This is a genomic window from Salinicoccus sp. ID82-1 (assembly GCF_021991715.1).
In the GTDB taxonomy this organism is placed as follows: domain Bacteria; phylum Bacillota; class Bacilli; order Staphylococcales; family Salinicoccaceae; genus Salinicoccus; species Salinicoccus cyprini.
On record NZ_JAGFLY010000001.1, the window covers coordinates 346,029 to 576,714 of the forward strand.

At 47.6% G+C, this 230,686-nt stretch carries 251 protein-coding genes, 1 other RNA gene, 1 pseudogene, 3 riboswitches and 1 other annotated feature (2 of these 257 only partly in view); of the genes and pseudogenes, 197 read left to right on the forward strand and 56 right to left on the reverse strand.

The features are described from left to right. The 4 genes in view from mutL to hfq are tightly spaced (at most 11 nt apart) and all read left to right on the forward strand, a layout consistent with a single transcriptional unit that may run on beyond the window. On the forward strand, nt 1–1,585 hold the 3' portion of the coding sequence (gene mutL, locus J4760_RS01705; protein WP_237604569.1) for a DNA mismatch repair endonuclease MutL. It extends 308 nt beyond the left edge of the window; 1,585 of the gene's 1,893 nt are visible here — the last part of the coding sequence; its start codon lies off the left edge, out of view; its stop codon occupies nt 1,583–1,585. Between the two features lie 11 nt (nt 1,586–1,596). After that, nucleotides 1,597–2,472, forward strand: coding sequence for an alpha/beta fold hydrolase (locus J4760_RS01710; protein WP_237604570.1), 876 nt, complete (start codon nt 1,597–1,599; stop codon nt 2,470–2,472). After that, the gene (gene miaA / locus J4760_RS01715; RefSeq protein ID WP_145285504.1) at nt 2,465–3,406 is read left to right on the forward strand and encodes a tRNA (adenosine(37)-N6)-dimethylallyltransferase MiaA; all 942 of its coding nucleotides are present in this window, start codon (nt 2,465–2,467) and stop codon (nt 3,404–3,406) included. The genes J4760_RS01710 and miaA overlap by 8 nt, the downstream gene beginning before the upstream one ends. Continuing rightward, nucleotides 3,399–3,593, forward strand: coding sequence for an RNA chaperone Hfq (gene hfq, locus J4760_RS01720; RefSeq protein WP_145285506.1), 195 nt, complete (start codon nt 3,399–3,401; stop codon nt 3,591–3,593). Before miaA ends, hfq begins: the two co-directional genes overlap by 8 nt. A gap of 31 nt (nt 3,594–3,624) precedes the next feature. Here hfq and J4760_RS01725 read toward each other — a convergent pair whose 3' ends face one another. After that, nucleotides 3,625–4,110 carry a glutathione peroxidase gene (locus J4760_RS01725; RefSeq protein WP_145285509.1) on the reverse strand — a complete coding sequence of 162 codons (486 nt, stop codon included), beginning with the start codon at nt 4,108–4,110 and terminating at the stop codon, nt 3,625–3,627. A gap of 137 nt (nt 4,111–4,247) precedes the next feature. Here J4760_RS01725 and hflX point away from each other — a divergent pair, with 137 nt between their 5' ends. From hflX to J4760_RS01740, 3 genes are read left to right on the forward strand one after another with little or no spacing between them, the layout of a single operon-like run. Beyond that, nucleotides 4,248–5,486, forward strand: coding sequence for a GTPase HflX (hflX, locus tag J4760_RS01730; RefSeq protein WP_237604571.1), 1,239 nt, complete (start codon nt 4,248–4,250; stop codon nt 5,484–5,486). A 4-nt stretch (nt 5,487–5,490) separates the two neighbouring features. Further along, nucleotides 5,491–6,741 carry a methionine gamma-lyase family protein gene (locus J4760_RS01735; protein ID WP_255695218.1) on the forward strand — a complete coding sequence of 417 codons (1,251 nt, stop codon included), beginning with the start codon at nt 5,491–5,493 and terminating at the stop codon, nt 6,739–6,741. Nucleotides 6,742–6,778: 37 nt separating this feature from the next. Next, nucleotides 6,779–6,967 (forward strand): hypothetical protein, encoded by a 189-nt coding sequence (locus J4760_RS01740; protein ID WP_237604572.1) that lies wholly within the window; start codon nt 6,779–6,781, stop codon nt 6,965–6,967. 49 nt (nt 6,968–7,016) lie between these two features. On the opposite strand, the gene J4760_RS01745 is transcribed toward J4760_RS01740, so the two are convergent. From J4760_RS01745 to J4760_RS01755, 3 genes are all read right to left on the reverse strand, one after another. Then, a complete protein-coding gene (locus J4760_RS01745; RefSeq protein WP_145285525.1) occupies nt 7,017–8,324 on the reverse strand; it encodes a nucleobase:cation symporter-2 family protein in 1,308 nt (435 codons plus the stop codon). Then, a complete protein-coding gene (locus J4760_RS01750; RefSeq protein WP_237604573.1) occupies nt 8,324–8,908 on the reverse strand; it encodes a xanthine phosphoribosyltransferase in 585 nt (194 codons plus the stop codon). The genes J4760_RS01745 and J4760_RS01750 overlap by 1 nt, the downstream gene beginning before the upstream one ends. Before the next feature lie 79 nt (nt 8,909–8,987). Then, nucleotides 8,988–9,089: riboswitch (purine riboswitch) on the reverse strand. Nucleotides 9,090–9,189: 100 nt separating this feature from the next. Then, nucleotides 9,190–10,926: an ABC transporter ATP-binding protein gene (locus tag J4760_RS01755; protein WP_483314034.1), complete on the reverse strand. Its 1,737-nt coding sequence runs from the start codon at nt 10,924–10,926 to the stop codon at nt 9,190–9,192. A 154-nt stretch (nt 10,927–11,080) separates the two neighbouring features. Here J4760_RS01755 and J4760_RS01760 point away from each other — a divergent pair, with 154 nt between their 5' ends. Continuing rightward, nucleotides 11,081–13,126 (forward strand): copper-translocating P-type ATPase, encoded by a 2,046-nt coding sequence (locus tag J4760_RS01760; protein WP_237604575.1) that lies wholly within the window; start codon nt 11,081–11,083, stop codon nt 13,124–13,126. Between the two features lie 112 nt (nt 13,127–13,238). On the opposite strand, the gene J4760_RS01765 is transcribed toward J4760_RS01760, so the two are convergent. Further along, nucleotides 13,239–14,105 (reverse strand): 2-dehydropantoate 2-reductase N-terminal domain-containing protein, encoded by an 867-nt coding sequence (locus J4760_RS01765; protein ID WP_237604576.1) that lies wholly within the window; start codon nt 14,103–14,105, stop codon nt 13,239–13,241. A gap of 91 nt (nt 14,106–14,196) precedes the next feature. On the opposite strand from J4760_RS01765, the gene panB reads away from it, so the two are divergent. Genes panB through J4760_RS01785 form a run of 4 tightly spaced genes read left to right on the forward strand, consistent with a single transcriptional unit; the run spans nt 14,197 to nt 17,281 of the window. Next, entirely contained in the window at nt 14,197–15,003 is an 807-nt protein-coding gene (panB, locus tag J4760_RS01770) for a 3-methyl-2-oxobutanoate hydroxymethyltransferase (RefSeq protein ID WP_237604577.1), read from the forward strand. Beyond that, on the forward strand, nt 15,000–15,866 hold the full coding sequence (gene panC / locus J4760_RS01775) for a pantoate--beta-alanine ligase (RefSeq protein ID WP_237604578.1): 867 nt from the start codon (nt 15,000–15,002) through the stop codon (nt 15,864–15,866). The genes panB and panC overlap by 4 nt, the downstream gene beginning before the upstream one ends. Further along, on the forward strand, nt 15,841–16,242 hold the full coding sequence (gene panD / locus J4760_RS01780) for an aspartate 1-decarboxylase (protein WP_237604579.1): 402 nt from the start codon (nt 15,841–15,843) through the stop codon (nt 16,240–16,242). The genes panC and panD overlap by 26 nt, the downstream gene beginning before the upstream one ends. A 49-nt stretch (nt 16,243–16,291) precedes the next feature. After that, on the forward strand, nt 16,292–17,281 hold the full coding sequence (locus J4760_RS01785; protein ID WP_237604580.1) for a CAP domain-containing protein: 990 nt from the start codon (nt 16,292–16,294) through the stop codon (nt 17,279–17,281). A 326-nt stretch (nt 17,282–17,607) separates the two neighbouring features. On the opposite strand, the gene lexA is transcribed toward J4760_RS01785, so the two are convergent. Further along, a complete protein-coding gene (gene lexA / locus J4760_RS01790) occupies nt 17,608–18,222 on the reverse strand; it encodes a transcriptional repressor LexA (RefSeq protein ID WP_145285558.1) in 615 nt (204 codons plus the stop codon). A gap of 139 nt (nt 18,223–18,361) precedes the next feature. Between lexA and J4760_RS01795 the strand changes: the two genes are divergently transcribed. From J4760_RS01795 to J4760_RS01815, 5 genes are all read left to right on the forward strand, one after another. Next, nucleotides 18,362–18,610, forward strand: a complete 249-nt coding sequence (locus J4760_RS01795) for a hypothetical protein (RefSeq protein ID WP_237604581.1) — start codon at nt 18,362–18,364, stop codon at nt 18,608–18,610. Nucleotides 18,611–18,682: 72 nt separating this feature from the next. Further along, nucleotides 18,683–18,919, forward strand: coding sequence for a DUF896 domain-containing protein (locus J4760_RS01800; protein WP_237604582.1), 237 nt, complete (start codon nt 18,683–18,685; stop codon nt 18,917–18,919). A 13-nt stretch (nt 18,920–18,932) separates the two neighbouring features. Then, on the forward strand, nt 18,933–20,918 hold the full coding sequence (gene tkt / locus J4760_RS01805; RefSeq protein WP_145285566.1) for a transketolase: 1,986 nt from the start codon (nt 18,933–18,935) through the stop codon (nt 20,916–20,918). A gap of 66 nt (nt 20,919–20,984) precedes the next feature. Beyond that, the gene (locus J4760_RS01810; protein ID WP_145285569.1) at nt 20,985–21,245 is read left to right on the forward strand and encodes a YneF family protein; all 261 of its coding nucleotides are present in this window, start codon (nt 20,985–20,987) and stop codon (nt 21,243–21,245) included. A gap of 324 nt (nt 21,246–21,569) precedes the next feature. Further along, nucleotides 21,570–23,279, forward strand: coding sequence for a glutathione ABC transporter substrate-binding protein (locus J4760_RS01815; protein ID WP_237604583.1), 1,710 nt, complete (start codon nt 21,570–21,572; stop codon nt 23,277–23,279). A gap of 60 nt (nt 23,280–23,339) precedes the next feature. Here the strand turns inward: J4760_RS01815 and J4760_RS01820 are convergent, their stop codons facing one another. Beyond that, nucleotides 23,340–23,579 (reverse strand): hypothetical protein, encoded by a 240-nt coding sequence (locus J4760_RS01820; protein WP_145285574.1) that lies wholly within the window; start codon nt 23,577–23,579, stop codon nt 23,340–23,342. Nucleotides 23,580–23,754: 175 nt separating this feature from the next. Here J4760_RS01820 and J4760_RS01825 point away from each other — a divergent pair, with 175 nt between their 5' ends. The 4 genes from J4760_RS01825 to J4760_RS01840 all read left to right on the forward strand — a co-directional run bounded on the left by J4760_RS01825 (nt 23,755) and on the right by J4760_RS01840 (nt 28,585). After that, nucleotides 23,755–25,530, forward strand: a complete 1,776-nt coding sequence (locus J4760_RS01825) for an ABC transporter transmembrane domain-containing protein (RefSeq protein WP_237604584.1) — start codon at nt 23,755–23,757, stop codon at nt 25,528–25,530. Beyond that, nucleotides 25,531–27,303, forward strand: a complete 1,773-nt coding sequence (locus tag J4760_RS01830; protein ID WP_237604585.1) for an ABC transporter ATP-binding protein — start codon at nt 25,531–25,533, stop codon at nt 27,301–27,303. It begins immediately after the preceding gene. An 89-nt stretch (nt 27,304–27,392) separates the two neighbouring features. After that, a complete protein-coding gene (locus J4760_RS01835; protein WP_237604586.1) occupies nt 27,393–28,097 on the forward strand; it encodes a cytochrome c biogenesis CcdA family protein in 705 nt (234 codons plus the stop codon). A 2-nt stretch (nt 28,098–28,099) separates the two neighbouring features. Continuing rightward, a complete protein-coding gene (locus J4760_RS01840; RefSeq protein ID WP_237604587.1) occupies nt 28,100–28,585 on the forward strand; it encodes a CcdC family protein in 486 nt (161 codons plus the stop codon). Here the strand turns inward: J4760_RS01840 and J4760_RS01845 are convergent. Further along, nucleotides 28,577–29,071 (reverse strand): DUF2621 family protein, encoded by a 495-nt coding sequence (locus J4760_RS01845; protein WP_145285585.1) that lies wholly within the window; start codon nt 29,069–29,071, stop codon nt 28,577–28,579. The two genes, J4760_RS01840 and J4760_RS01845, sit on opposite strands and share 9 nt — an antisense overlap. A gap of 90 nt (nt 29,072–29,161) precedes the next feature. Here J4760_RS01845 and J4760_RS01850 point away from each other — a divergent pair, with 90 nt between their 5' ends. The 7 genes from J4760_RS01850 to J4760_RS01880 all read left to right on the forward strand — a co-directional run bounded on the left by J4760_RS01850 (nt 29,162) and on the right by J4760_RS01880 (nt 36,066). Next, on the forward strand, nt 29,162–29,362 hold the full coding sequence (locus J4760_RS01850; RefSeq protein ID WP_145285588.1) for a DUF1659 domain-containing protein: 201 nt from the start codon (nt 29,162–29,164) through the stop codon (nt 29,360–29,362). 21 nt (nt 29,363–29,383) lie between these two features. Further along, nucleotides 29,384–29,596 (forward strand): DUF2922 domain-containing protein, encoded by a 213-nt coding sequence (locus tag J4760_RS01855; RefSeq protein WP_237604588.1) that lies wholly within the window; start codon nt 29,384–29,386, stop codon nt 29,594–29,596. A 1-nt stretch (nt 29,597) separates the two neighbouring features. Then, nucleotides 29,598–29,717 carry a YvrJ family protein gene (locus tag J4760_RS01860; RefSeq protein ID WP_145285594.1) on the forward strand — a complete coding sequence of 40 codons (120 nt, stop codon included), beginning with the start codon at nt 29,598–29,600 and terminating at the stop codon, nt 29,715–29,717. A 68-nt stretch (nt 29,718–29,785) separates the two neighbouring features. After that, nucleotides 29,786–30,910, forward strand: coding sequence for an exonuclease SbcCD subunit D (locus J4760_RS01865; protein ID WP_237604589.1), 1,125 nt, complete (start codon nt 29,786–29,788; stop codon nt 30,908–30,910). Beyond that, entirely contained in the window at nt 30,891–33,902 is a 3,012-nt protein-coding gene (locus J4760_RS01870; RefSeq protein ID WP_237604590.1) for an AAA family ATPase, read from the forward strand. The genes J4760_RS01865 and J4760_RS01870 overlap by 20 nt, the downstream gene beginning before the upstream one ends. A gap of 33 nt (nt 33,903–33,935) precedes the next feature. Continuing rightward, the gene (locus J4760_RS01875; RefSeq protein WP_237604591.1) at nt 33,936–35,330 is read left to right on the forward strand and encodes an MDR family MFS transporter; all 1,395 of its coding nucleotides are present in this window, start codon (nt 33,936–33,938) and stop codon (nt 35,328–35,330) included. A 199-nt stretch (nt 35,331–35,529) separates the two neighbouring features. Next, nucleotides 35,530–36,066, forward strand: a complete 537-nt coding sequence (locus J4760_RS01880) for an SCO family protein (RefSeq protein WP_237604592.1) — start codon at nt 35,530–35,532, stop codon at nt 36,064–36,066. Nucleotides 36,067–36,206: 140 nt separating this feature from the next. Here the strand turns inward: J4760_RS01880 and J4760_RS01885 are convergent, their stop codons facing one another. Further along, nucleotides 36,207–37,289 carry an AI-2E family transporter gene (locus J4760_RS01885; RefSeq protein ID WP_237604593.1) on the reverse strand — a complete coding sequence of 361 codons (1,083 nt, stop codon included), beginning with the start codon at nt 37,287–37,289 and terminating at the stop codon, nt 36,207–36,209. Nucleotides 37,290–37,507: 218 nt separating this feature from the next. Between J4760_RS01885 and J4760_RS01890 the strand changes: the two genes are divergently transcribed. From J4760_RS01890 to J4760_RS01925, 8 genes are all read left to right on the forward strand, one after another. Continuing rightward, a complete protein-coding gene (locus J4760_RS01890; RefSeq protein ID WP_237605033.1) occupies nt 37,508–38,695 on the forward strand; it encodes a Bcr/CflA family efflux MFS transporter in 1,188 nt (395 codons plus the stop codon). A 155-nt stretch (nt 38,696–38,850) separates the two neighbouring features. Next, nucleotides 38,851–39,744: a cation diffusion facilitator family transporter gene (locus J4760_RS01895; RefSeq protein WP_145285613.1), complete on the forward strand. Its 894-nt coding sequence runs from the start codon at nt 38,851–38,853 to the stop codon at nt 39,742–39,744. A gap of 18 nt (nt 39,745–39,762) precedes the next feature. After that, nucleotides 39,763–40,704 carry a nucleoside hydrolase gene (locus J4760_RS01900; protein ID WP_145285616.1) on the forward strand — a complete coding sequence of 314 codons (942 nt, stop codon included), beginning with the start codon at nt 39,763–39,765 and terminating at the stop codon, nt 40,702–40,704. Between the two features lies 1 nt (nt 40,705). Next, nucleotides 40,706–41,581 (forward strand): ribokinase, encoded by an 876-nt coding sequence (rbsK, locus tag J4760_RS01905; protein ID WP_145285619.1) that lies wholly within the window; start codon nt 40,706–40,708, stop codon nt 41,579–41,581. A gap of 142 nt (nt 41,582–41,723) precedes the next feature. Continuing rightward, nucleotides 41,724–41,996: an AbrB/MazE/SpoVT family DNA-binding domain-containing protein gene (locus tag J4760_RS01910; RefSeq protein WP_237604594.1), complete on the forward strand. Its 273-nt coding sequence runs from the start codon at nt 41,724–41,726 to the stop codon at nt 41,994–41,996. A gap of 75 nt (nt 41,997–42,071) precedes the next feature. Then, nucleotides 42,072–42,422: a type II toxin-antitoxin system PemK/MazF family toxin gene (locus J4760_RS01915; RefSeq protein WP_237604595.1), complete on the forward strand. Its 351-nt coding sequence runs from the start codon at nt 42,072–42,074 to the stop codon at nt 42,420–42,422. A gap of 191 nt (nt 42,423–42,613) precedes the next feature. Continuing rightward, nucleotides 42,614–43,828: a multidrug effflux MFS transporter gene (locus J4760_RS01920; RefSeq protein ID WP_370637540.1), complete on the forward strand. Its 1,215-nt coding sequence runs from the start codon at nt 42,614–42,616 to the stop codon at nt 43,826–43,828. A 38-nt stretch (nt 43,829–43,866) separates the two neighbouring features. Next, complete coding sequence (locus tag J4760_RS01925; protein WP_237604597.1) at nt 43,867–44,484, forward strand: LysE/ArgO family amino acid transporter; 618 nt, start codon at nt 43,867–43,869, stop codon at nt 44,482–44,484. Nucleotides 44,485–44,763: 279 nt separating this feature from the next. On the opposite strand, the gene J4760_RS01930 is transcribed toward J4760_RS01925, so the two are convergent. Then, nucleotides 44,764–44,931 (reverse strand): hypothetical protein, encoded by a 168-nt coding sequence (locus J4760_RS01930; protein ID WP_237604598.1) that lies wholly within the window; start codon nt 44,929–44,931, stop codon nt 44,764–44,766. A 178-nt stretch (nt 44,932–45,109) separates the two neighbouring features. Between J4760_RS01930 and J4760_RS01935 the strand changes: the two genes are divergently transcribed. Beyond that, nucleotides 45,110–45,430, forward strand: a complete 321-nt coding sequence (locus J4760_RS01935) for an antibiotic biosynthesis monooxygenase (RefSeq protein ID WP_237604599.1) — start codon at nt 45,110–45,112, stop codon at nt 45,428–45,430. 100 nt (nt 45,431–45,530) lie between these two features. Here J4760_RS01935 and J4760_RS01940 read toward each other — a convergent pair whose 3' ends face one another. The 5 genes from J4760_RS01940 to J4760_RS01960 form a co-directional block, all read right to left on the reverse strand. Beyond that, the gene (locus J4760_RS01940; protein ID WP_237604600.1) at nt 45,531–46,370 is read right to left on the reverse strand and encodes an aldo/keto reductase; all 840 of its coding nucleotides are present in this window, start codon (nt 46,368–46,370) and stop codon (nt 45,531–45,533) included. 13 nt (nt 46,371–46,383) lie between these two features. Beyond that, on the reverse strand, nt 46,384–47,169 hold the full coding sequence (locus J4760_RS01945) for an SDR family NAD(P)-dependent oxidoreductase (protein ID WP_237604601.1): 786 nt from the start codon (nt 47,167–47,169) through the stop codon (nt 46,384–46,386). Nucleotides 47,170–47,336: 167 nt separating this feature from the next. Beyond that, the gene (locus J4760_RS01950) at nt 47,337–47,846 is read right to left on the reverse strand and encodes a GNAT family N-acetyltransferase (protein WP_237604602.1); all 510 of its coding nucleotides are present in this window, start codon (nt 47,844–47,846) and stop codon (nt 47,337–47,339) included. A gap of 59 nt (nt 47,847–47,905) precedes the next feature. Continuing rightward, nucleotides 47,906–48,109, reverse strand: a complete 204-nt coding sequence (locus J4760_RS01955) for a hypothetical protein (RefSeq protein WP_237604603.1) — start codon at nt 48,107–48,109, stop codon at nt 47,906–47,908. 256 nt (nt 48,110–48,365) lie between these two features. Further along, entirely contained in the window at nt 48,366–48,863 is a 498-nt protein-coding gene (locus tag J4760_RS01960; RefSeq protein WP_237604604.1) for a GNAT family N-acetyltransferase, read from the reverse strand. Nucleotides 48,864–48,989: 126 nt separating this feature from the next. Between J4760_RS01960 and J4760_RS01965 the strand changes: the two genes are divergently transcribed. Both J4760_RS01965 and J4760_RS01970 read left to right on the forward strand, forming a co-directional pair. Next, the gene (locus tag J4760_RS01965; protein WP_237604605.1) at nt 48,990–49,868 is read left to right on the forward strand and encodes an SDR family oxidoreductase; all 879 of its coding nucleotides are present in this window, start codon (nt 48,990–48,992) and stop codon (nt 49,866–49,868) included. Between the two features lie 93 nt (nt 49,869–49,961). Further along, the gene (locus J4760_RS01970) at nt 49,962–51,161 is read left to right on the forward strand and encodes an AGE family epimerase/isomerase (protein ID WP_237604606.1); all 1,200 of its coding nucleotides are present in this window, start codon (nt 49,962–49,964) and stop codon (nt 51,159–51,161) included. Between the two features lie 99 nt (nt 51,162–51,260). Here J4760_RS01970 and J4760_RS01975 read toward each other — a convergent pair whose 3' ends face one another. Continuing rightward, complete coding sequence (locus tag J4760_RS01975) at nt 51,261–53,099, reverse strand: hypothetical protein (protein WP_237604607.1); 1,839 nt, start codon at nt 53,097–53,099, stop codon at nt 51,261–51,263. Nucleotides 53,100–53,413: 314 nt separating this feature from the next. Then, nucleotides 53,414–53,833 carry a FosB/FosD family fosfomycin resistance bacillithiol transferase gene (fosB, locus tag J4760_RS01980; RefSeq protein WP_145285650.1) on the reverse strand — a complete coding sequence of 140 codons (420 nt, stop codon included), beginning with the start codon at nt 53,831–53,833 and terminating at the stop codon, nt 53,414–53,416. A gap of 113 nt (nt 53,834–53,946) precedes the next feature. Between fosB and J4760_RS01985 the strand changes: the two genes are divergently transcribed. After that, complete coding sequence (locus J4760_RS01985; protein WP_237604608.1) at nt 53,947–54,312, forward strand: hypothetical protein; 366 nt, start codon at nt 53,947–53,949, stop codon at nt 54,310–54,312. Nucleotides 54,313–54,334: 22 nt separating this feature from the next. On the opposite strand, the gene J4760_RS01990 is transcribed toward J4760_RS01985, so the two are convergent. Then, nucleotides 54,335–55,219 carry an alpha/beta fold hydrolase gene (locus J4760_RS01990; protein WP_237604609.1) on the reverse strand — a complete coding sequence of 295 codons (885 nt, stop codon included), beginning with the start codon at nt 55,217–55,219 and terminating at the stop codon, nt 54,335–54,337. A gap of 182 nt (nt 55,220–55,401) precedes the next feature. Between J4760_RS01990 and J4760_RS01995 the strand changes: the two genes are divergently transcribed. Both J4760_RS01995 and J4760_RS02000 read left to right on the forward strand, forming a co-directional pair. After that, complete coding sequence (locus J4760_RS01995) at nt 55,402–55,872, forward strand: DinB family protein (RefSeq protein WP_237604610.1); 471 nt, start codon at nt 55,402–55,404, stop codon at nt 55,870–55,872. Between the two features lie 128 nt (nt 55,873–56,000). Continuing rightward, the gene (locus J4760_RS02000) at nt 56,001–56,747 is read left to right on the forward strand and encodes an NAD-dependent epimerase/dehydratase family protein (protein WP_237604611.1); all 747 of its coding nucleotides are present in this window, start codon (nt 56,001–56,003) and stop codon (nt 56,745–56,747) included. Between the two features lie 78 nt (nt 56,748–56,825). Here the strand turns inward: J4760_RS02000 and J4760_RS02005 are convergent, their stop codons facing one another. Further along, the gene (locus tag J4760_RS02005; protein ID WP_237604612.1) at nt 56,826–57,299 is read right to left on the reverse strand and encodes a DinB family protein; all 474 of its coding nucleotides are present in this window, start codon (nt 57,297–57,299) and stop codon (nt 56,826–56,828) included. A 200-nt stretch (nt 57,300–57,499) separates the two neighbouring features. Here J4760_RS02005 and J4760_RS02010 point away from each other — a divergent pair, with 200 nt between their 5' ends. From J4760_RS02010 to J4760_RS02035, 6 genes are all read left to right on the forward strand, one after another. Then, complete coding sequence (locus J4760_RS02010; protein WP_237604613.1) at nt 57,500–57,982, forward strand: RrF2 family transcriptional regulator; 483 nt, start codon at nt 57,500–57,502, stop codon at nt 57,980–57,982. 59 nt (nt 57,983–58,041) lie between these two features. Next, nucleotides 58,042–58,275, forward strand: coding sequence for a DUF896 domain-containing protein (locus J4760_RS02015; protein WP_237604614.1), 234 nt, complete (start codon nt 58,042–58,044; stop codon nt 58,273–58,275). An 18-nt stretch (nt 58,276–58,293) separates the two neighbouring features. Next, entirely contained in the window at nt 58,294–59,286 is a 993-nt protein-coding gene (locus J4760_RS02020) for an LLM class flavin-dependent oxidoreductase (protein ID WP_237604615.1), read from the forward strand. Nucleotides 59,287–59,435: 149 nt separating this feature from the next. Continuing rightward, nucleotides 59,436–59,996, forward strand: coding sequence for a DNA-3-methyladenine glycosylase I (locus J4760_RS02025; protein WP_237604616.1), 561 nt, complete (start codon nt 59,436–59,438; stop codon nt 59,994–59,996). Between the two features lie 59 nt (nt 59,997–60,055). Further along, nucleotides 60,056–60,532: a SprT-like domain-containing protein gene (locus tag J4760_RS02030; protein WP_237604617.1), complete on the forward strand. Its 477-nt coding sequence runs from the start codon at nt 60,056–60,058 to the stop codon at nt 60,530–60,532. Nucleotides 60,533–61,053: 521 nt separating this feature from the next. Then, nucleotides 61,054–61,860, forward strand: coding sequence for an aldo/keto reductase family protein (locus tag J4760_RS02035; RefSeq protein WP_237604618.1), 807 nt, complete (start codon nt 61,054–61,056; stop codon nt 61,858–61,860). 466 nt (nt 61,861–62,326) lie between these two features. Here the strand turns inward: J4760_RS02035 and J4760_RS02040 are convergent, their stop codons facing one another. After that, complete coding sequence (locus J4760_RS02040; RefSeq protein WP_237604619.1) at nt 62,327–63,451, reverse strand: tyramine oxidase subunit B; 1,125 nt, start codon at nt 63,449–63,451, stop codon at nt 62,327–62,329. Then, nucleotides 63,451–64,794 (reverse strand): sodium/glutamate symporter, encoded by a 1,344-nt coding sequence (locus tag J4760_RS02045; protein WP_237604620.1) that lies wholly within the window; start codon nt 64,792–64,794, stop codon nt 63,451–63,453. The genes J4760_RS02040 and J4760_RS02045 overlap by 1 nt, the downstream gene beginning before the upstream one ends. Before the next feature lie 195 nt (nt 64,795–64,989). Here J4760_RS02045 and J4760_RS02050 point away from each other — a divergent pair, with 195 nt between their 5' ends. From J4760_RS02050 to J4760_RS02110, 13 genes are all read left to right on the forward strand, one after another. Then, a complete protein-coding gene (locus J4760_RS02050; RefSeq protein ID WP_237604621.1) occupies nt 64,990–65,844 on the forward strand; it encodes a MurR/RpiR family transcriptional regulator in 855 nt (284 codons plus the stop codon). A gap of 185 nt (nt 65,845–66,029) precedes the next feature. After that, nucleotides 66,030–67,367 carry a four-carbon acid sugar kinase family protein gene (locus J4760_RS02055; protein WP_237604622.1) on the forward strand — a complete coding sequence of 446 codons (1,338 nt, stop codon included), beginning with the start codon at nt 66,030–66,032 and terminating at the stop codon, nt 67,365–67,367. A 12-nt stretch (nt 67,368–67,379) separates the two neighbouring features. Continuing rightward, the gene (locus J4760_RS02060) at nt 67,380–68,000 is read left to right on the forward strand and encodes a GntR family transcriptional regulator (protein WP_237604623.1); all 621 of its coding nucleotides are present in this window, start codon (nt 67,380–67,382) and stop codon (nt 67,998–68,000) included. 15 nt (nt 68,001–68,015) lie between these two features. Continuing rightward, nucleotides 68,016–69,044, forward strand: a complete 1,029-nt coding sequence (locus J4760_RS02065; RefSeq protein WP_237604624.1) for a zinc-dependent alcohol dehydrogenase — start codon at nt 68,016–68,018, stop codon at nt 69,042–69,044. A 15-nt stretch (nt 69,045–69,059) separates the two neighbouring features. Next, nucleotides 69,060–70,052, forward strand: coding sequence for a TRAP transporter substrate-binding protein (locus J4760_RS02070; RefSeq protein WP_237604625.1), 993 nt, complete (start codon nt 69,060–69,062; stop codon nt 70,050–70,052). A gap of 11 nt (nt 70,053–70,063) precedes the next feature. Beyond that, the gene (locus tag J4760_RS02075) at nt 70,064–70,564 is read left to right on the forward strand and encodes a TRAP transporter small permease (RefSeq protein ID WP_237604626.1); all 501 of its coding nucleotides are present in this window, start codon (nt 70,064–70,066) and stop codon (nt 70,562–70,564) included. After that, nucleotides 70,561–71,841 carry a TRAP transporter large permease gene (locus J4760_RS02080; protein WP_237604627.1) on the forward strand — a complete coding sequence of 427 codons (1,281 nt, stop codon included), beginning with the start codon at nt 70,561–70,563 and terminating at the stop codon, nt 71,839–71,841. The genes J4760_RS02075 and J4760_RS02080 overlap by 4 nt, the downstream gene beginning before the upstream one ends. A 12-nt stretch (nt 71,842–71,853) precedes the next feature. Further along, nucleotides 71,854–72,507, forward strand: a complete 654-nt coding sequence (locus J4760_RS02085) for a class II aldolase/adducin family protein (RefSeq protein ID WP_237604628.1) — start codon at nt 71,854–71,856, stop codon at nt 72,505–72,507. Nucleotides 72,508–72,774: 267 nt separating this feature from the next. Beyond that, the gene (locus J4760_RS02090; RefSeq protein WP_237605034.1) at nt 72,775–73,479 is read left to right on the forward strand and encodes a prepilin peptidase; all 705 of its coding nucleotides are present in this window, start codon (nt 72,775–72,777) and stop codon (nt 73,477–73,479) included. Then, the gene (gene radC, locus J4760_RS02095; RefSeq protein WP_145285681.1) at nt 73,476–74,159 is read left to right on the forward strand and encodes a RadC family protein; all 684 of its coding nucleotides are present in this window, start codon (nt 73,476–73,478) and stop codon (nt 74,157–74,159) included. The genes J4760_RS02090 and radC overlap by 4 nt, the downstream gene beginning before the upstream one ends. Nucleotides 74,160–74,170: 11 nt before the next feature. Then, a complete protein-coding gene (locus J4760_RS02100) occupies nt 74,171–74,533 on the forward strand; it encodes a hypothetical protein (protein WP_145285684.1) in 363 nt (120 codons plus the stop codon). Nucleotides 74,534–75,019: 486 nt separating this feature from the next. Next, nucleotides 75,020–76,756 carry an ABC transporter ATP-binding protein gene (locus J4760_RS02105; protein ID WP_237604629.1) on the forward strand — a complete coding sequence of 579 codons (1,737 nt, stop codon included), beginning with the start codon at nt 75,020–75,022 and terminating at the stop codon, nt 76,754–76,756. Then, nucleotides 76,753–78,504, forward strand: a complete 1,752-nt coding sequence (locus J4760_RS02110) for an ABC transporter ATP-binding protein (protein ID WP_237604630.1) — start codon at nt 76,753–76,755, stop codon at nt 78,502–78,504. The genes J4760_RS02105 and J4760_RS02110 overlap by 4 nt, the downstream gene beginning before the upstream one ends. A 76-nt stretch (nt 78,505–78,580) precedes the next feature. On the opposite strand, the gene J4760_RS02115 is transcribed toward J4760_RS02110, so the two are convergent. Next, nucleotides 78,581–79,540 (reverse strand): GrpB family protein, encoded by a 960-nt coding sequence (locus J4760_RS02115; protein WP_237604631.1) that lies wholly within the window; start codon nt 79,538–79,540, stop codon nt 78,581–78,583. Nucleotides 79,541–79,640: 100 nt separating this feature from the next. Continuing rightward, nucleotides 79,641–80,201, reverse strand: a complete 561-nt coding sequence (locus tag J4760_RS02120; RefSeq protein WP_237604632.1) for a hypothetical protein — start codon at nt 80,199–80,201, stop codon at nt 79,641–79,643. Nucleotides 80,202–80,411: 210 nt separating this feature from the next. Further along, a riboswitch (SAM riboswitch) is annotated at nt 80,412–80,515 on the forward strand. Between the two features lie 60 nt (nt 80,516–80,575). Between J4760_RS02120 and J4760_RS02125 the strand changes: the two genes are divergently transcribed. The 24 genes from J4760_RS02125 to ssrS all read left to right on the forward strand — a co-directional run bounded on the left by J4760_RS02125 (nt 80,576) and on the right by ssrS (nt 104,676). Further along, nucleotides 80,576–81,598 carry a methionine ABC transporter ATP-binding protein gene (locus J4760_RS02125; RefSeq protein WP_237604633.1) on the forward strand — a complete coding sequence of 341 codons (1,023 nt, stop codon included), beginning with the start codon at nt 80,576–80,578 and terminating at the stop codon, nt 81,596–81,598. Further along, nucleotides 81,582–82,241, forward strand: coding sequence for a methionine ABC transporter permease (locus J4760_RS02130; protein WP_145285702.1), 660 nt, complete (start codon nt 81,582–81,584; stop codon nt 82,239–82,241). Before J4760_RS02125 ends, J4760_RS02130 begins: the two co-directional genes overlap by 17 nt. A 1-nt stretch (nt 82,242) precedes the next feature. Then, nucleotides 82,243–83,046: a MetQ/NlpA family ABC transporter substrate-binding protein gene (locus J4760_RS02135; RefSeq protein ID WP_237604634.1), complete on the forward strand. Its 804-nt coding sequence runs from the start codon at nt 82,243–82,245 to the stop codon at nt 83,044–83,046. Next, nucleotides 83,046–84,200: an aminotransferase class I/II-fold pyridoxal phosphate-dependent enzyme gene (locus J4760_RS02140; protein WP_237604635.1), complete on the forward strand. Its 1,155-nt coding sequence runs from the start codon at nt 83,046–83,048 to the stop codon at nt 84,198–84,200. Before J4760_RS02135 ends, J4760_RS02140 begins: the two co-directional genes overlap by 1 nt. 270 nt (nt 84,201–84,470) lie before the next feature. Continuing rightward, nucleotides 84,471–85,319 (forward strand): rod shape-determining protein MreC, encoded by an 849-nt coding sequence (mreC, locus tag J4760_RS02145; protein ID WP_145285710.1) that lies wholly within the window; start codon nt 84,471–84,473, stop codon nt 85,317–85,319. 1 nt (nt 85,320) lies between these two features. Further along, nucleotides 85,321–85,839 (forward strand): rod shape-determining protein MreD, encoded by a 519-nt coding sequence (gene mreD, locus J4760_RS02150; protein ID WP_237604636.1) that lies wholly within the window; start codon nt 85,321–85,323, stop codon nt 85,837–85,839. Nucleotides 85,840–85,881: 42 nt separating this feature from the next. Next, nucleotides 85,882–85,955 (forward strand) — a sequence feature (ribosomal protein L21 leader region). Between the two features lie 14 nt (nt 85,956–85,969). Then, nucleotides 85,970–86,278 carry a 50S ribosomal protein L21 gene (gene rplU, locus J4760_RS02155; protein WP_145285715.1) on the forward strand — a complete coding sequence of 103 codons (309 nt, stop codon included), beginning with the start codon at nt 85,970–85,972 and terminating at the stop codon, nt 86,276–86,278. Further along, nucleotides 86,278–86,598, forward strand: coding sequence for a ribosomal-processing cysteine protease Prp (locus J4760_RS02160; RefSeq protein WP_145285717.1), 321 nt, complete (start codon nt 86,278–86,280; stop codon nt 86,596–86,598). Before rplU ends, J4760_RS02160 begins: the two co-directional genes overlap by 1 nt. A gap of 10 nt (nt 86,599–86,608) precedes the next feature. Beyond that, nucleotides 86,609–86,893: a 50S ribosomal protein L27 gene (rpmA, locus tag J4760_RS02165; protein ID WP_145285720.1), complete on the forward strand. Its 285-nt coding sequence runs from the start codon at nt 86,609–86,611 to the stop codon at nt 86,891–86,893. 92 nt (nt 86,894–86,985) lie between these two features. Beyond that, a complete protein-coding gene (gene obgE / locus J4760_RS02170; RefSeq protein ID WP_237604637.1) occupies nt 86,986–88,266 on the forward strand; it encodes a GTPase ObgE in 1,281 nt (426 codons plus the stop codon). 10 nt (nt 88,267–88,276) lie between these two features. Next, a complete protein-coding gene (gene ruvA, locus J4760_RS02175) occupies nt 88,277–88,864 on the forward strand; it encodes a Holliday junction branch migration protein RuvA (protein WP_237604638.1) in 588 nt (195 codons plus the stop codon). 12 nt (nt 88,865–88,876) lie between these two features. Next, nucleotides 88,877–89,896, forward strand: coding sequence for a Holliday junction branch migration DNA helicase RuvB (gene ruvB, locus J4760_RS02180; RefSeq protein WP_145285730.1), 1,020 nt, complete (start codon nt 88,877–88,879; stop codon nt 89,894–89,896). Between the two features lie 2 nt (nt 89,897–89,898). After that, the gene (gene queA / locus J4760_RS02185) at nt 89,899–90,933 is read left to right on the forward strand and encodes a tRNA preQ1(34) S-adenosylmethionine ribosyltransferase-isomerase QueA (RefSeq protein WP_145285733.1); all 1,035 of its coding nucleotides are present in this window, start codon (nt 89,899–89,901) and stop codon (nt 90,931–90,933) included. Continuing rightward, nucleotides 90,934–92,079: a tRNA guanosine(34) transglycosylase Tgt gene (gene tgt / locus J4760_RS02190; RefSeq protein ID WP_145285736.1), complete on the forward strand. Its 1,146-nt coding sequence runs from the start codon at nt 90,934–90,936 to the stop codon at nt 92,077–92,079. A gap of 19 nt (nt 92,080–92,098) precedes the next feature. Beyond that, entirely contained in the window at nt 92,099–92,365 is a 267-nt protein-coding gene (gene yajC, locus J4760_RS02195) for a preprotein translocase subunit YajC (protein WP_145285738.1), read from the forward strand. 106 nt (nt 92,366–92,471) lie between these two features. Continuing rightward, nucleotides 92,472–94,751 (forward strand): protein translocase subunit SecDF, encoded by a 2,280-nt coding sequence (gene secDF / locus J4760_RS02200; RefSeq protein ID WP_237604639.1) that lies wholly within the window; start codon nt 92,472–92,474, stop codon nt 94,749–94,751. A gap of 48 nt (nt 94,752–94,799) precedes the next feature. Beyond that, entirely contained in the window at nt 94,800–97,043 is a 2,244-nt protein-coding gene (recJ, locus tag J4760_RS02205) for a single-stranded-DNA-specific exonuclease RecJ (RefSeq protein ID WP_237604640.1), read from the forward strand. Between the two features lie 14 nt (nt 97,044–97,057). Further along, a complete protein-coding gene (locus J4760_RS02210; protein ID WP_237604641.1) occupies nt 97,058–97,576 on the forward strand; it encodes an adenine phosphoribosyltransferase in 519 nt (172 codons plus the stop codon). Nucleotides 97,577–97,683: 107 nt separating this feature from the next. Next, the gene (locus J4760_RS02215) at nt 97,684–99,861 is read left to right on the forward strand and encodes a RelA/SpoT family protein (protein WP_237604642.1); all 2,178 of its coding nucleotides are present in this window, start codon (nt 97,684–97,686) and stop codon (nt 99,859–99,861) included. Between the two features lie 9 nt (nt 99,862–99,870). Next, nucleotides 99,871–100,323, forward strand: coding sequence for a D-aminoacyl-tRNA deacylase (dtd, locus tag J4760_RS02220; RefSeq protein ID WP_145285752.1), 453 nt, complete (start codon nt 99,871–99,873; stop codon nt 100,321–100,323). Next, complete coding sequence (locus J4760_RS02225) at nt 100,323–101,045, forward strand: N-acetylmuramoyl-L-alanine amidase family protein (protein WP_145285755.1); 723 nt, start codon at nt 100,323–100,325, stop codon at nt 101,043–101,045. The genes dtd and J4760_RS02225 overlap by 1 nt, the downstream gene beginning before the upstream one ends. Before the next feature lie 298 nt (nt 101,046–101,343). Further along, entirely contained in the window at nt 101,344–102,615 is a 1,272-nt protein-coding gene (hisS, locus tag J4760_RS02230) for a histidine--tRNA ligase (RefSeq protein ID WP_237604643.1), read from the forward strand. A gap of 2 nt (nt 102,616–102,617) precedes the next feature. Beyond that, nucleotides 102,618–104,375, forward strand: coding sequence for an aspartate--tRNA ligase (gene aspS, locus J4760_RS02235; protein ID WP_237604644.1), 1,758 nt, complete (start codon nt 102,618–102,620; stop codon nt 104,373–104,375). A 108-nt stretch (nt 104,376–104,483) separates the two neighbouring features. Next, nucleotides 104,484–104,676: non-coding RNA, 6S RNA (gene ssrS / locus J4760_RS02240), on the forward strand. Nucleotides 104,677–104,716: 40 nt separating this feature from the next. Here the strand turns inward: ssrS and J4760_RS02245 are convergent. Further along, nucleotides 104,717–105,985: a replication-associated recombination protein A gene (locus J4760_RS02245; RefSeq protein ID WP_145285763.1), complete on the reverse strand. Its 1,269-nt coding sequence runs from the start codon at nt 105,983–105,985 to the stop codon at nt 104,717–104,719. Nucleotides 105,986–106,066: 81 nt separating this feature from the next. On the opposite strand from J4760_RS02245, the gene J4760_RS02250 reads away from it, so the two are divergent. Further along, nucleotides 106,067–106,483: an RrF2 family transcriptional regulator gene (locus tag J4760_RS02250; RefSeq protein ID WP_145285766.1), complete on the forward strand. Its 417-nt coding sequence runs from the start codon at nt 106,067–106,069 to the stop codon at nt 106,481–106,483. A 38-nt stretch (nt 106,484–106,521) separates the two neighbouring features. On the opposite strand, the gene J4760_RS02255 is transcribed toward J4760_RS02250, so the two are convergent. Then, nucleotides 106,522–108,204, reverse strand: a complete 1,683-nt coding sequence (locus J4760_RS02255) for an ABC1 kinase family protein (RefSeq protein ID WP_237604645.1) — start codon at nt 108,202–108,204, stop codon at nt 106,522–106,524. A gap of 76 nt (nt 108,205–108,280) precedes the next feature. Continuing rightward, nucleotides 108,281–109,645, reverse strand: coding sequence for an aspartate kinase (locus J4760_RS02260; RefSeq protein WP_237604646.1), 1,365 nt, complete (start codon nt 109,643–109,645; stop codon nt 108,281–108,283). Between the two features lie 154 nt (nt 109,646–109,799). On the opposite strand from J4760_RS02260, the gene J4760_RS02265 reads away from it, so the two are divergent. Genes J4760_RS02265 through thrB form a run of 3 tightly spaced genes read left to right on the forward strand, consistent with a single transcriptional unit; the run spans nt 109,800 to nt 112,957 of the window. Beyond that, nucleotides 109,800–111,017, forward strand: coding sequence for a homoserine dehydrogenase (locus J4760_RS02265; RefSeq protein WP_237604647.1), 1,218 nt, complete (start codon nt 109,800–109,802; stop codon nt 111,015–111,017). Nucleotides 111,018–111,021: 4 nt separating this feature from the next. Further along, nucleotides 111,022–112,104 carry a threonine synthase gene (thrC, locus tag J4760_RS02270; RefSeq protein ID WP_237604648.1) on the forward strand — a complete coding sequence of 361 codons (1,083 nt, stop codon included), beginning with the start codon at nt 111,022–111,024 and terminating at the stop codon, nt 112,102–112,104. Then, a complete protein-coding gene (gene thrB / locus J4760_RS02275) occupies nt 112,082–112,957 on the forward strand; it encodes a homoserine kinase (protein WP_237604649.1) in 876 nt (291 codons plus the stop codon). The genes thrC and thrB overlap by 23 nt, the downstream gene beginning before the upstream one ends. Before the next feature lie 46 nt (nt 112,958–113,003). Here thrB and J4760_RS02280 read toward each other — a convergent pair whose 3' ends face one another. Then, on the reverse strand, nt 113,004–114,005 hold the full coding sequence (locus J4760_RS02280) for an LLM class flavin-dependent oxidoreductase (protein WP_237604650.1): 1,002 nt from the start codon (nt 114,003–114,005) through the stop codon (nt 113,004–113,006). 145 nt (nt 114,006–114,150) lie between these two features. Between J4760_RS02280 and J4760_RS02285 the strand changes: the two genes are divergently transcribed. The 24 genes from J4760_RS02285 to J4760_RS02400 all read left to right on the forward strand — a co-directional run bounded on the left by J4760_RS02285 (nt 114,151) and on the right by J4760_RS02400 (nt 135,745). After that, nucleotides 114,151–115,275 carry a cysteine desulfurase family protein gene (locus J4760_RS02285; protein WP_237604651.1) on the forward strand — a complete coding sequence of 375 codons (1,125 nt, stop codon included), beginning with the start codon at nt 114,151–114,153 and terminating at the stop codon, nt 115,273–115,275. An 18-nt stretch (nt 115,276–115,293) separates the two neighbouring features. Then, the gene (gene mnmA / locus J4760_RS02290; protein WP_145285786.1) at nt 115,294–116,400 is read left to right on the forward strand and encodes a tRNA 2-thiouridine(34) synthase MnmA; all 1,107 of its coding nucleotides are present in this window, start codon (nt 115,294–115,296) and stop codon (nt 116,398–116,400) included. Next, the gene (locus tag J4760_RS02295; protein ID WP_145285789.1) at nt 116,400–117,047 is read left to right on the forward strand and encodes a tetratricopeptide repeat protein; all 648 of its coding nucleotides are present in this window, start codon (nt 116,400–116,402) and stop codon (nt 117,045–117,047) included. The genes mnmA and J4760_RS02295 overlap by 1 nt, the downstream gene beginning before the upstream one ends. 24 nt (nt 117,048–117,071) lie before the next feature. Further along, nucleotides 117,072–119,438, forward strand: coding sequence for an SF1B family DNA helicase RecD2 (gene recD2 / locus J4760_RS02300; protein WP_237604652.1), 2,367 nt, complete (start codon nt 117,072–117,074; stop codon nt 119,436–119,438). A gap of 249 nt (nt 119,439–119,687) precedes the next feature. Continuing rightward, nucleotides 119,688–122,318 carry an alanine--tRNA ligase gene (gene alaS / locus J4760_RS02305; RefSeq protein ID WP_145285794.1) on the forward strand — a complete coding sequence of 877 codons (2,631 nt, stop codon included), beginning with the start codon at nt 119,688–119,690 and terminating at the stop codon, nt 122,316–122,318. A 55-nt stretch (nt 122,319–122,373) separates the two neighbouring features. Beyond that, nucleotides 122,374–122,637 (forward strand): IreB family regulatory phosphoprotein, encoded by a 264-nt coding sequence (locus J4760_RS02310; protein ID WP_145285797.1) that lies wholly within the window; start codon nt 122,374–122,376, stop codon nt 122,635–122,637. Beyond that, nucleotides 122,630–123,061, forward strand: coding sequence for a Holliday junction resolvase RuvX (gene ruvX, locus J4760_RS02315; RefSeq protein ID WP_145285801.1), 432 nt, complete (start codon nt 122,630–122,632; stop codon nt 123,059–123,061). Before J4760_RS02310 ends, ruvX begins: the two co-directional genes overlap by 8 nt. 3 nt (nt 123,062–123,064) lie before the next feature. Then, complete coding sequence (locus tag J4760_RS02320) at nt 123,065–123,370, forward strand: DUF1292 domain-containing protein (RefSeq protein WP_145285804.1); 306 nt, start codon at nt 123,065–123,067, stop codon at nt 123,368–123,370. A gap of 68 nt (nt 123,371–123,438) precedes the next feature. Next, nucleotides 123,439–124,572, forward strand: coding sequence for an endolytic transglycosylase MltG (gene mltG / locus J4760_RS02325; RefSeq protein ID WP_237604653.1), 1,134 nt, complete (start codon nt 123,439–123,441; stop codon nt 124,570–124,572). 112 nt (nt 124,573–124,684) lie between these two features. Continuing rightward, the gene (locus J4760_RS02330) at nt 124,685–125,326 is read left to right on the forward strand and encodes an O-methyltransferase (protein WP_237604654.1); all 642 of its coding nucleotides are present in this window, start codon (nt 124,685–124,687) and stop codon (nt 125,324–125,326) included. Beyond that, nucleotides 125,323–125,943: a uridine kinase gene (udk, locus tag J4760_RS02335; RefSeq protein WP_145285813.1), complete on the forward strand. Its 621-nt coding sequence runs from the start codon at nt 125,323–125,325 to the stop codon at nt 125,941–125,943. The genes J4760_RS02330 and udk overlap by 4 nt, the downstream gene beginning before the upstream one ends. A 39-nt stretch (nt 125,944–125,982) precedes the next feature. Then, nucleotides 125,983–126,459 (forward strand): transcription elongation factor GreA, encoded by a 477-nt coding sequence (gene greA / locus J4760_RS02340; RefSeq protein ID WP_145285816.1) that lies wholly within the window; start codon nt 125,983–125,985, stop codon nt 126,457–126,459. Then, nucleotides 126,452–127,153, forward strand: coding sequence for a 5'-methylthioadenosine/adenosylhomocysteine nucleosidase (locus J4760_RS02345; protein ID WP_237604655.1), 702 nt, complete (start codon nt 126,452–126,454; stop codon nt 127,151–127,153). The genes greA and J4760_RS02345 overlap by 8 nt, the downstream gene beginning before the upstream one ends. Nucleotides 127,154–127,345: 192 nt before the next feature. Further along, nucleotides 127,346–127,870, forward strand: coding sequence for a YqeG family HAD IIIA-type phosphatase (locus J4760_RS02350; protein ID WP_145285821.1), 525 nt, complete (start codon nt 127,346–127,348; stop codon nt 127,868–127,870). Between the two features lie 3 nt (nt 127,871–127,873). Continuing rightward, complete coding sequence (yqeH, locus tag J4760_RS02355) at nt 127,874–128,980, forward strand: ribosome biogenesis GTPase YqeH (RefSeq protein ID WP_145285824.1); 1,107 nt, start codon at nt 127,874–127,876, stop codon at nt 128,978–128,980. Then, a complete protein-coding gene (aroE, locus tag J4760_RS02360; RefSeq protein ID WP_237604656.1) occupies nt 128,980–129,789 on the forward strand; it encodes a shikimate dehydrogenase in 810 nt (269 codons plus the stop codon). Before yqeH ends, aroE begins: the two co-directional genes overlap by 1 nt. Then, entirely contained in the window at nt 129,786–130,082 is a 297-nt protein-coding gene (gene yhbY / locus J4760_RS02365; protein WP_145285829.1) for a ribosome assembly RNA-binding protein YhbY, read from the forward strand. The genes aroE and yhbY overlap by 4 nt, the downstream gene beginning before the upstream one ends. Beyond that, a complete protein-coding gene (gene nadD / locus J4760_RS02370) occupies nt 130,079–130,642 on the forward strand; it encodes a nicotinate (nicotinamide) nucleotide adenylyltransferase (RefSeq protein ID WP_145285832.1) in 564 nt (187 codons plus the stop codon). The genes yhbY and nadD overlap by 4 nt, the downstream gene beginning before the upstream one ends. Next, entirely contained in the window at nt 130,632–131,201 is a 570-nt protein-coding gene (gene yqeK / locus J4760_RS02375; protein WP_145285834.1) for a bis(5'-nucleosyl)-tetraphosphatase (symmetrical) YqeK, read from the forward strand. The genes nadD and yqeK overlap by 11 nt, the downstream gene beginning before the upstream one ends. Nucleotides 131,202–131,205: 4 nt before the next feature. After that, nucleotides 131,206–131,541 (forward strand): ribosome silencing factor, encoded by a 336-nt coding sequence (rsfS, locus tag J4760_RS02380; protein ID WP_145285837.1) that lies wholly within the window; start codon nt 131,206–131,208, stop codon nt 131,539–131,541. Continuing rightward, nucleotides 131,531–132,265 (forward strand): class I SAM-dependent DNA methyltransferase, encoded by a 735-nt coding sequence (locus J4760_RS02385; RefSeq protein ID WP_237604657.1) that lies wholly within the window; start codon nt 131,531–131,533, stop codon nt 132,263–132,265. Before rsfS ends, J4760_RS02385 begins: the two co-directional genes overlap by 11 nt. Nucleotides 132,266–132,393: 128 nt before the next feature. Then, nucleotides 132,394–133,026, forward strand: coding sequence for a helix-hairpin-helix domain-containing protein (locus tag J4760_RS02390; RefSeq protein ID WP_237604658.1), 633 nt, complete (start codon nt 132,394–132,396; stop codon nt 133,024–133,026). 17 nt (nt 133,027–133,043) lie between these two features. Then, nucleotides 133,044–133,505, forward strand: coding sequence for a ComE operon protein 2 (locus J4760_RS02395; protein ID WP_237604659.1), 462 nt, complete (start codon nt 133,044–133,046; stop codon nt 133,503–133,505). Further along, nucleotides 133,502–135,745 carry a DNA internalization-related competence protein ComEC/Rec2 gene (locus tag J4760_RS02400; RefSeq protein ID WP_237604660.1) on the forward strand — a complete coding sequence of 748 codons (2,244 nt, stop codon included), beginning with the start codon at nt 133,502–133,504 and terminating at the stop codon, nt 135,743–135,745. The genes J4760_RS02395 and J4760_RS02400 overlap by 4 nt, the downstream gene beginning before the upstream one ends. Before the next feature lie 7 nt (nt 135,746–135,752). Here J4760_RS02400 and J4760_RS02405 read toward each other — a convergent pair whose 3' ends face one another. Continuing rightward, nucleotides 135,753–135,887: a YqzM family protein gene (locus J4760_RS02405; RefSeq protein WP_237604661.1), complete on the reverse strand. Its 135-nt coding sequence runs from the start codon at nt 135,885–135,887 to the stop codon at nt 135,753–135,755. A 94-nt stretch (nt 135,888–135,981) separates the two neighbouring features. On the opposite strand from J4760_RS02405, the gene holA reads away from it, so the two are divergent. Then, on the forward strand, nt 135,982–136,944 hold the full coding sequence (gene holA / locus J4760_RS02410) for a DNA polymerase III subunit delta (RefSeq protein ID WP_237604662.1): 963 nt from the start codon (nt 135,982–135,984) through the stop codon (nt 136,942–136,944). Nucleotides 136,945–137,040: 96 nt separating this feature from the next. Here holA and rpsT read toward each other — a convergent pair whose 3' ends face one another. Next, the gene (gene rpsT, locus J4760_RS02415; protein ID WP_145285857.1) at nt 137,041–137,286 is read right to left on the reverse strand and encodes a 30S ribosomal protein S20; all 246 of its coding nucleotides are present in this window, start codon (nt 137,284–137,286) and stop codon (nt 137,041–137,043) included. A gap of 160 nt (nt 137,287–137,446) precedes the next feature. Between rpsT and lepA the strand changes: the two genes are divergently transcribed. From lepA to J4760_RS02500, 17 genes are all read left to right on the forward strand, one after another. Next, entirely contained in the window at nt 137,447–139,270 is a 1,824-nt protein-coding gene (gene lepA, locus J4760_RS02420) for a translation elongation factor 4 (protein WP_237604663.1), read from the forward strand. A 43-nt stretch (nt 139,271–139,313) separates the two neighbouring features. Continuing rightward, on the forward strand, nt 139,314–140,435 hold the full coding sequence (gene hemW, locus J4760_RS02425) for a radical SAM family heme chaperone HemW (RefSeq protein WP_237604664.1): 1,122 nt from the start codon (nt 139,314–139,316) through the stop codon (nt 140,433–140,435). 93 nt (nt 140,436–140,528) lie between these two features. After that, complete coding sequence (locus J4760_RS02430; protein WP_237604665.1) at nt 140,529–141,539, forward strand: heat-inducible transcription repressor HrcA; 1,011 nt, start codon at nt 140,529–140,531, stop codon at nt 141,537–141,539. Continuing rightward, nucleotides 141,526–142,155: a nucleotide exchange factor GrpE gene (gene grpE / locus J4760_RS02435; protein ID WP_145285870.1), complete on the forward strand. Its 630-nt coding sequence runs from the start codon at nt 141,526–141,528 to the stop codon at nt 142,153–142,155. Before J4760_RS02430 ends, grpE begins: the two co-directional genes overlap by 14 nt. Before the next feature lie 44 nt (nt 142,156–142,199). Then, nucleotides 142,200–144,023, forward strand: coding sequence for a molecular chaperone DnaK (dnaK, locus tag J4760_RS02440; protein WP_237604666.1), 1,824 nt, complete (start codon nt 142,200–142,202; stop codon nt 144,021–144,023). Nucleotides 144,024–144,117: 94 nt separating this feature from the next. Continuing rightward, a complete protein-coding gene (gene dnaJ, locus J4760_RS02445) occupies nt 144,118–145,239 on the forward strand; it encodes a molecular chaperone DnaJ (RefSeq protein WP_237604667.1) in 1,122 nt (373 codons plus the stop codon). 2 nt (nt 145,240–145,241) lie between these two features. Continuing rightward, complete coding sequence (prmA, locus tag J4760_RS02450; protein ID WP_237604668.1) at nt 145,242–146,174, forward strand: 50S ribosomal protein L11 methyltransferase; 933 nt, start codon at nt 145,242–145,244, stop codon at nt 146,172–146,174. A gap of 4 nt (nt 146,175–146,178) precedes the next feature. After that, entirely contained in the window at nt 146,179–146,919 is a 741-nt protein-coding gene (locus J4760_RS02455; protein WP_145287323.1) for an RsmE family RNA methyltransferase, read from the forward strand. A gap of 70 nt (nt 146,920–146,989) precedes the next feature. Next, entirely contained in the window at nt 146,990–148,345 is a 1,356-nt protein-coding gene (gene mtaB, locus J4760_RS02460; RefSeq protein WP_145287326.1) for a tRNA (N(6)-L-threonylcarbamoyladenosine(37)-C(2))-methylthiotransferase MtaB, read from the forward strand. Between the two features lie 67 nt (nt 148,346–148,412). Further along, the gene (deoC, locus tag J4760_RS02465) at nt 148,413–149,078 is read left to right on the forward strand and encodes a deoxyribose-phosphate aldolase (protein ID WP_145285883.1); all 666 of its coding nucleotides are present in this window, start codon (nt 148,413–148,415) and stop codon (nt 149,076–149,078) included. A gap of 101 nt (nt 149,079–149,179) precedes the next feature. Next, nucleotides 149,180–149,356 carry a 30S ribosomal protein S21 gene (gene rpsU, locus J4760_RS02470; RefSeq protein WP_017548804.1) on the forward strand — a complete coding sequence of 59 codons (177 nt, stop codon included), beginning with the start codon at nt 149,180–149,182 and terminating at the stop codon, nt 149,354–149,356. 116 nt (nt 149,357–149,472) lie between these two features. Next, nucleotides 149,473–150,156: an NfeD family protein gene (locus tag J4760_RS02475; protein ID WP_145285885.1), complete on the forward strand. Its 684-nt coding sequence runs from the start codon at nt 149,473–149,475 to the stop codon at nt 150,154–150,156. A gap of 33 nt (nt 150,157–150,189) precedes the next feature. Further along, complete coding sequence (gene floA / locus J4760_RS02480) at nt 150,190–151,179, forward strand: flotillin-like protein FloA (RefSeq protein ID WP_145287329.1); 990 nt, start codon at nt 150,190–150,192, stop codon at nt 151,177–151,179. Between the two features lie 11 nt (nt 151,180–151,190). After that, on the forward strand, nt 151,191–151,841 hold the full coding sequence (locus J4760_RS02485; protein WP_145285888.1) for a hypothetical protein: 651 nt from the start codon (nt 151,191–151,193) through the stop codon (nt 151,839–151,841). Nucleotides 151,842–151,951: 110 nt separating this feature from the next. Continuing rightward, the gene (locus J4760_RS02490; protein WP_145285891.1) at nt 151,952–152,704 is read left to right on the forward strand and encodes a DeoR/GlpR family DNA-binding transcription regulator; all 753 of its coding nucleotides are present in this window, start codon (nt 151,952–151,954) and stop codon (nt 152,702–152,704) included. After that, nucleotides 152,701–153,615 (forward strand): 1-phosphofructokinase, encoded by a 915-nt coding sequence (gene pfkB, locus J4760_RS02495; protein WP_237604669.1) that lies wholly within the window; start codon nt 152,701–152,703, stop codon nt 153,613–153,615. Before J4760_RS02490 ends, pfkB begins: the two co-directional genes overlap by 4 nt. Continuing rightward, nucleotides 153,615–155,489: a PTS fructose transporter subunit IIABC gene (locus tag J4760_RS02500; protein WP_237604670.1), complete on the forward strand. Its 1,875-nt coding sequence runs from the start codon at nt 153,615–153,617 to the stop codon at nt 155,487–155,489. Before pfkB ends, J4760_RS02500 begins: the two co-directional genes overlap by 1 nt. Nucleotides 155,490–155,557: 68 nt before the next feature. Here the strand turns inward: J4760_RS02500 and J4760_RS02505 are convergent, their stop codons facing one another. After that, nucleotides 155,558–155,749: a hypothetical protein gene (locus J4760_RS02505; RefSeq protein ID WP_145285899.1), complete on the reverse strand. Its 192-nt coding sequence runs from the start codon at nt 155,747–155,749 to the stop codon at nt 155,558–155,560. A gap of 167 nt (nt 155,750–155,916) precedes the next feature. After that, nucleotides 155,917–156,016: riboswitch (TPP riboswitch) on the forward strand. A gap of 72 nt (nt 156,017–156,088) precedes the next feature. Between J4760_RS02505 and tenA the strand changes: the two genes are divergently transcribed. The 4 genes from tenA to thiE are packed head-to-tail and all read left to right on the forward strand — an operon-like array spanning nt 156,089 to nt 158,974. After that, complete coding sequence (tenA, locus tag J4760_RS02510; RefSeq protein ID WP_237604671.1) at nt 156,089–156,772, forward strand: thiaminase II; 684 nt, start codon at nt 156,089–156,091, stop codon at nt 156,770–156,772. Next, nucleotides 156,765–157,559 carry a bifunctional hydroxymethylpyrimidine kinase/phosphomethylpyrimidine kinase gene (gene thiD / locus J4760_RS02515; protein ID WP_237604672.1) on the forward strand — a complete coding sequence of 265 codons (795 nt, stop codon included), beginning with the start codon at nt 156,765–156,767 and terminating at the stop codon, nt 157,557–157,559. The genes tenA and thiD overlap by 8 nt, the downstream gene beginning before the upstream one ends. Before the next feature lie 3 nt (nt 157,560–157,562). Beyond that, complete coding sequence (gene thiM, locus J4760_RS02520; protein ID WP_237604673.1) at nt 157,563–158,348, forward strand: hydroxyethylthiazole kinase; 786 nt, start codon at nt 157,563–157,565, stop codon at nt 158,346–158,348. Further along, nucleotides 158,345–158,974 (forward strand): thiamine phosphate synthase, encoded by a 630-nt coding sequence (thiE, locus tag J4760_RS02525; protein ID WP_237604674.1) that lies wholly within the window; start codon nt 158,345–158,347, stop codon nt 158,972–158,974. Before thiM ends, thiE begins: the two co-directional genes overlap by 4 nt. A gap of 100 nt (nt 158,975–159,074) precedes the next feature. On the opposite strand, the gene J4760_RS02530 is transcribed toward thiE, so the two are convergent. Together J4760_RS02530 and J4760_RS02535 are read right to left on the reverse strand one after the other, a co-directional pair. Then, complete coding sequence (locus tag J4760_RS02530) at nt 159,075–159,803, reverse strand: metallophosphoesterase family protein (protein WP_237604675.1); 729 nt, start codon at nt 159,801–159,803, stop codon at nt 159,075–159,077. A 134-nt stretch (nt 159,804–159,937) separates the two neighbouring features. Next, nucleotides 159,938–160,324 (reverse strand): DUF3021 family protein, encoded by a 387-nt coding sequence (locus tag J4760_RS02535; protein ID WP_255695230.1) that lies wholly within the window; start codon nt 160,322–160,324, stop codon nt 159,938–159,940. Nucleotides 160,325–160,713: 389 nt separating this feature from the next. Between J4760_RS02535 and J4760_RS13340 the strand changes: the two genes are divergently transcribed. The 6 genes and pseudogenes from J4760_RS13340 to J4760_RS02560 all read left to right on the forward strand — a co-directional run bounded on the left by J4760_RS13340 (nt 160,714) and on the right by J4760_RS02560 (nt 167,899). Continuing rightward, nucleotides 160,714–161,187, forward strand: a complete 474-nt coding sequence (locus J4760_RS13340; protein WP_483314035.1) for a tubby C-terminal domain-like protein — start codon at nt 160,714–160,716, stop codon at nt 161,185–161,187. A gap of 94 nt (nt 161,188–161,281) precedes the next feature. After that, a pseudogene (locus tag J4760_RS02540) lies at nt 161,282–162,040 on the forward strand (AAA family ATPase). Between the two features lie 417 nt (nt 162,041–162,457). Further along, the gene (locus J4760_RS02545) at nt 162,458–163,678 is read left to right on the forward strand and encodes an MFS transporter (protein ID WP_237604677.1); all 1,221 of its coding nucleotides are present in this window, start codon (nt 162,458–162,460) and stop codon (nt 163,676–163,678) included. A gap of 100 nt (nt 163,679–163,778) precedes the next feature. Continuing rightward, the gene (locus J4760_RS02550) at nt 163,779–164,111 is read left to right on the forward strand and encodes an ArsR/SmtB family transcription factor (protein WP_145285923.1); all 333 of its coding nucleotides are present in this window, start codon (nt 163,779–163,781) and stop codon (nt 164,109–164,111) included. Then, the gene (locus J4760_RS02555) at nt 164,111–166,618 is read left to right on the forward strand and encodes a heavy metal translocating P-type ATPase (protein ID WP_237604678.1); all 2,508 of its coding nucleotides are present in this window, start codon (nt 164,111–164,113) and stop codon (nt 166,616–166,618) included. The genes J4760_RS02550 and J4760_RS02555 overlap by 1 nt, the downstream gene beginning before the upstream one ends. 339 nt (nt 166,619–166,957) lie before the next feature. After that, nucleotides 166,958–167,899 (forward strand): magnesium transporter CorA family protein, encoded by a 942-nt coding sequence (locus J4760_RS02560; RefSeq protein WP_237604679.1) that lies wholly within the window; start codon nt 166,958–166,960, stop codon nt 167,897–167,899. Between the two features lie 79 nt (nt 167,900–167,978). Here the strand turns inward: J4760_RS02560 and J4760_RS02565 are convergent, their stop codons facing one another. The 4 genes from J4760_RS02565 to J4760_RS02580 form a co-directional block, all read right to left on the reverse strand. Next, entirely contained in the window at nt 167,979–168,683 is a 705-nt protein-coding gene (locus J4760_RS02565; RefSeq protein ID WP_237604680.1) for an SDR family oxidoreductase, read from the reverse strand. Nucleotides 168,684–168,835: 152 nt separating this feature from the next. Further along, the gene (locus J4760_RS02570) at nt 168,836–169,261 is read right to left on the reverse strand and encodes a GMC oxidoreductase (protein ID WP_237604681.1); all 426 of its coding nucleotides are present in this window, start codon (nt 169,259–169,261) and stop codon (nt 168,836–168,838) included. Nucleotides 169,262–169,306: 45 nt separating this feature from the next. Beyond that, on the reverse strand, nt 169,307–169,729 hold the full coding sequence (locus J4760_RS02575) for a branched-chain amino acid ABC transporter substrate-binding protein (RefSeq protein WP_237604682.1): 423 nt from the start codon (nt 169,727–169,729) through the stop codon (nt 169,307–169,309). 4 nt (nt 169,730–169,733) lie between these two features. Then, nucleotides 169,734–169,937, reverse strand: coding sequence for a helix-turn-helix transcriptional regulator (locus J4760_RS02580; protein ID WP_237605035.1), 204 nt, complete (start codon nt 169,935–169,937; stop codon nt 169,734–169,736). A 119-nt stretch (nt 169,938–170,056) separates the two neighbouring features. Here J4760_RS02580 and J4760_RS02585 point away from each other — a divergent pair, with 119 nt between their 5' ends. From J4760_RS02585 to J4760_RS02595, 3 genes are read left to right on the forward strand one after another with little or no spacing between them, the layout of a single operon-like run. Next, complete coding sequence (locus J4760_RS02585) at nt 170,057–171,070, forward strand: S66 family peptidase (protein WP_237604683.1); 1,014 nt, start codon at nt 170,057–170,059, stop codon at nt 171,068–171,070. A gap of 23 nt (nt 171,071–171,093) precedes the next feature. Beyond that, nucleotides 171,094–171,570 (forward strand): GNAT family N-acetyltransferase, encoded by a 477-nt coding sequence (locus J4760_RS02590; RefSeq protein WP_237604684.1) that lies wholly within the window; start codon nt 171,094–171,096, stop codon nt 171,568–171,570. A 36-nt stretch (nt 171,571–171,606) separates the two neighbouring features. Next, nucleotides 171,607–172,056 carry an ASCH domain-containing protein gene (locus tag J4760_RS02595; RefSeq protein WP_237604685.1) on the forward strand — a complete coding sequence of 150 codons (450 nt, stop codon included), beginning with the start codon at nt 171,607–171,609 and terminating at the stop codon, nt 172,054–172,056. 87 nt (nt 172,057–172,143) lie between these two features. Here the strand turns inward: J4760_RS02595 and J4760_RS02600 are convergent, their stop codons facing one another. The 3 genes from J4760_RS02600 to J4760_RS02610 all read right to left on the reverse strand — a co-directional run bounded on the left by J4760_RS02600 (nt 172,144) and on the right by J4760_RS02610 (nt 175,090). Beyond that, nucleotides 172,144–172,977 carry an alpha/beta fold hydrolase gene (locus J4760_RS02600; RefSeq protein ID WP_237604686.1) on the reverse strand — a complete coding sequence of 278 codons (834 nt, stop codon included), beginning with the start codon at nt 172,975–172,977 and terminating at the stop codon, nt 172,144–172,146. A 27-nt stretch (nt 172,978–173,004) separates the two neighbouring features. Next, the gene (locus J4760_RS02605; RefSeq protein ID WP_237604687.1) at nt 173,005–173,787 is read right to left on the reverse strand and encodes an alpha/beta hydrolase family protein; all 783 of its coding nucleotides are present in this window, start codon (nt 173,785–173,787) and stop codon (nt 173,005–173,007) included. A 115-nt stretch (nt 173,788–173,902) separates the two neighbouring features. Then, nucleotides 173,903–175,090 (reverse strand): cation:proton antiporter, encoded by a 1,188-nt coding sequence (locus J4760_RS02610; RefSeq protein ID WP_237604688.1) that lies wholly within the window; start codon nt 175,088–175,090, stop codon nt 173,903–173,905. 166 nt (nt 175,091–175,256) lie between these two features. Here J4760_RS02610 and J4760_RS02615 point away from each other — a divergent pair, with 166 nt between their 5' ends. After that, the gene (locus J4760_RS02615) at nt 175,257–175,466 is read left to right on the forward strand and encodes a helix-turn-helix transcriptional regulator (protein ID WP_145285940.1); all 210 of its coding nucleotides are present in this window, start codon (nt 175,257–175,259) and stop codon (nt 175,464–175,466) included. Then, nucleotides 175,463–175,861, forward strand: coding sequence for a hypothetical protein (locus J4760_RS02620; RefSeq protein WP_145285942.1), 399 nt, complete (start codon nt 175,463–175,465; stop codon nt 175,859–175,861). The genes J4760_RS02615 and J4760_RS02620 overlap by 4 nt, the downstream gene beginning before the upstream one ends. A 310-nt stretch (nt 175,862–176,171) precedes the next feature. Here the strand turns inward: J4760_RS02620 and J4760_RS02625 are convergent, their stop codons facing one another. Next, the gene (locus J4760_RS02625; protein WP_237604689.1) at nt 176,172–176,369 is read right to left on the reverse strand and encodes a hypothetical protein; all 198 of its coding nucleotides are present in this window, start codon (nt 176,367–176,369) and stop codon (nt 176,172–176,174) included. A gap of 83 nt (nt 176,370–176,452) precedes the next feature. On the opposite strand from J4760_RS02625, the gene J4760_RS02630 reads away from it, so the two are divergent. From J4760_RS02630 to J4760_RS02640, 3 genes are all read left to right on the forward strand, one after another. Beyond that, nucleotides 176,453–176,902: a GNAT family N-acetyltransferase gene (locus J4760_RS02630; RefSeq protein ID WP_237604690.1), complete on the forward strand. Its 450-nt coding sequence runs from the start codon at nt 176,453–176,455 to the stop codon at nt 176,900–176,902. Nucleotides 176,903–177,538: 636 nt separating this feature from the next. Then, the gene (locus J4760_RS02635) at nt 177,539–177,718 is read left to right on the forward strand and encodes a PspC domain-containing protein (protein ID WP_237604691.1); all 180 of its coding nucleotides are present in this window, start codon (nt 177,539–177,541) and stop codon (nt 177,716–177,718) included. A gap of 108 nt (nt 177,719–177,826) precedes the next feature. Next, nucleotides 177,827–178,474 carry an HAD hydrolase-like protein gene (locus tag J4760_RS02640; protein ID WP_237604692.1) on the forward strand — a complete coding sequence of 216 codons (648 nt, stop codon included), beginning with the start codon at nt 177,827–177,829 and terminating at the stop codon, nt 178,472–178,474. Here the strand turns inward: J4760_RS02640 and J4760_RS02645 are convergent, their stop codons facing one another. Then, nucleotides 178,475–178,903: a hypothetical protein gene (locus tag J4760_RS02645; protein WP_237604693.1), complete on the reverse strand. Its 429-nt coding sequence runs from the start codon at nt 178,901–178,903 to the stop codon at nt 178,475–178,477. Nucleotides 178,904–178,984: 81 nt separating this feature from the next. On the opposite strand from J4760_RS02645, the gene J4760_RS02650 reads away from it, so the two are divergent. Next, nucleotides 178,985–179,506 carry a GrpB family protein gene (locus J4760_RS02650; protein WP_237604694.1) on the forward strand — a complete coding sequence of 174 codons (522 nt, stop codon included), beginning with the start codon at nt 178,985–178,987 and terminating at the stop codon, nt 179,504–179,506. Nucleotides 179,507–179,587: 81 nt separating this feature from the next. On the opposite strand, the gene J4760_RS02655 is transcribed toward J4760_RS02650, so the two are convergent. Then, nucleotides 179,588–179,827, reverse strand: a complete 240-nt coding sequence (locus J4760_RS02655) for a heat shock 70 family protein (protein ID WP_237604695.1) — start codon at nt 179,825–179,827, stop codon at nt 179,588–179,590. Nucleotides 179,828–180,025: 198 nt separating this feature from the next. On the opposite strand from J4760_RS02655, the gene J4760_RS02660 reads away from it, so the two are divergent. Further along, nucleotides 180,026–180,634, forward strand: a complete 609-nt coding sequence (locus J4760_RS02660; RefSeq protein ID WP_145285965.1) for a DedA family protein — start codon at nt 180,026–180,028, stop codon at nt 180,632–180,634. A gap of 34 nt (nt 180,635–180,668) precedes the next feature. On the opposite strand, the gene J4760_RS02665 is transcribed toward J4760_RS02660, so the two are convergent. Further along, a complete protein-coding gene (locus tag J4760_RS02665; RefSeq protein ID WP_237604696.1) occupies nt 180,669–181,070 on the reverse strand; it encodes a hypothetical protein in 402 nt (133 codons plus the stop codon). Nucleotides 181,071–181,224: 154 nt separating this feature from the next. Between J4760_RS02665 and J4760_RS02670 the strand changes: the two genes are divergently transcribed. Both J4760_RS02670 and J4760_RS02675 read left to right on the forward strand, forming a co-directional pair. Next, a complete protein-coding gene (locus J4760_RS02670; RefSeq protein WP_255695234.1) occupies nt 181,225–182,148 on the forward strand; it encodes an ABC transporter ATP-binding protein in 924 nt (307 codons plus the stop codon). Then, nucleotides 182,141–183,103, forward strand: coding sequence for an ABC transporter permease (locus J4760_RS02675; protein ID WP_237604698.1), 963 nt, complete (start codon nt 182,141–182,143; stop codon nt 183,101–183,103). Before J4760_RS02670 ends, J4760_RS02675 begins: the two co-directional genes overlap by 8 nt. A 51-nt stretch (nt 183,104–183,154) precedes the next feature. Here J4760_RS02675 and J4760_RS02680 read toward each other — a convergent pair whose 3' ends face one another. Together J4760_RS02680 and J4760_RS02685 are read right to left on the reverse strand one after the other, a co-directional pair. After that, a complete protein-coding gene (locus tag J4760_RS02680; RefSeq protein ID WP_237604699.1) occupies nt 183,155–183,532 on the reverse strand; it encodes a permease in 378 nt (125 codons plus the stop codon). A 23-nt stretch (nt 183,533–183,555) separates the two neighbouring features. Next, complete coding sequence (locus J4760_RS02685) at nt 183,556–183,762, reverse strand: helix-turn-helix transcriptional regulator (protein ID WP_237604700.1); 207 nt, start codon at nt 183,760–183,762, stop codon at nt 183,556–183,558. Nucleotides 183,763–183,873: 111 nt separating this feature from the next. Between J4760_RS02685 and J4760_RS02690 the strand changes: the two genes are divergently transcribed. Further along, a complete protein-coding gene (locus J4760_RS02690) occupies nt 183,874–184,104 on the forward strand; it encodes a hypothetical protein (protein ID WP_237604701.1) in 231 nt (76 codons plus the stop codon). On the opposite strand, the gene J4760_RS02695 is transcribed toward J4760_RS02690, so the two are convergent. Continuing rightward, nucleotides 184,105–184,515 carry a hypothetical protein gene (locus tag J4760_RS02695; protein ID WP_237604702.1) on the reverse strand — a complete coding sequence of 137 codons (411 nt, stop codon included), beginning with the start codon at nt 184,513–184,515 and terminating at the stop codon, nt 184,105–184,107. 14 nt (nt 184,516–184,529) lie between these two features. Continuing rightward, complete coding sequence (locus J4760_RS02700; RefSeq protein ID WP_370637541.1) at nt 184,530–185,102, reverse strand: class I SAM-dependent methyltransferase; 573 nt, start codon at nt 185,100–185,102, stop codon at nt 184,530–184,532. 623 nt (nt 185,103–185,725) lie between these two features. On the opposite strand from J4760_RS02700, the gene J4760_RS02705 reads away from it, so the two are divergent. Beyond that, on the forward strand, nt 185,726–186,172 hold the full coding sequence (locus J4760_RS02705; RefSeq protein WP_237604704.1) for a hypothetical protein: 447 nt from the start codon (nt 185,726–185,728) through the stop codon (nt 186,170–186,172). Between the two features lie 96 nt (nt 186,173–186,268). Here J4760_RS02705 and J4760_RS02710 read toward each other — a convergent pair whose 3' ends face one another. The 3 genes from J4760_RS02710 to J4760_RS02720 are packed head-to-tail and all read right to left on the reverse strand — an operon-like array spanning nt 186,269 to nt 189,080. Further along, nucleotides 186,269–187,555 (reverse strand): TRAP transporter large permease, encoded by a 1,287-nt coding sequence (locus J4760_RS02710; protein ID WP_237604705.1) that lies wholly within the window; start codon nt 187,553–187,555, stop codon nt 186,269–186,271. After that, nucleotides 187,552–188,040: a TRAP transporter small permease gene (locus tag J4760_RS02715; RefSeq protein WP_237604706.1), complete on the reverse strand. Its 489-nt coding sequence runs from the start codon at nt 188,038–188,040 to the stop codon at nt 187,552–187,554. Before J4760_RS02715 ends, J4760_RS02710 begins: the two co-directional genes overlap by 4 nt. Nucleotides 188,041–188,075: 35 nt before the next feature. Next, on the reverse strand, nt 188,076–189,080 hold the full coding sequence (locus J4760_RS02720) for a TRAP transporter substrate-binding protein (protein WP_145285995.1): 1,005 nt from the start codon (nt 189,078–189,080) through the stop codon (nt 188,076–188,078). Nucleotides 189,081–189,254: 174 nt separating this feature from the next. On the opposite strand from J4760_RS02720, the gene J4760_RS02725 reads away from it, so the two are divergent. The 3 genes from J4760_RS02725 (at nt 189,255) to J4760_RS02735 (ending at nt 191,889) form a co-directional block, all read left to right on the forward strand. Further along, complete coding sequence (locus J4760_RS02725) at nt 189,255–189,989, forward strand: DUF429 domain-containing protein (RefSeq protein WP_237604707.1); 735 nt, start codon at nt 189,255–189,257, stop codon at nt 189,987–189,989. A gap of 250 nt (nt 189,990–190,239) precedes the next feature. After that, complete coding sequence (gene fdhA, locus J4760_RS02730) at nt 190,240–191,454, forward strand: formaldehyde dehydrogenase, glutathione-independent (protein ID WP_237604708.1); 1,215 nt, start codon at nt 190,240–190,242, stop codon at nt 191,452–191,454. An 81-nt stretch (nt 191,455–191,535) separates the two neighbouring features. After that, the gene (locus J4760_RS02735) at nt 191,536–191,889 is read left to right on the forward strand and encodes a hypothetical protein (protein ID WP_237604709.1); all 354 of its coding nucleotides are present in this window, start codon (nt 191,536–191,538) and stop codon (nt 191,887–191,889) included. Nucleotides 191,890–191,951: 62 nt separating this feature from the next. Here J4760_RS02735 and J4760_RS02740 read toward each other — a convergent pair whose 3' ends face one another. Then, nucleotides 191,952–192,443: a small multi-drug export protein gene (locus tag J4760_RS02740; protein ID WP_237604710.1), complete on the reverse strand. Its 492-nt coding sequence runs from the start codon at nt 192,441–192,443 to the stop codon at nt 191,952–191,954. A 130-nt stretch (nt 192,444–192,573) separates the two neighbouring features. On the opposite strand from J4760_RS02740, the gene J4760_RS02745 reads away from it, so the two are divergent. The 7 genes from J4760_RS02745 (at nt 192,574) to aac(6') (ending at nt 197,187) form a co-directional block, all read left to right on the forward strand. After that, nucleotides 192,574–192,846, forward strand: coding sequence for a GNAT family N-acetyltransferase (locus J4760_RS02745; protein WP_237604711.1), 273 nt, complete (start codon nt 192,574–192,576; stop codon nt 192,844–192,846). An 87-nt stretch (nt 192,847–192,933) separates the two neighbouring features. Further along, on the forward strand, nt 192,934–195,117 hold the full coding sequence (locus tag J4760_RS02750; RefSeq protein WP_237604712.1) for a DNA topoisomerase III: 2,184 nt from the start codon (nt 192,934–192,936) through the stop codon (nt 195,115–195,117). Between the two features lie 15 nt (nt 195,118–195,132). Beyond that, nucleotides 195,133–195,381, forward strand: a complete 249-nt coding sequence (locus J4760_RS02755) for a hypothetical protein (RefSeq protein ID WP_237604713.1) — start codon at nt 195,133–195,135, stop codon at nt 195,379–195,381. 126 nt (nt 195,382–195,507) lie between these two features. Further along, nucleotides 195,508–195,822 carry a TIGR04104 family putative zinc finger protein gene (locus tag J4760_RS02760; RefSeq protein ID WP_237604714.1) on the forward strand — a complete coding sequence of 105 codons (315 nt, stop codon included), beginning with the start codon at nt 195,508–195,510 and terminating at the stop codon, nt 195,820–195,822. Nucleotides 195,823–195,961: 139 nt separating this feature from the next. Continuing rightward, nucleotides 195,962–196,372: a cytidine deaminase family protein gene (locus J4760_RS02765; protein ID WP_237604715.1), complete on the forward strand. Its 411-nt coding sequence runs from the start codon at nt 195,962–195,964 to the stop codon at nt 196,370–196,372. 39 nt (nt 196,373–196,411) lie between these two features. Next, nucleotides 196,412–196,756 carry a carboxymuconolactone decarboxylase family protein gene (locus tag J4760_RS02770; RefSeq protein WP_145286022.1) on the forward strand — a complete coding sequence of 115 codons (345 nt, stop codon included), beginning with the start codon at nt 196,412–196,414 and terminating at the stop codon, nt 196,754–196,756. Beyond that, on the forward strand, nt 196,753–197,187 hold the full coding sequence (gene aac(6') / locus J4760_RS02775; protein ID WP_237604716.1) for an aminoglycoside 6'-N-acetyltransferase: 435 nt from the start codon (nt 196,753–196,755) through the stop codon (nt 197,185–197,187). Before J4760_RS02770 ends, aac(6') begins: the two co-directional genes overlap by 4 nt. Before the next feature lie 52 nt (nt 197,188–197,239). On the opposite strand, the gene J4760_RS02780 is transcribed toward aac(6'), so the two are convergent. After that, nucleotides 197,240–198,157, reverse strand: a complete 918-nt coding sequence (locus tag J4760_RS02780) for a VOC family protein (protein ID WP_237604717.1) — start codon at nt 198,155–198,157, stop codon at nt 197,240–197,242. A 176-nt stretch (nt 198,158–198,333) separates the two neighbouring features. On the opposite strand from J4760_RS02780, the gene J4760_RS02785 reads away from it, so the two are divergent. The 6 genes from J4760_RS02785 to recO are packed head-to-tail and all read left to right on the forward strand — an operon-like array spanning nt 198,334 to nt 202,188. Then, entirely contained in the window at nt 198,334–199,278 is a 945-nt protein-coding gene (locus tag J4760_RS02785; RefSeq protein ID WP_145286031.1) for a PhoH family protein, read from the forward strand. A gap of 5 nt (nt 199,279–199,283) precedes the next feature. Next, entirely contained in the window at nt 199,284–199,748 is a 465-nt protein-coding gene (gene ybeY / locus J4760_RS02790; protein ID WP_237604718.1) for an rRNA maturation RNase YbeY, read from the forward strand. Continuing rightward, nucleotides 199,749–200,093 (forward strand): diacylglycerol kinase, encoded by a 345-nt coding sequence (locus J4760_RS02795; protein WP_186365458.1) that lies wholly within the window; start codon nt 199,749–199,751, stop codon nt 200,091–200,093. It begins immediately after the preceding gene. 15 nt (nt 200,094–200,108) lie between these two features. Then, entirely contained in the window at nt 200,109–200,516 is a 408-nt protein-coding gene (gene cdd / locus J4760_RS02800; RefSeq protein ID WP_237604719.1) for a cytidine deaminase, read from the forward strand. Beyond that, nucleotides 200,516–201,421, forward strand: coding sequence for a GTPase Era (era, locus tag J4760_RS02805; protein ID WP_145286039.1), 906 nt, complete (start codon nt 200,516–200,518; stop codon nt 201,419–201,421). The genes cdd and era overlap by 1 nt, the downstream gene beginning before the upstream one ends. 8 nt (nt 201,422–201,429) lie before the next feature. Then, nucleotides 201,430–202,188, forward strand: coding sequence for a DNA repair protein RecO (gene recO / locus J4760_RS02810; RefSeq protein ID WP_237604720.1), 759 nt, complete (start codon nt 201,430–201,432; stop codon nt 202,186–202,188). Between the two features lie 60 nt (nt 202,189–202,248). On the opposite strand, the gene J4760_RS02815 is transcribed toward recO, so the two are convergent. Then, on the reverse strand, nt 202,249–203,625 hold the full coding sequence (locus J4760_RS02815; protein ID WP_145286044.1) for a glycine--tRNA ligase: 1,377 nt from the start codon (nt 203,623–203,625) through the stop codon (nt 202,249–202,251). A gap of 299 nt (nt 203,626–203,924) precedes the next feature. Between J4760_RS02815 and ccpN the strand changes: the two genes are divergently transcribed. From ccpN to J4760_RS02850, 7 genes are all read left to right on the forward strand, one after another. After that, nucleotides 203,925–204,542 (forward strand): transcriptional regulator CcpN, encoded by a 618-nt coding sequence (ccpN, locus tag J4760_RS02820; RefSeq protein WP_145286047.1) that lies wholly within the window; start codon nt 203,925–203,927, stop codon nt 204,540–204,542. 12 nt (nt 204,543–204,554) lie between these two features. Next, entirely contained in the window at nt 204,555–205,379 is an 825-nt protein-coding gene (locus tag J4760_RS02825; RefSeq protein WP_237604721.1) for a pyruvate, water dikinase regulatory protein, read from the forward strand. Between the two features lie 5 nt (nt 205,380–205,384). Next, nucleotides 205,385–207,136 (forward strand): DNA primase, encoded by a 1,752-nt coding sequence (gene dnaG / locus J4760_RS02830; protein WP_237604722.1) that lies wholly within the window; start codon nt 205,385–205,387, stop codon nt 207,134–207,136. 28 nt (nt 207,137–207,164) lie between these two features. Next, the gene (gene rpoD / locus J4760_RS02835) at nt 207,165–208,274 is read left to right on the forward strand and encodes an RNA polymerase sigma factor RpoD (RefSeq protein WP_237604723.1); all 1,110 of its coding nucleotides are present in this window, start codon (nt 207,165–207,167) and stop codon (nt 208,272–208,274) included. 113 nt (nt 208,275–208,387) lie between these two features. After that, nucleotides 208,388–208,792: a c-type cytochrome gene (locus J4760_RS02840; protein WP_237604724.1), complete on the forward strand. Its 405-nt coding sequence runs from the start codon at nt 208,388–208,390 to the stop codon at nt 208,790–208,792. 64 nt (nt 208,793–208,856) lie between these two features. Next, a complete protein-coding gene (locus J4760_RS02845) occupies nt 208,857–209,531 on the forward strand; it encodes a tRNA (adenine(22)-N(1))-methyltransferase (RefSeq protein ID WP_237604725.1) in 675 nt (224 codons plus the stop codon). Beyond that, complete coding sequence (locus J4760_RS02850) at nt 209,528–210,601, forward strand: Nif3-like dinuclear metal center hexameric protein (RefSeq protein ID WP_237604726.1); 1,074 nt, start codon at nt 209,528–209,530, stop codon at nt 210,599–210,601. Before J4760_RS02845 ends, J4760_RS02850 begins: the two co-directional genes overlap by 4 nt. A gap of 42 nt (nt 210,602–210,643) precedes the next feature. Here J4760_RS02850 and J4760_RS02855 read toward each other — a convergent pair whose 3' ends face one another. After that, on the reverse strand, nt 210,644–211,606 hold the full coding sequence (locus J4760_RS02855) for a 4-hydroxy-3-methylbut-2-enyl diphosphate reductase (protein ID WP_145286065.1): 963 nt from the start codon (nt 211,604–211,606) through the stop codon (nt 210,644–210,646). A 141-nt stretch (nt 211,607–211,747) separates the two neighbouring features. Between J4760_RS02855 and J4760_RS02860 the strand changes: the two genes are divergently transcribed. The 8 genes from J4760_RS02860 to J4760_RS02895 all read left to right on the forward strand — a co-directional run bounded on the left by J4760_RS02860 (nt 211,748) and on the right by J4760_RS02895 (nt 218,114). After that, entirely contained in the window at nt 211,748–213,061 is a 1,314-nt protein-coding gene (locus tag J4760_RS02860; protein WP_237604727.1) for a DEAD/DEAH box helicase, read from the forward strand. A 21-nt stretch (nt 213,062–213,082) separates the two neighbouring features. After that, complete coding sequence (locus J4760_RS02865) at nt 213,083–213,994, forward strand: deoxyribonuclease IV (RefSeq protein ID WP_237604728.1); 912 nt, start codon at nt 213,083–213,085, stop codon at nt 213,992–213,994. 117 nt (nt 213,995–214,111) lie between these two features. Continuing rightward, the gene (locus tag J4760_RS02870) at nt 214,112–214,909 is read left to right on the forward strand and encodes a metal ABC transporter ATP-binding protein (RefSeq protein WP_145286073.1); all 798 of its coding nucleotides are present in this window, start codon (nt 214,112–214,114) and stop codon (nt 214,907–214,909) included. Next, the gene (locus tag J4760_RS02875) at nt 214,890–215,741 is read left to right on the forward strand and encodes a metal ABC transporter permease (protein WP_237604729.1); all 852 of its coding nucleotides are present in this window, start codon (nt 214,890–214,892) and stop codon (nt 215,739–215,741) included. The genes J4760_RS02870 and J4760_RS02875 overlap by 20 nt, the downstream gene beginning before the upstream one ends. Further along, the gene (locus J4760_RS02880) at nt 215,716–216,141 is read left to right on the forward strand and encodes a Fur family transcriptional regulator (RefSeq protein WP_145286077.1); all 426 of its coding nucleotides are present in this window, start codon (nt 215,716–215,718) and stop codon (nt 216,139–216,141) included. The genes J4760_RS02875 and J4760_RS02880 overlap by 26 nt, the downstream gene beginning before the upstream one ends. 80 nt (nt 216,142–216,221) lie before the next feature. Next, entirely contained in the window at nt 216,222–216,599 is a 378-nt protein-coding gene (locus J4760_RS02885) for a GntR family transcriptional regulator (protein WP_237604730.1), read from the forward strand. Continuing rightward, nucleotides 216,596–217,468 (forward strand): ABC transporter ATP-binding protein, encoded by an 873-nt coding sequence (locus J4760_RS02890; RefSeq protein ID WP_237604731.1) that lies wholly within the window; start codon nt 216,596–216,598, stop codon nt 217,466–217,468. Before J4760_RS02885 ends, J4760_RS02890 begins: the two co-directional genes overlap by 4 nt. Beyond that, entirely contained in the window at nt 217,461–218,114 is a 654-nt protein-coding gene (locus J4760_RS02895) for a hypothetical protein (RefSeq protein WP_237604732.1), read from the forward strand. The genes J4760_RS02890 and J4760_RS02895 overlap by 8 nt, the downstream gene beginning before the upstream one ends. Nucleotides 218,115–218,160: 46 nt before the next feature. On the opposite strand, the gene ispG is transcribed toward J4760_RS02895, so the two are convergent. Beyond that, nucleotides 218,161–219,279, reverse strand: a complete 1,119-nt coding sequence (gene ispG, locus J4760_RS02900) for a flavodoxin-dependent (E)-4-hydroxy-3-methylbut-2-enyl-diphosphate synthase (RefSeq protein WP_237604733.1) — start codon at nt 219,277–219,279, stop codon at nt 218,161–218,163. A 93-nt stretch (nt 219,280–219,372) separates the two neighbouring features. Further along, a complete protein-coding gene (locus J4760_RS02905; RefSeq protein WP_237604734.1) occupies nt 219,373–220,104 on the reverse strand; it encodes a DUF1189 family protein in 732 nt (243 codons plus the stop codon). Between the two features lie 158 nt (nt 220,105–220,262). Between J4760_RS02905 and J4760_RS02910 the strand changes: the two genes are divergently transcribed. The 11 genes from J4760_RS02910 to J4760_RS02960 all read left to right on the forward strand — a co-directional run. After that, nucleotides 220,263–220,865 carry a superoxide dismutase gene (locus tag J4760_RS02910; protein ID WP_145286096.1) on the forward strand — a complete coding sequence of 201 codons (603 nt, stop codon included), beginning with the start codon at nt 220,263–220,265 and terminating at the stop codon, nt 220,863–220,865. Between the two features lie 114 nt (nt 220,866–220,979). Then, nucleotides 220,980–223,169, forward strand: coding sequence for a peptidoglycan D,D-transpeptidase FtsI family protein (locus tag J4760_RS02915; RefSeq protein WP_237604735.1), 2,190 nt, complete (start codon nt 220,980–220,982; stop codon nt 223,167–223,169). Nucleotides 223,170–223,340: 171 nt separating this feature from the next. After that, nucleotides 223,341–224,351, forward strand: coding sequence for a PstS family phosphate ABC transporter substrate-binding protein (locus J4760_RS02920; protein ID WP_237604736.1), 1,011 nt, complete (start codon nt 223,341–223,343; stop codon nt 224,349–224,351). Nucleotides 224,352–224,435: 84 nt separating this feature from the next. Then, complete coding sequence (gene pstC, locus J4760_RS02925) at nt 224,436–225,338, forward strand: phosphate ABC transporter permease subunit PstC (protein ID WP_370637542.1); 903 nt, start codon at nt 224,436–224,438, stop codon at nt 225,336–225,338. After that, nucleotides 225,339–226,217 (forward strand): phosphate ABC transporter permease PstA, encoded by an 879-nt coding sequence (gene pstA, locus J4760_RS02930; RefSeq protein ID WP_145286104.1) that lies wholly within the window; start codon nt 225,339–225,341, stop codon nt 226,215–226,217. Between the two features lie 48 nt (nt 226,218–226,265). After that, nucleotides 226,266–227,084 (forward strand): phosphate ABC transporter ATP-binding protein PstB, encoded by an 819-nt coding sequence (pstB, locus tag J4760_RS02935; protein ID WP_145286107.1) that lies wholly within the window; start codon nt 226,266–226,268, stop codon nt 227,082–227,084. Beyond that, nucleotides 227,085–227,738 (forward strand): phosphate signaling complex protein PhoU, encoded by a 654-nt coding sequence (gene phoU / locus J4760_RS02940; protein WP_237604737.1) that lies wholly within the window; start codon nt 227,085–227,087, stop codon nt 227,736–227,738. A 132-nt stretch (nt 227,739–227,870) separates the two neighbouring features. After that, a complete protein-coding gene (locus tag J4760_RS02945; RefSeq protein ID WP_237604738.1) occupies nt 227,871–228,443 on the forward strand; it encodes a 5-formyltetrahydrofolate cyclo-ligase in 573 nt (190 codons plus the stop codon). Then, nucleotides 228,436–229,851 (forward strand): rhomboid family intramembrane serine protease, encoded by a 1,416-nt coding sequence (locus J4760_RS02950; RefSeq protein ID WP_237604739.1) that lies wholly within the window; start codon nt 228,436–228,438, stop codon nt 229,849–229,851. Before J4760_RS02945 ends, J4760_RS02950 begins: the two co-directional genes overlap by 8 nt. Beyond that, on the forward strand, nt 229,838–230,032 hold the full coding sequence (locus J4760_RS02955) for a YqgQ family protein (RefSeq protein WP_237604740.1): 195 nt from the start codon (nt 229,838–229,840) through the stop codon (nt 230,030–230,032). The genes J4760_RS02950 and J4760_RS02955 overlap by 14 nt, the downstream gene beginning before the upstream one ends. A 2-nt stretch (nt 230,033–230,034) precedes the next feature. Continuing rightward, nucleotides 230,035–230,686 carry the 5' portion of an ROK family glucokinase gene (locus J4760_RS02960; protein WP_145286119.1) on the forward strand. It continues 311 nt past the right edge of the window, so 652 of the gene's 963 nt are visible here — the first part of the coding sequence; the start codon lies at nt 230,035–230,037; its stop codon lies off the right edge, out of view.

The window sequence follows — 230,686 nt, forward strand, 5'->3', positions numbered from 1 at the left end:
CGGGGCCGTGGCGAAAGTGACGGTCGAAACGAAGCACGTGGACGGCAATCCCGTATTCATCCGGTTCGAGGGCGGCAGTCTGGCCGAGCAGATTCCCGGCAAGGAACGGAAAGGGACCGATATCACCATAACAGATCTCTTCTACAACACACCGGCACGGCTCAAGTATATGCGTTCGATGCGTACGGAAAGCGGCAAGATCATCGATGTCATCCAGCGCATGGCACTGGCCTATCCGAATATCAGCTTCCGTCTTGTGCTGGATCACAGCGAGAAGGTCATGACGAAAGGCAATGGCAACCTCAAGGAAGTCATCAGCGACATCTATGGACTGAACATCGCACGGCATGCGGTGGCATTCGAAGCCCGGGATGCGGACTTTCACATCCGGGGCTTCCTGATCCGTCCGGAGATAACCCGCAGCAGCCGCAACTATCTCAACATCTCCGTCAACCGCCGGTTCATCCGGAGTTTCCGGCTGTCGCAGGCGGTCATCAACGGCTACCATACGCTGCAGCCGAAAGACAAATACCCCATTGCGATCATCGACATCACAATGGATCCGAAGCTGGTCGATGTCAACGTCCATCCGGCCAAGACAGAAGTCCGCTTTTCGAAGGAACGCGAGCTGAACCAGCTGCTTGAATCGGCAGTCCGTTCACGCATGAAGGACGAGATGCTCATCCCTGACGTCACAAGAAAAGCTCCCGTAGCGAGACAGCAGACGACGCAGGACACACTTGATTTTTCCAATGTGGAACGACAGCCTGACAAAAGAACGGAGACCGGCCGGCATCACCCCGTGACCCGAAACTTCAGCAAGACTTCGACCGACTATAGAATAGTACCGAAAAAGACGGTACTGAACGAAACACAAGAAGCAATAGGACCACCGGCAGAGCGGCATGTACAGAAACCTGCACGCGAAGCACCGCCGGCGGAAAGTCAGACAGCTCCTGACACACCTATAGAAGCTGCAGAGGAGGCGGTGGAAAAAGAAAAGCTGCCGTATCTTGAAATCGTGGGCCAGCTCCACGGCACCTATATCATTCTACAGAATGACACCGGCATGTATATGATGGACCAGCATGCCGCACAGGAGCGGATCAAATACGAATACTATTCGGAGAACATCACCAGAGGGAAGACGGACAGGGTACCGCTTCTGATCCCGTATACTTTCGAATTTCCGATGAGTGATATAATAGAAATAGATGATAGGCAAAAACGCCTCCAGTCACTCGGCTTTGATATCGAGAAGACAGGCATCAGGCAGTATGCAGTGACAGCCTATCCGAATTGGATCGATGACAGGAACCCGGAAGCGGATATCGAGGAACTGATCCATTTCGTTTCATCAAAGTCCGATTTCTCCGTCAGCCAGTACAAGGAGGAGATGGCCATCATGATGAGCTGCAAGCAGTCCATCAAGGCGAATCATTATCTGGATCGGCCGCAGATCGAAGCGCTCCTTGAGTCACTCGGATCCTGCAGATCGCCCTATACGTGCCCGCATGGCCGACCGGTCATCATCCACATGAGTACTTACGAAATCGAGCGCATGTTCAACCGCGTTATGAAGTAGGGAGGAATAAGATGAAGATCAGCGAAGAGACGATAGATAACTACGGACGCCGCATAAAAATAAAAATCTTTTCTCCGGAATCCCCTGTCTGTGCCATCCAGCTCATGCACGGTATGGCGGAACATATGGGCCGCTACAGCGAAATGATGACATGGCTTGCAATGAATGACTGCATGGCCATCATGCACGATCACCGTGGTCATGGCGAAGATGAGCAGGATCCCGGCCATTTTGACGACTTCAATCTGCTGATCGAGGATGCGCTGGCTGTCTCATCCGTCATTCCGCATGATCTGCCGAAGTTCATCCTCGGCCATTCGATGGGCTCGATCGTTGCCAGGCGACTGCTTGAGCGGGGCGTCTACGATGGCGGTATCATCGTCGGCACCGGCAGCAGGGACGCCTTCTTTGACCAGCTCTCCTCAAAGATGCTCAGCGGACTTGCCAATGCAGCACCGAGGATGAAGTCCGAAACAATCAACCGCCTTGCGTTCGCCGGCTATGATGCGTCGTTTCCGGGTACACAGAAGAATCGCTGGCTGTCGGAGGATGATGCCAAGGTGGCGCAATACAACAGGGATGACTATTGCGGATTCAAGATGAGCAACCGGGCACTTTCGGAAATTGTGCGGCATATCCGGCTCAGCACAAAGCAGGAAAATCTGAAGCGGCTCGACCGCGACGTGCCGATCCTGCTGGTCGGCGGCAAGGATGATCCGTTCTCCAGCCGCGGTAAAGATATACGCAACCTGGCACGCCTCTACCGGCACTACTCGGATAGCGTTACGGTGCAGCTCTATGATACGAGCCGTCATGAAGTGCTTTTTGAAAAAAATCGCGAACAGGTATACAACAGACTGGTGGAGTGGGTGATGAGACATGTCTGAAAAGAAGAAGCTGCTTATTCTGGTGGGACCGACCGCAATCGGAAAGTCGTCACTCGGCGTCGAAATTGCGAAGCGGTTCAACCTTGAGATCATCAGCGGAGATTCGATGCAGGTGTACCAGGGGATGGATATTGGTACAGGAAAGATTACAGAGGAAGAGATGGATGGGGTCCAGCATTATATGATCGATGTCATGCCGCCGGATACATCATTCTCGGTGCACGATTTCCAGAAGCATGTCGATGAGGTCATAGATGAATTCCATGAAGCCGGGGATGTGCCCTTCATCGTCGGAGGCACCGGACACTACATCCGTGCGCTCATCTATGGCTATGAATTCAACGATGAGGATGATGCGGAAAAGCGTGCTCTGACAGCGCGGCTCGAAAAGCTCGGTTCGACCATTCTTCACAGCCGTCTCAGGGCGATTGATCCGAAGCTTGCACAGGAGATCCACCAGAACAACCGCAAGCGGGTCATCCGTGCACTGGTCAAGCATGAACTGAGCAACCGGATCAGCAGCAGGGAAGGCCCCGGCTACACAGACGAGATGAAATATGATACATTTATAGTAGGATTGACACGTGATAGAAAAATAATGCATGAGAACATCAACAGTCGTGTCGACAAGATGTTCGAGATGGGGCTTGAAGATGAAGTGCGCGCACTGATGAGCGACAGTTCCCTGTCCAGAACGGCAAGTGCAGCCATCGGCTACAAGGAATTCCTGCCATACTTCGAGGGCAGTGCTTCCCTCGAAGAGGTGAAAGAAACCATCAAACAGCATACCAGGCAATATGCCAAACGACAACTGACTTTCTTCAGGAATCAGCTTCCCGTGAATTGGTACGATCTTGATTCAGTGAATACGGATACTATATTTGAGGATATATATCAATTCCTACACACGAAGGAGAGAAAGAAAAATGACTAATGGTGATCTGCAGGAGAAGTTTCTCAGTGAATTCAAGGAGTCGGAAGTCGAAGTGACCGTGTTTCTGGTAAATGGGTTTCAGATGCGGGGGACTGTCATAGACTTTGATAGATTTGTCATCCAGCTGCAGTCAGGCGGCAAGGATCATCTGATCTACAAGCATGCCATCAGCACGTTTACCAAATAGCACAAAGCATCCCATCTGGTGGGATGCTTTTTTAGCCTCTGAGTACTCTTAGGATGTCATCTTCAAATGTAAGCGGGGATTTTTGCGGTGGGAAGCGTTTCACGATTCTGCCTTCTCTTGAAATCAGGAATTTGGTGAAGTTCCACTTTACAGTATTGGTCAAAAGACCATTCTTGCTTTCAGTCAGATGCTTGAATAGAGGATGGATGCTATCTCCTTTGACATTCACCTTTTCCATCACATCGAATGTAACGCCATATTCCCTATTATAGTGGAACCGGGCTTCAGAAGCATCGAGCGGTTCAGAGTTCATGAAGTCGTCGGAAGGAAAGACAAGTACCCGAAGCCCTTCATCCTTGTACTTCTGATAGAGGAACTCAAGTTCGGACAGCTGGTTGCAGAATGTACACTCACTTGCAGTATTGATTATCAGAATGGCTTTGCCTTCAAAATCCCTCATATCCATTGGTATGCCGGTATCATCATGAACTTTCAGATCATATATATGCGTCTTCATGATTCGAGGCCCCTTTCTAAAACGACAAACACAAATATATCTTTCATTTAGACAAAATCTGGCTCTATTAAACACGAATCCCATAACCGATCAGCAAAACGGGTATGGAAGGCTAAAGCAGCTGAGGAGGTACGCAAATGTCAAAAACGTATAAAGGTGTCATCATTTCAGTGAATACACCGAAAAGAAAAGACGTCCAGTCCGAGGTGGAGGAGCTTCGGAGCCTGGCAGAGTCTGTGGATATCGAGATCATCGGTGTCCATATACAGAACCGGTCATCAGTGGATCCTAGATCGTATGCAGGCACTGGTTTCCTGTCGGAGACGCGGGAATCATATGGAGAGGACGAAGAGATCGACTACACGATTGTCAATGACGAGATCACTGCCAGTCAGAACCGGTCGATAGAAGCGATTATGGATACGAAGGTCATCGACCGTACCCAGGTCATTCTGGATATTTTCAGCATGAGGGCCATGTCGAAGGCCGGCCAGCTGCAGGTGGAACTGGCCCAGCTGCAGTATCTTGTGCCACGGTTGAAAGGCCAGGGTATCAACCTTTCCCGTCTCGGTGCCGGTATCGGGACGAGGGGGCCTGGTGAAACGAAGCTTGAAACCGACCGCAGGCACATCAACCAGCGGATCAAGGAGATCAGGAAGCAGCTCCAGGTTGTCGAATCCCACCGCGAGCGCTACCGTGAGAAGCGCAACCGGAACCAGGTGGTCAAAGTGTCGCTCATCGGCTATACCAATGCAGGCAAGTCCTCATTATTCAATGCCATGGCGAAAAGTGATACGTATGAACAGAACGCACTGTTTGCCACTCTGGACCCGAAAACCCGTCAGATTACACTGCCTTCCGGATTCGAATGCATCCTGTCCGACACCGTCGGCTTCATCCAGAACTTGCCGACGACCCTTGTCGAGAGCTTCAAATCGACACTGGAAGAGGCGGCAGACAGTGATTTCCTGATCCATGTCATCGACAACAGTTCGGATAACCTGCAGACGCATTATGATACGGTCAGAAATCTGATGAAGCAGCTCGACATGGAGCATATTCCATCCATCGTATTCTTCAACAAGACGGATATCGATGATACCGTCCACTACACGCCGGGTGAACCCCATGCGTATGTGAATACCGGCATGCCGCCCATGGAGCTGCTCCAGATACTTGAGGACTTCATGAAGACACATATGGAGAAATATGATGCGGAACTGCCGCTGTCACAGCCTCAGAAGATCTATGATCTGAAGCGGTATACGATTGTAGAAGAACAGACTCTGGATGACGATGCACAGACATACCGGATGACCGGCTATGAACCGCCAGGCGCATGGAGCCAAAGAATTTCAGAGAGAAACGAGGAGTAGCAGTTTGGAGACTACAGAGATAGAAGCATTGGTGGAGGCATCCATCGATGAGATTGAACCGATCATGAAAAGGAATAAAAAAATTGCACAGAAAAACTTCAATAAGGTCATGGAGGCTTTTCATGAGAATGGTGTGGCCGAGAGTGACTTCACCGGGACGACAGGCTACGGCTATGATGATACCGGCCGCGACAAGCTTGAGGAGATCTACCGTAATGTATTCAGAAGCGAGGATGCGATTGTCAGAAGTCAGATCATCTCCGGCACCCATGCGATCAGTCTCGTTCTGCTTGCCCTGCTTGAAAAGGGGGATGAACTCATCTATATCAGCGGAGAGCCGTACGATACACTCGAGAAGGTCATCGGCAACTCTCCGAGGGACATCGGCAGCCTGAAGGAAAAGGGCGTCGGCTACAAGTCAATTGATCTTGTGGATGACCAGTTTGATGAACCGGCCATCATGGCAGCCATTACACCCCAGACGAAGATGATTGCGATACAGAGATCACGCGGCTACAGCATGCGTAAATCACTCTCAATCGACGAAATGGAAACGATGATCCATAAAATAAAGGAGAAGCATCCCGATATTATCATCTTCGTCGACAACTGCTATGGCGAGTTCGTCGAGACAAGGGAACCGATCGAGGCAGGCGCCGATGTCATTGCTGGCAGCCTGATCAAAAATCCAGGCGGGGGTCTTGCACGCATGGGTGGATACATTGCCGGTAACCGTGAACTCATCACCCGCATCAGCTACCGTCTGACTGTACCAGGCATCGGCAAGGAGATGGGGGCCAGTCTGAATGCACTCCAGGATATGTACCAGGGCTTTTTCTTGGCCCCGCATGCCGTCATCGAGAGTTTGAATGGCGGTGTACTGACAAGTCATCTTCTGTCTAAGGCAGGACTCAGAACAGATCCAAGCCCTGACGCCCGACGCACCGATCTGATCCAGAGTGTATCCTTCCATACACAGGAAGAGATGATCACATTCACCCAGATGATCCAGAAGGCATCCCCTGTCAATTCCCAGTTCCTGCCCGTACCAAGTGATATTCCCGGATATGAAAACCCCGTCATCATGGCTGCAGGCACATTCATACAGGGCGCCTCACTCGAGCTCAGCGCCGACGGTCCGATACGCAGTCCTTACACCGTGTTCGTCCAGGGCGGACTCGTCTTCGAACACGTCGTCTATGCACTGACCACCGCACTCAGTGAGATGGCGGAAAAGGAAATGATTGCACTGTAGACTCCATCTAATTTCAAACACAAGGGGAGACAGAACTATGATGTATCTGGAACTGATGCTGCCGATCATTTTTCTGACAGCAATTCTGCTGTTTACGAGCCGATCTAAACTTTTCAATAGTAATGGCAGAAGCATGAAGCACTCTGATGCTGATATCTTTTTGAAGTCTATACTAGGTCTTGAGATTGCTGTTGTGGCGGTGCTGTTGATTGTAAGTAGTATGTAACGAAAAAAACCATCGTTCGATATATGAATATCGAACGATGGTTTTTTGTCTATTGTGTCATCTGTTCACTCTCAAGCGAAGTCTGCTCGACGTTTTCACTTCTCAAGTTGAACACAAGGTTCAGAACGATGGCAGTCAGACTGCCGAGGACGATGCCGCTTTCAGCGATGACGCCGAAGGTGGACGGTACGATGGCGAACAGCTCAGGAACTGCTGTGACGCCAAGTCCCATGCCGATTGAGATGGCCATGATCATCAGATTGTTCTGGTTTTCAAAATCGACTCTTGAAAGCATCTTGATACCGTATGAAATGACCATGCCGAACATTGCGAGCATTGCACCACCGAGAACTGGTGTCGGTATGACCATCGTAATCGCACCGATCTTCGGTACGAGACCGAGCAGGATCAGCATGACGCCGGCGATGTAGATGATGCGTTTATTTCTCACACCGGACAACTGGACGAGTCCGACGTTCTGGGAGTAGGTCGTGTACGGGAAGGAGTTGAACAGGCCGCCGAGAATGATGGCCATGCCTTCGGCACGGTAGCCGCGCTTCAGATCCTTCTCTTCGATCTCTTCCTCACAGATATCTCCGAGTGCAAAGTAGACGCCTGTCGCTTCAACGAGTCCGACGACGGCAACGAGCATCATCGTGACGATCGGCACCAGGTGGAATTCCGGCATGCCGAAGAAGAAGAAGTGGGGCAGGTGGAACCATGATGCGTCGCGTACTTCAGTCATGTCGACCATGCCGAAGAATGAACTCACGATGGTGACGATGACGATACCGCTCAGAATGGCGATGGACTTCAGGAAACCTTTGCCGAATCTGAATAGAATCAAAATGACAGCGAGTGTGCTGAATCCGAGTGCCAGGTTGAGGCCGGAGCCGTAGTCAGCACTGCCCTGGCCGCCTGAGATGTCATGCATCGCGACGGGAACGAGTGTAATTCCGATGATGGTGACTACAGTACCCGTTACGACTGGCGGGAAGAAGCGGATCATCTTGCTGAAGTATTTTCCAATCAGCAGTACAAACAGTCCGGTGACGAGGATGGCGCCATAGATCGATGTGATGCCATAAGTGGTGCCGATGGCGATCATCGGTCCGACAGCGGTGAACGTACAGCCGAGGACGACGGGCAGTCCGATGCCTGAGAACTGGTTCTTCCATACTTGAAGAATCGTTGCGATACCGCACATGAAAATATCGATGGCAATGAGATATGTCAGCTGGGCAGATGTGAGTCCGATGGCGGCGCCGACAATAAGTGGAACGACGACTGCGCCTGCATACATGGCGAGTACGTGCTGGAAGCCGAGTGACAGCTGTTTCGTTTTTGACATCTGCATTATGCGTTCACCCCTGACAGAAAGTTGATTTCCCCATTGGACAGGGAAGCGATGCGTGCGAGCGACTCGACATGATAGCCTCTGTCCTTGAGCTTCTGTGCACCGTCCTGGAATGATTTCTCGATGACGATGCCGATGCCTGCGACGCGTGCACCAGCAAGATGAACGATATCAGCAAGCGCGTTTGCCGCTTCGCCATTGGCGAGGAAGTCATCGATGATCAGAATGGAATCATCACTTGAGATGAACTTGTCCGCTACAGCAATCGTATTGGTTTCCTGTTTTGTATATGAATAGACTTCTGCAGTGAGCAGATTTTCATCAAGCGTCAGAGATTTCCTTTTTCTGGCGAATACGACCGGTACACCGAGCGCAAGCCCTGCCATGACAGAAGGTGCAATGCCTGAAGATTCAAGCGTCAGTATTCTCGTAATATTTTTTCCTTCGAATCTTTCCTTGAACGCCTGGCCGATTTCAACCATGAGTTCCGGATCGATCTGGTGATTTAGAAAGTGATCCACTTTCAGTACCGTGTCCGATAGTGCGACACCTTCGTTCAGTATTTTTTCCTTGAGCAACTCCATGAACAACACCCCAAAAAGTATTTTTAAAATAAAAAAACTCAAAGCACACATCAATGAGATGAGTATACTTCGAGTGTATCCACGCAAGTTACTCACCCATAGTCGGAACATTTACGGTATCCCGGTAGAAACTTGCAGGCCATATCCCTGCGATTATATGAGTGCTTTGTATTTAAGATGTACATAATCATAACATAATAAACGAACTTTTCAACACTATTTTTGTCTTAAGTTCACATTTTAGTTTAAAAGTACAATGTTTTTAGGATTTAGTTCGGGTTTCAAGTCGTCTGGTACGTGAACTGCGCATCATGAAGTGATCTATAGATGCCGCCTTCTTTGGACACCAGCTCTTCATGGGTGCCATTTTCAGAAATGCCTTCCTTTGTCACGACCATGATGCGGTCTGCATTCTTGATGGTGGCAAGACGATGGGCGATGACGAGTGTCGTCCGGCCTTCTGCCAGACGGTTCAAGGCAGTCTGGATCTGTACTTCCGTTGCCGTGTCGAGGGCGCTTGTCGCTTCATCGAGTATGAGGATCGGCGGGTTCTTCAGAAACATGCGTGCAATGGCGATGCGCTGCTTCTGGCCGCCCGATAGTTTGACCCCGCGCTCCCCGACAATTGTATCGAGGCCGTCACGGTAGCTATCTACAAGTTCCTTCAATTGTGCTTTTTCAAGTGCTGCGTATATTTCCGCATCATCTGCTTCCGGCTTGCCGTATGCCACGTTGTCCCGGAGTGAACCGGAGAACAGAAAGACATCCTGCTGGACTGTACCGATATTTTCCCTCAGTGAAGCGAGTGTGTAGTCGCGGATATCCGTCCCGTCCACCTGGATGGCCCCTTCTGTAACATCGTAGAATCTTGGCAATAGGGAACAGAGCGTAGTCTTTCCGGCCCCGCTCGGTCCGACGAACGCAACGGTTTCACCTGGTTTGATGGACAGTGAAATGCTGTTCAATACAGTCTTATCCTCATAGGCGAAGGTGACATCATCATAGACAATATGACCACGAGCGTCTTCAAGCGGCACTGCATTTTCACGATCCTGCACATCCGGCACTTCACGCATGATCTCGGTAAAATGATTGAAGCCGGCAATACCATTCGGATAGAGCTCGATCACTGCATTGATTTTCTCGAGTGGCTTGAAAAGTATGTTTGAAATGAGGATGAATGCGGCGAATTCGCCGAATGTCAATTCTCCATTCATCGTATAGTATGCACCGGCAATCAGGATGAAGACGGTTACGAGACGCATCAGCATATAGGTGGTCGATGTATTGAACGCCATGATCTTGTATGCTTTCAGCTTTGTTTTTCTGAATGACTCGTTGATTACTCTGAAGCTGTCGTATTCGCGCTTTTCATTGGCGAATGCCTGGACCAGTCGTATGCCGCCGATCTTGTCCTCGATCATATGGTTGAAGTCCGAGACACGGCCGAACAGTTCCCGGAAGGCCACCGTCATCTTCTTATTGAAGTAGATGGCAATCACCAGGATGAGTGGGACGATGATGAACGAGATGATCGCCAGTTCAGGATGGATGGCGAACATGATGCCGAAAGCACCGAGCAGTGTCATGATGGCGATGAAAAGATCTTCAGGACCATGGTGCGCCATCTCGCCGACGTTCATCAGATCATTGGTCAGCCGTGTCAGCAGCTTGCCGGTCTTGGTGTTGTCGAAGAAGCGGTAGGACAGCCGCTGGATATGTGCGTATAGGTCATTGCGTATATCCCGCTCTATGTTCGTACCGAGCATATGTCCCCAGTAGGTGACAATAAACTGCAGGAAGGTGTTGAACATATAGACCACAATCAGACCAGCAGCTGCAATAATGATCCATTGCCAGTTGCCGGAAGGCAGCAGTTCGTCTATGAACAGATTGACGATGAGTGGAAAGCCGAGCTCAAGCAGTCCGACGACGACTGCACAGAAGAAGTCTGTGAAAAATAAAAGCTTATAGGGTGCGTAGTAGGAAAAGAAACGTTTCAAATGGTGTGCCTCCAATGCTTGTAAAGTTGCGGTATGTATGAACTCCTTATCGATTATACCATGCCAGTCATAATTGCGGACTCGGTCCAAAGTTCTGTAATTCCAAATACTTGATTTTTATACCCCTTAGGGGTATTATATGGATATAGATAACATAGGGAGTGATTACATGGACGCACATCATAATCATGACAATAATGAACATGAAACTCATAACCATGAAGGTCACAACGACTCTCACGCTCACGGACATGGGGGCCATGATCATGGAGATATGGTGACGGAGTTTCGCAATAAGTTCTTCGTTGTGCTGATATTTTCGATTCCAATCGTGCTGCTCTCTCCAATGATCCAGCAGTTCATGGGTGTCGACTGGCGCTTTGATGGCGACACCTATATTGTTGCTGCCCTCTCCACATTCGTCTTCTTCTATGGCGGCTGGCCCTTCATCAAAGGTGGTTTTGATGAACTGAAGGGAAGGGAACCGGGAATGATGACGCTGATCGGTATGGCAATTTCCATCGCGTTCTTCTACAGCATGGCTGTCGTATTCGGATTTGATGGAGAAGTGATATTCTGGGAACTGGCAACGTTGGTACTGATCATGCTTCTCGGCCACTGGATCGAAATGCGTTCCATCAGCAATGCATCGAAAGCACTCGAGTCGCTTGCGTCACTGATGCCGGATAGTGCGAGCCGCATTACGAGCAGCGGTGATACTGAGGAAGTACAGGTGGACGATATAAGAGCTGGTGATCTGCTTCTGGTCAAGCCAGGGGAGAAGATGCCTCTTGACGGTAAGATTGTCAAAGGGCAATCCCAGGTTGACGAGTCCATGCTGACAGGCGAATCTGTTCCGGTAGCGAAATCTGTTAATGATGAAGTGATCGGCGGCTCAATCAATAGGGAGGGGTCTCTCACAATTGAAGTGGAAAAACTGAGGGACGAGTCCTACCTCAGCCAGGTCATCGAAATGGTCAAGGCTTCCCAGGAAACCAAATCGAAGACACAGGACATCACAAACAAAGCCGCCAAGTGGCTGTTTTATATTGCCCTCGGCGCAGGCATCACCACATTCATTGTATGGATGAGTATTGGCGCAGGCATGAACACTGCAATACAGCGCACAGTGACTGTCATGGTCATCACATGTCCTCACGCACTCGGGTTGGCGGCACCGCTTGTCATTTCGGTCTCTACAGCGCTTGCTGCAAAGTATGGGCTGCTGATACGCAAACGTCCGCAATTTGAAAAAGCCCGAAATATCGATGCGGTCATATTCGATAAGACAGGTACACTGACTGAAGGCGAATTTGGTGTGACGGATATTCAGTCATTCTCGGCACTGGATGAAGACACCATATTGAGCTACGCAGCAGCAGTAGAGAACGAATCAGAACATCCTATTGCAGCAGGCATCATCAATGAAGCCTCTGAAAGAGGACTGAAACCTGGTAGTTTAACAGATTTCAATTCCATCACTGGCGTAGGGATAGAAGGCGATGTTGATGGCAGAAGTGTCAAAGTCGTCAGTCCGGGCTATATGGATCAAAATGATATCCAATTCAATGACCACAACTTCAACAGATGGTCGGATCAGGGAAAGACTGTTGTTTTTCTGATAGTTGACGAAGCACTTGCCGGTGCCATTGCATTAACGGATAAAATCAAGGAAAGTTCCAGACAGACGATTGAGCAGCTGCATGATAGGAACATTAAAGCCATCATGCTGACCGGGGATAACCATAAGGTTGCGAACTACGTGGCGAAAGAAATCGGAATAGACGAAGTATACGCAGAAGTGCTGCCCGATCAGAAGGCGGAAAAAGTAACGGAAATTAAAAGCCGTGGACTGGTTGTTGCAATGACAGGGGACGGTATCAACGACGCACCAGCACTCGCAAAAGCGGATGTCGGTATAGCAGTAGGTGCGGGTACCGACATCGCCATGGACAGTGCAGATATTGTTCTGGTCAACAGTAATCCAAAAGATATAATGGCCATCTTCAGTTTGTCCAGACGTACTTTCAGCAAACTGGTGCAGAACCTGATCTGGGCAAGCGGCTACAATATATTTGCCATTCCGTTGGCTGCAGGTGTACTGGCACCCTGGGGCATCGTACTCAGTCCAGCTGTTGGTGCAGTGCTGATGAGCTTGAGCACTGTTATTGTCGCCATCAATGCCCAGCTGCTTCATCGGTTTGAAGTAGAGTAGTAGCGTATTGTTTTGAGATGGCTGATTTGAAACCAATATGGTAGAAGGACCTTGCCTTAGTATCGGCAAGGTCCTGTTTTTATACTTCATTTTCCTGAGTTATCTTCTATTTCTACCTCTCATACTGGTACGCCTCAAGCAGGGTGACGACCATATCAAGGACCGGGGTTTTGAGATCTCCTTTCTGCTGATGGAGGTATTTCTGTATGAAGGCATACTCGGTCCTCGCACCTGAAATGACGTCGTAGTACATGCTTGTTCCCATTTCACGGTTATAACTTCTATATACGGATAGCGCCGTATCAACAAACGCAGGATCGATGATCGTCTCCTCCTGGTTGATGATGGCTACGCCTTCTTCGAGCAGTGAACGGGTCACGCCGACGACGGATTCTAGGTCGAAAATTTTTGCGGTATTGCCGGATAGGGCAGTGAGTGAGTTGATACCAAGGTTGATCAGCAGCTTCTCGTACCGGGTACGGATAAAATTCTTTGATTTTTGTATTTCAAGTTCCGTTTCGTCATTTTGAGATAGGTCTTTCGTCAAAATATCCAGATGTATGTAGGATCTGTCTTCGACGAGCAGCCTTGCATCCTGGAAATGTTCGACCATATCCTCATGCTTCTGACCGCTGATGTAGACGACTGCCGGTACGGCAGAGTCGAAGAAATCATCGAACCCCATGCCGTTTTGGCAAAGGACGATTTCCGTATTCCCATGGCTCATTGCTTGTGTAGTACGAGACAGTGTCTCGAGTGCCGTAGCTTTGGTGGCGATAAAGATGAGGTCGAAGGGTTTTCCTTCATATGCATGGACATTCTCGATCCGGTATGGATAATGGTGCTTTTCCCCATTTTCAAGTATGGTGAAGCCTTCTTTGACCGATCTGCCGAAAAGTGTGGTATCATGATTGAGCTTTTTAAGTTCACGCGCAATGACGCTGCCGACAGCACCGATGCCGATGACTGCAATTTTCATATATATGTCTCCTTTGGGTGGATGTAGCGTTGATAAATAATATGGTAGACTAATTATAATATATAACTTCCGAATGGAAAGGGGCAGCAGCATGAAAGCGACAAGTGATTGGAAACAGATGAAAGAGAAAGGTGAGAAGATCACCATGGTCACAGCGTATGACTATCCGAGTGCGAAGCAGAGCGAGGCGGCAGGCATGGATACCATCCTGGTCGGTGACTCGCTCGGCATGACGGTGCTCGGCTATGCCAGTACGGTCCAGGTGACGATGGATGACATGATTCACCATGCCAGAGCAGTCAGACGGGGGGCGCCGGATACTTACGTCGTGGTGGACATGCCATTCGGTACGTATCATGGAAATGTGGACGACAGTGTCCAGAACGCACTCGATCTGTATCAGGCGACAGATGCCAATGCCATCAAGCTTGAAGGTGCCGGATGCATCGATATTATCCGGCGTGCAGTGGCTGCCGGTGTGCCTGTGGTTGCTCATCTTGGACTGACGCCCCAGTCGGTCGGTGTCACCGGATTCAGGATGCAGGCATCGGATGAAGCGGCTGCGATGCAGCTCATCCAGGATGCCAAGGCGGTGGAGTCGGCGGGAGCTTCCATGCTTGTGCTTGAAGCCATTCCTTCGGACCTTGCTGAAAAAGTGACCGCTGTCCTCGGGATACCGACAATCGGCATCGGCGCCGGCGTCAATGTGGACGGCCAGGTGCTGGTCTATCACGATGTGCTGCAGTACGGCACCGAACGTCTGCCGAAATTCGTCAGACCTTATGCAGATTTCAATACAGCCGGCGTGCAGGGCCTGAAGTCATATGTGGCAGCGGTCAAGGCGGGGGAATTCCCGGACGTGTCGACAACATACAAGAGGAAGGTATTTGAAGAATGATGAAAACAGCGAGTACAATAGAAGAAGTCCGCAGCATACTGAAAGAGAAGAAAGGCCAGTCGATCGCACTCGTGCCGACGATGGGCTATCTGCATGAAGGACATATGGCGCTCGTCGAGGCGGCAAGGCAGAAGGGCGATATCGTCGTGGTGAGCATATTCGTCAATCCGCTGCAGTTCGGTCCGGATGAGGATCTCGACAGCTATCCGAGAGATCTCGAGCGCGACCTTGAAATCTGCCGGATGCATGGGGTGGATGTCGTCTTCCATCCGGCAGAGACCGAGATGTATCCGAAGAAGCCTGAGCTTCTGCTGACACTTGAAACGATGGCATCCATTCTTGACGGTGTCAGAAGACCGGGACACTTCGAAGGGGTAGTGACAGTGGTGAACAAGCTGTTCAATATCATTCGTCCGGACTATGCCGTATTCGGAGAGAAGGATCGCCAGCAGCTGATGATCATCAAAAGGATGGCCGAGGACTTCAACCATGATATAGAAATCATCGGAGTACCGACGGAACGCGAATCGGATGGTCTGGCCAAAAGCAGCAGGAATGTCAACCTGTCCGATGTGGAGCGGGAGGAGGCACCGGCGATCAATGAGGCGCTCATGATGGGCCGTGATCTGATTCTTGACGGTGTCACGGATGCTGCATCAGTCAAGGAACGCATCGAAGCGCATATCATGGATCATACATCCGGCACAATCGATGACCTGCAGATCTTTACCCATCCTGATCTTAATCCTGTTCAAACCATAGAAGGTAATGCTATAATATTCATTGCTGTTAAGTTTGAGAAAACACGATTAATAGATAATGTGATGGTGATGAAAAATGATCAGAACAATGATGAACGGTAAAATACACCGTGCTGTCGTGACGGAGGCCAACCTCAACTACGTTGGCAGCATCACGATTGATCCGGTACTTCTTGAAGCAGCGAACATGCTGCCGAATGAAAAGGTGCAGATCGTCAATAATAATAATGGTGAACGTCTTGAAACATATATCATCGAAGGCGCAAGAGGCTCCGGGGAAATCTGTCTGAATGGTGCTGCTGCGAGAAGAGTGCAGGTCGGTGATGTCATCATCATCATCAGCTACGTGCAGCTGGATGAGGCGGAGCTCGCAGTTCATGAACCGAATGTGGTGCTTGTCGATGCACACAACAATATCGTCGAGCCTCAGTACTTTGAAAAAAGACAAACCGAATATACACATCAGGGAAGTAATTAGACATCTGTTTAATTACTTTTTTTGAACTTTTCAAGAAGGGGGTGGATGCATGTTCGGAAAACTTTTCTTTATCATCTTCATATATGCCGTCTCTACGTTTCTTGCACCTGTGGTGCAGTCCTATGACTTCGAGGAGGGGCTCAACCGCAGCTATCTGAATGGCTGGCTAGAGGAACACGTCTATCCGACCTATGATATGAGCGAAATCCATGAAGTGAACAGTGAACAGACCCAGGAAGTCGAAATCAATCTGGAAACCCAATATGCAGTGGAGGACCAGGAAGTGCTCGGAAGCGAGTATACAGGGGATTTTGTAGTTGAGAATGACTACGGCATGTTCAGGATGGTGCTGGTCAATGAAGGACAGGTGAGTGGTGCCTACACGAACAGCGACGATGTCTCGATCGATACGATCAACATCGAAGGCATGGATCGCGAGAGTGTCAGAAGCATATACGGGGAACCGGTCGATTCGATCAAGAAAGGATGGAAGCGGCTCAGAGTGACCAACGAGGAGTATGAGGTGTATGACCTGAAGGACAGGTATGTCTACTTCTTCTACGATCTACATGATGGGGAGAAGGTCAACGGTGTGCTGATGCTTTTGAAGGACGAGGTCCGGGCAGCCGATTCACTGTACAATCACCCTGCAGCAGAAGACAACTCAAGGATGAACCATCTTCTTGTCAATGCCACAAGATACGAGTATGGCTTCGATCCGCTTGAAGAGGACGAGCAGGCATCCGATGCAGCACTCGGCCACAGCAAGGACATGGCGGAACGGGATTATTTCAATCATGACTCGCCGGATGGGGAGACACTGAAAGACCGCATAGAAGAAGCGGACGTATCATATCGCATGGCGGGAGAGAATATAGCCATGGGGCATACATCGACCATCTTTTCGCATCACAGCCTGATGAATTCGATGGACCACCGCGTCAATACGCTGAAGCCCGAATTCACCCATATTGGTACAGGCACAGCCTATAATGCAGATGACATCCCATATTATACTGAAAACTATATATACAGATGACACCCGCGTTACGGGGTAATAGTACCCCATTATCTGCGTTTCAAAGTTCTGGCAAGGGGAATCTATAAGTAGACACCACGGGTTGTCCGGAAACAGTCATCACCTTTCCTACTACCCATCCTGATAGACCGATAGAACGAGGGGATGCAGTTGAACACTAAAGCGCAGGAAAATAAAACAAAAGATTCTACAGATATTCTGGAACAGGTAAAAATAATACTTGGTAGATAAATAATCATCAGCAATGAAACAGATTACAGGATGGAACTAGGAAAGATATAATAAAAAGGGCGCCTCTGGCGCCCTTTTAGTATGTTCAATTCTTTTTAGAAGGAGCGGAACAGTCCGACAACCTTGCCGAGTACAGTGACGCTATCCACTATGATCGGTTCCATTGATGCATTTTCAGGCTGAAGCCTGTAGTACCCGCTTTCTTTGTAGAAGCGTTTGACTGTCGCTTCGTCCTCTTCCGTCATCGCAACAATGATGTCACCATTGTGGGCGATGTTCTGCTTGCGCACGATGACACGGTCGCCATCATGGATGCCGGCTTCGATCATGCTGTCCCCGACAACATTGAGCAGGAAGATTTCACTATTGTGATTCGCGGTAAAATGTTCGGGCAGCGGGAAATACTCATCGATATTCTCAACGGCAGTGATCGGCAGACCTGCTGTAACCTTACCGAGTACCGGAACGTGGATGACCGGGCTGTACTGGTCATTTTCCTCAGTGATGATTTCAATTGCTCTCGGTTTGGTCGGATCCCGCTTTATATAACCCTTCTCCTGCAGTTTCGCAAGATGTCCGTGAACCGTAGAACTGGACTGCAGTCCGACTGCATTTCCAATTTCCCTTACACTTGGCGGATACCCTTTTTCGTGAACGGTAGACTTTATAAATTGATATATCTGCTTTTGTCTATCTGTTAGCGCCTTCATATATATACCTCCGACTCATTATATATATGATTCTATCATAATAATCAGTATGTTACAAACGTTTGTTCGTAATTCTATTGACCCGGAACAGATGTTCTGATACCATGATAGTACAAACATATGTTCCGGAGGGGATTTTATGACAATCAAAGAATTCAAGCTATTAGGTGCGATATTTGCATTTGCGCTGGTTGCCGGTCTTATTTTCATGTTCGACTCCCATAAGATAGAGAACACACATTCCAATATTGTTTATATAGACGAGTTTGAAGTGATTACGGAAGAAACACCAATGATGGCCAAAGAGGAAACGGATGTTCCGGAGGAGCAATATGCGGAACGCACACATATCGATCATATGATGGAGATGATCGGACTGATAGAATGACTGCCAAGTATGAGAATGGTCTCATACTTTTTTTTGTGTTAAATTATAAGGGAGTGGACAGGAGGTTTCAGCATGCTTGAAAAAGAAAAACTGCAGCGTATCAATGCGCTGGCTGCCAAAAAGAAAGCAGGCAGCATCAAAAAGGACGAACTGGAAGAATTGAAAGGCCTGAGGGAAGAATACTTGAAAAACTTCCGGTCATCTTTCAGAAAACAGGTCGAAAACACGAAAGTGGTCGACCCTGAAGGCAACGATGTAACACCTGAAAAGCTCAAACGTATTCAAGAAGAGAAAAAAACCAGAGACTAAAGGAGCATTTGAAATGACATTTGATAAAACGGATCAGCTTGCAATCAATACAATCAGAACACTTTCAATCGATGCGATCGAGAAAGCAAACTCCGGACACCCGGGACTCCCTATGGGTGCCGCACCAATGGCCTACACACTGTGGACCCGTCATTTGAATTTCAACCCGAACTCCATGGCATGGTTTGATCGTGACCGTTTCGTGCTGAGTGCCGGACATGGTTCCATGCTCATCTACAGTCTGCTCCACCTGAGTGGTGCGCTTGAGATGGAAGAGATCAAGAACTTCAGACAGTATGAATCGAAGACACCGGGACATCCCGAGTTCAAGCATACTGAAGGAGTGGAGATTACAACTGGGCCACTCGGACAGGGCTTTGCAATGAGTGTCGGCATGGCCATGGCGGAAAAGCATCTGGCTGCACGTTTCAATCGTGACAACTATGATGTTGTGGACCACTACACATATGTTGTGACAAGTGATGGCGACCTGATGGAAGGCGTTTCCCACGAAGCAGCTTCCCTGGCGGGCCACCTCAATCTGGATAAGCTGATTGTACTCTATGATTCCAATGACATCTCCCTCGATGGCGATCTTGACAAGAGTTTCTCCGAGGACATCAGAAAACGTTTTGAAGGCTACAACTGGCACTACATCAGAGTCGAAGATGGCAACGATACGGATGAGATAGACAAGGCGATCACAGAAGCAAAGTCATCAGACAAGCCGACGATGATCGAAGTGAAGACAATCATCGGCTATGGTGCACCGAACAAGCAGGGCAAAAGTGCTTCCCACGGCGCGCCGCTTGGTGCAGATGAACGCAAGGCAGCATTTGAATACTACGGTTTCGATCCTGAAGAGACATTCCAGGTGGATGCTTCCGTCTACGACCGTTTCAGCGAGACGATGAAGCAGAGAAGCAATGAGAAGGAAGAAGCATGGAACAAGATGATGGAAGCCTACAAGGAAGAACACAGCGATCTCTACAAGGCGCTTGATGATGCCATCAACCAGCGTCTGGCTGATGACTATGACAAGGACATGCCTTTCTATGAAGCGGGCGACTCGAAAGCGACACGTGCCACTTCAAGTGAAATGATCCAGGCACTTTCAAACAGCGTGCCGACACTCTTCGGTGGGGCTGCCGACCTTGCCAGCAGCAACAAGACGAACGTCAAGGACGAAGAGGACTTCGACCGCAGCAACTACGGCGGACGCAACGTCTGGTTCGGTGTCAGGGAATTCGGCATGGCTGCAGCACTTAACGGTATGTCAGCACATGGCGGCATCTATCCTTACGGCGGCACATTCTTTGTATTCAGCGACTACATGAAGCCGGCCATCCGACTCAGTGCATTGATGAAGCTTCCAGTCACTTATGTGCTGACACATGACTCCATTGCGGTTGGTGAAGATGGTCCGACACATGAGCCTGTCGAGCAGCTTGCCGGTCTCAGAGCGATTCCGAACCTGAATACAATCCGTCCTGCAGACGGCAATGAAACACGTGCAGCATGGAAAGTGGCCATGGAGGCGGTAGATGCACCGACTGCACTTGTACTGACACGTCAGAATGTCGAGGCACTCGATGTCCCTTATGAAACTGTGGAAGATGGAGTCAGAAAAGGCGGTTATCTCGCATTTGACAAAGGTGATGATGCCATACTTTTCGCTTCCGGCAGTGAAGTGCCATTGGCAGTCAAAGCAGCCGAACAGCTTGAAGCTCAGAATGTAAATGTCAAGGTTGCCTCTATTCCGAATATGCAGCAGTTCCTCAGACAGGATGCGGCATATATCGAAAGTGTTCTCAATACCCACATTGAAAACAGAACAGCCATCGAAATGGCTGCAAGCTTCGGCTGGCACCGCTTCGTCGGCATGAACGGTAAAATTCACGCGATCGACACCTACGGTGCCAGCGCGCCGGGCGATGTTGTAATCGAGAAGTACGGATTTACTGTCGAGCGTGTACTGGGTACAGTCCTCGATAAATAATCTGTTGAAAATCACCTGCTTTTATTGTAAACTTTATTATGGTCTACGAAGAAAGAGGTGAGCAGTTTGGATACTTGGATTTGGATAGTAATTGTTACAGTTGCGCTCATCGGTGGCATTGCGCTTGGATTCTTTTTGGCAAGAAAGTACATGATGGACTATCTTGAAAAGAACCCGCCGATCAATGAAGAAATGCTCAGAATGATGATGATGCAAATGGGACAGAAGCCTTCCCAGAAGAAGATAAACCAGATGATGTCCATGATGAACAAATCAACGACGGACACGAAATCGGCTAAAGATCGCATGAAAGCTTCAAAAAGATAAAATATAACCCTTCTGCAAATGCAGGAGGGTTTATTTTTTGTATAAACATATTTTTATGGATGCTTGTTGCCGCGGCGATTGGTCCTGTCCTGTTTCAGGAGAATGGCGACTGATAGCTGCGAACGCGAGTTAAGGGGCCAACTCGCCATCGCCGGATTCATAATGGCGAGAAAGCAAAACACAATACCGACAACCAATTCAATCAAGCCCACCTCATCAAAAAATCAAATAAACTAGACTAAAAATTTCTATTTTTTAGAATATTTATTGTATAGGAATAATCGTTCATATATACTTATACCAGATGAAAAAGGGGGCACTTGAATGAACAGAAGATTTTTCATGTTATTTTTTGTATTAGTATTCACTTTGGCACTTGCTGCCTGTACAGACGATTCGAATGTTGATGAAGCGGTGGAAGAGAACTCCAGCGAAGAAGAAACTTCCGAAAATGCAGAAGGTGAAGGGACAGGCTCTGGTGGCGACCTGACGGTCGCAATGATGGATGATGCTGTTACGCTTGATCCACATGGCAGTAACGACTCTGCATCAGCCCAGGTCAGAAGAAACATATATGAGACGCTTGTGCATCAGGAAGTGGATATGGCACTTGCACCAGGTCTTGCCGAGGAATGGAAAGCAACCGAGGATGATGTATGGAACTTCACTTTGCGCGAAGGGACGACTTTCCATAACGGTTCCGAATTTACTGCAGAAGATGTGAAAGCGACACTTGATCGTGTCAGGGATACTGCAGTGGCGTCGGAAGTGGCGTTTCTGTTCGAAATGATCTCCGACGTGGAAGTGGTCGGCGATTATGAGGTCAACCTGCATACGGAATATCCGTTTGCACCACTGCCAAGTCACCTGGCGCACAATACAGCAGGAATCATGAGCAAGGAACTCATCGATCAGGACTACCAGTCGGCACTGGACGAGGGTGGTGTCGATATGACGGTGGAGGAGTACTATGCACTGCGTGAAGAAGGCGGGTCCGATTATGAAGATATCGCAGAGCGCATTTCCGAGCATACCGGAAATGTCATCGGTTCGGAAGCGGATGGGACAAACCATCTGATGTTCGAGTCCCGTGCACCGGGAGACAATACTGTACTGCAGAAGTTTGAAGACTTCCAGGGCGGGGAACGCAACTTTGAAACAGTGACGTTCCGTGTCATTCCGGAGAATGGTGCACGCATGGCTGAACTGGAAACCGGCGGAATCCAGGTTGCCGGTGACGTCGATTCCACAAGTGCTGTAAGAGTGGAAGAGGGCGAAGATACTGAGCTTGTTGAACAGGAATCAGTAAGAATGTCCTACCTCGGCTTCAATACCGAAAAGGAACCATTTGATGATGTCAGGGTCAGACAGGCCATCTCCTATGCCATCGACCGGGATGAAATCATCTCCGGCGTTTATGATGATATGGGCATCAAGGCGGATGGACCACTTGCACCGGATGTATGGGGTCACGATGAGAACCTTGAAGGTGTCGAATATGATATGGAGCGCGCCAAGGAGCTATTGGCCGAAACAGATGTGGCAGATGGTTTTGAGACGACCATCTGGGTGGATGAAGATCCCCAGATTGTCGACACAGCCGTATACATTCAGGAAAAACTGTCCGAACTGAACATTGATGTACAGGTCGAGCAGTTCGAGTGGGGTGCCTACCTCGATCGCACAGCACAGGGAGATCATGAAATGTTCATTCTTGGATGGACGACTGTTACAGCAGATGCGGACTACGGTCTATACGCACTGTTCCATTCCAACAGCCATGGGGCGACCGGCAACCGTTCATTCTACACGAATGAAGAAGTCGACACCCTTCTGGATGAAGGACGCACAGAACCGGATGAAGATGCACGATTCGAAGCATACAGCCAGGCTCAGGAAATTCTGATTGAAGAAGCACCGGCAGCCTATCTGTTCCACACGAACTTTGCGATCGGCGTCAATTCCAGCCAGGTAAGTGGCGTTGATCTCGACCCGGTCGGCAATATCAGACTTGAGAATGTATCATTCAACTAGACAGCAATAAAAAATAGAGCCCTGGGATGATTTTGCTCATCCCAGGGCTCTATTCTGCTGCTATACTTTTTCAACAACGTAGGTGCGCTGGGCCTTGTAGCGTTTCCCGCCATCTTCTGCAGCTTGTTCGAAACACCCTTTGAACTGGTGCGTCACTTTGTATTCGCGTTCGGAATCAGTAAACAGTTCATCTTCATTTGAAGAGAGAATTGTGGCATCTGTCGTACTGATGAAGCCCTCGAGTTCCTGTGCCGTGTAGTGACTGCCCAGTTCGAGATTATTCAAATTTGAATCGGACATGAAAAAGCCTCCTATTCAGTAATGTATTTCATTTTTCCCATCAGGCAATGTAATAAACATTACTGGGACGGCCTCGGTCAATCGTACGAAATTTTAAAATCTTCTGTTGTTCATTATTTCATATTCCGAAACATATGGTAGAATTTAAAAGAATATGACAACAAGGAGGATCGCAATGAAGGTTTTTAAGAAAATGGGATGGTTTTTCAAGCGGGAATGGCGCAGCTACTCAGTTGGTGTCATCATGCTGGTGCTTGTCGCCCTCATGGAGCTGATACCGCCCCAGGTCATCGGCTGGGTCATCGACCGCATCACGCAGGAAACACTGACGGGCAATCTGCTCATGCGGTATATTCTGCTGCTGGTTGCTGTGGCTGTTCTGACATACATATTCAGATATTTCTGGCGCATCATGATCTTTGGTGCCAGCTACCGGCTTGGCAGAATACTGCGTTCAAGACTCTATCGGAAGTATTCCCAGATGAGTCCGGCATTCTACCAGAAGCGGCGGACGGGTGACCTGATGGCGCATGCGACCAATGATATCCAAGCGGTCCAGGCGACTGCGGGTGCGGGTATTCTGACGATTGCGGATTCCCTCATCACAGGGGGCGCGGTACTGGTTACAATGGCGGTCACCATCAGCCCGAAACTGACGCTGCTGGCGATGATTCCGCTGCCGTTCATGGTCATACTGACAAGCTACTATGGAAAGCTTCTGAACCGGGGCTTCAAGAAGGCCCAGGCAGCCTTCAGCATGCTCAACGACAAGACACAGGAGAGCATTTCCGGCATCAAGGTGACGAAGACGTTCGGCTATGAGCGAAGCGACCAGGCGGATTTCCGCAGAATGAGTGATGATGTGGTCGAGAAGAACCTTAAGGTGTCCAAAGTGGATGCCCTGTTCGACCCGACCATCATGACCGTCATCGGTGCGAGCTACTTCATCGCCATCTTCTACGGTGCGCAGATGGTACTGTCCGACACGATTTCGATCGGTGAACTGGTCACTTTCACTACGTACCTCGGCATGATGGTCTGGCCGCTGCTCGCACTTGGCTGGTTCTTCAATCTGGTGCAGCGGGGCAGTGCGTCCTATGACCGGATCCAGGAAATCATGGATACAGAAAACCAGGTCGGTGTGGACTATAAAATAGAAGGACAGCCTGAAGGGGACATTATATTCGATCTTGGTGCGTTCAACTTCCCGGATGATGAATCGGATGGTCTTCGCGATGTCCGCTTCGCCATCAAGAAGGGCACGACTGTCGGCATCGTCGGCAGGACGGGTTCGGGTAAAAGTGCGCTGATCCGTCTCCTGCTGCGGGAATTCGACACGGTCAATCCGGAGGACATCAAATACGGCAAACATCCTCTGCGCGACTATGAAATCAGCAATCTCAGAAGGCAGTTCGGATACGTGCCACAGGACCACTTCCTGTTCTCGACATCAATCCGTAACAACATCGCCTTCAGCAACCCGGGGATGGATGAAGCGGAGATATACCATGCGGCGAAATTGAGCCATGTCCATGAGGATATTAAAGGGTTTACGGATGGCTATGATACTGTCGTCGGTGAACGCGGCGTGTCCGTTTCCGGTGGCCAGAAGCAGCGCATCTCCATTGCGCGTGCCCTGATCATGGATCCTGAAGTGCTCATCCTGGATGATTCCCTGTCTGCCGTCGATGCAGAAACAGAGGAGCAGATTCTTGCCAATCTGCAGGATAGCCGTGCCGGCAAGACGAATATCATTACAGCACACCGTATGAGTGCTGTCAGCCATGCCGATCTGATCATCGTCATGGACAATGGCACCATCATCGAGCACGGCGATCATCACGCGCTGATGGCAAAAGGCGGCTGGTATCATGACACATACAACGCCCAGGCACTGCGTGATGCACTCGAGAGCACCCTTGATGATCTCGTTCTGAAGGAGGAAAGATAAATGGAAAACAACCAGTTCAACCTCTCTTTCAATGATCAGAAGACCGTGCTGCTGAGGCTGATGAAGTATACACTGCCTTTCAAGGGCATACTGGCAGTCGGGTTCATCATGCTGATCATCTCGACCATAGCTGGTGTCGCAACACCGTATCTGGTCAAAATCTTCATTGACGAATATCTGACACCGGGTGTATTTCCTGAATCGGAGATCATGTGGCTCGTCATCGCCTTCATTGCAGTCCAGCTGATCGGCGCCATCACGACCTATATGCAGATATACCTGTTCCAGTACCTGGCCTTCAAGGTCATCCAGCAGCTTAGGATCGATGCTTTCGACAAGATCGGCAGGCTCGGCATGCGCTATTTCGACAAGGTGCCGGGCGGCAGCGTCGTTTCACGGATCACCAATGATACGGAAGCGATAGTGGAAATGTTCATCGGTGTGCTGGCGACGGTTCTGATGGCCATCTTCATGGTCATCTCAAGTTTCATCATGATGTTCGTCCTCGATGTCAGACTGGCACTGCTTGCGCTTGTATTCATGCCGGTCATTGTCGTGGTCCTCGCTGTCTACCGCAAGTATTCGGCGAATTTCTTCTCCCATGCCCGCCAGCTGCTCAGTGATCTGAATGCCAAGCTTGCGGAATCGATTGAAGGAATGAAGATCATCCAGGTGTTCAACCAGGAGGACCGCCTGAGCCAGGAGTTCAATGAGATCAACGAAATGCATTATAAATACAATATGAAGAATGTCAGGCTCGACGGGCTTCTGCTCAGACCGGCCATCAGCATGATCTCGGTGCTGGCCATCGCACTCATCCTCGGATATTTCGGGCTGCTGAGCTTCGAATCGACGGTGACAGCAGGTGTCATCTTCGCCTTCATCCAGTACATGGAACGGTTCTTCGAGCCGCTCAGCCAGGTCAGCCAGAACCTGAACATCTTCCAGCAAGCGCTCGTCTCGGCGAGCCGTGTATTCGCACTGATGGATGACGACCGTCTCGAACCGGCACAGTCAGAAGATGCCGCCTGCCGGGTGACGGATGGCCATATCGAATTCAGAAACGTCACGTTCAGCTATGATGGCAGGACGGATGTCTTAAAGGACATCTCCTTCACAGCAAGACCCGGAGAAACCGTCGCACTTGTCGGCCATACCGGATCCGGCAAGAGTTCCATCATCAACCTGTTCATGCGGTTCTATGAGTTTTCAAAAGGTGACATTCTGGTGGATGGCCATTCCATCAAGCGGATTCCGAAGCAGGAACTGAAGGAGAAGGTCGGCCTCGTGCTGCAGGATCCGTTCATCTTCTATGGCACCATCGAGTCGAATATCCGGCTCTACCACCCGGAAATGACTTTCGAGCAGGTCAAGGCGGCGGCGGAGTTCGTCTATGCAGACAAGTTCATCTCGAAACTGCCTGGTGAATATGAACACAGGGTGATCGAGAAGGGCAGTGCCTTCTCCAGTGGAGAACGGCAGCTGCTTGCATTCGCACGCACCATGGCCATCGATCCGAAAGTGCTGATTCTGGATGAGGCAACCGCCAACATCGACTCCGAGACGGAGGAGCAGATCCAGCGTTCTCTTGAGCGGATGCGAAAAGGCCGGACGACGCTTGCCATCGCCCACCGCCTGTCGACCATCCAGGATGCCGATCAGATCCTCGTGCTGAATAAGGGCGAGATTGTCGAGCAGGGCACGCATGATTCACTGATCCGCTACGGCGGCATCTATCATAAAATGTACCAGCTTCAGAACGGACAGCAGTAAATGTCATAGAAAGTTCTAAAATAATGGAATAAAGTTCAAGTCTACCTCCATCATGTCTGTTAAAATGACATCTGAATGGAGGTATTTCTATGGGTAGCGAAGTAACTTTTCTCCTCGCATTCGGAGCCGGTGTCCTCAGTTTCGTGTCACCGTGTGTGCTCCCTGTTTTCCCAGCGTTCATCTCCTATATCACGGGAATGAGCTACAATGAAGTTGAAAGCCAGAAATTCAATTTCCGTGCAATTCTTCATACATTATTCTTTCTGATCGGCTTCAGCCTCATCTATATCGCACTCGGATTCGGTACGGCATTCTTCGGCGGCCTGCTGATCGACCATTCCAACCTGATCCGCCAGCTCGGTGCCATTCTGATCGTCATATTCGGTCTGATCGTCACAGGCGTACTGAACTTTGATTTTCTGATGAAGGACCGTAAAGTCCAGTTCAAGAACAGACCGTCAGGCTTCGTCGGATCGATTCTGATCGGCATGGCCTTCGGTGCAGGATGGACACCGTGCAACGGGCCGATCATCGGCGCCATATTCGCCATGAGTGCCACCGAGCCGAACAATGCACTGATGCTGATGGTGGTATACTGCCTCGGATTCGCAGTCCCATTCTTTACATTGAGCTTCTTCGTGTCACGGACACGGTGGATGCTGAAGTATTCGAACCGCATCATGAAAGCAGGCGGAATCGTCATGATACTGATGGGTATCCTGCTCTATTTTGATGGTCTGACACAGATCATCATCTGGCTGCAGCCGCTCTTCGGCGATTTCCAGGGGTTCTGATCATGAGTATCGAGAGCATACTGTTCACAGCCGCTTCCATCATGGCGGTGGTCATGGGCCTCGTTGCAGTTTTCGTCAGGCAGAAGGCGGCCAAACGGCCGCTGACACTGCCGAAGATCATCATTCCGCCAGTCATGATGTCGACCGGCGCACTGATGTATGTATTTCCATACTTCAGGCTGACGCCATTTGAAATCGGAGAAGCGATTGTCATGGGACTGATCTTTTCGATCGTCCTCGTAGTCACGACCCGCTATGAAGAGAAGGATGGCAGACTCTACGTCAAGCAGTCGAGGATGTTTCCGATCATCCTGATCGGCCTCCTGATACTCAGAATCATTCTGAAGGCCATACTGTCCCTGAGCATTTCACCTGGTGAGATCGGCGGCATGTTCTTCCTTCTGGCATTCGTCATGATCATCGTCTGGCGGATATCGATGTTCATCCATCTCCAGACATTCAATAAGCAGCAGATCAAGTCACTTTGATCTGCTGCTTATTTTTTCTGTCTGTTCAAATATGGAGAACTTCTGCTTTTCATCATCCGCATACTGGAAAAGATCTTCATATGGTGCATAGTCGATCTGAAGTTCATCGAGCTTCTTCTTCATGAACTTGTGATCCCTTTTCGGTGTTGCGATGATGTAGCCCTTCATGATGTGGTCGAGTGTAATATCATCTGCCCCTTCATCGAGGGCGATCTTCGAAATGCGGCCGGCAATCCGTTCCTTGGCAACATCCCTGAATATTTCAGGCACCGGCGTCACCAGTTCATTCAGCAGCTTTCTGGCTTCCTCGTTCCATAGAGGCAGCGCCCTCTCGATATAGAGGTCCTGCCAGTCGAGCTCACTGTACCCGTCCTCTTTCGGCATGCGCTTCAGAAACTTTCGGAACATGAAATAGCCGCCGATGATCAGCAGTCCAAGCATGACGAAAGTCCACAGTGCAATGAGCCACATGATTATATCGTTCATTCCCTCACCTCCCAGTCATTATAGAAAATAAAGATTCGATTGTCCATCGAATCATTTGTGACGATATATAGGATGAAGGAGGTGAGAGCCATGCTAAAGAGCACAAATGCAAAGTTCTATTTCTTTGAAGCGGATGAGAGTGGTAAGGAAAAACTCCGTTTCAGATCCGTCAGAAACCTGGATACGACATCAACAGATGAAGCCATCAATACACTGGCAAGCATCTACCAGACACTGACGAATGATGTGTATCCGATTGTCGAGAAGGAACAGACCTACGTCATCAACTAATAATGAACAGGAGGAAGAGAAATGACGAAGAAACTTGTAATTGTATTCAACACGGACCTGAGCCGTCGCTTCACATTGACCATCAGCAACCCGAAGGAAGACCTGACGGAAGCGGCACTTGTGGCTGAAGCGGATCGTCTCATCGCACTGGGTGTTCTCGCGCCGATGCAGGGTAGACCGGTATCCGTACATTCGGCGAAGATTGTCGAACAGAACGTCACAGAGATCATCTAGCATGGAATGGGTACCACTGGTCAGCGATGTTGGATTTCCGGCTGTGATCACGTTCTTCCTGCTCCATCGCATGGAGCAGAAACTGGATGACCTCATCATATCCATCAGGCAGCTGAACTGAAAAAAGCCATCCCCAAATTTACTTGGGGGTGGTTTTTCTTGTATAATCGATTCAATGAGGTGGTTTAAATGAAAATTATACATACTGGTGACTGGCATATCGGAAAACGACTCAACGGTGTCGATCTTCTGGAGGATCAGCGGCATATGCTGGACCAGATGCTCGAACATATGGATGAGGCATCTATCGACCTGGTCGTCGTGGCAGGGGATGTATTCGACCGGAGCAACCCTTCCCAGTCGGCGCTGAAGCTCGTCAACGAGTATCTCTATAAGATCAATATAGAAAAAGGCATACCGGTGCTCGCCATCAGCGGCAATCATGACAGCCGCTCACGGCTCGACTACGGCAGCTACTGGTTTGAAAAAAGCAACTATCATATGCGGACATCACTTGAAGACATAACGGCACCTGTAGTGATCGATGATCATCATTTCTATATGGTGCCCCATATGGATGTGCTCGAGGCAAAGGTGTTCTTTGATGATGACACAATCCGGTCCCATCATGATGTGTACAGACGGATTACCAAAGAGATTGCCGAAGTCATGGACAAGGATGCCTATAATGTACTGGTCGGCCATATGTTCATCTCGGACGGCAAGGCATCCGACTCCGAGCGTCCGCTGTCCATCGGACTGTCGGAAGAGGTCGGGGCGGACCTTTTCGAAGCATTCGACCTTATCATGCTCGGCCATCTGCACCATCCGTTTGCGATCACACACGAGCGCATATTCTACAGCGGGTCGCTTCTGAAGTATTCATTTTCCGAAGCGAAGCAGCCGAAAGGCTTCCGCATGGTGGACACGGACGCAGGGACGAAATGCAGGTTTATTCCGCTGCAGCAGCAGCGGGATCTCGTCCACTACCAGGGTACATTCGAAGATGTCATCAATGAAAAGGTGGCATTCCTAGACAAGTCGGCCTACTTCAAATTCGAACTGTCCGGAATGAGCCATATCAATGACCCGATGGCAAAGCTCAAGATGATCTACCCGAATGTCATGGAGCTGCGCCCGCTCGTCGAAAAGCGCGAGCATGCAGTGACAGCAGTCGATGCGCACCAATCGAGTGACCGAGAGATCTTCGAATCGTTCATCGAGAACGTGAACGGGGAACCGCTGACGGAATACCAGCGGGAAATATTCAATACTTATTTCAAAGGTGATGCAGATGAAGCCGATACAGATTAGGATGCAGTACTTCGGTCCTTTCGAGAACCAGACCATAGATTTTGATGATGTATCCGACAGCATGTTTCTGATCAGCGGTCGCACGGGGTCGGGCAAGACGATGATATTCGATGCCATCACCTATGCACTTTATGGCACACTGTCGACGAGCGACCGGGCCGAAGGATCGGTCAGAAGCCAGTTTGCGACGGACGATGACATCAGCAGCATCCGCCTGTCCTTTGAAATCAGGGGCAGAAGGTACACCATCGAGCGGACGCTGTCCTATCAGAAGGCGGGCAGAAAGACACCTGTGCCGCCGAAGGCGGTGCTCTATGATGCAGATGGGGAAGTGCTTGAAGGCAGCATCAATGGTGTGAAGTCGATGATTCTTGAAATACTCCAGCTGAATGCCGACCAGTTCAGACAGATTCTGATTCTGCCGCAGGGCGAATTCAAAAGGCTTTTGACCTCTTCAAGCGAACAGAAGCAGGAGATACTGAGGACACTGTTCCGGACCGAGCGCTTCGTCAAGTTCGAGCACAAACTGAACGAACTGAAGAAGGAGAAGCTCAAGGGCAGTGAGATGGTGGAGACGAAGATTGCCGAACGCTTCAATACCATTACTGGCGAGGAGCATCCGGAAGTGGCTGAACTGCTCGAGGTCGAATTCCCGACTTTCACTAAAAGGATGGAGACCATCGACAAGATCCAGGCGATCATTGAAAAAAGGAAGACGGAGGTCGACCAGGCACTCGGCACAAATAAGGAACGGCTCGATACGCTGAAAGGTCTGCTCAAGCAGAAGGAAGAGAACAACACTCGGATTGAAGAAGTGGAGAAGGTCAGAACCAGTCTGGCATCACTTGAAAGTGACGCCTCCCGCATCCAGTCGCTCGAAGCGGAAATAGAAAGCTATCGTGCCGTCAAGGAGATGGAATATAAACTGCGCACCGAGTCGAACGCAGAAATGCATAGATCACGGACTGAGAGTGAACTGGCAGAACTGAAAACACAGTCATCAGGCATTGAGTCAGCACTCGAAGAACTCGATAAGAAGCGGGAAGCACTGCAGGAGAAGGATGACTTCTACAGGCGGGCAGAGACGTGGCTGAATAGGACAGAGCGGTTCATGCATAATGAAGAGATGGAAAATATCAATGAGACGATTATGTCATTAAAAGCCCGCAAGTCGGAAATCAATGAAGAGAATGATGGAATTTCCATAGAACTTGAAACCATTGGAGAAAATCTCGGTTCGGATCGATGGAATCGTGAACAGTCCGAAAGGATGAACCAGGAACGCTACGTGATCGACAACGAAATATCCGCACTCGAACAGGCCATCAGTACAGAGCGTGAACTGGGTCAGTATGACGCCGAACACGCCGCTCTGACGGCTGACATCGAGGAAATCGACCGGCAGCATGCACGCATCGATTCTGAACGCCAGGCAAAGCGGGATGCACTGAAAAGTCTTTATTCTGCTGAGGATGGTGCCCATATTGAGCATCTGATCGGACATCTTGAAGTTGGTACACCATGCCCGGTATGCCAGCAGACAGTACAGACTTTGCCGAAAGCACATGCGTATTTGTCTGAAGCGGATGAGGCGGCGTTCAAGGCGTTTGAAGCGGACCTCGAGGCACTAAGTGCTGATAGAGGCAGCAAAGTCAGACGTCTCGATGTCGTCGATGCACTGCTCGATGATAAAGTACGCCAAAACATGGATGCACTGAACGCTCTGCTTGAGACGTTCAGACGGCAGCAGCTGAATCTGAAGCGGCGTATCGAGGCAGAGAAGCAGCGGTTTGAAGCGCGGCAGCAACTCGAAAGACAGCAGAGTGAACTGAACAGGAAACTGAATGACAACAGGCTTGAAGAGAATAATATTGATCACGCGCTCAGCCATGCCGAGTCGCTTCTATCGGAATTCAAGTCGCAGACAAGCTATGATGACTACAGAACATTCGCCGAAATGCATCATAAATGCCAGCGGTCACTGGAAGACTATAAGGCCCAGGTCAAAGAGAATGAACAGGGGCATCTTGAATATCGGGAGCAGAAATCACGGCTCGAGGAAAAGCAGTCCTATCTTCAGAAACAGCTGGATGAAGTCACTGGACAGCTCAGGACACTGTCACCTGAGATCGATACATTTGCAGACAGGATGAAGAGTGACCGGGAACAGATGCTCACACTGCTTGAACGTTCGGACATTCATTCCATGGAGCAGACGGTCAAGGAGCATCACAGCCAGAAGGCACTGCTTGAGACAAGACAGCATGCATTGGAGGAAACACTGGAAACAGAGTCGCTGCAGGATACCACAGGAGAGCAGAAAGAAATTGAACAGCTGACCGCACACAGTGAGACGCTGACGAATCAGAAAGCGCGGCTCGAAGCCCAGCTAGAGCATAACAGCAGGACAGAGGATGCCATCCGCAAGCTGATTGCTGATTATGAAGCGGCACTGGGTGAGATCCAGTCGCTGATCGAACTGGTCGACGCCGTATCCGGCAGGAACGAGCAGAAAGTGTCGCTCGAGCGCTATGTGCTCACATACTATCTCGACCGCATACTCGAGATAGCCAACACCAGACTGCTTGAAATGACGAACCACCGCTATGAACTGAGACGCAGCACGAACAGAAGCAACCGCAAGACAGGCCTTGATATCGAAGTGTTCGACTTCTACAACAACCGCTCCCGCCACATCACTTCACTGTCCGGCGGGGAATCGTTCCAGGCGGCACTGACGCTGGCGCTTGCGATGAATGAAGCGCTGCAGCAGGAATCCGGCGGCATCAGCCTCGACACGATGCTGATTGATGAAGGGTTCGGGACGCTCGATCCCGAGACACTCGATATGGCTGTGAATACGCTGATCGAGCTGCAGACGAGCGGCAAGATGGTCGGCATCATCTCGCATGTCGAGGAACTGAAGGAACGGATGGAGAACATCCTCGAAGTCAGTGCAGTCAACGAACGCAGTACAGCGCGTTTCAAATAAAACAATGGGGAACCATGGGGAAGTAGTGAGACGATGCAAATTAGAATGGCCTATAGGCCGAGCCAGAAGTCGGTACTGATCGCCACATTGATGATGGGATCGTTTCTTGTCCTGCTCAACCAGATGCTGCTTGTCACTGTCGTGCCGCCGATCATGGAAGCTTTCGGCATTCTATTCAGCACAGCACAGTGGCTGACGACAGGATTCTTTCTCGTCAATGGCATCATGATTCCGGTATCGGCATTCCTGATCCATAAATTCACATCCAGGCGTCTGTACTTGCTGGGTATGGCGATTTTCATTATGGGTACAGTACTTGCCGCTGTGGCACCCATCTATCCCGTGCTGCTCGGTGGCAGAATCCTGCAGGGGATTGCAGCTGGCATCATGATGCCGCTGACGCAGGTCATCCTACTGACCCAGTTTCCACTGGAGCAGCGGGGACGGGCGATGGGGTACTATGGTCTGGTCATCGGTGTGGCACCGGCAATCGGTCCACCGCTCTCCGGATACATCGTCGGCTTCTGGCCATGGCGCACACTGTTTCTGATTGTGCTGCCGCTCGTACTCGCGAACTTCATTCTGGCCTACTTTTCAATGCGCAACGTCACGCATCAGACAGACCCGAAAGTGGACATCCCTTCAATCGTGCTATCCACGCTCGGTTTCGGTGGTCTGCTCTATGGCTTCTCCGTGGCCGGCACGAGAGGGTGGGGCGACCCGCTTGTCCTCCTGTCCATCATTGCCGGCATGATCCTTGTAGCCATCTTTACCAGACGCCAGCTCGGGCTCAATCAGCCGATTCTCGAGATGAGTGTATTCAAAAACCGGTACTTCCTCATCAGCTCGCTGGTCGGCGTCATCGTCTTCACGTCCATGGTCAGTGCCAACAACATTCTGCCTGTACTCATGCAGGACATGCTCGGCTACACACCCTTTGAATCGGGACTCGCACTGCTGCCCGGGGCACTGATCATGGGTGTAACCATGCCGATCGCCGGTGTGCTGTTCGACAAGTTCGGCATACGGATTCTGACATTCCTCGGCATGGCACTCATCCTTGTCACTTCCATTCTGATGTCCTTCCTGAACCAGGAGACGACCTTCACCTATCTGGCCGTCGTCTACACCTTCAGACTGCTCGGAACGGGACTGACACTGATGCCGCTGACCACTTTTGCGATGAATGCACTGCATGACGATCTCATTCCAGACGGGACTGCCATGAACAACACGATGCGGCAGATCGGCGGTTCGATCTTCACCGCCGTCATGGTCACCATCATGACCGGAGTGGCACTGAACCTGTCTTCAGGTGCGCCATCTGTATCAGAAGAGATCACAGGTGTAAACATGTCCTTCGTCTTTTCGGCAGTGATGGCCGGCGTGGGACTGGTACTGACTTTATTCATGAAAGAGCAGAATTAACGCCTTCGATTACAAGATAGAAATAAATACGCCATACTCTTTTCACAAAATATGCCTTTTTTCTTGTTGCCCTCCAGAATTTATTTGATATAGTTAAATTCAAAGATTAATCGGAGGGTTTTGAATGAGGAAGTTAATTTCCATAGTTTTTGTTCTAGCATTGGCATTATCAGCATGTAACTCCTCCGGAGTCGAAGTCATGTCCCGTTACGGGAATACAATCGATGATTTTGAAGTGACCAATCAGAATGGAGAAACATTTACGAAGGCAGACATGGAAGGCAAAGTATGGCTGCTGGATTTCATATTCACCAATTGCGCCACCGTATGTCCGCCGATGACGGCAAATATGACTCAGGTGGTCAACACGCTTGAGGAAAAAGGTATTGAGGATTACGGCGTCATCAGCTTTTCAGTCGATCCGAAAACCGATTCACCGGAAGTGCTGACGGATTATCTTTCATACTACGATGTACCGGAATCAACAGAATGGCAGATGGTGACCGGATATGATTATGATTTCATCAGAAACTTTGCAGAAAGCAACTTCAAGACCATCGTGGCACCGCCACCAGAAGGCAGCAATCAGGTGACCCATGGCATCAGCTTCTATCTGATCGATCAGAACGGCAAGATCATCAAAGACTATTCCGGCGTCGATACCGGTGATACCGAGTTCGCTCTCGATGAAATTGTCTCCGACGTGGAGACACTCGTTGAAAATGAACCGAAATAGCACAGAATAGTACCAGATCCTGAATGCAGGGTCTGGTACTTTTATTTGGATATCAGTGAAGCCTCTGACATATCGCCGATGATACCGAAATAAAAATGGCACAGTTCGTCTGAACTGTGCCATTAATATATCTGTTTCCATCAGTAGAGATCTTCTCTTGCCCGCTGTGTGATTTCCTTCCGTTTCGAGTAGATGTTGGTCACGATGGTTTTCAATACTGCATAGAATGGAACTGCGAGTATGATGCCCCAGATTCCTGCAATATTACCGGCAGCGAGTATTATTGTGATGACTGTCAGAGGGTGGACGTTCAATGCGTTGCCCATGATGTTGGGTGTAATCAGGTTCCCTTCAATCTGCTGTGCGATGAGCATGATCAGAGCCACGTACAAAGCCATGACCGGATCTTGCACCAGGGCGACTATAATTGCAGGGACGACCGCAAGATAGGGGCCAAGAAATGGTATTACATTGGTTGCCACACCGACAAGGGCCAGCAGGATTGCATAGTCAAGTCCGATGATCAGGTAGCCGATCAGCAGCATGATACCGACACATAGACTGACAAACAGTTGTCCGACGATATAGGACTTCAGCGTTTCATCCACATCATGCAGAGTTTTACGCAGCCATGTGCGTCTTTCTCCAGTGAAGAAATGGGTGACGAACGGCGCGAACTTGTGGTGGTCGATCAGAATGTAGACCAGGAAGAAAGGGACGAGAATAAGGGTAAGTATTCCAGAGAACAGTCCCGACAGGAACGTTGCAATCCATGAGCCAACGCTGGAAGCGCGGTCGGAGAATTGTCCGGCCAGATTATTCGCCTGCTGCTGTATGGAATTCGGCAAGTGTTCACGCTGACTCAGGAGAGATCGTCCATACTCTTCAGCATTTCTGATGATTTGTGGCGCATTATTCACTAAAGAATTGATCTGACTGGAAACAATGGGTGCAATAAGGATGTAGGCCAGCCAGATGATTGCGCCCAGCATTACAAAAATAAGCAGTATGGCCGTCCATTTGGGAAATCCTTTTCTCTCCAGAAAATACAGTACAGGCCTTGTCAGATAGAAAAGTACCCCGCCAATCAGCAGCGGGAGAAAGATGGTCTGTGCAATCACAACGATTGGAGAGAATATCTCTTGAACATCAATAAACAAACGGATGATTAATAATAAGAAAATAATAGCGACAGCTGATCGAAACCAGACTTTATGTGTCATTCAAACACTCCTTCCTTCTACATTGTATACCCTGATGACCTTATGATATTTAGAGATGATAATAATTCAATGGAATTACAGTTGTCCAAGATAGGGAGGCAGAGCCGGAAAACTATCGCATTTATTTCAAGCAATAAATCTTCCTTATTGTGTCTCGAGCCCACTTGGCATAGAATGAGTTCGGAGGTGGTCATATCAATCAGATCAATCAGGATTCAATCCTACATAATCCCACCGGGAAAAAACGGCTGGGACTTGCTTTACTTCTAGGACTGCTTGCCATCATGGGGCCGCTCAATATTGATATGTATCTCCCGAGTTTTCCGGATATTGCACAGGATCTCGGCACGAGTCCATCACTAGTACAGGTCAGCCTGACGGCATGCCTGCTCGGGCTTGCTTTTGGCCAGGTTATCATAGGGCCCATCAGTGATTCGGACGGCAGGAAGAAGCCGCTGATCGTATACACATCATTATTTGTGGTGTCATCATTATTTTGTGCACTGTCACCGAATATATATGTACTGATTGCAGCGAGATTTCTACAAGGTTTCACGGCTGCAGCCGGAGTGGTGCTGTCCCGTGCTGTGGTGCGTGATGTATTCAGCGGCAGGGAGCTGTCGAAGTTCTTTTCTCTGCTGATGGTCATCAACGCGATTGCACCGATGGCTGCGCCGATTGCAGGGGGAGCGATACTGCTGCTGCCTTTTGCCAGCTGGCATACCATATTTCTGTTCCTGGCCATTCTTGGAGTGATCATTGTCATCATTGTGGGCGTGGGGCTCAAGGAGACATTGCCACCTGAGAAGCGCATTCCACGTTCAACTAAAGCATCCATCCGTACAATGGGTAGCCTGTTTACCGACCGTACATTCATCGGCTATGCAGTCATCGTCGGATTCGTTCACGGCGGCAGCTTCGCCTATGTTTCCGGCACGCCATTTGTCTATCAGGAAATCTACGGCGTCTCTCCTCAGACTTTCAGCATACTGTTTGGCATAAATGGGCTGGCCATCATCATCGGCAGTTTCATCATCGGCCGACTGGGTGGCATCATCCATGAGAAGCAGCTGCTCAAAACTGCCGTCATCACTGCAGTCTGCGCAACCTTCCTGCTGCTCATCATGACCATTATTGAAGGGCCACTGGCTGCGATTGTCATACTGATCTTCATCTATATGACGACGATGGGCATGACACTCACAAGTACGTTCACACTCGGCATGGCCCAGCAAGGCCGGCAGGCTGGCAGTGCGAGTGCGGTTCTCGGCATGCTGCCGCTATTGCTGGGTGCTGTATTTTCCCCTCTCGCAGGTATCAATGAAGCATCTGCAGTTCCAATGGGAGCAATACTGTTCGTTACTTCATCCATCGGGCTGATCGCATTTTTCAAGTTGACTGAATAGGAAATAGGAAAGGGGAAGTCGATCAGACTTCCTCTTCTTCTTTGTTCAATGTGATATTTGAAGGTCACCTTTTACTTCCACAGACGCTTTCTGTTCAATAATTTCGGGAACACTGTTAGAATGAATTGAAAACTCATATAAAAGAGGGCTGAAACATGAGCAATAGCAATAGATATAAGAAGGCACAGATTGCGACGATGATCGGCATCGGTGTCAATCTGCTGCTGGCAATATTGAAGACAGTCGGTGGGATTCTCGGCAACAGCCGGGCGCTGATTGCGGATGCGGTGCACTCTGCGTCGGACGTCGTGAGTTCGGTTGCGGTACTGGTCGGCATCCGTGCTGCGCAGAAACCGCCGGACACGGAGCATCCATACGGTCACGGGAAGTCTGAGAATGTGGCGACACTCATCGTGGCGATTCTGCTTGTCATTGTTGGCTTTGAAATCATCTATAATGCCATACTGTCAGTGCTTGAAGGAAATGTGGAAAACAATACATCGATGATTGCACTTTATATCATCATTTTCTCCATTGTAGTGAAGGAAGCTTTGTTCCAGTATAAATTCAGGTTGGGTACTAAAATAAAAAGCCCTGCGCTGATTGCGGATGCCTGGCATCACCGCTCGGACGCCATTTCATCTGTTGTCGCTCTGGTCGGTATCGGGCTGTCCCTCATCGGCGCCACTTTCGGCATTCCATATCTCGGCTATCTGGACCCGGTTGCGAGTGCCGTCATTGCATTGATCATCATGTATATGGGCTATCAGCTCGCCAAAGAAGCAGTCAGCGTCAGCCTGGAAGTTGTGCTGAATGATGAGGAGACGCGCGTGATGCGGGAGACAGTCACCAATATCGACAAGGTGAGGCAGATCGATCGTCTCATTGCACGTTCACACGGTTCCTATGTCATCATTGATATCAAAATCAGTGTAGATGCGGATATCACTGTTGAAGAAGGGCATCATATTGCGCGTATAGTCAAGCAGACACTGCTCAGCAACCACGAGGAAGTCAAAGATGTGAATGTTCACGTCAATCCATACTGATAACAGGAGATGTGTATTATGACAGCAAGAAAAGTGATTCTGGACTGTGACCCGGGGCATGATGATGCCATTTCGATCATCATTGCCGCTTCAAAAATGAGCAATCTTGAGATTCTCGGCATCACGACGGTGGCGGGAAACGTGGAAGTACAGAAGAATACAACCAATGCCCTGAAGGTCAAAGACCTGCTTGGACTCGATGTACCCGTAGTGCAGGGAGCCGAGAGGCCGCTCGTCAGGAAAAGTGAAATAGCAACGGAAATCCATGGGGATTCGGGGATGGACGGTCCAGTGCTGCCGAACCCGAAGAGCAGGGTGGACGATGGACATGCGGTCGATTTCATCGTGGAGCAGATCTTACAGTCGGAAGGAAAAGTGACGCTTGTACCGACAGGACCGCTGACAAACATTGCGCTGGCCCTGCATAAAGCGCCGGAAATAAAGCATAAGATAGAAGAGATTGTACTGATGGGCGGCGGCACGTTCGGCAACTGGACACCGGCCGCCGAATTCAACATTTATGTCGACGCTGAAGCGGCAAAGTTCGTATTCGAAAGCGGCATCCATGTCACCATGTTCGGGCTGGATGTGACTCACCAGGTCATTGCGACGAAAGACATCCAGCAGCGGCTGTCCAAAGTGGACAATCGGGTTGGAAAGTTCGTTTCCGAACTGCTCGTCTTCTTTGGGGATATGTACGAAGACCACTTCGGCTTTGAAGGGGGCCCGATCCATGACGCATGTACGACCATGTATCTGCTGAAGCCGGAACTCTTCGACTTCAAGCATGTGCATCTGGCGGTGGAGACAAAAGGCGAGTTCACTTACGGTGCAACAGCGGTGGACCTGCTTGGTGTAACAGGTAGAATCCCGAATACACACTTTGCGTATCAGGTGGATCAGGAAGCATTCTGGGATCTTTTCGAAGCAGTACTCGAATCATATGGTGAGGTGGCGTAGGATGGGAAATCCAAAGATCACTGTTATCGGCAGTATCAATATGGATCTTGTCACTGTTGCGGATGAAATGCCTGCACAGGGGGAGACCATCAGAGGAGAAAGCTTCAAAACATTGCCCGGTGGCAAAGGGGCCAACCAGGCAGTCGCTGCCGCCAGACTCGGGGCAGAAGTACATATGATCGGCAAAGTGGGGAATGATCCATTTGGATATACACTTCAGGAAAACCTTGAGTCGCAGGGTGTGGATACGCAATCTGTAATAGTGGAAGCAGGTATATCATCCGGCCTCGCCAATATCATCGTTTGTGATAACGACAACCGGATCATCATCATTGCAGGTGCGAACAATAGAGTGGACACTGAATATATCGACAGGTTCACAAAACAGATTCAAGCGAGTGATTATGTGCTCATCCAGTTCGAGATTCCCCAATCCACTATCGAATACATACTGGAACTGTGCAGCAGTCACAGTGTACCGGTCATTATCAATCCCGCACCAGCCATGAAGCTTGGGGACAAGTATTGGGAGAAAGCGGCCTATATCACTCCGAATGATCACGAGGCAGAAGCACTGTTTGGCTTTGATGGCAGTAGTCTCCCGAAATTTCATGATAAGCTCATCATTACAAATGGCGCAAAAGGCGCCATCTTCTATCAAAATGGCAAACCGGTCACCGTACCAGCACACAAAGTGGAAGTGGCGGACACGACAGGTGCCGGTGATACATTCAATGGTGCACTCGCCGTGGCCCTCGCTGAGGGCAGGACGGTGGATGAAGCGATAGCATTCGCAAACAAAGCAGCCTCACTCTCCATACAGAAGCTCGGCGCACAGAGTGGCATGCCCGAAAGAAAAGAAGTGAAGGATTACTAGGGCAATACGACTAATTCTCAGCTACCGGTCAATCTACGTCCGGTCGATCCAGGATATAAACAGGCAAGTGCCATCTATTGATAAACGTATATACATGGGATATACTTGTAGTATCATAAATATGCTCGGGGAGTTGATCAGTATGCATAAGGCAAAGATTGGTCATCGCGAAGCTAGAATCCGCCCTTGGGGCAATAGCCAAGGCGTCAGACTCACGCGTGAAGTTCTGAAAGAAGCAGGGTTCGATGAAAAAGATACGGTGCTTGAAGTGGAAGTCGAGCCCAATCGCATTTCGCTGGTTCCAAAGAACAAACTGACACCGTTTCAGAAGCTATTTGTCGGATACGACGGTGAAAAACCTGAAACAGAACCTCTTTGGGATGAAGCGGAACCAATCGGAAAAGAAGAATGGTAATCTATCTTTTAAAATGATGCGTCTGTACTCAACTTGTATTAAAAGAGTACAGACTTTATTTTTGGAGGGATGAATATGACAAAGTATTTCAAGGCCGGAGATATTATAAAAATCAATATGTCACCTGCGAAAGGACACGAGCAGCAAGGCTATCGGTCTGCAATTGTGGTCTCAGAAGAAAATGTACATAGACACACAGACCTGATCTGGGTTCTGCCGATTACGAACACGAACAAAAATTATCCAACTCATGTTGCTGTCAACGGGAGAACCAAGAACAACAAAACGACTGGTTATGTACTATGTGAAAAAATCAAAGCCATTGATCCGGCGGCCAGGAGCGCGAGGTTGACAGATGAAGCCGAAAGAGAACTGCTTGAAGACTGCAAGCGGATTATCGATGCCATTACATATATCGGACCGTAACCTTAATTTATACTACGCCTTGAATGCGCTCCAGCCTTATCATTGGAGTAATGCATATGATGACATAGTGTTTAAAGCGTGAGATATCATTTCTTGTTACAAGTACATTCAGTCTTCGGCGATTCAAATATAGTCAGCCCCATAAACCAGTGATATACTGGTTTTTATTATTGTACGGAAGAGGAGATGAAATCATGAATGTGAATCACGAAGAAAAATCCCGCAAGTTCTGGGTCATCGTCCTGCTTGGTACGCTTACAGCGATCGGACCGCTATCGATGGACATGTATCTTCCTGCATTGCCGATTGTAACCACTGACCTTGATACGACTGCCTCCTTGGCACAGCTGAGCCTGACGGCCTGTCTTATCGGACTGGCGGTTGGCCAGCTCATATTCGGTCCGCTCAGCGATATAAAGGGCAGGAAGAGACCGTTGCTGTACACATTGGCTGCCTATGCTCTCGTGTCGGTATTCTGTGCGTTTACCGATAATATTTGGGTCTTTATCTTTTTAAGATTCATCCAAGGCTTTACCGGCGCTGCAGGCATCGTTATCGCGAGGGCGGCGGCTCGTGATATGTATGCAGGCAAGGATCTGACCAAAGCATTTGCACTGTTGGCACTGGTCAATGGCGCGGCACCCATACTGGCACCGATATCCGGCGGATTCGTATTGAATTTCGGTTCCTGGCCTGTCGTTTTCCTGATCATCGGAGCCATTGGACTGCTGCTGCTTGTTGCAGTCGCATTGCTGTTCGATGAGACACTGCATCCGGAAAACCGGTCTGAAGGGGACGTCTTTGCAGTTGTAAAGACTTTCGATGTGCTGTTCAAGGACCGGACCTTCATGGCCATCGCATTCATTCAGGCACTGATCATGTCGAGTATGTTCGCCTACATAGCCGGTTCACCATTCGTGCTGCAGAACATATATGACGTTTCTCCTCAGCAGTTCTCACTCATCTTCGCTTTGAATGGAGTGGGCATCATTGTCGCTGCCCAGTTGGCAGGAAGACTGGCCGGCTCCATGGTGGAATCAAGAATTCTGCTGATTGGTGTACTCGTTTCCTTCTTCGGGAGCATTGGGCTGGTCGCAGTCATCGTATTCAACTTGCCACTGATGGTAATGATTCTTGTGCTGTTCCTCGTCGTTTCCAGTGTGGGTCTTGTATCTACTACGGCATTTTCCATGGGGATGCAGAATCAGAGAAAATCTGCGGGTAGCGCATCGGCTCTACTCGGACTGCTGCCTTTCATCGGTGGTGCGCTTGTTTCGCCGCTGGTAGGACTGGCAGGTGAACAGGTTGCCTGGCCGATGGGATTGGTCATCCTCATCTGCAGTACGGTTGCCCTGATCATTTTCAATATTGGTATCAGAGTGAAGAAAAATGGTCAGCAAATATAGTTTCATCCATTAAAGCTTGACCTGCAGGAGGCATATAGATGTTTGAAGCAATCATACACGGATTCATACTGGCACTGGGACTCATTCTCCCTCTCGGTGCACAGAATGTTTTCATATTCAACCAGGGTGCAAATCACCAGAGTTTCAGAAAGACACTGCCTGTCGTCATCACCGCAGGCCTTTGCGATACCACTCTGATTACACTGGCGGTACTCGGCGTATCCGTCATTCTGCTGTCATTTCCAACGCTGCAGCTTGTCCTTTTCATAATCGGGCTGGCGTTTCTTCTCTACATGGCCTGGTCGCTCTGGCATGAGAAGCCGGGGAATATGGATGCACATGCCACCATGGGCCCATTCAAGCAGATTAGCTTTGCATTCTCCGTTTCCATCCTGAATCCGCACGCCATCATGGATATTGTCGGTGTCATCGGAACAAGTGCCACTGCCTACAGCGGAGTTGACAAAGTCGCCTTCACACTGACGACCATATACATATCATGGATATGGTTCATCGGTCTGGCCATCGCAGGCAAAGCAGTCGGCAGAATCGATACGAGCGGTAGATATCTCGTCATGCTGAATAAAATATCGAGCATCATCATTCTGGTCGTTGCATGTATCATCGTTAAAAATATTGTGGTACTGTTCCAGTAGGAGATTGAAAAAGAATTCACACATAATTGAAAAGGGGATTCAGAAGTGCTCGATTTCATATTCAATCATGTTCTGGTCGGTTACATAGTCCTGCCCGCATTCCTCATCTTCGGTATAGTGAAATTTCATAAAGAAGGTAAGAAAGAGTACTCTCGAGCATTGCTAGGTTTCCTTGTCTTCTATATCGTTCTCAGAACCATCTTTTTTATTTTATAGTTTATGACAAAAATACCGCACACATGAACAGTCATGTGGGCGGTATTGCTATGTTGATATTTATTATAGATTATTTCTGTCTTCAAATAGCTGATTGTACTCTTCCTTCAGGCCAGTATACTTGCTGTTCAAAATGCTGATCTTTCTGAGTGTAACAAAGTTCAGAAATCCGATCAGCAGAAGCTGAACGATAATTATTCCCATCAGGCTTTTCTGTTCAATGATTCCCACGAATGCATCTCCTTTCATACTAGTATAAGTTCACGGTGCTATGTATATGTACTATTCTATCCTATTACTATATTGTTTGCAGAGTTTACTATACCTAAACCATATCAAGGGGTCTGATTGGCATTGATAAACATTATCAATTAGAATGGAGGTATCAATCAGGAATGGAGCGATGATCATGTTCATTATGCATAGAAAAATGACAGTCAAAGAAGGATTTGCCGATCAGATGGTCGAGCAGTTCAACAAGCCGGGCATCATCGAGGAGCAGGAAGGGTTTATTGATATCATTGCGATGACCAGCAAGCCGAGAAAAGGTGAGGAGACGGTGATTGCACTGGTCCGCTGGGAATCGGAGGAAAAGTGGAAGCAGTGGGAGAAGAGCGATGCCCATATTGCCGGACATAAGGCGAAACGTGGACAGGCGAAGCCGGATCACATCATCGATCAGGAAGTGACATTCTATACCGTCCAGGCTGTGAAGGAAGCACGGAACTGAATAGGCGAAGGCTACATAATAAGCAGGCGTTGAGCGCCTGCTTTTTGTATATGAAAAATGCCTGCAAAGCGGACTGGACATCCGCCTTGCAGGCATAATTCTATTTTCTTCCGTTAAAAGTAGCAGGGTCTGAACCGATACGCTGGTCCTTGTTCAAAGCGTTGATGCGCTTGACTTGTGCATCAGTCAGGCTGAAGTCGAACACATCGATATTCTCTTCGATTCTTTCAGGGGTCACGGATTTCGGGATGGTGACGAGACCATTTTCGATATTCCAGCGTATGACAACCTGAGCGGGTGTCTTGCCGACTTCTTTCGCAATCTCATTGATGGTTTCATTGTCAAGAATCTTTGCATTCATCAGTGGTGACCAGGATTCCATGATGATCTTGCGAGACTCCAGATAAAGTTTCAGGTCGTTCTGAACCAGGTGGGGGTGGTACTCGACCTGATTGATGACCGGTTTAACATCCGTTTTCTGCAACAGTCTCTCAAGGTGGGAAATATTGAAGTTGCTGACACCGATATTTTTGACCTTGTCATTGTTGAACAGGTGCTCCATCTCATGCCATGTTTCAATCATCAGTTCTTCATCGGTTCCGGGCCAGTGTATGAGGTAAAGGTCCAGATAGTCGAGATCGAGTTTCTCAAGTGAGGTGTTGTACGCTTCCTCCACATTGTCACGACCGAAATCATCAATCCACAGCTTGGAAGTGATGAACAGATCGGAACGCTCGATATCTGCATGCTTCATCCCTTCCTTGATGCCTTCACCAACGCTTTCTTCGTTACCGTATATCATTGCTGTGTCGATGCTGCGATAGCCGTTTATGATGGCGTGTGCGACGGCATCCCTGCATCCTTCTCCATCTTCTACTCTGAAGACACCAAGTCCGACTTGGGGCATTGTATTGCCATTGTGAAATTCAACTGTATTCATGGTTTTTCTCTCCTTATTCCTGAGGTTTGGCCTTCTTGGCGTGGTTCGCTGCCTTGACGGGCTCAGGTGTTTTCCTATTTTCCTCTGCCTGCTGCTTCGTTTCTTCATTTCCACAGATGACATGGTCCAGACCGTTCATAAGCGCTTCATAGCCCTGTCTGGCCACTTCTTCCTTGTCATTCTTGATGCTGTCGTCACCGAAGTAGGTGGAATCCATGCCTGCATTGTGGTGAAAGTCTGTATTCGTTGCCCCAGGCAGCATGGCGGTCACGTTGACGCCTGTATCTTTAAGTTCCTCTCTGAGCGCCTCGGCAAACATGAAGCCGAACGCTTTCGAAGGACCATAGACCGTTTCATATGGCGTAGGCAGTGTAGCAGAGAGTGAAGAGACAATCAGAATGTTACCTGCACCATTCGGTACCATATGATTGACGACCCGTTTGGCCGTATGGACAGTCCCGGAGATGTTTATATCGATGAGTTTAAGCTCTTCATCAAGATTGTTATCCATAAAAGCACCACCCAGACTAACACCGACGTTCAGTACAGCAGCATCGAGCTTACGATTTTTGGCCTCGACAAACTTCCAGAAATCCTCTACACCCTCGTAAGTGGAAGCATCCGCCTGAAGCGGGTAGGCTTCAACACCCATTTTTTCGATTTCCTTTGCAGACTCGTAGATTTTTTCACTCGAGCCGGACATCGCCACATCGTATTTATCTTTTGCAAACAGTTTTGCCAGTTCAAAACCGATGCCGGAAGTGGACCCGGTGATCATTACAAATTTATTTTCAGTCATCATAAAACTCCTTCACAAGCGATTGTTATGCAACTCAAATGGCATAGTTAGTATTACCCATTGTGAAGTAGGGATAAAGAAATAATTATATATTTGAGCAGGAGGGGGATGGTCATGAATTTTCTATAGAAAAGATATCCAGTCAGTGCATCCTATCAAAAAATAAGTTAATGATTAGATATTGAATACAAATGGACGTGTTGACCATGAAAACTTATCTTTTTCTCTAAAGCCATTCCGACTTTTTCCGCTACTTTTATAGAAGCAATGTTTCCAGGCTGAATGAGCGCAATGAGTCTTTTTTCGTTAAGAACATCAAATCCATGGTCTCTAAGGGCTATTGCTGCTTCAGTTGCATACCCCTTTCCCCAATGGGCGCGGGAAATCCAGTATCCAATTTCGACTTCCTTCCTGCCACCGACTGTTTGGGGAACCAGACCCGCATGACCAATCCGACTACCAGTTTCCTTGTCTTCCAGAATCATCAGTCCCAAGCCCTGTTCATGTTCATAGATATAATGGATTCTCTCCAGAAATTTCTTGGCATCCTCTCTGTTTCTTGTCCGACCCTCACCAATGTACCTGACCATTTCTGCATCGGTTAATAATGAAAGCAGAAAGTCAAAGTCATCATTTTTGTATCTTCGAAACTTCAATCTCTTTGATTCGATCTTCATTTCATTTTCTCCTTCCATATTCACTCAACAGAAATTTGCAACGACAGTTGCATTTACATCTATAGTCTATATGACCTGATCTCCTTTACTTTGCCGGACTTTGCAGCATTGCTGAACACGTAGACATCACAGAAATCGATTCTTGCACCGTCTGCATATGAAATCACACCATTGATTGAAGCGGATTTTCCGTGAGTGATGACCTGATAGATTTCAAGACAGTCAATGGTGCCTGTATCCTCATCATGCAGTGCAGTAATCAATGAACGTCTACCTTCTATTATTCGTTCAACTTTTAATTGATACCATACAACAGAATCATGAGCGTAAGCTTCAACAATTTCATAATTTGGCTCCAATAGAGCGGACGTAAAATCAATGACTATCTGCTTTCTCGGAGCATTGTCACACCCCTTTGGAATAATCAGTTTCATCCTATTGCTGGAACTGCTCATCTGAACCGACCTCCTGTAGAAATAGAATCTTTCATCTTATCATATGATTTTCTGCTCAAAATAATCATTTCAAAAGCTTGTAGTAGGCATTCCCATCCTTGTACTCTCCGAACGGATCTTGCGAATAGGCGGGAACCTCGCCAATGAGTTGATAGCCTTCCGACAAGTAGAGGGCATTTGCTGCACTGCCTTTTTCAGTGTCCAGCATCAGCAGCCATCTGTTTTCCTCTGTGGCCATCTTTTCTGCATGCTGCAGCAGTGCTTTTCCGACACCTTTTCGTCGGAAAACCGGGTGGGTCATCAGTTTGGCGACTTCTGCACGATGCTGTCCGTTTTCCTTGTCGCTCAGGTGCAGCTGAACAGTGCCAGCAATCTGACCGTCAAGTATGGCCACGAAGAGGCGGACATGTTCCGACAGCACACCTTCCCAGTAGCGCATTGCTGTTTCGTGGTGCATCGGGTGGAAATAGTTCATGGAAGCGCCGGAAGCGATCACTTCCTGGAATAGATGAGACAATTCCTCCTGGTCATGATGTATTTCATTAATTTCTCTGATCTGCATGTTTCATGTCTCCTTTCATCTCTATCATTATAAAGTAAAAGACTTTGAGATATAAATATCTGTTTAAGTATCTCCCCGGAGTGGTATCTAGAAGACTGACTATAAAAACTACTAGGAGGCATTCATATGAGTGAGCTTGATAAACAGACATACATGTCCGATGGCGTAGAACCTCAGACACAGGATAGGCAGCCTGGAGTGGAAAGTGAAATGACGCCTGAACCGGTATATGAACTGGAGAGCCATGTGGGTTCCGGCAAGCTGAAGGATAAGGTTGCACTGATTACCGGTGGTGATAGCGGTATCGGCAGAGCGGTGGCAATCGGTTACGCAAAAGAGGGCGCTCATGTAGCGATCGTCTATCTTGATGAACATGAAGATGCTGAAAAGACCAAGGCGCGCATTGAACAGGAAGGTGTCAATTGTACTCTGCATGCCGGTGATATCGTCGATGAGTCATTCTGCTTCAAGGTTGTGGAGGAAGTGGTTCAGAAGCACGGCAAACTGAACATCATGGTCAACAATGCTGCACGTCAGGAAGTGAAGGAGAGTGTGGTCGACATCAGTGCAGAGCAGCTGAAGCGTACATTTGACGTCAACTTCTTTGCGATGGTCCACTTCACAAAAGCGGCCATTCCACACATGCAGGCAGGCGATACGCTGATCTATACGTCTTCCATCAATGCGTATGTCGGCAATCCATCACTGGTGGACTATACATCCACTAAAGGTGCCATTGTTGCATTTGTACGTTCTGTGGCACAGGAACTCGCAAGCAAGGGCATCCGCGTAAACGGTGTGGCACCAGGTCCGATCTGGACCCCATTGATTCCAGCAACACTGCCAAAGGAAATGCAGGAGTCATTTGGTGTGTCCTCACCGCTTGGACGTCCTGGTCAGCCTGCAGATCATGTTGAACCTTATGTTCTGCTTGCATCTGAAGGCTCCGCCTATATGACTGGACAGTTCATCCACATCAATGGTGGCATGTACACATCCTCATAATCAATATCAGGACAATTAAACGTTATTCATGCCTGCAGAAGAGTGAACCACCACTTTTCTGCAGGTTTTATTTTTTCCGGGAGGGAGATTCTTATGGAACATGCAGACAACCAAGCTATAAACTTCAGGGACCAAGCCGAATTGAAAGAGCAGATATTCAAAATTCTTGATTTCTATTATCCCGCCTGCATCGATCATGACAAGGGCGGGTATATCAACGGCTTCCTCAATGACGGAACAATAAATGATACGACGACAAAGCATCTGGTCGCGACGAACCGCTATATCTATATCTTCAGCATAGGGGCGATACTCGGTGGTCCTGACTGGTGCCTTGAATCGGCGCGCCACGGCATCCGCTTCCTGAAGGCACATCACATGGATCATGATAACAATGGCTACTTCTTCGAACTCGATGGTACTGCTGTGAATGATGATCGGAAGATGGCCTACGGGCATGCCTTTACACTGCTTGCTTCAGCTATCGCGTATGAAGCGGGCATCGAGGAGGCTAAAAGTATTCTGGATAACGTCTACGAAGTGCTGGAAACATACTTCTGGGATCCGGAACATGCACTCTATAAGGATGAGTGGGATGCCGGATGGAACACGGTATCATCCTACCGCGGACAGAATCCGAATATGCACCTGTGTGAAGCCATGCTGACGGCTTACGAAGCGACCGGCGAACAGAAATATCTCGACCGTGCCTATACTCTGGCCGAGTCGGTTACACAGAAGCTGCTGGAACGCTCAGGCGGCATGATCTGGGAAAACTACACACCGGATTGGCAGCCGGACTTCGAGTTTAATAAGAACAATACAAAAGATGAATTCCGGCCATATGGTTTTGTTCCCGGCCACCAGCTCGAGTGGAGCAAGCTTCTGATGTGGCTCGATCGCCATCGTTCGGAACCATGGATGCTTGAAACTTCCGAGGATCTTTTCCATAAGGGCTGGGAATTGGGCTACGACCCAAAACATGGCGGCATTCTTTTTGCACTGTCTCCGGAAAGGGAAGTCATCGATGATGACAAGAACTACTGGGTGATGGCAGAAGCCATATCCGCCGCTTCACTTCTGGCCGCAAAGACAGACAGAACATTCTACTGGGATGTCTACGATCAGCTGTGCCAGTATTCATCAGAATACCTGATGGATCACGAACACGGTGGCTGGTACAAGCTGTTGAACAGACAGAACAAACCTTATAGCAATGTGAAGACAAAACCGCCTAAAACGGACTATCACCCGGTAGCGGCGTACTACCAGTCAATACTGGCATTCAGATAATCTTTAAATTACAGTTTCAGATGAAAATTAACGCCCTTCAACTTGAACACTTGGAAAAGTGCTCAGGCCGAAGGGCGTTTTTAAGTGCTTGAATCCATGCTAGTCCAGGTCTGCTGGATTACGGATGGAAGAGTCAGCAGAGGATTCTGCTGTTTCATGATTTCTATCATCATCCCATATGCCTTTCGGATCCATCATTGTAATATACTGCCACGCTGTGCCAGCGGCAGAAGGCCAGACGTGCAATTTATAAGGGAGCGGTGCGTAGCCTTGATTGGTATAGGCCAATCCGCCTTCCGGGTCGGCATTCTGCATGGCAAACATCGAGTCGACAAGATGACTGACGTCTTTTCCTTGTCTCATGAACAGATTGATGACCCCCCATGTCCCTTCCGTCCAGATGACGTTCGGCGCATCTGGATACCCGTCCCCATACGGTTTATAGCCGGAGAGGACAGCAGAGGTCTGATAGGACATATTATATGATTGCGGGTCATTGCTTAACGACATGGAAGCATTGTTCACTTCAAACTGGTCAATATAGGCGGTTGCCGTTTCAGATAGATCATATCTTCCTATCGCTTCGAGGAAGATGGCGCCCCATGAATTGGTGTCGAGTGCAGCCGCCGGATCACCGATTCCCTGGTTGAACCGTTGTTCCCCATGGTTCCAATGATGAGTCAAAAGCGCATTCTGAATTTCTTTTGCTGTGTGGGTATAATTTTCGTTCCCAGTAAGTTCTCCAAGGTTCCGGAAGAAGAAGTAGGCATCGATGTTGTGCTCGGTGGAATACCACCTAACGTCCGGTCCGCCCCTGATGCTTCCTGTACTTGGATCCTGCTGCGTCAGCAAGTAGTCGGCAATACGGAGTGCCAGTCCTCTATATGTGGCATCTCCGAATGTCTCTTCATATTTGATAACAGAATCTCCCACCCACGCGATTGAACCGCTTCTCTTCGTTACATCCAGCGGCCCTGTATAGATGTCATAGGAAAAGGCAAAAGAGCCATCCGCATTCTGCAACTGCGTCAGTGAAGAGAGGATCGCAGAGGCTCTGCCATAGTCTCCAGCCATGGAAAAGGCCATGACCGCCAGAGCATCGTCGTAGAGCCAGCTTCTGCTGTCGACACCTGAGATGCTCGCCGGGTCATCAATCGGTACATGATATGAGCGAATCAACTGATACTTCGGCACTTCTGTTGTCCCATATACTTTTTCATCCGCAACCCGAACTACTCTCGCAATTTTTCCGCCTGCACTGACGCCATTGGCAATACCTTCATCAAGTCCCCATACATCTATCGGATTTCTGGTTGAAAAGTCTCCATTCTGCTTGATCGGTACCTTTGCCTGAAGGTATGGCATATCCGTCACAGAGTAGATCCATACTTCATACTCACTCACGACCTGCTCCGCAGAATCCGGATCTGCATATGCACGGATTTTATTTTCAGAATCGACAAGCACAATCGATGGCGTGCCGTGGATTCTCAACTGACCTGCATTCCAGGTGCCATCACTGTTCAGTCCAACTCTTGCGATCTCATAGTTCATATCGGTCTTATCATAGATAACGACCGAATAGTTTTTCGGTGAATCGATATTTCTCCAGGTTCCGCTCACTTCACCCGTATAGCCACTGGCATAGCTTTCATTACTTTCGATGAGTGGAACGGTCTTCAGAGTATGATCCGGCAGTGCAGACAAGTCCACATTACCTTCAACATGCCCTGTATAGTCGTCGCTGTAATTTTGCGAAAGAGACAACTGTGCAGGGTAATAGGGCGGATCCGTTTGCTTCTGCAGCCAGTTCAGGGATCTGGAAACGTTGCTTTCGCTTGCAGAAGCGACCGGTATTGTATACATAGGCAGTAAAGACATCAATAGAGTGATCACTGGAACTGCAACGATAACGCGTTTCGCTAATTTTATTCTCATGTATCGAGCTCCTTGATAATAATTTAACCTCTTAAATTATATACATTTTACATGAAAAAGATAGAAGTAAATGTATTTGTTTCATTTTTTTCTTATTAATTCCATGACCGTGTATATGATGCTATTTGAATTTACTGGAGTGGGCGAGGTCTTAACTCGTATGTAGAGCAAGAAATGTGGCAGGGGGATGTGACTGTTCAGGTGAGAGTACCGATGTAATTGGACAGGAACAATGTCAGAACAGCAATCATCAGTAGTGTAATCATGATATTGTATCTATTAAAGATCATTAATCTCTTTCTCCTTGCTACAATTTAAATTAAAAAATCCATATGTTGTTTTGACTCCCTGTAATAAGCCAGTCGTTCTTGGAGTGTTCCTGTGTGGAGCTCCAGTTTATGGCCATCAGGATCAGTGAAATAGATTGATTTTCCATCTTTTTTATCCCGCTCTCTTCCCTTAAGTACGTTGACGTCTTTTGATTTGAGCCATTGATACCATTCTTCAAAATCTGCTTCGCGGATAGTGAAAGCCATATGCGTATAGGAATGATGTATTTCGTTCCTTGGTATATCCATCTCTTCGTTCAACGCAATCCACAAGCCGCCGATATCGAAATACGCTGTTGTTCGACCTTTAACTAGTAGTTTCCCTTTCAGCACATCCCTGTAGAATTCGACCGAATCATCCAGGTTTGAAACAGAGTAGCAGACATGATTGACAGAATGAATCATTTGAAATGCTCCTTTCAAATATTTATATACATTTGATACTCTAATATTATCGTATGTGATGGTATATTAATAATCTATAATCATGAAACGACAGAGTGGGTGAGGTATCATCCTTGAATTTCGTCCTCTCAGTCCATATGAAAGGAAGTTGCGCCATCGCTATTGTCGCATGGACTGGCCTGCTCGGAGTGGTGATTTTTCCACTGGTTCCCCTGATGCTCAGGAAAACCAGAACCGAAGAGGAAAAACAGAGAGCAAGGCGTATCGTATATATTATTATCGGAATCATTCTTGCCGTCATCATTTTCAAGATGAGCTATCTGGCTGCATTTTTGATCGGGTTTGCTGCTGTATTGTTCGTCGAGAGGAAGGCATACTCCAGAAAGCAGCTCATCATCTATACTGGGGTTGTTCTTCTACTGCTCCTGACAGTCTATATTGTTCTTGGTTCAAATTCAGCTTTTGTTCAGGGTCAGTAGAAAGAGATCCCACTAGACCTGATTACATTGTGCGTGTCTTTTCGTTTCCACTCTTGAAAAATCGATACAATTCCTCATATGTTTCCTCAGGCGCTTCTTCTGCCAGAAAATGTCCGCAGTCTATGCCGCGCCCTTTGACATCATCCGCCCAATCGTGCCAGATGGATAGCACATCATACCATTTTGGCAGCTCGCCTTGTGCGCCCCATAAGGCGAGGACAGGGCAGTCTATCTTTCTATTACCCCGGTCTGCTTCATCCAGCTCATAATCGATGGAAGCACCGGCACGGTAGTCTTCACACATGGCATGGATGGTGCCGGGCTGATAGATGCAACGCATGTATTCAGCAAGTGCTTCAGGATGGAATATGGATCGATCACCGCGAAAATAGAAATTATCCGGATTCTCCCAAATCATTCTCTCAGGCAGGTCATAGGGTTGAGCCATGAAGAACCATCCCCAGAATTCTGTTGCGAAATCTTTATTGGTCCGCCTGAATGCCTCACCGGTTGGAATGATATCAAGTACCGCAAGCCTTGTGACAGCTTCAGGGAAATCCAACGCCAGCCGATAGGCGCATCTCGCACCTCTGTCGTGTCCGGCCACCGCAAACTCGTCGAATCCCAATTCCTTCATCACAGCAATCTGATCCCTGGCCATGACCCGCTTGGAGTAGGGGGAGTGGTCACTGGTGGTTTCAGGCTTCGAACTGTCACCATATCCTCTCAAGTCCGGCATGACCACTGTAAAGTCATTGGCCAGAAGCGGTGCGATACGATGCCACATTACATGTGTCTGAGGGTGACCATGTAATAGCAGCAGCGGAGGACCTTCGCCGCCATAGCGTAATCTGATTTTCACTTCACCGGTATCTATCGTTTTCAATTGGAAGTTCTCGAGTAGCATGTTTCTGTCTCCTTTGTCAGCACAATTCAAGTATATATACCCTATAATGGGGATAGTTGATTGGTTTATATAAAGCGTAATAAAAAATGAAGTGCTTACAGTACTAAAAAGAACAGAGCCAAGATGAATTACAGGATATTCAGTTAAACAGAAACTACTATTTTAAGGCGGGGTTTAAAAGCATGGAAGTAGTATGTCAGAGTGTATTAAAACAGATTAAAGTAGCCGTAGATACGCTAGTAGAAATAATTGATACATTGGAAGAGTCTGATTTGCAGAAAAGGCCAACTGAAGGTAAGTTTTCAATCGGTGAAATGCTCGAACATACTGCTTTGATCTGTGAAGCTGACTGGCGAATCTCCAATAGTGCTACGCAAAAGGAAATGGAAGAGTTTTATACGAGTTTTTCTCTTATGAGCTTGGTGGCTATAAAAGAGGAGTTATTACATGGTTATGATTCATTGGAAAAGAATTATTCAAATTTATCAAATGAACAGCTTCTTGAAAAAACTTCTGCGTATTGGGGAGTGACATATACTCGTTATGAGTGGTTATTGGAAATCTTGACTCACATTTTTCATCACAGAGGTCAATTACATGCAATGCTGGTTCACTGTTACGCAAAAGATCCGAATCTGATGCTCTTTGAATAATCGATAAGATAAGACGTGAAATCACTAAGGAATTTCTGTTGCATAAATAACTGTTATTAGTAGAAGAGACGTTAGGGAGAGCCTTTATATCGTGTTATTTCTTATATAAAAGATTGGGAGGACTATTTATGAAAAACATACTGATAACTGGTGCTTCAGGCAGAATTGGATCAAATGTGGCTGAACATCTTAAGGGGAAGTACCATCTGACTCTAGCCGATATACAAAATGAGTCTTCGGAGGACCCCGGTGATGATGAAATGAAACGTATTTCTCTTGATATTACGAACCTTCAAGATTGCCGTGAGGCATTCAGGGGAATGGATGTCGTTATCCATCTTGCAGGAGATCCATCACCGGAGGCAGATTTTGAATCGGTGATGCGCATCAACATCGAAGGGACCTACAATGTGTTCAGAGCCGCTCAGGAAGCGGGTGTAGAGCGGGTGATTTTTGCGAGCAGTGTACACACGGTGAAAGGGTATCCTGCAGATGTACAGCCGCACCCCGATATGCCGGTGCGACCGTTAAACCTGTATGGTGTGAGCAAGGTTTCCGGAGAAGCATTTGCCTCGTACTTCGCCTACCAGGAAGATCTGCCCATCATTGCACTTAGAATTGGAGGATATGATGCAGTGGCTCTGACAGATGGCAATCTAAGCGCAAGTGATATGAGCATCTATCTGAGTCCAAGAGATTTGAACCATCTGATGGAACAGTGCATCACGACGCCTATGATCCATCCATTTGAAGTGATCAACGCAGTCTCGGACAACAGATTCAAAGGACTCGATATACAGAAGACCATAGAGCGTTTCGGTTATGAGCCTATGGATGATGCGTTTGAGAAATGCGGGTATACATTTGACAGCTGAATACCGCACGGTGAATTCAGAAACGCCCCGGAGCCTAGATGTGACATTTGGTTCCGAGGGCGTTTTAGTCACCCATATTCATTTTTGGATAGACATTAGATTTCTACGAATGAAATTCGCAGTTACAGGCTCCAGACCTAATTCCCGCGCCCAGATGGAGAGTTGGCCGATATGGTGGATCTCGTGAGCAGTGACATGAAGAAGTATTTCATCACGTGTAAATTCTTCTTCATCCCATGGGACAGATACAATTCTATCTTCAGTTTCCTTCAATTCGACGTCCAGATAATCTGCCACTTCTTTTCTTAATCTGTCGGACAACTTTTTTACTTTTTCCAGACTATTGTAGTCCTCGAAGTTGTACACGATATCCTCCTTACCTCGAATACTGCGAATCCAACTTTGTTCCACATCGATGATATGGAACAGAGTATACAGTATACTGCCGGGACCTCCAGTTCGATTTTCAACCAATATCTCATCAGAAAGCTGACTGCATCGATCCATCCACTCCTCTCTGACCTGCCAATTATACTTAAAAAAATGAATCATTGAATCCCTCCTGTCCATTTTCATTATACTCAAACTTACTCATTAAAGAATCTATAAGTCAATTAAATGGATTGCAACTCAGCCGACAGGCAGAAGGGTATCCAAGCCGCCCCAATTGATTAAAAATGGTTATTCTGCTATAATTGTTTTAAATCGGACAACAAATATCCGGTTTATAGTGAAGGGATGTGATGATGGACATGAAAATGAAAACAGGCGTTGAACAGTCGGTCTATGCTGCGCTGCTTCTGAACCTGCTCCCAGAGGGTGCGGTTTTGCACAGTGATGAGATCAGCAGGCAGATTGGTGCTTCACCGACGTATTTTCAGAAGCTCCTGAGAAAGATGGCCAGCGCAGATCTGGTCACTTCCGTCCCTGGCACCAAAGGCGGTTTCAAACTGAAACAAAAGCCCGAGTCGATTCGGGTCTACGATATATATGTCGCCATCGAGGGACAGCAGTCCATCTATACACCGAGCGGCATCCTGGGTGACATGCTTGAACTGGAAGGGAACGACCGCTGCTGCTTCCTCGGCAACCTGATGGAGGAGGCGGAGACGTCGTGGCAGTCTGTGCTGAAGCGGGAGACCATTGCGTCTTTGACCGAGCAGATACAGTCGGACCGTTATAAGCAGCAGATGAGGACACTTGAAAAATGGCTGGATGAGAAAATGGTCATCTAGCACTGAAGTTTTGCATTTTACGAATCAATGAACCGAATAAATGAAAGAAGTGAAATGGAATGATAGTAGGATTGGATCGAATCAATGAACTGGCAAACAAACAGAAATGGCAGGGGCTGACCGCAGAAGAGAGAGCTGAACAGATGCAGCTGCGTGAAGACTATATGCGCCAATTCCGTGGCCAGGTGCTCGACACTTTTGCAGGCCTGACAGTAATAGATCCAGAAGGCAATGATGTCACACCGGAAAAACTGAAAAGAGAACAGCAGATCAACAATTTATTCAATAAATAAAGATAAAGGATGTTTCAAATGAGACTAAGTGTACTGGATCAGGCACCTGTAACGAAAGGCAACAATGGCGTCGATGCACTGAATAACGCCGAAGAACTCGCAATACTGGCGGATGAACTCGGATACCATCGCATGTGGATGGCGGAGCACCACGGCATCAATTCCGTCGTCAGCTCGGCACCGGAAATCACGGCAGCCAGACTGGCAGCGAAAACTGAAAATCTGCGCATCGGAACAGGCGGCGTGATGATGATGCACTACTCACCGCTTAAGATGGCTGAAGTGTTCAAGACACTGAGTGCATTCTCACCGGGCAGAATCGATTTCGGCGTCGGCCGCGCTCCAGGGGGAGATGGCAATGCCATCTACGCACTGTCCGAAGGCATGAGACCCGGCATGGATGATATGTACGAGAAATTCCAGATTGCCATGCAGCTGATCAGTGATGAGAAACCGGCAGGCCGTCTTTACGGTACAACGCCGGCAGTGCCACAAGGCGTCACGTTGCCTGAAGCATGGATGCTTGGATCGAGCGGCAACAGTGCCATTGAAACAGCCAAGATGGGTGCTGGATATTCATTCGCACAGTTCTTCAATGGTCAGCTCAGCAAAGGCATCCTTGATGCTTACAGGGACAACTTCGTACCATCAACACTGATGGAGAAGCCTGAAATCAATGTATGCTATATGGTGACAGTCGCGGAGACGAAGGAAGAAGCGGAATACCAGGCACTGCCGCAGGACATCTCCGGCCTCTGGCTGTCACAAGGCAAGATCGGCCAGTCGCTGACACCGGAAGAAGCAAAAGATTATCCGCTGACGGAAATGGACAAGATCAAGATCCAGCAGAGAAGACCGATGCACATCGTCGGGACCGCAAAAGAAGTTGCCGACAATCTCAGAGCGGAACAGGAGAAATACGGCTTCGATGAAGCCATGATCGTCAGCATACCGCATGCTCAGGAAACACGCCTCAATGTGTACAGATTGCTTGCGAAAGAGCTGCTATAGAAATATTGAAACCAGGATATCATCATATGTCCTGGTTTTTTATTGCTATTTCTACAAAAGAGTTTCAACTACTATTATTAATATGACACACAGCTGTCCTGCTAAAAATGGTAAAGTAGGTTCAACAAGATCAAAGGAGGCGTCCATCAATGGAGCAATGTTCATGGCCGCAAGGCAATGCACTCATGCAGACCTACCATGATGAAGAGTGGTGCAGACCGAATTATGATGATCGGTATATTTTCGAAATGCTGATATTGGAAGGCGCACAGGCCGGTCTGTCGTGGAGTATTGTCCTCGCGAAAAGAGAAGCGTATCAGGCAGCGTTCAACAACTTTGATATAGAGTATTGCGCTGGACTCAATGATGAGGATCTGGAAGCAATAAGAGAGAACGATAATGTCATCAAGCACTTTGCGAAACTTCAATCTGTGCCCACCAATGCTCAGGCGGTATTGAAGATTCAAAAGGAGTTCAATAGTTTTTCCGACTTCCTATGGCGCTTTGTCGAATATGAACCGGTCATTAATAGCTGGGAAACAGATGCGCAAATACCTCCGCAGTCTCCTTTATCCGTCCAGATCAGTAAAGACCTTAAAAAGAGGAGTTTCAAATTCGTAGGACCAGTAACCACATATTCCTTCCTGCAGGCAATCGGCATGGTGGATGATCATATCAGATCCTGCAAGTTTCATACTTTGAATAGATAGATGAAAAATGAGAGATATTAGAATGAATAATCGTTAAAGAACTACAAGAGGTGAATTAAGTGGAGCAGAGACAGCTCGAAAAATATGCTGATGACTTTCTTAAAAGAGCATTTGATATGCCACTCGGCATACCCATCCGCGTTTCAAAGCGGATGAAATCAAATCTGGGTGCATTCCGCATCAAGTATGTCAGAGGCAAGAAGAATCCTCAGGGCATGGAAATCTTCATGTCCGACGAATTCATAAAGAATAATCCACACGAAACCATCCTTGATGTCCTATACCATGAATGCGTCCATTATGCATTATTCGTTACTGGCCAGCCATATAAGGATTCTGATGCCATGTTCATCAGGACATTGGACCGGTTGGGAATATCAAAGACACGTACCCATATGTATAAAGGGCAGAGCCATCTGTATGAATGCCGGAAATGCAGATACCAGTTCAGCAGGAACACGAAAGGGTATGAGAATCGGTATATCTGCCGAAGATGTGGTGGGAAGTTTACGTATGTAGGTGTGACTGCAAAATAACCAGGAGCTATTGGAGTATGGAGCGCACAGGATATCCAGTCTAAGATATAGCCTGCAATCAGCTACCTATAAATTTTCAAAGAAAAAGAACTTCATCCGAAGTTCTTTTTTTATACTCAAGGTTATCTTGTAAGGTCGATTGCATCAGGAATAGGGGGATATGAAGAAAGCATGGTGTCCACCAAGTTCAGATAACAGTTCTATAATTTCACACTCAACTTTTTAATTTCGTCCAATTTCAATGCATTCTGGAATCACATCTACACTGTTAAAAAAGATGTCCTGGAAGGTGAAATGTGGGATATGATGTCAGGCGTCGTGACAGTTGCTGAAAATGGACATTTTTCAATCTACCAATGTCCTATGAAATGCTTGCCCAGATGCCATTTGGTTCAGTTGAACAAAAAGCGGGTAAAAAAACATATTGAGGCAGACGTTGAAACAAGAGACATTTCAACTTTGTCGTGATATACTTCCGTTCAAAGTCGACACTAGAGAAAAATTAAACTGGAGGATTTATGATGAAATTGGTCAAATTGAACAATGAATTGGAAATTCCGGTAGTCGGTAGTGGTACGAATACGTATGGCAAAGAAGACAACACCTTCAAAGGCGAGTTGAGAGGAGACACCCAGGAAATCGACTGGGCAGTTGAAAATGGGTACCGTCATTTCGACTCTGCCCAAGTCTACGCCAACGAAGAAGTCGTCGGTAAAGGGCTCAACCAATCAGACCTTAAACGTGAGGATTACTTCATCACTACCAAGTTGAACACAAGTAAAGGATTTGCCGGCCATGATTGGATAAATGCTGAAATTGAAAAAAGTCTGGAGAAACTGCAGACCGACTATATAGATCTGTTCCTGATCCATTTTCCATGGGATGACAATGATGAAATTGTAGAAGTCTGGCGTGTTTTAGAAGATTATTATAATCGTGGTGTATTTAAATCCATAGGTGTTTCAAACTTTGAAGAAAAGCATCTTGATCCAATACTTCAAAATGGAACAGTCAAACCGGCTGTCAATCAGATTGAATCTCACGTCGGCAAGTGGAATGATGCATTGATTGATTATAATAAATCAAATGATATCGCTACTGTCGCCTGGTCGCCGCTCGCTGGTATAGATGAGGATGCGAAGCAAGTACTGCAGGAAATAGGCAACCGTTATGACAAGACATACGCCCAAGTTGTCCTGCGCTATCAGATTGAACGGGACGTCATTGTCATTCCTAAATCCCACAATAAAGAGCATCAGGCTCAAAGCCTAGATATCTTTGACTTTGAACTCACAGCAGATGATCGTGAACGTATTGGTGCGCTGTAATTTAAAGAATTCTGAGGGTGTTGCACTCTGACAACTGAATCATTTCAAAGGTATGTCTTCTGTAATCTACAAGGGACATACCTTTTATTTCTGTTAAAAAAAAGCTGAATTTACTGTTCTTGAAACAGGTCGATTGATTATATGACAAGTAAAGACTGAAGATACTAATTGAATAGATCATTAAATTTAACGCAAGTGAATTCATAGATCCTTGATATACCCTCTCTGAACATATATTCTTGCTGAAACAGGATTTCAATTTCAGTTGAACATCTTGGGATAGGGTTTAAACAAGTAGTGAAATAAAAGTATGTAAATAATAAAACTGAAAGCAAATTAGTTTATTTATTAAGGACATTATACGACAGATACGGAAAAAACTATCCTTCCTGAATTAGAAAGGAAGGATAGCTTGATATATATTATTAAGTTCCAGAAATTTTCATTTGGTAACCTGGACATCAGGTTATTTCATCAGATATGAACTATCCCATAGCGGTAACTTTGTACCCAGATTCTTTTCAAGTGCATTCTGGTATACTTTATATCCCCACGCAACATCTTCAGTAGGGAGCCCGCCAGTCATACAGATAATGACCTCATCATCCGATTTTCTACCTTCCTTGTCTCCAGCAATAATATTACCTATATCATCAATCTTGCCGCTGTCATAGTCTCCATTATTCACCATTTCCAATAGTTGTCCTGACATCGTCCAATCAAGGATGCTGCTGATACCCTCAGGATGACTTAAACCATCCTCGAGCCATTTTTCATGCATGGACCACAGATCAGCGACAATCCGATTTTCTTTATATGTTTCTGGAGAAAGATCTGCAGCTCCTGTTAGGAGTATCAGAGCGCCTGGTTTTATACTGGAATGATTGATACTAGGTTTTACTTTTCCTGATGTCGCAACTGTTACAATGTCGGACTGGCTGATGCATTCATCCATATTGTCTACAACTTCTACTTTCAAATTAATCTTCTTCTCAAGTTTTTCAGCAATCTGTTTTCCTTTTTCAACGTTTATGTCGAATAATACAACTTTCTCAATGGTGTCAACTGATGTTGTAATTGCATCAACACAAGATTGATTTATGGCACCGCCACCTACAGCACCAACAACTTTTGCATTTTTACGTGCAAGATGCTTGGATACAACGCCTGGGACAGCACCAGTTCTGGCAGAACTGATCAGATTGCCTGCCATTATGGAAAGTGGGGCGCCTGTATCTTTATCATTTAGTGTAAAAGTATGAATGGAGCGGGGCAGTCCTTTGTTGAGATTTTCAATATTTGATCCGTACCATTTGTTGCCGACAACATCGAATTCACCACCTAGGTATGATATCAAAGACATGAATCTTCGATCTGGACCTGCTTTTGGTATATTCTCGAACTTCTCTTCCTTGTTGAACCACAGCATGAGACCATGATCATTTCGGTTGGGTCCCCCCATCATGTAGTCGCCTTTGCCGACCAGTCTGAACATTTCTTCGATCGTGTCGATGCACTGCTTCATATCCAGAACGCCTGCTTCGATAACTTCCTCTTCTTTAAGATATAGCAATTCAAGTTTTTCAGACATTATGCATTCTCCTTAATGTTAAATTTAATCCATCTCCTGTAGTAGGAGAAGATGAATATTGCAATACTTGCTCCGATTGTAATAATTGTGAAAAGCCAGTGTTGACCACTAAGAATAAACAATGGAGCGAACGTGATAACCAGTATTTCCACTGGTGCCATCGGAATATAGGCTAGGCCGAATTCATCAAGTGTTTTACTTTTAAGTTTAGGATCTACAATCCTTAATAGTGCTATACCCATAGCCACTGCTCCTGTTATCCAACCAAAAGTGAATATCCCTTTTTCAAACCAATTCTCCTGGAAGTATAATTGCGAGACGAAACGGTAAAAGAAAAATGCGAAAGCGATTCCAAAAAGAATCAAAATTGTAAACGGTACGATGTTGTTTGCGACAACTGTCAAATTTATCGAAGCAATACCAAAAGCTACTAGGATGTCTGTCGCACTACCACCAATTTTGGACATGATTCCTTTATCAATGTACTGATCCACTTTTACTGCTTGCATCATCTGCATTAAGATGAGCCCGGATAGAAATGACAAGGAAAAGGCAGGAATTGCCAAGTTAGCATATAATGACTCTCCGAATACGCTTAAATAATAGCCTATCGTAGTCACAAGAACCACAATTGCAAGATGAAAGACAAGTGGGTCAATGGATATGCTTGATACAGTGTCATTTCCCATAGATTCTCTTTTACTTTCAGGCAAAAGTCCTGTTCTTAATTCTTCAGGTAGTTCATTGAAACTACTTATGTAGTTTGTCTGTCCCTTATTTGCACTAGATTTTATCAACAAAAGACCGACTACAATAGCAAGTACAGCTCCTATTGTGGCGGATGTCATGGCTAGTGATGTTGCCTCTTCCCACCCTTGTTGAGCAAAAGCATCACCTATGGCTGCAGCTGTCCCATGGCCGCCAACAAAACCAGCTGCCAATATCAGTCCAAAACCATTATGAACATCAAACAATGGTACCAGCAATACAAGAGCAAATAGAAGTCCGCCACCCCACATTAAGAGCATGATGATCTGTGAGTATGACCAAAGTCCGCCCACTTTGTTTATTACTTCCGACCATTTGAATTTTTCTGTAGAGAGTGGGAGAGCAGCGAAAACTACAGCAATCAATACTCCAGGGTAGTTGCCAATCAAGTCTGAAAATGGAATGAGTCCAAATCCATTCGGGCCAAGTGCCAGACCAAGAACTCCAGCAATAATACTGGCAGGCATAAATGAACGCTGCAGTAGTCCCACTTTGGCTCTTAAAATCATACCCAATAACAAAAGAAGAGATATTAAACCTAAATCTGTCATAATATCCCAGATACTGAAATCCATTTTGTAACCCCTTTCAAAATGAAGTAAAAAAAATCTAAACTATTTGTATAGAATTTAGAAAATTTATAAATTGAGCATATCACTGTAAAAGGATTAAGTAAACCTTTTTTATTAATAAAAGGAATAAAAATTCCTTTTTGGTGTTTACCTTTATATTTCCTTCTATATAACTTATCCTTGAAATGAGGTGTTAACATGGAGAACGAATATAACATTCTGAAAAAGATTATAGAAATTAAAGATGGCATGCCGAGAAAACAAAAGAAATTCTGTGAGTTTATCTTGAGTGAATACAGAGAAATTGGCCTGGATTCAATTTCGAATATGGCTGATAAAGCAGAAGTTGGTACAACGACTATACTAAGGACAATAAAAAATCTAGGCTATGAAAATTTCAATGACTTCAAGAAAGATTTACATACTGCAGTACTGGATACCCAGACACCGAAGTGGTGGAAGTTTGATCCAGAAAACTCGAATGATACTGGAGAAGAACAAATCAGAAGTGTATGGAACAAGATTAATATGATGCAGAAATACTCACTGAATACTGATCTGGAAAAAAGTATATTGAAAGCAGTCAGTCTAATGATGAATGCTGAAAAAATACATGTGTTCGGACTAAGAACTTCAAGAGCCGTAGCAATATATCTAGAAAATAGTATTAATCAATTCTATCCGAAATGTAATCAGTTAAGTTATGAGCCGCACTTCATATTCGATAGACTTTTTCATGCGAACGAAAAAGAGACGATTATCCTGATTGCTTTGTCTCCTTTTACACAATTGACCTATGACGTGGCTGAATATTGTAGCGAAAAGAATATAGAAATTATTTTAATCACTGATAGTATGAATAATTCCATGATTCCATTTGCTAAAACGACTTTATTATTATCAAGAGCTGATGAGCATTTTACTCTAGTGCCTGCAATGTCTCTTGTAGAAACACTTACCGTCATACTGGGAGCTAAAGTTGAAGAAGACAGTAGTAAGGCATTAGAGGATGTAGGAAGTTTAATTGTAAGAAAAAATATAACAAAAACATGATTCAGTCAGCATGACAATTGAATAAAGCATAATGAAAACGAAAGTTTTAATTACTCTAAACACACGGAAACCCGTGTGTTTTTTTATAAATTCAATGAAACCCCTTGCAAAATGTAAGCGGTCCCCCTATTATCTTATTTAGATACAACATAAATCTATGTTAAATCTATGTAAGGAGAATATAAATGGATAACAGATTACTACTCACATTTTACGGTGACGACTTCACTGGTTCTACGGATGCCATGGAAGCGCTGCACCAATATGGACTAAGAACGCTGCTTTTCATGACACCGCCTGACAAGGCACTCCTTGATCAGTTCGAAGGTGTACAGTGCATCGGGGTGGCGGGCACTTCAAGGGCAAAGGATCCGGAAGGGATGAGGGAAGAGCTGACTCCTGTATATGAAGCATTCCAGAAAATGAACCCTTACTTTGTACACTACAAAGTATGTTCGACTTTCGATTCTTCACCGTCAACCGGCAGTATCGGCTATGCAGCAGACCTGGCCAGAACTTATTTTAAAGAGGGCATATTCCCATTGCTTGTTGCAGCACCGGCGCTCGGCAGATATACGGTATTCGGCAATCATTTTGCGAAGTTCCACGGTGAAACGTATCGACTGGATCAGCACCCGGTCATGTCCCGTCATCCGGTGACGCCGATGGACGAGGCGGACTTGAGTGTTCATCTTTCAAAGCAGACGGATCAGCAGGTCGACAAGTTTACTGCAGCTGATATGGCTGAAGGCAAGCGCTTTGATATTAAAGAAAAGAATGCGATTACGCTGTTTGATGCACTGGAATCGAAACACATGAAGACATTCGGCAAAATGGTCTGGGACAGCAGGCATGAAGATGCGACTTTCCTGATCGGTTCTTCCGGTGTGGAGTATGCACTGGGTGAAACTTGGAAAGACAATGCCGACGTTAACCAGAACAGCCTTGGCCTGAAACCGAACGCCATTGATGAAATGCTCGTTGTTTCAGGCAGTGTATCGGATGTTACAAAGAGACAGCTCGAGGAAGCGGAGAACAACGGCTTCCATACTGAGCGGGTACCTTACGAGCTGCTTGCGAATGAAGAAGTTCCGACGGATTATCTGGATAAGATCATCGAACTGATCCATCAGGAGAAGAAAGTCGTCATCTACACAGCGAGGGGCGCGGATGACCCGGTTGTTGAAGAGACAAGGGCTTATTTTACAGATAAGAATGTAACCGGTTCCCATGGTAATCATATTGGCAAGCAGCTCGGCAGATGGACGAAATACATCATGGACCATTCGGATATCCGCAGGTTGGTCGTCTCGGGTGGAGATACTTCCGGATTCGTCACATCACAGCTCGGCATCTATGGCATGGAAGTCATCGAGTCCATAGCACCAGGGGCGCCATTGTGCTTAGCATACTCCGATCAGGAACGCTACAACCATCTGGAGATCGCACTTAAAAGCGGTCAGCTTGGTGGGGAAGCCTTCTACGGAAAGGTTTTTGAAGCAGGAAAAGAGACTACAGTCTAGAGGAGTTTGAAAATGCTATTAAAAGACATCGCCTACGATAGGATCAAGCAGAAGATACTAAACGAGGAGTATACTCCGGGCAAGTTTCTGTCCGAGCGCACATTGATTGAAGATCTTGATATGAGCAAGACACCGATTAAAAATGCACTGATTCGCCTGGAAACAGAAGGTTTCCTCACCGTTTCATCCAAGCAGGGCATTTTCATCAATGAACTGTCGGTCGACAAGATCAACGATATGTACAATCTCAGGATTGCACTTGAGACGTTCAACTGCAAGTTTCTGCATGGCAGGATCACCGAGTATCAGCTGGATGAACTGAAGCAGATACTTGATGTCACAAAAGAAGTGACGGATAACCTCGATATAAACAGTTTTGCCACTTACGATCATGAATTCCATTTGGCCATCAGCAACATGGCAGGCAATATGGAAATCACCGAGATACTGATCAACAGGCAGGACCACTTGCGCAGAATTACATTGAAGCACTTGAGAAAGGATCCTGAGAGAGTGAAGATCTTCTATCAGGATCACCTGCAGATATATGAAGCACTGAAAGCCCATCAGGCGGAGAGTGTTCATCTGATGGAGCAGCACCTCGAAAATTCAAAATCGATATTGTTCAGATAATAAGGAGGAAGAAACATGAAAGCAGTTTATGTAGATGCACCAGAAAGCATTAAAGTAAAAGAAGTGGAAGTACCCGAGCTGAAAGAGAACGAGGTAATGATCAAGGTCAGAGTGGCAGGCATCTGTGGTTCCGATATCCATACTTACAAAGGATTGCATCCCTTCAGAAAACCACCGGTCATCATCGGCCACGAAGTCGCAGGAGAAGTGGTTGAAGTTGGCAGCAGCGTGAAAGATTTTTCCGTAGGTGACAGAGTAACCGTAGAACCGCAGATCGGTACAGGTGAAAGTGAAGGGGTTATGACGGGTAATATTAATTACTCGGATGAAAGACTGGCACCCGGCATAGGTGAATGGCTCGGAGCGATGGCGGAGTACTTCATCTCACCTGAAGCACAAGTCATCAGACTGCCGGATTCCGTTGACTACGACAGAGGCGTACTGGTCGAGCCATTGGCGGTAGGCGTCCACGCTGTCTACAAAGCGGATATCAAGCCGACGGACAGAGTGGCAGTCATCGGTTCTGGTCCCATCGGTCTATTGACTCTGGCAGCGGTAAAACATAGAGGCGTGGAAACGACACTTGTGACGGATGTTCTCGACTACTCCCTTGATGTGGCTAAAGAGATGGGTGCCACACTGACAATCAACAGTGCACAGGATGAGAACTGGATTGAAAATGCCAAGAAGGAACTGGGCGGCTCTTTTGACAAAGTATTCGTCACTGCCGGCGTACGTGGCATCATCGACCAGTCACTATCACTGCTGCGTAAAGGCGGGAAAGTCATTACAGTCGCAATGTTCAATGGACGACAGGAAGTGGACATTGAGAACCTGCAGCAGAACGAAAAGGAAATCATCGGCTGCATGACCTACAACAGACCAGACACTGAAGAAGCGGTTAGAATCATTGAAGAAGACAAAATCCCTGTCAATAAAGTGATTTCCCATAAGCTATCAATGGACCAGGCGGACTACGGCTTCAGAATTGTCGACAAGAAAGAGGACGCGTCGGTAAAAGTGCTGGTTGAATTCGATTCTTAAAATGGAGGGACACAAGTGAATATTTTCAAATACAGAATACTATTGTTTCTAGGGCTTACCGCCATTCTGCTGTCCGGTTGCGGCGGCAGCACGAAAGCAGAAGATGTCACAGTTCTTAGAATGGGACATATTCAGAGTGAATCCCATACTTGGCATAAAGGATCAGAAGAATTTGCAAGACTGGTGGAGGAAAAGACAAATGGTTCCGTCAGAGTGGATATCTATCCGAGCTCGACCCTGGGCTCGGACAGGGACCTGCTCGAAGGCATGCAGATCGGTTCTGTCGACTTTGCACTGGTCGCGGGTGTAATGTCAAATTTCTACACACCATACGCGATTCTTGAGCTGCCATACTTATTTGAAGACCAGGCGCACCTTGAATCATTTCTATACGGAGAAGCAGGTCAGAAACTGCAAGACGAAACACTTGAGGCAACGGGGATCCGCGGGCTTGAGTTCTGGGTACGTGGACCACGTGAACTGACCAGCAATGTCAAAGTGGAAACACCTGAAGACCTCAGTGGACTCAAAATCCGGGTGCCTAACATAGAAGCGTCCGTTAAAGGCTGGCAGGCAATGGGTGCCAACCCGACACCGATGAACTTTGGAGAAGTCTATTCCTCACTGCAGACAGGTGTCATTGATGCCCAGGAGAATCCACTGTCATTCTCGACGAACGCAAGAATCCATGAGGTACAGGATTACCTGGTAATGACGGATCATGTATATGGCTATGTCCAGCTTCTGACAAGTGAAAAAACGTTCCAGAAACTCTCCTCTGAAGAGCAGCAGGCGGTACAAGAAGCGGCTGAAGAGGCGACAGAATACCAGAACCAGCTTGTAAGTGAAGAGGACGAAGCAGCCAAACAGAGCTTCCTTGAAGAAGGCGTCGAAATCATCGAAGTGGACAAGGAACCGTTCATGGAACTTGTTCAGCCTGTACACGATGAACTTGCTGCCAAATATGGCCAGGAACTCTACGACTCGATCGTCGAATTGAAACAATAAGGAGTTATTAGATGAAAGCATACATCAACTTTATGGACACATTGAATACTGGACTCAGATATATTGTCTCGACCTTGTTCGTCATCATGGTTTCACTGGTTTTCCTTCAGGTGCTGACAAGGTTCGTCATCAACTATCCGATCAGCTGGACAGAAGAAATTTCCAGGTATCTCATGATATATATCGTGTTCCTCGGTTCTGCCTTGCTTGTACGTAGGAGTGCACATATCGCCGTCGACTTTCTTCTGGAAATCGTCAAACCGAAAACGAAAGGTATTCTGGATATCATCATCCTGATTGCCAGCATCATATTCTTTGCGATACTGCTTATTTTTGGGATCCAATTGACTTTTGTAGTCATCGGACAGGTTACACCAAACCTGCAGTTCTCAATGGCATGGGCCTATGCGGCAGTACCTGTCGGCGCTCTATTGATGTTTTTGAATGCGCTTGCAGTTCTGTTTGAAAAGATGCAGAACAGAGGACATAAAGGGGAGGAGCAGCTCACATGATCGCAATACTCATCATCTCATTACTGATCCTATTCCTGCTTGGGGTACCAGTAGCAATATCCCTTGGCCTTTCTTCGGCTCTGGCACTTTTCCTGGCTGGTGATATGCCTTTGGCAACAGTTGCCCAGAGAAGCTTTGTCGCACTCGATTCATTTCCGCTTATGGCGATTCCGTTGTTCATTCTTGCCGGTGTCATCATGGAATATGGCGGCATTTCACAGAAGCTGATCAATCTTGCCAATGCCCTTACCGGTCACGTTACCGGTGGACTGGCCATTGTCACAGTCATTACGACACTGTTCTTTGCCGCTATTTCGGGATCCAGTGTGGCAGCAACAGCGGCACTTGGATCGATACTTATCCCTGCAATGATCAGACGCGGCTACCATAAGGAATTTGCCGGCGGCGTGCAGGCTGTCTCAGGGACACTCGGCATCATTCTGCCGCCAAGTATTCCGCTGATCTTATATGGTGTTGCGGCCGGTGCCTCCATTGGTGATCTTTTTGTCGCCTCCATGCTGCCAGGTATCATCATCGGCCTTGGACTCGTAGTTACCGTCGTCATCATTGCCAAGAGAAGAGACTACACGAAAGAGCGCAGAGCAACAGGTAAGGAACTTCTTAAAGCATTTTGGGAAGCGATTCCAGCCGTCATCATGCCTTTCATTATACTTGGTGGTATATACAGTGGTATCTTTACAGCGACAGAAGCGGCAGCAGTTGCCGTTGTCTATGCGTTCATCATCAGCGTGTTCGTCTATAAGGGAATTGGTCTCAGAAACATCAGAACCGTACTGACAACAGCGACCGAGACAACAGCTTCCATCATGTTCATCCTGGCAACTGCAGGGCTGTTCAGCTGGATACTGACAATAGAAAATGTACCTCAGGAAGTCGCACAGACCATCACATCAGTCACCGACAATCCTATGGTATTCCTGCTTCTTGTCGTACTGCTTCTGCTGTTCATCGGCATGTTCATGGAAACCAATGCATCCATCATAATATTAGCGCCGATACTCGTGCCGATCGCTTCAGAAGTCGGCGTCGACCCAGTACACTTCGGTGTCGTCATGATTGTTGCGCTCGCACTTGGCATGGTTACACCGCCGCTCGGTTTGAACCTGTTCATTGTAGGCAGGATCGGCCAGATCAGGATCGATCAGCTGACCCGCGCACTCGTTCCATTCTATATTGCAGTCATCATCGCCATTGCACTCATCACTTTTATCCCTCAGATTGCACTGGGACCAGTACAGCTATTTGATACCAAGTAAGGAGTTGTCATTATGAATAAAGAGGATCTGCTCCATGACCTTAAAAGAACCGGGGAATTCATGGGAAACAATAAACTCGTGTGGGGGACTGCCGGAAACATCAGCGCAAGGCTCGATGACAACCAGTTCTATGTTTCAGCGAGCGGCACATACTTGAGTGAAATTACAGAAGAAGAATTTTCACTCTGTGACGAAAATGGACTTGTGGAAGGCAAGAAGCCGTCGAAAGAACACATCATGCATCAGGGAATCTATGAAAATAGGCCGGAGATCAACGCCATACTGCATTCCTCACCGTTCTACAGTACACTGGTCGCAAACTCCGATCTCGAGCTCCCTTCGAACTACTTCGTCGAAGCCATGTACTATCTTGAAAGAGTCGTCAGAGTCCCTTACTACCATCCAGGGAGCAGGGAACTGGCAGAAGCGGTGAAGGAGAAGTCCAAAGAAGGCAACATCCTGCTGCTTGAGAACCATGGCATCATCGTCTACGATATCAATCTGAAAGAAGCACGAATGGCACTCGAAACACTCGAGTACACTGCGAGGATGCATATCACTGCACTTCAGAACGGGATCAACATGCAGGGGCTGTCTGATGAAAAGGTGGAAAACTTTTTGAAAAACTCCGGATATAAGCCGGTTAGGGATTGGCCGGAGCAATAGAAAGTGAATAGATATTTTGAAGACGACAGCTGATAATTTCAGCTGTCGTTTTTTTGAACTTGAATTGGTCTGGCCAGTACGTTTACACATTATTTATGTATGAAATCTCCTTCCAAGAGTACAGAAAACCGGGTACTGTCTATTTTTTCATACAGTACTGCTGTTTTTATTTGAGGTTCATCAAATTACCTTGTTTTTGCCTTTTTACAGAACGGGAAAGTACGGTTAATATAGTGCTATCAAAGGAGGGATGAAATGATCTGGATAATGATTTTTGGAGGTATACTTGCTTCATTCATCTATGCTTTGGCATGTGCTGAAAATAGTGACTTTCTTTATAGAAGGAGTCGGTGCGATTCATGTCGTCATACACTGAATTGGCCAGAGCTTATACCACTTGTCAGTTTTCTGGCTTTAAAAGGAAAATGTTTGCATTGCCATTCCAAAATTGACCGGGGTACCTTTTTGTGCGAACTTCTCTTGGTTTTCTTTTATATTCTTCCTGTATTCTATGATCTCTCTCTAAAAGACTTCACGTTGTACTACCTGGTAATTACGCTTCTCATCCCTATTTCTTTAAATGATATAAAAACATATAAAATACCTGATCATATGAATCTTCTGTTCCTGTTTACTGGTCTATATTTGACTGAACTGTCCTACCTCAACATCTGGGAAGATATTGTGATCATCCTCATTTTGCATCTGTTCTACTATCTTTTCTCTGAAACCATCGGATATGGAGATATCAAACTGTTTACTGTAATCACACTCATAACACCAGTCAACTTCTTTATATATACAATTTTGATGACTTATATAATTGGTGGTCTGTTTATTATCATCCTTCATTTATACAGGAACAAGATACCGAGCAAAATACCATTGGTGCCATTCATAACGAATGCACTCATTCTTTCGTTCCTGCTGTATGAAGAAATGAATCAAATATACTTTGGAGGTTTTCTATGACAATGCTGATCAAAGAAATGCATAATGCCGATAGACCCAGGGAAAGGCTGATGAACTATGGCGCTGATAAGCTGACCAACCAGGAACTGCTTGGCATCATCATCAATACTGGAAACAGGGAGGAATCAAGTGTTACTGTTGCCAACAGGATCATAAAAGATATGAAGTCGATACGTGAATTGAGAGATCTTACCTATCAGGAACTGATCAGCATAAAAGGTATTGGAGAAGCCAAGGCAATTACAATTCTCGCTGTAATTGAAGTAGCGATCAGAATGCATACACATTCTCTGGAAGAAGATGTCTACATCAAAAGCCCTGAAGATGTAAGTGATTTCCTGATGGAGAAAATGAGATATTATCAGCAGGAACATTTCGTTGTTCTATACTTATCTACCAAAAATATGGTCATCCACCAGGAAACCATGTTTAAAGGATCGCTGAATTCATCCATAGTACATCCAAGGGAAGTCTATAAGGAAGCGGTTAAAAGGAGTGCTGCAGCCATAATCTGTGTTCATAACCATCCAAGCGGGGATCCATCACCATCCCGGGAAGACATTGAGGTGACCAAGCGGCTTCATGACTGCGGTGATATGATCGGTGTGGATTTTCTGGATCATATCATTATAGGAGCCGGTAAATTCATCAGTCTAAAAGAAATGAACTTTATTAAATAGGGAGGAATCTTATGGGTCTTGATATGTATTTATACCTGCAGGAAAAGGAAACAAAGGAAGTGATAGAATACAGCTACTATAGAAAGTTCAATGCATTGCAAGGGTATTTTGTGAGAAGATACGAAATCGAAAATTGTGGGAAGATTAAACTTACAAATAAAACAATAAATGAACTCTATCTGACATTGAACGAGGTGCGACATTCTCCGGAAAAAGCAAATCTTTTGATGCCTGTTTTTCCTGGACCTTTTTTCGGTTCATATGAATACGATCGAATATATCATAACTACATCAATCAGGCCGCTTGCGACTTCTATCATGCGAAATTCATCAACTATGATAAGTATGACCTTTACTACACCTCGGATTGGTAAGGAAAATTACACCAAAATATTACAACTCTATTACAACCCTGTTAGTTTTGTAAAATGTGTTGAAAACCGAAATAATGTACGTTATGATTTATATATCTTATAAATTACATAACAAGGAGGTCAATTTTATGATTACTGCAACTTACTTCTTCGAAAAACAACTTCATATTATTGCCTCCTTCGATAGATTCTAACCCACTCCGGTTCTAATCTAGATATCATATATATTATTTCTTATCTGTTAGGGGAGGCGCAAGCCTCCCTATTTTTATGCCTGATATCAGTGTGCACATTAATAGTGCGCACTTTTTTTGTTGTAATTTATAAGAATATTCCGAACTATAGGGGTGATGATATGCCGAATTCAAAATGCAAAAGACAGCTTGATGCAATGACAACAACGAATATTTCAACAAAGACTACCAGAGGATGCTCTCGACTGTAATTGTGGATTGAGTGCCCTGGTAAGAACAGGGTGGTGTTATCATGTTCGAGTTTCTATGGAAACTGAGATGGTATTTTAAAGAAAACAAATGGAAGTATACAACAATCATCGGTGTGCTCCTGATAGCGAATGTACTGGAAGTGATTCCGGCACAGCTGATTGGGCGGACAATCGACTTCATCGGCAACGGTGAGATGACGGAGCGGCTCATGTGGCAGCTTGTCATCATCTTTCTTGCCGTGACTGTATTGACGTACACAGCGACCTATATATGGTCCTATCTGCTGTTTGACGGAGCGAAGAAGATCGAGGGCATCATCAGGATGAAACTGATGCGCAAATTTCTGCTTCTGTCTCCGAGCTTCTATGAACGCAATAAGACGGGCGATCTGATGGCGAAGGCGACGAATGATCTGCGCAGTGTCAATATGGCGACCGGCATAGGACTCTTGACACTGGTCGATGCGACATCATTCATGCTGACAATCATTCTGGTCATGGGCTTCACAATTTCATGGCAGCTGACGCTTTTTGCGCTCCTGCCTCTGCCGATTCTGGCCATTGTCGAGCAGCGTCTCGGCAAGAAGATCAATGAGGCCCATAAGGAAAGCCAGGAGGCGTTCAGTGTGATGAATGACTCGGTACTGGAAATTGTCGAAGGGGTCAGGCTGACCCGAAGCTATGTTCAGGAAAAAGCGGAGAACAACCGCTTTAAGGGTATGACGGACGACTATCTGCAGAAGTTCATGAAAGTCGAACGTCTGGATGCGCTGTTCAGACCGCTGACCGTCATTGTAACCACATTCAGCTTCATGGTCGCTTTCGGCTATGGGGCAGTGCTTGCCAATCGCGGCATCATTTCGGTCGGCGATATCGTCGCTTTCAACGTGTACCTGAACATGCTGGTCTGGCCGATGTTCGCGGTCGGCATGCTGTTCAATGTGATGCAGCGTGGAAATGCATCACTGACCCGCATCGATGAAGTGCTTGATACGGAAGACGACGTGAAGCACCAGGGTGACATGATGATGACGAATGCGGGCATGGACTTTGACAAGCTGTCATTCCAGTATCCGCTCAGCACACGAACGAACTTGCAGGATATTACGTTCGAACTCAAGAGCGGTGAGACACTCGGCATTGTCGGCAGGACCGGCAGCGGGAAGTCGACGCTAGTCAAACAGCTTCTGAAATTCTATCCGGAAGGGGAGGGGGGACTGGTCATAGATGGTAAGAGAATTGCCGAGCTCGATAAGAAGGCACTGCGCGAAAAAATCGGTTATGTTTCTCAGGAGAACATCCTCTTCTCCAGAACTGTCAGAGAAAACATTCTCTTCGGCAATCCGGAGGCGACTGAGGCTGAACTTGGGGCAGCCATTGCACTCAGTGCACTTGATACAGATCTGAAACGTATGCCACAAGGCCTTGATACGATGGTCGGTGAAAAGGGCATCGCCCTGAGTGGCGGACAGAAGCAGCGCATCTCCATTGCGAGAAGCCTGATCCGTGACCCCGATATTCTGATACTGGACGATGCACTCAGTGCGGTTGATGCGAAGACCGAGAAGCGGATCATCGATGGCATCAGACGAAATCGTACCAGCAAGACGACCATCATCGTTACGCATAGACTATCTGCCGTACAGCACGCAGATCTGATTGCGGTACTGGACGATGGGCAGGTTGTAGAAATGGGAACGCACGAAACGCTGTCAGCAACCGGTGGCTGGTACAGCCAGCAGAATGACTACTACCGGACTGGAGGTGAAACAATATGAAAGAACTTAAGAGACTGATCAATTATGCGCTATATTTCAAGGGATGGTTCGCCCTCGGTATCATTCTGATGATACTGATGGTCGGCTTTGAACTGCTCGGACCGGTGATCGCCATGATCATTCTGGATCGTCATATCCAGGGAGGTGAAGGGCAGATCGAGATGCTGCCGATCTATCAGCTGCTGGCGGTATTTCTAGGGACCAATCTTCTGTACGCCATATTTAGCTACTTCCAGGAGGTTGTCCTTCAGAATTCGGGAGCACTGGTGGTTCAAAAAATCAGAAATGATGTATTTCAGCATGTACAAAAGTTGCCGATCCGCTATTTCGACGATCTCCCAGCGGGCAAGGTGGTGGCAAGGATTACAAACGATACGGAATCCATTCTGCATATGTTCTCAATTGTTCTTCCGATGTTTCTTGTCAGCACTCTGACCATCGGGGCGATTACAGTCGTTACGCTTTTCATCAACATCTGGACCGGATTGGTCATGCTGCTGTTTGTACCGATCATCATTATCTGGATGGTGCTCTATAGGAAGTATTCGAATGACTTCAACCATACCAGAAGAGAGCGTAACAGTGATATTAATGCGATGATCAACGAATCGATCAGCGGCATGCCGATCATCCAGGTTTTCAATCGGGAAGAGCAGATTACACGGGAGTTTGAAGCTTTGAATAATGACTATCTTAAGAGTACAGGCAGCCTGATCAAGCTTGAAAGTGCCACAGGCCAGAATCTGATGGGGACATTGAGATCGCTGCTGTTTGCAGTGATGGTCTATATTTTCGCATCGAGCTTTTTGGATGCATCAACAGCATTGTCCGTCGGGACGATGTATATACTTGTGGACTATGTGACACGTTTTTTCAACCCGCTGTTCAATATCATCGGGGAACTGGACATCTATGAGCAGGCCCGTGTCGCTGCAGTGAAAGTATTCGAACTGCTTGATGCAGAAATCGAAGTGGAGCAGGAAGAAAACCTGGGCAGCTTCACCGGTCATATTGCCTTCAAGGAGGTCAGCTTCTCCTACGATGACAAACATACAGTGCTCAAAGACATCAGTATAGATGTGTCGCCGGGAGAAACCGTAGCGCTTGTCGGTCATACCGGTTCCGGCAAGAGCTCGATCATCAACCTGCTGATGCGTTTCTATGACCCGGTCAAAGGAAAGATTCTATTCGATGGCAAGGATACACGCAAATTCAGCAAACAGTCCTTGAGACAGCACATGTCAATTGTACTTCAGGATCCCTTCATCTACAGTGGATCCCTGTTGTTCAATCTGCGGATGAACAACGAAGAGATTTCTGAAGAAGAAGCAAGGCAGGCACTCCTCAGTGTCGGTGGTGGGGAAATGCTGTCACGCATGAACAACGATATGCACACCGAACTGACCGAACGCGGTTCGACACTGTCGCTCGGTGAGCGTCAGCTCATTTCATTTGCACGCGCTATGGTATTCAACCCGAAAGTGCTCGTACTTGATGAAGCCACAAGCAACATCGACTCCGAAACCGAGCAGATGATCCAGCATGCCATGAAGGTCGTCAGTGCAAATCGCACAACCTTCATTATTGCCCACCGGCTGTCGACCATCCAGCACGCAGATCAGATTCTGCTGCTTGATAGCGGCCGCATTGTTGAGAAGGGCAACCACGAGGAACTCATTGCCTCAGGCAAGGAGTACGCCAAGATGTACACCATGCAGCTCGGCCAGCCGAAAGCGATGAATGCATAGATATGTTAAAGAAACCATCTGCTGATCAAGGCAGATGGTTTCTTATTTTTATAACAATTGGTAGATAGGAAATTATTCATGACTTAAATAGTTCAGGAATAGAAACCGGCTCTAGGAAAGTTCTAAGTTCACCATCCACTTTTCCGAAGTCAACAGACTGTATCCAGTTATATTTAAAATACATACCGTCATCTTTGTCTTCTCCAGTAACTTTATGCGCCCAGAAGTCCTCAGTATTCGAAGGGGCATACAACAGAAAATCATGACGTTCAACCATCTTTTTGATGAAAGGTTTGTAGTAGGTTACACACCCTAATTTCCGTACGAGTTTCGTATTCAACAAACCTGTTTCTTCATGTATTTCACGGTTAAGAGCCATTATCAGGTCTTCTTTTTCTTCTACGCCGCCTCCAGGAATACGTAAGGTGGAGACTTTGTCAGAATCAAAAGACAGTGTTAGCAACTCATGAATTCCATCATCTTTTTCACGTATGATAAATCCTATGACAGAAACCTTCTTATTTTGACTCGCCCAGTTGATCGCACTTTCTGCCAGCTCGTTTACTAGTGAAGACTTCATTTTCTGGTACTCTTCAACATTAAAAACCTGTTGCACGCTGAGCTCCTTTTTAAGGCGTTTGTACTTTGCTGCTTCTTGTGGATTTTCAACCAGATAATCTCTAAAAGCCAAATGTCTACTAACTTCGCTTTTGCCTGATTGGTAAATATGTACGTGGTGTGTTCTGCTGCTATTTATATGCTTAACAAAAAATCGTCTGCCAGCTATTCCGTTCTCTCCTTTTACAGTATACCCAAGCTTAGTCATCATAGTATTATATGAATCTACGTGTTGAACATTTTGAACTTCTACCAGAATATCGATTATAGGTTTGGCGACCATTTCCGGGATTGCAGTACTTCCAATGTGGTGTATGTCCAATAGCTCTTCAGCAAAAACTGCCTGTATCTTCTTAGCTTCTCTGTTAAAGTCATCTTCCCAGCTTTTTCTGTAAGAAACCAACTCCAGCTTTCGCATAAATTCACCCTGTCTTTTTTATGTTAGGTTCTGTATCCATTAGTTATATTTTTGCCATCTATTTTCGTTCTAATTCAAGCCTCTTTAGATATTGCTCATATTACTCGGTTTTACCATGATCAACCGCAAAGCTGAAAACGAGCTTCAAAACATATAAGGCGAGCAGTCCATTCAGAATAAAATGTGTGTCAGAGAGCAGCGTCAGTATGCCGAGTCCCAGTAGGGCAGATGCCATTCCAGCAGTACGCTGTAGGTCTCTTTTTTCAATTCTGGTAATAATCCATGCGACAGATATGGTGAAAATCCAGATGATTGCACATAATGAAAAATTGCCGAAGATCCAGCCGAGTATCAGTGGCTGGACGTGGATGGTCAGAAATACCAACCTGGCTTCAGGACTTCCCTGATAGTATTCATTCGTACCTTTTGTAACATTGGCCACCACACCCCCGGTGATATCGAGTGTCAGTATGACCAGTAGTATCATCTTCCACACTGCGAGCTCTGACCATTCATCAAATGTGTGAAAAAGCAGTATTGAGGAAAGAAGAATGCAGCTCGCCAGCACAATGGCCAACTCCGCCTTTGTTGTCCTTCTGCCAAAAAGTTCATGGAGAAGTTTGGGGACGGGCAATGTCTTTTTGGATATTTTCTTGTTCATCCTGAACACGTTCCTTCATGCATCAAAAGTGAAGCTGACTGCTGCGTCTATTATTCTGCAGATGTACTGTTTCGATGAAAGTGTTCCAATCATATCTATTATATACCGATAGAGTAGAAACAGTTGGTTATCAAGTTTCGTAAATCCAAACTATCTGAATGTTGACATTTCTCCTGGTGTCATGTAGAGTTATCATCATTCAACTGAATACTGTTATCCAGAGAAGTGGAGGGAATAGGCCCTTTGAAGCTTCAGCAGCAGGCTCACCCGGGTACTGTGCTAAATCCTACAAGCGGAGGCTTGGCAGATAATTGTAGAAACCATTTGCCATTTCGGCAGATGGTTTTTTTATTTTACATAGAGGATGTGATCGGATGGCAATTGTACTTGAAGATGTATCAAAGACGTACGAAGTGAATGGCAGGAAAGTGGAGGCTCTGAAAAAGCTGTCCTTATCGATATGTGACGGGGAGATATTCGGCATCATCGGTTTCAGTGGTGCAGGGAAGAGTACGCTGCTCAGGCTGATCAACCTTCTGGAGCATCCGAGTTCCGGCAGGGTCAGTGTCAATGGGACGGAACTCAATTCGCTCTCAGGGCAGGATCTAAGAAATAAAAGGCAGAAGATCGGCATGATCTTCCAGCAGTTCAACCTGATCGAGTCGAAGACTGTCTATCAAAACATCGAGTTTGTTCTGAAGGCAAGCAGATACGACAAGAAGAAGGTCAAAGGTCGTATAGAAGAGCTGCTTGCGCTTGTGGGCTTGAGCGACAAGGCGGACAGCTACCCTGGCAATCTGAGTGGCGGACAGAAGCAGCGGGTCGGCATCGCCAGGGCTTTGGCGAACCATCCGGAAGTACTGCTCTGCGATGAAGCGACCAGTGCACTGGATCCGGATACGACGAAGACGATATTGAAGCTGCTCAAGAGGATCAACAAGGAGCTTGGCATCACCATCGTTCTGATTACACATGAAATGGAAGTCATCAAGGAGATTGCTGACAGGGTCGGGGTCATGACGGCGGGAGAGATTGTGGAGAGTGATGATGTCTACAGCATTTTCAGCCATCCAAAGCACGCAGTGACGAAAGGGTTCGTCCAGGACATCTACGATTTCATTATTCCGGCACACATTGAAATCAATGAGCGATCCGAGGTCATCACCATCAAGTTTCTGAATGAGAATGCAGAGGCGAACTATGTCAATCAGCTCTATCGTCATTTCGACTGTGACATCAGCATACTGAACGGGCGGATCGAATACATCCATGATATGCCGCTCGGCTTCCTGATGCTGCATGTCAAAGGTGATCCTGAAGAAATCACAAGGCTCAAAATATTCATCGACGAATCCAATGGCATAGAAAGGGCTGAAATCCATGCAGAGACTGTCTGAAATTGCACCGCTGCTATACCGTGCACTGCTTGAAACCACGCTAATGGTATCGGTCTCCATATTCTTTGCGGTACTTGTCGGACTGCCGCTCGGCATACTGCTGTATGTTACAGCAAACCCGCTGCTGTTCAGAATAAAGCCGTTGAACCAGGTTCTAGGCGCCATCACCAACGTCATCCGTTCGTTTCCTTTCATCATACTCATCGTGGCCATCATGCCGGTGGCAACATGGCTGACAAACAGCTCGCACGGTCCTGTATTTGCCAGCGTGGCACTGTCCATCGCAGCAATACCGCTCTTTGCCAGACTAGCTGAGACGAGTTTCAATGGCGTCAGCAAAGGGGTCATCGAAGCGAGCATCGCAGGCGGGGCTTCCCTGCCGCTAATCATTACGGATGTACTCATACCTGAAGCGCGCCGTGGTCTCACCCAGGGCATCACGCTGACAATCATCTCCATCATCGCTTTCAGTGCGACTGCAGGTGTCGTCGGGGGTGGCGGCATCGGCGATCTGGCCATCCGCTATGGATACTACCGCTATGACACAGTGACAATGGTTGCCACTGTCGTCGTCCTGATCATCATCGTACAGCTTGTACAGCTGATCGGAGATTTTTTGACCAGAAGACAGGAGGGGAACTGATATGCGAGGAATATTGATATTTCTAGCTTCGACTCTGGCAGTCATCATCGGCTCCAGTGCATTGCTGTATGAAGGAGAAGGGGAAGTCATCACAATCGGTGCTTCCACTGGACCTTACAGTGACATGGTGAATTTTGCCCTGAAGCCGGCACTTGAGGACCAGGGCTATACGGTTGAAATCGTCGAGTACACCGACTACATACAGCCGAATAATGCGCTGCATAATGGGGATCTCGATGCCAATCTATACCAGAACAAGTCCTTCATGTCCGATTTCAATGAAGAAAACGGTACGGACTTCACCAATCTCATCCAGGTCCCGACGGCGCCGATGGGGCTTTATTCCAGTGAATACGAATCATTGGAGGAGATCGAAAATGGCAGCGAAGTCGCACTGCCGCTCGATCCGGTCAACTCGTCCAGAGGCTTCCATACGCTCGTTGATGCCGGACTGATCGAAATTGCCGAGGATGCCAATATGCTCGCAGTCGAGGAATCTGATATCATACAGAATAACAAGAACCTGGAATTCGTCTATCAGGATTCCGGCCAGCTGCCAAGAAGCGTGGATCAGATCGGACTGTCGCTTGTACCCGGGAACTTTGCTCTGGCAAGCGGCATGGACCTGGCAGATGCACTGCAGCTTGAGAATATGAATGAAAACTTCAGAAACCAGGTTGTCATCAATGCATCCGATGAGGACAGCAAGCTTGCAGAGGACCTGATCCAGGCAGTGAAGTCCGATCATTTTCAGGATACGATAGACAGCAGGTTCCAGGGATTCGATAAACCGGAGGGACAGTAATGGCAAACAGACTATTGAACAGTATACCGGAAAGCTATTTCAAAACCGCAATGTCGAGTGAACTTGAACCGGGACCGCTGCCGCTCATCAATCTGGCAGTCGGCATTCCGGACGGCCGCACGCCGGAACCGATACTTGAAGCAGTCACAGAGTCGGTATATAAGGAAGAAAATCAGCGATACGTCAGCTTCAGGGGAAAGCCGTCCTTCAAGCATGAAATCAAAACCTTCTATAAAAAGCATTATGATGTGGACCTCGAAGATGATAACATTGCGCTCCTCTATGGAACGAAAAGTGCACTGGTCCAGTTTCCGATGATTTTTATTGAACCGGGGGAGGGTGTTTTCCTCCCGAACCCGGGCTATCCGGACTACGGTCCCGGTGTCATGCTTGCACGCGGTGAAACATACGACCTGCCGCTGCTCCCTGAGAACGGCTACCTTCCGGATTATGACAGCCTGCCGGACCACGAACTTCAGAATGCGCGGCTGATCTACCTGAACTACCCATCCAATCCGCTCGGGGCGGTTGCCGATAAGGCATTCTTCGACCGGACAGTGGAGAGGTTCAAAGAGACACGTACCAGGATCGTCCATGACTTCGCCTACGCCACATTTTCATTCGACAATCCGCATCCGAGCATCCTCGAGAGTGACACGAATCTTGATTGCGCCATCGAAATCTACTCGCTGTCGAAAGGCTTCAACATGTCCGGTTTCCGCACCGGCTTTGCGGTCGGCAACAGGGAGATGATCGAAGCCATCAATACGTATCAGGATCACACGCAGACGGGCATGTGGGGCGTGACACAGGATGCATCAGCCGCGGCGCTTCGGAATGATGGGGAGATTCTGTCAGGCCAGAAGGAGAAGTTCAGGCGTCGGAGTGCCATGGTGACGGATGCTTTTACTGACATGGGAGTTCCGATCAATCCGATCAAAGGCGGCATATTCGGCTGGATCAAGGTACCTTCAGGATACGATGGGGAATCGTTCAGGGATTATCTCATCCAGGAGCTGTCGATTCTCGTTACTCCAGGCTTTGCTTTCGGTTCGAGAGGCAAGGACTACATCAGAATCTCCCTTGCTGTGGAGGATGCCGTGCTTCGAGAGACGGTGTCAAGATTCCAGCAGATCAAACATTTATGGCAGTAATGGAAAAAATTTTTCGAAAGTACTTGATATTAATATCAAATGCATGTAACATTATAGATAACATAACAGGTCACAAAGTAATGAATGTCTCATGAAGGTGGCCTCCGATAGAACAGTGCAACATGTTCTAGATATCATATATATTATTATCTTATCTGTTATAGAGAGGCTGCCGCCTCTCTATTTTTTATTTTACATATGCTTATCACACTCGCCCGAGTGTGGTATTCTTTTAATCAGATATTAAGGACTAATTGGAGGCGTTGGATTGTGAACAGGCTTTTCAACCGGAATCGCATGCTGATCATTCTGTTTGGCATCATCATTTTAATTCTGCTCATCGGCTTTTCCATGACGGATCGGAGTTCCACGACCCGTGCTGAACAGTTCACTGCCGATGCAGCAGCTGGTTCGCAGATGATCATCAATGCACCATTCGATTTTGTCGGAAGCCTTTTCGGCACGATCACCCGCAGCTTCAATGCGGTTGAGGAAAATGAAAAACTGCGGGCGCAGCTTGAAATGTTGCCCCAGATGCAGGCGGACATCGAACGGCTCGAGGCAGAGAACGAAGAACTTCGGGAAGCGCTCGATATCAGTTCCAGGCAGTCCTACGAGAGCATCAATGCACGGGTGATTTCAAGATCGCATGACCAGTGGCTGAACAGTTTCACAATCGACAAGGGTGAAACGGATGGCCTCACTACAGGCATGGCGGTCATGACACCAGAAGGGCTGATCGGTACAGTGACACGTGTCAATGGGGGGACGAGCTATGTCGAGATGCTGACGACTTCGGTGTCGCAGAATAATCTTTCGGTCGAAGTGATGCATGACGGCACTCCGATCTACGGCAATGTCCAGAAGTACGACAAGGAAAGAAATCTGCTTGTCGTCGAGAATATAAAGAACCGCAGCGGGCTCTCCCCGGGAGATGAAGTCTTTACAAGCGGTCTTGTCGGCAACTATCCGGAAGGTCTCCTGATCGGCACGGTGGTCGAAGTGGAGAATGATGAATATGGTCTCAGCCAGAACGCTTATGTGCAATTGAAAAGTAATGCAGATAATGTCGATGTGGTCTTCGTCATCGAGAGAAGCCCGGAATCGATGGAGGACTAGCATGAGAGCCATCATGATATTTCTCACCACGTTCCTGCTGATGTATGTGGACTTTGCATTTGCCGGCTTCAGCCCGATCATCGTCAGTGATGTCGAAGTCTATTTCGTTCCGCGCGTACTTCTGATGTTCATTCTGCTGCTGTCGATCTATACAGGTTCCAGAATGAGCATCCTGCTCGCAGTCGTCTTCGGTGCAATGCTCGACTTCTACATAGGATCGGTGTATGGCATCCATGCTTTCGGCATGGTGGCCTTCGTCCTGTTCATGCACACTGCCTTCCGGGTGTTCCATAAGGATTTTGTCGCCATGGCTTTCGTCGTGCTGCTGCTGACGATGCTGTATGACATATACATCTACCTGCTCCATATCATCCTCGACCTGGTGGACAAGCCGGTATTCGACTATATGGCGCTGCGCGCGGCACCGAGCCTGCTGCTCAATGCGCTGCTCTTTACCGTGGTGTATGTCATCGCCCTGAAAACGTCAAGGGTCAGAAAAGAGGTACTGCCAAAGCATTGACACCGGCCTGAGGTGCTGATATAATGCAATAGTTGGTGATAATGTAGACATCAACCGCTCAATTACAGGTTCAAGTGATGCATATCCACCTGTAGATGGCGTGTCTTATTTTATATTAGGAGGTGTAAGTATGTTTGCAATTATCGAAACAGGTGGTAAACAGATCAGAGTTGAAGAGGGTCAGACAATCTACGTTGAAAAACTCAACGCAGAAGCTGGAGATGCCTTCACTTTCGACAAAGTGCTCTTCGTAGGTGGAGAGTCTGTTAAAATTGGTGTACCTACAGTTGAAGGTGCTACTGTATCCGCTAAAGTTGAAAAACACGGCCGCGGCAAGAAGATCGACGTAGTGAAATTCAAACGCAGAAAGAACTACAAGCGTAAACAAGGTCACCGTCAGCCTTATACAAAGCTGACAGTTGAAAAGATCGACGCGTAATGATCCATGTGGAATTCAATATAGACGATAAGGGACAGGTGACATCCTTCGGGATGGAAGGTCACGCCATGTTTGATGAATATGGCAAGGACATTGTCTGTGCTGGCGCTTCAGCAGTCGTTTTCGGTTCTGTAAATGCCATTCTCAATATGACCGGAGCCAATCCGGCGATTGAAATGGATGAGGAATCCGGCTCACTCCGATTCAAAGCGGACGATCCGGATAATGACAAAATGCAGATACTTCTTGAAGGCATGATCATTTCATTAAAGACGATAGAAGAAGAATATGGTGAACATATCACATTAAATTTCAAGTGAGGTGAAAGCAATGCTTAAACTGAATCTTCAATTTTTCGCATCCAAAAAAGGTGTAGGCTCAACTAAAAACGGCCGTGATTCCGAATCCAAACGTCTTGGCGCCAAGAGGCAGGATGGTCAGCACGTTACAGGCGGATCCATTCTTTTCCGCCAGCGTGGTACTAAGATCCACCCGGGTGAGAACGTTGGACGCGGAGGAGATGACACACTTTTCGCCAAAATCGACGGCGTTGTAAAATACGAACGCATCGGTCGCGACAAGAAGCGCGTTTCCGTATACAAGGAAGCAAAATAAAGAATTGAGTGGACATCAGCAAAGCTGGTGTCCTTTTTCATTAAATGGGATAGATCGGTTATGCTATAATATTGAAGGATAGAGGTGAGACGATGTTTATAGATCAGGTAGATATATACTTGAAAGCCGGCAATGGCGGTAACGGCATTGTTGCATACAGAAGAGAGAAATATGTACCACTGGGTGGTCCGGCAGGCGGCGATGGCGGCAACGGTGCGGATATCATTTTCGAAGTCGATGAGGGACTGAGAACACTGATGGATTTCCGCTACCAGCGCCATTTCAAGGCCAAGCACGGCCAGAACGGCATGAGTTCGAATGCACACGGCAGAAACAGCGAGCCGCTCATACTTAAAGTGCCACCGGGTACGATTGTCAAAAGGAAAGATACCGGTGAAACACTGGCCGACCTCGTGCACCATGGTGCCCAGATGGTCATCGCCAAAGGAGGCCGTGGGGGACGCGGCAACTCCAGGTTTGCATCCTCCCGCAATCCGGCACCGGATTTTGCCGAAAACGGTGAACCGGGCGAGGAATTCGAAGTGACGATGGAGCTGAAGCTGCTTGCGGATGTCGGTCTAGTCGGCTTCCCGAGTGTCGGAAAGTCAACGATACTGAGTGCCGTTTCGAAGGCGAAGGCGAAGAGGGGCGATTATCCGTTTACGACGATCAAGCCGAATCTTGGCGTGGTCCAGACCGGAGACGGACGCTCGTTCGTCATGGCTGATCTGCCGGGACTGATTGAAGGTGCGTCTGAAGGGACCGGTCTCGGCCATCAGTTCCTGCGACATGTTGAACGCACCAGAGTCATCGTTCATGTCATCGACATCAGCGGCCTCGAAGGACGCGATCCGATCGATGACTACAGGATCATCCGTGAAGAGATGGGCCTATATAATGAAAGTCTGCTGAAGCGTCCGGAGATTATTGTGCTCAACAAGGTCGATCTGGTAGAGGATGATGAAATCTTCGAACAGTTCAGGTCGGCAATCGGAGAAGACAAGGAAATTCATGAAATCTCAGCAGCCACCCGCCAGAACCTTGATACGGTACTCTACCGTGTAGCAGATCTGCTTGAGGAGACGCCGGAAACGGAAGAAGTGGTCGAAGAGACGGATCACCGTGTGCTCTACCGCTACGAAAAAGATCCGGATGCCTTCAAGATCTCAAGGGATGATGACGGTGCCTTTGTTGTTACAGGCGACGCCATTGAGCGTATGTTCAAGATGACGGACTTCAACAGGGAAGCTGCCATCAGAAGGTTTGCCAGACAGATGCGTTCCATGGGTATCGATGACGCTTTGCGTGAGCGTGGCATTCAGACGGGCGACACTGTAAGGATACTTGGTGGAGAGTTCGAATTCGTAGAATGATGGTGATTTGATGTATCAGTATATTATCGGTGTATTGAAAGAAGTGGAACCACAGTATATTACCGTGGAATCGAATGGAATCGGCTATCTGCTCATGGTGCCGAATCCGTTCCGTTTTGAACAGGAAAAGGAACAGCAGATACAAATATATACCGAACTCATCGTGAGGGAGGACAGCCATACGCTGTATGGCTTCAGAAACAGGGACGAGAAGACACTGTTCAAATCCCTGCTCCAGGTGACCGGCATCGGACCGAAGAGTGCCCTGGCGATTCTTGCTGCCGCGTCCACTGAAGAAATCATCGGCGCCATTGAAGCGGAAGATGAGAAGTTCATGCAGAAGTTTCCGGGTGTCGGCAAGAAGACGGCCAGTCAGATCATTCTCGATCTGAAAGGCAAGCTCGGTGCCGTGGATATTACAGCACATAAGCCGGCGCGTGACAACAACAGCCACTTCATCAGTGAAGCGATGCTTGCACTGGAAGCGCTCGGCTACAGCAGCCGTGAACTGAAGCGCATCGAGAAGCAGCTTGGCAACGAGTCGTTCGAGTCGGTGGATGCTGCTGTAAAACGCGGATTGAAATATCTAGTTCAGTAATGAGGTGCTATTATGGATGATCGCATTTTGGATGAAGGAAAACAGCCGTTTGAAGAAAATGTGGAAATGTCACTGCGTCCGGAGCTTCTGAACCAGTATATCGGCCAGCAGACATTGAAGGACAATCTGACCATCTTCATAGAAGCCGCACGGATCAGGGAAGAGGCGCTTGACCATGTCATCCTTCATGGGCCGCCGGGTCTCGGCAAGACGACGCTCTCCAATATCATTGCCAACGAGCTTGGCGTGAATATCCGGACAACATCCGGCCCTGCCATCGAGCGTGCAGGCGATCTGGCAGCCATCCTGTCGAGCCTTGAAGCGGGGGATGTGCTGTTCATCGATGAAATCCACCGTCTGCCGCGTGCAGTTGAAGAAATACTGTATTCGGCAATGGAGGATTTCTTCCTCGATGTCGTCATCGGCAAGGGGGAGGAGGCGAGAAGCATCCGTATCGACCTGCCGCCGTTCACTCTGGTTGGCGCAACGACACGCTTCGGGAGCTTGTCTGCCCCGCTCAGGGACCGTTTCGGCGTCCAGTTGAGACTCGAGTACTATGACCTTGACAGTCTCATCACAATCGTCAACCGTACGGCAGACATTCTTGAAGTGACAGTTGATCCGGACAGCGCAATGGAGCTTGCCCGCCGTTCACGCGGGACGCCCCGTATCGCCAACCGTCTGCTCAGACGTGTAAGGGACTTCTCCATCGTAAAGAAGGAATCGTCCATTACACTCGAGACGACGAACCATGCGCTGAAGGTGCTTGAAGTCGATCCGAGCGGACTCGATCCGATTGACCATAAAATTATGAACACGATCATCAACACATATAATGGGGGGCCGGTCGGTCTCGAAACGGTCGCCGTGTCGATCGGCGAGGAAGTCATCACACTGCTTGATGTCTATGAACCGTTTCTGATCCAGCAGGGATTTCTGGAGCGGACACCGAGAGGCAGAAAAGCGACAGCGAAGAGCTACGACTACTTCAATGGCGACCCCCACATCGATATATTTAGAAATGAGGAATAGGTTTGAAACTCGAGGAATTTGATTTCGATCTGCCCGAATCACTGATCGCACAGACACCTCTTCTGAAACGGGCGGAAAGCAGGCTGCTCGCTCTGGATAAACGCACGGGCAGCGTGTCGGATACGAAATTTGAAAATATTACAGCGTATCTCAACCCAGGGGATGCGCTTGTGCTGAATGATACGAAAGTACTGCCTGCCAGACTTTTCGGTGTAAAGAAGGATACAGGTGCGAAAATAGAAATGCTGCTCCTGAAGCCGATCGAAGGCGGATATGAAGTGCTGATCCGTCCGGCGAAGCGCGTCAAGCCGGGAACGGAAATCGACTTCGGCGACGGTCTCCTGACAGCAGTATGCACAGATACGTTTGCCGAGGGCATCAGGCACGTCTCCCTCCATCATGATGGGCTGCTTGAAAATGTACTGGATGAACTGGGTGAAATGCCGCTGCCCCCTTATATCAAGGAGACGCTTGATGACAAGGACCGCTATCAGACGGTGTATGCGAAGCATGCAGGATCAGCTGCCGCACCGACAGCGGGTCTTCATTTTACAGAAGCACTGCTTGATGAAATCAGGCACAAGGGTGTACATATCAGCTACATCACCCTGCATGTTGGGCTCGGCACTTTCCGCCCGGTCAGCGTAGACGACATCGAAGAGCATAAGATGCACTCCGAGTTCTACATCATGACTGATGAGACTGCTTCCACGCTGAATGCAGTCAAGGAGAATGGCGGTAAAGTGGTCAGTGTCGGAACGACGAGCACACGGACGCTTGAGACGATCATGCGGGATCATGGACAGTTTGTCGAAGCGAGCGGGTTTACGGATATATTCATCTATCCGGGCTTCAAGTACAAAGCGGTCGACGCGCTGATCACCAATTTCCACCTGCCGAAGTCCTCGCTGATGATGCTGGTCAGTGCGTTCAGTGATAGGGAGACGATCATGAACGCCTACCGTCATGCGATTGATGAGGAATACCGTTTCTTCAGTTTTGGAGATGCAATGATTATATATGAGGATGAAGAGTAGATGGCAATCAGATATGAACATATAAAGACATGCAAGCAGACCGGTGCCCGCATCGGCAAACTGCACACGCCGCATGGCACAATCGATACACCGATCTTCATGCCGGTCGGCACACTGGCGACCGTCAAGACGATGACGCCCGAGGAGCTTGCCGATATCGGCAGCCAGATCATCTTGAGCAACACATACCATCTATGGCTGAGACCGGGCAGTGATATCATCAGGGAAGCAGGGGGACTCCACAAGTTCATGAACTGGGACAGGCCGATTCTGACGGACTCCGGCGGCTTCCAGGTATTCAGCCTGAGTGACAGACGCAAAATTGAAGAGGAAGGCGTCCATTTCAGAAGCCATCTCGACGGCTCGAAGCTTTTTCTGAGTCCGGAGAAGGCGATGGACATCCAGCATGACCTTGGCTCCGACATCATGATGGCATTCGATGAATGCCCGCCGTTCCCGGCAGAGAAGCAATATGTACAGGATTCGATTGATAGAACAACACGATGGGCGGAACGTTGCTTGAACCATCATGTGAAGAGCGGCAACGACAAGCACCAGGCACTGTTCGGCATCGTCCAGGGCGGGGAATACAAGGATCTCAGAGCACAGAGTGCGAAAGAACTCGTGTCGATGGACTTCCCGGGCTATTCCATCGGCGGACTGTCCGTCGGTGAACCGAAACCGATCATGTACCGTGTGCTGGAAGAGACCATTCCGTACCTGCCTGAAGACAAGCCCCGCTATCTGATGGGTGTGGGTTCACCGGATGCACTGATTGAAGGTGTCATACGTGGGGTCGACATGTTCGACTGCGTGCTGCCGACCCGTATCGCAAGAAACGGCACAACGATGACTTCGCAGGGCCGGGTTGTCGTCAAGAACAAGAAGTTCGAGCGCGATTTTACGCCGCTCGACCCGGCGTGTGACTGCTATACGTGCCGCAACTACACGAAAGCCTATCTGCGTCATCTCTTCAAAACTGATGAAATTCTTGGATTGAGGCTTACCACTTATCATAATCTATATTTTCTGTTAAAATTGATGGAAGATATTCGAACTGCGATTTTAAATGATGAACTGCTGGATTTTAAAGAAGCATTTTTCGAATCATACGGATTGAATGTCGAAAATCCGAAAAATTTCTAAAAGAGGAGAAGATTCATAGATGGAATTCTTTATGGCCATCCTGCCGTTTCTGGTACTCATTCTGGTAATGTACTTCCTGATGATCCGTCCGGCACAGAAGAAGCAGAAAGATGTACAGAACATGCAGGCGAACATGCAGAAGGGTGACGAAATCATCACGATCGGCGGACTTCACGGAACTGTCGAGTCCTTCGACCAGAAACACATGTACATCCGTACAGATGCAGCCGGCAGTGCAGTACTTAAATTTGAGCGTGTCGCGCTCAAGGAAATTGTAAAACAGTAGTGCAATGAGCTGACTCCATGAGTCGGCTTTTTTTAATTTTAATTTATGGTTTCAACAGTTATAATTGAAACGTTGAGGATTTCCAAAATAATCGAGGTGTGTTTTGTTGAAAGTAAAGAAGAATAGAATCATCATCACCATTCTGCTGGTCATCGGTATATTGACGGTCGTTGGACTGACAGCGAAAGATCTTGTCAAGGACGTCAATCTTGGTCTGGACCTGCAGGGTGGATTTGAAGTACTGTATCAGGTCGAACCACTTGATGATGGAGATGAAATTGATGACTCGGCGGTACAGAGTACGGCACAGACACTGGATTCGCGCGTCAATGTACTTGGTGTCTCAGAACCGAATATCCAGATTGAGGAAGGCAACAGGATCCGGGTCCAGCTTGCCGGAGTGGAAGATCAGGCTGAAGCTAGGGAGCTGCTCAGCACCCAGGCTGAACTGACCATCCGGGACGTTGATGATAATGTTCTTCTGTCCGGTGCAGATCTGGTCCAGGGTGGGGCGAGTCAGAACTTTGACGAAATGAACCAGCCCATGGTATCGCTGCAGCTGAAGGATCCTGACAAGTTCCGTGAGGTCACTGAAGAGATTTCCCAGAGACCGGCCGGTGAAAATCTGATGGTCATCTGGATGGACTTCGAAGAAGGCGAAGACAGCTTTGCAGAGGAAGTTCAGAAGGCGGATCCGAAATTCATTTCTGCACCGAGCGTATCCGCACCGATCAATTCATCAGACGTCATGATCTCCGGCGGATTCAATGGTGAGGAAGGACTTGAGCGTGCCCAGAATATTGCTGCACTCCTCAATTCGGGTGCGCTGCCGGTCAAGCTGACCGAGATCTATTCCAATTCCGTCGGTGCCCAGTTCGGTGCCCAGGCACTGGATGAGACTGTGACTGCCGGTCTGATCGGTGTAGCACTCGTATTCATATTCATGATTGCGTTCTACAGACTTCCGGGTGTTGTTGCGGCAGTGACGCTGACCGCCTACATCTACCTGACGCTTCTCGGGTTCAACCTGATCAGCGGCGTACTCACCCTGCCCGGTATTGCGGCACTGATTCTCGGTGTCGGCATGGCGGTGGATGCCAACATCATCATGTATGAGCGCATCAAGGATGAACTCAGGATCGGAAGAAACCTGAAGCAGGCCTACAAGCGGGCATCGGCCGCTTCCCTATGGACGATCATAGATGCCAACATCACGACGATGATCGCCGGTGTGGTACTGTTCATATTCGGAACAAGCAGTGTCAAAGGCTTTGCGACCATGCTGATCCTGTCGATACTGATGAGCTTCATTACAGCTGTATTCCTGACACGGTTCGTACTGTCGCTCCTGATCCGATCAAATTTCTTCAACGGCCGGCTCGGCTGGTTCGGAGTCAAGGAGTCGGATAGATTCAATATCAATGAAGGCAAAGACATCGAACATCTGTCGACGCCTTGGGACAAGTTTGATTTCGTCGGTCATGCGCGAAAGTTCTTTATACTGAGCGGTGTGCTCATTCTCGCAGGCCTTATCGTCCTGTCCATCTTCAGACTGAACCTCGGCATCGACTTTACGTCCGGGACAAGAGCGGATATCGAGACGAATGGTGAAGCGACGGTCGAACAGGTCGAAGCGGAACTCTCAGCCATGGATATCCCGCCCGACAGCACTACAACTTCAGGGGAGAATATGGTTGTTGCCCGCTATGCTGAAGATCTGTCCCAGGATGAAGTGACAGAGATGCAGGACACCTTTGAAGAACTGTACGGCAGCCAGCCTGCAATCAGCACAGTAAGTCCTGTGATCGGACGTGAACTTGCGCAGAATGCGGCCATGGCGCTCGCCATCGCATCGCTCGGCATCGTTCTCTATGCCTCCATCAGATTCGAGTGGCGCATGGCGCTGCCGAGTGTGCTGGCACTGATCCACGATGCATTCATCATGGTTGCGGTCTTCTCCATTTTCAGGCTGGAAGTGGATATTACTTTCATCGCCGCCGTGCTGACAATCGTCGGGTATTCGATCAACGATACAATCGTGACATTCGACAGGGTCCGTGAAAACTTGAAGAAGACGCGGGTGATCCGGAAAGAATCGCAGATTGATGAGATTATCAACCGCTCGCTCAAACAGACGCTGACCCGCTCGGTCAATACGGTGCTGACTGTCATCATCGTGGTTGTTCTGCTCGTATTCATGGGCAGCACAGCCATACTGAACTTCTCGATTGCACTGCTGGTCGGCCTGATCAGCGGCATCTACTCATCGCTCTTCATCGCACTGCAGCTGTGGGGCATATTGAAGAAGCGTCAGTTCAGAAAAGCAGAAGGCAGCTTGACCGTATACGAAGAGAAGAAGAAAGATGACGAAAAAATACTTGTATAATTCTAGAACGCCCGGGCACCCCCGGGCGTTTTGCAAAGGATGTAATCTATGTACCAGTCAAAGTATGAGTGGAAAGTACGCCGTAGAAGTTCGGATATGCCGGACGATCTTATTGACAAGTTCAAGCTCAATCCGCTGGAGCAGACCATACTCGAAAACCGGGGGTATACGACGGAATCTGATCTCGAGAGGATCTATCGCCCGAAGACGTATGATCCTTCCCTCGTCTACGGCATGGCGGATGCAGTGGCACGCATCGAGACTGCTTTTGACGCAGATGAACGCATACTGATCTACGGGGATTTCGACGCGGATGGCATCACAAGCACAGTACTGCTTCTGAATGCGCTCAGAAGACGGACCGAAAATGTGGACTACTTCATCCCAAGCCGCATCGAGGACGGCTATGGCCCGAACCGTGCTGTGTTCGAGGAGCTTGTAGTCGGCCAGTATGACCTTGTGATTACAGTTGATAATGGTGTCTCGGGCGGTAAGGAGATCGCCTTCCTGAAATCCGAAGGCATTGAAACGATCGTGGTGGACCACCATGCATTCGGTGATAATGTGCCTGACGCGACCATCATCCATCCGGATCATCCCGACGGCACATATCCATTCCGTTCGCTTGCGGGCGTCGGCATCACCTACAAGCTGGTCCAGGCACTTGGGCTTGAAGCAAAGGAGGATATCGGCTGGGTGGCCATCGGTACAGTGGCCGATCTCGTTCCCATGATCGATGAAAATAAAAAGCTTGTTATCGAAGGTTTGAAGGTTTTGAATGATTCACCGCCAACCGGCGTGCATACACTGCTCAGAAGCGCCGGTCATGATGGCCAGATGGATGAGGAGACGATCGCCTTCACACTGGCGCCACGACTGAATGCGACTGGACGGCTGGGCGAGGCGGAGATTGCAGTCGAACTCCTGCTCGAGAAGGATTCAGGTGTCGCCTATGAGCAGGCCATGGTGGTCGAGAATATGAATCTTGAACGCAAGCAGCTGGTCGAGACGATATTCGATGAGGCAAAGACGCAGGTCGAGCCCGACAGGCAGATCAATATTGTTTATCAGGACGGCTGGCACCCTGGTGTGCTCGGCATCGTCGCCTCGAAGATTGTCGAGCAGTATGGCAAGCCGGCAATTGTGCTGACGCTTGATGATGGGGTCTACCGCGGATCAGCACGGTCGATCGAAGGCGTGGATCTGCATGGTGTCCTGTCCGAGCATTCGAATCACCATCACCGGTTCGGCGGACATGCACAGGCACTGGGTGTGGAAGTACTCCAGGTGGATATCGAATCCTTCACACAGGAGCTAACAGGCTATTTCGATCAGCTGCAGCTCGATCTCAGGCCGGTCAAGTATATCGACTATCAGATCAAGCAGGGAAATATGACCATGAAGGCGTTCGAACGGTTCGACCGGCTGAAGCCTTTTGGCCAGTCGTTCCAGTCACCGGTATTTCTGATCAGCAATGAAAATATCAGTACCATCAGACAGGTGGGCAAGGATAAATCCCATATCAAGCTATCGGTGGCCCAGGTCGGCATGGACGTCATCGGATTCGGTTATGGCCATCTGGTCAATGAAGTATCGCAGGGCGATGCAATCAGTCTGGTCGGCACGGTCAATGTCAACGTGTTCAACCAGAGCCGTACACTCCAGATGATGCTGCAGGACGTGAGTGTCGACAGCGTCCAGCTCATCGATATGAGAAGCCGGACCGACCAGCGTTTCGACATCATTTCGTCGGATGATATTTTCGTCATTGCCGAAGGCAGGGAGAAAAAAGGGGAAAACTACTACCATTTCGGTGAAGTGCTGCCCTTTACATCGAAGACGGTCGTGCTTCGCGATCTGCCGGAGAGCGTCGACAATCTGGCGTATTCCCTGGGCGGCATACATGCATCGAAGATCATCTCCATCTTCAACCAGAAGGAGGAGCTGTTCTTCACAGGCATACCGAAAACAGAGATCATCACCGAACTCCATCGGCTGATTGAATCCGCTGATGACGGGTCGATAGACTTGGCGAAGCATGCGCCGGCACTTGCCGGCAGGCTCGGCATCAAGATGAAGTTCCTTAAAATGTCGATAGATATTATGACAGATCTAGAGATTATCCGAGTGGAAGATGGTATAATATACAAGGATCAGGGTGATAGCGCCTGGAGATTGGAAGAATCAGCATACTATCAGAACCTCAGGAACCAGCTGGAAGCTGAGAGACTCCTGAAAATGTCTTCTTCAACTGAGCTGAAAGACTACCTCAGAACATTAATTTCGAATTGATTGGTGGAATCTAAATGGATTTAAAACAATATGTATCAGAAGTGCCGGACTGGCCGAAAAAAGGTGTCAGCTTCAAGGACATTACGACAATAATGGACAACGGACCGGCATACAAGTATGCAACAGATCAGATAGTGGAATATGCGAGGGAGAAGGAGATTGACATCGTGTTCGGTCCTGAAGCACGCGGATTCATCATCGGCTGTCCGGTTGCATACAGCATGGGCATCGGTTTTGCACCGGTAAGAAAAGAAGGGAAACTGCCGAGGGAAGTCATCAAATATGAATATGACCTCGAGTACGGATCAAACACACTGACCATGCACAAGGATGCGATCGCCCCCGGCCAGCGTGTACTGATTACGGACGATCTGCTGGCGACAGGCGGTACGATCGAAGCGACGATCAAGCTCATCGAATCACTCGGCGGTATCGTAGCCGGCATCGCCTTCCTGATAGAGCTTGAATATCTCGATGGCATGAAACGTCTTGAGGGATATGATACACTTTCATTGATTACGTACGAAGATTAATCTGCTGAAAAGTCTGTGCAAACAGGCTTTTTTTAGTCATTTATTTATTTGAAAGAGGTTTTATAGTATGATGATTCTAATCAGTGTAGAGGGAAAGCGGTGAGATCATGAACAAGGAGTATCCATACAGCAAAGAAGATGTCATTCGCATGTGTGCGTCATATATGGGCGAATCGGAAATGGAGATGGTTCAGAAGGCATATGCTCTGGCACACGCAGCGCACGAAGGCCAGTACCGCAAAAGCGGCCAGCCGTATATACTGCACCCGGTCCAGGTTGCCGGCATTCTGGCGGAACTGAAGCTCGACTGTCCGACCATCATTGCCGGATTCCTTCATGATGTCGTCGAGGATACGGAGTATACATTCGATGACCTGAGAACCATGTTCAACGAGGAAGTTGCGGTAATTGTGGACGGAGTGACCAAGCTTGAGAAGGTCAAGTACCGTTCGAAGCAGGAAGAGCAGGCGGAGAACCACCGCAAGCTTTTCATTGCCATTGCCAAGGATATCCGTGTCATCCTGGTCAAGCTCGCCGACCGTCTGCATAATATGCGTACGCTGAAGGCGATGCCTGAAGACAAGCAGATACGGACTTCTCAGGAAACGCTTGAAATCTATGCGCCACTGGCACACCGTCTCGGTATTTCAAGCATCAAATGGGAGCTTGAGGATACTGCGCTCCGGTATATCGAGCCGCAGCAGTATTTCAAGATTGTAAGTTCCATGAAGAAGAAACGCAGCGAGCGCGAGGTGGTCATCAACCAGGCCATCGAACGCATCCAGTCGGAAATGGACCATACCGGCATCGTCGGGCAGCTGTCCGGGCGGCCGAAGCACATATACAGCATCTATAAGAAGATGACGAAGCAGCATAAGCAGTTCGATCAGATCTTCGATCTGCTCGCTGTCCGTGTGCTGGTGACGAACATCAGGGACTGCTACGCAGTCCTCGGTGTCATCCATACCATATGGAAACCGATGCCGGGACGCTTCAAGGACTATATCGCCATGCCGAAGCCGAATATGTACCAGTCGCTGCACACCACCGTCGTCGGACCGAATGGAGATCCACTCGAAATACAGATCCGTACATTCGAGATGCATGAAATAGCAGAACATGGTGTCGCTGCCCACTGGGCATACAAGGAAGGCAAAGAGGTCAAGAAGGAGCCTTTCCTCGACAAGCGCATCCACTGGTTCCAGGACCTGATCGACCAGGAGAATTCCGCGTCCGATGCAGAAGAATTCATGGAATCGCTGAAAAGTGATCTTCTGAGCGACAAGGTCTATGTATTCACCCCGAACGGAGATGTCGTCGAACTGCCAAAAGGCGCCGTGCCGATCGACTTCGCATACCAGGTGCACACCGAGGTCGGCAACAAGATGATCGGTGCGAAAGTGAACGGCAAGATCGTATCGATCGACTATGAGCTCTCAACCGGTGAAATTGTGGAGATCCGTACGAGCAAGCAGTCGTACGGACCGAGCCTCGACTGGTTGAAACTGGTCAAATCCTCAGGTGCCAAACACAAGATCCGTGCCTTCTTCAAAAAGCAGGACCGTGCAAGCAATATAGAAAAAGGCCGGTTCGCAGTGGAGCATGAAATCAAGAACCGGGACTACAGGCCGGATGATGTCCTGAAGCCCCAGTACATGGAACCGGTCCTTGAACGCTACAACATCAGCCACGAGGATGATCTGTACGCCATGGTGGGGTTCGGCGGTGTCACAGCCCAGCAGGTGACGAACCGTCTGATGGAAAAGTTCAAGGTTGCAGAAGAAAAGAGCAATGTCGTAGAAGAAATCGACCGGACGCATCACTACAAGGAAGTCTCTACAGAATCCGGTGTCTACGTCCAGGGCATGGACAATATGCTGATCAACCTGTCCAAATGCTGCAACCCGCTGCCAGGTGATGATATCATCGGTTTCATCACAAAAGGGCATGGGGTGAAGGTCCATGTCACAACCTGCCCGAACATCAGGAATGAAACGGAACGTCTGATCGACGTGGAATGGGTGAAGAACAAGAATAAGGATCGCAAGTACCAGGCAGATCTCGAGATCACCGGATACGACCGGCAGGGTCTCGTCAATGAAGTGCTGAACGTCGTCGCAAGCACCAAGTTCCCGATCACCCGCGTCAATGGACAGGCGGACATCGACAAGCATGCAAAAATCAGTCTGTCGGTCATGCTGCAGAACGTATCGGATCTCTACAGAGTGGTAGACAAGATCAAACAGCTTCCTGACATATACAGCGTAGAACGCGTTTTTAAATGAGGTGTAGAAATGAAAATTGTATTGCAAAGAGTATCCAGTGCCACTGTCATGAGCAACGAATTCTTCAATGAAATCGGTCCGGGCTACTGCCTGCTGGTCGGTGTGTCGGAAGCTTCGACAGAAGAAGATGCACTGAAGCTCGCAGAGAAGATTGCAGCAAGCCGGAACTTCGAGGATGAAGATGGCAAGATCAACCTGTCCATCAAGGATGTCGAGGGTGAAATACTCAGCATATCCCAGTTCACCCTCTATGCAGATGTCAGAAAGGGAAACCGGCCGAGCTTCACACAGGCTGCCGGCAAGGATCATGCCAATAGGCTGTACCAGCTTTTCAATTCTCATCTCCAGTCTTTCGGACTGACTGTCAAAGAAGGTTTCTTCGGTGAAATGATGCAGGTCCAGATCAATAATGATGGACCAATTACGATACTTTATGAGTCCATGGATGGCAAGATCCAGTAATGGGACAGTCGGACAGACGCTCAATCGGTATAGTGCAGCACATCAGGAATTTCTTCAAGTACAAAAAGCATCTGTATATGGCGCCGCTCTGCTTCATGCTGCTTGCCGGAGGCATCATTTTGGCATCTGTTCTGCTCTTTGACCGTTTCCTGAATGAAACGCATGAGCCCATACAGGTGAATCTTGATGCGCCGGACTATGACTTCAGCGGGCAGACGATCGTCATCGATCCGGGACACGGCGGGAAAGATCCGGGCGCAACAAGCATATCCGGTGTGACGGAAGATCAGATCGTCTTCGGCATCGCTAAGACGCTCGAAGCACGACTTGCGTCAAGCGGTGCCGAAGTAATCCTGACACGTGACCGTGATACATTTGCATCACTGGACGAAAGGAAGGTCGAAGGTGACCTGTTCATCAGTCTGCATAGTGATGCAATGGACGACCCATCAATTTCAGGATTTACGACATACTATACCCACCCCGGGCAGAAGGCGTTTGCCGAGTCCATCAATGCTGCACTCGACCAGTATTCCTATTTCTATAATCGCGGTGTGGAGACGATGAACTACCAGGTGACGTGGCAGCTCGACTATCCGGCAGTACTGGTGGAGCTCGGCTATCTGAGCAATGAAGTGGATGATATGTCGCTGACCGAGACAAGATATCAGAATATGATGGCAGCGGGCATCCTTGAAGGAATTGATGATTATTTGAACTGAGTGCTTGACTTGATTGCCGATAGACCATATCATATTAAATAATCGAAAGAATGAATTCAGTGATCCGTTGAGGTGGATAGGATGGACCAAAGAGAGACCTGCCCCGGCTGCAAGCAGGTTGTAAATCCGTATCCGGAACCGACACTTCGGTAGAATCCTGTTTTGCAGGCGGCGGCAGCCGTTACGATGCGAGAGGGCCTTAATCAGGCTGAATCAGGGTGGCAACGCGATTTACTCGCCCCTTATATCCATATGGATATAAGGGGCTTTTTTATATTTCAGAAATGGAGTGGAGCAGATGATACAGATTCCAAGAGGTACACAGGACATACTGCCGAAGGACACATACAAATGGCAGTACATTGAAAATAGACTGCACAGTATTGCGCAGAACTACAACTACAAGGAGATCCGGACGCCCGTATTCGAATCGACTGAACTTTTCGTAAGAGGTGTCGGCGGTTCGACGGACATCGTCAACAAGGAGATGTATACGTTCAAGGACAAGGGCGACCGGAGCATGACATTGAAACCTGAAGGGACGGCACCTGTTGTCAGAAGCTATATTGAAAACAAGATGCAGCATGATGTCAATCAGCCGGTCAAAGTATACTATCAGGCACCGATGTTCAGATACGAAAGACGTCAGAAGGGCAGATACCGACAGTTCGTCCAGTTCGGCATCGAAGCAATCGGTGTCGAGGATCCGCTGATCGATGTGGAAGTGCTGAGCATGCTGATGCATATCTATCAGTCGTTCGGACTCAGGAATCTGAAGCTTCACATCAACTCGATCGGAGACCAGCACAGCCGGGCGGCCTATAACCAGGCGCTCGTCGACCACTTCAGACCGTCCATCCACGAATTCTGCTCGGACTGCCAGGTGCGTATTGATACCAACCCGATGAGAATTCTCGACTGCAAGAAGGACAGGGACCACCCACTCGTTCAGAATGCACCGGTCATCTACGACTATCTGAATGATGAGTCGAAGGCGTATTTCGAAGAGGTGAAACAGAATCTTGATGCACTGGATATCCCATATGAAGTCGACTACAACCTCGTCAGAGGACTCGATTACTATACACATACCGCGTTCGAGCTGATGAGTGATGCTGAAGGCTTCGGTGCCATCACGACCCTGTGCGGCGGCGGCCGCTATAATGGTCTGCTTGAACTGCTCGATGGACCATCTGAAACCGGCATCGGATTCGCACTCAGCATCGAAAGGCTGCTTCTGGCACTTGAAGCGGAAGGCATCGAGCTGCCGGAGCCTGAAGGCATCGACCTGTACATCTGTACGCTCGACCAATCTGCGAGTACGGCAGCCGGCCGTCTCGTACACAAACTGCGTACAGAGGGCGTCAGCTGCGATATGGACTATAAGCACAGGAAGCTTAAGGCCCAGATGAAGGATGCAGACAGGAAGGGCGCTGCCCACACGATCGTCATCGGCGAAACAGAACTAGCATCCGGTGAAGCGGAACTGAAGAACATGGCAACAGGCGAATCGGAAAAAATCAGTCTAGATGACATAGCAGAAATCAGGACGATAATTGAGGAGAAGTGATCATGAGGAAATATACACGAGAAATCACAGAAGCACTGACAGGAGAGACTGTCCATCTGAAAGGGTGGGTACAGAAGAGGCGTGACCTTGGTGGACTGATCTTCATCGATCTGAGAGACCGCGCGGGCATCATCCAGGTGGTTTTCAATCCGGAGGTGTCCGAGCCAGCCCTTGAGACAGCCGAACGCATCCGGTCTGAATTCGTCGTTTCGGTAACAGGAAAAGTACTGGAGCGTGATCCGTCCCAATATAATGATAATATTCCGACCGGAAAAATAGAAATCATGGCTGATGCAGTGGAAGTGCTGTCGAAGGCCAAGACACCGCCTTTTCAGGTCATGGATGAAACAGTCAGTGAGGATGTCGGCCTCAAGTACCGCTACCTCGATCTCAGAAAACCGAAGCTGCAGAATATACTGAAACTGCGTCACCAGCTCAACCGCAGTGTCAGAAACTTTCTTGATAATGAGGATTTCATTGATATCGAAACACCTGTACTCTCAAAATCGACACCGGAAGGGGCGCGCGACTACCTTGTGCCTTCCCGGGTGCATGAAGGCGAATTCTATGCGCTGCCGCAGTCGCCGCAGATCTATAAGCAGCTGCTGATGCTGTCTGGCATGGAAAAGTACTATCAGATCGTCAAATGCTTCCGTGATGAGGACTTGAGGGCCGACAGGCAGCCTGAATTCACTCAGATCGACATCGAGATGTCATTTACCGATGAAGAGCAGATGCTTGCACTGAACGAACGGATGATCAGCCAGGTGATGCGGGATGTCAAAGGTATTGAGGTGACGACGCCTTTCCCGCGCATGACGTATCATGAGGCCATGGCCGAGTACGGTGTCGACAAGCCCGATACACGGTTCGAACTGAAACTGAACGATCTCAGTGCATTTGCTGAAACCATAGATTTCAAGGTATTCCGATCGGCTGTGGAGAATGGTGGCATGGTCAAGGCGATCGTTGTAAAAGGCGAGGAGAGCCGGTTTTCCCGCAAGGACATCGATAAGCTCGAAGGCTACGTCAAGACTTATGGTGCCAAAGGTCTCGCATGGCTGAAAGTGAAAGAGGATGCACTGAACGGTCCGATCGCCAAGTTCTTCAATGAGCAGAACCAGGCTGATCTTTTCGAGAAACTGTCTCTTGAAAACGGCGACCTCGTCCTGTTTGTTGCAGATTCCGAAAAGGTTGTCCATGCGTCACTCGGTAATCTCAGAAACAAGCTAGCCAGGGATCTCGATCTGATTCCACAAGACCAGTTCAACTTCCTGTGGGTGACGGACTGGCCGCTGTTTGAATACGACGAGGATGCCGGCCGCTATTTTGCAGCCCACCATCCGTTCACTTCACCAAAAGCGGAAGATATCGACAAGCTCGATCAGGCACCGGAGCAGGTCCTCGCCAATGCATATGATATTGTGCTGAATGGCTATGAACTCGGCGGCGGATCCATCCGTATCCACGACGCTTCACTCCAGGAGAAGATGTTCAGGGCGCTTGGCTTCACAGATGAGGAAAGGGATGCGCAGTTCGGCTTCCTGATCGAAGCTTTCAAGTATGGTGCGCCGCCGCACGGCGGCATTGCCTACGGTCTCGACCGTTTCGTCATGCTGCTTGCAGGTACGGACAACATCCGTGATGTCATTGCCTTCCCGAAGACGGCAAGTGCCGGCGACCTGATGATGAATGCACCGTCGGAAGTATCCAGACAGCAGCTTGAGGAGCTTCATATCGACGTGAATATCGAAAAATAGAGAAAAATGCCATGGAAGTGAGGCCTTCCATGGCATTTTCTGTACTGAAAATAATAAAGTGTTTTTTGTTTCTTTTTTCAAATGGGTATGCTATTATACTTGTAACAGGAATATCTGAGAAGTGCGTGATGTGTTGAATTATATTTTGACCTAACACTTTTTTTAACGGGAGCCCGTTAGTTTTCCTACGAAAAACATGCCTGCTTGAGACAGGACGTTTGGAGTAGGGAACAGGGCACCCACCTGCAAATAGCAGGCCAAAATAATCAACAAATACACACGGCTTACGCTCGGATATTTCGAAATAAGTACCGAATTATTATAATTCGGTGCTTATTTTTTTATAGTTTTTTAAGCTTATCGTATATATCACCGAGCTGCTTCTCATATTTGGAGACATCCGATTTCTCGTAGTAGGCGGCATTTCTGAGCGGATCCGGCAAGTACTGCTGGCTGACCACGTGGTTCGGGTAGTTGTGGGGATATTTGTAGCCGATGGCATTGCCGAGCTTCTCAGCGCTCTTATAGTGGCCATCCCGAAGGTGCTTCGGTATGCTGCCTGTCTTCTTCTTCCTGATGTCGGAGAGGGCGCCATCGATGCTTTTGATGGCACTGTTCGACTTCGGCGAGAGCGAGAGCTCGATGACGGCCTGCGACAGCGGGATGCGTGCTTCCGGGAAGCCGAGCCGCTCAGCAGACACGATGGCATCGAGTGTCCTCGAAGCAAGCTGCGGATTGGCCAGTCCGATGTCCTCATAGCTGATGACGAGGAGGCGCCTTGCAATGGTGACGAGGTCCCCAGCTTCGACAAGCCTGGCCAGGTAGTGGAGGGCGGCATCGACATCACTGCCCCGGATGGATTTCTGGAAGGCGCTCATCACATCGTAGTGCTGATCGCCATCCTTGTCATACAGGAGATCCGACTTCTGCATGCATGCCTTGGCATCTTCCATCCCGATGTGGATGGTACCCACTTCATCTTCTTCAGTGCTGAGTGCAGCAAGTTCGAGTGCATTCAGGGCGCTTCTGACGTCTCCCTGGCTCGTATGAGCCAAGTATTTCAATGCCTCTTCCGTTATCTCGATCTTCATTTTTCCGAGTCCACGCTCGGCATCACCGATGGCACGCACCAATGCTTCCTCGACGTCGTCAGGATCGAGCAGCTCCAGCTCGAATATCTGGCATCTGCTTCTGATCGCCGGGTTGATGGCGTGATACGGATTCGAGGTGGTGGCCCCGATCAGTATGATGTTGCCATTCTCAAGGTGGGGGAGCAGAAAATCCTGCTTCGCCTTGTCCAGACGATGGATTTCATCAAGCAGCAGAATGACGCTGCCGCTCATCTTTCCTTCCTCAGCGACGATCTGCATATCCTTCTTCGTATTGGTGACAGCGTTCAGCACTCTGAACTTGAAATTGGTAGATCCGGCAATGGCACTCGCGATGCTCGTCTTGCCGATGCCTGGAGGGCCGTACAGAATCATCGAAGACAGCCTTTTCGCCTTGACCATCCGTCTGATGATGCTGCCGTCGCCGACAAGATGTGCCTGCCCAAGTATTTCATCTATGGATGTCGGGCGCATCCTGTAACTTAATGGTTGAGTAGTCATATTTTCACCTGTTTCAGTCTTATGGTATATTTATTAATACTATAATATAAATAGAAATGAACTTAAACTAAGAGGTGCTTTATGAAAATTACTACACGGGGTAGATACGGACTCTATTTCATGCTGGCCCTGGCCAGAAACTATGGAGAGAAGAAAAGAAGCGTCAAATCGGTTGCGGAGGAAAGAGGGATCAGCGACCTTTATCTGGAGCAGATTGTCGCAAGTCTGAAAAAGGCCGAGCTCGTCAAAAGTACACGGGGTGCATACGGTGGATATGAACTGAATCATGCGCCGGATGCGATTACGGTCGGACAGATTTTCAGAACGCTCGAAGAGAACATCGTGGCGGTCGAAGGGGATGAAAAGGACACGGATACGGAACGCTATCTGTGGGGTCGCATCAGGGATGCGCTTCGCGATGTGCTGGACCATACGACACTTTCCGATATGCTCGACCATGACGAGGATGAAGTGGACGACTATATGTTCTACATTTAAAAAGCCTTTGGAGGTCGGATGACTTCCAAAGGCTTTTTTCAGAATCTGCCCGATCGGAAAATGGAATACAACATTCCGACGAACATGATGAGCGCGACAACCGCGCCGATTTCGATGGCAGGAAAATTGAACAGTATGGTCGACCGTTCCGACAGCGCGGAACTCATGATCAGCCCGGCCATGATGATGCTGAACGACAGCAGGACGATACTGAATGACAGCCGGTTGCCGATGCGGTCTATCCGTTTCATGAACTGTTCACTGCGCCGCAGCTGGATTTCCACAGGTACTTTCCTGTCCTTGAGACTTTTTGAGAATTCGTGGAGATTGCTGGAAGTATCCTTGACATCATCACTCAGATCGAGCCATTGATGCCATGCCTGGTCTGCGATATTCCTCGGGTTGAACCGTTCCTTCAGCAGCTGCTGTCCGAATGGTTCTGCAACATCAACGATGCTGAAGTCCGGGTCCAGCTGCCTGACAATGCTTTCCAGGGTCAGGATGGTCTTGCCGAGCATGGTGAAGTCCGTCGGCAGCTTGATGCGGTGCTTATTGGCAATACCGAAAATATCCTGGACGGCTTCTCCGAGGTTCATACGGCTGAGGGGGATATCATAGTATTTATCCCTCAGCAGTTCCGCATCTTTCTTCAATGTCTTCATATCGACTTCATCCGGGACGACGCCCATACGGGTGATTGCGCGGACGACACCGTCCGCATCCTTGCGCATCATGGCAATCAGTAGGGAACCGAAGTTCGCCTTCATTTCCTTCGTCATCTTGCCGACCATGCCGAAATCGAGGAAACCGATGGTTTCCCCTTCCAGAATGGTGATGTTGCCGGGGTGGGGGTCGCCATGGAAGAACCCTTCGATCAGTATCTGATGGAAGATGGCATGGGTCAGTCTTTCAGCCAGCCGTTCCCTCGAATACCCCTTGGCGTCCAGTGCGGCGAGGTCGCTGATCAGAATGCCTTCTATGAATTCCATTACGAGGACGTTCTTTGTCGTCACATCCCAGTACACTTTCGGAATATGGACTGTGTCGTCCCCCTCGAACTGCCTGCCGATCTTTTCGACATTTCTGCCCTCGATGGTATAGTCAAGTTCCTCTGCTATGGCTCTTGAAAATTCTTCGATCATATCGATCAGCTGATACTGCCGTGCCCACTGCATGCGGGACTCGGCAAGCAGCGCAAGCTGATGCAGGATTTCGAGGTCACTGCGGACAATCTTCTCTATATTGGGGCGCTGGACTTTGACGGCAACCGCCTCACCGGTGATGAGTGTTGCCCGGTGCACCTGTCCGATGGAAGCAGAGCCGATCGGAGCCTCTTCGAAAGTTTCGAATATATCTCCGATTTTTGCACCAAGAGCCTGCTCTATGGTCTCTTCAACTTTTTCATATGAAAAGGGCGGAACATGGTTCTGAAGCTTCGACAACTCATTGATGATGTCTTCAGGCACAAGATCGGGACGTGTACTTGCCACCTGGCCGATCTTGACGAATGTTGGTCCCATCTCTTCAAGAAACAGCCGGATGCGTTCCCCTCTGGTCTTTTCAATGTGTTCCGCGTCCCGTCTCAGAAGCAGTCTTTTCGGCAGGGAGAGCACTTCATCGAGCCCCAGTTCCTCGACAATGTAGCCGAAGCCGCTCTTCGAGGATGCCAGAGCGATTTCCCTGTACCGCTTCATGTGCTGCAATCGTTTTTCAAATAGCATGCTGCCCCTCCCATTTCTTTATACAGTATCCATATATACCAGTATACCCTGTGAGGCAGATCGAATCACCTAATTACTATACTTTGACTTCCTTGAAGTAGTTGCTGTAGATGGCACGCAGTGCCTTACGCGCATCTTTGATGGCGATTGCGAACATCATGCTGATCTCAGACGCACCCTGGTTGATCATACTGATATTGACGCCATTGTCACTCAAAGCGGTTGTCGTCTTGGTGGCGATGCCGACGTGCTCTTTCATGCCTTCACCTACGATGACGAGGAGTGCCAGATCATCTTCGACATACATGGAATCGGGCTCGAGCTTGTCATTGATGTCGGCCATCACTTCCTCAAGTTTCGAATTGCCTTCGAACTGCCTTGTGCGCAGAATGACGGAAAGGTTATCGATGCCGGATGGGATATGTTCATAGGACAGGCGGTGGTCTTCCAATATCTGCAGCAGTCGCCTCGTAAATCCGATTTCACGGTTCATCAGATACTTGTTCATTGTAATTGAAGTGAATCCTTCATCACAGCTGATGCCGATTACAGGCATTTCAGGTATGAACGCCCTGTCCGAGACAATCTTCGTCCCTTCGACATCAGGGTCATTCGTATTTCTGATCATGACAGGGATATGCTTTTTGAAAACCGGCTCAAGTGCTTCATCATGAAAGACGCCGAACCCTGCATATGAAAGCTCCCGCATCTCACGGTAGGTGATTTCACGGATGGCGTGCGGACGATCGATGAGCCCCGGATGTGCCGAATAGATGAAGCTGACATCGGTGAAGTTTTCATAGAGCTCGGCTTCAACGCCGCGCGCAACGATTGCACCTGTAATATCCGAGCCGCCCCTCGGAAAAGTGACGATATCATCATTTTCGGAACAGCCGTAGAATCCAGGGATGACCAGAACATGGTCGGTATCCTTCAACCGGTTCAGCGTATCGTACGAGGATTCGATCAGCTGGGCGTTTGATGGCTCGTCGGTCACGAGTATGCCGGCTTCCTTCGAGGACATGTATTCAGCACGCACACCAATCTGGTTGAGGTAGGCGCTGACCAGCTGGGCATTGAAATCCTCGCCGCACGATTTCAAGGCATCGAGCAGCCGATCCTTGCTGGTGATTGTTTCAAGGTAGTGTACCAGTGTCCGTTCGAACTGCGTGAGCAATGACTGGTCGATTTCCAGGTCGTTGATGATGGATGCGAAACGGTCGATGATGCGGCTGAGTGCATCCTCTGTATCCAGTCCGGCCGTGTGGTTGGCATGCAGGGCTATCAGCATATCCGTCACCTTGGTATCACCACTGGATCTTTTGCCAGGTGCAGAGACGACAGCAATTCGTCGTTCTGCATCACTTCTGATGATGTCGGCTACTTTTCTGATCTGTTCTGAGCTGCATAGGGAGCTGCCGCCAAACTTGACTACTTTCATCTTCTCACACCTTCATTTCTGAAATTTAAGAACAATAATACATCATAGCCGGAAACTTGTGTACCTTTTTTTAATTTATTTCTTGAATTTTTGAAGTTTTCTCTCTAATATAAAGGCTTATACTATTAAATCTCTACAGGAGGGTGTGCACGTTATGAATTTGGCAATACTTGGGATGGGAACTGTAGGTTGCGGCATCATGGAAGTACTCTCGATGAATCGGGAGAAGATTACAGGTCTCATCGGCGAAGAGATTACAGTCAGTCATGTGTTTGTCAGCAATGTCGACAAGAAGCGGGATGCTGATCTTGGCGGGGCCATCGTGACGGATGATATCAATTCACTGCTTGATTCTGACGGCATAGATGCAGTCATAGAAGTGATGGGCGGCATGGAAACGACCCGGGATGTGCTCAGACAGTTTCTTGAAAAAGGCATTCATGTCATCAGCGCCAACAAGGACATGCTGGCCAAATACATCGATGAACTGGCTCTTGTGGCCGAGGAGAATGATGCCAAACTGCTGTATGAAGCAAGCATTGCCGGTGGCATACCGATTGTAAATGCAATTGAGCATGGTCTGAATGCCAACCAGATACATAAGGTCATGGGTATTCTGAATGGTACGACGAACTATATCCTGTCCAAGATGACGAAGGATGGATGGGATTATGCGCGTGCGCTCGATGAAGCCAAGGAGAAGGGATATGCAGAAGCGGATCCAACCAACGATGTCGATGGATTCGACGCACAGCGCAAGATCGTCCTGCTGTCGCGTCTCGCCTATGGTCGCAAGGTGGACATTGACGAAGTGCCGGTAACAGGCATAAGAAATGTGGAATTGAAGGATATCAGGAATGCAGGAGATGCAGGTTTGAAAATGAAGCTGGTCGGCAAGAGCGAATTCGATGGTGAAAACGTATCGATGGAAGTGGCACCGGTGCTGCTGCCGGATGAGCATCAGTTGGCTTCAGTCGAATATGAAAAGAATGCAGTATACGTGATGGGCAATGCAGTCGGCGAGACGATGTTCTACGGCCCGGGTGCAGGCGGACCGGAAACAGCATCAGCCGTCGTCTCCGACCTGATCAACTGTGCCAGAAGCTGCGGTGCCGCTCGAGCAGGTACTAGACCGGAGAAGGCTGCACATGTTAAAGCATCGGATACGGCGTACAGCTATTACATCCGTTTCAGCTCGGATGAGGCGGCCATCAGTAATCATCTCGCAGGCATGAATATCGGGTACAGGCTGGTCGACGCAGCAGATGACACGACAGTCATTACAGGTCCAATCGGGCAGGCGCAGCTGAAAAAGCTGAAAAGTGATACACAGCATGGAATCCGCGCACTATATCAGGTGGAAGGGAATTGATAGCATGGTAAACTGGCAAGGTTTAATTAATGAATATACTGAACTGCTTCCCGTAAATGAAAATACACCGAGGCTGACACTGCATGAAGGCGATACGCCGCTGATCCGTCTGGATACACTGAGTGAGAAGTTCGGCTCGGAACTGTATGCCAAAGTCGAAGGCGTCAATCCCACCGGCTCATTCAAGGACCGGGGCATGGTCATGGCAGTCGCCAAAGCGAAGGAGGCAGGTGCCCACACGGTCATCTGCGCCTCTACCGGCAACACTTCGGCATCCGCTGCCGCCTATGCCTCCCGTGCCGGGCTCAATACGATCGTGGTCATTCCGGAAGGCAAGATTGCACTCGGCAAACTTGCCCAGGCGATGATGTATGGGGCGAAGATCGTCTCCATCGAAGGCAACTTTGATGAAGCACTTAAAATTGTACGTGGCATTGCCGAGAAGCGGGAGGACATCACGCTCGTCAATTCAGTCAATCCATACAGGCTTGAAGGCCAGAAGACCGCCGCCTTCGAAGTGGTCGATGCGCTCGGCAAGGCGCCGGACTACTTGACGATTCCGGTCGGTAATGCAGGAAATATTTCCGCATACTGGAAAGGGTTCAAGGAATATGATGAACTGCATTCTTGCGGTCTGCCCAAAATCTTCGGTTTCCAGGCTGAAGGGTCTGCAGCCATCGTGCGGGACGAGATCATTCCACAGCCGGAAACGATTGCGACAGCCATCAGGATCGGCAACCCGGCAAGCTGGGCACTGGCAGTTGCTGCCCGTGATGAGTCCAAAGGTGTCATCGAAGCGGTGACGGATGATGAAATCCTTGAAGCCTATGAACTGCTTGCTGGTACGGAAGGCATTTTCGCAGAACCCGGTTCCAACGCAAGTGTCGCCGGCATGCTCCGTTCCTTGAAGTCGGGCAGGATTGAAAAAGGATCCACGGTCGTCACTGTACTGACAGGCAATGGACTGAAGGACCCTGAAACTGCGATCAACCAGATTACCCAGAAACCGAAGGTGTTGCCAAATGATGAAAAACAGATCATCGAATACATTGAAGCCATCTCACATGATGCCAGTCCATCAGTTTAAAGTACCTGCAACCAGCGCAAATCTGGGTCCAGGCTTTGATTCGATGGGACTGGCCCTCGGCAAGTTCCTTCATATTGAAGCTGCAGAGAGCAGCCGATGGGAAGTCGTTTTCGAAAATGAATTCCTCGAAGTCCTGCCACGGGATGAGAAGAACCTGGTGATCAGGACAGCCATCTGGACTGCAGAGAAGTACGGCAAAAAGATGCCTGAACTGAAAATCATGATGGGCAGTGAAATTCCGCTGACGCACGGTCTCGGCAGTTCAGCTTCGGCCATCATTGCAGGCATTGAACTGGCCGACCGTTTCTGCGATCTTGCATTGAGTGACTTCGACAAGGTGCTGTGCGGCAGTGAACTGGAGGGGCATCCCGATAATGTCGGGCCGGCCATTACCGGCGGACTGTTCGTCGGCTACTATGGTTCAGGAAAACTCTATTACCATACACTGGACTTTTCCGGTCTATCCGCCATCATCAGTGTGCCGCCGTATGAAATCGATACGAACGAAGCAAGAGCCGCACTGCCCGGCACCTACAGAAAAGCGGACGCCGTGGATCAGAACGCCATCAACAACGTCATGCTGCTGTCGATTGTAAACAAGGACTATCCATCCATGGGCGAACTGATGATGCGTGACCTCTTTCATGAGCCATACCGCAGACCGCTTATTCGGGAGTACGATGAAGTGCGACAAATCGCTCTGGAAGAAGGTGCCTATGCCACCGTCATCAGCGGTGCCGGCCCGAGTCTTCTGACGCTGTGTGACATGGCGGATGCAGGCAAGATTCTGAACGCACTCGGCAAGGCGCCAGGATGCGTTCATGAAAAAGTGGATATATACAGCAGGGAATAGAAGAAGCCCCTGGTCGAGAGAATGATCTCGACCGGGGGCTTCAGTGCTACTCGCCGTTATACTTCCTAACGACCGCTTCAAAGATATCATAGGAGCGCTTCTGCGCATCCGTATCATATATATAGCTGACCGCCATGATTTCATCCACGCCGTACTGGTTCTGGAACAGTCTGAGCTTTTCAAGCACCGTATCTTCCGATCCCATCAGTGCTACAGGGAATCGGCTCTCGACAATCTGCTTTTCCTGTGGACTCCACAGGCCGGACATGTCATCGACCGGCGGCTGAAGTTTATTCCTGCCGCCGCGTACGACGTTCAGTACGAACTGGGACATGGTCGTGGACAGATATTTTGCTGCCTCATCCGTGTCTGCACAGATGACATTCAGACATGCAATCCTATACGGGGCATCGAGCTGATCGGACGGCTCGAATTCCCGTTCATATATCTTGAAGGCTTCATCCATCTGACCCGGCGCAAAGTGTGCCGCGAATGCATACGGTAGGCCGAGACGGGCGGCAAGGTGGGCCGAATCAGTCGACGAGCCGAGTATATATAATGGAATGTTTGTCCCGCTGCCAGGGTATGCGGTAACCTTTGTCGGTTCATCGGACAGATATTGTCTGATCTCCTCGACTTCAGAACCGAAAGTATATACGCCGTCATGGTTGTTGCGCCTTATGGCACCTGCTGTCAGCATATCAGTTCCCGGCGCACGGCCGAGCCCGATGTCGAGCCTGTCGCCGAAAATGGCATGCATGGTGCCGAATTCTTCAGCGACAATGAGCGGAGAGTGATTCGGCAGCATGACGCCGCCACTGCCGACACGTATATTTTCGGTATGGTGGAGTATGTGCTGGATCAGCTGGCGTGTCGCAGAGGAGGCGATCGAAGTGGTGTTGTGGTGCTCTGCCACCCAGTATCTTGCATAGTCGGACTGATCCACGTGCTGTGCAAGTGAGACCATATCTTCAAATGCTTCCCTTGCCCCTTTTCCTTCCCGTACAGGCACAAGGTTCAGAATGGATGGTGTCAGTTTCTTTGGCATTGATAATTCCTCCTATCATGCAACAATTATCGGCCATACGAATTATTTTGTCTAATAAACGGTTCGGAAAGTATAAAAATTTCATGCGGCATGTTAAAATGCTATATTGTATTAATAAAGCTATTTCGGAGGCAGGGTGATAAAAGTGGCAGTATATGCAGATTATGCGGCAACAACGCCGGTGGATAAGGAGATTCTAAAAATGGTGATCGATGGGGCGGATGCGTTCGGCAACCCTTCGAGCATCCATAAGGCGGGCAAGCTCGCCAAGGCCAATCTTGAAAAGTCACGACGGGACGTCGCGTCACTGCTCAACGCATCCCCCGCTGAAATCATTTTTACAAGCGGTGCCACCGAGGCGAACAACATGGCGATACGGGGTGTTGTTAAACGTCATCATCGGCCACACATCATTACGACCGAAATCGAACACGCCTCTGTGCTCAATACATTCAAATCACTGACGGCGGATGCCGATGTGACGTATCTGCCAGCGGGCGAAAATGGTGTCGTCGATACCACAGCGCTGAGAAGCGCACTCAGGGAGGATACGGCGCTCGTGTCGATCATGCTGGTCAACAACGAAACGGGTGTCATGCAGCCGATCTATGAAATCAGGGAAATCCTGGCCGGATATGATGCGCTGCTCCATATCGATGCAGTACAGGCATTCGGCCACATGGCTGTCGATGTCAAGGACCTTGGTGCAGACCTTTTGTCGCTCAGTGCGCATAAGATCTACGGTCCGAAGGGGATCGGACTGCTGTACAAGTCGAAGGATGTCAGGCTTGACCCGATGATCACCGGCGGCTCACAGGAACGTGACGCAAGAGGAGGGACTGAGAATGGGCTGTGGATCCAGGCGATGGCTGAAGCCATGAAGCGTGCATCGGACGAATCCACGAGAAGAAGCCTCAAGGAAATGCAGCTGAAGGAACGCTTTTTGAACACGCTGACTGTGGCGGAAGTGCCATTTGAAGTGAACGGCGACGTCAACCAGTCGGCAAGCCATATCATCAATCTTTATTTTCCTTGGTCGCAGGCGGAGTTTCTGCTGACAGCGCTCGACATGGCGGACATCTACCTGTCTGCAGGCTCCGCCTGCCATGCAGGGACGCTCGAACCCTCGCATGTTCTGGAATCGATGTATGGCAAGACGGAAAGAAGTACAAAATCCATCCGTTTCAGCTTTTCATACCTGATGACGGATGAGGATATCGAACACATTGTGGGATCACTGAAAGATATATATGAAAGACTGATGAAGTAATTGGAAAGGAATGATCTGATGGATAAATCAAATATTACTGTTGTCGTCGGCATGAGCGGTGGGGTGGACAGCTCGGTCACAGCCAAGCTGCTCAAGGACCAGGGCTACAACACCATTGGAATTTTTATGAAGAACTGGGATGATACCGATGAGTTCGGTGTCTGTACCGCAACGAATGACTATGAGGATGTCAGGCTGGTCGCCGAAGAGATCGGCATCCCTTACTACTCTGTAAACTTCGAGAAGGAGTACTACGACCGCGTGTTCCAGTATTTCCTCGATGAATACAAGAAGGGCCGCACACCGAACCCGGACGTCATGTGCAACAAGGAGATCAAATTCAAGGCATTTCTGGACCACGCCATGAAACTCGGAGCCGACTACGTGGCAACGGGCCACTATGCGCGCGTCATCCATGATGAAAATGGCACAAGCATGCTCAGAGGCGTCGACCGCAATAAGGATCAGACATACTTTTTGAACCAGCTGTCACAGGAGCAGCTGTCGCGCGTCATGTTCCCGCTCGGGCACATGGATAAGACGGAAGTCAGGAAGCTTGCGCATGAGTACGATCTTGCGACGAAGGACAAGAAGGATTCCACCGGCATCTGCTTTATCGGCGAGCGTGATTTCAAGGAATTCCTGAGCGGCTATCTGCCTGCGAACCCGGGACGCATGATCAACATGGATACCGGAGAGGATAAGGGACAGCATGACGGTCTGATGTACTACACGATCGGCCAGCGCCAGGGGCTCGGCATCGGCGGAGACGGCGGTCCTTATTTTGTTGCCGGCAAGAACCTCGAAACGAATGAGCTATATGTCGTATCCGGCTACCATAACGAAGCACTCTACTCATCAAGCCTTGAAGCATCCGACATCAACTTCATCACTGAAGTGCCGGACCACTTCGAGTGCACGGCAAAGTTCAGATACCGCCAGGACGATGAGCCGGTCACTGTAACGAAACTGGGCGACGGTAGACTGCATGTTGAATTCAAGGATGCTGCCCGGGCAATAACACCGGGTCAGGCTGTTGTCTTCTACGATGAAGAAGTATGTCTTGGCGGTGCGACGATCGACCGTGTCTTCAAAGAAGCAAAAGAGCTGGAGTATCTTGGATAATGGCGATCGGATACGAACAGCTGATCAAGGAAGGCAGAATTGAAGAAGCGCTGAAGGAAATATTCCGGGAGATCGAGGAACACCCGGAGCAGGAGGCCCACCACATCAATGCAGGCAACCTGCTGCATCAGGCCGGCCGGGATGAGGAGGCGGAACGCTTCCTGCAGAAGGCGATTACGCTCAACCCGGGCAGTACGAGTGCGTACTATGCACTCGCCAACGTCTATTATGATAATGAGCGGTTCCAGGAAGCAGTCAGGCTCTATCTACTGGCATACAGCCGCAACCCGGGAGACGCCGACCTCAACTTCATGCTTGCGATGTCGCATGTGCACCTCGGAGAAGCTGAACGGGCACTGCAGTTCTTTGAAGCGGCACACAAGGCGAAACCGGAAGACATGGAGATTACCTTCCAGTATGGGCTTCTATGCTGCCAGATAAGGCTGTATGACCCGGCTGAAAAGCTGCTCGGTGAAGTCATCGACAAGAGTGAAAACGCGGATGCCGAATACAATATGGGACTTCTGACAGTGATGAAGCATGATGATAAGGAACAGGCCCTCAAGCATTTCCGCAAGGCCGTGGAGATTCAAGCCGACCATCATCTGGCACATCACGCCATCAGCAAGTTCGAAACGGAAGAATAAGCGCACCAGGGACGGTGATTCCAGTTGGCACAATCAACAATATATGATGAAACCTATATCGTCGGAGAGGTGGAGCGCGTCATTTTCCTGAGTGAACAGACGCGCTTTACTGTACTTAAAGTACTGATCGGTGAAACGAATACCCACTTCAGCGACGAAGTGATCGTTACGGGATATTTTCATGCCATCGCTGAAGGCGAAACATACCGTTTTACCGGCAAGATAACAAGTCATGCACGGTTTGGTGAGCAGTTCAGTGCGGAAACTTTCAAGAAAGAGCAGCCGACGACGGTACGCGGTGTCATACAGTACCTGTCCGGCGAGACGTTCCCGGGCATCGGGGAGAAGACCGCCAAGAAGATAGTGGAGACGCTGGGTGTTGAGGCACTCGGTAAGATTGCGGATGACCGCACTGTGCTGAGAGGCATCGAAGGGCTGTCCGCCAAAAAGCAGGAGATGATCCATAACCGGATCCTTGAGAACAGCCAGACGGAGCGGCTTGTCATCAAGCTGACAGAGTACGGCTTCGGTGCACGCATGAGTGCTAAGATCATGAAGACCTATCAGGATCAGGCGCTGCACGTCATCGAGAAGGACCCCTACAGGCTGGTCATGGACATTGAAGGTGTCGGTTTCCAGACCGCCGACCGCATCGCCTATTCCGCCGGTATCGCAAGAAATGATGAAACCCGGCTGCAGGCGGGCATCATGTACATCATGGAAGGCGTTGTCATGTCGGAAGGGCACACGTATATGGATTACGCCACGCTTGTGGAGCTGACCGGTGATCTGCTCAACCATGACGGCCAGGAGTATTTCACACAGAAGGATATCGGCGCTACAATCGATGCCTTGTCGGATAACGACAAGCTGGTGCAGTATGAGGACCGCATCTATATTCCTTCGCTGTTCTATTCGGAATACAAGTCTTCCGAGCAGATATACCGCATGATCAACGACCGTACCGATGTCGCCGTAAGTGAGGAGAAGGCCGGAGAAGTCATCGGGGAAGTCGGGGAAAAGTTCGACATCCACTACAATGCCAAGCAGAAGTCCGCCATGATCGCCGCGCTGACGGAGAAGATCTCCATCATTACGGGCGGCCCCGGCACAGGCAAAACGACGATTGTCAAAGGCATCATCCGTGCATACCACGAGCTGCATGATCTGAAGGATCATGATGAATACGACAAGGACGAGTATCCGATCCGGCTCGTAGCCCCAACAGGTCGTGCATCCAAACGTCTCAGCGAAACCGCCGGCATTCCGGCGTCCACCATCCACAGGATGATCGGCTGGGGCATGGATACCGAGAAGGATGAAATGATCGATGCTGAAATCGATGCCGATCTGATCATCATCGATGAGATGTCGATGGTCGATACGTGGCTCTTCTACCAGCTGATGCGCAATGTCAAGCCCTATACCAGTCTGGTATTCGTCGGGGACCGGGATCAGTTGCCGTCGGTCGGTCCGGGTACCGTGTTCAAGGATCTGATCGAGTCGGAGATCATTCCGGTGACGGAGCTGGATACGATATACCGCCAGGGTGAAGGCTCCTCCATCATCCGCCTGGCCCACGAGATCAAGGAGCAGAGGAAGATGGATATCACCCAGAAGTTCAAGGACCGGCTGTTCATCCCGGCAAAAGTGAACCAGATTCCGGAGCTTGTCGACAATGTCGTCAACAAGGCAGTGTCGAAAGGCTATGATATGCGTGATATCCAGGTACTGGCACCGATATACAAGGGCAATGCGGGGATTTTGAAGCTGAATCAGATTCTCCAGTCCATATTGAACCCGGAGGATGAGGGCAAAAATGAAATCGCCTTCGGTGATGTCATCTTCAGGGAAGGCGACAAGGTCATCCAGCTCGTCAATCGTGCCGAGGACAATATTTTCAACGGCGACTCGGGTGTCATCGATTCAATCCTTTTCAAAGACCAGGATGAAGCCGAGAAGGATTCGATTCTGGTCGACTACGACGGCATCCACATCGCCTATGAAAGAAAGGAACTGACAGAACTCGCCCATGCCTACTGCACGAGCATCCACAAGGCGCAGGGCAGCGAGTATCCGATCGTCATCATGCCGGTGGTGAGAAGCTATCGCCATATGCTGATGAAGAATATCGTCTATACAGGCATCACGCGTGCCAAGGAATCGCTGATCCTGTGCGGGGACCCCGATGCATTCTATGAATCACTCGAGAAAGAGGGCATAGAACGCCGGACGTCGCTGTATGAAATGATCCGGCTCCTGTTCGGCAGAACACCGGAGGAGAAACCGGCAGAACCCGGTGAGATACCGGAGGTGCTGAGTGAGGAGACGATGTTCACCATACCGGCGATGATCAACATGGGCGGCATCACGCCCTACGATTTCATTTGACATATTCCTTGAATATTTCTATAATCAAAGCAAGTTTGATCAAGAGGGAATCTTGAACGGGCGCCATGCATATCCAGAGACATTGTGGTTGGTGAAAACAATGATGCATCCACCCGTGTGCTATTTTCCACTCCATGTAAATACTCTTTGAGTGATGACGCTGTCATAACTTGGGTGGTACCGCGGTAAAGACCGTCCCATTATTTTGGGGAGGTCTTTTTATTTTTCATAAAATGAGGAGTGACAGTAATGAAACGACTGACAGGCAACGAAATCAGGGATCTATTCATCAAATACTTCAACCAGCACGGACATATGGTCGAGCCGAGTGCACCGCTCGTACCAATCGACGATGATTCACTGCTGTGGATCAACTCGGGTGTGGCGACACTGAAGAAATACTTCGACGGCAGGGTCATTCCTGAAAATCCGAAGATCGTGAATGCACAGAAGGCCATCCGTACGAACGACATTGAAAATGTCGGCTTTACAGCGCGCCACCATACGTTCTTCGAAATGCTCGGAAACTTTTCCATAGGCGACTACTTCAAGAAAGATGCCATCAAGTATGCGTGGGACTTCCTGACAAATGATGACTGGATCGGCTTTGACGCGGATCTGCTCTACGTTACGGTGCACCCGGAGGATGAGGATGCCTACGCACTGTGGAGAAATGAAATCGGGCTGTCACCGGAGCGCATCATCCGCATCGAAGGCAACTTCTGGGACATCGGCGAAGGCCCTTCGGGTCCGAACAGCGAAATCTTCTACGATCGCGGACCGGAATTCGAATTCGACACGCCGGCCGAGGAGATGTATCCAGGGGGAGAGAATGAGCGCTACTTGGAAATCTGGAACCTGGTGTTCAGTGAATTCAACCACAACAAGGATAATACCTATACACCGCTGCCGAACAAGAACATCGATACCGGCATGGGTCTTGAGCGCATGGCAAGCATCACACAGGAAGTGCCGACCAACTTCGACACGGATCTGTTCACACCGATTCTTGCACGCATCGAAGAGATCAGCGGCTGCAAGTATGGCGAAGATGGAAATAAAGACGTCGCTTTCAAGGTCATCAGCGACCATATCCGTACGGTCAGCTTTGCTGTTGCGGACGGTGCACTGCCATCCAATGAAGGACGCGGCTACGTACTCAGAAGACTCATCCGCCGAGCAGTGCGTTTCAGCAAGGAGCTCGATATCGCCCGTGCATTCATGTATGAACTTGCTGACCCAGTGGCGGATGTCATGCACGGCTTCTATCCGAATGTCAGCGAGCGCAAGGCATTCATCAAGGAAGTCATCAGGAAGGAAGAAGAGCGCTTCCTGGCAACGCTTGATGAAGGCATCCAGATCTATGACCAGGTCAAGCAGAAGGCTGAGAGCGGTGATGGCACCATCAGCGGTGCAGACGCCTTCAGATTGTACGATACGTATGGATTTCCATACGAACTGACGAAGGAATATGCCGAAAACGACGGACTCCGGGTTGATGAAGCTGGATTCAGACAAGAAATGCAAGCGCAGCGCGAGCGTGCCAGAAATGCCCGCAAGTCCGGCGACTCGATGCAGATCCAGTCGGAGACACTGGCCGGGATTACTGACCAGAGCACATTTACAGGCTACCAGTCCATGCATGAGGAGGCGAAACTGCTCCACATCATCAAGGACGACACCTCGGTTGCACAGGCGGAAGGGGGTGCGCGTGTTGAACTTATATTCGACCAGACACCTTTCTATGCAACAAGTGGTGGACAGGTTGCAGACAAGGGGCAGATCAGAAGCAGCAATGCATCACTCGCTGTGGAGTCGGTCTACAAGGCACCGAACGGCCAGAATGTCCATGTGGCGACTGTCGAATCAGGCACAGTGACCACCGGTGATGTGTACAGCCTTGAAGTATTGGAAGAAAGCCGCAATTTCATCACCAAGAATCATACGGCTACCCACCTGCTCCACCAGGCGTTGAAGGATGTGCTCGGTGATCACGTCAATCAGGCCGGGTCACTTGTGGAGAAGGAAAGACTGCGTTTCGACTTTTCGCACCTTGAAGGACTGACTGACGAAGAAATCGACCGGGTGGAGACCATCGTCAATGAGAAGATCTACAGCAATATGCGAGTCGAAATTGCAGAAATGCCGATTGCCGATGCCAAAGAGAAGGGTGCAATGGCACTGTTCGGAGAAAAGTATGGAGACATCGTCCGCGTTGTCGATATCGACCAGTATTCCGTCGAGCTGTGCGGGGGTATCCATGTCGGCAGTACCGGAGAGATCGGCCTGTTCAAAATTGTCTCCGAAACCGGCATCGGTGCCGGCGTCCGTCGGATCGAGGCAGTCACAAGCCGTTATGCCGTCAATCTGTATAAAGAGAAGGAAGCTGTACTCCAGTCCATCGCAGGACGCCTTAAAGTCAAGGAGAACCAGGTGGACAGACGCGTCGATGCGCTTGTCGAGGAGAAGAAGGAACTTGAGCAGCAGATCAGAAAGCTCAAGGCGTCCGGTCAGGCGGATACGCTTGCGGATATGACGAATGAAGTGAAGGATATCAGCGGCATCAAAGTACTTTCAAAAGAAGTGCCGGCCGGCGGTGCCAAGGAACTGCGTGAAATGATGGACAACCTGAAGTCCCGTGCACAGGATGCAATCATCGCGCTTGGTACGGTCAACGACAACAAGGTATCACTCGTCGTCACGGTGCCTAAAGAATTGACAGATCGCTTCAAAGCTGGAGAGATAATGAAAGGCATGGCTTCGACAGTGGAAGGCAAAGGCGGCGGCAGACCTGATATGGCGCAGGGCGGCGGCACAAGCCCGGAAAATATAACAAATGCGTTACAGTTTGTTGAAGACTATGTTAAGAGTTCTCAGTAGAGGGCTATGAATGCTATAATGTATGGAAAGGCAAGCAATGATGGGAGTGCTGAATTTGAATCAATTTGACGAAACAAGGAAGTTCAGTGTCGAGGATACCAAGGCACATAATGTGAAGGAGATCATGACGACTGTCTACAGGACGCTCGAGGAACGCGGATACAACCCGATCAATCAGATCGTAGGGTATCTTCAGAGCGGTGATCCAGCCTATATTCCGCGTCACAATGAGGCGAGAAACAAGATCCGCCACATCGAGCGGGACGAAATCATGGAAGTGCTCGTCAGAACGTACATCGAGAAGGAAATCCATGAATAGGATACTTGGACTCGATGTAGGGACAAAGACCGTTGGTGTCGCGTTGAGCGATGCACTCGGGTGGACAGCGCAGGGGCTGACCACACTAAAGATCAATTATGATGAAGAATCATATGGTATTGAAGAAATTTCCCAGATTGTCAGGGACAATAACGTCAGCAGAATTGTGGTCGGTCTTCCGAAGAATATGAACAATACCGTCGGTGAGAGTGGCGACAGATCCATCCATTATAGTAAATTGCTTGAAAAGAAACTCCCAGATGTTAGAATAATATTATGGGACGAGCGTCTTAGCACAATCGGCGCAGAGCGATCGCTCCTCGAAGCGGACCTCTCCCGAAAAAAAAGGAAAGCTGTAATCGATAAAATGGCCGCAGTGTTCATATTGCAGGGCTATCTCGATAATCCAGTTAAAGGAGACTGAATTATGAGTCACGAAGAAATGGATTTCAACAATGAAGAAGAACTTCTGACACTTTATGATGAAGAGGGGAATGAAGTCCTCTATCGCAAGATGCTCGAGTTTCACCATCCCGGGTTCGACAAAGAGTATGTAATTCTTGCTGAAGAAGGCAACTTTTCAAATGATGATGAAGAAATAGAGCTCATTCCGATGATCAATATGCCGGATGATGACGGTGAAGGTGGCAAATTCATGCCTGTTGAAACTGACGAAGAATGGGACATGATCGAAGAAGTGGTCAATACTCAGATGGATGAACCTGAAGAGTAGAGCTTCTTAATGAATGAGGAATGGCTTCCAATCTATATTGGAAGCTATTTTTGAGATAGGAGTAATATATGAGTAAATACGACGATATCAGATTTTCAAAAAATGTTTCATCCTACCTTTCACTATTCATTATCGCTTTGCTGGCTGTGCTTTTCATATTGGGTGCTTTCTTCATCTACATGTACATCAAATCGGGTTCCGAGCCGCTCGACCCGAACTCTACTGAAGTGAAGGAAGTGACCATCGAGCAGGGATCGTCTTCAGGCATGATCGGTGATCAGCTGGAAAATGAAGAGATCATCAGAAACGGTACGATGTTCGAATTGTACCTCAAGCTGAACAGCATATCAGACTATCATGCGGGTTCATATGAACTGTCCCCGTCGATGAACTTCGAGCAGATTGCAAAAACGCTTGAAACAGGGCGGATCTATGAAGAGGTTCTCGGCCGTCTGACGATTCCTGAAGGATTCACCATCGAGCAGATTGCTGCCCAGATGGCGGATCAGGAGCAGATCAGCGGACAGGAGGACCGGTTCCTGGAACTGATGGAGGATGAGGCATTCATCGATACACTGATCGAGGAGTATCCGGATATGCTCTCTGAAGAGATACTTGCCGAGGATGTGAAGTATGCACTTGAAGGCTATCTGTATCCAGCCACATACGACATTACTGAAGAGGAACCGGACATCGAGAATCTCGTAAGACGGATGCTCGATGCAACAAGAAACAATACATTCAGTGTATACCAGTCGAGTAACGGCTATTCGATTACATTCGAAGGGGAGACCGAAGAGCTGTCATTCCATGAATTCCTGACGCTGTCCTCACTGATTGAAAAAGAGGCGACTTCACTGGCCGACCGTTCGAAGATTGCAAGTGTATTCCTGAACAGGATGTCTGAGAGTCCGAGCATGCCGCTGCAGACCGATCCGACGATTGCGTATGCCATCGGCGAGCACCAGGAACGGATACTTTTCGAGGACCTTGAAGTGGAGGATCCGTATAACACCTACACCAACACCGGCCTGCCTCCAGGACCGATCGCGTCACCAGGCATGCAGTCTGTTCAAAGTACGATGAACCCTTCAAACACGGACTTCTACTACTTCCTGGCAGATAGTGAAGGGAACAACCATTTCGCCAGAACGTTCGAAGAGCATGTTGAGAATAGGGAACAGTACATCAATAACCAGTAATGTATAAAAGCACCTTTTCTTTCAAAATGATTTGTGCTACTATAAACTGTGATAAATAAGGCAACTGATAACGCTTGTTATCAGTTGTACTTTTTTGTATATGGTGGGTAATATGGACATTTATGAATACATTAGAAATCTGAATGCACGTCCAGAGGCATTCCCGGAAATGCTTGCGTATGCCAAGCGGCACGATGTGCCGATCATGGATGAAGATGCACTGAACGTGATGAAGCACTACATGAAGCTGGCCCGAGTCAAAAACGTACTTGAAATTGGAACTGCAATCGGCTATAGTGCCATGCATATGCTGTCTGTGGATGACAGTGTGTCGGTAGTGACGATTGAAAAGGATGAAGATGCCCATCGGACGGCAAATGCATTTTTTACAGATCATGGGGTCTCCCACCGGGTGTTGAGCGTACTTGGCGATGCCAAGGAAGTTCCGTTCGAAGCGCTCGGCGAAGCGCCTTTCGATCTGCTTTTCATAGATGCATCCAAAGGAAACAACCAGCGTTTCTATGAACGGTACCTGCCTCTTGTGAAAACAGGAGGTCTCATTATAGTGGATAATATCCTGATCCGTGGACTTGTCGTACAAGACGGCATTACTGCACGTGGAACCCGCAGAATGAAGGAGAAGGTCGATGGTTTCAATAGAGCCATTGCCGGTTCCGGGACCGCTTCTGCATTTCTGCCGGTTGGGGATGGTCTGCTTGTGATTATCAAAGATGAAAAGGAAGAGCTCAGATGAAGAGACCAACAGTCATAGGTATAGCTGGGGGGTCCGGTTCCGGCAAGACTTCGGTGACACGCAAGATCATGGAGGCGCTGGATGGCCACAGCGTTGTTCTGATCGAACAGGACTACTACTACAAGGACCAGAGTGATAAGACGTTTGAAGAAAGGTTGCGCACGAACTATGACCATCCTTTCGCATTCGACAATGACCTGCTGATTGCGCATATCAGGCAGCTGATCAACCGCCAGGCAGTCGAAATTCCTACATACAACTACGAAATACACACCAGAAGCGATGAAACGATAGAAGTGGAGCCGAAGGATGTCATTATTCTGGAAGGCATCTTCGCTCTGGAGAATGAAAAACTCAGAAATCTGATGGATGTCAAATTATATGTGGATACAGATTCCGACATCCGCATCCTGAGACGCCTGCAGCGGGATATCGAAAAGCGCGGGCGTACCATGGATTCGGTCATCAGCCAGTACTTGAACGTCGTCCGGCCCATGCATCTCCAGTTCATTGAACCGACCAAACGCTTCAGTGATATCATCATTCCTGAAGGCGGGGAGAACAATGTGGCGATCGACCTCATTACAACCAAGATCCGCACGCTGCTGAGCGAATAGCAATTTCAAATATATTATATAAAAAGACGAAGGAGTACGATGGATATGCAAAAAGAATTCCCAATGACACAGAGTGGCTATGAACAGCTTCAGGAAGAGCTTGAACAGCTGAGAACCGTCAAGCGTCCAGAAGTTGTGGAGAAGATAAAAGTGGCAAGAAGTTTCGGAGACCTCTCCGAGAACTCCGAATATGATGCCGCCAAGGACGAACAGGGCTTCGTCGAGCAGGAAATTACAAAGATCGAGGATATGCTGCGCCATGCCAAGATTATCGAAGACAGCAATGACAACAACAGCGTCCAGATCGGCAAGACGGTCACTTTCAAGGAGCTGCCGGATGGCGACCAGGAAACCTACCAGATTGTCGGTAGTGCTGAAGCGGATCCATTCGAAGGCAAGATCTCAAATGAATCTCCAATCGCAAAATCACTTCTCGGTGCAAGACTCAATGATTCTGTCAATGTTCCGCTCCCGAATGGCAATGACATGAAAGTGGAAATCGTTTCTATTGACTAGGGGTGTCATCGGTATCATCGGTGCCATGAAACCTGAAATCGATATCCTTTTGGAGTGGATGGATGTCGAATCGACCGACTCGATTGCACATGCAAAAGTGTATCAGGGAAAACTTGAGGGCCAGGATGTCGTCCTGGTCCAAAGCGGTATCGGCAAGGTCAACGCCAGCATGATTACAGCGCTTCTGCTCGAGAGGTACTATATACGCATTCTGATCAATACAGGGGTTGCCGGTGCGCTGTCTGATAAGCTTGATGCAACCGATATGGTAGTCAGTACGTCTGTCCTCCATCATGATGTGGATGCGGTGGAATTCGGCTATGAGCTGGGACAGGTTCCCGGCATGCCGAAGTTCTATATTGCGGATAAGGGCCTCGCTAAACTGTCCATTGAGGCCATCGCCGGAAATGTCGATATTAAAGGATATGGCGGCCTTATCGTCAGCGGCGATTCATTTATCAGCAGTAGTGAACAAAAGAGCCGGATCACCCGCAATTTCAGGTCAGCACTGGCTGTGGATATGGAATCTGCTGCGATTGCACAGACCTGCTACCAGTATTCGACGCCTTTCGTCATCATCCGTTCGATTTCCGACAAGGCGGATGACACAGCAGATATGACATATGAAGAATTTCTGTCCAAAGCTTGTGTTCATTCGTCTGAAGTTGTAAAATCATTAGTGAAGGATTTGTAATCTGGAGGGGAAACGCCATGATCTATCTTATGAGCTTTGCAGTCGTCATTACAATCGTTATCGGTTACCTCATCTATCGAGATACTGATGTAGAGGATAATGAAATCAATGAATAACCCAAAAGCGCCTTAATCTTTAAGGGGCTTTTCTTTTTGTGGTAAGATATTAAAAAACTCATTAGGAGTGCATATATTGAAGCTGCTGGAAAAATACTTTCTACCAAGTGACTATTTCAGGGAATTCCATAGCATTACGCCACAGTATCTGAAGAGCCGCGGCATCAAAGCTGTAATTACGGATCTTGACAACACACTCGTAGGCTATGATGAACCCGAGGCGAACGAAAGTGTGCTGGAATGGTTCAAATCAATGAATGAAAATGATATAAAAGTGACAATTGTATCCAATGGGAGCAGGAACAGGGTCGGCAGGTTCTGTGATCCCCATGATATCGAATATATTTTCAGAGCAAGGAAACCGCTCGGCAGCGCCTATAGGAAAGCTGTGAAAATGATGGATGAAGACAAGAGGGAGACGGTCATGATCGGTGACCAGCTGATGACAGATGTATTCGGTGCAAACCGTGTCGGTCTAGAGAGCATACTTGTCTTGCCGGTTAAGAAGAAGGATGGCTGGGCGACAGTCGTCAATAGAAGAATCGAACGGGTTCTTATGAAGTACTTTGACCAGAAGGGTCTAATCCAGTGGGGGGACTAATATTTGGAAGCAATAAAATGTATCGGTTGCGGTGCAGAACTGCAATCTGAAGATAAGAACAAGCCGGGATTCATCCCGGCAAGCGGCATGGACAAGGAGAATCCGATATGCAAGCGGTGCTATCGACTGAAGCACTATAACGAAGTGATGGACATAGACATCGACTCCGGAGAATTTCTGACCATGCTCAATGCACTGTACGAAACCGACGGACTGATCGTCAAAGTCATCGATGTCTTTGATTTTCATGGCAGCCTGATACCAGCGTTCAACAGAATTGTCGGTGACAAGGACGTCATTGCAGTGATCAACAAGATCGATCTGCTGCCGAAGTCCGTCAATCGCAGCCGTCTCGTCCACAGGGCGAAGCAGATGCTCAGTGAAGCGGGAATCCGGGCGATCGACACCGTTGTCGTCAGTGCCATGAAGAATGAAGGCATGGATACGCTTGTCAATAAGCTGTCAAGCCACGCCAATGGACAGGATATCTATGTCGTAGGCACGACAAACGTCGGCAAATCGACGCTGATCAACAGACTGATAGAAAATACTTCCGGTGACAAGGAGGTCATCACGACCAGCAGATTCCCTGGTACGACACTCGATCTGATCGACATACCGCTCGATGAGAATGCGTTCATCTACGATACGCCGGGCGTTGTAATGGATTCCCAGATGGCACATTATGTGCAATCCGAAAACTTGAAGTTCATCTCTCCAGCCAAGGAGATCAAGTCCAAGACCTTCCAGCTGGATGCGTCACAGACACTGTTCATTGCGAACCTTGCCAGAATGGATTTTGTCAGCGGTGACAGAAACAGCTTTGTCGTCTATGCCAATCATGCACTCAACATCCATCGCACCAAGACGGCCAATGCGGACGATTTCTACAAGAAGCACTTCAACACGCTGCTCGCGCCGCCTGAAATATCAAAGCCGTATTTGAGCGAAGATTATGAGGTGTTCGAGTTCGATATGGAAGAGGACAGCGACATTTCCATAAGCGGTCTGGCGTTCATCCGCGCAGGTGCAGGCGCCACTGTTGCGGTCAGAGTGCCGAAAGGCATCGATGTCACACTGCGTCCGACAATCTTTAAAGGTGGTCAATAATGGGTAGATATGCAGTAATAGGGTACCCGATTTCACATACACTTTCCCCGCTGATTCATAATGCCAACTTCGAAGCCAAAGGGACGGCGGACCAGTATTCGGCGATTGCAGTGCCCCCTGACCAGCTCATGCACATCAGGGATACCATCAGATCAGAGGGTCTCGCCGGCTTCAATGTGACGATTCCGCACAAGGAAAAGATCATGGAATATCTGGATCACGTGGATGCGGATGCCATGAAGATCGGTGCGGTCAACACCGTCTCCGTTGATGGAGATGTACTGACCGGCCATAACACGGATATTACCGGGTACCTGGATGCATTCAACCAGACATTCGGCAGGCAGCACAGGCGCATACTGATCATTGGTGCAGGTGGTGCTGCAAAAGCTGTCCACAGGGCACATGCCAATAATGGTGACACGGTGACAATTGCCGCCCGCCGCATGGAGAGCTTCCAGCAGTTCAGAACTGTTGATTTCAAAGCGGTACTGATTTCGGATATACCGGACCTCGATCCGCATGACGCAATCATCAATACGACACCGGTCGGCATGAAGCATGAGGATCTGTTTGAAGAAATGGAAATACCGCACTCGATCATCACTGAAGATACACTCGGTGTGGATCTCATCTATCAGCCGGAAAGAACGAAGTTTCTCGAATACTTTGCAGAAGGCCACTATATGAATGGCATGCCGATGCTCATTCATCAGGCTATGGATGCCTACACTATATGGACCGGTGAACAGGGTGACATTGCAGCAGTCAATAGAAAATATAAAGCACATATCGGAGGTAAATCATGAACAAATTAACTTCACGGCAGGTGAAGCAGCTCAAATCAGAAGCACACCATCTGAGTCCTATCTTTCAGGTGGGAAAGAATGGTGTCAATAACAACTTCATTGAACAGATCGATGATGTACTGGAGAAAAGGGAACTGATCAAGATTTCCATACTGCAGAACTGCCTCGAGGACAAGGATACGATTGCCCAGCAGATCAGCGAAGGCACGAAAGGCCATATCGTCACTGTCATCGGCAATACGATTATCCTGTATAGAGAATCCAAAGAAAACAAAAAGATCGACCTGTCATGAAGATAGGTCTTTTTGGCGGGACATTCGATCCGGTGCACCCGGGTCACATCCATGCAGTGGTGGAAGCATATATTGCACTCGACCTGGATAAGGTGATCTGTATTCCGGCCAGACAGTCACCACTGAAGACAGAAGTGCCGACAAGTGATCATCACCGGTTGAAGATGCTCGAACATGCAGTGCGCCATTATGATTTCATCGAGATCGATACGTGGGAAATGGAGCAGGAAGGTGTGAGCTACACTTATGATACGGCTGTCCATCTGAAGACGCAGTACCCGGATGATGCCCTCTTTTTCCTGATCGGAACGGATCAGTATAGAAGTTTTGAGAAATGGCATCGCTATCAGGAACTGCTCGAGATGCTGAATTTTGTTGTCATGGACCGCTTTTCCGATGCTCCGGTCAGCGATGATCGTTTCATGATCATCAGCCAGCCGGTGCTCGAAATTTCATCAACCATAATCCGGGAACGCATCAGAGAGGGAATACAGGTCCGGCATCAGCTTGATCCTGAGGTATATCAGTATATAAAGGAGAATCACCTGTATGAAGCATAAATCAGCCATCAATCTAGCCAAGGACAAACTGCCTGAGAAACGCTACAAGCATTCGAAGCGGGTTGCGGAAACCGCAGTGGAAATGGCGAACATCTACGGTGGAGATAAGAACAAGTGCTTTCTGGCCGGCATTCTTCATGATTTTTCCAAATATGATGAGCTTGGTGAGATGTACCAGTACGTGACAAACTATAAGCTTGATCCTGAACTGCTCGAATTCAAAAGCGAGGTGCTTCACGGTCCGGTGGCTGCCGTCAAGATGCGGGAGGAGCATGGTGTTGCCGACGAAGAGATCTTCCACGCCATCATGAACCATACAAGCGGCAGAAGCCAGATGTCGCTCAATGAAAAGATCATCTATGTTGCAGACTACATCGAGCCCGAGCGGACACAACCGGGCGTCGAGGGAATAAGGGATATCGTGTTCCAGCAGCAGAATCTGGACAAGGCTGTCTACGAAATAACGAAAGCGAATATACTTCATCTTGTGACAAAGGACCGTCCGGTATATCGCAGAACACTTGAGTGCTTGAACTACTACAATATGGTTAAGGAGTGACTGTATGAATACAGAACAACTGGTCGATCTTCTGATCGAAGCGTGTGACAATAAGCGCGCAGAGGAAATTATGAAATTTGATGTCAAAGAGACAAGCAGTGTCACAGACTGCTACCTGATCTGCCACGGCAACTCGGACAGGCAGGTCCAGGCGATTGCAGACGAGGTCATGGACTTCTGCAAAGAACGTGAAATGGATTATCTGATCGAAGGCTACAGGGAAGGAAAATGGGTACTGATCGACGTCAACAACGTCGTTGTTCATGTCTTCCATAAGCCTGAACGCGACTACTATAACCTTGAGCGGCTGTTCAAGTACGGTGAGCGCGTTGAAGTCTAGTCCGACCTATCAGCTTTTCAGCCACTATTATGATGAGCTGACATATGATATGCCATATGCGCTCTGGCTTGATATCATCCACCATTATGGAAAAAACAAGCAGACAGTGCTCGATATCGGCTGCGGTACCGGACGTCTGACGCGCCAGCTCGGTTTCCAAACCATCACCGGCATGGACCAGTCGGACATGATGCTTGACGTTGCACGCCGGCATGATGCACCGAATATTGAATATGTGCAGGGAGACATGCGTGACTTCGATCTAGGACGCACTTTCGATATGGTCACCGCAACTGTCGATGTACTGAACTACTGCAGCAGTCCGGACGAGGTGATCCAGGTGCTGAAACAAGTATACGAGCATTTGGCATCAGGCGGTATCTTCATTTTTGATATTCATAGCGCCTTTAAAATGAATGAGGACTTCAATGACGTCACATACAGCGATGAAACGGATCACATCACCTATATATGGCACGCTCTGCAGGGTGAAGCACCACTGTCCGTCGTCCATGATATGACGTTTTTCATCAAGGATGCGGATGATCCAGAACTCTACCGCAAGGTGGTGGAGACGCACAGCCAGCGAACATACACCCATATGGAGATGCTCCAGCTGATCAGCCGGTCCGGTTTCACCATCGATGCCGCTTTCAGTGACTTCGATATGGAAAATGCAGTGACTGAAGTATGCGACAGAGTATTCTATGTATTGAAGAAGTAGAAGTGATCTGACTCTATAGTCAGGTCATTTTTATTTCTCGAGTTTTTTTATTTATTTGACATCGAAAAAAATCAAAATGGCCATTTTTCACCATATATATATAAAGAGATTTTTCAGGAGGAATGTATATGGTGGATTTGGGTGCAATCTGGCGGAAATATCGATATGTGATTGGCGGTGGCGGCGGTGTGCTCATTGCTTTGGTTGTGGTATTCCTTCTTCTTTCACCGAATCAGGAAATCGAGGTAATGGCCTATGAGCCGGAAACGACGGAGGAAGCTTCCGGAGAAGAAGCGTCATCAGCGGAGGAAAGTGTATTAGTGGAAAACATTTTTGTCGAGGTGAAGGGGGCGGTGAAACACCCGGGTGTATTTGAGCTGCCGCCTGATGCCAGAGTGAAAAATGTGCTCGAGATGGCACAGCTCGAACCGGAAGCGGATCTGCTCACGGTCAACCAGTCGATGAAACTTGTCGATGAGATGGTCATCCATGTTCCGAAAGTGGGGGAGGAAACTGCTGCCATCGAGGCGCCTGGTCCGACTGATGAGGGCGCTTCCGGAGAAGATAAGGTGAACATCAATACGGCAAGCATCGAAGAGCTGACGACGCTGAACGGCATTGGTGAGAAGAAGGCTCAGCTCTTCATCGACTACAGGGAAGAGAACGGGCTTTTCATGAAGCTTGAAGATATCAAGAATATCTCCGGAATCGGAGATAAAACATATGAAAGTCTGGAACCTTATATTACAATAGATGAATAGTAAAGAGGAGGGCGAATATGAGAATAGACTGGCATCAGTATTTCCTGGCCCAGAGCCATCTGCTGAGCCTGCGCTCTACATGCGAGCGGCTCAAAGTGGGCGCAACAATTGTAAAGGATAACCGGGTGATTGCCGGAGGGTACAATGGATCGGTGTCAGGCGAAGCCCATTGCATCGATGTGGGTTGCCTGATTGAAGGAAAGCACTGCATCAGAACCATCCATGCAGAAATAAATGCGCTGCTGCAATGTTCCAAGTTCGGGGTATCGACGGAAGGGGCAAGCATCTACGTCACCCATTTTCCATGTGTGCACTGTACAAAATCGCTGATCCAGGCGGGCATCCGTTACATATACTATGCAGAAGATTATAAGAATCATCCGTATGCACTGGAACTGCTGGAGAAGACAGGCGTTCATTACGAGCGTATCCCCTTCAACAGGGATAATGTGATCGATGCACTGCATCAGCAGACATGATTCCTTTTCTTATCCTGCTGGCGATTCTTAATGGATATATTCTGGCCGGCCAGCCGGTCATCGGGTTATTTTTCATCATCACTACCAGTGTAATCAGCTATAGAAAACTGGGAGGCTTGTTTCTCATCCTCCATTGTCTAGTGGCAGCCATCATCTCGATGGCTGTTTTTATGTTGCCTGAAAAAACACCTCCACCAGTTGACAGCATTCCAGGCTTTACCGTCACCGGCTACAAGTACTACCAGGACAGCATTGCACATACTGCCACATACAATGACAGACGGTATGACCTCTATCTCGAGGAATCGGTGAAGCTGCCGGTCGGATATGCGTGTTCAGGGCCGTTTGAAGTGCATATGCCGGCTGAGAACAGGAACTTCATCAAGGTGGACGACAGGATGACAATGAATATCAATGATCTCGCTGGCCGCATATATGAAGACACCATTGATGCTGCAGCATGCCAACCTGTCGAGAAAACGGCAGGGATGCGGCTGGCCGAAATCAGGGACGGCTATATGGAACGTGTTCTTGGTGCAACTGTCCACGACTACAAGTTTGATATACTGACGCTGTCGGTCGGCAACAAGGCATATATTACATCGGAATTCTTTGATTCACTGCAGAAGCTCGGCATCTATCATCTCTATGTCATTTCAGGCACCCATATCGCATTCATCAGTGGCATCCTGTTCTTCCTGCTCAACCGGCTGCGTCTTGATATTACGACAATCAGACTGGTCATGATGGCCAGTCTGATCCTGTTCCTTTTCCTCAACTTCTTCAGTCCGAGTGTCTTCCGTGCTGTGTTCATGACCGTCGTACTGCTGGCAACCTCATTCACAAGGCATAAGCCGTATCTGGCTATCATTTCGCTGTCTGCCATCATCCAGATACTGCTAAATCCATGGATCGTCTACCATGCCGGATTCCAGCTGTCCTATATCACCACATTCCTGATTATTCTGAGCCGGAACTACTGGAGCCAGTATGGATTTTTCACACAGCTGTTCGGCATTACACTGATTGCCGAATTCTCCACCCTCGTCATCCTGCTGCATCAGTTCAACGAACTGAGCATCAGCGGCATCATGATGAATCTCATATTCGTTCCACTATTCACCTTTCTGATATTTCCGATGGTGATTCTTTTCAATGTAATGGCGTTTACACATCTGCCGGTATTCATGGACGTGTTCTATTCATTCACCTTCGGCATGCTGCGCCAGCTGATCACCGTCATTGCAGAGGGCATGCGTCACCGCATTTCGGTTGCCAACCTGAACTTTTTCTGGCTGATCCTGCTTGTCACACTGACGTACTGGATGATCCGCACGCTCTGTCTGAAGCAGTTCAGACGACTTGTGGTGCTGACTATATGCTTCGGTTTGTCCATATATATGATCGATCGGCTGTCCTATCAGGACTATACGGTAACGATGGTGGATGTCGGGCAGGGGGATGCATTTGTCATCGAGGATCACAGGAGTGGCACAGTCATCCTGCTGGACACCGGGGGACAGTTCTATTTCCGGGATGCCGGACGCAAGCTTTCTGAAAGGACGGTGCTGCCGTATCTTAAGGAGTCCGGAGTCGACCGGATCGACATGCTGATCCTTTCCCATTTCGATCTGGATCACGTCGGGGAGAGCCATCATATCATGACCGAACTGCCGGTGGATCATGTCTACCTTAATGCGAATGACCCGGGTTTTGAAGCCTGGTACGCCGGAGTGCCGCGGGATTTCGAGGGGAAGATTATCAACGCACTGGAATCACGGGAGATCAGAGCCGGCGGCATTGTGATTGAAAGACTATTTCCAGATGCAACGCTGCAGGAGGTGGATACGAATCGGAACTCACTCGTACTGAAAGTCCATACCGGCAGCTTCAGCTTCCTGTTTACCGGAGACACTGATGTTGAGATGGAAACGCAGATGATGTCTACGCAGGGAACAATCGAAGCGGATGTGCTGAAGCTCGCCCACCATGGCTCGGATACATCAACTGGCGACCACTTTCTCGCCCACTCGACCTTTACATACGGTCTCATCTCGGCAGGACTGGACAATCGCTACGACCATCCGCATGCGGAGGTTCTCGGGCGGGTCCGGGACCTCAGGCTGCTGGACACCACGAAGCATGGCATGGTACGCTTTACCATCAGGAATGACAGGATGTGCATCGAAACAAAACTTGATGAAACGATAGATCATTGCATAAAAAAAAGAGCTGAATGATCAGCTCTTAACCTGCAACAATCTGGAAGATCTGGGCAACAACATAAATGGCTGTCAGGCCGAGGAAACCAACCAGAAACCCAAGTCCGGAATCGACGATGTCGTTGTTCTTGGATTGTACGTGCTTTTCGAATTTATTCATGAGATAACCTCCTAAACATATCCCTTACAGTATAGGATAAATTCACAAAAAAAGCTATAATGGATTTATAATCAGTACAGGAGCGACTTTATAGATGGAAAAACTACAGCTTATATATGGCAGCAATACCATGAGAATTACAGAAAAGGCGAAATCCCTCGCACAGAACTTTGTCGACGAGCCGGACGCGTTCAGTATCGTTACGCTCAATTACAAGGAGACACCGGTCGAGGGCATCATCGAAGAAGCGCAGACCCTGCCTTTCCTGTCCGACCGGAAAGCCGTCATCGTGGACGATGCCTTTTCCTTTACCGGCGCCAAAGTACGCTCTGAAGTCGAGCACAATATCGATCTGCTCGTCGAGTACTTCAATAATAAGAATGACGACACGCTGGTCATATTCAAGGTGTTCAGCGAACAGCTTGATAACCGCAAGAAGATCACCAAGCTGATCAAGAGCAAAGGTGAAATCACACAGATCAGTGAAATGACCGAGCAGGAAATCCGCGGCTTCATCAGAAATGAAGTGGATGGGGCAGGCGTGCAGATGGATGCATCGGCCATGGATCTGTTCATCCAGCTTGTCGGCATCAAGTACGAGCACGTATCAAACGAGCTGCAGAAGGTGCTGCTCTATGTCGAGGAATCGGTGACGGAATCGGATATCGAGGCTATTGTCAGTGTCAGCCTCGAACAGAACATATTCAAGCTGACCGACCTGATACTGTCGGGCAGGAAAGCGGAAGCGGTCAAGCTCCTTCGTGACCTCATCCTGCAGAATGAGGAGCCGATGCAGCTGCTGCACCTTATCATCAGCCAGCTGAGACTGCTCTACCAGGTCAAACTGATGCAGCAGGAAGGCTATCAGGGCGACTCCATCGCCAAGGCGCTCAAAGTCCATCCATACCGCGTCAAGCTCGCCGTCCGGGAAGTGCGCAAGTACCAGCAGGCGGAGCTTGAGCGCAAGATGGTCAAATGCCGGGATATCGACTACAAATTCAAATCCAGCTATCTCGACAGGGAGACACTGTTCGAGCTGTTTATTCTGGAAATTTAAAAATCCCCTCTCGAATGAGGTGAACTTTTTTAGTTCACCTCATTCGAGAGGGGATGCGTCATTTAGGAAAATAAAAAAACCTTCCGGAAGAAGGTTTTACTTGGACATCAGTTGAGATTTCACACGAGCCGCTTTGTTAGTGTGGATCAGGTTCTTTTTAGAAGCTTTATCTACATGTTTAACAGCGTTGGAAATAAGTGTCTCAACGTTTTCTGCATTGTTTGTTTTAGCAGTCATCGCACGCTTGACAGCAGTACGCATTTCGTTTTTTTGAGCAATATTTTGGCTATGCGCTTTTTCAGTAGTTTTCACTCTTTTGATAGCTGATTTAATGTTAGGCATTAATTTCACCTCCATCTTATAGTTGTACAACTTTAATTGCAACAAGATGTATTTTATCAAATAAGCCGTGGATATGCAATATAAATAGAAAATGAATTGAACGAAATTGCGTTTGTTGTTATAATACAACCATTGTCATTAAGAGAAAGTTGGAAGATATATGAATGATCACGAGCGTTTGAAACGTCAGGAAAAAATAAGAAACTTTTCAATCATCGCCCATATTGATCACGGCAAGAGTACGCTTGCAGACCGTATTCTTGAAAATACCAAATCTGTCACATCAAGAGAGATGAAGTCACAGCTTCTCGACTCGATGGATCTGGAGCGTGAACGTGGCATTACAATAAAACTGAATGCAGTGCAGCTTAAATATACTGCTCAGGATGGCGAAGACTATATTTTCCATCTTATAGATACACCGGGACACGTCGATTTTACATACGAAGTCTCCCGTTCTCTCGCTGCCTGCGAAGGCGCGATTCTCGTCGTGGATGCAGCCCAGGGCATCGAAGCCCAGACACTGGCGAACGTCTATCTGGCACTAGACAATGACCTGGAACTGATTCCGGTCATCAATAAGATCGATCTGCCTGCAGCGGATCCGGAACGGATCGCACAGGAAGTGGAGGATGTCATCGGACTGGATAAGGAAGATGCCATCATGGCATCAGCCAAGGCGAACATCGGTATTGAAGAAATACTTGAGAGTGTCGTCAGGACGGTTCCTGCACCGGCAGGAGACCCGTCAGCACCGCTCAAGGCGCTGATCTTCGACTCCATCTTCGACCCGTACCGCGGGGTCATCTCATCCATCCGTATTGTGGAAGGGACAGTCAAACCGGGCGATAAGATCAAAATGATGGCGACCGGCAAGACGTTTGAAGTGGCTGAAGTCGGCATCAATACGCCGAAGCCGCTTCCGGTACAGGAACTGACGGTCGGCGACGTCGGCTATCTGATGGCTTCGGTCAAGAATGTCAGCGACTCCCGTGTCGGTGATACCATCACGCTTGCTGACAATCCGGCTGAAGCACCGCTCCAGGGCTATAAGAAGATGAACCCGATGGTCTACTGCGGCATCTATCCGATTGATTCCGGCAAGTACAATGATCTGCGCGAAGCACTCGAAAAGCTTGAACTCAACGATTCCGCGCTCGTCTACGAGCCGGAGACTTCCCAGGCACTCGGTTTCGGCTATCGTACCGGCTTCCTCGGACTGCTTCACATGGAGATCGTCCAGGAGCGTATCGAGCGTGAGTTCGGCATCGAGCTGATTGCGACGGCACCATCCGTCATATATGAAGTGTTCATGACGGACGGTTCCAAAGTCGTCGTCGACAACCCGGCGGAAATGCCGGATCCGCAGAAGATCGACCACATCGAGGAACCATACGTGAAATCGACGGTCATGGTGCCGAATGAATATGTCGGCTCTGTCATGGAACTGTGCCAGAAGAAACGCGGCAACTTCATCACGATGGACTATCTCGATGATATCCGTGTCAACATCATCTATGAAATTCCGCTGTCTGAAGTCGTCTTCGACTTCTTCGATCAGCTGAAATCCCAGACGAAGGGCTACGCTTCATTCGACTATGAAATGATCGGCTACAAGGAGAGCAGACTTGTCAAGATGGATGTGCTCCTGAATGGCGAGCAGGTCGATGCACTGAGCATCATTGTCCACCGTGATTTCGCCTACGACCGCGGCAAGATCATCGTCGAGAAGCTGAAGAACCTGATTCCGCGCCAGCAGTTTGAAGTGCCTGTCCAGGCGGCAATCGGCCAGAAGGTCATTGCCCGGACGAACATCAAGTCGATGGGCAAGAACGTACTTTCCAAGTGCTATGGCGGGGATATCAGCCGTAAGCGCAAACTGCTCGAGAAGCAGAAAGAAGGTAAGAAAAAAATGAAGGCAGTTGGAAGTGTGGAGATTCCTCAGGAAGCATTTCTCGCTGTACTTAAAATGGACGAAGAATAAAAGCCACTGCATAGTGGCTTTTCGTTTTGAATGGAGTGTCGTCATGGCAGAAAGCCTATATATTCATATCCCCTTTTGCAACCGCATATGCACGTACTGCGACTTCAACAAGGTGCTGATCCACAACCAGCCGGTCGATGCCTATCTGGATGCACTGATCAGAGAGCTGCGCGCAATCAAAGCGCAGAATTTCAGAACCATCTTCGTCGGTGGAGGCACACCGACCGCGCTCAGTGAAGCGCAGCTCGCCCGCCTGCTTGCAGCAGTCAACGAGCGCTTCCACGTAACGGAAGAGTTCACGTTCGAGGCGAATCCCGATGAACTGACACCGGGCAAGCTTGATGTACTGAAGAACCATGGTGTCAACCGCATCAGCCTCGGTGTCCAGACTTTCAATGAGGACCTGCTCAAAGTACTCGGCCGCTCCCATGGCTATGATGACATATTCAATGCCATCAATCATATGGAGAAGATCGGCCTCGACAACTACTCGCTCGACCTGATGTACAATCTGCCAGGCGAGACGATGCAGGATCTGGACGACAGTCTTAGTCATATACAGACGTTGTCACCGAAGCATATCTCCTGGTATTCACTGATCATTGAACCGCATACCGTGTTCTACAACCAGATCAGAAAAGGCCGGATGAAGGTCGATGACGATGACATCGAAGGACAGAAGTACCAGCATGTCATCAATGGTCTCCGGGCTCTCGGCTATCCGCAGTACGAGATTTCGAACTTCTCGCAGCCGGCCTATGAATCGGAGCACAACAAGACCTACTGGAAGAACGAGCCGTACTACGGCGCTGGTGCCGGCAGCCATGGGTATATCGACAGCACGAGATACTACAACATCAAGCCGGTCAACCACTATATCCAGTCCATGGACGAAACGGGCTCGGTCGTCAAAGAGACACTGCCGCTTGACATAAAGGCGCAGATGGAGGAGGAGATGTTCCTCGGCCTGCGCATGAACCGTGGTGTGGATGCCAACCGGTTCGAATCGAAATTCGGCCGTTCCATGGATGACGTCTATGGCACTGTCATAAGGCAGGAGACGGACAGGGGACATATCACGAGCAGCGAGGGATATGTTGCGCTGACGGACGCAGGACGCATGGTCGGCAATACTGTTTTCATGGAGTTTCTGCTTGAAGAATAGTTTTCGATATTAATTGACCATATGGATTGACATACTTTGACCAATTTGATAAATTAATATTGGCACTTGAGGATAAAGAGTGCTAATGAGGTGATGTCAATTTTAACCCAGAGACAGGAAATCATACTATTTTCAATAGTCGACGATTTTTTGAAGGTCATGATGCCCATCAGTTCCAAGCATCTTATTGAAAAGTACAGACTGGACATCTCTTCAGCAACAGTGAGAAACGAAATGGCCAAGCTAGAAACAGACGGATACTTGACCAAGCCGCATACATCGGCAGGCAGAATACCGTCCCGCAAGGCACTCCGGTTCTATACCGGAATGCTGAGCAAGGAGCTTGGCGGTTCCAAAAGCCAGCTCCACTTCGATTTCCATCCCGAAGTGGAGGAGATGGACCGAGGCGGCATGACACGCTCACTGGCCGACGTGATCAGCAGTACGACGCAATATCTGACACAGGTTTCATTGACTGAAGAAGATGAAATCATCAAAGGTCTTTTTCTGACACCCATCACCACAAACACACTACTTCTTATCATCGTCCTTGAGTCGGGAACAATCAGAAAAATACCGGTTGATAGCGATGACTTTGTCACTGTTCCGGAACTTGAAAAGCTCGGCAATGAAATGAATGTCCTGTCATACGGTCAGCCGCTAAGCCACCTGCCGTCGATCATCCATCAGATGCAGGTTGCGCCGACGCTCACTGTATTGAAAGCGAGTATATGGCAGTCGGTCACAGGCGGCATCAGTGAGCCGCATAAGGTGGTCGGACATTCAGGATTCAACCATCTGATCCACCAGATCAGCTCTGATATCGCAACACTTCAGCTGCTGTATGATGATATGGAATCGGATCAGTTGAATGATATCATCGATCTCAATACAATAGATGGGGTCGACGTATACTTCAGTGACGAGCTGAACAGGGATTATGATTCGATTTCTGTCATTGCGACGAATTTCAGTTTCAATGGCATGAATGGAAACCTTATGATAATCGGTCCTGAAATGATGGGGTACAAGGAAGTCATACGGCTCATGTACGCCATACGGAACCAGGAAATGAAAAGGAGTGAACACAGTGACGGAAAATAAAACGAATGAAGAATTGGAACAGCAGAAAAATGACCAGACAGTCGAACCGAGAGAAGCGGACATCGAAAAGGATGAAGCTGCGGTAGAAGCTGCGGAAGCGGACATCGAGGAGAATGAAGCGGATATCGAAGCAGCGGAAGCTGCCGATGAACAGCCGTCCGATCCTAAAGACGAGGAGATTGCGGCACTGAAACAGCAGGTTGAGGCGGAAGAGAACAAATACTTGAAACTCTATGCGGAGTTTGACAACTTCAAGCGCCGCAACCGTCAGGAAATGGAGCTCAACAACAAGTACAAGCACCAGAAGATTGTTGAGGACCTGCTTCCGATCATCGATAACCTCGAACGCGCACTCAGGATCGAAGGAGAGTCCGATTCCTTCAATTCACTGCTTAAAGGTGTGGAAATGGTGTACAATGACCTTGTCAATACACTGATGAAACACGATGTGAAGGAAATAGAAAGCACCGGGCATACATTTGACCCGAACTTCCATCAGGCAGTGATGACGGAAGCATCTGATGAAGAAGATGGCATTGTCATCGAGGAATTCCAGAAGGGTTATATGCTGAAGGACAGGGTCATCCGTCCGAGCATGGTCAAAGTAAGCGAGTAGCTTCACAGACTGAATGAATATTTACTAAATGGAGGAATTTTATCATGAGTAAAGTTATTGGTATAGACTTGGGAACAACAAACTCTGTTGTATCAGTATTGGAAGGCGGAGAGCCGAAAGTCATCCAAAATGCAGAAGGCAACCGCACAACACCTTCAGTCGTTTCATTCAAAGACGGCGAAAAACAGGTCGGTGAGGTCGCGAAGCGCCAGGCGATCACCAACCCGAATACGATCATGTCCATCAAAAGACATATGGGTACGGACCACAAGGAAACAGTGGACGGCAAGGAATACACACCACAGGAAATTTCCGCAATGATCCTTCAGAACCTGAAAGAGACTGCTGAAAGCTACCTTGGCGAAAAAGTATCCAAAGCGGTCGTTACAGTACCAGCATACTTCAATGACTCCGAGCGTCAGGCGACAAAAGACGCAGGCAGAATCGCCGGTCTTGAAGTTGAGCGCATCATCAACGAGCCGACTGCAGCAGCATTGGCATACGGTCTCGACAAGCAGGAGAAGGACGAAAAAGTACTCGTATTCGACCTTGGTGGCGGTACGTTCGACGTATCCATCCTTGAACTCGGCGACGGTGTATTCGAAGTGCTTTCCACTGCCGGTGACAACCGCCTTGGCGGCGATGACTTCGACAGCGTCATCATTGATCACCTCGTCGACACATTCAAAAAAGAGAACGGCATCGACCTGTCCAAGGACAAGATGGCGATGCAGCGTCTGAAAGATGCAGCTGAAAAAGCGAAGAAGGACCTCTCCGGTGTATCTTCCACTCAGATCTCACTGCCATTCATCTCTGCAGGAGAAGCGGGTCCACTGCACCTTGAAACAAACTTGACACGTGCAAAATTCGATGAGCTTTCAAGAAGCCTCGTAGAACGCACAATGGGACCAACACGCCAGGCAATCAAAGATGCCGGCATCGACAGAAATGAAATCGACCAGGTCATCCTTGTGGGTGGTTCCACGCGTATTCCGGCTGTACAGGAAGCAATCAAGAAAGAAGCCGGCAAAGAACCGAACAAGAGCGTCAACCCGGACGAAGTTGTTGCAATGGGTGCAGCCATCCAGGGCGGCGTACTTTCCGGTGATGTCCAGGACGTTGTACTTCTCGACGTGACACCACTATCCCTCGGTATCGAAACGATGGGCGGCGTGTCTACAGTTCTTATCGAGAGAAACACGACGATTCCGACAAGCAAGTCCCAAGTATTCTCAACAGCTTCAGACAACCAGCCGGCAGTGGATATCCACGTACTGCAAGGTGAGCGTCCAATGGCGGCAGACAACAAGACGCTCGGCAGATTCCAGCTGACGGATATTCCACCAGCACCAAGAGGTGTACCTCAGATCGAAGTGACATTCGATATCGACAAGAACGGTATCGTCAACGTTACTGCCAAAGATCAGGGTACTGGCAAGGAGCAGAAGATCACAATCGAATCCAGCTCCAACCTTTCAGATGAGGATATCGACAGAATGGTCGAGGAAGCTGAAAAGAACGCTGAGGCAGACAAGCAGCGCCGTGAGGAAGTCGATCTGAGAAACGAAGCGGATCAGCTTGTATTCACAACCGACAAGACTATTGAAGATCTTGGCGACAAGGTCGATGCTGAAGAGAAGGAAAAAGCGGAAAGTGCCAAGGAAGAACTGAAACAGGCGCTTGAAGGTTCCGACATCGAAGACATCAAGTCCAAAAAAGAAGCACTTGAACAGATTGTCCAGGGCATGTCCATGAAGCTTTATGAGCAGATGGCCCAGGAGCAGCAGGCCGAGGAAAATGCCCAGACATCAGACGATGATGTGGTTGACGCTGACTTCAAAGAAGTGGACGACGAAGATAAGAAATAATAATGATATCAACTTTTAATTGATAAAAGTCAAAGCCAACCGCATTGGCTTTGACTTTTTTAAATGATATAGTATACAGGTTGGAGGCGATAGAATGGCAAAAAGAGATTACTACGAGGTGCTTGGCGTCAGCAAGGATGCGTCAAAGGACGAAATCAAGAAGGCATACCGGAAGCTGTCAAAGAAGTACCATCCGGATATAAATAAGGACGAAGGATCTGATGCGCTATTCAAGGAAGTATCGGAAGCCTATGAAACACTGAGTGATGAAAACAAGCGCGCCCAGTACGACCGGTTCGGCCATGAAGGCATGAACCAGCAGTTCGGTGGCGGCGGATTCAGCGGTGCCGGCGGTTTCGGGGGATTTGAAGACATCTTCAGCTCATTCTTCGGCGGTGGCGGAAGAATGGATCCAAATGCACCAAGAAAAGGCGATGATCTCCAGTACACGATGACCATCAACTTTGCTGAAGCGGTATTCGGTGTCACAAAGACGATCACCATCAAGAAGGAAGTGCAGTGTGACGTCTGTGACGGCAGTGGTGCAAAACCGGGCACGTCCAAATCCACATGTAAGATGTGTTCAGGTGTCGGCCGTGTTGCAGTCGAACAGAACACACCATTCGGCAGGATCCAGACCGAACGTACATGTCCGACATGCAGCGGTACAGGTGAAGAGATAGAAAGCCCATGTGATAAATGTAAAGGTGCCGGCACTGTGACGAAGGATGTGCAGATCGAAGTGACTGTACCTGAAGGTGTCGATAACGGCCAGCAGATCAGATTGCAGGGCAAAGGTGAGCCGGGCATCAATGGCGGCCCGGCGGGCGACCTCTATATCGTCTTCCGTGTCAGACCGGACACGAGATTCACAAGAGATGCGGATGACATCCACTACGAACTGCCGATTTCATTTGCACAGGCAGCCCTTGGTGACGAAGTGAAAGTGCCGACAATGAGTTCTGAAGTCGTACTGACCATTCCGGCAGGTACCCAATCGGGCAAAAGGTTCCGTCTTAAGGAGAAGGGCGTCAAAAATGTCCACGGTTATGGATATGGCGACCAGTTCGTTACTGTGAAAGTGGTTACACCAACGAAGCTTACAGAGCGTGAAACGGAACTCTTCCGTCAGCTTGCAGAGCATGGTGGGGAAGACATCACTGAACAGAATGAAAATTTCTTCGATAAGACGAAAAGATTTTTTAAGGGTGACTGATTATGAAATGGCATGAAGTATCCATCCACACCAAGGAGAGCAATGAAGAGCTGCTCTCCGGTTTTCTCAATACAATATCAAAGGGTGTGTCGATCGAGCATTCGCTGGATATTCTAAAGCAGAAGATCGACAATTTTGATGACAAGTATCGTCTGGATCCGAAAGACTATCCGGAAAGTGACATCCGCATCATCGTCTACTTTGACGAGACGGCAGACATTGACAGCAAGCTTCAGGAAATTGAAGGTTTCATCAGCAGCAATGATCTTGATGATGAGGATAACCTGTTTATCAATAGAAAAGAGATCGATGAAGAGGACTGGGAAAACGAATGGAAGAAGTATTTCCACAGCTTCCGTGTATCGGACAGATTTGTCATCGTCCCTTCGTGGGAGCTTGAAGATTATGAGTTTGAGGCAGAAGACAAGCTGATAAAACTCGATCCCGGCATGGCATTCGGCACCGGCGACCATCCAACAACGAGCATGTGCCTCAGGATGGTGGAGAGTACGGTGGAGCCGCATCATAAGATCATCGATGTCGGTACCGGCTCGGGCATTCTGACCATCGGCGCCCATCTGATGGGTGCGAGGGATCTGAAAGCGACGGATATAGACGAGCTGTCCATCAAGGTTGCCCGCGAAAACTTCGAACTGAATGCATGTGTGGATGATGTTGTCCTTGAAACCGGAGACCTGCTGAAGTCGGAATCCGGGCAGTACGATATCATCATCGCCAACATACTGGCGCATATCATCGATGAGATGATCGAGGATGCCTACACGCATCTGAATCGAGGCGGCAGCTTCATCGCCTCAGGCATCATCACGGAAAAGAGTGATTCGATCGTGGCTCACATGACACGTACTGGATTCTCCATTGAGGAAATACTTGAAGATAATGGCTGGGTCAGCATCCATGCCAGGAAAGCGTAGACCGATGCAGAGATATTTTATAGACGAAGCATTGGAAGTGGATCAGCACTTCAGCATCACCTCGGATGATGCACACCATATGAAGAATGTGATGCGCTTTCGTCCTGAGGACACTTTTCATGCTGTCGATCAGAAGCAGTGCACGTATCTATGCGAAATTGCAGAAGTATCTCACGATATCGACTGCCGTGTAATCAGCGCTGTCGACGAGTCGCCTGAACTGCCGGTGAAGGTTACCTTGTACTGTCCACTTTTAAAAGGTGAAAAATTCGACTGGATGATCCAGAAGGCGACGGAGCTCGGTGCCCATGAATTTCTAATCTATGAGGCGGACCGCAGTATCGTCAGATTGGATGACAAGAAGCGGAAGAAGCGGCTTGAGCGGTTTGGCAAGATTGTCAAGGAAGCCAGTGAGCAGAGCAGAAGACAGGTCATTCCCAATATCGATTTCGTGCCTGCAGTGGACAGGCTTGATTTCGAAGAATACGATCGCCTGCTGTTCGCCTTTGAAGGCAACGCGCTCAACCCTGCGACAAATATCCAGAGCGCCATTTCGGATATTGCTCATGGCAGTCGCATTGCATTCATATTCGGTCCGGAAGGCGGGTTCAGTGAAGCGGAGACCAAGCAGTTGTCAAAGCATCACTCGATCCGTCTCGGACCCAGGATACTTCGTGCCGAAACAGCCCCATTATATGCACTCTCAGCCATCAGTAATAGTTTTGAAACGCCTGCCTCCAATTGAAGAAAGGGGCAGGCTATGCTATTATATGGAGCGTATGGACCATAAATTTATGAAGAAAGATCTGATTTATATGAGCGAAAGAACAATTGCATTTCAGACATTGGGCTGTAAAGTAAATCATTATGAAACAGAAGCGATGTGGCAGCTCTTCAAGAACGAAGGGTATGACCGTGTCGATTTCAGCCAGAATGCAGATGTGTTTGTCATAAATACATGCACTGTTACCAATACAGGCGATAAGAAGAGCAGGCAGGTCATAAGGCGTGCCATCAGAAATAACCCGGATGCAGTCGTCGCTGTTACAGGGTGCTACGCCCAGACAGCACCAAAGGACATCATGGCCATTCCGGGTGTCGATATTGTGATCGGTACTGAAGACCGTGACAAGCTGATCGGCTATGTCAACCAGTACCATGAAGAGCGCCAGCCGATCAATGGTGTTAAAAATATCATGAAGAAGCGTACATACGAAGAAATGGATGTCCCTTATTTTACGGACCGTACGCGTGCAACGCTGAAAATACAGGAAGGCTGCAACAATTTCTGCACTTTCTGCATCATCCCGTGGGCACGTGGACTCATGCGTTCCCGTGACCCTGAGAAAGTGGTTGAACAGGCCCAGCAGCTGGTCGACCAGGGATACAAGGAAATCGTACTGACCGGCATCCACACAGGTGGATACGGTGAAGATCTGAAGGACTACAATCTTGCCCAGCTGCTGCGTGACCTTGAAGAAGTGGATGGTCTCAACCGTCTGCGCATCTCGAGCATCGAAGCGAGCCAGCTGACTGATGAAGTAATTGATGTCATCAACGATTCGAATAAGATCGTCCGTCACCTGCATATTCCGATCCAGTCGGGCAGTGACACTGTACTGAAGCGCATGCGCAGAAAGTACACGATGGAATTCTTCGAATCCCGCATCATCAAGCTGAAGGAGATCATGCCGAATGTGGCAATCACAAGTGATGTCATCGTCGGATTCCCGGGTGAGACAGAGGAGGAGTTCAAAGAAACATACGACTTCATCAAGAAGCACCATTTCTCAGAGCTCCACGTATTCCCGTATTCCATCAGAACCGGTACGCCGGCAGCCAGAATGACCGATCAGATTGATGAACAGACGAAAAGTGACCGTGTCCACCAGCTGATCGAGCTGTCGAACAGCCTGGCACAGTCCTATGCGGACCAGTTCAAGGATGATGTGCTTGAAATCATTCCTGAAGAAGAGAAAGACGGCAAATTAATCGGACATGCCGACAACTACATGAAAGTCGAAGTTGAAGGAGACGTATCACTGACGGGTGAACTGGTAAAAGTCAAAGTGACTGAACCGGGCTACCCGGTCAGCAAAGGTGAGATCGTCAAAGTGCTGGAGAAGCCGATGGTCAAAGCATACGCATATCTTGAGCGCACGATGCACTAGTATACAATAAGCAATATCATTAACGAAGCACCAGGCAACAGACTATAAACTATTATGGAGTGATACGATGGAACTTTCGAAATATATTGATCATACACTGCTCAAGCCAGAAGTGACACAGGATCAGATTTTTGAACTGTGCCAGGAAGCGATGGAATACAATTTCTGCAGCGTCTGTGTCAACCCTGCATGGGTGACGACGTGCAAGGAGCTACTTAAGGACAGCGATGTCAGAGTATGCACGGTCATCGGTTTCCCGCTCGGCGCGACAACAAGTGAAGTCAAAGCGTTTGAAACGATGAATGCGATCCAGAATGGTGCCGATGAAGTGGATATGGTCATCAATATCGGCGCACTCAGATCCGGCAATGAAGATCTTGTCTTCAATGATATCAAAGCTGTATGTGATGCTGCAGGCCAGGAAGTTCTGGTAAAAGTCATCATCGAAACAGCACTTCTTGATTCCGATGAGATTGTCAAAGCCTGTGAACTGAGCAAGAAATGTGGCGCGGATTTCGTCAAGACATCCACCGGCTTCAATGGTGAAGGTGCCAAGGCCGAGGATGTAGCACTCATGCGCATGACTGTCGGGGAAGACATGGGCGTCAAGGCGAGCGGCGGTGTGCGTTCATTCGAAGATGCCAAAGTAATGATAGAAAGTGGTGCAACAAGAATCGGCGCATCCAGCGGAAAAGCCATCGTCAGCGGTGGATCCAGCGAAAGTTCTTATTGAATTAGCAGTTGACCGGCTTTTTACAATATATTATAATGTGTGAGTACATAGTATTAGCTATGTAAATGTAAGGTTTTTGTTATCCGGAGGGAGGGAAGACGATGTCTAAAACAGTAGTTAAAAAGAACGAACCTATTGAAGACGCGCTGCGTCGTTTCAAACGCACAGTTTCTAAAAGCGGTACGATTCAGGAAGCTCGTAAGAGAGAATTCTACGAAAAGCCTAGCGTAAAGCGTAAGAAGAAATCTGAAGCTGCCCGCAAACGTAAATTCAAGTAGGTTGAACTCCCTCTGATAATTCAGATATATGACAGCACATTGTGCTGTCTTTTTTTTTCAATTATTTTAATAATATTAATTTTTGATGTATAATGAAATCAATGGAGGGGATACATATGGCGGTAACAGAAACATTTTTGACTGGTAGCATTCTTATAACATTCAGAGATGTCGTCACCATGCCATTGGTTGCCTTTATTTTACTATCAATCTTTTTCCTGGGACTGATCTACCAGGTGTTTTCCGAAAACATCAATGTTGTCGGTGTACTGTCCATTGCCTCGATCATCATCTTCTATTCCGGTCATCTGCTTATCGGCGACTACAATGGTATCGCGCTTGTGCTGTTTGTGTTCGGCATTGCGCTTATTATTATGGAATTCTTTGTCATTGGGGCAATTTTAGGTATTATCGGCAGTATACTTCTGCTTTTCAGCATTCTTCTGGTAAGTGATAGCATGGCAGTCTACAGTCTGTTTCTGCTTGGCATCATTTTACTGGCACTAATCGAGTGGGTGATATTTGTGAAATACAAAAAAAGAAAAATACCAATACTGAGCCGTCTGATACTTAACGATTCGACTGATGCGGAATCAGGATACACATCATTTGATGACCGTTCCTACCTGCTTGGAGAAACTGCCATGACAATGACACCGTTGCGGCCATCAGGCACGATAAGATATGGCGACCAGCGCATCGATGCAGTGGCTGAAGGCTCCTATATCGCCGGAAATGTTGAAGTGAAGGTAATTCATGTTGAAGGAACACGCGTGGTTGTCCGCCCTAAAGAAGATTAATCTAAAGGAGCGTTTTACATGAATCTAATGTTTATCACGGGATCAGGTCTGATGATAATATTTCTTGTTGTCATCGCAATCATTGTCATTGCTTTCCTACTCTCCTTTGTACCGATCGGATTATGGATTTCCGCCATCTCCGCCGGTGTCAATGTAGGCATCTTCTCCCTCGTCGGGATGAGACTGAGACGGGTCAAGCCTAAACGCGTTATCGAACCGATGATCAAAGCACACAAGGCCGGTATTAAAGTGACAACAAACCAGCTTGAGTCGCACTTCCTTGCTGGCGGTAACGTCGACCGCGTTGTTGATGCCCTGATCGCTGCACAGCGTGCAGACATCAACCTCACATTCGAAAGATGTGCGGCCATCGACCTGGCCGGACGTGACGTTCTTGAAGCGGTACAGATGAGTGTAAACCCTAAAGTCATCGAAACACCTTTCATCAACGGTGTCGCAATGGATGGTATCGAAGTGAAGGCGAAATCCCGTATTACGGTACGCGCCAACATCGAACGTCTTGTCGGTGGTGCAGGGGAAGATACGATCGTTGCCCGTGTCGGTGAAGGTATCGTATCCACAATCGGTTCTTCCGAAAAGCACACGAAAGTACTTGAAAATCCGGATATGATTTCCCAGACGGTTCTATCCAAAGGACTCGATTCCGGTACAGCATTCGAAATCCTATCAATCGATATCGCAGATGTGGATATCGGCAAGAACATCGGTGCCGACCTTCAGACTGAACAGGCTGTGGCAGATAAGAACATCGCCCAGGCGAAAGCAGAAGAACGTCGTGCAATGGCCGTTGCACAGGAACAGGAAATGAAGGCACGTGTCGAAGAAATGAGAGCGAAAGTTGTGGAAGCAGAATCCAAAGTGCCACTTGCCTTTGCCAAAGCATTGGAAAATGGCAATATCGGTGTAAGCGACTACTACAACCTTAAAAATGTCGAAGCGGATACAAACATGAGAGATTCCATCAATAAGATGACGGATCCGACACGTGAAGACAATGAATAGGCTGTGATACTATGGAAATAATTCCTCTGCTCATCTTCATCGGCGGTATCATCTATACTGCGATTGCTGGCCAGAAGAATAAAGACAAGGACGGAGAGCGGAATATTGATCCAAGCAAGATGGACCGGCCGACTGGTCCATCTGCACCAAGAAGAAGACAGTCAGATATCCCCGATCGTCCGAAAGGACTTTTCGATGATCTTTTCGGAGAAGTGGAACGTCGCCTTTCCGGAGAAGAGCAACAGACACGGCAGACGACAGGAGAAACTCGCAGCTCAAGACCTGCGAATGAAAGGCCCGCGCGCCAGTCCAGCCAGCGACCGATGACGGAACGGTCATTCGGCCGCACTCTGGAAGAAAAGGCCAAAGATACCAATGTCGGCAGACGGGCGATGAATACTTACGAAGAGAAAGCCCAGGAAGTCAGACAGAGAGCAGATCAGGCGGAACAGAGGGTACAGGAGGTAAGATCCAATTCCCGTTACGACCGTACACGCCAGTCCGAAATCGAGACCGGGGGACGCGGATCACAAAGAAGGCAACCTGTTCATGAGCAGCCGAAGCCTAAAGTTCGTAGAGAATCATTGTCTTTCGGCCGTAAAGATATCGTCAATGGTGTCATCTTTTCAGAAATCATCGGAAAACCAAAATCAAGAAAGTAGCGTCAGCATATGCTGGCGTTCTTTTTTTGTTTAATTTTGATTGTTTTTGATTGTTAGTGATTGACTATGATTAATTTATGTATTATATTTAACAGGAAGAAGGTGATGGAATGCTGACCAACCAGAGATATGAAAAAATAATGGACCATCTTAATGAAAATGGAATGGCGTCAGTCAACGAACTTGTTGATATTACTTCAAGCAGTGCCCCGACAATACGCAGAGACCTGACCCACCTTGAGGAGAAAGGGCTGATTGAACGGGTGCATGGTGGTGCAGCGATCAGCCATATCGAGCATGAAGAGGACTACAGGGATAAAGCGGTCAAGAATCTATCTAAAAAGATCAAAATCGCTCAAACTGCTGCCAGTCTCATCGAAGACGGCGACATCATCTTTATAGATGCAGGAACAACGACTTATGAAATGCTGCCTTTCATTTCGCAGGAAGATCTGACCATTGTCACGAACAGCATTACACTGATTGAACAGCTCGTCAGAAACGGCCATCGGACGCATGTCCTTGGCGGCAGAGTCAAACCGTCCACCAAAGCCGTTGTCGGACCTGAAGTGATCGATGTGATCAGCAGGCTGTCATTTGATAAATGCTTCATCGGTGTCAATGCCATTGACACCGCCCACGGTCTGTCCACTCCGGAAGAGGAGGAGGCATATATCAAAAGCCGGGCCATCCGGCAGTCGAGAAATGCCTATGCTTTGGTCGACAGCACGAAATTCAATCGATCTGCATTCATACAGTTCGCTGACATCGAAGATGCATTCATCATTACAGATGATGTCAAACACAGTTTCATTGAAAAAATAAAATCACGTACTGAAATATATGGAGGTGAAAAGAAATGATCTACACTGTAACATTCAACCCCTCAGTCGACTATGTAATGAGAATTGAAGCACTTGAACTGGGCAGTCTGAACCGTACTTCGGATACTGCGAAGTATGCAGGAGGCAAGGGGATCAACGTATCCAGAATTTTGAGCGCGCTTGATGTACCATCGACCGCACTCGGTTTTGCGGGCGGATTCACGGGTGAATTCATCAAGGATACGCTTAATACGCAAGGTATACAGAGTGACTTCATCGAAGTCGATGGAGATACACGCATCAACGTTAAACTGAAGACGGGTGAAGAGACTGAAATCAATGCTGCAGGTCCAGCGATCACCGATGCAAACATCAGCAGGCTGGAAGCCCAGCTGATCGATCTGTCACCGGAAGATCATGTGGTTTTCGCCGGCAGTGTGCCTTCAGGATATGATCACCTCTACGAGACACTGGCAAAACTGCTGCATGACAGAAACATCGAATTTACCATCGATGCAGAAGGCGCAAAACTGACTTCGACACTGCAGTATGGTCCATATCTGATCAAACCGAACCAGTTTGAACTGGAAGGCATCACCGGCAGATCATTGTCCACGACAAGCGAGATGGTTGAGGCTGCACGCAGCCTGCTTGACAGGGGCGCAAAGAACATCCTTCTGACGCTTGGCAAGGATGGCGCATTGTTCATCAGCCGTGATTACGAGTATTTCGTCCCGTCACCGAAAGGGACGCTTAAGAATTCCGTGGGCGCAGGGGATTCGACAGTTGCAGGGTTCATCAGCAGAAAAGGCAGCAGTATCAGAGAGCAGCTCAAGTACGCCATCGCATGCGGCAGTGCTACAGCATTCAGCGATGATCTAGCAACCAGGGAAGACATCGAAGTACTGCTCGATAAAATAGAAGTTCAATCGATAGAAGAGGTGAAATGATGAGAATAACAGAGCTTTTGACAAAAGACACAATCAATATGAATGTCCGTGCATCCAGTAAGGATGCAGTGATTACAGAGCTTGTCGACGGGCTTTTTGGCGCAGGTAAGATTTCAGAGAAAGATGGTTTTGAAGCTGCTATCCATAGAAGGGAATCACAGAGCACGACAGGTGTTGGAGACGGTATTGCCATTCCGCACGCCCAGACGACGGAAGTACTCGAACCGGCCATCATGTTCGGCAGAAGCCAGGAAGGCATCGACTATGACTCAATGGACGCACAGCCAGCATACCTGTTCTTCATGATTGCAGCACCTGAGGGGCAGGCGACCACGCATCTTGATGCACTGGCCAAGCTTTCGACGATCCTGATGAATGATGACGCCAGAAAACAGCTGATGAGTGCATCTTCGAAAGAAGAAATCATAGAAACGATCGACGCCTTCGATGAATCCGAGGCGACTGAAGAAGAAGTCTCCGCCCCCTCGGACCGCCCGTACATCGTTGGAGTCACCGCCTGCCCGACCGGCATCGCCCATACTTATATGGCTGCCGATGCGCTGAAGAAGAAGGCGGCTGAACTGGGCTACGACATCAAAGTTGAAACAAACGGCTCTGCCGGTGTTAAAAATGCACTGACGAATGAAGATATTGCACGCGCAGCCGGTGTTGTTGTTGCTGCGGATACGAATGTTCAGATGGCACGCTTCGATGGCAAGAACGTTGTAGAATCTCCGGTTGCAGACGGTATCAAACGTCCGGAAGAATTGCTCAACCAGGCAATCGATACAAGCCGTTCTCCATACAGGGCAACCAAATCCAAGCAGGAGCTTGAAGAGGGCGAACAGTCTACAAAAGGCAAGTCCTCCATCTACAAGCACCTGATGAATGGTGTATCCAACATGCTGCCGTTCGTTGTTGCCGGTGGTATACTGATCGCCATCAGCTTCATGTTCGGTATCAATTCAGCAGATCCTGAGAGCGTTGAGTACAGCCCGATTGCCGAAATGATCAACTTCATCGGCAGCAACGCATTCCAGCTGATGATTCCAATACTGGCCGGCTTCATCGCGATGAGCATCGCCGACCGTCCAGGTCTCGCACCAGGTATGATCGGTGGACTCATGGCTTCGACAATGGGCTCAGGATTCCTCGGCGGTCTGATTGCCGGTTTCCTTGCCGGTTATCTGATGGTCGGTATAAAGAGAGTGATGGAAAACCTGCCACAGGCACTTGAAGGCTTGAAACCTGTCCTGCTCTATCCATTGGTCGGTGTATTCCTGACCGGCGTCATCATGTACTATATTGTCGATCCGCCAGCAACAGCACTGAACGAATGGATGAATACGACACTCAGCAGCATGAGTGGAACGAACATTGTACTGCTCGGCGCCATTGTCGGCGGCATGATGGCCATCGACATGGGCGGTCCGATCAACAAGGCAGCCTATGCATTCGGTATTGCAGCACTTTCCGCCAATAACCCTGAACCGATCACAGCAGCAATGATCGGAGGTATGGTACCACCACTTGCCATCGCAGTTGCCACAATGGTATTCAGAAACAGATTCACGGAAGTTGAGAGATCTTCCGGTCCGACAAACGTCATCATGGGGGCATCATTCATCACAGAAGGTGCCATCCCGTTCGCAGCAGCCGATCCACTGAGAGTCATTCCATCCATGGTCGTCGGTTCTGCAACAGCAGGCGCACTCGCCATGGCATTCGCAACATCCATCAATGCACCACACGGTGGACTGTTTGTCGCCCTGACGATCGGAGAAGGAAAACTCATGTTTCTTGTCTCACTCCTTATCGGTACAGCCGTTTCAGCGTTGATTCTCGGACTGCTGAAAAAACCAATTAGACAATAAAATAAACAATAAAATGAATCCCCCCATGAAGTATCATGGGGGGATTACTAATGGTTGCTGGCATCAAACTATTTTCCTCTAGTAAAGAGTCTGACGATGAATCCAAGTGCAGCAACAACAAGTATCGCACCAAAACCTACCAGTGCTAGAATTTGCCCAGTGCTTGGGGTACTGTCATTCATCAGGCTGATTCCGCCTGTAATTGCTGCAATTACAGCGATGCCGATGAGAATGTACATGACACTCTTATTGGCAGACATAATATCCTCCTTATAGATTTTTTACATGGCTGTTTAAAGACGCCTACACTCCCACTGTAACATATCAGGTATATACGTTCAAAATGTACAGTCAATATGCATATATTCGCGTGGTTAACAGTTGACTTTTCCATTCGTCTCCATTAACATTCAAGATAATTGAATAGCAGTACCACTAGGGGTGCAATTCTGCTGAGACAGCCATGTGGCTGATCCCTTTGATCTGATCTGGATAATGCCAGCGTAGAGAAGTGGTTTGGTCGGATATTCCTTGTCTTCTTACTGAACCCATTTCCTATGCTGGAAATGGGTTTTTACTATGTAAAAAGGAGAAATGCTATGCTGAGCGAGATATTGAAGAAAGAAACCGAACCAATGATCGAAGCCATCTATACGGATGCATTCATACAGGGGCTGGTCCATGGAGATATTGATGATAATGCCGTCATGCACTACTTGCGTGCAGATGCGTTGTATCTGGAAGAATTTGCGAAGCTCTACGCAATGCTGATGTCGAAGACGGATTCAAAGGAGACGGTCAGGTTCATGATGGGCCAGATGACTTTCCTGCTGGATGGAGAAAGCGAGGCGCACGCTGTTCTGGCACGTGCAGTGAACAGACCGTATGAAGATATCATAGAAAATGGAGAATGGTATCCATCAGCAGACCACTATATCAAGCATATGTACTTCAACGCCTGCACAAGAGAGGACATTGCGTATGCAATCAGTGCAATGGCACCATGCCCCTATGTCTACCGCAGACTCGGACAGATGGCAATGGAACAGAATACTTTTGCAGCGGACCATCCATATAGGAAGTGGTTCGAGTTTTATGCGAATGATATGAACGATACGGTAGATGTCATGTTCAGCATCATCGATGATGCCGCAATGCATATGGCTGAAAAAGAAGTGGACGTGCTCAAGAAAAACTATGTCGAAAGCACAGAGCATGAAAGACGTTTCTTCAATATGGCTGCCACCAAAGAACGATGGGATGGAGTGGGTATCAATGTCTAGATTTCCAATTGCTCTGACGGTTGCCGGTAATGATCCGACAGGCGGTGCAGGGATACTGGCCGACAGCAAGACATTTCATTCACGTGGTGTATATGGGATGGCTGCTGTAACATCGCTGACTGCCCAGAACACTATGGGTGTCCAGGATGTTTTCAATGTGTCAGTCGATTTTCTGGAAAAACAGCTGTACAGCGTCTTCAGTGATGAAATGCCTCACGCAATGAAAAGCGGTATGATCGCAACAGTCGATATGATGGAAATTATTGCTCGAACAGCAGACCAGTATGATATACCGTACATCATCGATCCAGTCATGATTGCCACGAGCGGAGATGCACTGATAGAGGAGGCATCAATCGATTTTCTAAGAGAGACCCTGCTGCCCGCTGCCACCAGTGTGACACCGAACATCCACGAAGCGGAAAAGATAGCAGGCATCAAAATTGAAAATGCCACGGATATCAGAAAAGCTGCGGATATTTTTGTGAAGGAAATCGGTGTTCAGAGTGTCATCATAAAGGGGGGGCATCTTGAAGGAGATGCCGTGGACTATATGTTCACAAGAGACACCACCATCGAACTTTCCGAACCACGTATTGAAACGTCGAATACACACGGAACAGGCTGCACTTTCTCAGCAGCCATCACTGCAGAACTTGCAAAGGGCAAAACACTTGAAGAAAGTTTCAGGCTGGCGAAGAAGTATATCAGTTCAGCAATCAGAAATAATCCTGGAATTGGAAAGGGCAACGGCCCGGTGAACCATTTCAGCTATAGAGGAGACTAGAATATGAAACGTATAGAGAAACTGAAAATACAAAGTCCACTGGTTGTCTGCATAACGAATGACGTCGTCAAAAACTTTACTGCCAACGGCATGCTCGCTGCCGGTGCATCCCCGATCATGAGCGGAGAAAAGGCGGAAGCACACGATCTGATGCATGCTGCCTCTGCGCTATTGATCAACATCGGTACTGCAGACCGTGCCAAGGTGGAGCTGATGGATAGAATGATGGAAGCCGCCAATGAAAAAGGCAAACCGATTGTGTTTGATCCGGTAGGATATGGCGCTTCCGATTTCCGTATCGATATCACAGAAGACCTGCTCAGCCGTCATCAAGTATCACTGATCAAGGGCAACGGTGGAGAAATGCTTGCATTGTCCGGCGCAGAAAGCAGCCTCAAAGGTGTCGATTCGACGGAACAGACGGACACAGCAGAAATTGCCGATGCCGTATACAGCAGGTTTAGAGTTCCCGCTCTGGTTACCGGCAAAGTGGATGCACTTGCTACAGAGAATGGCATCGTTACAATGTTCAATGGGCACAGTCTGCAAGGGAAGATTACAGGATCAGGGTGTCTGCTTGGCGCATTGACAGCAGGTTTCATTGGACTCGAAAAAGAATTTACCGCAGAAGCTGTTGTGGATGCAGTCAGCTACTATAACTTATGTGCCGAATGTGCTGCTGCACAGATGAGCCGTCCGGCACCTGGTACTTTCATCAGTCATCTGATCGATGAACTCTATCTGAGCGAGGATAGACTGCTCCAGGACAGGACCGTCAAAGGTTTATGATGAAGCTGAAGCGTGAAGATTTAAGATTATATTTCATCTGTGGCAGCAGTAATGTAGAGGGAGACACCCTGAAAGTAATCGAGGAAGCCCTGGAGAGTGGCGTGACCATGTTCCAGTTGAGAGAAAAGGGGCAGGATGCGCTGGAAGGAAAAGCACTGGTCAATTTTGCAGAAACCATCAGATCTCTCTGTCGAAAATACAATGTGCCTTTTATAGTGAACGATGATGCACGACTTGCAGAAAGAGTGGGAGCAGACGGCATCCACCTTGGTAAGGACGACCAGACAGTCACTTCGTTGTCTCCCTATTTTGATGACAAGATTATCGGACTATCTGTCAGAGACCGTTATGAGCTTGACCGGAGTGAGCTGTCGGCAGTCGACTACATTGGCACAGGCCCGGTATTCCCGACACACTCCAAAGATGACGCAGGCAGCACCATCGGTGTCGAAGGACTCGCAGAAATGAGAAGCCGGATTAAAGAACTGCCCATGGTCGCTATCGGCGGTATCAACACTGAAAACTTCAGATCATGTCTCCGAAATGGTGCAGATGGCGTCTCATTCATATCCGCTATTGCAGAAGCAGAGGACGTGGGCCAGGCAGTCAGAGGGTTTCTGAAGTGAATCAGATAGTATCTGGCTCAAATAAAAGATCTCCATGCATGGAAAGTAATACGCCCATGCATGGAGATCTTTCTTTTAAGTCAATTTATCCATCCCATTGCTATTGCGGCAGTGACCCCCGTTCAATGACACCCGTCATAAATTCCAGGTTGGGATAATTTTTTTCTGCCAGCTGCTTCTTTACTTTTTCGACATCATATCTGACACGCTGGATGCCTACATTAAATTGATTGCCATATCCTTCTGCAATCAGATAGGAGGCTTGATTCAAGCCATCAAATGGCAATCCGACACTGCCCAGGTTTGCCACACATTTTCCATTGATATGACGCACATAGGGCAGGTGGATATGGCCATACAGAAATATGTCCGCTTCCTTATTAATCATCAGCTTCTCTTCCAAAGCTTCATCCGACTCTGCCGGTTTGACAACTTCAAATAGACTTTCAGGAGTGGCATGGAAGCAATGGACATTGATTTCATCCGTCAGTTCAACAGTCACTTCCGACGGCAGGCCTTTTAGATAGTCCAGATCCTCATCCGACAACTGATCAACAGACCATTCCCGCTCCTCTCTCATAGTATCGAGCACCTGATCCGGTACTTCGCCTGCCTCTATACCTCGATGAATCCATTCATCCGCATTTCCCTTGATGACATCCGTATTCAGACCCCTTACCAGATCAATTGATCTTTTCGGTTCAGGCCCCCGGTAGGCAATATCACCCAGAACAACAATCCTGTCCGCCTGCTTCTTCTCAATATCCGCAAGCACAGCCTCCAGTGCCGTCGCATTTCCATGAATATCGGAAATAAATGCTATCTTCATTTAGAAACACCGCCTTTAATAGTAATTGCTCCCTTAAATCATATACTTTCACGGAAAGGTATATCAAGGCATAGGGAAAAGACGGCAGATTAATTAGAGGTTTTAATAAATATAATCACTCAAGTGTCCTGTCTCTATACTTCTCTCTTTGTTCTGTCAGTTCTGATCAGTTTTGATGCAAAAAATGTCACGAAGAAAAGAATAATGCCGGTTTTATTAAAAAGTATGAACACTTGCAGAATATCTGAGAATGATTCGGTAGGGTAGAAGCCGCTCAACAGAAGCGTCGGAAAGACGGTGAGCAGCATGGATATGTAATGGACGATGATCTGTTTGCCGAAGCTCCATTCCCCGACCAGATAGATGACACTGGTAACTCCAAGGAAGAAGGCGATGATGCCATAGAATACATAGGCGATTGCTTCATCAGAAGCACCGTTAGTATAGCTCAACAATGAAAGTACCATCATAAACAGCAGGAGCATTGTGCCCCTTGTTAACCCTTTTTTGACAAGATGCATGTAGATCACTTTCTTTCTTATGTAATTATTTGCTGATTGTCGTGACAATCATTTTATGTTGCTTTTCTTATGAACAGGTTACTTATTTCGATTTGCTGACGAGAAGAGTGGTTACAGTGCTATTTTGTGATGAAATTAATCAGTCCCTTAGCCATGTTTTGATGATTTAAAGTAAATATCCTGATACAATGCATATGTATATTATAGTCTAATAAGTAATAATTTTCAAAATTAATTAGACGGTTGTAATATATTCATTATGATAAAAGTAGTAATATCAATCCAGTAGACTTTAGCGTAATTCAGAGCGAGATAGTAGAATGTCGGCAGAGGTGTCATCAATGTATACATACAGAGTCTATAACAAGTTTTCAACAGAATGATCAGAGATTACAGATGAAGACGGCGAGTCTAAAGGCTATATCAGAAAAACGTACAATAATTTTCTGAAAAGAATTTTTGATTTTATTGGAAGTGTCAACTTTATCAATAGGTATGAAGTATTGGATTCTGATGAAAAAATAATATTTCAGTCTAAAAGAGGCAGTCCTTTCAAGTGGAGAACGTACCATGCTGAATATTACCACGAAAGTGACTCTTTTCGGTTTGAGATGAAACAGAAAGACTTGTTCAAAGTTCCCGATCAGACTCGTTTCCTATTCGACGGTACTTATTTCGATTTGAAAGCAGAGTTTGGAAGGTGGGCAGTGATCACTGAAGAAAAGTCCAGAAAACAAATAGCAAGATGGCGTATATCATTTATACCTCCAATAGACGCCAGCTTCGAAATTCTGGACGAAAGCTGCCGTAGACATGAGCTGCTTTTTCTGGGTGCGTTTCATACATATCTTTACGGAGAATAGGGCTGGGAAACACTTTCTTGCTCATTGATGAGAAATGACCAGTCAGAAAGCATGAAATAGATAGTATAAATATTTAAGACGAGGCGAGGAATATATGGCTAAGCTGGAACAGAGATCCCAGTATATCCGGTCTGTGAAATTGAAGGAGGAAATTGGGGTTTCCTATGATAATTTTCCACTAAACCTTCCAGCCATCGAAGGTTTGCAGGAATTGATACTACATCCGAATGTCACTTACATCATCGGTGAAAACGGGATGGGTAAATCGACATTGCTCGAGGGTATTGCAATTGCTCTGGGATTTAATCCGTAAGGGGGGACATTGAACTTCAACTTCTCCAGTCACGATTCCCATTCGAATTTGGACAAATTTCTCCGCATTATAAAAGGGGCATACAGACCCAAGGATTCTTTTTTCTTCCGGGCAGAAACATTTTATAATCTGGCTACTAATATAGAGGCTCTTGATAGCGAGCCGGCATCCGGGAGAAGAATCATCGATTCCTATGGTGGAAAATCATTACATGAACAGTCTCACGGTGAATCTTTCTTTTCGGTGTTTATGGAGAGATTCCAAGGGAATGGACTATACATTCTGGATGAGCCGGAAGCAGCTTTATCGCCATTAAGGCAGATGTCAATGCTTGCAAGGATAAATGAACTTGCGAATAAAGGATCACAATTCATAATCTCCACTCACTCACCCATCATAATGGCCTATCCCGATGCCAAGATCATACAACTGTCTGAAGAAGGCATGAGTGAGGTAAGTCTGGAAGAAACAGGCCACTATTCCATCATGAAGCATTTCTTTGATGACAAAGATCAGTTATTAAGTCATCTATTACAATAGAAGTGTCAGTGACTGACTAAGGCAGCTTGATCTACAGACAGAAGATATTAGTCTTTCCCATCTTGTCGAACTATAGTAATATGATTCTAATACTGAAAGTGACGAATGGAAAAGTACATGTGCTGATGCATAACAGAAAACTCCGTGAGCTGAGAGGGAGGATGCAGAGGTATTTGGAAACAAGTCCTGGAGCTGTATACCGGATGTTGTTTGAATGACTGATGGTGTACCGGGTTCTCCCGATATAGAGATGGAGTATAATCTGGTTCTTCAGACGTACTTGAGAGGTTCATATGGTGACATATGGACAAAATGAGGTGGCACCGCGTCCTTCTGAATTCTGGAAGTCCCGTCCTCAAGCTTTAATGCTTGAGGGTGGGCTTTTTTGTTTCCAAATTGAATTCAGGAGGGTGTTGAATGTCGGAAAGTATCAAGTGGAGATATCCGCTATTGCTGCTTATTGGAATCGGTGTATCCAATCTTGGCGCCTGGATCTATCTGATTGCACTGAATCTGATTGTCCTCGATATGACAGGATCAGTACTTGCAGTATCATTGCTCTACATCATGATACCTATTGCCACAGTATTTACAAATTTCAGGTCGGGTAGTTTTATAGACAGGTTAAATAGAAGAAACTTGATGATCTACCTCGATCTGCTCAGAGCTGTAATCATATTCATGCTTCCTTTCACGGATTCAATCATTATAATCTATATGCTGGTTTTCATCATCAATATAGGAAGTGCCATATTTGAACCGGCTGCCATGGTATACATGACTGAATTGATACCGAAGGAGGACAGGCAGAGGTTCAATGCAATGAGGAACTTTATCAACTCGAGCGGTTTCATACTAGTACCTTCGATTGCAGGTATCCTGCTATTTATCGGATCTCCGGCCATGGCCATCCTTGCGAATGGACTGGCCTTATTGATATCAGCGTTTGTTATCGTGATGCTTCCGAGTATAAAGGTCCAGCAAGCAGGTGATGTTGAAAAAGTGACCTTTAAAGTGTTATTCGCAGACTGGAAAACTGTTCTCAGTTTCAGCAGATCAAACCTCCATATAGCATGGATATACTGCCTTTTCAGTGGCATCATCGTATTCATGACTGCACTCGATTCTTTGGAAGCTGCGTTTGCAACCGGTGTACTTCTATTGTCTGAAAGTGGGTATGGTTTTCTCGTCAGTATCGCAGGACTCGGCATCATCGTTGGCTCCTTGATAAATACTCTGTTTGCCGATCGTCTGAAAATCAGCCTGATGATGAGCACGGGCGCTTTTTTCACACCAGTGGGGTATCTGATCTTCGGCTACTCAGGAAACTTCATGTGGGCGTCCATCGGCTTTTTCACACTGACATTTGCATTATCATTTGCAAATACAGGGTTCTACACTTTCTACCAAAACAGTGTACCGACTGGAATCATGGGCAGATTCTCAAGTGTCTTCGGTATTCTGGAAGCAATGATGATCATTCTATTCACTGCTGCTACAGGGGTACTGTCTGAAGTGTACGATATCAGAATTGTCTACATCATCGGCTCGTTCCTGTTCCTGATTCTGGGTCTCGCTATCAACATCTTTATAATGGGAGGCCAAAGACAGGATGCCTACCGGCAGGAGAACAGCTGAAGGCCAAGTTTGATTGCTTGAAATTGTTTTGACACTCACATTAGGTTTTGCTAATATGTATATAACATATTAAAATTTCCTAATATAAGGAGTGTGTCATATGCTGACGGCAGATCTGGATACAAAAGTGAAGCTGATTCATGGGTTTTCGAATAAGACGCGTCTTCAGATACTCGAGTCCATCAAGGAGGATGAGAAGACAGTGTCTCAGATTGTAACTGATATCGGCGCGAGCCAGTCGAGCATCTCCCAGCACCTTGCATGCCTGAAGGATTGTGGCATCATCATCGGGAGACAACAGGGAAAGTACATATATTACGCACTGCGCAATCAGAACATGCGTGATCTGCTTTCCATGTTCGATACAGTGCTTGAAGATGTCGGAGAGAATGTAGCGTCCTGTGAAAATCATATAGAAGGTTGTGATGTATAATGTCCCAAACATGCTGCAGTCAATCAAAGGAAAAAGTAGCGAGCCACAGCAGCACCTGCTGCACTACCGAAGTTCGTGAGATGGCAAGCCAGACGAGCGAAACAAATACATGTTGTGGTGATGATGGTCCCGGTGATCCGGAAGACGAGCCTGAAGGCTGTTGCAGCAGCAGTTCTGCCAATGTAGTGACAGCGGCTCAGGGTGAAAAGAAAGTATACCGCATCCAGGGCATGGACTGTCCATCCTGTGCAATGACCATTGAGAAAGGTGTAAATGCTCTAGGCAGTATCATCGAAGCGAAGGTCAGCTACGGTACAGCCAAGCTGCAGGTGGTCGGAATGGATCAGAGTGCGTTTGACGGTGCAGAGCAGACTGTCAGGAAGCTTGGTTTTGAGATTGAGATGTCGGAACAAAATCGCAATATGAGAACCTATATTGTGGAAGGCATGGATTGCGGCAGCTGTGCGCAGAGTGTTGAAAATCACCTCAATAAACTGCCCCAGGTCAAGCATGCGGATGTCAGTTTCTCTACAGGAAAGATGAAAGTCGAGCATGACAACAGTGTGGAGGACATCATTTCGGAAGTATCCAAAATCGGCTATCATGCCTCTGTTGCTGACGGAGTTGGAACCAATACTGGCAAAAAGCCGAAAAGTGAATATCAGAACATCATCATTACAGGTGCACTGATTGCGGTCGGTTTTATCGGCTCCTATGCAGGATTGCCGCAGATGATGAGTACGATACTCTATGCTATTGCGATTGTCATCAGCGGATACAAGCCGGTCAAAAGTGCCTATTATGCCATACGAAGCGGCTCGCTGGATATGAACGTGCTCATGTCGGCTGCGGTGATTGGTGCAGCTCTGATTGGTGAATGGTTCGAGGGTGCTACTGTCGTATGGCTGTTTGCCCTTGGCATCGCTCTGCAGAACCAGTCGATCGAACGGACAAGAAAGTCGATCCGAAACCTTATGGATCTTACACCTTCCGAAGCATGGGTAAAAGCCGGGTCTGAACTGGTGCAGAAACCGGTCAGTGACATCACTGTCGGTGAGATTACGATCATCAAACCAGGGGACAGAGTGCCACTTGATGGTGAAGTCGTGAAAGGTGAGACAAGCATCAACCAGGCACCGATCACAGGGGAATCCATGCCGGTCGACAAGGTTGAAGGTGATACTGTCTACGCCGGTACGATCAATGAACATGGATCCATCGAAGTCAGAGTGACGAAGCTGGTTCAGGATACGACCATCTCGAAGATCATCCATATGGTTGAGGAAGCCCAGGAGCAGCGGGCACCGACACAGGCTTTCATTGACAAGTTTGCAAGCATCTACACTCCGATTGTATTTGCAGCTGCACTTGCGGTGATTGTCCTGCCGCCACTATTTGGTGCAGGCAGCTGGGGAGAGTGGGTCTATAAAGGATTGGCACTGCTCGTTGTTGCCTGTCCTTGTGCACTTGTCATATCAACACCGGTCGCCATTGTATCGGCCATCGGCAATGCGGCGAAGAACGGCGTACTGATCAAAGGCGGCACATTTCTTGAGAAGGCCGCACAGATCAAAGTCATTGCCTTTGATAAGACAGGCACACTGACAGAAGGCAGACCGCAGGTCACAGAAGTGCAGGCTTATAAGAATACTGAGGAAGAACTGCTTTCCATTGCCTATACGCTCGAAGACTATTCCACCCATCCAATCGGCAGAACCATTGTCGACTACGCCAAAGAACAGAATATCCAGGTGAAGACAGGCGAACGTTTCAGTAATATTGTCGGCAAAGGTGTTCAGGCGACAATCGCAGGTCAGATCTACTATGCCGGCAATCAAAAATTGTTCGCTGAAGCGGGTATTTCACTGAGTGGTCATGAAGAAGCGCTTGGAGACATCCAGTCTCAAGGCAAGACAGTTGTCATCGTCGGTACACAAGAAGGAGTGATCGGCATTATTGCCGTCTCCGATACCATACGCAAGACAACATCACAGGCTTTGAAGGATCTGAGGCACGCAGGTGTTGATCAGGTGGTCATGCTGACTGGTGATAACAGAGGCACGGCGAAGCGGATTGCAGCTGAAGCGAATGTGAATCGATATTTTGCGGAGCTCATGCCTGAAGATAAAGTGAATGCAATCAGGCAGTTGCAGGCAGAAGGCCATAAAGTTGCTATGGTAGGGGATGGCATCAATGATGCCCCTGCGCTGGCGCTATCCGATATCGGCATCGCCATGGGCGGTGCAGGAACGGATACTGCCATGGAGACAGCAGACATCGTCCTGATGGCGGATAATCTCGAAAAACTGCCACATACAATGAAGCTGAGCAGGAAGGCACTGTCAATCATCAAGCAGAACATATGGTTCTCACTGATCGTCAAAGCCATTGCGCTCGTCTTCATATTCCCAGGGTGGCTGACACTCTGGATGGCGGTACTAAGTGACACAGGCGCTGCAATCATCGTCATTCTGAATGCACTGCGTCTGCTGAACGTGAAAGAGTAGGGCATTTTGTTTTATCGAATCAGAGTGGGGCTGGGACAAAAGTTTCGAACAGATGATGCATGTCATGAAATATAAATATAATCCGTACGTTTGACTCCTTGGGGAATAGCATCAGCGTAAGACTACAGGCTTACGCGATGCCCCAGGAAAGCTAGCGTACGGATTATTTGTGATAAAGATATTTATGTCCCAGCCTTACTCTTTTTAATTTATGTTAAGTTTGGAAATGCTCTGAAAACCCTCAAAGTTTATCAGAAAATGGAAGCGGGTAGATAGGATAGTACTATACATAGCAACAACAAAATATCATCATGATTCTACCGAGCTGGGGGTTATAATATGAACGGGCATGCTTTCAATGATGGAAAGTGGCAATGGATTGAGATGGATTTCAGCGATAAGGCGGCCCTCGAGAAGCAGATTTCGGGCTATCATGTGGACGATAGGTGGCTGGATCAGGCGAGTGAAGGTGAGACGAACAACCTTCAGATGGATACGACCTATGAGGGGAAAGAGGTTGTATGGGGGTCTCTTGTATATAACCACGACCTTGAAGATCCAGAGTCGGAACGTGTTTTCCATTTCTGTCTGACCCGGGAGTTTCTTCTGACCGATCATTTGGATTTCGATGTGTTTGAAAAGATCGACACAAGTAATATCATGACAAAACTGGATCTTACCCACACGCCGATCGAGGGGTTCATGGTGTTCATCAATATCATTCTCAACAGCTATCTGAAGAAGATTGACTTGTTTGAAGGCAGGATTAATGATCTGCTATGGCAGCTGGAACGGAAGAATAATGAAAAGGTGCTTTCTCAGATCATGAAATGCCGGCATCAGCTCCTTATATTGAAAAGCCTGATCCTTCCTCTTAAAGAAATAGAGATTGGGGTACCGGAAGCGTTTGGTGAATCAATTAAAGAGGGGCCGATATATAATAAGATGCGGCACCGGATCCGTCGTGCATTCACTCTGGTGACTGAATATGGCAAAGAAATCGGCAGCATGGCAGAGCTCGAGAGCGTCAAGGCTGATGTGCGGGGCAACGAAATCATGAAGACATTGACCATAGTCACAGTCCTGTTCACGCCGATCATGGCCTGGGGCGCGCTCTGGGGGATGAACTTTATTCATATGCCGGAACTGGATTACAAGTATGGCTACTTGTTTGCCTGGCTGCTCATTATTGTTAACACCGGTGCAATCTATCAGTTTCTCCGCAATAAGGGCTGGATGGGTGATGTGCTGAATAATAGGAAAGAGGCAAAGAAGAAGTAAAACATTTGTCATAATGAAGACCCCGGTGCCTTCTTTAATAATAAGAGGCCCGGGGTCTTTCTCTGCAGTTGCAGTTTGACTAGACCGGTCTCACTGTCACTTCATTCACATTGACGTGTGCAGGCTGGGTGACTGCGTAGACGACGGCCTGGGCGATATCTTTCGGCTCAAGCTTCTTCCTGTCATCTTCAAATGGACTTTCTGAACTGAGGGAAGTATCGACCATGCCTGGAGAAACATTGGTGATTCGTACACCTGTATTGGTCAGTTCCTTCTCAAGTCCTGTAGATATCGCACGAACGGCAAACTTTGTTGCGCAATATACTGTCAGTCTGGGAATCACTTCAAAGCCTGAATCGGAGGCGATATTGACGATATGTCCACTTTTTCTATCCATCATGCCATTGAGTACTGAGTGGATGCCGTACAGTACACTCTTAACGTTAAGGTCGATCATCTGATCCCAGTCCTCTACATCGCCATTTTTCACTGTACTTGAGCCCATCTTGCCCGCACAGTTGACATAGATATCCACCTGGCCGAACGTCTCCCTGGCCTGACTGGCGAGGTTTTCGACTTCTTTCCGGTTTGTCATATCCGTAGCAACACTGAGCATACGTTCTTCCCGACCGATGTCCTGCACTATGGATTTCATTTTATCCTCGCTGCGTGCTGCAAGTACAACATTTGCTCCGGCATTGATGAGCGCCTCCACTATGGCAGCACCAATTCCGCTGCTTGCTCCTGTGACGACTGCCGTTTTTCCTGACAACTGTTCAGTCATTATCATGTCTCCCTTTCATACTCATTATGTGCATTCCATAGTACTTCTACCCTTGCAGCCATAGAGTTAACAGCATGCAGGGAACATCTTCATATAAAAATAGACCGGCCATTCCTGATTCCAGGAATGGCCGGTCTATCATCTATTGCAGACTATGCATTGCTTTCTTCTGTTTCTTCTTCACTTTCACCTGCAGGTTCCTCGAGCAGGCCACCGTCGCCACTCAGGTATTCGATCATACCTTCAGTCGCACGGTAGGCAAGTGCGCAGACTGTACCAGTCGGGTTGTAGTTGCCGAAGTGTGGGAACACAGAGCTTCCGATTATGAACAGGTTTTCCATTTCCCACATCTGGGAGCAGGTGTTTACTGCTGAATCGGATGGGTCATCACCCATGATCGCACCACCGCCGTAGTGTGTGGAATAGAACGTATGGTTGAAGTCGATGTCATCAGAAAGTTCATCTGCACTTACTTTATCAGCACCCATGTTGTTGGCGATTTCCTCACAGATCTGCAGAGCATATCTGTTCAGGTTGATATCCTGCTGTGTATGGCTGTTTGTAACCCGATCATCCATTACCCGGTTTTCTACTTCAGCTGCTATTGAATGCATGGAACCATGTCAGGAATCAAGATCTCTGGAACGTTTTGCCCTCAGATAGAACATATAAGCAAAAGAGAGAGTAAAACAGACCAGCAGGACTGTAGCGACTGATAAGGAAATCAGTAATTCATCTGTAAGAATGAAATTAATGATTCCTACTATGACACTACCTGCAAAAATCAGAATGAAGGTCTTAAAGAAGGAATGTGATTTATTGGGAGCATCCCCTGTATCAACAGATATGTTGATATTCAGGAAGGCCAATAGGGTCATTGTGATAATAAAGACGAACCACAACGGATTCTGGACGACCTGACTCGCTCCTTCTGTAAACCCTGTGTAGAGCAAGATTGCCATTATGCTCAAGGTTTGCACAATAAAAGCAATTCGTATATTCTTCAAGCTACTAAGAATCAATCTTTCATCTTTTATCTTTTTCATTATTCTATTCCTTTCGATCCACCCAGAACAGTTCATCCAGAGATTTGTCTACGGCATAGCAGATCTCAAGACATAGGTTCAGGGTTGGATTGTATTTTCCTTTTTCTATCAGGCTGATAGTTTGTCTGGTTACACCTACCTTTTGTGCCAGCTGCTGTTGGGTCAGGTCTTTCTCCACACGTGCTATTTTGATTCTGCTTTTCACTATGGCATCACTCCGTTTAATTGTATTGTAACATATACATTACATATTTCAATTTATATGTTCCATGTTGTACAAACATATCGCTATGTTATTATTAATATAAATGAAGGGAAGTGATTCTGATGATTCAATATCCTGTTCTGAAAAAGAATGCGACCATCGGCATCACGGCGCCCTCATCAGGTGTGCCTGAAGATCTGCATGATGTTCTGAAGTCTGCAATCGGCAGAATGGAGCAGAAAGGCTACAGCTTCAAGATTGGTGAGACTGCATGGACGGATGATAAAGCCAGATCTGCATCTGCTGAGAAACGTGCTGTAGAGCTCGAAGAAATGCTTGCTGATGAAACTGTCGACATGATCATTCCGCCGTGGGGTGGGGAACTGCTCATTGAGATGCTTGAGCATATGAATTTCAACAACATGCCAGCCAAATGGATGTTGGGGTACTCAGACACCAGTACGCTGTTGCTGGCCATCACATTGAAGACTGGTATAGCCACTGCACATGGCACGAATCTGATTGATCTGAGAGGTGAGGAGAGCGATGCGACAACCTCCATGTGGGAGACCGTTCTCTCTACAGAGAAAGGCGAAGCAGTCACGCAACATTCGTCGAAGTGCTATCAGAAAGAATGGGACTTTGAAAATCCGACGCCACATATCTTCAATCTTTCGGAAGAGACACACTGGCAGACAGTTTCCGGTCAGAGCGTCAGGGCGGAAGGCCGGTTGCTGGGCGGCTGCATCGATACAATCCATCACCTTATCGGCACACCTTATGGAAACGTCCAGAACTTCAGAGAAAAATACATACCGGACGAACCAGTGATCTGGTATCTTGAAAACTGTGAGATGTCCACTACCGATCTGAGACGGTCTCTGGTGCAGATGAAACTGGCCGGCTGGTTCAAGAATGTATCTGCCATCATGTTCGGCAGAAGCCATGCAAATATGCCGGTCGAAAACTATATGGCTGAAGATGTCTATAAAGCACTTTCAGAAGAGCTCGATGTCCCGATTGCATATGACATTGATTGTGGTCATATGCCACCGCAGATCACTTTTATAAACGGTGCATATGCCAAAGTAATCGTGGAGGATGGTCACGGAACTGTTTTGCAGAAATTCAGTTAGGATGGCAAGAGGAGAGATGAACATTGGATAGTAAAGAGAGTGTGGTTCTACAGCATTACAATACAGATCACATGAATACGTTAAAGAAATTCCAGCTTCCAGAAGATCAGGAAAGATTCACATCAATGCCATTGGAGTATGAAAATGTCGATTGCGGACAGTATCGCATTGTCATACTTAACAGGGGCGAACCAGTCGGATTCTTCATCCTGGATTCATCTGAAAAAGTAGCGTCCTACACCAGCAATGACAGTGCAATGCTGCTGACTTCGCTGCTGATTGATTATCAGTCGCAAGGGAAGGGGTTTGCAAAGCAGGCTTTGAACAGGCTGGGGGAGTTCATACGGAATGAGTATCCTGACTGCAACGAGATTGTACTATCAGTAAATCACAAGAATGTGCATGCAAGGAGACTGTATGAAAAGACAGGATTTCAGGATACCGGCAAGACAATCGGTGGTCCTGAAGGTGAACAGAGTATAATGAAGTTAGTGATTTGATTTAAATAACAACAGGAAATACGGAGGATTATGACTATGAATAAGGAAGCACAAGCCTATTGGGATGAATACTGGGAAGGGCAGGAGAAGCCGGAGTCGGTTACTGCATGGCAGTTTGGCGCAGATCCGGACTACCTCGCTCAGCTGGTATCAGATGGAGTGAAGACTGCAACATGTTCAGGACGCATTTTCTATGATGTGGAAAATGAACCACTGCCCACAACAGAAGACTACAGCATCATTCTTGATGGCGATGACAAGCCGACTTCCATCATCAAAACTACGGAGGTCACCATCACACCCATGAATGAAGTCAGTGAAGAATTTGCGATCTCAGAAGGTGAAGGGGATAGAACCTATCAGTACTGGTGGGACACACATGTAGACTTCTTCACAAATGAACTTCAAAGTATCGGGCGGGAATTCTCGGAAGACATGCTGCTCGTATGCGAACGTTTCAAGGTCATCCATGTGAAAGAGCAATAGAATAAGCGCATCCCGACTTTGGTCGGAATGCGCTTTATTTTTACTATATTAATATCGTCCCAACATTAAGAAGGAAATCAATGCCTATCAATTTACTGTTTCTTCTATGAATAAATTAAACTTCTCTTCCTCTTCTATATCAGGGTTATGATTGCTGTATTCGAAAGTCGTAATTGATCCGTTTGGCATCAGATCTGCCGCTTCTTTACTGAACACGTAGGGACACTGCGCATCGTGTCTGCCTGAATAGATAAATGCCTCTACAGGTGTTGTCTTTAATTCATCACGTACATCGTAGTCTTTAAGCTCTGAAGTGAAGTAGTCAATCTTCTCCATGAGTGTCCGGCCACTTTCTTTCCGCTTCAGAAGCTCGTAGTAGGCTTCTTCCCTATATAGGGACATCATGGTCCATTCCTTGGCAAGCTCAATGCGTAATTTTCTTGGCGTTTCACTTTTACGGAGTTCTGCAAATATTTCCTTCATTCTTGCATTATTAGGATTCTCAGCACAATAGATGCTGTCGGGATGCTCCATATACTCATATGAAGCACAAAGCCCGCCAGCAATGATTTTCGTTAAATTATCCGGATACATGACGGCATATTTCAATGCGAGAAAGCCGCCTGTGGAGTGGCCGGAGAATGCCCATTTCTTTATATCCAGTGCTTCTCTAATCGATTCCATATCATGAACAGCGTCATCCATGCTGTATGTATAGATTTCAGTCAGTCCGTCCGAACAGCCGGCACCTCTCAGGTTGATGATATACACAGTATAGTGTTCAGCCAGTGCGCGTGCCATGGTGTTGCCATTTTGATTAAATTCACTGTATAGATGTGTAAAAGCCAATGGTTCTCCGTGTCCTCTTTTAAATACTTCGAATTGTCCCCTTGATGTATCAATCACCTGTGACTCAAACATCCCATTCCCCCTCCATTTTCAGCTGATTTACAGTAATGATTCCACTGCACCTACTACTGTTTCCCACTCCTGTGATAACGGGTCTACAATTTTAAAATGTTCCGCTTCCGGCAGAATGATCAACTCGGAATCATCCCCTTGCTCTACAGCTTTTTTATGATAGCCAACGCTTACATCCACAGGTACATTTTCATCCAGTTCGCCATGAATGAGAATCTGTCTGGCACCAATCGGCAGCAGTTCGATGGGTGAAGCTGCATGATAGCTCTCCAACATTTCTTCAGGCGGACCGCCGATGAAGGCAGAGACGGGGCTGTCGACTTCTCTTTCCTGATGGATATGCCACATTTTTCTCAGATCGGCTACACCTGCCAGGCTGATGACGCCCTGGATAGGTATAAGCAGCGAGGATCCACTGTGATCATCTAAATTCTCACTGAGGCGTGAAGCGACCCATAGTGCCAGATGCCCACCGGCGGAATGACCAAGAAGAATGACTTGGGAAAGATTGATATCATAATCTGCCTCAAGCTGTGCCAAGTGATTGATCGCATCCACGACATCCTGGCATGTTCCCATCCACCCGCTGCTGTCTTCTCCTGTGCGCCTGTATTCTATATTCCATGTTGCATAGCCACGTTCTCTCAGATCCTCTGAAAGCGGGGTGTTCTCGTCAAGATCATACTTCTGTCTCCAAAATCCGCCGTGAATCGATACAACCACCGGAAGCGGGCCGGGAGCGTCTGGTATGCGCAGTATTCCATATTGTGAATCATGGGCACCATAAGCAATACGATAAGTGTCTGCCAAAGTAAAACTCCTTGTCTTTTTAATGCAATAGTACCATATTGATCCATCCGGCTCTAAATAAAACTCCCTCCATGATCTTCACTATATAAGTGAGATATGGAGGGAGACTGCTGTTCTATTTGATCAGTTTTTTCGCCAGTGGTGAAACCCCCATGCTCTGGACGACAAGTGAAACCAGTACAGCTGCGAATGATAGAGAAACAATCGTGTCATGCTGCCCAGAGTTCATCGAGTAGAGGCTCAGGATGAGGTACACGGACATCGAGCCTTTCAGTCCACCCCATGTAATTACCGTCGATTCACGCCAGCTGATCTTATCCCGCCATTTAGGGAATGCCTGAGTGGCGCCCATGACGATGGCAAACCGGACGATGATTGACAGTAGAAAGATGATGAACGCAAAGCCCCATGCACCAAATGCCAGAAATTCTTTCGCTTCTATACCAATCAATAGGAAGAGCAGGGTAAGTACGGAAGGTTCTACAATGGTCCAGAACCCGTCCAGGTTCTCCTTGAATTTCTCTTCTTTTTCAGAGCTGGCAAACTCGAATGACAGCATGATGCCGGCAGATACAGTTGCAAGTACACCGGACACATGAATGGCTTCCGCAATGTTGAATACGCCGTATGCCAAAATGATGCTCAGCATGACGTGGTACTGCTGATGATGAGTAATATAGACAGCTTTACTGATCAGCCATCCAAATATGACACCAAGCGCCACGCCGCCCAGTGAAACGAGCAGAAACTGGCCGAAGAATGAGAAGACGCCAGCTGACTGGCTCTGGGCAAGCATGCCGGCCAATGTACTGAAAATGACGATGCTTGTTCCATCGTTAAGTAGCGATTCCCCTTCAACCACATCTGCTATGGTGTCATCTCCGGCTGCTTTCTGGATGATTGAAACAACCGACACAGGATCGGTCGGTGTCAGAATCGATGCGATGACCAGCGCGCCGAGAAAAGTAATGGAGACGAAAGGACCGCTGACAAGAAATATGACGGACCCGAGCAATCCGACAGTAAGCATGATGCCGATGGTTGCCAGGAATATGATGATTCCAGCATTCTTCTTGAACTCACCCGCTGAAAATTGATAGGCCGATGTAAACAGGAGCGCAGGAAGAAAGACATGGTAGATGGTGCGTTCCGTCACCTGTACGTCGGAAAAGTAGGGTATGAAAGAAAGTCCGATACCTATACCGACAAGTATGACCGGAACAGGGAAGTTTTCCTGCTTCTTATCAATGGTGAAGATGATGTATCCGATAAACAGCAGTATGATGATATGTGAAACCGACATGACAATCCCTCCCAGTAATAGATGTAAATAAATTCCCTACTTTTTTATGATTAAACTTTGAGGTTCCACACACCTGAAGTTAGTAGTAAAGATATCTTTACACATGCGAAGGAGTCTGTTACTGTTTATGTAAAGATATCTTTACTACTTGTGAGGAGGCTGGTATATGGGCGTGGTCAACAATATTAGAACAATCCGACAGAGTAAAGGGATAACACAGACGAGAATGGCTGAAGATCTTCAGGTCACACGACAGACCGTAAATGCGATTGAAAAGAACAAATATAACCCAAGCCTTGAACTGGCATTGAAACTGGTGAAGTACTTCGAAGTGCCGATTGAAGACATTTTTATATTGGAGGAGGATGAAGAATGACGAAGGGCAGAAGTAGCTGGGCGCCGTTTTCCATAATAATAGGGGGCCTTATTGGTACCATACTCGGTTCCTTACTTGCATATTTTTTTCAAGGAGAATTTCCATATGACGTACTTGCGGGCGGACTATTCGCAAGCACTATTCTGACCGTCATCCAGATTATCAGGATGAAAAGCAAGAAAGACAACGTGCCGGAAGCGGATGAACGAGTGGCTCGAAATATCGCGCGATATTTCTTATATACTTCACATATATTTCTGGCCATTTTGTTCATCGCCTTGGCTGTGTTTACACTGCTGGATTATGAGGCACTCCCCATCCTTTACCTTTGGATTTTCTTCTTCGCATATATTGGACTTTCGGGTATAGGTGGTCTTATAGTAAAAAGGAGGTAGGCTAGCTGGTATGTAATATAATAGATCCGGGTTACTTCAGTTTACCCGGATCTATTTTGCATCTTATTTTGCTATTAGTGACCGTTTGTTTTGAGATTGCCTTAGTTGATTTGATCTTGGCTATCCAGATATTTCCGAAAGCCATCGGAAATTCTATTATATTCAGCATCAAGCGCCAATTCCATTTAGCTATAAAAACTAACTTAATTTATATGTGAATCTATGGGCAATGTTCAATTACTCTAATAGACGAAAAACTCCTGTTTTATTTTCTATCGGCTCCGATGATTATAGAAGCAGTCGAACAGTATCATCCAGAAGATGAATTCAGATAATACAGAAGTACTGCTGAGAATAGAATAATGGATACAATGGTGGAAAGCATGAGACTTTTAGGGAATTGCTTGCTTTTTAAGAAAAAAGCGATGAGGTCAAGAATGAGTGCGAATACCAGTATGACTGTAATTACGAGTAGCAGGAATGAAATCAAGCTGATGGGTGTATTCATATTCAGCCTCCTCTTTGTTAGTTTAATTTTAACATTCTTTAATGTAAGATTAGTATAAATATGGAAGAATAAAGGAGTATGTGATGGTCAATTTTGCAGAGATAGTCGAAAACAATTTCTATGACGTTATCGATCTCGAGGTCAAGGAAGCACAGAGCAGATTTGTCGCACCAAATGTCAGATCAATCGCAGAATGCTATCTGTACAGGAAGAATAATGATGTATTTCCGTACGCTATACAGGATGCAGGAAAAGTAGTCGGATTCATTCTCATCGATCTGGACGAAGAGGCACGCGAGTTCATGATCTGGCGCATGATGATCGATAGGAAGTATCAGAACTACGGCTATGGCCGAGCAGCAATTATGAAAGCTATGGAGATGGCGAAAAGTGAAAATAAATATGATACCTTCATCGCAGACTATGTAAAAGGGAATGAAGTGATGGGTGAGCTGCTCAGATCCATGGGATTCACTCATCACTCATTCGACGAAGAGAATAATGAGTACGTAATGCACTACAAGCTAAACTGAATGATGTAAGGAGTTTGATGGAATGAGAAATATAATAATCGGCTTGTCGTTAATGCTGATCAGTTCATTACTATACAGTTCGAATCTGATCGCAGCTGCCGTATATAGTGGGACAGTGGCAAAAACATCATGGGATACAAACGCAGGTATCTTTGGTACTGCACTGGAAGAAGTATCGTTTCTGCCTATATATATGATTACGTTGATATTTATCATTGGGCTGGTCATATTGATACTGGAAGTTTGCAGTAGAGATTTTATATCAAAGATGAAGCGACAGTAGATTAAATATATAAGATATCGATCTTAGGAGGGGGAAATATATGAACTTCATCATAATCTTTGTTATTACATATTTAATCAGCCTTTTTGTTAATCTTGTTTTCAATATATTTATTTATAGAGAGGGGAACCCTCTTGTCATCATTCTGAGGAACGTTCTAATTGCATCTTTTGTTTTTTCTGCTGTAATCTGGTTGCTCTTTGAAACGATAGTGTGATCAACAATAAATAAAAAAATGGTACATAGTACAGCTTATTATTAGATATGCGTTAGATATTCAAAGGATAGGGTAAAAATTCACTAAAGATGATTTAGAATTTATTAGTTTTCTTATAGCAAGGAGGGTCAAATTTATGAGAAAAGTGAAAATCTCTTCGACAGACCGGGCAATCTACGGAGTAGCAGGCGGAACTGCGGAGAATTTGGGCATACCTTCCTTTATTGTGAGACTCGCCTTCATCTTTACTTTGCCGTTCTCCTTCGTAGTCTACTTCTTTTTGGCATATTTTGTTTTCGATGATGGCTATATTTGATTCTATAAAGTTCAATAGTTCTTATTTCTTTAGGACTTGATATAATTCTTTTTATAAGGACTACTATTTAATTTAAATCACACTGACACCATGAATGGAGAACTCAATATGAATAAAGCTGTAGTTTTTGATATGGATGGCACTTTGCTCAGAACAGAATTGATACTTGAGAGTTCACTCACTCAAACTCTAAAGGAACTTGACACAAGAAGTATCCTTTATGTGGAAAACCCTGTAGAAAAGTATAAGGAAATCATGGGTGTAACGCTTGAAGAAGTGTGGCGGAACCTATTGATCAGTCCAAAAGAGGATACTATAAGATTGGCAAACGATATATTTCAAGGTCAACTTATCTCGTGTATCAATACTGGAAGTAGTAAATTATATGATGGGGCAACTGAGACTCTGGCATCCATCAAATCAAAAGGCTATAGGATTTTTGTCGCCAGCAACGGAGACCAGTCGTACTTGGATGCAATCTTTAACCATCATAATCTAGCAAGATTTATAACATCCGTACATAGTATCAATGGCGTGCAGAGTCTGGACAAGTCTGACCTGGTAGAACATATTATCGAAAGTGAAAATGTAGATGCGAAGTATATGGTGGGGGATAGGCTTTCAGACATCAAGGCAGGAAGAGACAATAACTTGCAGGTTATCGGTTGCAACTTCTATTTTGCGAAAGATGAAGAGCTCGAAAAAGCGGACTATGTGATAGATTCACTGAAAGAACTAGTGCAGATAATAATCTGATCAGGTTTTCATGCCGCCTTTTTGTTCTTCTTTATTATTTGTCCAGTATTTAATGAGATTAGAAAAAGTTACCATTACTAGAAAAATCCAAAAGTCTATTCTGGTATAGTTGAAGGTATTATTTTCCGGAGGGCCGTAGATGGCTGTCATACTGACTACCAATGCGATAAGGTATATTGAAATGAACAAAGTGAATTTTAAATCTGGCTTCTCGTCACTTTCTGCATCCTCATTCTTATTGCGAACACCTATTTTAGTGTTTTTTGACTTCTCATCTAATAGGACAGTTGCTATGGCCAGAATGAAGGTCAGTATGATCGGACCAAGCTGTATGTACCAGGTCACGAAAGACAGGTGATAAAGAAAGTCACATACAACGAGCCACGTCACAGCAAAAAGCAGCCAGGGTCTCCATAAGTATTCCCACATCTATTGTCATCCTCCATAATATTCTATAGTATAAGTTTAACAAATATGAAAGAATATTGAAAATACATTGGGAGGTCTAACATGGATCTTGGTGTTGAACGGGGAAAAGTATCCCTTTTAAAATACGATCGACGTTGGTGCGATGCGTACAGAAAAATAAGCGACAGCATCCTTAAAGCTACAGAACTGGAGAGTTGGCAGATTGAACATGTGGGCAGTACTTCGATTATCGGCTGCCATGCCAAACCGATCATTGATGTGCTGATCGGTGTAGGGGACTATAGAGCCATGAATCATGATTTCTTCAGAAAGATGCGCAGCATCGGCTTCCATCGCCTGAAAGTGGAAAAGGAAGATGAGATTGTCATGGCAAGTTTCAAAGATGAAGCTTTTTCAATCCATACATGCTTCATCCATCTGGTCAGTTACCGTTCATCCAAATGGGATGACATGTTGGAATTCAGAAATGCTTTGAATGCTGATGCCATATTGAGGGATGAATACGTCCAGTTGAAATCTGAACTGAAGGGGAAGTACGCGAATGATCGGCCTGCATATACACAAGGGAAGGAAGCGTTCATCAAGCGTGTACTGGGGAATTGATAGACAATAAGTTTAAGGACATAAAAATGAGGCCCGCGCGGGCCTCATTGACGTTAGATGGAACGTCTATATTCTGAAATTCTATCTGTACTGGTTGAACTGGTTGTCGCCTTTTTCCTGATAAACCTGATCTTCTTCATCAGGTACTTTTCCTTGCGTTTCGACCTGCTTTGCCCGGTCTTTTGATTTTTCATCCCTATAATCACTTTGTTTGGCCTGGGCTTTTTCCTTCATCTGTTCAGCCTGGCTCTTGCCTTCCTGTGCTTTATGCTCTGCTTCTTCACGCATCTTCTCCTGCTGGTCTTTCTTTTCTTCTGTCATGATTCAACACTCCTTTATCCGACTGTTTAATTATCCTTACCTTATTATCGGTATTGTTAAACCCTCATGATGTAAGGACACCCTGCATTCAATATGACCGGCTCATGTAAACTACATAAAAAATAGTATTTCGGGTATAAAGATTAAAGAGAGACATAATATTTTATCCGGCAAGCTGGAATTATGAAGGAGAATGAAATGGAAAACTGGCTGACATATATCATGAACAACTTCGGCTATATTGGTATTGCCTTTCTGATGGCTTTAGAGAATATTTTTCCACCCATACCTTCAGAAGTGGTGCTGACTTTCGGCGGTTTCATGACAACCCAGTCCAACTTGAACGTTACGGGTGTGGTCATTGCATCGACCGTCGGCTCGGTTGTTGGTGCTGTCGCGCTGTACTATTTCGGCATGGTATATGGTATGAAGCGGATGGAGAAGATTGCTGACAAGTGGGGGCACATCCTCCGTGTGGATAAGGAAGACATGCATAAGTCAAATGAATGGTTTAAAAAGTATGAAGCAGTGGCTGTATTCATATGCCGCTTCGTTCCGGTAATGCGCAGTCTGATCTCGATTCCGGCGGGAATGGCACATATGAACATCTATCTGTTTCTTGCACTGACAACACTCGGTACAGTCATATGGAATATCGTTCTGGTCTATCTCGGTGCTAAAGTCGGTGGCTCCTGGGAGACGATTGTCGGGTACATGGACGTCTATTCGAGAGTCATGTACGGCATTCTCATTGTAGTGGTGATCATCCTGATCGTCCTTTTTATAAGAAAGAAAAAGAAACGATGACCTCATCGTTTCTTTTAGTATACATATTAAACTTCTAGAACCGTCTTTCTTCCTCAAATTCAACTTCTTCCAGACGGAACTGCTCAAAGGTGTATTCCAGTATCAAAGCAATCATGGAAGCAGCCAGAAAGCCGAGAGTCTTGTAGAGTATATCCTCCAGAGCAAGCATCGTGATGGCCAGCAGGACTATGTAGACGATAATGGATATTGAGCGCCATATCGTGGAATGAATAATGACATATGATTGATCCGCCACCGTAATTGTGTTGCTTCTCGACAACCATCTGGACACGCTGATTTCTGCTACTGGACGAGCCAGGTTGATCTCTTTCTCCTCTTCATGGTATATCCTTTCAATCTCACGCCCATCTGCCTTTACTTTCAAAGCCATCCCCATTCCAATCGAATTCGTGCTTCTTTTGATTGTAATCGACATTTCCGTCTCCTTCTTCAACTAGTAATTTATTTCTAACCATTATAACAAAATTGTAATATTCCAGGTTATGGAATGTAAAAGTCGAATGTTTATGTTACTGTAATAACTGTATCACTATACGAAGTACAGTTATCATAATCTATATAGGGAGTGGATGCTGGTGTCTGATTCAGCAATGGCAATCAGAGGTTTACATAAGACAATCGGCCGCAAGAAAATCATCAAAGATCTGAACTTTGATATCCGTCCGGGTGAAGTGTATGGCTTCATCGGCCCGAATGGTGCAGGCAAGACGACGACCATCCGGATGATGGTCGGTCTGATCGGCATTACGTCGGGGGACGTTGTCATCAAGGGAAACAGTATCAAGAAGAACTACAAGAAAGCAATCAGTGAAGTCGGGGCGATAGTGGAAAATCCTGAAATGTATCCTTTCATGACAGGCAAGCAGAACTTGAAGCATTTCGCACGCATGACGCGTGGCATCACTGATGCCCGTATCGACGAAGTGATCAGACTGGTCGGGCTTGAAAATGCCATCCAGACCAAAGTCGGGAAGTACTCACTTGGTATGAGGCAGCGTCTTGGCATTGCGCAGGCTCTGCTGCATAGCCCGTCCGTCCTCATCCTGGATGAACCGACAAATGGACTGGATCCGGCCGGCATCCGTGAAATCCGGCGCTATATCCGCAAGCTTGCTGTGGAGGATAATGTATCTGTCATCGTCTCGAGCCACCTTCTCAGTGAGATTGAGCTGATGTGCGATCGCATCGGTGTCATAAAAAACGGTGAACTCATTGCGGTAAGGGACCTGCATGAAAAGACGGACAGTGAACAGAGTATCGTCAGCCTGGATGTGCATCCAAGGGATGAGGCGATTGAAGTTCTGAACGCAGCGCAGCATATAAAAGTGCTCGAATCTGATGATCAGCTCAAGATCCAGATCAACAGGAACGATGTGCCCGGCCTGGTGACGACGCTGGTCCAGAAGGATATCCAGGTCTATGGTGTCACCGTTATACAGTCAACATTAGAAGATCAATTCCTTGAGATGATTGGAGAGAATGTCATTGGGTAATATATTCAGCCTTGTCAGAAACGAACTCGGCAAAATCTATGTCATGAAATCAACCTGGGCCATGTATGTCTTTCTGGTTGCACTCGTCCTCTTCAGCTTCATCATGAATACAGTCACTGATTCTGTAGATTCTGAAACGACCTATACAGATGACTGGAGGACGGAGCTGCAGGAGGAGAACCAGACACTTACGGAAGAAATTGAAACAGCTGGTGAAGATGATCCTTTCGTCGAATCGACGAATATGGGAATCATTCAGCAGAATACCTACATGTTGGAAAATGATATCAGACCGTACGGATATCACGCGGGCAACTTTGTTCTGGACAATCTTTTCACGACATCACTTGTCAGCCTGTTCGTCATCATCATCGCAGGTGGTATTGTTGCGAATGAATTCCGGTGGGGAACCATCAAACAGCTGCTGATCCGTCCAATCTCAAGAGGAACGATACTGCTGTCGAAATACATTGCACTGCTATTATTCACGCTGTTCACAGTCGTTTTCCTATTGGCAACAAGCGCCATCGTAGGTGCAATCGTCTATGGGGCGCCAGTCGTCAATCCGGAGATCATCGTCAATCGTCCTGACGGCATGGCAAGTAACGCACTGCTGCCAGAAATATTCATGCAGTACGGATTCAGAGTACTCAACATCATCGTACTGGCAACATTCGGCTTCATGATCTCAAGCATTTTCAGAAGCAGTGCACTCGCAATCGGACTGTCCATGTTCCTGATGTTCATCGGAACCACAGTCGCCCAGGCCATGGCGCGATACGAGTGCTCCAAATACATTCTTTTCGCCAACACGGACCTATCCGTCTACTTTTCATCATATGGGCCGATCCGTGAAGAGATGACAATCGGATTCTCCGTAGCCGTCATCGCTGTGTATATGGTGGTATTCATTATTACGGCATGGACAATATTCATCAAACGCGACGTGGCATAATCGTATAGAACTAAAAGGATGACAGCTGATCAGCTGTCATCCTTTTTTTGTTCAGTAGACTTTCGAGTAGACGACCATTGAAATGAAAGCAGTGGAGATCATCAAGGCAGTGAATATCTGGAATAGATCCACTGAAGGCAGGCTGACAAGACCAAATTGTGTAATGGTCGTGAAGACCATCAAGTAGAGGAGCATCGCAAAGAAAGAAGCCAGGATGGCTTTTTGCCTGATCAGCCGCATCCGCTCATCCTTCTGAATGAACTGCGGGTAGAGGTGGGCCATGCAGAAACTCATTATTGACATCGAAATAAATGTGTAGAACATGAGCGTCGGTTTCGATCCAGTAGTAAACGCAATCCAGCCAAGCAGACATGTCACAATAAGAAAGAAGACACCAAGAAGCATAAAAGCCGTTTTTGAAGATTTCATCCGTATCCCTCCGTATAATATGTTTACTTGTAATCACTATCCTCCAATGAGAAAAGTGTTTCGACATTGGTGTCGAACAGCTCTGCCAGTATCATCGCCAGAGGAAGGGAGGGGTTGTATCTGCCTTTCTCAATGGAGATCACTGTCTGTCTCGAAACACCAAGGTTTTCAGCGAGACGGTCCTGTGAATACCCGTATCTTTTCCTGAACTCTGAAACATTGTTTTTCAAATGCACCCACCTCTTTGTCTACAGAATAAAGTAAAGCACACTTTACGTCAAGTGTGCTTTACATATCGAGCGTTTCAAAATTATGTCATAAGGGAATCTAGTATTAATTACTTGAGGAAAAAGGGGGAGTCGCATCTGAAGAACCTCAGCATATTCGAAAAAATAAACTTTGCGGTCGGCTGGGTATTTTTAGCTGTCGGAGCAGTACTTGTCGTATTGAATATGGATGATGGATTGGATATGCGCCAGCAGCTGGTACCGTTGGCTTTCATCATTCTGGGCTTATCTCTGCTATTCATACCGGGATTCCTGAAAGGCATTCAGATTGGGAGAAGGAAGTAGTCAGGAAGCAGAATTCTGCTTCCACTCCGCCTTATCTATCACTTCCAGCCTATACTGATCCGTAATGAATTCGAGCATCAATAGAATCACAGCGACAGTAATAAAAATCCATGGATTGCTGAACAAGGTAATCGAAAATATGAAACTTAAAATCAGGAACAGAAAAAACGAGTACATCAGTACGTGGCTCACAATCGGAGTCCTGATCATGACAGTGTCCCCATCATCAACAGTGATCCTATTACTGGAGCTGCCAAACTGCGCAACCCGCATTTCCATATCATCGTTTGGTATATCAATTTCCTTTTTTTCATCGAACCTTAACGCAGTTATCTTTTCATCATCAATCTTTATGTTTAAAGAAAGCAGTGAACCCATCCAGCCGGTTCTTCTCAAAATTTTTACAGCCATATCCAGACCCCTTCCTACAGATTTTCGATAATATAGAGACCACCGCAATGGGAGACCTGGTGATAGCCATAGTTGCTGATGGACAAAAGCTCTGGTTCCAGGTCGTCGTTAATAAAGTAGAACTCGGCATCATCCCATGAGTCGGCATTGTCCAAGCGGCACATGTCATGATCCTGCTTGTGTTCAAAGGAGATATCACCGACCAGTATTTTTCCGTCCTTTTTCAATAAGGGCAGGAGTGTTTCAATAAAAGATAATTTCTCTTCATCAGTGAAGTGGTGCAGTGTGTAGGTACTGACTATAAAATCATACTGTCTTCCGCTGATTTCAGCTGGCAGCCCTTCAGCAATATTCCACTCGATCAGATTGGCGTTTTTCATTTTAGGCTGGGCGATGGAGAGCATCTCCTCGGAAAAATCAATCCCATCTATCCGGTGGCCATGATCATATAATCGACTTGCCAGCACACCAGTGCCGATACCTATATCCAAAACTTCAGCCCGCTCTTTCTTCATGATCTCGCCATATATTATATTCAATATTTTCTTATAGCCGGCAAATGGATATGTATCATTGTCTTCACTGATCTGAACTGTTTCATCATAGTCATTCGCCTATAAGTTGAATCCTTCATTACTTAGCATTAGATACCCTCCATTGTTCCTTCTTATATATCCTCGAGCATTCCCAGCAGGTGCTCTTTACATAATCCTACCATTTCATTCAATTATTTCAAATGAGTTGTTGGAATATTATGAGAGAATGAAACGATTATATGATATAAAGGGGAGGCATCGGATGTGTCCTGATTATTTATTCTGGACACAAAAAGTGATGCTCCTTACTGGAACATCACATGCTTCCCAAGTTACATCACCAGTGAATAAAGCATCATTCCCACCAGAAGTCCTAATATAAAGAATATGATCAGTTTCAACGTTCTATTCAAATTGGCCAGCCTCCTTTCAATAAGTTTTAAGATAGTATGCGGCTCTGAGAGTATCAGGGGGTATGTTCATTATGGAATAGTGAGACGAAAGTGTAAATTGTCAGTCGAGAGTGCATGGTGGATTCGAGTTCCGTTCATTAGTGTGATATATAAGGATTTTAAATTATAATTATTCATATATGCAAAAATTTTGACAATTAAGTTTTTTTCTACTCTTAATGGTTCTTTTCCTATATCCTTGAATTAAAGGAGGATATACATATGAAAAAGAAGTCCGTATCTTTATTGGTGTTCCTTGCAGTAATACTCGGTGCTTGTTCCAGTCCCGACAATGAGCTGGAGGGGGAGGTGCTTAACGTTTTTACATGGGATCCTACTATCAGCAGTGAAGACATATCAGAGAATCTAAATCCATCTTTCCATTTAGAATTTGATTTCAGATCATCAGATAAAGTGGAAGTGAAATTAGTAGGGGAAATATTTAAAGGAGTTTATACTCTCGACGGTAGTGTATTAAGTGTAGATTTGAAAGATGAGAATAATGAAGAGGCTTTAGCAATGGCTTTCGATGACTTTAGCCAGCATGAAGAAAATGCAAATTTGTATACTGGCACTATTTCCAAACTGGATATAAAGAATGATGCATACCATAGAATAGGAAGTAATTTTTCTTTAAATGAATATTTGGGTTTCTATAATCCTGAATAGAGTTTCAGACAGATTGAAAAAAGCGAACTCCCTTCACCGACTAATGTAGTGAAGGGAGTTATTTGAGCCTCTTTTAAGATTCATTTCAGCTTGCTGCTATTGAGTAAAGCCTGCGAGCCACATGGAGATCTGTGGTATGAATGCAATGATCAATAGACACAGTATCATTACAGTGATGAATGGAATTACAGCGACCGTCGTCTTTTCTATCTGAACCTTGCCGACACTTGATGCGACAAACAGATTGACGCCGAGTGGCGGGGTGACGAATCCGATTGCGAGAGCCACGACGAGGATGATGCCGAAGTGGATTGGATCGACACCGACTGCGGTAACGACGGGCAGCAGGATCGGCGTAAGTACAACGAGTGCTGAAATCGTATCGATGAACATGCCGACAATGAGCAGGAACAGAATGACAATAAGCAGTATGGCAACCGGATTGGATGACAGGTTTGTCAAGTATGTAGCGATACTGTTTGGTATCTGCTCGAGTGTCATGAAGAATGCGAATGATACGGAGAAGCTGATGATGATCATTGTCGTGGCATTGATGATGATTGTTTCCATGAAACCGTCATAAATGGCTTTGAAATCGAGCTCCTTATGAATGAATATACCGACGATCAATGCATAGACTACCGCTGTAACGGCTGCTTCTGTCGGCGTGAAAATCCCGCCATATATACCACCAAGTATGATGACTGGAATTAATAGGGCCCATTTGGCTTCATACAGGGCCTTCAGCACGTCCTTAAAGCTGAATGACTGGTTCTCCTCTGATGGTTTATATCCTTTGGATTTTGAAATGAAGTAGGCGGTCAGCATGATGGCAACACCGACAAGTAGTCCTGGCAGAATACCTGCCATGAACAGGGCACCGACGGAAACATTTCCGACTGCACCATACAGGACAAGTGGTATGCTCGGCGGGATGATGACACCGATGGAACCGGCTGTTGCAGGAACTGCTGAGGCAAATCCCTGATCGTAGTTCTTTGCAATCATGGCAGGGATCATGAATCCACCGATGGCTGCGACTGTCGCAGGTCCTGACCCTGCAATGGCTGCAAAGAACATGCACGCAACAATTGTAACGAGTGACAGCCCGCCGGTCATAAAGCCGACAAGCGTGGAAGCAAGATCCAGCAGTCTTTTCGAAATGCCGCCTTTACCCATCAGTACGCCAGCCAGTATGAAGAATGGAATGGCGAGAAGCGGGAAGGAATCAAGAGATGTAAAAGCCTTCTGTGCAATCAGACTGATCGGCAGATCCGTGCCGAACCAGATGGCTGCAAGGGCGGAGACACCCAGGGAGATGGCAATCGGTACCCCAATCAGGAAGCAGATGATGAAAACACCAAATAATATCAGCACTGTCATAGCACGGTATCCCCCTTGCGATCATAGTCTTTCCCGTAGATTTCCACCATCTGCTGCACCAGTCTTATTATCATGCTCAGCGCACCGAGTGGCACAGCAAGATAGGATATCCAGAATGGAATCTGGGTGGCAGGGGCGACCTGACCATACTGTAATGTCGTCAGTACAAGCTGGGTGCCAAAAATGGCAACAAGCAGGACAAGCAGGAACCATATGACAAGTGCGACCATATCCAGAATTTTGCGTACTGTCACTTTGAACAGGTCGATGAAGGCAGTCACTTTGATGTGTTCTCGGAGCTTTACTGCATAGCCCGCACCAATCCACACCTGGAAAATATGTATGTGCCTGGCTGCTTCCTCTGTCCAGCTTGGTGCACTCTGGAATATATATCTTCCGATGACCTGGCCGAAAATGAGTGCAACCATCAGGACAAGAGTGGTGATAAGGAACCATTCTTCAATTCGATTCAATTTTTTAATCATTATTACGCTCCTTCTATAGATTCAATTATTGAAATCTATTCTTCTGTGGCTTCAAACAGTTCCTCTATAAGATCGTTACCAAGTATCCTATCGTATTTTTCAAATACAGGTTCAGTTGCCTCGATGAATTTCTGTCGCTGAGCTTCTGTTATTTCGTTCACCTCGACCCCTTCATCCTTCAGCACCTGCAGATACTCCTCATCCTGCTGGCGCGCCAGCTCCCTCTGTTCTTCACGGAACATGACGGAAGCGTCCATGATGACTGTTTGCAGGTCTTCAGGCAGCCCCTGATAGAAATCATCGTTCATCAGGAGGGCAGTCGGCATATAGTATTGGCCGACCAGGCTCATATAGTCCTGTACTTCATAGAGGTTACTCGTGTAGTAGAGTGAAATTGGTCCTTCCATGGCATCGTAGGTGCCCTGCTGCAGCGCAGTGTACATCTCCCCGAAGGCAAATGGCGAGGCATTGGCACCGAACGCTTTGAAGATATCGGTCTGTACCGGACTTTCCAGCGTTCTGAACTTCAGACCTTCAAGATCCGACGGTTCATATATCGGACCTTTGTTATTCGTAATATGGCGGAAGCCGTTCTCGGCGAAGACAAGACCCTTCAGGTTATCTTCTTTCAGGTCATCAAGCAGGTTCTGGCCGAATTCACCATCCAGTACCTTGTAGGCTTCTTCGTGGTTATCAAAAAGGAAGGGCAGATCGAGCACCATGAAATTCTGATTGAAAGAGGAAACAACCGCTAGCGCGGGTATGGTCATTTCCACGTTGCCGAGCTGTACAGCTTCGACCGCCTCACGGTCGGAAGGGAATAGCGAACCACTTGGATAGAGTTCGACTTCCAGTCTGCCATCGGACTCGCGTTCAACCTGCTCTACAAATTTCTCTGCAACAATATGGGAGGAGTGGCTTGGGGAAACAAGATAGGCCATGCGTATGACCGTCTTTCCGGATGCCTCGTCCTCATTGGGACGACCGCAGGCGCCCAGCATCATGACTAGTGCTAGAACGAAATAAATTAATCTTCTCATAATGGACACATCTTTCTGATTGGAAAATAGTTGGTGATATGATGGAGGTTAATTATTAGAAAATAATCAGTAATCTAATAAATGCATATGTAAACAATATAATATATAAATATGCTATAGTATTTTCGCAAATTTGTAAAGATTACAAACATATAAAAGCCGAGGGGATAAACTATGAAGTTTTTTGGAATCGATCTCGCCTGGACATATAAGAATGAAACAGGCATCTGCATAATTGATGAGCATGGCGAAGTGGAACAATTGGAATCTGCCATCTTCAGCAATGAAGATATTGTGGAAATCATAAAAGCGCAGAGCGATGAAGCACTGACAATAGCGATCGACGCACCGCTTATCGTCAACAATGAATCCGGAGGACGCAGGGCTGAAAGTGAACTGATGCGCTCAAGAATAAATGGTCATAGACTTTTTGCTTTCAACTCGAGCAGAGGTTATCTTACAAGAACTTTCGGTGAGATCCGGGGAGAAACCTTGATAGAAGCGATAAAAAAGGCAATGCCCGAAATAGAAGTCGGATTCAGCTGGACGGATTCGAATATCGTAGAAACATTTCCTACCGGCATATGCTCTGGTCTGTTTCCGGATATGTTTCCAATCAGATACAAGAAGAAGAGAAGACTATCTTTTGCGCAATCATGTTCAGAAATGGACAGATTGATGGATCGGTTCCGTCTTATTGAAAAAACAGGAGAAATCAGCGGCCTCATGTTGAAGCTTGACAAAGGGGATTTACCGTATACACGCAAGCGTCATAAACATATTGAAGATAAGGTCGACGCTTTCCTTTGTGCATATGGCATGTATACCATTCATAGGAACACATCATATGGCCAGTCATTTGGAACTGTTGATGATGGTTTCATACTCATTCCTGTAAAATACTTATGATGTCATAAATTTTATTTAGCAATTTTTTCTAAATTATTGACTGAAAATTCAGTTACATATATTATGATAATTAAGAATGCGCTTACAATTAAAGCAAATGCTTCAATCCAGCTCATTCACATAAGGGGAATCTGAGCCTTTAAGGCTTTGATATAACACCAGGAAAGGAGCAGCAGAGAAATGACGGCTGTCCAGCATATGCACGGGCAGCAGCAGTGGGAGAAATTGAACATAAAACAGGAGGGGTAAAATGCAGGGAAATCGTGGTGTAGTCTATACTGGGGCAGGCAGCGTCGAAGTAAAGGATATTGAATATCCGGATCTGGTTCTGAAAGTGGGACCCGGTGTACCGGAATCAAACGTTGGACGCAAATGTGAGCATGGTGTCATCTTGAAAGTCATTACAACGAATATATGTGGCAGTGACCAGCATATGGTCAGAGGGCGTACAACGGCACCTGAAGGTCTGGTGCTCGGACATGAAATTCTCGGGGAAGTCATCGAAGTCGGCAGGGATGTGGAGTTTGTCAAAAAAGGGGATATTGCATCTGTGCCGTTCAACATCGCATGCGGCCGCTGTGTCATGTGCCGGGAACAGAAGACGCATATCTGTCTCAATACCAATCCGGAACGTGCCGGTGCAGCGTATGGCTATGTTGACATGGGCGGCTGGGTCGGTGGCCAGTCTGAATATGTCATGGTGCCATATGCAGATTTCCAGCTGCTCGTCTTCCCGGATCGCGACATGGCGATGGAGAAGGTGCTTGATCTGACAATGCTGTCGGACATTTTCCCAACAGGCTATCATGGCGCCTATTCAGCAGGTGTAAAGACCGGCTCCACTGTATACATCGCAGGCGCCGGGCCAGTAGGCCTTGCCGCTGCCCACTCGGCACAGCTGCTTGGTGCATCGAGAGTCATTGTCGGTGATCTCCAGGATGAGCGCTTGAAGCAGGCGGAAAGTTTCGGCTGCGAAACAGTGAATGTGTCCAAGCATGACCGTCTGGGAGATCAGATCGAGCAGATACTCGGAATTGACGAAGTCGATTGTGCAGTCGATGCCGTCGGCTTTGAAGCGTCCGGACACGGTGCCGATGCCGGAGAGCAGCCGGCCGCTGTACTCAACAGCATCATGGATATCACTACGGCCGGCGGCAAGCTCGGCATACCTGGACTCTACGTTACAGAAGATCCGGGCGCAGCAGAAAAAGAAGCCCAGTTGGGGACACTGAAGGTCCGTCTCGGACTCGGCTGGGCCAAGGCGCATACATTCGTCACTGGCCAGACACCGGCAATGAAATACAACCGTGATCTGATGAAATCCATCCTTTCCGGACGTGCCAATATCGCCAAAGCCGTCAATGCAACCGTGATCAGCCTGGACGAAGCACCGGATGGCTACAGGGATTTCGACAAAGGGGCAGCAAAGAAATTCGTCATCGATCCACATGGATATTTGAAGTAACTTTCTGAAGTGATACACTGTAACTACTGGCATAATTTTAAATATGCCAGTAGTTACTTTACATATTTTCAGGAGGATTTCATGAAGTGGCTCAAATATGGTCTGCCGATTCTGATGATACTGTATCCAGTTGTCTGGTTCGTGGTCATATTGAATATGACAGACGATGTTTCTTTCTTTGTACCTTTTTCCGTTGTGATACTAGGTATCATCATCAATTCGGATATTGATATGCAGTCTGCCAAAAACCAGAAAATCAGTACATTTCTGAATGGAACTCTAATTAGTATGATTATGATTGGCTTGCTTACAAACGAAATAGTCACGAATATCACTTTCAACCAGTTCGCTTTGATCTTCGCGGGCGTCTATTTTACCTTAGAATTCATGCTCCATAGAATAGAGCCGTTTAGACAGGCTGTCATAAGCATGTAAGAATCAAAATTTTCCAAATAAAAATCCTTTGGAGCCAATGGCTTCAAAGGATTTCATTTTTACTATTCTTCTATAAATCGTGATAGGAACTGCCGGTCTTCAAGATTCATGAAGTCGACACCGAACAGTACAAGAATGGAAAGGCCGACTGTCCAGGCGATGACGCTGAGTGTCACCCAGAAGAATGTTGCTTTCTGACTGCCGCCGAGAATGAGTGCCATCAATGCAGTGAAGTGGCTGCCGACAAAGAAGGGACCGATGAATGCAAGTCCAGGGAGTCCGTACTTTTTCCAGATCTGTTCAGCACGTTGCGACTTCCTGCTGTTCTCATTGCCTTTTCTTTTCTGGCGCTCCAGATACCATTTTTTTATGCGGTCGACCAGTACAATGAGCAGAAATAGTGTCACCAGGTTTCCCAGGATGCCAATGATGAGTGTCATGATGAAGTTCATACCACCGATGATACCGACAGGCACAACAACGAATGCTTCGAACAGTGGTATGGCGGACAGCAGAAAGACGATTATGTAGGCGACGAGCAGTGATGTATTCATTTCTTACCTCCAAGTTCATGTTGCTATCATTTTAGCATAAGGAAGCCGGATGGGTGGTGTAGCGGATGTTTGAAATCAGTCAGAATGTCTATTTAAGACTATATCGATCATTTTGAATGGAGGATAACGTATGGATATTAAAAAAGGTGAAAACATGTTCTTTGTCGGGGAGGATGAACTGAACCCGGAAGCGAAGATTGTTTTCACTGCAGACGAGGACCAGGATTATGTCATACAGGAGACGCAGGTGAATGATGAACTGGGCGGTCAGGGCGTCGGTACCGACCTGGTCGAAACAATGGCTGAATTTGCACGACAGGAAGATAAAAGAATCGTACCGCAATGTCCGTTCGCAAGGGACGTCATGGAGAAGGACGACAGTATGAAGCAGCTGATCAAATAGGAATTATGGGCCAGGGGATGATTATTCCCTGGCTTTTTCTGTATAATGGCCTATAATAGTGTTTTGATTTTGAAAGGATGAATGAATTTGGCCAAAAGTCTAGTACTTGCCGAGAAACCTTCTGTGGCAAGAGATATTGCGAAAGTATTGAATTGCCATAAAAAAGGCAACGGCTTCATGGAAGGGGACCGCCACATCGTGACATGGGCACTGGGTCACCTCGTCACTCTGGCCGACCCGGAAAGCTATGATAGTAGATATAAGACATGGAAGCTTGAAGATCTGCCGATGCTGCCGGATCCACTCAGACTGACAGTCATCAAGAAGGCAGGCGGACAGTTCAATGCAGTGAAGTCGCAGCTGCTCAGAAAAGATGTCGATCGCATCATCATCGCAACAGATGCGGGCCGTGAAGGTGAGCTTGTGGCGCGCTGGATTATCAAGAAGGCGAAAGTGAACAAGCCGATCGAACGTCTGTGGATTTCGTCCGTCACCGACAAGGCGATAAAGGAAGGGTTCCAGAATCTGAAGCCCGGCAAAAATTACGAAAATCTTTATGAAGCGGCAGTCGCACGTTCTGAGGCCGACTGGTATATCGGCCTGAATGCTTCCCGTGCACTGACGACAAAATTCAATGCCCAGCTCAACTGTGGACGTGTCCAGACACCGACACTCGGCATGATTGAAAGCAGGGAAGCGGAGATCAGGGATTTCAAGCCGAAGACGTACTATGGTGTTGAAGTCATTACGGACGGTCTCAAACTGACCTGGCAGGATGACAAAGGAAACAGCAGAAGCTTTGACAAGGACAGGATCGATGCCATTGCCAATAAAACCGACGGCAGCACAATGGTGGTCGACTCTGTCGAAAGCAAAGCGAAAAAGACGTTTGCACCGGGTCTGTATGACCTGACTGAACTTCAGCGGGATGCCAACAAACAGTTCGGCTTCTCTGCGAAAGAGACGCTGAGTGTGCTGCAGGGACTATATGAACGGCATAAGGTGGTCACCTATCCGAGAACCGACTCCAGATATCTCTCACAGGATATTGTTCCGACGCTGCCTGAAAGACTGAAGGCATGCGGCATTGGTGACTACCGTGCTACAGCGACCCGTATACTGAGAGGGAAGATCCAGGCAAACAAGTCATTCGTCGACGACAGCAAGGTCAGTGATCACCATGCCATCATCCCGACTGAAAATCATGTCCATATGAGCGACTTCAACGAGAAGGAGCGCAGACTGTATGACATCATCATCAAAAGATTTCTCGCCGTCCTGCTGCCGCCGCATGAATTCGAACAGGTGACAATAAAAGCTAAAGCGGCCGGGGAGACATTTACAGCCAGGGGGAGAACTGTTCAGAAGGAAGGCTGGAAAGCAGCCTACTCGAACCAGTATGAAGACGAGGTCGAGGAAGATGTCAAAGATCAGCAGCTGCCGAAGCTCGGAAAAGGTGACACACTTTCGGTCCAGCGCATCAGCGGAACAAGCGGCCAGACGAAGGCGCCGGCAAGATTCACCGAGGCGACGCTGCTCTCCGCAATGGAGAACCCGGCCAGATATATGGAAGTGCAGGATAGGAAATTGAAAGATATCCTCGATTCCACAGGCGGGCTCGGAACTGTTGCCACGCGCGCAGACATCATCGACAAGCTGTTCAATGCCTTCATGATCGAAAAGAACGGTCAGGCAATCAAGATCACTTCAAAAGGCAGACAGCTGCTGGATCTTGTCCCGGACGCACTCAGGTCACCTGCCACGACTGCCGTCTGGGAACAGAAGCTTGAAGCCATCGCAAAAGGTCGACTGAAGAAGGAAGTCTTCATCCAGGAGATGAAGTCCCACACGAAAGAAATCATTCTCGAGATCAAAGCCAGCGATAAGAAGTTCAAGCACGACAACATTTCCGGCAAACCCTGCCCCGACTGCGGCAAGCCGCTGCTTGAAGTGAATGGCAAGAAGGGCAAGATGCTCGTATGCCAGGACAGGGAGTGTGGCCACCGTAAGAATGTTGCGAGAGTCACCAACGCCCGCTGTCCAAAATGCAAAAAGAAAATGACACTGAGTGGAGAAGGTGAAGGCCAGATCTTCACCTGCACATGCGGCCACAGGGAGAAACTCTCTGCTTTTGAAGCCAGAAGGAAGAAGGAAGGCCGCGGCAAAGTCGACAAGCGGACCGTCAAGAAATATATGAAAGAACAGGAAGCGGATGAGCCGATCAATAATGCACTCGCCGAACAGCTGAAGGCGCTGAATCTCGATAAATAAGGGAGATCTGATAAAATGAGAAATTACACTATCGCAGTAATCAGTTTCGGAGTCGTTTTCTTCATTATGATGGTCGTTACAAATATGATATCGACGCTCTTCATGCCGGTGGGGGCTGGGAATCCATGGGAAACAGCCGGTCAGCAATCCAGCCAGGTTGTTGTCTATGCCAGCTCTTCAATACTGCCGATCGTCATTTCAACCGTGGTTGCATTCGGACTCAGCTACTTCTTCTATAGAAGGTTTGCAAAGCACACCTGTTAAGTGTCATGTACCTAATGTAAGGATTGACAGATGGTATTGTATTTTCAATCATCCTGTGGCATAATGCCTCCACAAGGTGGAGTATGGACATGATCATGTTGCCACCTAAAGCAAAGGAGAGGTACTTTGATACGTTGCAGCAGTTGTCATGAAAACTGGAGCGTCAGTTCAGCACTCAAGCGATATACTGCAATTGCTCCTGGCATGGCATGCCCCTCATGCGGCCAGATGCAGTATCTATCAGAAAGATACAGGGAACGCAGCCTGATGATGATGCTGTTGATTCCATTACTGATGCTGATTCCAGCCTTCTTCGAAATTTCAATTGTAGCCATGTCACTTCTGATTCTGGCGGCATTCATCGCAATTGCAGTCATCCATCTGTTCACCATCGAACTATCAGGAGATCAGGAAACAGAACACAAAGGCTTGATGGAATAGATTCAATATACTAAAGGGACTGCCAGGGCAGTTCCTTTTTATGTATGGAAGCAGTACAGCTGTAAAAGCATGAATGGCAAGGATTCGTCTAATTTTTGATATAATATAAGGACTACGCTACGATAAAGGGGAAACCATCATGGAAATGGAAACACTCTATGAAATTGCGAAACAGAAACTGAATACGAGGCGGACGAGCCGCAATGGCAAGGTGGGGCATGTGGCTGCTGCGCTTGAGACAGCAGCGGGCAACGTCTATACAGGCGTGGCAATGGACCTGCCATCCTCCATTGGGTTCTGTGCAGAGCATTCCGCCATTGCAGCCATGGTGACTGCCGGTGAACAGGATATAGAAAGGATCATCGCAGTCTATGAGGACGGCACCATCATGGCACCATGCGGCAGATGCCGTGAACTGATGAACCAGGTCGGGGATAACAACTATTTTTGTGAAATCGGCCTGCCGGGCGGGACTGTCCAGCTTGAAGCGCTGCTGCCTGAACGGTGGGACTTCAAGTATCTGCAGTCGGATGAAGCGTCAAAGAAATGATCCTGAAAACGATATTTCGAAAGGACAAGGTGAAAGATGATGGCACACTTCAATGAAATCAATACAACAGCACAAGGCAACACGAAAAGACTGCAAAAGAGCATTCCGGATACGATGAAAAGCTTCAAGGACCTCCAGGATGCAGCTTACGCACCAGGTGCACTGGACAAGAAGACCAAGGAATTTGCGGCATTGGCCTACGCGATTGCAGACAAGTGCGAAGGCTGCATCGGCAATCATGTAAATAAACTGATCAAGCTTGGTGCATCACGTGAAGAGATCGCTGAAATTGCAGGCGTTGCCATCGTCATGGGTGGCGGACCAGGCAGTGTATATGGCGGCAAAGCACTGCAGGCTTATGATGACGCCATGGAAAGCCGATGATTGCCCGCGTAGATCGCTCGAACATCCAGGATCTTGCAGACCTAGCTCTCAAACTCTGGCCGGATAGCACCAGGGAGGAACTGGAACGCGACTTCGACGCCTACATTTCAAGCAGCAATGACGCTGTATTCATTGCCAGGGCTGAAGAAGGCGCAGTCGGCTTTGCACATTGCAGCCTGCGGGTGGACTATGTACCAGGTGCAGAATCATCGCCGGCAGGATATCTCGAAGGCATCTTCGTTGAGAACGAGCATAGGCGTAAAGGCTACGCACGTACTCTGGTAGATGCATGCGAACAGTGGGCCAAAGACAAAGGGTGTTCAGACTTTGCCAGTGATTGTCTGCTTGATAATCACAACAGTATTGAAATGCATCAGCATCTTGGATTCACGGAAGTCGAGCGTACCGTTTCATTCTATAAAAAATTATGATTGGAATTGAAAGGACCGACGGATAACCGATATCCGCCGGTCTTTGAGCTACCTAGCTGTTTTCGCCTCTGTATGCCTTCTCCAGAGTTGCGATATCGAACTTCTTCATTTTCAGAAAAGCTTCCGTCACCCTGTTGATCTGTTCACGGGTTCCCTCAGCCATCATTTCTTCCATGGCAGTCGGATAGATCTGCCAGGACACACCGAATTTATCTTTCAGCCAGCCGCATTGCTCGGCTTCAGGTACTGCCGACAGCTTTTCCCAATAATAGTCGATCTCCTGCTGGTCCTTGCATTGGACCATGAGGGACACGGCTTCATTGAAGTTGAAGTCATGATCTTCTGCACTGTCCATGGCAGAGAACCATTGCTGCCCCAACCTGAAGTCTCCATACATTACTGTCCCTTCTGTATGAGGCGGCATATCACCCGGATATTGCGCAATTTCGCCAACTTCCGAATCCGGAAAAATGGAGACATAGTATTCGATGGCCTCTTTTGCCCTGCCATGATTCTCTCCGACGAACATCATTGCAGGAACGATGTTCGAACGTTCCGGTCCGGATCCATCAGACAGTATCAGCTGCCACGTCACTCCGTGCTTGTCCTGGACCCAGCCATACTTGCTGCTGAAAGGATAGGCGTCGAGCGGCATCAGAGCCGTGCCGCCTTCCATAAGCTTATTCCACAGTGATTCCAGATTACCATCAGCCGCCTCATCTGATGCAGGATTGAACAGCAGCATGAACGAAATGGCCGGATTCAGCGTAAAGTAGGGGCCTGCACTGATGGCCATGAACTTGTAGTCCATCAGCTCGAATGATAGTGAAGGTGTGTCTCCTGACGGTGTGTCTTCAATGTACGTTTTAACGTTCAACTTTGATTGCGGAAAGATGGACGTGTAGAAATCCACTGCCTCTTCTGCCTGTGCATCGAACCATAGATGGGGAACAATGTGCTGATTCTTCATTTCAGATCCCTCCAGACTCTTTTCCGCTATTATATCAAATGTATGATAAATTTACACTTTTGGTAGATGTGCTTTATTCTGCCAAGTGTATCATGAAAGCGCACTAATTCATTGCAGTAGCAGTATCTTAGTGGTAAATTTAATGGGAAAGAGACTTTGATAAAAGGGGATTATGCATGCCTAATATTATAAATATCGATAGCCTGGAAGAGGCTCAGGCACTTATCGGTGCAAACGATCAGCATATAACATTTCTGGAAGAGGAATTTGATGTCACCATCCATACACTCGGCAATGAGCTCACCGTGGATGGTGAGAGTGATGAAAATGTCGAATTGACGGAAGATGTGCTGATCAATCTGCTGAAGATCATCCAGCGAGGGATGTCCATCAATCTGAGGGATGTCCAGTCTGCTGCAATGATGGCAAGAAAGGGTACAATCGAGTACCTTGCAGATCTTTATAATGAAGAAATCGCCCGGGATATAAAAGGCAAGGGGATCCGAGCCAAGACGACCGGACAGCGTCTCTACATTGAAAATATCAAGCGGACGGATCTGACGTTCGGCATCGGCCCTGCGGGAACCGGCAAGACGTTCCTGGCTGTTGTACTGGCATGCCAGATGCTCCGTGAAAATAGTGTCAAACGTATCGTGCTGACACGGCCTGCTGTTGAAGCGGGTGAAAACCTCGGCTTTCTGCCGGGTGACCTGAAGGAGAAGGTGGATCCCTACTTGAGACCTCTGTATGACGGACTGCATACCGTCCTCGGAGCAGAGCAGACGGATCGGCTGATCGAGCGTGGCGTCATTGAAGTAGCGCCGCTCGCGTACATGCGTGGCCGGACATTGAATGAAGCTTTCGTCATTCTCGATGAAGCGCAGAACACGACGGAAATGCAGATGAAGATGTTCCTGACACGTCTCGGCTTCGGTTCGAAGATGGTTGTTACAGGTGATGAAACACAGATTGACCTGCCGGGTTCAACGAAAAGTGGGCTCGTCGAGTCGGTACGCCTTCTGAATAATGTCAATGGCATCTCCATTAACAAGATGGATGAATCGGATGTTGTCCGTCACCCGCTTGTATCCAAAATCATAAAAGCATATGAAAAGGAGTGAGCATCTTGATCAATGTCGATTTTCTGGACGATGACGGCTTTGCCGATGAACAAGAGAAGCATGAAATAGAATCCCTGATCCAGTTTGCGTACGACCATCTTGAGCAGGATGAAGACGCTGAAGTCAGCATCTCATTCGTCGACCAGGAGGAGATCCGAAGCATCAACCGCGACTATCGAAACAAGGATGCGATCACTGACGTCATCAGTTTCGCCATGGAGGATGAGGAGGATAACCTGATCCACGAAGATGCATTGCGTACACTCGGTGATATCATCATCTGTACGGAACGTGCCGAGGAGCAGGCCAAGGACTACGGCCACAGCTACAAGCGTGAACTGATGTTTCTGAGCCTTCACGGTTTTCTCCACCTGCTCGGATACGATCATATGGAAGCGGAAGAGGAAAAGGAAATGAATGGTCTTCAGGACGAGATACTCAAAGCTTTCGGTGTCACCCGGGAAGATTAGATGAAACTGCTCAATCGTTTCAAATATGCTGTCATGGGCCTACGCTGGCTGGTCGGTAAAGACAACCATTTCATCATCCACTTCCTGCTTGCCGGTGCGACAATAGCTGCCGGTGCCATACTGATGATCGAACGCATCGAGTGGCTTTTCATCGTCAGTGCCATATTTTTCGTGCTGATTGCTGAAGCTTTGAATACGTCCATTGAAGCATCGGTCGATCTGACGACCGGCGAGTATCATCCGCTGGCGAAAGCGGCCAAGGATGCAGGGGCGGCGGCAGTGCTGCTGTCATCACTCTATGCGGTCATTGTCGCACTGTTTATTTTTATACCCTATTTGCTTTAATGAGGAGATGTTTACGTGAACGATGGGATTTTTAAAGAAGAATGGTTTGACGAGGTGAAGGTGGCCCAGAGCAGGGCGTACACTCCATACTCGAAATTCAATGTAGGGGCGCTGCTGGTCACAGAAGATGATCAGTATATATACGGTGCCAATATAGAAAATGCGGCCTACCCGGCAACAATCTGCGCAGAACGCAGTGCGCTGGTGAGTGCCTATTCGAATGATATAAAGAAATTCAAGGCCATAGTGGTCATCACGGACTCGGAAGAGCCTTCCAGTCCTTGCGGGACATGCAGACAGGTCATGAAGGAACTATGTGAAGATGACATGCCGGTTTACCTTGTCAGCCATGCCGGCAAGGTGATCAGACGTACTGTGGATGACCTGCTGCCGCTCGGCTTTTCAGGAAAGGATATGGAATAATGACAGAAAATGAATTCAAATCGGGTTTCGTCAGCATCATCGGACGCCCGAACGTAGGCAAATCAACATTCATGAATAAAGTACTGGGGCAGAAGGTGGCCATCATGTCGGATAAGCCCCAGACGACAAGAAACAAGATCCAGGGTGTGCATACGACTGAAACGAGTCAGATGATTTTCATCGATACGCCAGGAATCCACAAGCCGAAGCACCAGCTCGGTGAACATATGATGAAAGTGGCAAGGAATACTTTGCGCGAAACGGAAGCCATCCTGTTTCTCGTCAACGTTTCGGAAGAGATCGGCCGCGGCGACGAGTATATCATCGAAATGCTCAGGAATACACGCACACCGATCATCCTCGTCCTCAACAAGATAGATCTGGTCCACCCGGACAAATTGATCGAACAGATCGAAGTATACAAGGATAAGCTGCCTTTCTCCGATATCGTGCCGATTTCTGCACTGCAGGGCAACAACATCGACAGGCTGCTCGAAGTTCTGGAATCCTACTTGCCGGAAGGGCCGATGTACTACCCTGAAGACAGGATCACCGATCACCCGGAGCACTTCATCGTCAGCGAACTGATCCGAGAGAAGGCACTGCACCTGACAAGTCAGGAGATTCCACATGCCATCGGTGTTGAAGTCGAGCGGATGAAAGAGAATGATCAGGGACTGATCCATGTCCAGGCAACCATCTATGTGGAACGTGACTCGCAAAAAGGCATGGTCATCGGCAAGCAGGGCAAAATGCTCAAGGAAATCGGCCAGCTCGCCCGCATGGATATCGAAAACCTGCTCGGCAGCAAGGTCTACCTGGAACTATGGGTCAAAGTCCAGAAGGACTGGCGCAATAAATCACAATTCATCCGTTCACTCGGCTATCGTGACGAGGAGTACTAGAGAACGGGATGATCTATCAGCAGAAAGGTGTAATGATCCGGCAGGCCAGCTACAGCGAGTCCAGCCGGATCATTACCGTATTGACAGAGGACGGCAGCCAGGTGCCGCTGATGTCGAGAGGCTTCAATAAGCCGAAAAGTCCATTCATAGTCCTCAGGCAGGGGATAAAGGAAGCACTTTTCACCTACAACCGTTTCAAAGGCATCGGGACACTCAATGAAGTGGATGTCATCCAGCCGTTCAAAAAAGTGAATGGGGACTTTACGGTGTACACATACGGTTCCTATATCATGGAGCTCATTACACGGGCGCTGGAAGAGGATATGAAGCAGGACAGCTTCTACCGCCTGCTGATCCGGTCGCTCGGGCTTCTGGAAGCAGAGAGCGAGCCGGCAGGCGTCACGGCGTTCACTGCCATCAAGATGCTGCCGTACTATGGCGGGCAGATCAACGTCGACGAATGTGCAGTCTGCAAGGCACGCGACAGGTCGCTGTTTACACACTACTCATTCAGTCACCACAGCGTCATCTGCTCACGATGTGCAGATGAGGAAACTGTCAGGCGGGCTGTCCCCGTCAGCAACCGTGTCCTCTATCTGGCCGGCTACATGAAGCATGTGCCGATCGATAATGTGGAATCCGTCAATATTTCAAAGGAGAATGGCAGGCTGCTCCTGTCATTCATTGAAATGATCTATGATGAATACACCGGCGTATACTTCAAATCGAGGCGGCTGATCAAATCGATGGAGGATGCCGGCCAATAATACTATAAAAGGCAAAATAAAAAAGAATGCGAGATTTTCTCCTCGCATTCTTTTTTACTGCTAGTATTTGATTTTCTGTTTCAGGAAGTCATTCAGTTCGTCAATCGCTACACGCGTCTGCTCCATCGTGTCACGGTCTCTTACTGTCACTTTGTTGTCTTCGAGGGAATCGAAGTCGAAAGTGATGCAGTATGGTGTGCCGATTTCATCCTGGCGTCTGTAGCGTTTGCCGATGGACTGTGATTCATCGAATTCGACATTGAATTCGCCGGCGATCTGTTCAAACACCTTGATTGCATCTCCGCTCAGTTTCTTGGACAGCGGCAGTACAGCAGCCTTGAACGGTGCAAGCTGTGGGTGGAATCTCAGTACGGTACGTGTTTCACCATTGTCCATCTCCTCTTCATCGTATGCATCGCATAGGAAGGCGAGGGCCACACGGTCGAGTCCGAGGGAAGGTTCGATACAGTATGGAATATACTTCTCGCCCGTTTCCTGGTCATGGTACGTGAAGTCTTCATTGGAGTGCTCCATATGCTGGCGCAGGTCGAAGTCGGTGCGGCTTGCGATGCCCCAGAGTTCGCCCCAGCCGAACGGGAATCTATATTCGATATCCGTCGTTGCATTGGAGTAGTGGCTGAGTTCGTCTTCATCATGGTCGCGCAGTCTCGTATTGTCATCCGACATGTTCAGATCCTGCAGCCATTTTACGGCGAAGTCCTTCCAGTAGTTCTGCCACTCGATCTCTGTGCCCGGTTTGCAGAAGAACTCGAGCTCCATCTGATCAAATTCGCGCGTCCTGAAAGTGAAGTTGCCCGGTGTAATCTCATTACGGAACGATTTTCCGACCTGGCCGATACCGAACGGCAGCTTCTTGCGCATTGTGCGCTGTGCATTCTTGTAGTTGACGAATATGCCCTGTGCCGTTTCCGGTCTCAGGAAGATTTCGTTCGTGGAAGATTCGGTTACGCCCTGGAACGTCTTGAACATCAGATTGAACTGTCTGATGTCAGTGTAGTTGTGTGCCCCACAGATCGGGCATGTGATGTTGCGCTCCTCAATGATGCGCTTCATTTCATCAAAGCTGAGGCCGTCGGCAACGAAGGAATCGTCTTCCTTCTGGATGACATCTTCGATCAGCTTGTCTGCACGGTGCCTTGATTTGCACTCCTTGCAGTCGATCATCGGGTCGTTGAAGTTCCCGAGGTGACCGGAAGCTTCCCACGTCTTCGGATTCATCAGTATTGCAGCATCCAGTCCGACGTTGTATGGGGATTCCTGGATGAACTTCTTCCACCATGCCTGCCTGACGTTGTTCTTCAGTTCAACACCAAGTGGGCCGTAGTCCCACGTATTTGCAAGTCCACCATAGATTTCACTGCCTGGAAAGACAAATCCTCTCGTCTTCGCCAGATTCACAATTGTTTCCATTTCCATTCTGTTCGACTCCTTACATTTGAAATTGGGTCAAGTATGGTCGATAAATAACAAACGTCCCCGGATAACAGTACTGTTATCCGGGGACGAGCATAGCCCGCGGTTCCACCCCAATTAGTGTATACACTCCGCTTTTATATTTATCTGTAAAGTCATATGCCAGTTCAATGTTAAGCTCGCACCATCCTTAACTCGCTTCATCTAACATTATAGCCACTGTACAACTATTGTGCAAACTTTTGTCTATATTTCTTTATTCGTCTGAATGTATTATAATTGGGTATGTTGGGAGTGAGGGCATGGAACTGAATGAGAGACAAGAAAAAATACTCAAAATCGTAAAGCAGCATGGACCGATTACCGGCAGCAACATTGCCGAGCAGCTGTCTCTGACACGCGCCACACTGAGGCCGGACCTCGCAATACTGACCATGTCCGGTTACCTGGATGCACGGCCGCGCGTCGGCTATTTCTATACCGGAAAGGAAACGGAGGAAGTGATGACTTCCAAGATCCGGAATATTCTGGTGAGTGAAGTGCAGAGTCTGCCGATTCTGATCAAAGAGGATACTTCCATCTATGAAGCCATCGTCAAGATGTTTCTGGAAGATGTCGGCACACTTTATGCCATCGACGAAAAAAGAGGACTGGCGGGGGTTATTTCGCGCAAAGATCTTCTCCGGGGTACGATGGGGGCGAATGATATAGAAAAAACGCCTGTCAGCGTCATCATGACACGCAAACCGAATATCACAATCTGCTACCCGAACGACCTGCTGATCTACGCAGCCAACCAGCTGATAGAGAAGCAGATCGACTCACTGCCGGTCGTCGAAACACAGGATGGTGTCGATCAGGTGATCGGCAGGGTGACCAAAACCACCATTACAAGAGTATTTGTCAATCTCATGGAATAAGGAAGTGTTTTAATGTCGAATATAAAAGTGATCATCGCTTCGGACTCGGTAGGGGAAACCGGCGAACTTGTGGCCAAGGCATGCCTGTCACAGTTCAACATTGAAGAGTCGGATGATGTGCTGATCAGATATCCGTATATAGAGAGCGAAGATAATGTGGATGACGTCATCGACCTTGCCAGGAGCAAGAAAGCGATTGTCGTATTCACCATCATCACGCCTGAACTCAGAAAATACATCAAGCAGGAGCTGGTAACCGAAAACGTGCCTTCAGTCGACATCATGGGGCCGCTCATGAATATTCTTGAAGGGCAGTCGGAAGAAGCGCCGTACTACGAACCGGGGCGTGTGCACCGGTTGGATGAAGACTATTTCAAGAAGATCGAAGCGATTGAATTTGCAGTCAAGTATGATGATGGCAAGGATGCCAGTGGGCTGGACAAGGCGGACATCGTACTGATCGGTGTATCCAGAACATCGAAGACACCACTGTCACAGTACCTTGCGCATAAGAAGTACAAAGTCATGAACGTTCCGCTCATGCCTGAAGTGACCCCGCCGAAGGAGCTTTTCCAGGTAGATCCGAAGAAGTGTGTCGGTTTGAAGATCAACCCGGTATCACTGAACAAGATCAGAAAAGAGAGGCTGGCCCAGCTCGGCCTGAAGGATACGGCAAGCTATGCCAATGATCAGCGGATCCAGGAGGAACTCGAATACTTCAATGAGGTGATCGGCAAGATCGGCTGTCCTGTCATTGATGTATCCGAAAAGGCGATTGAAGAGACAGCCAACCAGATCCTGAACCATGTAGAAGGACGTTTGAATATTAAGGGATGATGTGATTGAGAATACCAGATGAAACAGTAGAAGCAGTTAAACAGGGGACCGACATCACCGAACTGGTTTCCAGTTATATCAAACTGGAAAAGCGCGGGCGAAACTATGTCGGTCTCTGCCCGTTCCATAACGAAAAGACACCGTCCTTTACAGTCAGCCCGGACAAGCAGATATGCCATTGCTTCGGCTGCAAGAAGGGCGGCAACGTGCTCCAGTTCTATATGGAAGTTGAAAATGTATCTTTTGCCGAAGCAGTGCGCAAGCTCGGCAAGCCGCTTGGTGTGGAAATTGCGGCTGCCGAAGAGAGTGCCAGTGACAGCGAAATGCAGCTCATCAAGATACATGAATATATGACGGATCTCTACCATCATATACTCATGCACACCAAAGAGGGCGAGGAAGCACTCAAATATCTGGAAGATAGGGGATTCACCCCTGAGATCATCCGCAAGGAGAAGATCGGTATCGCACCCGACATGCGGGACTTCACTAAAAATGCGCTTTCCGATAAGGGGTTCAGTCTGGAGCTTGCCTTCCAGGCCGGCATCATTTCCAGGAATGAAGAGAATTTCTCCTACTATGATCGCTTCAACGGCAGAATAATGATACCGATCCGTAACCACCAGGGCTATATCGTCGGCTACACCGCAAGAAGTGTGGATGGCCGGGAGCCGAAGTACCTCAATACACCGGAGACTTCCATTTTTCAGAAAAGGCGTCTTCTCTATAACTTGAGCGATGCCCGCAAGGATATCAGAAAGCAGGACGAAGTCATACTGATGGAGGGGCACCTCGACATCGTCAAAGTGAAGATGACCAGTGTCGGCAACGTCATCGGCCTGATGGGTACTGCGCTCAGTGAGCAGCATATCCAGTCGCTGAACCGCCTGGCATCGAATGTCACCCTGATGTTCGATGGCGATGATGCCGGACAGAATGCACAGCTGTCGCTTGGTGCCGATCTGCTTGAAGCCGGGCTCAATGTCTTCGTCATCTCCATGCCGAAAGGGATGGACCCGGACGAATATATCGAAAAGAATGGGAAAGCGGCTTTTGAAAACCTTGTCAAAAATGAAAAACGTCATTACATCCACTTCAAGGCGGAGTACCTGCTTGAAGAGAGCATGAACAATGACATGGCATTTTCGAACAATATCCGCACTTTGACCGAACACCTTAAGTACGTCGGAGATCAGGTGATCAAAGACCGTCTGATCCAGCATATCAGCCAGCTCTACAAAGTGGATCGCCAGTCGATCGAGCAGAATGTCCCGGCGCCTTCCTATGATCATGCTCCAAGAAGGGTGGCGCAGCCACGGCAGAAACAGCCGCCACTCCGGGAGCGCAAGGAGCGCTATCTACTGCGTGCACTGATGAAGGATAAGAGTCTTTTGGTGAATTTCGAGAATAATATAGATGAAGAAGTATTAACCACACCTGTTTATTATGTTATATTTAAAGGGTTGTGCAGATATTTTGACAAGTATGATGAATTTGATATATCATCATTCAGCCAATATATTGAAGGAGAGCATTTCAGCAGTGCGATGGAAGTCGACGCTCTGGTCATCCATGATGATATCACGACAGAGGAAGTCAATGATTATATAGAAGACTTAAGTGGTATTAGAAATAGTGAAAAAGAGAAGCAGCTCCTGCTTCTCAAGCTGCAGGACGCAGAAAACAGCAATGATGATGAACTCCAGGCAAGATTGGTACAGCAGTTGAACGAAATCAACAGTCGCTATAAAAGGTGAGTGTGAAGTCTGAATAGGAGGGCTTTAAATGGCAGACAAAAATATACAGACAACCGAAACGAAAGATGTCGAACTGTTCACTTCAGTGGAACAAGTCAAAAATCATCTCGTAGAGAAAGGGAAGACACAAGGTCATCTATCCCACGAAGAGATTGCAGATAAATTGTCCAGCTTCGAACTGGATGCAGATGCAATGGACGAGTTTTTCGATGAAATCAATGAAAATGACATCCAGCTGATCAATGAAAAGGATGCAACAGATGCAGATGAAAAGCTTAACCTGCATGATATGAGTGCACCACCGGGTGTAAAGATCAATGACCCGGTCAGAATGTACCTCAAGGAAATCGGACGTGTGGATCTGCTCAGTGCCCAGGAGGAAATCGAACTGGCGAAGCGCATCGAGCAGGGTGACGAAGTGGCAAAAAGCCGTCTGGCCGAAGCCAACCTCCGCCTTGTCGTCAGCATCGCAAAGCGCTACGTCGGTCGCGGCATGCTGTTCCTCGATCTGATTCAGGAAGGAAATATGGGTCTGATCAAGGCTGTTGAGAAGTTCGACTTCTCCAAAGGCTTCAAGTTCTCCACCTATGCAACATGGTGGATCAGACAGGCCATCACGCGTGCGATTGCCGACCAGGCGCGTACCATCCGTATACCGGTACACATGGTCGAGACAATCAACAAGCTGATTCGTGTCCAGCGCCAGCTCCTTCAGGATCTTGGCCGTGAACCGACACCAGAAGAGATTGGTGAAGAGATGGATCTGCCTGCTGAAAAAGTCAGGGAGATATTGAAAATTGCACAGGAGCCCGTTTCCCTTGAAACACCAATTGGTGAAGAGGACGACAGCCACCTGGGTGACTTCATTGAAGACCAGGAAGCACAAAGTCCATCTGATCACGCAGCATACGAGCTGCTTAAAGAACAGCTTGAAGATGTACTGGATACACTTACAGACCGTGAGGAGAATGTATTGAGGCTGAGGTTCGGTCTTGATGACGGCAGAACCCGTACACTCGAAGAAGTGGGTAAAGTATTCGGGGTAACACGCGAACGGATCAGACAGATCGAAGCAAAAGCCCTGAGAAAACTGAGACATCCTAGCAGAAGCAAGAGATTGAAAGATTTCATGGATTGATTTTAAGTTTATATGGTGTAATATTTTCGAAAAAATCTTTTGACTTTGCTCATATTTAATATACAATTATAGATGTGAATATGTATATGGATAGAGATTAGGGAGGTTTTTTTATGAATCGTAATCCGATCGTGCCTTTTATACTTATCATCTTCCTTGGCATCGGCCTTGTGTTCTTGCTCTCTTCTCAAGGAGCAACTACTGACGAAGAAGGCGGAGGCGAAGACGTTGCCAGCGAAGAAGGTAGCGGAGGCGGAGAAAGTGGAGAAGGCGAAGGTGGCGGTGGTGCTGCTGCTGGAGACTTTGACGCTGAAGGATTTGCACGTGATAACTGTGCTTCTTGTCACGGTCAGGACTTCTCAGGCGGAATGGGCCCTGCACTTGCAGGAACAAGTCTTTCTGTTGAGGAGTTCAGTACTGTAGTAAGAGAAGGTCGTGGTGCTATGCCATCATTCAGTCAGGATCAGATCGCTGACGAACAGTTGACTGCACTTCATGAATTCTTATCAAGCCAATAATCAAATGCAGACTTCCACACGCCTAGTGTGGAAGTTTTTATTTTTATCAGATGGAGGCAATGCAATGCTGGATGAAAGATTACAAAGAGTTTCAGAGTTTATAACAGGCAGAAAAATGCTGGATATCGGTTCAGACCACGCCTATCTTCCCATTGAAGCGGTATCGAGAGGCATCGTCCAGTATGCAATCTGCGGGGAAGTGGTGAAGGGGCCATATGAATCTACAGTCAGGAACATCGAGAGGGAGAACATGACGGACAGAATCGAAGCCAGATTCGGCTCCGGTCTTGAAGTTGCAAAGCCTGAGGACGCTGTCGACACAGTTACCATCTGTGGAATGGGCGGACCGCTCATTGCAGATATTCTTCAGAGTGGCTTTGATCATCTTGGTGGATTCTCGAGACTTGTACTTCAAGCAAACACCCATACATATCCGATCAGAAAGGTGCTTGTTGCCCTTGGATATGAAATCATCGAGGAGACGGTCATTCAGGATGGCCACCACTTCTATGAGATCATCGTGGCGGAGGCAGGAGATGCGGACTACGATGAAGCGGCGCTCACTTTCGGACCCATACTGCTTGAGAAGCGTGAACCTGCGTTTACCCGCAAGCTTGAACGGGAACTTGAACATCAGCAGAACATCTACCAGAACCTCAGGAACAATTCTTCCAATACACAAAGACTAAAAGAAGTTTCTGATACAATCCATACGTTGAAAGAGGTGCTTGAACAGTGAAGGTAAAAGAGCTGATGGCCGTACTCGATGAAATTGCACCATTTAAGGATAGCGAAAAATGGGACAACACAGGGCTGCTTGTCGGAAACGGTGAAGATGAAGTGACAGGCATATTGACAACGCTCGACTGTGCGCATGAAACAGTGGATGAAGCCATCGAAGTCGGTGCGAACGTCATCATCGCCCATCATCCGCTGATTTTTCCCAACGTCAACCAGGTTGTCGAGTCGGGCGTCGGGGCCGTCATCCGGCATCTGATCAGAAACGACATCTCTCTGATCGCCATGCACACCAATCTTGACCACCAGCCCGAAGGTGTCAGCCATATGATTGCTGCTGTGCTCGGCGTGGCTGAGACGGAAGTACTGATCAAGCATGAGTACTTCTATAAGAAGCTCCGTGTCAATATACCAAAGGAGAATGCCGAACAGCTGAAGCAGGACCTGGTGCACGCTGGTGTCGGCCATCAGGGCGACTACTCGGAATGCTTTTTCCAGTATCCCGTAAAGGGCCAGTTCAGGCCAGGGTATGCCGCCGATCCTCACATCGGCACGCAAGGCGAACTGGAACACGTTGATGAGTACATTGTGGAAGCCATCTTCGAAGCAGCCCATGAGAAACAGGTGATTGAAGCGCTTGTTGCTTCCCATCCGTATGAAGAGCCCGCCTATGATGTACTGACATTGAAAAAGCCGAGTGACAAGGGACTGGGTGTCAAATTCGACTATAGTGGTACGCTGAAGGATCTGGTTTCCCTGATCGGGCACAAGACAAGTCATCCGGTCGTCAATGTTGTTGATGCCGGCAGTGGAAGCATCCGAAAAGTCGGCATCATCGGCGGATCCGGAATGAGCTATATCAATGAAGCATTTTCCGAAGGGATCGATGTTCTGGTTACCGGAGATGTCAAATATCATGAAGCATATGATGCCAAACTGGCTGGAAGATCACTGATTGATGCGGGTCACTATATCGAGGCTCTTATGGCAAAAGGATTGAAGCAGCTGATAGAGCAGCGAGTGGACATCAATGTGCACGCAACCACGATCTCGACCAACCCATTCGAATAGCACAACAAAATGCCCTGGAAGTTAATCTTCCAGGGCATTTCTCTATTCCATGATCTTTACAGGTTTTGCTTTTTTGATTTTCGGCAGTATTTTATCTTTCGGCACCGTCGATACAGGTTCATTCGGTGTCTTTTCATCATAGTCCTTGATATAGTCGATGACTTCCTTGACGATTGGTGTCGGCGTGGAGGCACCAGCTGTAATGGCAACACTGCCGATTCCCTCGAGCCATTCATTCTTAAGTTCACTTAATGAACTGATGCGATGGGCGTTCGTATGTGCAATCTCCTTCGACACTTGCGCCAGCCTGTTGGAGTTGTTGCTTTTCGGATCTCCGACGACAATCAGCAGATCTGCTTCCTTGGCCTGTTCCGCCACTGCTTCCTGGCGCACTTGTGTCGCCAGACAGATCTCCTTATGCACTTCGATATGAGGAAACTGTATTTTCAGCTGATCCATCAGATGGCTGACATCCCATTGGCTCATCGTCGTCTGGTTGGTTACAATCAGCTTCTTATCGATCAGATCGTCCGGCAGTGACTTTACATCGTCGATGGTTTCAACGAGGTGGACATTATCCGGAGCAACGCCGATGGCGCCTTCTGGTTCCGGGTGACCTTTCTTGCCGACATAGATGACGTCATATCCATTGGCCGTCTTCTCCCGGATGAGCTGGTGGGTCACTTCAACGTCCGGACACGTCGCATCGATGCACGTCAGTCCTTTCTCCTTGGCTCTCGCCTTGACCTGCGGAGAGACGCCATGAGCAGTAAAGATAACAGTGCCTTCATCGATGCCTTCCAGAATCTCAAGCCTGTTGGCACCGTCCAGTGTGCGGATGCCATCCTCTTCGAATGCATCTGTAACATGCTTATTGTGCACGATCATGCCGAGTATATATATTGGTCGGGGCAGCGTCTTGTCCATGGACGCATTCCTGGCAATCACCATTGCATCCACAACACCATAACAGTACCCGCGCGGGCTAATTTTAATAATATCCATGAAGTCTATTCCTCCCTTGATTCCATTATAACCAAAATCCCACAATTTTTAAATCATCACGCAGTATGAATGATGTGTGGCTTAACACCTTCTTTTCAGTTATAATATAAGCTGAGTTTATTAAAGAAATCAGGTGAAACCATGAGTAGTGCTTTTAAAAGGTTCCAATTCAGCGATCAGATGCTGAATGCAATCGAACGCATAAATTTTACACACCCCACCCTGGTACAGGAGCGTGTGATACCAAAAGTATTCAAAAAAGAAAACGTCGTGGCACAATCAGAGACAGGGAGTGGCAAGTCCCACTCATTCCTGCTGCCGATCGTCCATGAAATCGATACGGAGAAATCCCATACACAGGCAGTCATACTTGCACCGACAAGAGAACTGGCCAAACAGCTCTATCAGATGACGAATGAACTGCTGGAATCCTTCCCGGAAATCAGTGCAGCCGCCTTCATCGGAGGGACGGACATCGAGCGGGATGTACAGAAGGCATCGAAGTCCCCGCACATCGTAATCGGGACACCGACGCGCATCAAGGACCTGAGGGATAAAGGGGGATTGAATCTCCGTGCGGTCGAGAGTCTGGTCATAGACGAAGCAGACCTGATGATCGATCTCGGCTTCCTCGAACAGATCGACAGCATCGCGTCGACTGTCAGTGAATCCTGCCAGTTCCTCGTCTTCTCGGCCACCATTCCGGAAGCTTTGAGGATCTTTCTCAGAAAGTACATTGGTGAGACCGAAATCATCATCATCGACCAGCCGAAGAACAAGGCGTCGATCCATTACAGCCTTGTGCCTGTAAAAGGGGACGACAAAGCTGGGAAAGTACTCGCTCTGACAAGGAATATCATGCCGTACATCGGCCTGATATTCGCCAATTCGAAAGATCGTGCAGACGAACTGTTCGAATATCTCAACAGCAATGGCGTCAATGTCGGCCTCTTCCATGGAGGTCTGAAACCGAGGGAACGGACGAAGGAGATCAAGAAAATCCGTGAGCTTGAATACGTCTGGGTTGTCGCGAGTGATCTCGCAGCGAGAGGCCTCGATATTGATGGTGCATCGCATGTCATCAATTTTGATATTCCCAAGGATATTGAATTCTTTACACACCGCGTCGGTCGTGTCGGCAGAGGCGAGTACACCGGCAATGCAATTACGCTCTATACCCCGGATGAGGAGTATCTGGTCAATGCACTGGAGAGCAAAGGCTACAAGTTTGTTCATGAAGATATCCGCAAAGGCGAACTTGTTGAAATAAAATCCAGAACCCAGCGTGCCAGAAGGAAGCGCCAGGAAGGCAATCTCGAGAGCCAGCTTTCACACAGAGTGAAAAAACCGAAGAAGGTCAAGCCGGGCTACCGACGGAAGATGAAATACGAACTTGATACACTGAAAAAGCAGGAACGGATGAAACATGCGAAGAGCAGAAAGAAAAAAAGATAGCAACATAGAAAGGTGAATGAGATGCTGATAGGATCACATGTTTCCATGAGTGGAAAGAAAATGCTCGAGGCGGCAAGCATATCCGCAAAGAGCTACGGGGCGAACACATTCATGATCTACACGGGTGCGCCCCAGAATACAAGAAGAAAAAAAGTGGAAGATCTGAACATCGAAGCCGGGAAGCGGCATATGGCCGACAATGGCATTTCTAATATTGTCGTCCATGCACCATACATCATCAACATTGCGAACTCTGAACGTGAAGGTGTATTCGACCACGGCGTCGAATTTCTGCAGGAAGAGATTGTACGTACCGAACATCTCGGTGCCAAGCAGATTGTGCTGCACCCGGGCAGCCATGTCGGCACAGGCGCCGAGCGTGGCATCCAGTCCATCATCGAAGGACTGAATGAAGTGCTGACGAACGACCATGATGTCCAGATTGCCCTTGAGACGATGGCAGGCAAAGGTTCGGAAGTCGGGCGCACTTTCGAAGAGCTTGCCGAAATCATCAATGGGGTGACAAACAACGAGCGCCTGAGTGTATGTTTCGATACGTGCCACGTCCACGACGCGGGATATGATATCGTCAATGATTTTGATGGCGTACTCGAATCATTCGACCGCATCGTCGGCAAAGACCGGATCAAAGTACTGCACATCAACGACTCGAAAAATGAAGTCGGCGCACATAAGGACCGTCACGAAAATATCGGTTTCGGCCATATCGGTTTTGATGCACTCTCCTATATCATCAACCATCCCGAATTCGAAGCTGTACCCAAGATTCTTGAAACACCGTTTGTCGGACCGGACAAGAAAAGCAGAATTGCACCATACAAGCATGAGATTGAAATGATCAGAAGCGGCCAGTTCAACCCTTCCCTTAAAGAAGAGATCAATCCGATGATAATCGAGCAGGAACAGCATTAATGGAGGACCAGGATACTCGGGTGGGTATCCTGGTTTTATTTCGTAATCATTCCTATTTACAAAACGTAACGATTCCTTTATAATACTGTAATGATTAAAAATAAAGGAGACAACGTGATGGAACATCCGATATTTGAACTGAAAAATATCTCCTACACTTATAAAGATAAACTCGAAACCACACCTGCTCTTAGAAATATCAACCTGAAAGTCCATGAAGGCGACTTTGTTGCACTTGTCGGACCGAACGGTTCAGGCAAGACGACACTGCTGAAGCTGATACTCGGTGTACTTCGGCTGCAGACGGGCGAAATCAACATCAATGGCAAGAGCATACGCGCCTATCAGTCCTGGCAGGAGGTCGGCTACGTATCACAGAAGTCCAACAGTTTCAGCAAAGGATTTCCTGCGACAGTGGGGGAAGTCGTGCTCAGCGGTCTGACAAAAGAAAAAGGGCTGTTCAAGCGTTTCAACAGAAACGACCGCCAGAAGCTGAAGGAAGTCCTCGAGCTGTTGAATATCAGCCATCTCGAGAACAAGAACATATCCCTCTTGTCCGGTGGACAGACGCAGCGTGTCTTCATTGCAAGAGCCCTGATCAATAACCCGTCGATTCTTGTACTGGATGAGCCGACTGTCGGCATAGATGCCAAGCACGTAAAGGAATTCTATGATGTACTATTCAAGCTTAAATCCCAGTCGGTGACGATTCTGCTCGTCACCCATGATATCGGAGTTGTCGTCGACCATGCGGATGAAGTGGCATGTCTGAATGAGCACCTTCATTTCCATGGTACCAATAATGAGTTCAAAAACCTTGGTGAGGCGGAACTGTCCAAAATCTACGGTTTCCCGCTGCAACTTGTCAGTCATGACCATGAAAGGAGTACTACCAGTGATACAGGCGCTTATTGACTATGATTTCATCCGCTACTCTTTCATCAGTGGTCTGATTGCAGGACTTATTGCACCATTGATCGGCACGTTCATCGTCATCAGAAGGCTATCATTGATTGCTGATGCCCTGAGCCACGTGACACTCGGCGGCATTACGTTTGGCGTCTATCTTTCGTCACTCGTCGGCATGACGATCAATCCGCTGATTACAGGCATTGTATTTTCGGTATTCGGTGCACTCGGCATTGAACGTCTGCGAAGTGTATATAAGCACTACCAGGAACTTGCCATACCAATCATCATGAGCTTCGGCGTGGCACTCAGTGTGCTGTTCCTATCCCTGGCTGACGGCTTCAACCAGGATCTGTTCGGATACCTCTTCGGCAGCATCAGTGCAGTACAGTTCTTCGATCTCATCCTGATTGCAGTGATCGGCATCGTTGTCCTCATCTTCATCTATCTGCTGTATAAGGAAATGTTCCTTGTTTCATTTGACGAAGAGTATGCAGATGTCATGAACATCAGCAAGTGGATCCACTTCCTGTTCATCATCGTTGTCGCACTCGTCATCAGTGCGTCAATGCGGATTGTCGGCATACTGCTTGTCAGTGCCCTGATGACATTGCCTGTGGCAGCAGCAATGCGTGTGACTTCAAGTTTCAAGCAGCTGATGGTCATGAGTGTCGTATTCGGTGAACTGGCTGTGATTGCCGGCCTGTTCATGAGTTTCCACCTGGATGTCTCTCCAGGTGGCACAATCGTACTTGTTTCCCTCGCACTGCTTGCCGTAACCATTATTCTTGACCGGATAGGAGTGAAGCGACGTGGCCAACCAACTGAACCAGTATAAAGATAAACTGAAGGAGAACAGTCTCAAGATCACGCAGAAAAGAATGCGCATGATCGAGCTGTTCCTCGACGAAAACAGATATCTGAGTGCCAAAGATGTCCAGGAGCTGCTGAAGGACGAGTATCCGGACATCAGCTATGATACAATCTACCGCAACCTGTACACCCTGAAAGATATCAATGTGCTGGAGCAGACAACACTATCAGGCGAGATGCACTATAAAATATCATGCACAACACACCACCATCATCATTTCATCTGTGACGAATGCGGCGTGACACGAGTCATCCACTACTGTCCGGTGCAGCAATGGGAGAATGAGCTGGATGATGTTGAAATCAGAAACCATAAAGTGGAACTGTATGGCCTATGCGGCGAATGCAAGAAGACCAGGACTTAAAAGTTCTGGTCTTTTTTATGTTGACACCACTGTACATATTGTATATATTAAGTATATACAATATAAACGGAGGTGATGCGATGAACATCCGAATATCAAATCAAAGCGATATCCCCATCTATGAACAGCTGAAAGAGGAGATCATCCGGCTGATCATGAATGGTGAGCTGAGACCAGGGGACCCCCTGCTGTCGATGCGCTCACTCGCCAAGGAACTGAGTATCAGCATCATTACCACCAAACGGGCCTATCAGGATCTCGAAGCATCCGGCTACGTATATTCTGTCGTCGGCAAGGGCACATTCGTCAGTGAACAGAATGCTGAAAACAGAAGAGAGCAGGTACTTGTAGAAATTGAGAAGAAGATCCAAGACCTGCTGAAGACAGCCAGACAGATCGACCTTTCCGTAGAAGAACTTGCAGAAATGATCAAAGTCATGGAGGATGAGGACAAATGAATGCAATCACTGTCACAGGACTGAATAAAAGTATGGGCGGTTTCAAGCTGGAAGACGTTGATATGAATATTAGGAAGGGCTACATTACAGGACTGATCGGTGAGAACGGTGCGGGCAAGTCCACAGTAATCAATCATATATTGTCATTGAAAAAGCAGGATAGTGGAGATATCAATGTGCTTGATCAGGATCAGGAAGAAGAAAGAACAGAGCTGCTGAATCAGATTGGCCTGGTATTTGCCGAAGACCGGCTGCCACAGAATGTGACACCAGGCAGATTGAGCAGACTGCTCCACACTTTCTATGACGAATGGAACAATGAAACATTCCAAACGTACTTGCAGACATTTAATGTCAAAACAGACAGGAAAATAAAATATCTGTCCACTGGCGAGAAAGTCAAACTTTCCATTGCCATTGCACTGAGCCATAATGCAGAGCTCCTGATTCTAGATGAGCCGACGTCCAATCTCGATCCGACATTCCGCATGGAACTGCTTGAAATACTGCAGGAACTGATGATTGATGAGGAGATGACAATTCTTTTCAGTACGCATATCACATCCGACCTCGATAGGATTGCCGATTACATCATCATGATCGATGACGGAAAGATACTGTTCGAAATGGAGAAGGAAGCGCTGTTTGAGACTTACAGGAAAGTGAAGGGCAGCATGGACATGCTTGACGATGAGACCGAATCGCTGCTCATCGGTACGACAAGGAATTCACTTGGCTTTGAAGGAATGTCGAAAGAATACGAAGCGTTCCGGGAATTGTATGGAAATAAAGTTGTAGTGGAGCCTATTACAATAGATGAAATCATGTACTACATCAAAAAGGAGAAAAGGGGTTTTGATCATGTATAAGCAGCTTGTGCTGAATCTTTTCCATTCCAGATGGATCTGGTATGTCGGTATTGCGACTATCATCATAAATGTCATTACAGCTCTGCTGCCATCGGATGTCCAGCCGATCATTCTGCAGTTTACAAGCATATTGAACCTTCTTTCAATCATCTTTACAACCTCGTCGTATTTGAGCATCCATGATTTCATGAGAAAAAACAACAATCATCATTTTTTCTATACACTGCCGAATAGCAAGAAGGAAATGCTGAAAGGGGAGTATGTCTATTACATCATGATGCTGCTCCTGACATCCCTGATCATAGGGAGCTACCTCGCCACAATTAAAGAGATGTACTATATCTATGGATTTATCATGATTATAGGTGTCAGCCTGATTGTGATGAGTCTGTACTACCTCGGCTTTGCGAAGTACTGGATGCGGCATGTCTTTACAGGCTACTTTCTATACGCTGTACCTATGATCCTTACCTATATGTTTCACTTTCTGCTGGTAAGAAATATTAATGAAATGAATCTCGACTTGCCAAGTTACGAAATGGTTCTCTATCACACTTCATTCTATACGCTCGCTATCGGCATCATCATGTTTGTTGCGACATACTTCATCAACAGGCGTAACATTACCAAATACGACATGATATAAAAGAAGTCCTCCAAACCAAAGTTTGGAGGACTTCTCATTTCTCTATCTATTTCGCAGCTTCTGCTTCTTCTTTTGCCTTGCGTTCTTTTTCGTAGTGTTCTTCTGCAAGGATATCGATTTCCTTCTTCAATTCATCAACCATGATTTCTTCCGGCACTTTTCTTACCGTTTTGCCATGCATGAAGAGGAGTCCCTCGCCACGCGCACCGGCGATGCCGATGTCTGCTTCGCGTGCTTCACCTGGTCCGTTGACCGCACAGCCGAGTACCGCCACTTTGAGCGGTGCCTTGATGGTGGAGATGTACTCCTCGACCTCGTTCGCAATGGAAATCAGGTCGATTTCGATACGGCCGCAAGTCGGACAGGCGATGAGTGTCGCTGCGTTGCTTGCGAGGCCATAGCTTTTCAGCAGTTCCTTCGCTACTTTGATCTCTTCGACCGGATCGGCAGAAAGTGAGATGCGCATCGTGTTGCCGATGCCTTTGGAGATGATGGCACCGAGTCCGGCAGCACTTTTTACGGTACCGGCAAACAGTGTACCACTTTCCGTAATACCGAGGTGGAGCGGATAGTCGAATGCTTTCGCCGCTTTCTCGTACGCTTCGATTGCCAGGTTGACGTCCGATGCCTTCATAGACACGATGATGTCATGGAAGTCGAGGTCTTCGAGTATCTTGATGTGGTGCAGAGCACTCTCGACCATGCCGTCGGCTGTCGGATAGCCATATTTCTTGATGATGTGGCGTTCAAGACTTCCGGCATTGACGCCGATACGGATCGGAATGCCTTTGGCCTTGCAGGCTTCAACGACTGCTTCGACTTTCTCACGCTTACCGATGTTACCCGGGTTGATACGGATCTTGTCCGCACCGCCTTCAACAGCAAGCAGTGCGAGTTTATAATCAAAGTGAATATCTACAACAAGTGGAATGTTAATCTGTTTTTTTATTTCCGGGATAGCCAGTGCATCTTCTTCTTTAGGACATGCGACACGTACAATCTGACATCCTGCTTCTTCTAGACGATGAATTTCTGCTACTGTTGCTTCGACATCGTGAGTTTTCGTCGTCGTCATGCTCTGGATGATGATTTGATCGGCACCGCCAATGGTGACATCGCCGACTTTGACCGGTCTTGTATTAGTACGGTGTGTAATTTGAGACATAACCAAACTCCTCATATTATATGATTCTCTAAATCAATAGCTATTATACTAGATATGAAATAAAAATGTAAACGTTGCGCCTTCCCCGGGTTTCTATTTCATTACAGGAAGCTTCCTATAATAATGGAAGTAGAAGGGTAGTGTGGCCAGGTAGATCCACCATGGAGTCAATCCTATAGCCAGCTGAATGCCGATTATCGGTATCAGTGCCAGGACAGTGGCAAAGGTGGAAAATTTGAACCAGTTCATGAACCGTGACTTTTTCCTGAGTACGGAGGAGATGAGATGCATGGCATAAACTCCGATGGACAGAAGTATGACGGCAAAGAACATGATGACTGCTGTATAGAAGACGACATAGACAGCGACATAGAAATAGAGGCTTGAAGTCTGCTGCTCGATGAATGTTTCAAGATCCTCATTGTTTTCGACCTGGCTGATATATGAATAGTCGAAGCCACCTCCCTGTACATCCCGTATGTATATGCCGTCTTTCAGAAATCCGATGAGAACCTCCCGGTCCGCACCGGTCATATCCCCGGTAGATCTACTTCCGCTGAATAGGATACTGCTGCCGTGGATCTGGATGGTCTTTGATTCCCCGACATATTCGCCATCCACAATGGAAAACTCGGGTATCTCGGACTCGATGCTGGTGAGACTCGTTGTGGCGCTGACACTCTGGAATAATGAAATGATATTCGGCAGGGCGATCATCAACGAGATGAGCAGTATATTAATGAGCATATGCTTGAAATTGGCAGTTCGGAAAAGGGGGTACTTGTTGAGAGTCAAAAATCTTTTATAGAAAGTAAAAAATTTCATTACGTCACGCTTCTTTCTGATACTTGGATGTTTCCTGTGGCTTTCAAATTCATACCATGGTCTGAAAAGTACGATGGAAACAGGCAATACATTTGTTATTTTAACATCGAATTGATATATTTGGTATGTAAACAATTAACTATGGAGGGGAATTAACTATGGCTTTTGAACTACCAGAACTACCTTATGCATACGATGCATTGGAACCTAACATTGACAAAGAAACTATGGAAATTCACCACACAAAGCACCACAACACTTATGTAACAAAACTGAATGATGCAGTAAAAGGTACGGACCTTGAAAACAAGTCCATTGAAGAAATCATCAGCAACCTTGACTCTGTTCCTGAAGACAAGAAGACTGCAGTGAGAAACAATGGTGGTGGTCACCTGAACCACTCCATGTTCTGGCAGCTGCTTACTCCGGAATCCAAAGAAGTTTCCGGTGAAATCAAAGATGCAATCGAATCCAAATTCGGTTCTTTCGACAAGTTCAAAGAAGAATTTGAGGCTGCAGGCGCAGCACGTTTCGGTTCAGGCTGGGCTTGGCTCGTTGTAAACAACGGAGAGCTTGAAATTGTCTCCACACCTAACCAGGACAATCCTGTTTCAGATGGCAAGACACCAATTCTTGGCGTAGACGTATGGGAGCACGCATACTACCTGAAATATCAGAACAAGCGTCCTGAATATCTGAAGGCATTCTGGAATGTCGTCAACTGGGACAAGGTAAACGAACTCTACAGCAATGCAAAATAATTTTTATTATCAGAGCGGGGATTCCCGCTCTTTTTTTGTTTGTTTTCAATTTCCCTCATGATTATGTGGTAGAATAGCGATACATATTTTAAGTGGAAGAAGGAATGAGTGGAATTGAAACGTGCAAAAACAAAAAGCCTTGAGGCGATAAATAGGCAAGTCATGAAATCAAGGATCAACATCATCATGCTGATTGTATTTCTGCTCTGTCTACTTCTCATATTCCGCCTCGGCTACCTCCAGATTGTAAAAGGTGATGAGTATCAGGAGGAAATTGCCAATGAGCAGTACGTGGAAATCAACCAGAGTGTACCCAGAGGCGAAATATATGATAGAAATGGCAACCTGCTGGTCGGAAATGCCTCAAAGAAGGCGATCTATTTTACACGTCATAGAAATATGGCATCCGGTGAAATTATGGATGTCGCAGCTGAACTCAGTACATATCTTGATATGGAGACAGAAAACCTGTCTTTAAGGGACAAGCAGGACTACCTGATCAGCATGTACCCTGACGAAGTCGAGGCACTGATGTCAAATGAGCAGACACTGCTTGATAATGGCAACATCTCACAGGAACAGTTCAACCAGGAGCTCTACCAGCGTATTACTGAAGAACAGATTTCAGGCATCCTTACTGAAGAAGATCTGAACACAATCGCCATCTATGTCGAAATGGTCAATGCACGTGAACTGAATCCAGTCGTTGTAAAAAGTGATGGGGTGACGGAAGAGGAGTTCGCAGAAATCAATGAGTCGCTTGATTCGCTGGAAGGGATATCGACTGGCATGGACTGGGAACGGGACTACCCTTATGGTGATACCCTCCGTACCGTTCTCGGGGAAGTATCATCCTCCGAGGAGGGGCTGCCGAGAGAACTGCTGGACTATTATATGGCACGTGGCTACTCCCGTAATGACAGGGTAGGCAAGACCTATCTCGAATACCAGTACGAAAATATACTGCGCGGCAAAAAGGAGCAGGTCAAATTCACAACAGACAAATCAGGAGAAATCATCAATCGTGAGGTTGCGATTCGAGGAGAGCCGGGTGACAATCTTTATTTGACTATCGATATCGATCTTCAGCTCGAACTGGAGGCACTGGCCGAGCACCATCTCACTTCTTTGCGGGATATGGCAGAGGAGATACAGGAGAGAAACAGCAGAACCGGGGAAATCGACTATACCATCATCCCTGAATATCTGGATACGGTTGTACTTGTCGTACAGGATCCAAATAACGGGGATATACTTGCCATGGTCGGGAAGCAGCTGGATGATGAAGGCAATATCATCGATTATCACTACGGTGCGCTGACATCGACCTATGCCGTGGGATCTTCAGTGAAAGGAGCCACGGTCGCCACAGGCTATCAGAATGAGGTCATCGAACCAGGAGAGACGCTGATTGATGAACCACTGGACTTCGCAGGCGGAACCCAGACGATCAGTTCCTTCTTCAATAGAACCGGGCAGGTGGCGATTGATGATCAGGAAGCACTGATGGTATCATCAAACGTCTATATGATGAAAATTGCTCTACGGCTTGCAGGTCTGGAATACCAGAGTGGCATGTCATTACCGACCGGCATAGGAGATGCAGCGAACACACTCAGGAACGGTCTCAACCAGTTCGGCCTCGGTGTGTCGACGGGGATCGATCTGCCGAATGAAGCAGTGGGTCTCAGTCCTGACCTCTCCAACAGTCCGGGAAGCTATCTGAACTTGTCGATCGGACAGTATGATACGTATTCAGCACTGCAGCTGTCGCAATATGTATCTACAATTGCAAATGGCGGTAATAGGGTGGGGCTTCATATGGCCAAGGAAGTACGTGAAGGGGATGCGAATGAAGCGGGTGCTGTGCTCCAGTCCTTCAATGGACAGGTGCTCAATACAGTCAGATTCTCACCCGCCGAACTGTCCCAGATCCATGCAGGATTCTACGACGTCTTCAATACCCACGACACTTCTACAGACCGATACGGTACGGGCTGGGATGCCTACCATGAACTTGAGCCGAAAGCGGCCGGTAAAACAGGTACTGCAGAAGCAGTATATAATGGGGACAATGTACTGAACCAGACCTATACCGGCTATGCTCCATACGACAATCCGGAAATGGCATTTTCAATCATCTTCCCGCATATGCCTTATACCGTTCCATTCTTCCCCGCACAGTATCTCGGCAGGGATGTTGTAAACAAATACTATGAAATCTATCGTGAGCAGGCGCCTGTCGAACCATACCAGTACGATACGGATGCTTTCTATGCAAGACTGTCATACGGCAGCTATTGAATACAGACCCGGAGTTGAAGTATATCTTCAACTCCGGGATTTTTTTCGATTAGTTTGTTTTTAAACCACATTTACTTAATCTTTACAAACCATTCATTCCAAATTTACATTCATTCGATAAAGTGGAGCATGTAACAAATACAACACTTAATTATTGGAGGAATTCGGGTAATGAAAAAGAGTATGTTCATGGCTGCACTGCTCATGAGTCTGATGTTCATTCTTGCTGCTTGCGGCGGCGGTTCTGGCGGATCATCAGATGAAAGTACAGAAGAAGCATCAACAGAAGAAAGCACAGAGGAAACTACAGAAAGCTCTGAAGCGAGCAGCGAAGAGACAACAGAAGGTTCCCTCTCTGGAACTGTTACTGGTGATGGTTCATCAACAGTTGCGCCAATCCTTGAACTGATAAATGAAGATTTCAATGCTGAATACCCTGACGTAGAAGTTGCTGTCGGTGTATCTGGTACTGGTGGTGGTTTTGAGAAGTTCATCGCTGGTGAAACAGACTTCCAGAACGCTTCCCGTGAAATCCAGGAAGAAGAAATCACTGCACTTGAAGATGCTGGCATCGAATATACAGAGTTCAAAGTTGCAAACGACGGTCTGACTGTTGCAGTCAACACTGAAAATGACTTTGTAGACTATCTTACATTCGAAGAACTACGAATGATCTACAGTGGCGAAGCAACATCTTGGAGCGATGTTCGTGCTGACTTCCCGGATGAGGAGATTACTGCTTACGCTCCCGACCAGTCACACGGTACCCACGACTTCTTCAAAGAAGTTGTAATGGAAGATGCTGATATCCAAGCTCAGCTTAACCAGGATACAAACGTCATCTCCCAATCAGTTGCCAGTGATGCCAACTCCATCGGGTTCTTCGGCTACAACTTCTATATGGTCAACCAGGACAACCTGAAAGGTGTTCCGATCCAAGGTCCTGAAACTGAAGAGCCGGTGGAAGTAAGTGATGAAACTGTTATGAGCTATGAGTATCCACTTGCACGTCCACTGTTCGTATACGCTAAAAATGAAGCACTTCAGAACAATGAAGCATTCCTGACATTCATGGAATTCACATTGAACAATGCATCATCTGCAGCTGAAGAGGCTGGATATGTTGCACTGACAGAAGAAGAAATGCAAGAACAAATGGATAAGCTTGCAGAATTCCAATAAGAAAACATATGGACGGGTCGAGACCCGTCCATTTTAAAGTATTTTGAAACGAGGGCTAATATGAGCGAGTATAATATTCAAAAAATGATCAGTGAGAAGAAGGGCAGAAGAAGTAGTGCATTCATCGAAAAGATGGTTCCTATCATTCTATTACTAATTACTTTAGTTTCCGTCCTTACGACAATAGGCATCCTGGTCACTTTACTTTCTGAAACAATCGTGTTCTTCACAAGGGTTTCACCTATAGAATTTCTAACTTCCACGGAGTGGTCAGCATTCAGTTCTGATCCACAATGGGGAATTTTTGCTTTAATCATGGGTACTTTGAAAATCACTGTCATAGCAGTCATTTTCGCTGTCCCGGTCGGACTGGGTGCTGCAATCTACCTCAGTGAATATGCAAGCGACCGCGTCAGACGCATCATCAAACCGATTCTTGAAATCCTTGCCGGAATTCCGACTGTCGTCTACGGTTTCTTTGCACTGACGTTTGTTACGCCACTGCTTAGAGGAATATGGTCTGAAGTCAACCTCTTCAATGCTCTCAGTCCAGGTCTGGTTGTAGGTGTCATGATCATACCGATGATAGCAAGTCTAAGTGAGGATGCGATGAGTGCCGTGCCGAATACAATGCGCGAAGGCGCACTCGGGCTTGGTTCAACACGTCTTGAGATGGTATTCAAGGTCATTCTTCCTGCAGCAATATCAGGCATCCTATCTTCAATTGTACTTGCCGTTTCCCGTGCAATCGGTGAAACTATGATAGTTTCCATTGCCGCCGGTAGTACGCCGAATGCCAGTATAAACATACTGGAATCACTACAGACTATGACAGGATTCATCGTCCAGGTTGCTTCAGGTGATGCAACTTATGGTACGGATACGTATTTCAGCCTCTATGCTGTAGGTATGACACTTTTCGTATTCACGCTGATCATGAACGTTGTTGCACAGTGGCTTTCACGGAAATTCAGGGAGGAATATTAAATGGAACTGATCAATAAACAAGAAGTATCAAAAAAATTAAGCGGGCGTCTGCTGCTGAATAAAGTTCTGAAGTATATCTTCCTGCTGTTTACCCTTGTCGGTCTTGTTGTACTTGCGACACTGCTCATAGACACTGTTCTTGATGGTTGGAGATATCTTACACCAGACTTCTTTACAAGCTACAGCTCAAGCAGGCCGGAAAGTGCAGGAATATATGGCGCCCTGATCGGGACACTCTGGCTGATGGCTGTCACTGCACCTATAGCGATCATACTCTCTGTAGGCACAGCGCTCTATCTTGAGGAGTATGCACCAAAAAACAGACTGGTCAATTTCATCAAAGTGAATATCTCCAATCTGGCAGGTGTCCCGTCAGTCGTCTTCGGACTTCTTGGTCTGACACTCTTTGTACGTCTGATGGAACTTGACAGCTCTGTACTTGCAGCAGCACTTACCATGTCACTGATGATTCTGCCGGTCATCGTAGTCGCGTCACAGGAATCCATTCGCTCTGTACCTTCTACCATCCGCGAAGCATCCATTGGAATGGGAGCAACAAAATGGCAGACAATTACCCGTGTCATTCTGCCTGCTGCAGTTCCAGGTATCATTACAGGTATCATTCTCGCACTTTCACGTGCAATCGGAGAAACAGCGCCGCTGATCATCATAGGGATACCAACAATCCTTCTGTTTACTCCAACAGGCGTGCTCGACACATTCTCAGCACTGCCTATGCAGATCTACTCTTGGGTAAAACTGCCTAATCCCGAATTCCAATCCGTTACCGCAGCCGGCATCATTGTACTGCTGTTCATCCTCTTCCTGATGAACTCAGTGGCTATATATATAAGAAACAAATATTCGAAACGTTTTTAATTTGGAGGCTTAAATATGACTTCGTCAAAAGTAAAAGAGGAAAAAAATATGAATACAGTCTATGATACAGCGGTCCAGGACCGTACAGAAGAAAATAGAACCATTGAACAGACACAGGCTGTTTTCCAGGCAAAAGACTTCAATCTCTGGTATGGCAACAATCATGCACTCCAGAACATCAACCTGGATTTCAACGAGAATGAGATCTCCGCAATCATCGGTCCATCCGGCTGTGGTAAATCCACATTCATCAAATCCCTGAACAGAATGGTCGAGCTTGTACCGATTGTCCGTACAGAAGGCGATATCGTCTACCGTGACCAGAGTATTTTCGACAAATCCTATACAGTGGAAGATCTTCGTACAAAAGTCGGCATGGTATTCCAGAAGCCGAATCCATTCCCTAAATCCATCTATGACAATGTCGCATATGGTGCGCGCGTCCACGGTGTCCGCAATAAGAAGGTTCTTGACCAGGTCGTCGAAAAAAGTCTGAAGGGCGCTGCAATATGGGATGAAGTCAAAGATCGACTGAATGACAATGCCTATGGACTCTCAGGCGGACAGCAGCAGAGAATCTGTATTGCGCGTGCGCTTGCGATTGAACCTGATGTCATCCTGATGGATGAGCCGACAAGTGCCCTTGACCCGATTTCCACAACAAAAATCGAAGATCTTATGCATGAATTGAAAAAAGACTACAGCATCGTCATTGTAACCCACAACATGCAGCAGGCTGCCCGCATCTCCGATAGAACTGCTTTCTTCTATCAGGGGTATGTTGTTGAATACGATAAAACAAACGTCATATTCGACAAGCCGAAGGATCAGCGTACTGAAGACTACGTGTCCGGAAGATTCGGATAGATGGTCTACCGCGAGAAATTTTCAGACGAAATGGCACGCTTATATGAAAGCGTACTGACACTCGGTGAGGAGTGCTATGAACGTCTTACGGGATGTACAGCCATACTCTCAAGTGATGGTACCGCAGATGCAAGACTGCTTGTCAGCGATGATAAGAGGATCAACAGACTGGAAGAAGAAATAAATAACCAGGCAATCAACCTGATCACCACCCAGCAGCCTGTGGCAACGGATCTTCGTCTGATCATTTCAAGCATCAAAGTGGCAGACGATCTTGAGAGGATCAGTGATAATATCAGCAATCTTGGCGAAGTGAGAAAGCGTGTACGCATCACCAATGAAAAGCTGCTGTTGCGTCTGTCCACAATGGAGCATCTTGCAATGCTGATGCTTGAAGATGTCAAGACGGCTTATGACAATAAAGACCTTGAACTCTGCAAAGAAATCATCATGCGGGATGAGGATATCGACGGTCTGTTCGTCCAGATTACAACGTCGGATATTTTTGATGAGACGGATGCTTTCATCACCGGTCAAAGCCAGCTGTGCGCGAAGTATCTGGAACGCATCGGTGATCACATCAAGAACATTGCAGAACATGTCTATTATGTTCTGACTGGTGACAAGCACGAAAGCAGAAATATTTCAGAATAGATCTTGGTCATCCAAGGTCTATTTTTTATTTGCTAAATTACCCATATTCATCATCTATGCTTTTTCTTTGTCGTCAGGATGATTATAATAGTAGTATCATATCAGCAATTACATACGAAATGAGGCATTGCAATGAATAAGAAAGCATTGCGCAAGGAAATGATGGCGACCTTGTCTTCCATGAAACCAGCGGATAAACAGGAGCGCGAGGAAATACTGAAAAGCAGACTGCTGGATCTGATCGAATCACAAGGAATACAATCTCTCGGTATTGTACTGTCCATGCCGCATGAGATGGATACGGACGGTATTATCGATCACCTTACACTGCAAGGCAAGTTGGTCTATACTCCAGTATGCAATTATGAAAATAAACAGATGGAGTTCCGCAGATTCACATCCTTCGATAAAGTGACGAAAGATGAGAAGAATCTGCGTATTCCTGAATATACGGAAGATGTCAATAACCATCCTGAAATGATTGTGGTTCCCGGTCTGATCTATTCCCAGGATGGATACCGTATCGGTTATGGCGGCGGCTATTATGACCGGTTTCTCAGCCACTATGATGGACTGAAGGTTTCCCTGCTTTTCGAAGAGCAGCTTGGCGAGGTCATTCCAGAAAACCATGATATTCCGGTTGATCTTCTGATTACTCCGGAAAGAACAATCGACGCCGAAGCAGAGAGGAAGAGAAATGTTTAACTTATGGCACATTGCCTATGAAGTGTCGCGCTACACGGAATATGCATTCCATCATTATGACCAGGGCCGGGACGCCATATGGATGCGCAATTCAAAAAGGAATGCAATGATGTGTCTGAATGCACGCGGGCTGCCAGAGGAAGTACAAGATGATGAAATGCGGTACTTGTCCGACATGCATTATAGATTGTCGCAGAACATGAAGGTTGCTCTCGTTGAAAGCTATCATTTTACAGAGTCTCCTTATACCAGCAAACATAAGGTCGACGGTGCGAAGATTGTGCTCAAGGGCATCAGAGGGGCAGAGGAGCTGGTTCGGAATCCGTTCTACAGAATCGATCTGAATCATAAAAAGCCAAAGGCTCCTGCATATTATCAGAAGCGTCTTGCGAGCCGTCATCCATTCGAGAAGTTCATGAATCAGTTCAGTCCGATGACATATCTGCTCATATGCATCAACCTGATCGTCTTTCTGTTCAATCTGGCAGCAATCCATTTCGCCGATTCATACCGCTATACACAGATGCTGGCATTGAACCACTATAATGTCATCGAAGGCGATCTCTACCGTCTACTGAGCAGCAGTTTTCTGCATGCTACTGTCGACCACTTCCTGTTCAACATATTTGCCCTGTATATTCTCGGGAAATTTACAGAGAGTATTTTCGGCAGCTGGCGGCTTCTGATTGCGTATGTTGCGACCGGTATCACTTCGAGCCTGTTTTCCATCATGTTCATCACTGAGGGAATATCACTAGGCGCCAGTGGTGCCATATACGGTCTCTTGGCAATTCTGGTTGTCCATCTGCTCGTCCACGGGCGAATCAGTGCCAAACTGCTCTTCCAGATTGCCGTCGTCTTCATCGTAGTCTCCGTACTTACACAGTTCATCTCGAATGTAAACCACTATGCACATATCGGCGGACTGGTTTTCGGTGCTCTGCTCGGTGTGATGTATCATCCAAGGAAATTCAAGCTCAGATGGCACACTGCTGCGCTGACGGCTTTTATTCTGCTTATCGTTCTTTCCTGGTTCATGGCCCAGAGGCACCATTCAGCACAGCCGCTCAGTGTCATGGCCATGGAGCACATCGAGGCAGGCGAGTACGAAGAAGCGCTTGGTATACTCAATGAATCAATCCGCACGAATAATGATACAGCCAAAACCTATCATGCATTGGGACTTGTTGCAGAGTATGCAGGAGATACGGAGCAGGCCCGCCAGTTCCATGAAAGAAGCCTTGCGATGAACCCAGATGATGAATGGGTGATGCGCTACAGGCTGATGCAGCTGCGAAAAGAAAGAAAGTATGAGGAAATGGATCAGATCCTTTCCGGAGTCGATGCAAAAGATATAGAAGATCCGCAACTGAAGGCGATCGTCGAGGCGCACGATGCAGATGAATAGGGATCTGACCTATATCAACAGGCTGCTGCTGCGTTTTGGCATATACGTATATGATAAGGATAGACAGAACATGCTTAAGCTGATGGAAATGGAAATCAAGGAACTGTATCAGTTTGGACTCATTACGAGCGAAGAATACAAAACGTCCATTCTGATCCTGAGACAGAAGAGAGAGGGATAGTTATGAAAAGAATTCTTGCAGCAGATATAGGTGGGACCACCTGTAAACTGGGTGTCTTCACACCGGACCTTGAACTATTGGACAAATGGGAAATACCTACAGATACTACGGACGAGGGCAGCCGTATACTTGAAGATATCCACCAGTCATTCAAATCGAAAGGGGATGACCATGAATTGAACCTGGCAGGAGTCATCGGGATCGGACTTGGTGTTCCAGGTCCTGTAGACTTCAACAATGGCATATTGAATGGGGCGATCAATCTGAACTGGATGGAGCAGAAGCCGATCGTCTCCGAATTCGAATCGATCAGCGGCATCCGGACCATTGTCGACAATGACGCAAATGTCGCAGCACTCGGCGAGCAGTTCAAAGGGGCAGGCAGTGGCCATAAGGATGTCGTCATGGTGACACTTGGTACAGGCGTCGGCGGCGGTGTTGTCTCAAACAGCATGCTCATCCATGGACATGGGGGCGCTGCGGGTGAGATCGGACACCTCTATGTGGATTACAATCGTCGGTTCCAGTGCAATTGCGGCAAGAAGGGCTGCCTTGAAACAGTTGCTTCCGCTACCGGCATGAAGAATCTTGCGGTGCACTATTACGAAAGCGGCATGACGGATACACTGCTTAAAAATGGGATTGAAGCCGGCA

Bases quoted from the DNA above. Each gene is read 5' to 3' on its own strand.
- J4760_RS01710 (WP_237604570.1), top strand. From the start codon at position 1,597: ATGAAGATCAGCGAAGAGACGATAGATAACTACGGACGCCGCATAAAA.
- miaA (WP_145285504.1), top strand. From the start codon at position 2,465: ATGTCTGAAAAGAAGAAGCTGCTTATTCTGGTGGGACCGACCGCAATC.
- hfq (WP_145285506.1), top strand. From the start codon at position 3,399: ATGACTAATGGTGATCTGCAGGAGAAGTTTCTCAGTGAATTCAAGGAG.
- J4760_RS01725 (WP_145285509.1), bottom strand. From the start codon at position 4,110: ATGAAGACGCATATATATGATCTGAAAGTTCATGATGATACCGGCATA.
- hflX (WP_237604571.1), top strand. From the start codon at position 4,248: ATGTCAAAAACGTATAAAGGTGTCATCATTTCAGTGAATACACCGAAA.
- J4760_RS01740 (WP_237604572.1), top strand. From the start codon at position 6,779: ATGATGTATCTGGAACTGATGCTGCCGATCATTTTTCTGACAGCAATT.
- J4760_RS01745 (WP_145285525.1), bottom strand. From the start codon at position 8,324: ATGCAGATGTCAAAAACGAAACAGCTGTCACTCGGCTTCCAGCACGTA.
- J4760_RS01750 (WP_237604573.1), bottom strand. From the start codon at position 8,908: ATGGAGTTGCTCAAGGAAAAAATACTGAACGAAGGTGTCGCACTATCG.
- J4760_RS01760 (WP_237604575.1), top strand. From the start codon at position 11,081: ATGGACGCACATCATAATCATGACAATAATGAACATGAAACTCATAAC.
- J4760_RS01765 (WP_237604576.1), bottom strand. From the start codon at position 14,105: ATGAAAATTGCAGTCATCGGCATCGGTGCTGTCGGCAGCGTCATTGCG.
- panB (WP_237604577.1), top strand. From the start codon at position 14,197: ATGAAAGCGACAAGTGATTGGAAACAGATGAAAGAGAAAGGTGAGAAG.
- panC (WP_237604578.1), top strand. From the start codon at position 15,000: ATGATGAAAACAGCGAGTACAATAGAAGAAGTCCGCAGCATACTGAAA.
- panD (WP_237604579.1), top strand. From the start codon at position 15,841: ATGATCAGAACAATGATGAACGGTAAAATACACCGTGCTGTCGTGACG.
- J4760_RS01785 (WP_237604580.1), top strand. From the start codon at position 16,292: ATGTTCGGAAAACTTTTCTTTATCATCTTCATATATGCCGTCTCTACG.
- lexA (WP_145285558.1), bottom strand. From the start codon at position 18,222: ATGAAGGCGCTAACAGATAGACAAAAGCAGATATATCAATTTATAAAG.
- J4760_RS01795 (WP_237604581.1), top strand. From the start codon at position 18,362: ATGACAATCAAAGAATTCAAGCTATTAGGTGCGATATTTGCATTTGCG.
- J4760_RS01800 (WP_237604582.1), top strand. From the start codon at position 18,683: ATGCTTGAAAAAGAAAAACTGCAGCGTATCAATGCGCTGGCTGCCAAA.
- tkt (WP_145285566.1), top strand. From the start codon at position 18,933: ATGACATTTGATAAAACGGATCAGCTTGCAATCAATACAATCAGAACA.
- J4760_RS01815 (WP_237604583.1), top strand. From the start codon at position 21,570: ATGAACAGAAGATTTTTCATGTTATTTTTTGTATTAGTATTCACTTTG.
- J4760_RS01820 (WP_145285574.1), bottom strand. From the start codon at position 23,579: ATGTCCGATTCAAATTTGAATAATCTCGAACTGGGCAGTCACTACACG.
- J4760_RS01825 (WP_237604584.1), top strand. From the start codon at position 23,755: ATGAAGGTTTTTAAGAAAATGGGATGGTTTTTCAAGCGGGAATGGCGC.
- J4760_RS01830 (WP_237604585.1), top strand. From the start codon at position 25,531: ATGGAAAACAACCAGTTCAACCTCTCTTTCAATGATCAGAAGACCGTG.
- J4760_RS01835 (WP_237604586.1), top strand. From the start codon at position 27,393: ATGGGTAGCGAAGTAACTTTTCTCCTCGCATTCGGAGCCGGTGTCCTC.
- J4760_RS01840 (WP_237604587.1), top strand. From the start codon at position 28,100: ATGAGTATCGAGAGCATACTGTTCACAGCCGCTTCCATCATGGCGGTG.
- J4760_RS01845 (WP_145285585.1), bottom strand. From the start codon at position 29,071: ATGAACGATATAATCATGTGGCTCATTGCACTGTGGACTTTCGTCATG.
- J4760_RS01850 (WP_145285588.1), top strand. From the start codon at position 29,162: ATGCTAAAGAGCACAAATGCAAAGTTCTATTTCTTTGAAGCGGATGAG.
- J4760_RS01855 (WP_237604588.1), top strand. From the start codon at position 29,384: ATGACGAAGAAACTTGTAATTGTATTCAACACGGACCTGAGCCGTCGC.
- J4760_RS01860 (WP_145285594.1), top strand. From the start codon at position 29,598: ATGGAATGGGTACCACTGGTCAGCGATGTTGGATTTCCGGCTGTGATC.
- J4760_RS01865 (WP_237604589.1), top strand. From the start codon at position 29,786: ATGAAAATTATACATACTGGTGACTGGCATATCGGAAAACGACTCAAC.
- J4760_RS01870 (WP_237604590.1), top strand. From the start codon at position 30,891: ATGAAGCCGATACAGATTAGGATGCAGTACTTCGGTCCTTTCGAGAAC.
- J4760_RS01875 (WP_237604591.1), top strand. From the start codon at position 33,936: ATGCAAATTAGAATGGCCTATAGGCCGAGCCAGAAGTCGGTACTGATC.
- J4760_RS01880 (WP_237604592.1), top strand. From the start codon at position 35,530: ATGTCCCGTTACGGGAATACAATCGATGATTTTGAAGTGACCAATCAG.
- J4760_RS01885 (WP_237604593.1), bottom strand. From the start codon at position 37,289: ATGACACATAAAGTCTGGTTTCGATCAGCTGTCGCTATTATTTTCTTA.
- J4760_RS01895 (WP_145285613.1), top strand. From the start codon at position 38,851: ATGAGCAATAGCAATAGATATAAGAAGGCACAGATTGCGACGATGATC.
- J4760_RS01900 (WP_145285616.1), top strand. From the start codon at position 39,763: ATGACAGCAAGAAAAGTGATTCTGGACTGTGACCCGGGGCATGATGAT.
- rbsK (WP_145285619.1), top strand. From the start codon at position 40,706: ATGGGAAATCCAAAGATCACTGTTATCGGCAGTATCAATATGGATCTT.
- J4760_RS01910 (WP_237604594.1), top strand. From the start codon at position 41,724: ATGCATAAGGCAAAGATTGGTCATCGCGAAGCTAGAATCCGCCCTTGG.
- J4760_RS01915 (WP_237604595.1), top strand. From the start codon at position 42,072: ATGACAAAGTATTTCAAGGCCGGAGATATTATAAAAATCAATATGTCA.
- J4760_RS01925 (WP_237604597.1), top strand. From the start codon at position 43,867: ATGTTTGAAGCAATCATACACGGATTCATACTGGCACTGGGACTCATT.
- J4760_RS01935 (WP_237604599.1), top strand. From the start codon at position 45,110: ATGTTCATTATGCATAGAAAAATGACAGTCAAAGAAGGATTTGCCGAT.
- J4760_RS01940 (WP_237604600.1), bottom strand. From the start codon at position 46,370: ATGAATACAGTTGAATTTCACAATGGCAATACAATGCCCCAAGTCGGA.
- J4760_RS01945 (WP_237604601.1), bottom strand. From the start codon at position 47,169: ATGACTGAAAATAAATTTGTAATGATCACCGGGTCCACTTCCGGCATC.
- J4760_RS01950 (WP_237604602.1), bottom strand. From the start codon at position 47,846: ATGAAGATCGAATCAAAGAGATTGAAGTTTCGAAGATACAAAAATGAT.
- J4760_RS01960 (WP_237604604.1), bottom strand. From the start codon at position 48,863: ATGCAGATCAGAGAAATTAATGAAATACATCATGACCAGGAGGAATTG.
- J4760_RS01965 (WP_237604605.1), top strand. From the start codon at position 48,990: ATGAGTGAGCTTGATAAACAGACATACATGTCCGATGGCGTAGAACCT.
- J4760_RS01970 (WP_237604606.1), top strand. From the start codon at position 49,962: ATGGAACATGCAGACAACCAAGCTATAAACTTCAGGGACCAAGCCGAA.
- J4760_RS01975 (WP_237604607.1), bottom strand. From the start codon at position 53,099: ATGAGAATAAAATTAGCGAAACGCGTTATCGTTGCAGTTCCAGTGATC.
- fosB (WP_145285650.1), bottom strand. From the start codon at position 53,833: ATGATTCATTCTGTCAATCATGTCTGCTACTCTGTTTCAAACCTGGAT.
- J4760_RS01990 (WP_237604609.1), bottom strand. From the start codon at position 55,219: ATGCTACTCGAGAACTTCCAATTGAAAACGATAGATACCGGTGAAGTG.
- J4760_RS01995 (WP_237604610.1), top strand. From the start codon at position 55,402: ATGGAAGTAGTATGTCAGAGTGTATTAAAACAGATTAAAGTAGCCGTA.
- J4760_RS02000 (WP_237604611.1), top strand. From the start codon at position 56,001: ATGAAAAACATACTGATAACTGGTGCTTCAGGCAGAATTGGATCAAAT.
- J4760_RS02005 (WP_237604612.1), bottom strand. From the start codon at position 57,299: ATGATTCATTTTTTTAAGTATAATTGGCAGGTCAGAGAGGAGTGGATG.
- J4760_RS02010 (WP_237604613.1), top strand. From the start codon at position 57,500: ATGAAAATGAAAACAGGCGTTGAACAGTCGGTCTATGCTGCGCTGCTT.
- J4760_RS02015 (WP_237604614.1), top strand. From the start codon at position 58,042: ATGATAGTAGGATTGGATCGAATCAATGAACTGGCAAACAAACAGAAA.
- J4760_RS02020 (WP_237604615.1), top strand. From the start codon at position 58,294: ATGAGACTAAGTGTACTGGATCAGGCACCTGTAACGAAAGGCAACAAT.
- J4760_RS02025 (WP_237604616.1), top strand. From the start codon at position 59,436: ATGGAGCAATGTTCATGGCCGCAAGGCAATGCACTCATGCAGACCTAC.
- J4760_RS02035 (WP_237604618.1), top strand. From the start codon at position 61,054: ATGAAATTGGTCAAATTGAACAATGAATTGGAAATTCCGGTAGTCGGT.
- J4760_RS02040 (WP_237604619.1), bottom strand. From the start codon at position 63,451: ATGTCTGAAAAACTTGAATTGCTATATCTTAAAGAAGAGGAAGTTATC.
- J4760_RS02045 (WP_237604620.1), bottom strand. From the start codon at position 64,794: ATGGATTTCAGTATCTGGGATATTATGACAGATTTAGGTTTAATATCT.
- J4760_RS02050 (WP_237604621.1), top strand. From the start codon at position 64,990: ATGGAGAACGAATATAACATTCTGAAAAAGATTATAGAAATTAAAGAT.
- J4760_RS02055 (WP_237604622.1), top strand. From the start codon at position 66,030: ATGGATAACAGATTACTACTCACATTTTACGGTGACGACTTCACTGGT.
- J4760_RS02060 (WP_237604623.1), top strand. From the start codon at position 67,380: ATGCTATTAAAAGACATCGCCTACGATAGGATCAAGCAGAAGATACTA.
- J4760_RS02065 (WP_237604624.1), top strand. From the start codon at position 68,016: ATGAAAGCAGTTTATGTAGATGCACCAGAAAGCATTAAAGTAAAAGAA.
- J4760_RS02075 (WP_237604626.1), top strand. From the start codon at position 70,064: ATGAAAGCATACATCAACTTTATGGACACATTGAATACTGGACTCAGA.
- J4760_RS02080 (WP_237604627.1), top strand. From the start codon at position 70,561: ATGATCGCAATACTCATCATCTCATTACTGATCCTATTCCTGCTTGGG.
- J4760_RS02085 (WP_237604628.1), top strand. From the start codon at position 71,854: ATGAATAAAGAGGATCTGCTCCATGACCTTAAAAGAACCGGGGAATTC.
- J4760_RS02090 (WP_237605034.1), top strand. From the start codon at position 72,775: ATGATTTTTGGAGGTATACTTGCTTCATTCATCTATGCTTTGGCATGT.
- radC (WP_145285681.1), top strand. From the start codon at position 73,476: ATGACAATGCTGATCAAAGAAATGCATAATGCCGATAGACCCAGGGAA.
- J4760_RS02100 (WP_145285684.1), top strand. From the start codon at position 74,171: ATGGGTCTTGATATGTATTTATACCTGCAGGAAAAGGAAACAAAGGAA.
- J4760_RS02105 (WP_237604629.1), top strand. From the start codon at position 75,020: ATGTTCGAGTTTCTATGGAAACTGAGATGGTATTTTAAAGAAAACAAA.
- J4760_RS02110 (WP_237604630.1), top strand. From the start codon at position 76,753: ATGAAAGAACTTAAGAGACTGATCAATTATGCGCTATATTTCAAGGGA.
- J4760_RS02115 (WP_237604631.1), bottom strand. From the start codon at position 79,540: ATGCGAAAGCTGGAGTTGGTTTCTTACAGAAAAAGCTGGGAAGATGAC.
- J4760_RS02120 (WP_237604632.1), bottom strand. From the start codon at position 80,201: ATGAACAAGAAAATATCCAAAAAGACATTGCCCGTCCCCAAACTTCTC.
- J4760_RS02125 (WP_237604633.1), top strand. From the start codon at position 80,576: ATGGCAATTGTACTTGAAGATGTATCAAAGACGTACGAAGTGAATGGC.
- J4760_RS02130 (WP_145285702.1), top strand. From the start codon at position 81,582: ATGCAGAGACTGTCTGAAATTGCACCGCTGCTATACCGTGCACTGCTT.
- J4760_RS02135 (WP_237604634.1), top strand. From the start codon at position 82,243: ATGCGAGGAATATTGATATTTCTAGCTTCGACTCTGGCAGTCATCATC.
- J4760_RS02140 (WP_237604635.1), top strand. From the start codon at position 83,046: ATGGCAAACAGACTATTGAACAGTATACCGGAAAGCTATTTCAAAACC.
- mreD (WP_237604636.1), top strand. From the start codon at position 85,321: ATGAGAGCCATCATGATATTTCTCACCACGTTCCTGCTGATGTATGTG.
- rplU (WP_145285715.1), top strand. From the start codon at position 85,970: ATGTTTGCAATTATCGAAACAGGTGGTAAACAGATCAGAGTTGAAGAG.
- J4760_RS02160 (WP_145285717.1), top strand. From the start codon at position 86,278: ATGATCCATGTGGAATTCAATATAGACGATAAGGGACAGGTGACATCC.
- rpmA (WP_145285720.1), top strand. From the start codon at position 86,609: ATGCTTAAACTGAATCTTCAATTTTTCGCATCCAAAAAAGGTGTAGGC.
- obgE (WP_237604637.1), top strand. From the start codon at position 86,986: ATGTTTATAGATCAGGTAGATATATACTTGAAAGCCGGCAATGGCGGT.
- ruvA (WP_237604638.1), top strand. From the start codon at position 88,277: ATGTATCAGTATATTATCGGTGTATTGAAAGAAGTGGAACCACAGTAT.
- ruvB (WP_145285730.1), top strand. From the start codon at position 88,877: ATGGATGATCGCATTTTGGATGAAGGAAAACAGCCGTTTGAAGAAAAT.
- tgt (WP_145285736.1), top strand. From the start codon at position 90,934: ATGGCAATCAGATATGAACATATAAAGACATGCAAGCAGACCGGTGCC.
- yajC (WP_145285738.1), top strand. From the start codon at position 92,099: ATGGAATTCTTTATGGCCATCCTGCCGTTTCTGGTACTCATTCTGGTA.
- recJ (WP_237604640.1), top strand. From the start codon at position 94,800: ATGTACCAGTCAAAGTATGAGTGGAAAGTACGCCGTAGAAGTTCGGAT.
- J4760_RS02210 (WP_237604641.1), top strand. From the start codon at position 97,058: ATGGATTTAAAACAATATGTATCAGAAGTGCCGGACTGGCCGAAAAAA.
- J4760_RS02215 (WP_237604642.1), top strand. From the start codon at position 97,684: ATGAACAAGGAGTATCCATACAGCAAAGAAGATGTCATTCGCATGTGT.
- dtd (WP_145285752.1), top strand. From the start codon at position 99,871: ATGAAAATTGTATTGCAAAGAGTATCCAGTGCCACTGTCATGAGCAAC.
- J4760_RS02225 (WP_145285755.1), top strand. From the start codon at position 100,323: ATGGGACAGTCGGACAGACGCTCAATCGGTATAGTGCAGCACATCAGG.
- hisS (WP_237604643.1), top strand. From the start codon at position 101,344: ATGATACAGATTCCAAGAGGTACACAGGACATACTGCCGAAGGACACA.
- aspS (WP_237604644.1), top strand. From the start codon at position 102,618: ATGAGGAAATATACACGAGAAATCACAGAAGCACTGACAGGAGAGACT.
- J4760_RS02245 (WP_145285763.1), bottom strand. From the start codon at position 105,985: ATGACTACTCAACCATTAAGTTACAGGATGCGCCCGACATCCATAGAT.
- J4760_RS02250 (WP_145285766.1), top strand. From the start codon at position 106,067: ATGAAAATTACTACACGGGGTAGATACGGACTCTATTTCATGCTGGCC.
- J4760_RS02255 (WP_237604645.1), bottom strand. From the start codon at position 108,204: ATGCTATTTGAAAAACGATTGCAGCACATGAAGCGGTACAGGGAAATC.
- J4760_RS02260 (WP_237604646.1), bottom strand. From the start codon at position 109,645: ATGAAAGTAGTCAAGTTTGGCGGCAGCTCCCTATGCAGCTCAGAACAG.
- J4760_RS02265 (WP_237604647.1), top strand. From the start codon at position 109,800: ATGAATTTGGCAATACTTGGGATGGGAACTGTAGGTTGCGGCATCATG.
- thrC (WP_237604648.1), top strand. From the start codon at position 111,022: ATGGTAAACTGGCAAGGTTTAATTAATGAATATACTGAACTGCTTCCC.
- thrB (WP_237604649.1), top strand. From the start codon at position 112,082: ATGATGCCAGTCCATCAGTTTAAAGTACCTGCAACCAGCGCAAATCTG.
- J4760_RS02280 (WP_237604650.1), bottom strand. From the start codon at position 114,005: ATGCCAAAGAAACTGACACCATCCATTCTGAACCTTGTGCCTGTACGG.
- mnmA (WP_145285786.1), top strand. From the start codon at position 115,294: ATGGATAAATCAAATATTACTGTTGTCGTCGGCATGAGCGGTGGGGTG.
- J4760_RS02295 (WP_145285789.1), top strand. From the start codon at position 116,400: ATGGCGATCGGATACGAACAGCTGATCAAGGAAGGCAGAATTGAAGAA.
- alaS (WP_145285794.1), top strand. From the start codon at position 119,688: ATGAAACGACTGACAGGCAACGAAATCAGGGATCTATTCATCAAATAC.
- ruvX (WP_145285801.1), top strand. From the start codon at position 122,630: ATGAATAGGATACTTGGACTCGATGTAGGGACAAAGACCGTTGGTGTC.
- J4760_RS02320 (WP_145285804.1), top strand. From the start codon at position 123,065: ATGAGTCACGAAGAAATGGATTTCAACAATGAAGAAGAACTTCTGACA.
- mltG (WP_237604653.1), top strand. From the start codon at position 123,439: ATGAGTAAATACGACGATATCAGATTTTCAAAAAATGTTTCATCCTAC.
- J4760_RS02330 (WP_237604654.1), top strand. From the start codon at position 124,685: ATGGACATTTATGAATACATTAGAAATCTGAATGCACGTCCAGAGGCA.
- udk (WP_145285813.1), top strand. From the start codon at position 125,323: ATGAAGAGACCAACAGTCATAGGTATAGCTGGGGGGTCCGGTTCCGGC.
- greA (WP_145285816.1), top strand. From the start codon at position 125,983: ATGGATATGCAAAAAGAATTCCCAATGACACAGAGTGGCTATGAACAG.
- aroE (WP_237604656.1), top strand. From the start codon at position 128,980: ATGGGTAGATATGCAGTAATAGGGTACCCGATTTCACATACACTTTCC.
- yhbY (WP_145285829.1), top strand. From the start codon at position 129,786: ATGAACAAATTAACTTCACGGCAGGTGAAGCAGCTCAAATCAGAAGCA.
- nadD (WP_145285832.1), top strand. From the start codon at position 130,079: ATGAAGATAGGTCTTTTTGGCGGGACATTCGATCCGGTGCACCCGGGT.
- yqeK (WP_145285834.1), top strand. From the start codon at position 130,632: ATGAAGCATAAATCAGCCATCAATCTAGCCAAGGACAAACTGCCTGAG.
- rsfS (WP_145285837.1), top strand. From the start codon at position 131,206: ATGAATACAGAACAACTGGTCGATCTTCTGATCGAAGCGTGTGACAAT.
- J4760_RS02390 (WP_237604658.1), top strand. From the start codon at position 132,394: ATGGTGGATTTGGGTGCAATCTGGCGGAAATATCGATATGTGATTGGC.
- J4760_RS02395 (WP_237604659.1), top strand. From the start codon at position 133,044: ATGAGAATAGACTGGCATCAGTATTTCCTGGCCCAGAGCCATCTGCTG.
- J4760_RS02400 (WP_237604660.1), top strand. From the start codon at position 133,502: ATGATTCCTTTTCTTATCCTGCTGGCGATTCTTAATGGATATATTCTG.
- J4760_RS02405 (WP_237604661.1), bottom strand. From the start codon at position 135,887: ATGAATAAATTCGAAAAGCACGTACAATCCAAGAACAACGACATCGTC.
- holA (WP_237604662.1), top strand. From the start codon at position 135,982: ATGGAAAAACTACAGCTTATATATGGCAGCAATACCATGAGAATTACA.
- rpsT (WP_145285857.1), bottom strand. From the start codon at position 137,286: ATGCCTAACATTAAATCAGCTATCAAAAGAGTGAAAACTACTGAAAAA.
- lepA (WP_237604663.1), top strand. From the start codon at position 137,447: ATGAATGATCACGAGCGTTTGAAACGTCAGGAAAAAATAAGAAACTTT.
- hemW (WP_237604664.1), top strand. From the start codon at position 139,314: ATGGCAGAAAGCCTATATATTCATATCCCCTTTTGCAACCGCATATGC.
- J4760_RS02430 (WP_237604665.1), top strand. From the start codon at position 140,529: ATGTCAATTTTAACCCAGAGACAGGAAATCATACTATTTTCAATAGTC.
- dnaK (WP_237604666.1), top strand. From the start codon at position 142,200: ATGAGTAAAGTTATTGGTATAGACTTGGGAACAACAAACTCTGTTGTA.
- dnaJ (WP_237604667.1), top strand. From the start codon at position 144,118: ATGGCAAAAAGAGATTACTACGAGGTGCTTGGCGTCAGCAAGGATGCG.
- prmA (WP_237604668.1), top strand. From the start codon at position 145,242: ATGAAATGGCATGAAGTATCCATCCACACCAAGGAGAGCAATGAAGAG.
- J4760_RS02455 (WP_145287323.1), top strand. From the start codon at position 146,179: ATGCAGAGATATTTTATAGACGAAGCATTGGAAGTGGATCAGCACTTC.
- mtaB (WP_145287326.1), top strand. From the start codon at position 146,990: ATGAGCGAAAGAACAATTGCATTTCAGACATTGGGCTGTAAAGTAAAT.
- deoC (WP_145285883.1), top strand. From the start codon at position 148,413: ATGGAACTTTCGAAATATATTGATCATACACTGCTCAAGCCAGAAGTG.
- rpsU (WP_017548804.1), top strand. From the start codon at position 149,180: ATGTCTAAAACAGTAGTTAAAAAGAACGAACCTATTGAAGACGCGCTG.
- J4760_RS02475 (WP_145285885.1), top strand. From the start codon at position 149,473: ATGGCGGTAACAGAAACATTTTTGACTGGTAGCATTCTTATAACATTC.
- J4760_RS02485 (WP_145285888.1), top strand. From the start codon at position 151,191: ATGGAAATAATTCCTCTGCTCATCTTCATCGGCGGTATCATCTATACT.
- J4760_RS02490 (WP_145285891.1), top strand. From the start codon at position 151,952: ATGCTGACCAACCAGAGATATGAAAAAATAATGGACCATCTTAATGAA.
- pfkB (WP_237604669.1), top strand. From the start codon at position 152,701: ATGATCTACACTGTAACATTCAACCCCTCAGTCGACTATGTAATGAGA.
- J4760_RS02500 (WP_237604670.1), top strand. From the start codon at position 153,615: ATGAGAATAACAGAGCTTTTGACAAAAGACACAATCAATATGAATGTC.
- J4760_RS02505 (WP_145285899.1), bottom strand. From the start codon at position 155,749: ATGTCTGCCAATAAGAGTGTCATGTACATTCTCATCGGCATCGCTGTA.
- tenA (WP_237604671.1), top strand. From the start codon at position 156,089: ATGCTGAGCGAGATATTGAAGAAAGAAACCGAACCAATGATCGAAGCC.
- thiD (WP_237604672.1), top strand. From the start codon at position 156,765: ATGTCTAGATTTCCAATTGCTCTGACGGTTGCCGGTAATGATCCGACA.
- thiM (WP_237604673.1), top strand. From the start codon at position 157,563: ATGAAACGTATAGAGAAACTGAAAATACAAAGTCCACTGGTTGTCTGC.
- thiE (WP_237604674.1), top strand. From the start codon at position 158,345: ATGATGAAGCTGAAGCGTGAAGATTTAAGATTATATTTCATCTGTGGC.
- J4760_RS02530 (WP_237604675.1), bottom strand. From the start codon at position 159,803: ATGAAGATAGCATTTATTTCCGATATTCATGGAAATGCGACGGCACTG.
- J4760_RS02535 (WP_255695230.1), bottom strand. From the start codon at position 160,324: ATGCATCTTGTCAAAAAAGGGTTAACAAGGGGCACAATGCTCCTGCTG.
- J4760_RS02545 (WP_237604677.1), top strand. From the start codon at position 162,458: ATGTCGGAAAGTATCAAGTGGAGATATCCGCTATTGCTGCTTATTGGA.
- J4760_RS02550 (WP_145285923.1), top strand. From the start codon at position 163,779: ATGCTGACGGCAGATCTGGATACAAAAGTGAAGCTGATTCATGGGTTT.
- J4760_RS02555 (WP_237604678.1), top strand. From the start codon at position 164,111: ATGTCCCAAACATGCTGCAGTCAATCAAAGGAAAAAGTAGCGAGCCAC.
- J4760_RS02560 (WP_237604679.1), top strand. From the start codon at position 166,958: ATGAACGGGCATGCTTTCAATGATGGAAAGTGGCAATGGATTGAGATG.
- J4760_RS02565 (WP_237604680.1), bottom strand. From the start codon at position 168,683: ATGACTGAACAGTTGTCAGGAAAAACGGCAGTCGTCACAGGAGCAAGC.
- J4760_RS02570 (WP_237604681.1), bottom strand. From the start codon at position 169,261: ATGGATGATCGGGTTACAAACAGCCATACACAGCAGGATATCAACCTG.
- J4760_RS02575 (WP_237604682.1), bottom strand. From the start codon at position 169,729: ATGAAAAAGATAAAAGATGAAAGATTGATTCTTAGTAGCTTGAAGAAT.
- J4760_RS02585 (WP_237604683.1), top strand. From the start codon at position 170,057: ATGATTCAATATCCTGTTCTGAAAAAGAATGCGACCATCGGCATCACG.
- J4760_RS02595 (WP_237604685.1), top strand. From the start codon at position 171,607: ATGAATAAGGAAGCACAAGCCTATTGGGATGAATACTGGGAAGGGCAG.
- J4760_RS02600 (WP_237604686.1), bottom strand. From the start codon at position 172,977: ATGTTTGAGTCACAGGTGATTGATACATCAAGGGGACAATTCGAAGTA.
- J4760_RS02610 (WP_237604688.1), bottom strand. From the start codon at position 175,090: ATGTCGGTTTCACATATCATCATACTGCTGTTTATCGGATACATCATC.
- J4760_RS02615 (WP_145285940.1), top strand. From the start codon at position 175,257: ATGGGCGTGGTCAACAATATTAGAACAATCCGACAGAGTAAAGGGATA.
- J4760_RS02620 (WP_145285942.1), top strand. From the start codon at position 175,463: ATGACGAAGGGCAGAAGTAGCTGGGCGCCGTTTTCCATAATAATAGGG.
- J4760_RS02625 (WP_237604689.1), bottom strand. From the start codon at position 176,369: ATGAATACACCCATCAGCTTGATTTCATTCCTGCTACTCGTAATTACA.
- J4760_RS02630 (WP_237604690.1), top strand. From the start codon at position 176,453: ATGGTCAATTTTGCAGAGATAGTCGAAAACAATTTCTATGACGTTATC.
- J4760_RS02635 (WP_237604691.1), top strand. From the start codon at position 177,539: ATGAGAAAAGTGAAAATCTCTTCGACAGACCGGGCAATCTACGGAGTA.
- J4760_RS02640 (WP_237604692.1), top strand. From the start codon at position 177,827: ATGAATAAAGCTGTAGTTTTTGATATGGATGGCACTTTGCTCAGAACA.
- J4760_RS02645 (WP_237604693.1), bottom strand. From the start codon at position 178,903: ATGTGGGAATACTTATGGAGACCCTGGCTGCTTTTTGCTGTGACGTGG.
- J4760_RS02650 (WP_237604694.1), top strand. From the start codon at position 178,985: ATGGATCTTGGTGTTGAACGGGGAAAAGTATCCCTTTTAAAATACGAT.
- J4760_RS02655 (WP_237604695.1), bottom strand. From the start codon at position 179,827: ATGACAGAAGAAAAGAAAGACCAGCAGGAGAAGATGCGTGAAGAAGCA.
- J4760_RS02660 (WP_145285965.1), top strand. From the start codon at position 180,026: ATGGAAAACTGGCTGACATATATCATGAACAACTTCGGCTATATTGGT.
- J4760_RS02665 (WP_237604696.1), bottom strand. From the start codon at position 181,070: ATGTCGATTACAATCAAAAGAAGCACGAATTCGATTGGAATGGGGATG.
- J4760_RS02670 (WP_255695234.1), top strand. From the start codon at position 181,225: ATGCTGGTGTCTGATTCAGCAATGGCAATCAGAGGTTTACATAAGACA.
- J4760_RS02680 (WP_237604699.1), bottom strand. From the start codon at position 183,532: ATGAAATCTTCAAAAACGGCTTTTATGCTTCTTGGTGTCTTCTTTCTT.
- J4760_RS02695 (WP_237604702.1), bottom strand. From the start codon at position 184,515: ATGGCTGTAAAAATTTTGAGAAGAACCGGCTGGATGGGTTCACTGCTT.
- J4760_RS02705 (WP_237604704.1), top strand. From the start codon at position 185,726: ATGAAAAAGAAGTCCGTATCTTTATTGGTGTTCCTTGCAGTAATACTC.
- J4760_RS02710 (WP_237604705.1), bottom strand. From the start codon at position 187,555: ATGACAGTGCTGATATTATTTGGTGTTTTCATCATCTGCTTCCTGATT.
- J4760_RS02715 (WP_237604706.1), bottom strand. From the start codon at position 188,040: ATGATTAAAAAATTGAATCGAATTGAAGAATGGTTCCTTATCACCACT.
- J4760_RS02720 (WP_145285995.1), bottom strand. From the start codon at position 189,080: ATGAGAAGATTAATTTATTTCGTTCTAGCACTAGTCATGATGCTGGGC.
- J4760_RS02725 (WP_237604707.1), top strand. From the start codon at position 189,255: ATGAAGTTTTTTGGAATCGATCTCGCCTGGACATATAAGAATGAAACA.
- fdhA (WP_237604708.1), top strand. From the start codon at position 190,240: ATGCAGGGAAATCGTGGTGTAGTCTATACTGGGGCAGGCAGCGTCGAA.
- J4760_RS02735 (WP_237604709.1), top strand. From the start codon at position 191,536: ATGAAGTGGCTCAAATATGGTCTGCCGATTCTGATGATACTGTATCCA.
- J4760_RS02740 (WP_237604710.1), bottom strand. From the start codon at position 192,443: ATGAATACATCACTGCTCGTCGCCTACATAATCGTCTTTCTGCTGTCC.
- J4760_RS02745 (WP_237604711.1), top strand. From the start codon at position 192,574: ATGGATATTAAAAAAGGTGAAAACATGTTCTTTGTCGGGGAGGATGAA.
- J4760_RS02755 (WP_237604713.1), top strand. From the start codon at position 195,133: ATGAGAAATTACACTATCGCAGTAATCAGTTTCGGAGTCGTTTTCTTC.
- J4760_RS02765 (WP_237604715.1), top strand. From the start codon at position 195,962: ATGGAAATGGAAACACTCTATGAAATTGCGAAACAGAAACTGAATACG.
- J4760_RS02770 (WP_145286022.1), top strand. From the start codon at position 196,412: ATGGCACACTTCAATGAAATCAATACAACAGCACAAGGCAACACGAAA.
- J4760_RS02780 (WP_237604717.1), bottom strand. From the start codon at position 198,157: ATGAAGAATCAGCACATTGTTCCCCATCTATGGTTCGATGCACAGGCA.
- J4760_RS02785 (WP_145286031.1), top strand. From the start codon at position 198,334: ATGCCTAATATTATAAATATCGATAGCCTGGAAGAGGCTCAGGCACTT.
- J4760_RS02795 (WP_186365458.1), top strand. From the start codon at position 199,749: ATGAAACTGCTCAATCGTTTCAAATATGCTGTCATGGGCCTACGCTGG.
- era (WP_145286039.1), top strand. From the start codon at position 200,516: ATGACAGAAAATGAATTCAAATCGGGTTTCGTCAGCATCATCGGACGC.
- recO (WP_237604720.1), top strand. From the start codon at position 201,430: ATGATCTATCAGCAGAAAGGTGTAATGATCCGGCAGGCCAGCTACAGC.
- J4760_RS02815 (WP_145286044.1), bottom strand. From the start codon at position 203,625: ATGGAAATGGAAACAATTGTGAATCTGGCGAAGACGAGAGGATTTGTC.
- ccpN (WP_145286047.1), top strand. From the start codon at position 203,925: ATGGAACTGAATGAGAGACAAGAAAAAATACTCAAAATCGTAAAGCAG.
- J4760_RS02825 (WP_237604721.1), top strand. From the start codon at position 204,555: ATGTCGAATATAAAAGTGATCATCGCTTCGGACTCGGTAGGGGAAACC.
- rpoD (WP_237604723.1), top strand. From the start codon at position 207,165: ATGGCAGACAAAAATATACAGACAACCGAAACGAAAGATGTCGAACTG.
- J4760_RS02840 (WP_237604724.1), top strand. From the start codon at position 208,388: ATGAATCGTAATCCGATCGTGCCTTTTATACTTATCATCTTCCTTGGC.
- J4760_RS02845 (WP_237604725.1), top strand. From the start codon at position 208,857: ATGCTGGATGAAAGATTACAAAGAGTTTCAGAGTTTATAACAGGCAGA.
- J4760_RS02855 (WP_145286065.1), bottom strand. From the start codon at position 211,606: ATGGATATTATTAAAATTAGCCCGCGCGGGTACTGTTATGGTGTTGTG.
- J4760_RS02860 (WP_237604727.1), top strand. From the start codon at position 211,748: ATGAGTAGTGCTTTTAAAAGGTTCCAATTCAGCGATCAGATGCTGAAT.
- J4760_RS02865 (WP_237604728.1), top strand. From the start codon at position 213,083: ATGCTGATAGGATCACATGTTTCCATGAGTGGAAAGAAAATGCTCGAG.
- J4760_RS02870 (WP_145286073.1), top strand. From the start codon at position 214,112: ATGGAACATCCGATATTTGAACTGAAAAATATCTCCTACACTTATAAA.
- J4760_RS02885 (WP_237604730.1), top strand. From the start codon at position 216,222: ATGAACATCCGAATATCAAATCAAAGCGATATCCCCATCTATGAACAG.
- J4760_RS02890 (WP_237604731.1), top strand. From the start codon at position 216,596: ATGAATGCAATCACTGTCACAGGACTGAATAAAAGTATGGGCGGTTTC.
- J4760_RS02895 (WP_237604732.1), top strand. From the start codon at position 217,461: ATGTATAAGCAGCTTGTGCTGAATCTTTTCCATTCCAGATGGATCTGG.
- ispG (WP_237604733.1), bottom strand. From the start codon at position 219,279: ATGTCTCAAATTACACACCGTACTAATACAAGACCGGTCAAAGTCGGC.
- J4760_RS02905 (WP_237604734.1), bottom strand. From the start codon at position 220,104: ATGAAATTTTTTACTTTCTATAAAAGATTTTTGACTCTCAACAAGTAC.
- J4760_RS02910 (WP_145286096.1), top strand. From the start codon at position 220,263: ATGGCTTTTGAACTACCAGAACTACCTTATGCATACGATGCATTGGAA.
- J4760_RS02920 (WP_237604736.1), top strand. From the start codon at position 223,341: ATGAAAAAGAGTATGTTCATGGCTGCACTGCTCATGAGTCTGATGTTC.
- pstC (WP_370637542.1), top strand. From the start codon at position 224,436: ATGATCAGTGAGAAGAAGGGCAGAAGAAGTAGTGCATTCATCGAAAAG.
- pstA (WP_145286104.1), top strand. From the start codon at position 225,339: ATGGAACTGATCAATAAACAAGAAGTATCAAAAAAATTAAGCGGGCGT.
- pstB (WP_145286107.1), top strand. From the start codon at position 226,266: ATGAATACAGTCTATGATACAGCGGTCCAGGACCGTACAGAAGAAAAT.
- phoU (WP_237604737.1), top strand. From the start codon at position 227,085: ATGGTCTACCGCGAGAAATTTTCAGACGAAATGGCACGCTTATATGAA.
- J4760_RS02945 (WP_237604738.1), top strand. From the start codon at position 227,871: ATGAATAAGAAAGCATTGCGCAAGGAAATGATGGCGACCTTGTCTTCC.
- J4760_RS02950 (WP_237604739.1), top strand. From the start codon at position 228,436: ATGTTTAACTTATGGCACATTGCCTATGAAGTGTCGCGCTACACGGAA.
- J4760_RS02955 (WP_237604740.1), top strand. From the start codon at position 229,838: ATGCAGATGAATAGGGATCTGACCTATATCAACAGGCTGCTGCTGCGT.